Source organism: Agrobacterium sp. 10T429 (assembly GCF_056393925.1).
This window is the reverse complement of sequence record NZ_JBFTGV010000008.1, coordinates 56,134-254,691: the sequence shown is the minus strand read 5'-3', so window position 1 is coordinate 254,691 and position 198,558 is coordinate 56,134. Positions and strand designations below refer to the sequence as shown.

Below are 198,558 nucleotides of genomic sequence, written 5' to 3'. Positions count from 1 at the left end.
GTCAAAAAACAGACCGCTCATTGCAGTCACAAAATCAAACCCCAAAAGCAAAAGCCCTTGGAAAACAACAAGCAGTCAGCTCATCAACATGATTTCTTTAGAACGAAAGACTTCGTCGCCAGCAGCGCCGCCGCCCTCGTTCAGTGAGCGGACTTATAAGAGATCACCCACAAACAAGTCAACACACCAAAATACAAATTCTAAAAAAAACATTCAAAGCATTGATTTTAAAGGAGAGTTTTGATTTTTCGGGATTCTGCCTCCCATTGGCCTCCACCAACGGACCGATTTTTAACAAGGGAATGCAGCCTGAACCCATATGAATGGTGCTGCGCCTTGTTTTGGCCCGACTCCTCGCTAATTGCTTTGCCAACAAAACGTTAATGCGGGCACGCGCGCGAGCCTGTTGCCGGCATATCTATTGAGGGTGCCGATCAATTTGACTCACGGCTTTGAAAGTTGCACACCTTCGCCTGAAGTTTCTGGAGAGCGCATGACCCACGGGGCACAGCTAGTATGACTGCGGATCGCAACGTGATCCGGTCGCTAGGCACGGAACCGCCAATTCTGGCGGAAGGGCGCCGTGCACCCGATCGCCGTGAGATTTCGCTCAGATGGCTTTCCGGCACGTTCCTTACCGGCATTACCTCTTCCATATTGATGGGTGTTGCGCTCTTTGCAGCTCTTGATGGCCGCCAGCAGCTTGCCATTCCGGCCGAGGCCTTCGCCAAGGCGGATATGGGCAACAATACCGCGGAAGCGGCACGCCGCGGCACACGCCTCATTGCGCCCAATATTGCGGCCCGGCCCTCGGACCGCTCGATCATGGAAGTCTCCACCGTTATCAACGAGGGCGACAAGGAAGTGGTCCGCAAGGTTCCCTTCTCACACGTCAAGATTCCGCTGGCGTCCAACTACGCCAAACAGGACGATTATCCCGCCTTCGATCCCCTGAACATTTTCGCAAGCGGCGACGACAAGGACGCCCCGGCGCCGGCGCCGAGCCGCACGGGCACAATCTACGGCTCCGAGGTCGAATCCGAAGTCAGCCTGAAAACGGTCGCCTTTCCGATCCAGCACTCCAAGTATCCCTTCGCCGGCTCCCTGAGCTTCGACGAGGTTGAGGAGGCAGTGCGCTCGAACGGCTCGATCCTGACAGATGGTAACGAGCAGCTTGCAGCGCTATATTACATCGACCCCCGTCGTTTCGATAATGATGAGGGTGATGTCGATATCACCGCCGGTCTTGCCGCCCGTGTCGTCGAACAGAATATGTCGGTTTCGACCCCTCAATCGCCCTCGGTTCCGGTCAAGGAATATGCCGACGACGTTATCCCTGCCCGCCAGACCGAAACCATCGAAGCCGCTCTATTCGGCGCGGGTTATTCGAAGGCGCAATCCTCCGAAATCGCTGGCCTGTTGTCACCGCAACTCCAGTCGAACAATGTCGAAAGCGGCGATGTGCTCCGCGTCGGCATTATTCAGGAAGACGACAAAAGCGACATCGTACGCGTAAGCCTTTATCGCAAGGGTCGCCACATGGTCACCATGGCCGTGGACGATCGCAAGAATTTCATCAAGGCCAGCGAACCGCCGAAGCTCGACGCGGTGGCGACGGCCTTTGACAGCACCCCGGCACCGGCCGCCGGCCGCGATCTGCCCAGCGTCTACGATGGCGTTTACCGGGCGGCTCTGGCCTATGGCATGAATCAGGGCATGGTCTCCCAGCTCATCAAGCTTTTGGCCAGCAGCGTCGATTTTCAGGCGCAGTTGAAACCGGCAGATACGCTGGAGGCCTTCTTCTCCGTGGAAGATGCGGATGGCAAGGCGACGGACAAGTCCGAACTGCTCTACGTCAACGCCAAGTTCGGCGATAACGAGACGCGGTTTTACCGGTTCCAGAACCCGGACGATAACAGCATCGACTATTTCGACGAGAACGGTAAGAGCATCCGGCAGTTCCTGTTGCGCAATCCGGTTCCGAACGGCCGCATGACATCAGGTTTCGGCATGCGCCGCCACCCGGTTTTGAAATTCAGCCGCATGCATACCGGCACCGACTGGGCGGCAGCGCGCGGCACGCCGATCATCGCGACAGGCAACGGCACTGTCGAAAAGGCCGGCTGGGCCTCCGGTTACGGCAACCAGACCCTGATCCGCCACGCCAATGGCTACGTCTCCTCCTATAACCACCAGAGCGCCATCGCCAAGGGTGTCACCGAGGGTTCAAAGGTCCGGCAGGGCCAGGTAATCGGTTATGTCGGTTCGACCGGCCTTTCGACCGGCGCGCATCTGCATTACGAGCTGATCGTTAACGGCACGAAAGTGGACGCGATGAAAGTGCGTCTGCCGGGCGGCAAATCGCTTTCCGGCGTCGCGCTCGCGCGGTTCTCCGACGAGAGAAAGCGGATCGACAATCTACTCAACATCGAAGAAAAACCCAATCAGGTGGCGAGCCGCTAGTCCGCCGGGCCTCGTGACCAGAGGGACCGCTATACGAAAAAGGGCTCCGTTACCGGAGCCCTTTCGTTTTATGCCGCATCGGCGGTTTCAGTCTCGGCCTCACCCTTTGGGGGCTTGACCTTGAAAAGCAGCCGGTCGGTGCCAGAGGTCACCTTGACCCGCGATCCGTCCGGGATCTCGCCGCCGAGAATCATTTCGGCGAGCCTGTCCTGAACGGTCTTCTGGATCACACGCTTCAGCGGACGTGCGCCATAGGCCGGATCGTAACCCTTATTGGCAAGCCAGTTGCGGGCATCCTCATCCAGTTCGAGGGTGATCTTGCGATCACCCAGAAGCGAGACGAGGCGCTTGAGCTGGATCTCCACGATCGCACCCATCTCGTCGCGCCGCAGGCGATGGAAGAGGATGATATCGTCGATACGGTTGAGGAATTCCGGCCGGAAATGCGACCGGACACGCTCCATCACCAGGTCACGAACCGAATCCACATCGTCATTGTCGCCCATCTGCGTCATGAATTCCGAACCGAGGTTCGAGGTCATGATGATGATGGTGTTCTTGAAATCGACGGTGCGGCCCTGGCCATCGGTCAGACGGCCATCATCCAGCACCTGCAACAGGACGTTGAACACGTCCGGATGCGCTTTCTCGATCTCGTCAAACAGCACGACCTGATAGGGCCGGCGGCGAACCGCTTCCGTCAACGCACCGCCCTCTTCGTAACCGACATAGCCGGGAGGCGCACCGATAAGCCGGGCAACGGAGTGTTTCTCCATGAATTCCGACATGTCGAGGCGAACCATCGCGGTCTCGTCGTCGAACAGGAACCGGGCGAGCGACTTGGTCAGCTCGGTCTTGCCCACGCCCGTCGGGCCGAGAAAGATGAACGAGCCGATCGGCCGGTTCGGATCCTGAAGACCCGCGCGCGAACGGCGAACCGCCTTGGAAACGGCCTGCACGGCCTCGCCCTGCCCGACCACGGACTTGGCAAGATCGTCTTCCATGCGCAGCAGCTTCTCGCGCTGGCCTTCCAGCATCTTGTCGACAGGAATGCCGGTCCAGCGGGAAACGATGTGGGCGATATTGTCCGCCGTCACCACTTCCTGAACCATCGAGCCAGCACCGCTGCTGTCACGCGCTTCCGCTGCAGCCAGTTCCTTTTCGAGGCCCGGAATGATGCCATAGGTCAATTCACCGGCGCGCTGGAACTGGCCGTTACGCTGGGCACTTGCCAGTTCGTTGCGGGCATCGTCCAGCCGCTTCTTGAGGTCTGCGGCATGGCCCAGCTTCTGCTTTTCCGCCTGCCAGCGGGCCGTCAGGGCATCGGCCTTTTCTTCGGTGTCGGCCAGTTCGTCCTCGAGCTTCTTCAGGCGGTCGACGGATGACTGATCCGTCTCCTGCTTCAAGGCTTCGCGTTCGATCTTGAGCTGAATGATCCGGCGATCCAGTTCGTCCAGTTCTTCCGGCTTGGAATCCACCTGCATGCGAAGGCGCGAAGCGGCTTCGTCCATCAGGTCGATTGCCTTGTCGGGCAGGAACCGGTCGGTAATGTAGCGGTTGGAAAGCGTTGCAGCTGCAACCAGGGCCGAATCCGAAATGCGGACCTTGTGGTGCTGTTCGTATTTTTCCTTCAGGCCGCGCAGGATCGAGATCGTGTCCTCAACGGTCGGCTCATCTACGAGCACCGGCTGGAAACGACGGGCAAGGGCCGGATCCTTTTCCACGTGCTTGCGATATTCATCCAGCGTGGTGGCGCCAACGCAGTGCAGTTCACCTCGGGCAAGGGCGGGCTTCAGCAGATTGGACGCATCCATGGCGCCATCGGCCTTGCCGGCACCGACCAGCGTGTGCATCTCGTCGATGAACAGGATAATGCCGCCATTTTCCGCCTGCACTTCGTTCAGGACCGCCTTCAGACGCTCCTCGAACTCGCCGCGATACTTCGCGCCAGCGATCAGCGCACCCATATCCAGCGCCATAAGCTTCTTGTCTTTAAGGCTTTCGGGCACATCGCCATTGACGATGCGCAGCGCAAGACCTTCGGCAATCGCCGTTTTACCGACGCCGGGTTCACCGATCAGCACGGGATTGTTCTTGGTGCGGCGTGAAAGCACCTGAATGGTCCGGCGGATTTCATCATCACGGCCAATCACCGGGTCGAGCCTGCCTTCGCGGGCTTCCTCCGTCAGGTCGCGCGCGAACTTCTTCAGCGCGTCGAAGCCCTGTTCGGCATTGGCGCTGTCAGCCGTGCGGCCCTTGCGGATTTCATTGATGACCTGATTAAGCGCCTGCGCCGTCACGCCGCCCTTTTTCAGGGACGCCGAGGTGGAAGCAGAGTTTTCGATCGCCAGCGCCTGCAAAAGACGCTCGACGGTGACGAAACTGTCACCAGCCTTCTTCGCGAGTTCTTCCGCAGTCGAGAACACTTTCGCAAGTGGAGCCGTAAGGGAAAGGCCGCCATTGCCGCCGGAAACCTTGGGCAATTTCGCCAGTGCCGCATCGTTGGCCAAGCGCACTTCCTTGGCGTCGCCGCCAGCCCGCTCGATCAGCGATGCTGCCATGCCCTGCTCGTCATCAAGCAGAACTTTCAGCACATGTTCGGCAGAAAACTGCTGGTGATTTTCCGCAAGCGCAAACGTCTGCGCCGATTGCAGAAAGCCGCGAACGCGCTCGGAGTATTTTTCAATATTCATAGTCGAACCTCCATATACCGGCCCGCCCGCTTTCGGCACGGATCCGGGTGTTTGGGTTGAGGCTCCCTCAAAGGCAAGCCCCGCTACGGCAGTCGCGTTTTACAGATTTCACGATTGCCGCCTCTTGATGGGCGGTTACCGCTGCATGCGGCATCCGTCCTTACTGCACGAATATGGGAGGCATTTTCATCGGTTTAAAGGGGAGGAAAACGACTGCCGGGGAAATTTTAGCCGGACTTGATAAGCGTCACGACTGTTTGCCGCGATTGCCCCCTTCGAACAGCGCCCAAGCTTTTACACCCGACCCCAAAAACAAAAAAACTCCGGCAAGCCGGAGTTTTTTCAATCGCGTGGTATTTTGAAAACCCTGCTTATTCAGCAGCGTTTTCGAGCGTGGCAGGTGTTGCCTCATCACCGGCTGGTGTATCTTCGCCTTCAGCACCCTCAGCACCTTCCGCGGTTGCGGCGCGGCGCGGGCGACGCGGGCGTGGGCCGGTGGCGCGGCGGGCCTTTGGTGCGCGTTCAGTCGCTGGTGCTTCCGTCTGCTGCTGCTGTTCCTCGACGGCCACTTCCATAGGCGTGCCTTCGATGACGGGCTGAGGCGCCTGGCTGGCGTCGTATACCGGCTGCTGCCGTTCGTCCGAAGCCTGCGGCTGGCGCGGCTGGCGCTCCTGCCGTTCACGGCGGTCCGGGCGCTCACGACGTTCCTGACGCGGCTCGGAACGCTCCTGCCGTTCCTGGCGCTCCGGCTGCTGAACCCGTTCCGGCTGTTCGAACTGCTGCTGCGGTGCACCATCGTCACCGTCGTTCATATCCATATCGTCGGCATCCGAAGCATTGTATTCGCCACGGTCGTCGCGCTGGAAACGCTCCTGCATCTGGGCCTGAGCGGTGGCGATGATACGGTTGTAGTGTTCAGCGTGCTGCAGATAGTTTTCAGCGATCACGCGGTCGCCAGCACTCTGCGCGTCCCGCGCAAGGGTGGCGTATTTTTCCGCTATGTGCTGGGCTGTGCCACGAATTTTAACATCGGGACCGGAGCTGTCATAAGTCCTGGTGAGCGGGTTACCGCCCTTGCGGTTGAAGTTGTTGTTGTTACCGCCACCATTGTTATTGTTGTTGTTGCTTCCACGCCCCCGGCCGCGCTTGTTTTGCTGTCCTGGCCTCATCAATTGCTCACCTGAATTCTGTTTTGCTGACAATCTGGTTATTTTCATGCAATTCCGGGCGGAAAACCGCTGGAAACTTTTCCTGAAATTGCTCCATTACGCGCCCTGCTGGAGATAACCCCAGACAAGACCCCGCGTATGACGACCGGTCGCGCAAAATGCTGCAACGAGCCACCTGCGAACAAAGTTTACTGATTCACATGCCGGAAACGCCCAGCCTTCAGGGTTCTCAAAAGAACCCGCTTCGGGACTGACCCATACCCTGACGAATCTAAATTCGTCCTCAGCCACCCGGCATGTGGCGGCAAACTATCCCGCTTCATGCGGAAATCCAAGCCTTTTCTTTTGCTGTGCAAAATATCCTTGCAAATAATCCGCAGACGTATCGCGAACAACTATCTCCGGAAGGTCAAAACTCTGTCGTTGCCGCCATAATCCTTCACGGCGTCGAGAAGAGAGAAGCCGTGGGAAGCAAATATAGCGGAAACATCAAGCCTTTGATCGAAACCGATCTCCACACCGACAATCCCGTTTTCCACAAGAAAGCGGCCTGCGTCGGCAGCGATGAGGCGGTACGGTGCAAGGCCGTCCTGACCTCCGTCCAGCGCCGCCATCGGATCGTGATGGCGAACCTCTCGGTCTAGCGTTGTGACGATGTCACTTCTTATATAAGGCGGATTCGACACAATTATGTCAAACCTGCCAGAGATTTTTTTGAACCAGTCGCTACGCATGGTTTCAAAACGCGAGGCGAGACCATTTCGGGCAGCGTTTTTCGCTGCGGTTTCCAGCGCAACGGCGGAGATATCGCTGCCGACGCCAGTTGCTTCCGGACATTCCTTGAGAAGCGCCAGACAGATCGCACCCGTGCCCGTACCCAGATCCAGAATGCGCGCACTGCCCTTGTCGGCAACAATTTTTTTCAACGCAGGCAACAGCGTATCGACGAGAACTTCCGTATCCGGGCGGGGTTCGAGCGTCTCCGTCGATAAAAGAAGATCGAGCCCGTGAAATTCGCGGTGGCCGAGAATACGATGGACTGGCTCTCCGCCTGCGCGCCTTTCGACCATGGCGGCGATACGGGCGCTTTCTTCCCGAGTGACGGGATGGTCCGGTTTCATCACGAAATCGGTCAGTGAAAAACCGGTTACGTCGGCGACCAGCAGGCGCGCATCAAGCAGCGGATCGGCGATGCCCGCCGCCTGCAGCCGTTTGCGGGCTGCGGCAAGCTCGGTCGAAACGGTCCCGTCAGCGCCGCCACTCAAAGCTGTTGTTCGCCAAGCTGGGCAAGCTGACCGGCCTGATAATCAGCAATCAGCGCGTCGACAAGCTCGTCGATCTCGCCTTCGATCATCCGGTCGAGCTTGTAGAGGGTCAGGTTGATGCGGTGATCAGTGACCCGCCCCTGCGGAAAATTGTAAGTGCGGATGCGCTCAGAACGGTCGCCGGAACCGACCTGGCTCTTGCGGTCGGCTGAACGCTCGCTTTCCACCTTCTGGCGCTCGATGTCGTAAAGACGCGAACGCAGAACCTGCATAGCCTTGGCGCGGTTCTGGTGCTGCGACTTTTCAGAACTGGTAACGATCAAACCCGTCGGAAGATGGGTGATGCGAACGGCGGAGTCAGTGGTATTGACGTGCTGCCCACCTGCACCCGAAGCCCGCATCGTGTCGATACGAATGTCTTCCGGGCGAATTTCGACATCGATATCCTCCGCCTCCGGCAGCACGGCAACAGTGGCTGCCGAGGTGTGGATGCGGCCGCTCGCTTCTGTTTCCGGCACGCGCTGCACCCGGTGCACGCCGGATTCGAATTTCAGCTTGGAAAACACCCCTCGCCCGCTGATCGTGGCGATGATTTCCTTGTAACCGCCCGCCTCGCCTTCGCTTGCGGAAAGAACTTCAACTTTCCAGCCCTTGGCTGAAGCGAAGCGCTCATACATGCGAAACAGATCGCCGGCGAAAAGTGCCGCTTCGGATCCGCCCGTGCCGGCGCGGATTTCGAGGATGGCGCTTTTTTCGTCCGCCGCATCCTTGGGAAGCAGCAGGACCTGCATTTCCTTCTCAAGCTCGCCAATTCGGGCCTCGACCTCCGGCAGCTCCATTTCCGCCAGATCGCGCATGTCCTTGTCGGTCGTCTTGTCGGCAAGCAGCGCCTGCAGATCGGCGGCCTCGGAGACCGCCTTTTCGTATTCACGGACTTTTTTCACCACCGGCTCAAGTTCGGAATATTCCGAAGCCAGCTTCACATAGACATCCGCTGCCGGACCAGCCGACATCCGCGCTTCGATCTCTCCGAAACGCCTTTCCAACTCGCGCATTTTTTCGACGGGAAGCTTCGCCACCAGTCACTCCGATTATGAAACAGGTCTTTTAAATGGGAATGGAATGCGTCGCGGCAAAGCGTAACAACACCTCGCGCGCGCTTTCCAGCGAATTATGATCGTCGAGCGCAGCGTTCAGCTCATCGGCAAGGCTCGCGGCATCAAGCCCGAGAAGCATGGCCTTGACGGGACCAATCGCCGTCGGCGACATGGAAACCGAACGGAAACCAAGGCCGATCAAAGCCATGGCCGAAAGTGGCTTGCTTGCCATTTCGCCGCAAAGCGTGACCGAGGTGTGGTGCTTTTCGCCAGCGCGCACGATATCGCGCAGAATGCGCAGGAACGGCTTGCCAAGATTGTCGAAACGATCCGAAACCCTTGCATTGCCGCGATCAACCGCCATCGAAAACTGGAACAGGTCGTTCGAACCGACGGAGACGAAATCCACTTCCTGCATCAGCTCATCGAGTTGCCACATCAGCGAAGGTACTTCCAGCATCGCACCAAATTGCAGCTTTTTCGGAAGCGCATGGCTGAATTTCGAAAGATGCTGCACTTCCTTCTGAAGCAGATCGCGCGCGGCGCGGATTTCGGAAACCTCCGTCACCATCGGCAACATCATGCGTAGTTCAGCACCTGAGGCAGCACGCAGAAGCGCGCGCATCTGTGTGCGCATCAGACCCGGGCGGTCGAGCGACAGGCGGATCGCCCGCCAGCCGAGCGCCGGGTTTTCCTCTTCCTGGCCGCGCATATAGGAAACGACCTTGTCGCCGCCAATATCCAGCGTGCGGAAGGTAACGCTCTTGCCCTTGGCCTGCCGCAAGACGGACCTATAGAACGCTTCCTGCTCCTCGCCCTTGGGCATGTTGGAGGCGATCATGAACTGCAGCTCGGTGCGGAACAGGCCGATGCCATCGGCGCCGGATTCCTCGAGCTGCGGCAGATCTACGAGAAGGCCCGCATTCATCTTGAGGTTGACCTTCTGGCCATCCTTGGTGATCGGCTCGACATTGCGAAGCGCGCGGAACTGCTCCTGGCGCTTGGCACGCAGGCGCACCTTTTCCTCATAGGCGCGCTGCAAATCCGACATCGGGCGCAAATGCACCTGGCCGTCATCGCCGTCGATAATGATGGGATCGTTATTTTCAGCGAGGGCGACGATGCCTGTCGCCTGCCCGATGATCGGAATGCCCATGGCGCGCGCCACGATGACGACGTGGCTCGTCACCGCACCGTCTTCGAGCACCAGGCCGCGCAATTTCTCACGCGGGTAATCCAGCAATTCGGCGGCACCCATGGCGCGCGCCAGAACGATGGCGTCCAGCGGAAAATCATGCTCGGGGCTTCGACCGCCGAAACCGATCAGCTGGCGCAGCAGCCGGTTGGCGAGATCGTCGAAATCATGCATGCGCTCGCGAAGATAGGGATCGGTCAGGCGCATCATGCGCGCCTTTGTGTCGCTCTGCACTTTCTCGACCGCAGCTTCCGCCGTTAGGCCGTTGCGGATAGCTTCTTCCATACGCCGCACCCAGCCCTGATCGTGGGCGAACATGCGGTAGGTCTCAAGAACCTCGCGATGCTCGCCTTCGGTCGGGACGTCGCGGCGCTGCAACATGTCGTCGATCGACAGGCGCAGCGAACCGATGGCGTCGGCAAGACGCAGGATTTCGGTATCCGCATCCTCATTCAGCAGATTGGTGACAACGATTCGGGGGTCGTGCAGCACGACATGACCAAGACCGATGCCTTCGCCATAAGCATCGCCATCAATGGAAACGGCACGCGTCAGGTCCAGCTCCACACCGGGGCGGGTGATCTTTTTCAATTCACCGCTCGCCACTATTTCAGCGATGAGCATCGCGGTTGTCTCGAGCGCTTCAACTTCATCCTCTCGGTATGTTCGGCTGACCTTGTTCTGGACCACAAGAACGCCAAGAGTGCGACCGGAGCGCAAAATCGGCACGCCGAGGAAGGAATGATAAATTTCCTCACCCGTTTCAGGAAGATAGCGGAAAGCCGGATGCGCCTGCGCATCGGAAAGATTGAGAGGTTGGGCGGAAGCGGCAATGGTACCGACAAGACCCTGCCCCATTTTCAGCTGGGCAAGATGCACGGCATCCTTGTTGAGACCTTCGGTAGCGTAAAGCTCCAGCACGCTGTCGGAACGCAGCACGTAGACCGAGCAAACCTCCGCCACCATGTTGCTGGCTATCTGACGGACGATCTGGTCCAGACGGTCCTGCGGCTCAAGGTGCTCCGCCATCATTTCGCGCAGCCGCTTTAGCAGGACGCGCGGACCTGCAGAAAGGTCTCTCATCGCGTTTGCTCCCCGACGCTTCCGATCCGAATGTCATAATATTCGAGAATCAAAACGTCATTTAAAAAATTTATAGCGCGAGAAGCGCGTCCCGCAAGGGACACGCTTTCATGAAACGCCACATCGGAAGAACGCAACCCCGAAGAATCGGAGCATCGGGAACCGATGTCTCGAGCTTAGTTCTTATCGAGACCGTAAGCAGAATGCAAAGTGCGAACGGCCAGTTCGGCATAGGCACCGTCGATCAGGATCGAAATCTTGATCTCGGAGGTGGTGATGGCCTTGATGTTGATGTTCTTCTCGGCAAGCGCCTTGAAGGCGCTGGCAGCAACGCCGGCATGGCTGCGCATGCCGATACCGATGACCGAAACCTTGGCAAGGCCGGTCTCGTTCTGCGCAACGTCGAAGCCGATCTGGGCCTTGTTCTCGTCCAGAACGCGCAGAGCCTTGGCAACGTCGCCAGAAGGAACGGTGAAGGTCATGTCGGTGCGCGACCCATCTTCGGAGATGTTCTGCACGATCATGTCGACATTGATATGCGCTTCGGCCAGTGGCCCGAAGATCGCGGCGGAGACGCCCGGACGGTCGGCCACGCGGCGCAGCGAGATCTGTGCTTCATCCTTGGCATAGGCGATGCCGGTTACGACTTCCTGTTCCACGATTTCTTCCTCGTCACAAATCAAAGTACCGGGCGGGTTGATGAGGTCGCCCATGCCCGGCGCATCGGGATCCTCGAAACTGGAGCGAACGAAGGTGCGCACCTTGTGTACCATGGCAAGCTCGACGGAGCGAACCTGCAGAACCTTCGCACCGAGAGACGCCATTTCGAGCATTTCCTCGAAAGCGATCTTCTTCATGCGGCGAGCCTTGGGCTCGATGCGCGGATCGGTGGTATAGACGCCATCGACATCGGTATAGATATCGCAACGGTCCGCCTTGACGGCGGCGGCGATGGCAACGGCTGATGTGTCCGAACCGCCGCGACCGAGCGTCGCAATGCGGTTATCCGGGCCGATGCCCTGGAAACCGGCAACAACGGCAACCTGGCCCTCGCCCATGCGGTGAACGATATCCGAACCGTCAATCTCGAGAATGCGGGCGGCACCATGTGCATTGTCTGTGCGGATCGGAATCTGCCAGCCCTGCCATGAGCGCGCATTGATGCCCATGGATTGCAGCGTGATCGCCAGAAGACCCGATGTCACCTGCTCGCCGGATGCAACGACCGCGTCATATTCGCGTGCATCGTAAAAGGAGGCGGCGTTGGCGCCGGCCACCTTCGCAGCATTCTGCACCCAGTCCACCAACTCGTTGGTTTTACCGGACATGGCGGAAACGACCACGGCCACTTCATGGCCGGCATCCACTTCGCGTTTCACATGCCGTGCGACATTGTGAATGCGTTCGAGGTTCGCGACGGACGTGCCGCCGAATTTCATGACAATGCGAGCCATAGCCTTGACCAGTACCATCCCTTTTTTCCGCCAGCCGTTTTTCAGGTGCGGACAAGAACAAACCCAGTCGGCTCTTTTTTTGATAAAGAGCCTCAAGTTGCGGGTCTCTTAGCGAAAAGGCGGGGGGCACGCAATGCCGTTTATGAACCATGCGGTACGCCTTTTTTTATAGCCCCGGCGAAAGAAGATGTCGGGATGGAATGGGCGACCGCATGCGGCGCTGTGAAAGAGCGTACCGCAGTGCACTGTACAAACGGGCCTATTCGCAGTATGGAGCGCGGCAATGCAACCGGCCAGATGGCCGTAATGGCCTGCATCGGCTGCCCCGGAGACTTTAGGACCTATTGGTTTCGGGCGGATGCAGGCAGCTTCATATCCGAAAGACGGTAGATGACAGACACCCAGGGTATCGCCCCGGCGATCGCGCAGGCGTTGGAAAAACGCGGCTACAAAGATTTGACCCCCGTGCAGAAGGCCATGCTTTCGCCGGAACTCGCCGACAAGGACGCGCTGGTTTCCGCGCAGACCGGCTCCGGCAAGACAGTTGCCTTCGGCATTGCGCTCGCGACCACGCTACTGTCGGAAAACACCCGTTTCGGCCAGGCTTCCGCGCCGCTGGCACTCGCCATTGCGCCTACCCGCGAACTGGCCATGCAGGTCAAGCGCGAGCTGGAATGGCTTTATGAATTCGCCGGGGTATCGATTGCGTCCTGTGTTGGCGGCATGGATATCCGCAGCGAACGACGCGCACTGGAGCGCGGCGCGCATATTATCGTCGGCACCCCCGGCCGCCTCTGCGACCACATCAAGCGCGGCGCGCTCGATCTGTCGTCGCTACGCGCCGTGGTACTGGACGAGGCCGACGAGATGCTCGATCTCGGCTTCCGCGAAGATCTGGAATTCATTCTGGAAGAATCGCCGGATAACCGCCGCACGCTGATGTTCTCGGCCACCGTCCCGCGCAGCATCGCCAAGCTTGCCGAAAGCTACCAGAAGAACGCCGTTCGCATCGCCACCGCCTCAGAACAGAAGCAGCATGTGGACATCGAATACCGCGCCTTGCTGGTGACCGGCTCCGACCGCGAAAACGCCATCATCAATGCGCTGCGCTTTTACGAAGCCCGCAACGCCATCGTTTTCTGCTCCACCCGTGCGGCCGTGAACCATCTGACGGCCCGTCTGAACAATCGCGGCTTTTCCGTCGTGGCTCTGTCAGGCGAACTGACCCAGAACGAACGCACGCATGCGCTTCAGGCAATGCGTGACGGTCGCGCCCGGGTTTGCGTGGCGACTGACGTTGCTGCACGCGGCATCGACCTGCCTGGTCTCGAACTGGTTATCCACGCCGACCTGCCGACCAATTCGGAAACGCTTCTCCACCGTTCCGGCCGTACCGGCCGCGCCGGGCAGAAGGGCGTCAGCGCCATCGTGGTGCCTGTCAACCAGCGCCGCAAGGCCGAACGCCTTCTGGAAGGTGCCAAGGTCAGCGCAGCATGGGTTCGCCCGCCTTCGGTCGAAGAGATCGTTGAACGCGACGGTGCCCGTCTCCTGGCCGATCCGGCTCTCACCGAGGCCGTGGCCGATGACGAGCGTGATTTCGTCAAGCAGCTGCTCGAGCAGCATGGCGCGGAAAAAGTAGCAGCCGCCTTCGTGCGCCTTTATCACGCCGGACGTTCCGCCCCGGAAGACATCACCGAAGTCGCGCTGGACAATACCCGCAAACCGCGCCGTGACAGCTTCGAAACCCCTGAAAACGACGCGCCGCGCCGCGAACGTTCCGACTTTTCCGACAGCGCTTGGTTTTCGCTTTCGGTGGGCCGCAAGCAGAGCGCCGAACCGCGCTGGCTCATCCCCATGCTCTGCCGCTTCGGCAAGATCACCCGTCAGGATATCGGCGCTATCCGCATGCAGCAGACGGAGACCTTTGTGGAACTCGCGGCCGATGCCGTCGATCGTTTCACCTCCGCCATCGGCAAGGACATGATGCTTGAAAAGGGCATTCGTCTGAAGGCGCTGGAAGGCAAGCCGGAAATGACCGGCAGTGTTCGTGAGGACACTCGCCCGGCCACGGCTCAGCGGAAGTTCAACAAACCCAATAATGCTGGCGGCGCAGCCGACGACCGCAAGGGCGACGACAAGCCCTGGAAAAAGAAAAAGACCTTCGGCGACAAGCCCAAATTCGAAGGCAAGAAGGACCGGCCTTCCGAAAAGCGCGGACCGAAGCCGGCAAAGGGCTGAGGCGCGGGTCAGTACCGTGCGGTAAATCCTCGGCTTAAGGCCGAGGATGATGCCAAGTAACCGGCAAACTTCATCACAAAAAAAGCCCCGCTTTTGCGGGGCTTTTTATTGTCTTGATGGATCAGAACGTCAGGGCGCGGTCGCCGTTTTCGTCCTTGATTCGGCTTGGAAGGCCGATCTTGTTCAGAAGGTTCAGGAAAGGCTGCGGTGGCAGTTCTTCCACATTGGCCATCTGCTTCACATCCCACTCGCCGGTGGCAATCAGCATGGCGGCAGCGACCGGAGGAACGCCGGCGGTGTAGGAAATGCCCTGAGATCCAACTTCTTCGTAGGCTTCCTTGTGGTCGGCCACGTTGTAGATGAAGACTTCGCGTTCCTTGCCATCCTTGATGCCCTTGACGACATCGCCGATGCAGGTCTTGCCGACATAGTCGGGTGCAAGCGAAGACGGATCCGGCAATACGGCCTTGACCACCTTCAACGGCACGACTTCCAGACCTTCGGCAGTCTTGACCGGCTTTTCGGAGAGAAGACCGAGGTTCTTCAGCACGGTGAAAACGTTGATGTAGTGATCGCCGAAGCCCATCCAGAAGCGCACATCGGCGCCATCCATGTTTTTGGACAGCGAATGCACTTCGTCATGGCCGGTCATATAGGCCTTCTGCTTGCCGACAACCGGCAGATCGAATTCCTGGCCGACCTCGAACATCTGGTTCGTCTGCCACTGGCCATTCTGCCAGGAATAGACGACACCGGTGAATTCGCGGAAGTTGATTTCCGGATCGAAGTTGGTGGAGAACCAGCGGCCATGGCTGCCGGCATTGATATCGACGATATCGACCGAGGTGACCTTGTCGAAATATTCATCCTTGGCAAGGCGGGCATAGGCATTGACCACGCCGGGATCGAAACCGACGCCGAGCAGTGCCGTTACACCCTTTTCCTTGCATTCGGCAGCGCGCTTCCACTCGTAGTTTCCGTACCACGGCGGCGCCTCGCAAATCTTGGTGGGATCCTCGTGGATCGCCGTATCCATATAAGCAACACCCGTGTCCATGCAGGCACGAAGAACGGACATGTTGACGAAAGCCGAACCGACGTTGATGACGATCTCTACGCCGGTTTTCGTAATCAAGGCTTTCGTCGCCTCGATATCCATCGCGTCAAGCGCATGGGCCTCAAGTTTCACATCTGTCTTGAGGCTCTTCTTTTCGCGTACGGACTCGACAATCTTGCGGCACTTTTCCAAAGTCCGTGACGCAATATGAATGTCTCCCAATACATCGCTGTTCTGGGCGCATTTATGCGCCACGACCTGTGCTACGCCACCGGCGCCGATGATCAGAACGTTCTTCTTCATTTCAGGTGATGCCTCCTTTTCCCCGCAGGGATCAGCTTCGTTTCATGTTAAAACAGGGTTTAAGACAGGCTTTGCTCGAAATCGGCAAAGTCGAATTCGCGAACGGCACGCACGCTGCCGTCGAGTTCCTTGATGGCAATCGCCGGCATCTTCACGCCATTGAACCAGTTCTTCTTGACCATGGTGTAGCCGGCCGCATCCTCAAAGGAGATACGATCACCGACCTTCAACTCCTTGTCGAACCGGAAGTCGCCGAAAATATCGCCCGCAAGGCAGGATTTGCCGCAGACCATGTAAGGATGTTCGCCCTCGTTCGGCAAAACCTTGGCGGTTTCGCGATAGATCAGGAGGTCGAGCATATGCGCTTCGATGGAGCTGTCGACGATAGCGAGGTTCTTGCCATTGAACAGCGTGTCGAGAACCGTCACTTCAAGCGTCGTGCTCTTGGTGATCGACGCTTCGCCGGGCTCAAGATAGACCTGAACGCCGTATTTTTCCGAAAAAGCCGCCAGGCGATCGCAGAACTGGTCGAGCGGATAGTTGTCGCCGGTAAAATGGATGCCGCCGCCGAGGCTGACCCATTCCGCACGCGACAGGAGCGATCCGAATTTCTCTTCGATCTGCGTCAACATGCGGTCGAACAACGAAAAATCGCCGTTTTCGCAATTGTTGTGGATCATGAAGCCGGAAATCCGGTCCATGACCTTGTCGACCTTGGCGACATCCCATTCGCCGAGACGGCTGAAGGGACGTGCGGGATCGGCAAGATCGAAGCTCGAAGAGCTGACCTGCGGATTGAGGCGCAGACCCCGGGTGATACCGGAGGCCTTTTCTGCAAAGCGCTCAAGCTGGCTGATGGAATTGAATATGATCTTGTCCGCGTTCGAAATCACCTCGTCGATTTCGTAGTCGGCATAAGCGACGGAATAGGCGTGGGTTTCGCCACTGAATTTCTCGCGGCCCAGACGCACTTCATAAAGCGACGACGAGGTGGTGCCGTCCATATATTGCGACATGAAATCGAAAACGGACCATGTTGCAAAGCACTTCAGCGCCAGAAGCGCCTTGGCGCCGGATTTTTCCCGCACATAGGCAATCTTCTCCATGTTGCGAAGAAGTTTTGTCTTGTCGATGAGGTAATAGGGCGTCTGAAGCATGGCGTTTCACATATTGATTGAAGTCAAGGTCCGTCTGGATGATGGGCCTTATATGATGCTTGTTACAGGAAAACAAATGTCCGGCACCGAATTCCCGGAAAATTGCCCCCGCCGCAAAATCCGCGGGAGAAAACTCGCCAAGCCGCGGAACCAAGCGGGCATCGGCGCGTTTGAATGGCGGACAATCGGGTTTACGGCTGCCGCAACGAAAGTTCGTAAGCGTCGGCATTGATCCGCGGCGGCAGTCTTTTTGACCTGACGCCATTTTCCATCAACGATGTTCCAGGAAGGACTTCACCCATGGCAAGCGTGCGTAGCAGCGTCAACGACAAGATCCAGCAATCCCTCGAAAACGGCGATGCAGCCGATGTGGCAGCACAGCTTGCCCAACTTCGCGAAGATCTGGCAAATCTTGCCAAGAGCGTTAAGGCGCTGGGCGTTGGAGCCTCGCATGAACTGAAGGCGCAGGCCGCCCGCGTGGCCGACGACGCATTGACCGCTTCCGGCGAGATGGCCGACAGCGTTCGCAACGAAATTTCCTCGCTGAACGACAATCTGACGGATCAGGTCCAGAAGAACCCGCTGCAGTCCCTCGGCATCGCCGTTGGTGTCGGTTTCGTGCTCGCCCTCCTCACACGTCGATAAGGCCGCATCATGCTTGAGGCATTGCTGGTCTATCTGGGAGACACCCAGCGTGAAGGACGCGTCGTGACACGGCGCCTGCGCGCCACGATAATCCTTTGGGTGCTGACCGGGATATTCTTCCTGATCGCCTTCGTAGCTGCTGTCGTGGCGGGGTCCATCTATCTGGCCCGGCATGTCGGCGCAGGGCCGGCCGCGCTTGTCGTAGCCGGTACGGCGTTTCTGCTTGGTGTCATCATGTTGGTGGCGCTTGCGATCGTCAAACGTCCGAGAGCCTATGCCGCAAGACGACCCGTCGCATCCTTGACGGCGGCTCCCTTGACCGCAGCACCTCTGGCGCTGCAATCGCTCCTCACGCTGGCGATCCAGGCGCGCCCCTACGCGACGCTCGCCGTTGCCATGGCTGCCGGCTTTCTGGCAACCAGAGCCAACACCAGGAAAAAGAAATAGGCACGCCTTCAGGCGCGTTTAAGGCTCTTCGTCAAACTCTCATTTGCTGCTGCGCATCCGGACCATGGATGCGCAGTTTTTTTTATGTTACCCGCGATGGATAGACTGGTTGATGGTGCTCAGTGCCACGCCGCCCTTATTTGAACAAAGTGAAATACAGTCTCCCGCACGTCCCGTTTTTTTTCTGAAAGGCGATTGATGAAGAAGAAAGTCCTTGTCGTCGGCGGTGCCGGCTATATCGGTTCGCATACCTGCCTTCTCCTGTCTGAGCGGGGATATGAACCGGTCGTTTTCGACAATCTGTCCAATGGACATGAGGAATTCGTCCGCTGGGGACCCTTCGAGCAGGGCGACATTCGCGACCGCGCGCGGCTGGACGAGGTTTTCGCCAGGCACCAGCCGGAGGCCGTACTCCACTTTGCGGCGCTGATTGAAGTCGGCGAATCGGTAAAGCAACCCGTGGCCTTCTACGACAACAACGTCATCGGTTCGCTCAACCTGCTGTCTGCCGCCATCGATGCCGGGGTCACGGCATTTGTTTTCTCCTCCACCTGCGCCACCTACGGTTTGCCGGAACAGGTGCCGATTGACGAGACGCACCGCCAGGCGCCGATCAACCCTTACGGCCGCACCAAATGGGTAGTCGAGCAGGCGCTGAAGGATTACAGCACCTATAAGGGGCTGCGCTCAGTGATGCTGCGCTATTTCAACGCCGCAGGTGCAGATTTCGAAGGCCGCATCGGCGAATGGCACAAGCCGGAAACCCACGCAATCCCGCTCGCCATCGAGGCGGCACTCGGTCGGCGTCAAGGCTTCAAGGTGTTCGGCACGGATTATGACACCCGCGACGGCACTTGCGTGCGTGACTACATCCATATTCTCGATCTTGCCGACGCCCATGTGCGGGCAGTGGATTATCTGCTGGCGGGCGGTGAAACGGTTGAACTCAACCTTGGCACCGGCACCGGCACGACTGTGAAGGAGTTGCTGGCGGCGATTTCGGACGTATCCGGCCGCCCCTTCCCGGTGGAATATACCGACCGCCGCGATGGCGATTCCACCACCCTTGTCGCCAATAACGAAAAGGCAAAGGCGGTGTTGGGCTGGGAGCCGCGTTATTCCCTGTCTGATATCATCAAATCCGCCTGGGCTTGGCATTCCTCGCGCAACGCCGGGGACTGAGCGAACGCAATTTAAAACAAAAAGACACCGGCCAATGGCCGGTGTCTCTCGCGGGACGCCTGTTGAGGTCGATCCCGCTCCTGCCTCCCAGGTAAGGGGATCAGGGCTTGGTGGCGGACGTGGTGGTGCTGTCCGGAGCTGCCGGCGTTGCCGCGCTCTTTTCGCTGGCCTGCTGTTCCAGCGTCTTGAATTCCGCAGCAGCCTTCAGCGTTTCCGCCGTTTCAGTCGTCGTCAGGCGAATTGTGCCGTCCTGCGTGTTGCGGGTCATCGTTACCTTGTCCATAGGCACCGCGACATCCTTGGCACCGATACCGAGGAAACCGCCGACACCAATCACGGCTGCGACGAGACCGCCGTCTTTTTCCATGATGAGGTTGGTGACGTTACCGATGCTCTCGTCGGCTGCGGTATAAACCGACTTGCCGATGTAATCATTGGCGCTGATCTGCGTTTCACCCTGCTGAGTGATGTAAGCACCGCCTGTCGTCGCGGCCGCGCTATCATTGGCCAGAGGAGCCGCTGGCGCCATCGGGGTAGCGGGAGGCGTTGCCGGTTCGGTCTGAGCACTCGGATTTGCCGGTGCTGGCTGGGTTGTACCCTGGGCGATGGCAAGCGGCGCGAAAGCCGTCGTGCCCATCAGGGCGGCGGTGACGAGTATCGTAAGTTTCTTTGCCATTTTCGTACCTTCCTTTCATCGTTTTCGACTGGCCGGGCGGTGACGAATTTCGCTTTCCACTCCATGACCGGTTCGCTTTGCAAACGGGCTGACCATTGAAATGGTTCCGATTTTTTCAGTCGCATAGACGCGATTGCGACATTTTGCGGCTCCGGAACGAAAAAATCAGGCATTGCTAAAGGAGGATGGCGCGGTATTATCCGTGACGTAACAATGCCGTAACTGCCGGAGTTTTTGCATGCCTCAACCCGGCAAAAAACTGAAAAACACGTTCTCGGCTTTACGTCGACGCAGTGCGAATTTTTTTCCGACGGCCTCCATCGGCACCTATCTGGTGGTGATGGCAACCGTCATCACCCTGCCGCTTATCCTTTTCGGCGGCTACTTGATGCTGCGCCTTGAAAGCGAAAAGCGCGACGACCTGCAACGGGAGACGATCGAGGATGTCAGGGTCGTCAGCCGCAACATCGATCGGCGCCTGCAGGAAATCGCCACCTCCCTCAATCTGCTGTCGCAATTCCCTGAACTCGAGAATGGCAATCTTGCCGCTTTTCAGGGACGTGTTGCCGAAAGCCTGAAACGGGAGGGCCTGTACGCCATTCTGGCTACCAAGGAAGGCGAACAGTATCTCAATACCCGGGTGTCATTTGGCCAGCCTCTCAGCAAGGTGCCGGCCGAGGCCAATCTGGCCAAGGCAATCGAATCCCGTCGCATCACCGTTTCGGACATGTTTTTCGGCGCGACGAGCAAGGAGTGGGTGTTCAACGTTACCTTGCCGCTCGACCCCAATCTGGGGTCCGCCGGAGATGCCCTGATCCTGACGCAGAATACAAGTGACCTGAGCCGGCTCATTCCCACGGAAAACCTGCCGCGCAACTGGGCGGTCGCCATTATCGACGGTAACAATCGTGTTGTCGTTTCCAGTGCGCAGAATGGGGTGGAAGTGGGCAAGCCATTTGCCAGCCCCGCCATTCTTTCAGAAATGCAGGCCTTCAGCGGCAATTTCTTCGACGACAAGGGCAACCTCTATGCCTATGCCCAATTGCCGGGCTGGCAATGGCGAACTGTGATGTGGGGGCCACTTGCCGCAAGTCAGGCAGCATTGGTCGACACGTGGCGGCAAATGATGATCGGCAGCACGATGCTGGTGCTCATCGCCATCGGCGGCGCCTATCTGGTCGGCCGGCAGTTGCGCAGTTCCATTCGCGATCTCACGCTCATGGCTGAACGCATCGGTGAAGGCGAGATCGTGGCGCCCGTCGATACCAAGATCAAGGAAGCCAACCAAGTTGCCGTCGCGCTCTCCAATGCTTCCTTCGACAGAAGCCAGTCGGAAGAACGGCTGCAACTTCTGCTGCACGAACTGGTTCACCGCTCCAAGAATATTCTGACGCTGGTTCAGGCGATGATCCGGCAATTGGGGCGGGAAAACAAAAGCATCCCGGAATTCCAGAAAGAGGTGGACCACCGCCTGCGCGGTCTTGGAATGTCGATCCGGGCATTGGCGGAGGTTCAATGGCAGGGCTTGCCGATCCGTAAGCTGATCGAGACCCACCTCGACGTTTTCGGCACCGTTTCGGAACGCTTCGAGCTGTCTGGGGACGATTTCATGCTTTCTCCGGAAGCGGCGCAAAATTTTGGGCTCGTAGTGCATGAGCTGACGACGAATTCCATCAAATACGGCGCCCTGTCGGTTGCGCTCGGAAAAATCACGGTGAGCTGGAAGCCGCTCGAAAAAGATGGACGTCAGATGATTTATATCGTCTGGACCGAAACGGGCGGGCCACCGGCGACGGAACCAAGCCGCAAGGGCTTTGGTACCACGGTAATCAAAAGGCATGCGGAAGGCGCATTCGGCGGACAGGTGGTGACGGAGTATCGCGAAACCGGGTTCGAATGGTCGCTTGAAGCGCCGATGCGCTATTTTATACCCAAGCGACCCGATCAGGCAGGCCCGCTTTGAAAAATGGCGTGCTGGATCCCCGTACCTGCAGACGAAAAGCAGCTAATTTCGCCCTACGCAAAAAAAATACGTTTTAGGGGAACCGAATTAGGGCGGATGCATTTTTACTGCAGGCCAAGCAATTCCCCCGTCCCCGCCTGAAGCTTGGCTGACAATAAACAGGTTTCACCCCTGAAAACCTGTCATAATAAAAAAGCACGGCTCTTTCATGGGCCGTGCTTTTTTTTGCGTTCTCGCAAAAACGGACGAAGTGCTGCCTATGAGGCAGGTCTCCAACCGAGGGCCATTATTTCGAAATTTCAAATGTCGGTAACGTCCCCGGAAGGAAATTTCAGCCGGTAGACGATCCGCTCCGGCGTGAGGTGATATTCGGCACTCCCGCCCAATGCGGATGGAACGACCTTTTCCAGCACGACGCTGCCGAAACTGCCGCGCCTCGCCTGCGCCGGCTCTTTCGATGGCATGATCGGCTCTATCCACTCAACGATACAAAAATCGCCTTCCTGTCGGCATTGCAGCGAGATTGGCGGATGATAGGCGAGATTGCCGCTGTGGCTGACCGTATTGACGACCAGCTCATGGAAAGCCAGACCGATATAAAGCGCCCCATTCGGATTGAGCAGCAGGTTTTCACCTTCCATGTGGATGAGGTTAGGATATTCCGGCACATAAAGATCGAATTGCTGGCGAAGAAGCTCGAATATGCGAGCACCTCTCCAGTCGGAATCCGTGATGAGATCCTGACTTTGGGCAAGAGCGTGTAACCGGCCCCGAAACTTGCGCAGAAAATCTTCCTTGGTGAGGCTGAAACGGGCCGTCTGGCCCGCAAGGCTCTGGATGATCGCCAGGAGGTTCTTGGAACGGTGGCTGACCTCGCGCAGCAGCGAGCGCAAAAGCTGCTCGCGCCGCCGTTCCGCCGTCACCTCGCGAATGGTGGTTTTCATCACCGCCTGCTTCGCCTGGTTGAAGGTGGAATGGATCTGGAACTGGAAAACCCGGTCATTGCCGGCATTAACTTCCAGCATGCCCCGACTGCCCACCACATTCATATCTTTTTTGAGTTCGGCAAGCCGCTCTGAAAGATCGGTGCCAAACACATTTTCATCCGTGGGATGGCTATCGGTCGGCAGACGCCACACATCCGGCAGATTGGCCACGAATATGTACTCGCGGTTCCAGTCTTGTAACATGACTGTCTCGCCCGAATCGAGCAAAGCGAGGACGAGCGAATCGTGTAGCTCGCTCTCGTTCCTCTCCGCGTTATGCCATGCCAGCCGATGCAAATTCATCTCCCTGCAAAAAGCCGTGAGATCACCTCACGACCGTAACCGCGAACGTCCGGGTACCGTAGTTGTTCCCGGACAGTCTACGGTTTCGGCAAATTTCACGCCGCGACGCGAGAGCTTTCGTTGAAAAACAGCGCCTGGCTGATAAGCGCTTTCACCATGTCCGGGTTGAACGGCTTCGTAACGAGGAATGTCGGCTCGGGCCGCTCACCCGTCAAAAGACGCTCAGGGAAGGCTGTAATGAAGATCACCGGCAGAGACGTCATCTGAAGGATCTCCTTCATGGCATCGAGCCCGGAGCTGCCGTCTGCAAGCTGGATGTCGGCAAGGATCATCTTCGGCTGCGTGCGGTTGAAGAGATCGATCGCCTCCGCATGCGTGCGGGCAATACCCGTAACGCGATGGCCGAGATCGGTGACCATCTGCTCGATATCCATGGCGATCAGAGGTTCGTCCTCGATAATCATGATATCGGTGGCAACCTGACGGGCGATTTCAGAGGCCGCCTCATCGATCAGCTGGCCGATCTGGGCTTCAGTTACCCTCAGAACCTCTGCTGCTTCCGAAGCTGTGAACTCTTCGACCGTGGTCAGAAGGAAAGCCTGGCGGGCGAGCGCTGGTACCGCAGAGAGGTTGGCGGAAGCGCGCTTTTCCCAACCTGACAGGTTTTCATCGGCCTTTATATTGATCGTGACGGAACTAAAAATCGATACGAACAATTGATAAAGCGAAACCCGATCGTTGCTTGTCGGCGGGAAGATGCTGATATCGGCGATCAGAGCTTCAAGTGTTGCTGCAACATAGGCATCGCCAGTGGATTGAGAGCCGCAAACGGCACGCGCGAACCTGCGCAGATATGGCAGGTGCGGTGCGATGCGTGTAGAAACTGACATGGAATTCTCCCCTTTCATGCGGTCTGCAACGCAAACCCACGATAGCAACGTGCGCATCATAAAAAAAGTTCCGGATCGCCGGAACTATTTTTTTCATCGCGCATTCTTGCCACGACACAAAAGGAATACCGGACGTTATGAACATATTTCAATCGGACCAAGATTCTCCGGACAATCCGGCCAACCCTCAGGTCCCGCACTCTGGACGTGCGGTGATTTCCCGCAAGCTCAGGGAACTCTACGATGCTGTTCAGGAAGAAGGCATCCCTGACAAATTCCTCGATCTTCTCGAGAAACTCGATGAAGCCGAAAACAGAGCCAAAGACAAGGCTTCGGGGGAATGATGGCGAAAGAGCCGGAGCAGACAGAATACAATTTCAAACGGGAAATGCTGGCGGCACTGCCAAACCTGCGCGCATTCGCGATCTCACTCATCCGTTCGAGGGATCGCGCTGACGACCTCGTGCAGGATACGATCATGAAGGCCTGGGCGAAACAGGAGAGTTTCCAGCCCGGAACCAACATGCGCGCATGGCTGGTGACGATCCTGCGTAACGAATTCTACAGCCAGATTCGCAAGTCCGGCCGCGAAGTACAGGATACCGACGGGGTTTACACCTCGCGCCTGTCGGTGCCGCCAGAACAGCATGGTTCGGTAGATCTTCAGGATTTTCGTACGGCACTTGCAAAATTGCCCGACGATCAGCGCGAAGCGATATTGCTGATTGGCGCCTCCGGCTTTGCTTACGAAGAAGCAGCCGAGATTTGCGGTTGCCCGGTTGGCACGATCAAGAGCCGTGTCAGCCGCGCGCGATTGCGCCTGCAGGAACTTCTCGGCATCGAAAACGAAAACGAGTTCGGTCCTGACGCGCAGATGAGCGCCGTTACCGCCGCAGCCACCGCGCGCTGAGCTGGCAGAATTCGCAAAGCATTAGACGGGTAGGCTCGTGCCTGCCCGTTTTTCTTCGCCGCTTTGTCAGATACCGGTCTCCTTGACCGACTGCATCACGACGAATGTCGAAGTGTTGGAAACCGATGGAAGGCTGGAGATTTTTTCGCCGAGCACCCTTCGGTATTTGCGGATATCGCTGGTGCGCACCTTCAGTAGATAATCGAAGGCGCCGGCGATCATGTGGCATTCCTCCACCTCCTTGATCTTGCGCACCGCCGTGTTGAATTCCTCAAGTGCCTTTTCGCGTGTGTCGGAAAGCTTGACCTCGGCGAAGGCGATATGGTCGACGCCTAGTTTCTGCGGATTGAGCACCGCACGGAAGCCCAGAATATAACCTTCATCCACCAACCGCTTGAGCCGCGTCTGGCACGGCGTCTTGGAGAGGCCGACCCTTTTCGACAGTTGCAGCACCGACATGCGCCCGTCTTCGCTGAGGGCCTCGAGAATCTTGAGATCGAAGTGGTCCACATCGTCTGTTTTATGACTATTTGCCATGTGATTTAACGCCAATTTTGAATAATAAAAGTTCATATGGCCTGTTCTATCCTCAAAATAGGACCATAGCAATTTTTACGGCAATGATATTGTACGCAGCAGAATGACAAGCGGCGAGCGGAGGACATGCTGCCGCTGACAGTCTGTCTTCAACAGCTTTTTCAGGATTTTCAGAATGGCCGATGGTGCAAGCAAAGCCGATGTAAACCCGCAGCAGACGGTGAACGGTATTTTCCAGAATTTTGCACCGCCCGTGCGCGAGCAGAGCCCGTTGCGCAAAGCAATTACCGGCGCTTACCGCCGCCCAGAGGAAGAGTGCCTGGCGCCTCTGATCGATGCTGCGACCGTCACGCCCGAGCAGGCCGCAGCCATTCGCACCACGGCAACCAAGCTGATCGAGGCGTTGCGCGCCAAGACGAAAGGCACCGGCGTCGAGGGGCTGGTGCAGGAATATTCGCTCTCCAGCCATGAGGGCGTGGCCCTGATGTGCCTTGCCGAAGCGCTGCTGCGCATTCCCGACACCGCCACCCGCGACGCGCTGATCCGCGACAAGATCGCCCGCGGCGACTGGAAGTCCCACATCGGCGGCGGGCGCTCGCTGTTCGTCAACGCCGCAACCTGGGGTCTCGTCATCACCGGCAAGCTGACCTCGACGGTCAATGACAGCGGCCTTTCGGCGGCGCTGACCAAGCTGATCGCCCGGGCTGGCGAACCCGTCATTCGCCGCGGCGTCGATATGGCGATGCGCATGATGGGCGAGCAATTCGTGACCGGCGAAACGATTGGGGAAGCGATCAAGCGCTCGAAACCGCTGGAGGAACAGGGTTTCCAATATTCCTACGACATGCTCGGCGAAGCGGCGACCACCGCCAAGGATGCGGAGCGTTATTACAAGGACTACGAAAACGCCATCCACGCCATCGGCAAGGCCTCCGCCGGGCGTGGCATCTATGGTGGCCCCGGAATTTCCATCAAGCTTTCGGCCCTGCATCCGCGTTATGCCCGTGCGCAGGCAGAGCGGGTAATGGCGGAGCTTCTACCGCGTGTGAAATCCCTGATGCTGCTCAGCAAGAAATACGATATCGGCCTCAACATTGACGCCGAGGAAGCTGACCGGCTGGAACTGTCGCTCGATCTTCTGGAGGAACTGGCGCTCGACAAGGATCTTGCCGGCTGGAACGGCCTAGGATTCGTTGTGCAGGCCTATGGCCGCCGCTGCCCCTTTGTTCTCGACTACATCATCGATCTCGCCCGACGTGCCGGTCGCCGCATCATGGTGCGTCTTGTCAAGGGCGCCTACTGGGATGCGGAGATCAAGCGCGCACAGGTGGACGGGCTGGAAGACTTCCCGGTCTTCACCCGCAAAGTGCACACGGATGTCTCCTATATCACCTGCGCCCGCAAGCTGCTTGCCGCGCGTGACGTCGTGTTCCCGCAATTTGCGACCCACAACGCCCAGTCCATGGCTACCATCTACCATCTCGCCGGTCCGGACTTCAAACTCGGTGATTATGAGTTCCAGTGCCTGCACGGCATGGGCGAACCGCTTTACAGCGAAGTCGTCGGCAAGAAGAAGCTCGATCGTCCCTGCCGCTTTTATGCCCCTGTTGGCACCCACGAGACGCTGCTTGCCTATCTCGTCCGCCGTCTGCTGGAAAACGGCGCGAACTCCTCCTTCGTCAACCGCATCGCGGATCCCGCCGTGCCGGTGGCTTCCCTGCTGGAAGATCCGGTCACCGTGGTCAAGGCTTACCCCGTTCCCGGCGCACGGCACGACCGCATTGCTGCACCCGCTGGTCTCTTCGGCCCCGAACGGGCAAATTCCGCCGGCCTCGATCTTTCGAATGAAACGGCACTTGCCGCGCTGGACAACGTCCTTAAGGCAGGTGCGACGACGGAATGGAAAGCCGCAGCACCGCATGCAGGCGGAAAGACACGCCCGGTCCTCAATCCCGGCGACCACAATGATGTCGTCGGTTATGTAACCGAACCGACAGAGGCCGATGTCGAATCGGCAATGCAACGGGCCGCAGCCTCCAACTGGTCTTCCACGCCGGTCGAGGAGCGCGCCGCCTGCCTGGAGCGCGCTGCCGACCGGATGCAGGCCGAAATGCCGGCCCTGCTTGGCCTCATCATGCGCGAGGCCGGAAAATCCATGCCGAACGCCATTGCCGAGGTGCGCGAAGCGATTGACTTCCTGCGTTATTACGCAGCGGAAGCCCGGAAGACCTTCAAGGCCAACGAGACACCGCTCGGCCCGGTCGTCTGCATCAGCCCGTGGAACTTCCCGCTTGCCATCTTCATCGGCCAGGTAACGGCAGCACTGGTTGCCGGTAATCCGGTACTGGCAAAGCCCGCCGAAGAAACCCCGTTGATCGCCGCGCAGGGTGTACGCCTGCTGCATGAGGCAGGCGTTCCGCAGGACGCCGTGCAGCTTCTGCCAGGTGACGGCAAGACCGGTGCGGCACTTGTCGGCTCAGCGCTCACGGCGGGTGTGATGTTCACCGGATCCACTGAAGTGGCGCGGCTCATCCAGGGTCAACTCGCAGGCCGGGTTCTCGCAAACGGCCAGCCCGTTCCACTGATTGCCGAGACCGGCGGCCAGAACGCCATGATCGTCGATTCCTCAGCGCTTGCCGAGCAGGTCGTCGCCGACGTCATCGCCTCTGCCTTCGACAGTGCCGGCCAGCGTTGCTCGGCGCTTCGCATTCTCTGCCTGCAGGAAGATGTGGCCGACCGCACCCTGACGATGCTGAAGGGCGCGCTGCACGAATTGCGCATCGGGCGCACCGATAGCCTTTCCGTCGATGTCGGCCCCGTGATCACCGCTGAAGCTAAAGGCATCATCGAAAAACACGTTGACAGCATGCGCGCACTCGGCCACCGGATCGAGCAGATTTCGCTTGCCGGCGAAACCGGCAAGGGCACCTTCGTGCCACCGACAATCATCGAGATGAAATCGCTCGCCGATCTGAAGAAAGAGGTCTTCGGGCCGGTGCTGCACGTCATCCGGTTCAAGCGCGACAATCTCGACCGGCTGATCGACGAGATCAACGCCACCGGCTATGGCCTGACCTTCGGCCTGCATACGCGTCTTGACGATACCATCCAGCATGTCCTGTCGCGCGTCGCGGCCGGTAATCTCTATGTGAACCGCAACATCATCGGCGCCGTGGTCGGCGTCCAGCCCTTTGGCGGGCGTGGCCTCTCCGGCACCGGCCCCAAGGCGGGCGGTCCGCTCTATCTCGGCCGCGTCACACAAACCGCGCCGAAGATCGACCGCGTTGCCAGCCAACAGGACCAGGCGGCTGTCGATCTCGCCCGCTGGCTGGATGAAAACGGCCAGAGCGTTGCAGCCGAAGCCGCAAGACAGGCCGCAGCCCTTTCCGGCCTCGGTTTCGAAACCGAACTGGCAGGCCCAGTCGGCGAACGCAACGTCTATGCGCTGCATCCGCGCGGCAGGGTGCTGCTTATCCCGGCCACCGAGCAAGGGCTCTATCGCCAATTGGCCGCAGCACTTGCCACCGGCAACTCGGTCGTTATCGATAATGCGTCGGGGCTGGAAAAGTCGATCTACGGATTGCCGGCAACCGTCACCTCGCGCATCACATGGGCTGACAGCTGGGAAAAATCCGCACCGTTCGCCGGCGCGCTGATCGAGGGCGATGCGGAACGTGTCGTTGCGATCAACAAGAAAATCGCCGCCCTGCCCGGTCCTCTGGTTCTGGTTCAGGCCGCCACGACGGAAGCGCTTGACCGTGAAACCCAGCCCTACAATCTCGACTGGCTGGTGGAAGAAGTCTCCGTCAGCGTCAACACAACGGCTGCCGGCGGCAATGCCAGCCTGATGAGCATCGGCTGATTATGTGGTTCCGGCAGGGTCTCGACCCTGCCGGTCCATCACATCACCCACCGATTTCACCACGACCGAAAAGCTGGTTCAGAACCTGCTCTTCAAGCCGCGCGAATTCCGGGGTGCCGTGTCGGCGCGGACGCGGCAGTTTCACATCGAGATCAAGGGCGATGCGCCCCTCATCAATCACGACGATGCGGTCTGCAAGTGCGACGGCTTCCGAAACATCGTGCGTAACGAGAACGGCGGTGAATTTCTGCTTGCGCCAGATGCGCTCAAGCAGAAGCTGCATTTCGATGCGGGTGAGCGCATCTAGCGCCCCGAGGGGTTCATCCAGCGCCAGAATTTGCGGATGCGCCACCAGCGCGCGTGCCAGCGCCACGCGCTGCTTCTGGCCTCCAGACAGGACATAGGGCCACTCGCCCGCCCGGTCCTTTAGACCAACCTCTTCGAGAATGGCAAGCGCCTGCTCGTTCGCCGCCTCACCTTTGGCGATGCCGGTCAGGCCCACGGATACATTGTTTGCAATGCGCTCCCATGGCAAAAGGCGCGGCTCCTGAAACATCATGCGAGTGCGGCTCGATGCGTCTTTCGAAACGGTGCCACTTGTGGGCGCATCAAGACCGGCCAAGATACGCAGAAGCGTGCTCTTGCCGCATCCACTCTTGCCGATAATAGCCAGAAACTCGCCTTCCCGCACATCGAGATCGATGCCGCGCAGAACCGGTTTATCGCCAAAGGTCTTGGTCACATTGCGGAAGCTGAAAGCGACCTTGCTGTCGTTCTGCTTGCCGCGCTGTTCAACCTTGGTCTCTGCCCCGGAAGGGGAGGATGATGGGGCATCGGGGCGTCTCAACGTCGTAACATTGCTGGTCGACATGGGTTACCTCAGACTTTCTTGAAGGCTGGATGCCACTGCAGGAAGATGCTTTCGAGGAAGCGGGCAAAACTGTCCGCCAGCTTGCCAAGAAGCGCGTAAATAAGGATCGACAGCACGACGACATCGATCAGCAGGAACTCGCGCGCCTGCATGGCCATGTAGCCGAGGCCGGAAGAGGAGGAAATCGTTTCCGCCACGATAAGCGTCAGCCACATGATGCCGAGCGCATAACGCAGGCCGGTGAAAATGGACGGCAGCGCGCCGGGCAGGATCACTCGCCGGAACAGGGTGAAGGGCGACATGCCATAGGTACGCCCCATCTCCACCAGTTGCGGATCGACCCCCTGAATGCCGAGCAGCGTGTTGATGTAGATGGGGAAAAACACTCCGAGTGCCACGAGGAAAAGCTTTGCCTCCTCGTCGATGCCGAACCAGAGGATGACGAGCGGAATGAGCGCCAGATGCGGGATGTTGCGGATCATCTGCAGCGTCGTGTCGGTAAAGCTGCGGGAAAACCGCGACAGTCCGTTGGCCAGCCCGAAGATGAAACCAATCGCGCCGCCAACGGCGAAACCGGCCAGAGCGCGAGCGGAGCTGACACCGATATTGGCGATGAGTTCCCCTGAAAGCAAAAGCCGCCAGAAGGCTTCCGCGACGGCAGAGGGAGCCGGCAGGACGTTTGCCGAAATGAGACCGACGCGGGCAGCAAGCTCCCAGCCGGCAAGAATGATGGCAGGAAGCAACCAGCCCGTGATGCTTCCAGCCTCGATACGCCTTCTGATGCTCATCGCGAAGCCCTCCGTATCCGGGATCAGTTGGTGGCGCCTGACCAGACGGCATCCTTGATGCTGATCTGCTTAGGGATCAGGCCCAGGCGATAAAAGCGGTCGGCAGTTTCCTGCTGGCTGGCAATGATCTTGTCATCGATTTTCGAAATACCGAATTCCGAACGGTTCGCAGCCAGCGTCTGCGCTTCCAGCGGTACACCTGTCACCTCATGCAGGGCTGCCGCAACCTTGTCGCGGTTGGCGGCGGACCATTTGGCCGCCTCGCCCAGGGCATCAAGCGTGATATTGATGGTGTCGGCATGGGATTTGGCATAGTCGCGGTTGGCGAGGAAATAGGTGCTCACGTTGAGAACCTCGCTGGTGCGGGCCAGAGTGACGGGCTTATAGCGGGTCTCGGCAATTGCATAGAACGGATCCCAGACGGCCCAGGCGTCGATCTTGTCGCTGGCAAAGGCTGCCGCCGCGTCAGCAGGGCTGAGATAGACCACGTCGATATCGCTAAATTTCAGGCCGTTCTTCTCAATTGCCGCCACCAGCAGATTGTGGGCGCTTGTGCCCTTGCCGACGCCGACCTTTTTGCCCTTCAGATCGGCAACCGACTTTATACCGCTCTCGGGCTTGGTGAAGATCGCCTCACCCTTACCGTTCGAGGGAAGAGCCGCAACGTAAACGATGGCCGAACCGGCCGCCTGACCGAAGATTGGCGGCGCATCGCCCGTCCAGCCGACATTGATGGAGCCAACATTCAAGGCCTCCACCAGCGGTGGGCCTGCGGTGAATTCGACCCACGAAACCTTGACGCCCTTGGCCTCAAGCGCCTTTTCGATGACGCCCTGTTGCCTCGCGATCACCGGCAGGCCGGTTTTCTGATAACCGATCTTCAGCTCTTCCGCCGCCTGCGCCTGCAAGGGCAGAACGGACAATGCAGCGACAACAAGAAAACTGGCGGAGAGGGCACGACGGGTAATGGCTGGCATTTTAGCTCCTTGTCGCCGACCCCTGGGGCCGGTTTGCGATATGGAGCAATGCTAGGGTTTTCGATGAAAACGATAGAGAGAGGATAATTCAATATCAGCGATATTGCGGGAATAAAATTCCGCAGAGACGCCTCTTTCCCGCAAATCATCGCAGGAGGCATTACCAAGCCTGCTTAACAGACGAATGCCGGTGCGGACTGGCCGCACCGGCATGATGGATCAATATCGCTATCGAACGCGCAAACTTGCGAAGCGATTTACTCGATATCGAAGGAAACGCCCTGCGCCAAAGGCAGCGCCTTGGAGTAGTTGATGGTGTTGGTGGCGCGGCGCATATAGGCCTTCCATGCATCCGAACCAGATTCGCGGCCACCGCCGGTTTCCTTTTCACCACCGAATGCGCCGCCGATTTCCGCGCCCGAGGTTCCGATATTGACGTTGGCGATGCCGCAATCCGAGCCTTCCGAGGACAGGAAACGTTCCGATTCCTGAATGTCACGGGTGAAGATCGACGACGACAGACCAGCGGCAACGGCGTTATGCGCGTCAATCGCCTGATCGAGATCGCTGTACTTCATCACATAAAGGATCGGCGCGAACGTCTCTTCCAACACCGGCCCCGCCTGTTCAGGCATTTCGACAAGTGCCGGCTTTACATAATAGGCATCCGGCGCACCCGTATCCACGCGCCCGCCGCCATTCACCACGCCGTCATGCGCCTTGGCCGCTTCGAGCGCCTTCTGCATCCCGTCGAAAGCCGCCTTGTCCACCAACGGTCCGACAAGCGCCGATGTTTCCAGCGGATTGCCGACGGAAACGGAGGCGTAGGCCTTTTTCAGACGCGGCACGAGCTGGTCGTAAACACTGTCATGCACAAAGAGACGGCGAAGCGTGGTGCAGCGCTGGCCGGCCGTGCCCATGGCGCCGAAGGCAATGGCGCGCAGCGCCATGTCGAGATCGGCAGACGGGCAGACGATGCCGGCATTGTTGCCGCCCAGTTCCAGAATGGCGCGGGCGAAGCGCTTCGCCAGACGCGGGCCGACATCGCGGCCCATGCGGGTGGAACCGGTGGCAGAAACCAGGGGAACCTTGGGGTTGTCCACCAATGCTTCACCAACGGCGCGGTCGCCGATCAGAAGCTGCGACAGCCCTTCCGGCGCATCGCCAAAACGGGCTACGGCACGTTCGAAGATGCCCTGAACCGCAAGTGCCGTCAGCGGGGTCTTTTCAGATGGCTTCCAGACCACCGAATTGCCGCAGACTAGCGCGAGCGCCGCGTTCCACGACCAGACCGCGACCGGAAAATTGAAGGCGGAGATAACGCCGACAACGCCGAGCGGATGCCAGGTTTCCATCATACGGTGGCCGGGGCGTTCGGTGGCGATGGTGAGGCCGTAAAGCTGGCGGGACAAACCGACCGCGAAATCGCAGATATCGATCATCTCCTGCACTTCGCCGAGACCTTCGGACGGGACCTTGCCCGCTTCCAGCGAGACGAGCCGACCGAGATCTGCCTTGAAGGAGCGCAGTTCTTCGCCCAGAAGCCGGATCAGTTCGCCACGGCGCGGAGCAGGCACGTTGCGCCAAATCTTGAAGGCGGCATCGGCCTTGTCGACCACGGCTGCGACACCCTCGACCGAAATGGTCTTGAGGCTGGCGATCTGTTCACCCGTTACCGGGCTGAACGACGCCATATCGCCGCCGGTATAAAGATCGCGGGCGACGCCCATTCTGTCGAGCAGGGCCGCGGCTTCCTGTTTCACGTCAAGCTTCGTCGTCGCATCCATGTCAAATTATCCTTTTTGGCTCAAAGGGGAGGAAAGGCCGTTTTTGATACGGCGCTTTCAACTCCCGTCGCTGTTCTTTCCCCGAGTTTATCATTTTGTGAAACGGGGTCTCCGTCGAAGCCGGCAAAACACCATTCCATTCTTTCCCGTAATCATATATGGCCATAATGACCCTTTTCCAATGAGGAAAGCGGGTAAGTTGATGCGAGAATGGTATGGATCCGCGCAGAAGACTGGTCCCTGATATCGTAACCCTGCAAGCATTCGAGTGTGCCGCAAGGCATGGGAATTTTACCCGTGCGGCGGAAGAACTCAACCTCACGCAAAGTGCGGTCAGCCGGCAGATCGGCGAACTCGAGGCGCAGACCGGAATGCAGCTTTTCGAACGCATCCGCCGGCGCGTCGTCCTGTCGGAAGCGGGTCGCAAATTCCTGCCAGACGTGCGGCGCCTGTTGCAGCAATCCGAACAGCTGATGGTGCGCGCGGTCTCGGCCGGAACATCTCATGCATCACTTTCCGTCGCCACCCTGCCAACCTTCGGCAGCCGCTGGCTGATGCCGCGTCTGCACCGCTTCATCGACGCCAACCCGGAAATGACCATCACCATCGGCTCGCGCTCGCACCCTTTCGATTTCGATGAGGAAGGTTTCGACCTCGCCATCCATTACGGCCAGCCGGTCTGGGCGCACGGCACCTGCACCTTTTTATGCAACGAAGTGATCGTGCCGGTCGCCAGCCCCGCTCTGCTTCAGCGCGCGGGAATGAGAGAGCCGGAGGATTTTAACCGACAACCGTTGCTGCACGTGACCACACGGCCGAAACTATGGACTGAGTGGCTGGAGATGAATGGGGTAACGGCGGAGAATGCCTATAGAGGCAGCCGTTTCGACCAGTTTTCGATGATCATTGAAGCAGCCATAAGCGGCATTGGCTTTGCCCTTCTGCCGAAATATCTGATCGAGGCGGAACTCGTCTCCGGCCGTCTCGAAATCGTCTTCGACATTCCACTGCAAACCGACAAGAGCTATTATGTTGCCCTGCCGGAAGGGCGGCAGGACAATGTCCTTGCCCGCGCCTTCCAGGCATGGCTTCTCGATCAGGTCGGCAAGCCGGCCTAGATATTCACACAGTGCCGCCGATGGAAACCTCGTCAAGCCCCGGCAGATCGGGGCCGACCGGCACGATCCGGGTCGGATTGAGCGCCTTGATCGAATAATAACCGCGCTTGATGTGGTCGATATTGACCGTGTCACGCACGCCCGGAATGTTTAGCACCCGCATCATATAGGCCTGCAGGGCCCGATAGTCGGCAATGCGGCGAAGGTTGCACTTGAAGAGGCCGTAATAGGCGGCATCGAAACGCACCAGCGTCACGAAAAGCCTGACATCCGTTTCCGTCAGGCGATCGCCGAAGAGGAAGGGACCGCCTGATGCCAGGCGAGTTTCAAGTTCCTGAAGTGTCGCGAAGACGTCGGCGAAGGCTTCCTCATAGGCAAGCTGGGTGGTGGCAAAACCGGTTCTGTAGACACCGTTGTTGAGGCGGGGATAGATATGGTCGTTGAGCGCATCAATCGCGTCCCGCAGATCTTCCGGATAAAGATCGATGCCGTTATCGGCCAGATCGCCGAAACCGGAATTCAGCATGCGGAGAATGTCGGCGGATTCGTTGTTGACGATGGTTTTCGTCTTCTTGTCCCAAAGAACCGGAACGGTGGCACGGCCGGTATAATGCGGATCGGCGCTGGTATAGGCTTCGTGCATATAAGCGAAGCCGTTCAGCCCGTCGCGATCCGAACCTGGATAATCGCCGAATTTCCAACCCTCGTCGGAGAGCGCCGGCTCCACAATTGAGACCGAAATGACATCCTCGAGCTTCTTGAGCTTGCGGCCGATCAGCGTGCGTGAGGCCCATGGACAAATCAGCGCGACATAGAGATGATAGCGCCCAGCCTCGGCCTTGAAAGCGCCCTCTCCCGTCGGGCCTGCTGAACCATCAGACGTTACCCAGTTGCGGAAGCCGGATGTCTGGCGAACGAAACCACCCTTCTTGTCGGTCGCCTGCACCGGGTGCCATTCGGCGGTCCACTTTCCATCCACGAGCATTTTGGGCTCTCCATTCATCTATCGATGAAAAGCTTATGGGGCCGTCTGCACCCACCCCACAAGCCGCGCTTCGGTTGACGCACTGTTTCCGATCGATGGATGACTTCAAAGCCGATTGCGGAAAAACGGATTCCAGCGAACTGTGCCGAGCCTGACCCTTTCGCGGATCATCGTCAGAAGTCCCGATGCAGCGATGACACCCAGCCCAAGCACCGCGATCGCATCCGGATATTCGTGGAAGAAAGTCATGCCGATCGCCACGGCCCAGAGGATCTGAGAATAATGCGAGGGTGCAATCTGGCTGGCCGGCGCGATACGTGTTGCGACGAGCAGCGTTATCTGTCCCGTCGCCGTGCAGAGGCCGATGAAGGCAAAGGCGGCGAACTGGTGCAGATTGGGCATGACGAACTCGGGAATCGAGGCAATGCCGTTGAAGGTGAGGCCGTAGACCAAAAGCACGCCCATGATCGAGGTGCGCTTCTCCTTGCCCGCAAGCGAGCGGAGCAGCACGATGGTCATCGCCGCCAGGAATGCGACACCGATGGCTGCGACGTGCCCGAGTTCCAGCGCCTTGAAGCCGGGCCGCACGACGAGCAGAACACCGACGATGCCGGCCAGAACGGCCGCCCAGCGCCATGGCCCTATATCTTCCTTCAATACGACAGCAGACAGCACTGTCACGAACAGCGGTGAGAGAAAGATCAGCGCATAGGCTTCGGCCAGCGGAATGGTTGTGAAGGCATAGATACCGAGAATACCGGCGAACAGGCCGGAAATCGCCCGCCCGTGCACCGCAAACGGACGGCTCATGCGCCAGAATTCACGCCACCTTTCCTCACGCGGCTTGCTGAAGAAGATGAAGATGCCGGAAAACAGGATGCTGAAAAAGCCGATCTCGAAAACGCTGATCTGTGATCCAAGCGACTTGATCGTGGCATCGCCCAGGGAAAAGGTCGCATAAGCGAACAGACCGAGCAGAAAACCCTTTTGCATTTGAACTTCCCCGAACAGCGACCGCAACGCAAAGCGCACCCCGGCCGCTTAAAGCAACCCGGACGCCCCTTAAGGGACAGACAGTCTGGCAGATTTGATCCTCACCCTATGGCTAGACCCGGCTACCTATGAGTGCAAGCCGCAAAAGCCGCAAAAACACCCGATCCGACCGCATCGATGCAGATGGCCGCAAGGTGCGGCAAATTTGTCCCGCCGACGCCATCATATCACCGTCACGGAAAGAGGTTAGCCCGTGTTGATCGTGGCGCTTGGCGGCAAGCGTGAAGGCGGCTAAACAATGTGGTGTGATTGCACCCGCTGATTTCGCCTGAAGCTTGCTGCGCGAACATCGCCTCACGAACCGAAAGGAAGAAGAATGCGGATAGTGATGATCGGTGCCGGTTATGTCGGCCTTGTTTCCGGTGCGTGTTTTGCCGATTTCGGCCATGACGTGATCTGCGTGGACAAGATGCCGGAGAAGATCGAAGCGCTGAAAAGCGGCCATATCCCGATCTTCGAACCGGGTCTGGAAGTCATCGTTGCCAACAACGCCAAGGCGGGCCGGTTGAGCTTCACCACCGACCTCTCCTCCGCGGTTGCCAATGCCGACGTCGTGTTCATCGCGGTCGGCACGCCCTCGCGGCGCGGCGACGGCCACGCCGATCTCGGGTATGTCTATGCGGCGGCGAAAGAAATCGCCCATTCGCTTGACGGCTTCACCGTCATCGTCACCAAGTCTACCGTTCCCGTCGGCACAGGGGACGAGGTGGAACGCATCATCCGCGAAGAAAACCCCTCGGCCGATTTTGCCGTTGTTTCCAACCCGGAATTTCTGCGGGAAGGCGCGGCCATCGAGGATTTCAAGCGACCGGACCGCATCGTCGTCGGTCTTTCCGACGAGCGCGCCCGCCCGGTGATGACGGAGGTTTACCGTCCGCTTTATCTCAACCAGTCGCCTTTGCTCTTCACCACCAGGCGCAGTTCGGAACTGATCAAATATGCCGCCAACGCCTTTCTGGCGATGAAGATCACCTTTATCAACGAAATGGCGGATCTGTGCGAAAAGGTCGGCGCCAATGTTCAGGATATTTCGCGCGGCATCGGCCTCGATGGCCGCATCGGCGCGAAGTTCCTGCATGCCGGCCCCGGTTATGGCGGCTCCTGTTTCCCCAAGGATACGCTGGCGCTTGCCAAGACCGCACAGGACTATGACGCCCCTGTGCGGCTGATCGAGACCACCATTGCCATCAACGACAACCGCAAGCGCGCCATGGGCCGCAAGGTCATCAACGCGGTGGGTGGCGACGTGCGCGGCAAGAAGATCGCCGTCCTTGGCCTGACCTTCAAGCCCAATACCGACGACATGCGCGACAGCCCGGCAATTGCCATCATCCAGACCCTCCAGGACGGCGGCGCCAAGGTGGTCGGCTACGATCCGGAGGGAATGGTGAATGCCCGCCATGTGATCGAGGGTATCGACTATGCCAGCGGTCCCTACGAGGCTGCCGAAGGCGCCGATGCCCTCGTGATCGTGACGGAATGGAACCAGTTCCGCGCACTCGATCTGCCGCGCCTGAAGGCCATCATGAAAACCCCCGTTCTGGTTGATCTGCGCAATATCTACCGCACGGACGAGGTCACCGGGCACGGCTTCGTTTATGCCGGCATTGGCCGCCCGCACGACAGCAGTTCCGACAAGGGCCAATAGCGGTTTCGCCTTCGAAGTTTCATTAAAACGGTTTTTGCGCTTCGGTTCGGCCGCAAACGCACCAACGGATGTGGGATATAGTCATCATGCGTTATCTGGTTACCGGCACCGCGGGCTTCATCGGTTTTTACGTTGCCAAACGGCTGCTCGATGCCGGCCATTTCGTAACCGGTTTCGACGGGATGACGAAATATTACGATGTCAGCCTGAAAGAAAAACGCCATGCGATCCTTTCCCGCTCCAACGGTTTCAGGGCCGAAATCGGCATGCTGGAAGACACGGATGCGCTGAAGCGCGCGGCAGAGGCTGCCGAACCGGAAATCATAATTCACCTCGCCGCTCAGGCGGGTGTTCGCTACAGCCTCGAAAATCCACGCGCCTATATCGATTCCAATCTCATCGGATCGTGGAACATGCTGGAGCTTGCCAAGAACCTGCGTGTCAAACACCTGATGCTGGCTTCGACTTCCTCCATCTACGGCGCCAATGAAAAAATTCCCTTTGCGGAAAGCGACAAGGCCGACGAGCCGATGACGCTTTATGCGGCCACCAAAAAATCGATGGAATTGATGGCGCACAGCTACGCCCATCTCCACAAACTGCCCACCACAGCCTTCCGTTTCTTCACGGTTTACGGACCGTGGGGACGGCCGGACATGGCGCCAATCAAATTCGTCGACGCCATCTCGAACGGCGAGCCGATCGATATTTACGGCCAAGGCAATATGAGCCGCGACTTCACCTATATCGATGACCTCGTTGAAGGTATCGTCCGGCTGAGCCAGGTCATTCCGTCCGAGGAAAACCGGGTAACTGAGGAAGGCGTCACCGACACGCTGTCGCACCACGCACCCTTCCGCATCGTCAATATTGGCGGCGGCCAACCGGTAGAGCTGATGCACTTTGTCGAAACGGTCGAAAAGGCGGTCGGCAGGCCGGCAATCCGCAACATGTTGCCGATGCAGCAGGGAGACGTTCCCCGCACCTTCGCTTCACCCGATCTTCTGAGGGCCTTGACGGGCTATGTGCCGCAAACCCCGGTTGAGGAGGGCATCAAGGCCCTCGTCGCCTGGTATCGTGACATGCAGTCGACGGAGCTGCGCGAATAAATCAAAGCGTCGCCAGCAGACGATTTGAAAGCATACCGCCGGAGGCGCTCTGCATGGCGATCTTGGTTTCCACGGCTTCGATGATCGTATCGCTGAAATCGACATCGGTGAGGTCGCGAATGTTGGAGAGACCGCCGGGCGAAAACACGTTTACCTCCAGTATCTTGTCGCCGACAATATCAAGCCCGACCAGGAACATACCGTCTTCCACCAGCTTGGGCCGCATCATTTCGGCAAGCGCCACAATCTCGTCCGTCACCTTCACGGCCTCGGCAGTGCCCTTGGCGTGAATGTTGGAGCGCAGATCGCCTTTTGCCGGAACGCGGCGCAAAGCCGCATATTGTCCGTCGCGCATCAGAGGCTTGCCATTCATCATGAAGAACCGAATATCGCCATCCTTGGCGGCCGGCAGATAGGCCTGTGCAATCAAGTAACCTTCGAGACTGACCGCCTCGAAAATCTGGTTGAGATTGGCCTCCTTGCTGGAGCCGATCTTGAAGACGTTCTTGCCGCCTGAACCCTGCAGCGGCTTGACGATGACACCCTTAGGGTGGGTATCCGCAAATGCGCGTATTTCATCGACATTGCGCGAGATGATCGTGGTCGGGCGTACGATTTCCGGAAAGCTCTGGAAATAGAGCTTGTTCTGCGCCAGCGCCAATCCTTCCGGGTCGTTCAAAACCACAACGCCGCGCTGTTCTGCCAGCCGCCCGAACAGAATGCCGGCATGCACCGCCCATGGCCGCGTCGTCTGATCCAGCGAGGGATCGTTGCGCAGCATCAGCGCGTCGATTTCCTCTACATCCATGGTACGCCGTTCCAGTGCTTTGTCCTGAAGTGCAGCGTGAAAAGCATCGGCTTTCTTGTATTTGGCCTTCGGTAGAACGGTGGCGTGTACGGTCAGGCTATCATCCGAGCGCAAGGTAAAATCGCCAGGCGTCAGATACACCACCTCGTGACCGCGATTGAGCGCCGCCATGGCCAGCAGGCCGGTTGCGAAAGTAGGCCCCTCAGTTTCGATGGAATTGACGAAAAATGCGATACGCATAAGCCCCTCCTGTAATATTACAATGTCGCCAGTTCAGCGATGGATAATCCGGCCCGTATCTTTTCCAGCCGCTCATTGGCCTTGGCCGGCAGCAGAAAAGCGGGACGTACGCCCGGCGGACGCAAGAGGCCGCGCAAGGCAAGCTCCTGCATCACCGGGAAATGGGCAGCGGCAATCTTGCCCATCCAGAACGGATCGAGCGCGCCACCCTTGCGCAGATGCTCCAGCACCTCCGCAAGCCCACGCAGATAGATCACGTCCTTGGAAAGACCGCCGCCACGATAGATGCGCAAAACCATGTTGAAGGCGCCAGCCTCGTCGAAACCATGATCGCGGGTCATAGTCCGGAACGTCTCAACAAAAGTCGCGCCGTCCAGCATGGCGGCGCAGCCGACGACACGGCCGGCGATCAGCCGCAGGCGCTCGCGCGTCATGCCGCCGGCCAGATGTTCCGCCAGCACTGCCAGCCCTTCCTGCACGCCCTCGTAACCGGAAAGGCCGGTGCGGAAGAGCCGGAGGCCCTGAAACGAACCGTTGAAATAAGTGAGGAGATGCACGCCGATCTCATGCGACAGCAGCGCTTCGACCCGGCGCTGTTCCATGACGGTGTGGCGAGAAATCAGGAGCTTCTCGCCCGTCACCATCAGGCCAGGCGGCAGGTCATCCCTGATCTCGACACGCGCCTTGAATTCCGGCTCCTCCGCCAGATAGGTCTCGATCATCTCGCGCGATTTTTTGGCGACCGCATAACAATCGACCATGGCGATTTCGCCGCTCTCATCCTTGCGTGGGCAATCGGCAAGCACCTTGAGCGCCAGCGTCAAAAGCGCGGGTTCGACGGCACCGTAAAGGGCGCGGGAGAAATCGGTGAAAGTACGGCGATGCAGATTGGCCAGCATGGTCAGTTGCAGATCGATCTCCTGCTGTTTCTCCCGGTAGAGATGATAGAGCACCGGGTCTTCCAGATGATCGAAAACGACGGAATAGAGCTTGCGTTTCTGCTCCTCGACGTCAACGCCGAGCGGCCGGTAAAGCAGGCGCGGCGCATATTGGAAGCTGCCGTCGCGAAATTCCTCGAAGGCCCGGCGGGCATTGATCGGCGTCACGGACAGAAGAAAATCAAAGGACGAGACGATGTCGTCTATTGAACGATCGGCACGTCTGACGGCATCAACGAAGGCCTTGCGGCCGAGCGCGCGATGGCTGGTAACCTTGAGTGCATCTTTACCGGCAGCGAATGACGAGAAGGCCTGAAGGCCGGCATCGAAAATATCCGCAATCATCGTCTCGCGCAGGCCGGGATAATCGGCGCCGGATTCAGGCTGTCGGTAGATCGGCGCGAAACGCACGCTGATGCAGGGAAAATCAAGCCCGGCATTTTGAAATCTGAGGATCGGATCGGCATCCGGTTCGGGCCGGGTTATGCGGGGCGTGCGGAAACGCACTTCGGCATCACAAACCGCCTTAATGAAAACACGGCGTGCACTTTGCGTTTCCGGCTCAGATGTTGCCGAGACGGAAACCTCATAATGCGGCAGGAAAGGTGAATCGTCAGCGAGCAGAATGTCGTGTTCCAGTTCGCCGATATCGAGAACCATGAAGGCGCCGAAACGTTCGCGCATGGCCGTGCCGACGGCTGCAATCAGGGGTGCAGCCTCCTGAATGCTCGATGCGATCAGATAAGATGCATGCGCAGAGGCGATATCGCGGGCCGCAAGGTCCTTCGTGCCACCAGTCAGATGCAGGCAAAGAAACGGCAGCGGCCGGTCGATATGCAGCCGGCCGTTCTTTCCGACATCACGACGGACGGCTTTGCCGGCCTCAAGGCAGGCGACGACATCGTCTACCAGCTCGATAACCTGTAACGGTTCACCACGCGCCGAGGAGACGTTCATCGCCGCGCCCTCAGGCATTCTTCGAGAACCGGCTGAAGTGCGGTGATAGCGTCGCGAATATCGGAAACGACGCGCTTATCCGGCTTACCGGTCCACTCGTCCATGAAGAATTTCTTGAACTCCACTGCGATGGCGCAGCCGTTCTGCGCAAAACGCTCGTGAATAAACCGGGTCTGCTCACCCTTGCCCTGAAAGGCGACGTTCTCGCGTACATCAAGGCGGCGTCCGCCGATGGTGGCTGTCGCAAAATGATGGCCCACCGCACTGACGACGTCACTCCAGCGGCTGCGATCCATGGAAAATGTGCCGATATTGATATCAGGCGCTTCCGCCTGGGGCGTTTGCGGCGCTGTAGCGCCCTGCCGGCGATGATTGTAGCTGTGTATGTCCAGCACGACAAAAGCACCATGCCGCCGCTCGACGGTTGAAAGAACTGCTTCGAGCATTGCGTAATAGTCGGCATGAAAATCGAGCGATTGCCGGGTGGCCTCTTCCGGCGGCTCCTGTTTCCAGACCTCCAGCCCCCAGGATTGTTCCGGCTTCAGATAAACTGCCTGATCGGCGAACCGGTTGAGATCGATTTCGAAACGCGAATGGTGAACGACAATGCGGTTTGTCATTCCCGCGATCATCTCGCCGGTAAAAGGGTCTTCCTCTCTCAGCCGCTGGTCGGCGGAAAGAGCCATCAGCGAGGCTATGTCCGGGCGAATGAGATGACCATCATGAATGGCCGTGCCGATGATCGGTGAATTGCCGAAGTCGATCGACCAGAAACCCTTGTTTTCGTCGTTGCCGCGGCACTCGCCGTCACTGTGTCTGGCTGTCATGCTGCCTCCCCTGCATCTGGGCTAAAACAGCACGACTTGCCGGTTTGTTCCGATAAAAATTGCGCGCGATACATTTGTCCTTGGCAAGAATCCGCCTGAAAAAATGCGGAACCATACCGGAAAGCTCACGTTGTTCTGGCAGGAGGGCCGCCGTGTCAAACGGACACGATGGCGCTGAAGAACATCGGGATTTTTCCGTTTTCTCCCGGTGGCCAACGAAATGGCAGCCGAGCTTCTTACCCATCCGGCGCCCTCCGTCCCCGCTTTCCACGCACAAGGAACCGCGACATGGAAAAGACCGAAACGCGTAAACTTGCAGAAGAATATCTGCGGCTCGGCGGCACCCGTCAGGTCATGATCGACGACAACAAGACCTTCGTGCGCCAATGGGAAGACGAACCGGCAGAAGCCGAGACCTTCTGGCAAACGAATATCGAAAAGCTCGATCCGGAGCGCCGTGAGGATGTGGAGTTTTTTCTGCCCTCCGTGAATTCGGACAAAGACGAAAACAGATAAACAGGAAGGAAACAGACATGACTGCCATCAACACTGCAAAAATCGTCATTCTCGCAACGGACGGCTATGAGCGTTCGGAACTGCGCGTGCCATATGATCAGCTGAAGGCCAAGGGCGCGGACGTCAAGATCGCCTCGATCAAGGATGGTGAGATCAAGAGCTGGGACGAAAAGAACTGGGGCGACAGCATCGCCGTCGATATGTCCGCGAAGAACGTCAGCGCCAATGATTTCAATGCACTCGTCCTGCCCGGCGGCCAGATCAATCCGGACGTATTGCGTCATGACGAGGATGCAATGCGCGTGGTGCGAGATTTCGTCAAATCCGGCAAGGTCGTGGCTGCCATCTGCCATGCCCCTTGGCTTCTGGTTGAAGCAGATGCCCTGCGCGGTCGTGACGCGACCTCCTATTGGTCGATCAAAACCGACCTGAAAAATGCCGGCGCCAACTGGAAGGACGAAAAGGTTGTGACCGATAAGGGCATCATCACGTCTCGCAGCCCCGATGATCTGGACGCCTTCGTCGCCAAAATCATCGAGGAGGTCGAAGAAGGCAACCACGAGCGCCGCGCTGCCTAAGGGCCGTAAAGCGGAAAAAAACCAGAGCGCATCCGGCCTATCCAAAATGGCCGGATGCGCTCTCTGTCTTTGTTTGTTCGCATTTTCCAGACGTAACCCGCCAGGCGTTTCCACCGTAAATGCCCTGCACCTTTCAGGAAAACTCCATGCCCACATCGGAACTGACGAAGGAACGCGACCTCAGGGAATCGAAACCCCTTTGGGCCGACACGCCACGCATAGGCCTCCGCACCAGAAACACCCCGAGTTCCGACCATTACGATACGATCGTCGTCGGCGCCGGCATCAGCGGCGCGCTTGCCGCCCATGCGTTGCAGAGACCGGGGCAATCCATGCTGATCGTCGACCGGCGTGATCCGGTGATGGGCAGCAGTGTCGCCAGCACTGCGATGATACAGCACGAGATCGACACACCCCTGATCGAGCTCAGAAAGATGATCGGCAAGGATGCTGCTGATCGGGCGTGGCAGCGCTCCGCGCGCGCCGTGCTGCGGCTGGAGGAAATCGTTTCTTCGCTTGGCATTTCCTGCAGCATGGCGCGCAAACAGGCGCTTTATCTTGCCGGAGACGAGATGGGTTTGCGTGCATTGAAGGCCGAAGCGGCAGCGCGCGAAGAGGCCGGGATCGAGGCCCGCTTTCTCGACACCGCAGAACTTAAAAACGACTATGCGATTGAGCGGACAGGGGCGATCCTCAGCGATATCTCCGCTTCCGCCAATCCGGCGCAGCTGACGGCAGGCCTGTTGCGCCACACAGCGGGCGCCGGCGCTGAGATCGTTTCACAACTTGAAATCACCGATCTTCGAAATCTCGGTGACGAGGTGGTCGTCGCCACAGCACAGGGCAAAATCATTTCCGCGCGCAATATCGTTTTCTGCACCGGATACGAATTCCTGAAATCGCTCGAAAGCCCGAAACACCAGATCATCTCCACCTGGGCGCTGGCGAGTGCGAAGGGTATCGATCTGCCGGACTGGCTGAATAGCCACATCCTCTGGGAGGCTTCAGATCCCTATCTCTACCTGCGCACCGACCGGGACGGGCGCCTTATTGCCGGTGGTGAGGATGAAGAGAACTCCACATCCTACCTGTCTGAGAGCAAGCTTGCCTCCAAGGCGGATGCAATCAAACGCAAGATCGAAAAGCTTCTTGGCGTCGACATCGGCGAACCCGAATATCGCTGGGCGGCCGGCTTCGGCACGACCACCACGGGCCTGCCGCTGATCGGCGCGGTTCCCGGCATGAAGAACGTTTATGCCGTCATGGGCTTTGGCGGCAACGGCATCACCTTCAGCCAGATCGCCGCCGAGATAGTCGCCGCTGCCGTTAATGGTGGCAAGGACCCCGACGCCGATCTCTTCCGTTTCGACTGATGCCGCTTGTCATCCTATATGCGGCGGAGCGTCTGCTGGAATATAAAACGTTGCGCGCAACAGAGCCGGAACCATAGGGGCTCCGAAAGGTTTGTCTCCCGTGCGCAATGGCGTACATCACGCACTTTCACACCATGGGAGAAGAACCAATGGCCGAGAAAAAACTCGACGACCTGTTTTACGATACGCTGAAGGATATCTATTACGCCGAAAGGCAGATCCTGAAAGCTCTGCCGAAAATGGCGCGGGCAGCGACAGACCCGAAGCTGAAACAGGCCTTCGAAAAGCACAAAGAAGAAACGCAGGGCCAGATCGAACGCCTGCAGGAAGTGTTCGAGATCATCGGCAAGCGGGCGCAGGGTAAGACCTGCGAGGCCATCCAGGGCATCATTGCCGAGGGCGAAGAGATTATGGACGATTTCAAGGGCACCGCAGCTCTCGATGCCGGTCTCATTTCCTCAGCCCAGGCGGTCGAACATTACGAAATCGCCCGTTATGGCACCCTGAAGGCATGGGCCGAAAAGCTTGGTCATGCCAATGCCGTTACCCTGCTGGATGCGACGCTGAAGGAAGAGTCCAAGACGGACGATGCGCTGAGCGCGCTTGCCAAGACATCGATCAATGCCGCAGCACAGAAAAAGGCGGCCTGATCGCCTTTTCCAACTGCACAAGCAAAAACCGGAATGGTCACCCATTCCGGTTTTTTTTGTTTGATTGAATCCGCCTCGTTTTACGGCAGGGTATAGGCGATCACATAGTCGCCCGGCTTGGTTCCAACCGAGCCGTGACCACCCGCAACCATCACAACATATTGCTTGCCGCCATCCAGCGCATAGGTCATGGGCGTTGCCTGCCCGCCAGCCGGCAGACGTGCTTCCCAGAGCTGTTTGCCGGTGGTGAGGTTGTAGGCGCGCAGATAGTTGTCGACGGCAGCACCGAGGAAGGCCACGCCACCCTTGGTAATCATCGGCCCGCCAATGCCCGGTACGCCCACCTTGAAGGGCAACGGCAGCGGCGTCATGTCATGGACCGTGCCGTTCTTGTGCTTGTAGGCGATATCGCCGGTGCGCAGGTCGGCACCAGCGACATAACCCCACGGCGGTGCCTGGCAGGGGATTTTCAGCGGACCGAGGAACGGTCCCATGAAGACGCCATAGGGCGCACCGTCATTGCGGTTCAGCCCCTGCTCACTGCCCTTCTCGTCCTGGCCCTTCGGCGGGATGTCGGCGCGCGGCACGAGCTGCGAGGTAAAGGCAAGGTATGTCGGCATGCCGAACATGACCTGACGTTCGGGATCGACCGCGACGCTGCCCCAGTTGAACGTGCCAAAATTGCCGGGATAGATGATGGAGCCGTTCAGCGAGGGCGGCGTATAGCGGCCCTGATAGTTCAGCTGATGGAAGCGGATGCGGCAGGCGAGCTGATCGAACATGGAGACGCCCCACATGTCCTTTTCCTTCAGCGGCTCCGGCTTGAACGACAGCGCCGTCGTTGGCTGAGTCGGGGAGCTGAAGTCCTCAGGGATTGTACCGCCCGGTGCCGGTTCTTCCGTAATCGACAGAAGCGGCTCACCCGTGCGCCGGTCCAGAACGTAGATATCGCCCTGCTTTGTAGGGCCGACGAGTGCAGGAACGCTTTGACCGTTCTTGGTGATGTCGAGCAGCACCGGCTGGGCCGGCACATCCATATCCCAGAGGTCGTGATGAACCGTCTGGCGCACCCAGCGATCCTTGCCGGTATTGATATCGAGCGCCACGATGGAGGAGGAATATTTCTCCACATTCTCGCTGCGACCCATACCAAGCTGGTCCGGCACCTGATTGCCGAGGGGTACGTAAACGAGGCCAAGCCCCTCGTCGTAGCTCAACACGGACCAGCTGTTCGGCGAGTTGGTAGTGTAGGTTTCGCCTGCGGCAATCGGCTCGGTCTTTTCCGGATTGCCGGAATCCCAGTTCCAGATGAGTGCGCCGCTGTTCACATCGAACGCACGGATGACGCCGGACTGTTCCTGCGTGGAGTAGTTATCGTTCACCGCACCGCCGATGATGATCTTGCCCGCCGCGATCACGGGCGGCGAGGTCGAATAATAATAACCGGCAGGATTGTATTTCATGCCCTGTTCCAGATGCAGCACGCCCTGATCCGCAAAGGATGTGCAAATCTGACCGGTCGCTGCATCAAGCGCAATCAGCCGCGCATCCGAGGTCGGCAGGTAAACGCGCTGGGCGCAGGCGGTGCCCTGTGCGGCATTGGGTTCGGCATAATAGGAAACACCGCGGCACGTCTGGTGCTGGCGGTCCGGGTTAAGACCGACATTGGGGTCGTATTTCCATTTTTCCTTGCCGGTGGCGGCATCAATGGCGATCGCCCAATTGTGCGGCGTGCAGATATAAAGCGTATTGCCGATCTTGAGCGGCGTTACCTGATAGGTGGTTTCACCCACATCATCCGGTAGCTTCACGTCGCCGGTCTGGTACCGCCACGCTTCCTTCAGCTGCGAAACATTATCGACATTGACCTGCGTCAGCGGCGAATAGCGCTGGCCATAAGGCGTGCGGCCGTATTGATGCCAATCGCCATCCGGCACGTCGCCGCCATAGATCGGAGCTGACGCCACCTTCTCCTCAGACAAGGACCCTGCCTGGTCATGCGGATCCTGCGCCATCGAATATCCCGCCACCACAATGGAGGCGAGAACGGAGAGCGCGAGTGGCCAGGCGTTCGGGCCGTAATTCAGCCCTGTCGGGCTTGAAAAACCGAGAGGCTTCCTGACCCAGGGCACCAACAACCACAGGCCGATAAGAATGACGAAGCCACCCCGCGGCCCAAGTTGCCACCAGTCGAAACCCACTTCCCAGAGGGCCCAGGCGAGTGTCGCGACAATGAAGACGGCATAGACGTGGAGAGCTGCCCGGTTACGCTTGAACAGCAGAATGGCTGTCAACAGGAAGGCCATACCGGAAAGGACGTAATAGAAGCTCCCGCCCAACATGACGAGCTGAGAGCCAAAACCGAACAGCGCAAGGCCGATCAGCGATAGAATAACCGCAGTAACGGTGACTGCCATGAATGAAACCCCCGATTCCTGTCACTTTGCGTGAAATGGAATTGGGGGCAATCTGGTTCCATACAAACTCAACATTCACCGTGAAAAATTTCACGGCATGATGGTTATGGGTTTTGTGGCGCCGGCGCAGTCTCCGTCTGAGCGTTTTGCGGCCGGTTCTCGTCGGGTTCGAAAACCGCATATTCGACGACCGTCCAGACCACCAGCGCGAGAAGCAGACTGACTACCAGGATGACAAGAACCGGACGTCCTTTTACCCCTTGCCGCGCCCGCGTTGCGGTTTCATTTTTCGGATCATGCCGACCGCCAAGATAGCTGGTATTTTCTCTGGCCATGTCTCTCACTCCCTGTAACCCTGGTGATTTAATTCACAGGGACACAGTTTGTTCCAGACAGCAAAATCAGCTTAGCCGTACTCTGCGACCGCAAGTCTATCGCAACCGGCACCGTCGAACTCATCGACCGCACTGAAACTTTGCCCAATCCCCAGCCACGAGAATGGTGGCCGGCGATTGACGTCTTCGGTTTCGCACTGGATTTCCGGCGGGTTTTCAGAAATCGACAGCCACAGCGGTGGTCCCGCCGTTTCAAAGTCGCATTGGTCGCCGGCGGCTTCGAGGTATCTCGTCGTGTCGCGGCGACGCACCCGCCATACGGGCAGCATCTCCAGAAAATTGAGAATTCGTATCATCATGATTGTCAGGCGAAATATCTATTAAAAACAACGTCCGTACTGTGGCACGCCCGCCGCGCAAGCGCATCCCTGCGGAGGTACAAGCGGAACGAATGGTCGGATTGTGCCAACATTCCGTCATACAGTGTCAGATCGGCTTCGAAACAATCGCGTCAGCGACCGAGCTGCACGATCCAGCGTGTCCACTCTGCGCTATCCGGTTTGATAATATCCGGTATGGTATCGCGGTTTTCGGATGCGAAATGCCGCATCTGACGCGGCGACAGGCCGAAGGTCTTCTTGAAAACGCGGCTGAAATTTTCCGGGTTGGTGAAGCCATAGGACGCCGCCACCTCAGCTATCGTCATATGGGCCGACTGCGGCGCCCGCAGGAAATCCATTGCCCGTTCGAGGCGCCTATGGGTGATACAGGCCGAAAACCCGCCCAGCGGTTCGAAAAGCCGGTAGACGGTGCGTCGCGATACGCCGAACTCGCCCATGACCTTTTCCACCGACAAGGCCGGATCGAGCAGATGATTGTCGATATAGCGCCTGATGGATGCTCGCAGCGCCCGCTGAACACCCTGCGCATTGTCTTCCCGGACATGATTATTGATGGCAGCCGCGGCAAGCTCCAGCAATGGCGAGACGGTGGCCGCGCCGTCATTGGCGTTCATGACGTCAAAGTGGCGGTAAACGCTGGTCATCGTTTCCCGCAGCAGAGATACCAGCGGCAAACCGGCCGGCAGCACGCGCTCGTGATTATTGCCGGAACCGATGAGCCTGCCTTCCAGCAGCCGGCGCGGCACGACAAGGCTCAGATGATCGTGATCGGTTGTGGCTGTGGCCAGCGGCTGCGCCATGTCAATGATGTAGAGATCGCCCGGGCCGGCAGTCTCGCCCGCTCCGCGCCGCGACATGCTTTGGCCGCTGGCGTAAAATTGCAGGAGAAAGCCGTCCATCCCGTCCCGGGCAATCTTGTGGCGCGAGCGGTCGAAATCCTGCGCCGAGGACTGGGTGCGGCCAAGCGCGACATTGCCGATGAAGGCTGCATCGACACTGGCAAAAAACCCGTCATCCTGCGATCTGCGCAGGCGGGCATCAAAAAGCACGTTGATCGAATCCCGCCACAGCGCCATGGCGTCGCGCTTCGGCACATGGCGTGTATCGAAACGCGAGCGCGCTAACGGAGCTTCCGAAAACCCTGTGTTCATAATACCGCTGTTCCGTGAAAACGGCGCTGACCCCGCCGCACGCAAAACTATACAGTATTGAAATCGCCTCACAATACCGGAAGGACGGCAGATGGTTCGCTTGAGCCGGATGCGCGAAAATTATTTAGCGGTCCAGCCGCCATCGATGGAAATGGTGGTGCCGGTGATGGAGCGCGCCATATCGCCGGTGAGGTAAAGCGCCATCTCCGCCACTTCCTCCGGCTGCACGAAACGTCGCGTCGGCTGCGGCGCAAGCATCACCTTCTTCACCACCTCATCCTCGCCCATGCCATGCAGGCGCGCCTGATCGGCAACCTGCGCCGCGACGAGTGGCGTCCAGACGTAACCGGGGCAGATGGCGTTGCAGGTAATGCCAAGTTCGGCCACTTCCAGCGCCACGCTTTTCGTCAGGCCCACCACGGCATGTTTCGTCGCCACATAGGGACCCTTGAAGGGTGAGGCGCGCAACCCGTGCGCGGAAGCAATATTGACGATGCGCCCCCAACCCCTTTCCTTCATGCCCGGCAGGGCTGCACGGATCGTATGAAAAGCGCTGTCGAGGGAGATCGCGACAATATGGGAGAAATCGGCGAAATCGAATTCGTCGATCGGCGCGACCTTCTGAATACCGGCATTGTTGACGAGCACGTCAATGTGACCGAATTCGGCAATGACGGTTTCCGGCAGATGTGCACTCTCGTCATAATTGGCGAGGTTGGCAGAAAAATAGACCGGCCGGTGCCGCGCCACCTTCGCAACCGCCTCCAGTGCCTGCGTCGCCGCCTCCACGGTTTCTATGCCGTGGACGGCGACGAGAAATCCCGCCTCGGCAAAACGTTTGGCGATGGCAAGGCCAATGCCGCTGGTGGAGCCGGTGACCAGAACGGTTTTCGGTTGATCCTCCATCATCCTAATCCTTCAGTTGCGGCAGGTTGCGGAAAAGCTCGAGCGCTTCGGGATTGGCGAGCGCGTCGGTGTTTTTCACCGGCCTGCCATGAATGGTGTCGCGAACTGCGATTTCGGAAATCTTGCCCGAGCGCGTACGGGGAATGGCCGTGACGGCAATGATCCTTGCCGGAACATGCCGTGGCGTAGCACCCGAGCGGATGCGGGTACGGATGGTCTTTTCGAGGTCCTCCGTCAGCGCTGCACCCTCTTTAAGGCGCACGAAGAGGATAACCCGCTGGTCACCGTCAATGTCCTGACCCACGGCAATCGCTTCCTCGACCTCCGGCACTGCTTCCACCTGACGGTAGATTTCCGCCGTACCGATGCGAACCCCACCGGGATTGAGCGTCGTATCCGAGCGCCCGTGGATGACATATCCGCCGGTGGCACGCATTTCGGCAAAATCGCCATGCGCCCAGATGCCCGGGAAGCGATCGAAATAGGCAGCCTGATAACGAGAACCGTCCTCATCGCCCCAGAATTTGACCGGCATGGAAAGATGGGCATTGCGGCAGACGAGCTCACCAGCCACGCCGCGAACGGGATGGCCTTCGTCGTCCAGGGTATCGACATCCATACCGAGCATCGCGCCCTGCAGCTCCCCACGGTGAACAGGTTGCAGCGGATTGCCGCCAAGGAAACAGGCGCATATATCCGTGCCGCCGGAAATGGAGGCGAGATGCAGATCGGCCTTCCAGTCGCGATAGATATAATCGAAGGATTGCGGGATGAGCGGCGAGCCGGTGGAAAGGATTGTCCGAAGGGATGAAAGGTCATGGGTTTCGCGCGGTTTCAACCCTGCCTTCAGGCATGCGTCGATAAATTTGGCCGATGTTCCGAAGGTCGCGATCCGTTCGGCGTCAATGAGATCGATCAGCCGCGCGGGCGACGGATAACCCGGATTGCCATCATAGGTGACGAGGGTGGCGCCAAGCGCCAGGCCGGACACCTGCCAGTTCCACATCATCCAGCCGCAGGTGGTGAAATAGAAGAAACGTTCGCCTTGCCTGATATCGCATTGCAGCTTCTGCTCCTTCATATGCTGAAGAAGCAGGCCACCGCCGGAATGGGTGATGCATTTCGGCTTGCCGGTGGTGCCGGAGGAATAAAGGATCGCCAGCGGCGCCTTGACCGGCAGCCGGTTGAACGCGATTTCACCCGGCTCAAAGGGCGAAACGAAATCATTCAACGTCACGCAGCCGAGATCGGAAAGGCTGGCGGGAACAACGTCACCAATCAGCACTATCTTTTGAGGTGCAGCGCTTTCCACCACCGCGCGGATGGTCGGTCCGACATCGATCCGCTTGCCGGCATAACCGTATTCCGGCACGGCGATGAGGATTTTCGGATCGATCTGCGAGAGCCGGTCGGACGCTCCCGCCGGGCCGAAATCCGGTGAACAGGACGACCAGATGGCTCCGATGGCGCTCGTTGCCAGATAACCGACGATCGCCTCGATATCGTGGGTGACGATAGCGCCGATACGATCGCCTTCCTTCACGCCTGCGTGGACAAGCGCCTGCACCATGAGGGAGACATCCGCATAAAGCTGCCTGCGGCTGATTTCACGCCGCGTGCCATCATCTCGATGGGCGATGATCGCCAACCGTTTATCGGCATCGCGCAGCAGGTTTTCGGCATAATTGAGCCTCGCGCCGGGATAAAACTCGGCTTCCCGCATGGTCGCGCCAGGCTTGAAGGCCCTTTCGCCGCGCGTGCCGATGATCCCCAGCTCGTCCCACAGGGCATTGTAAAAGGCATCCGGTGCCTCAATGGACCAGCGCAGCAGGCCGGAATAATCATCAGCCGAAAGCCCATGCAGCGATGAGGTCCTTGTGGCAAAGGCAAAAAGCGCCGAGTGCTCCAGCCTTTCCATTGGCGGTACCCACAGAATATCCGACGGCGTGGCGTCCATCATGCCTCGCCTCCGCGTAGCATTTCGACGATTGCGGAAAAATCACGCGCGCCACCGCCCTCACCCACGAAGTTCTCATAAAGCGTCGATGCTGCGGCGCCGAGTGGAGTGGCAACGCCGGCTCCACTCGCGGCCGCCTGCGAGAGTAGCAAATCCTTCAGCATCAGCGCCGCAGCGAAACCCGGTTGATAATCATTGTTCGCCGGTGATGTCCGCACTGGTCCCGGCACCGGGCAATAGGTGGTGAGCGACCAGCATTGACCCGATGAGGTGGAGGCGACATCGAACAGCGCCTGATGCGAAAGGCCGAGTTTTTCGCCCAGCACGAAGGCCTCGGAAACCGCAATCATGGAAATGCCGAGGATCATGTTGTTACAGATCTTGGCCGCCTGGCCGTTGCCGCCCTTGCCGCAATGGACGATCTTCTTGCCCATGGCTTCCAGCACCGGCTTGGCCGCCGAGAAAGCCTCAGCCTCTCCGCCACACATGAAGGTCAAGGTGCCGGCACTGGCACCGCCCGTACCGCCAGATACAGGCGCGTCGACGGAGGGGCAACCGGCGGAAGCGGCAAGCTCGTGTGCCTTCAGGGCGCTGTCCATATCCACCGTCGAGCAATCGATGAGAAGCGTTCCGGCAGCTATTTTCTGCACCAGATCGCCATATACCGAAACAACATGTTCCCCCTTCGGCAGCATGGTTACGATCACTTCTGCCGCATCAATGGCTTCTGCAGAATCAAAAGCGACGGGAATTCCGGCCTCCCTCGCCGCCGCGCGGCATGCCTCGGAAAGGTCGAAACCCCTGACGGCATAACCGGCCTTGACGAGATTGGCGGCCATCGGCAGGCCCATATGGCCAAGTCCGATAAAAGCGACGGTCTTCATGGGAACGCTCCTCTTAGCGATTATCCGCAAGGATCATGTCGGCAGCCTTTTCGGCAATCATGATCGTTGGCGAATTGGTATTTCCGGACGTGATCCTCGGCATGATGGAGGCGTCCGCCACACGCAGCCCTGCAAGCTTGCGGAATTTCAGCCGCGTATCGACAACACTTTCGGCATCGGAGCCCATGCGCAGGGTGCCGACGGGGTGGAATATGGTCGTGCCGATATCGCCCGCAGCGCGGGCCAGATCGTCGTCATTCTCAAAAGTGGGGCCGGGCCGGTATTCCTGCGGTTTGAACCGCGAAAAGGCGGGCTGGTTGACGATGCGGCGCGTCAGCCGCATGGAATCGATGGCTACCCGGCGGTCGCCTTCCGTCGACAGATAATTCGGTCGGATTTCCGGCTGCATGGCGAAATCCGGTCCTTTCACATGCACTGAGCCTCGGCTTTCGGGCCGCAGATTGCAGACACTTGCCGTAATGGCCGGAAAAGTGTGAACCGGATCACCAAACTTGTCGAGTGACACCGGCTGGACATGATATTCCAGATCCGCCGTCTCCTTTTCCGGAGAGGAACGGGTGAAGACACCAAGCTGGCTCGGCGCCATCGACATCGGCCCGGAGCGGGTCAAAGCATATTCGAGGCCGATCCTTGCCTTTCCGAACAGCGTGGAGGCCCTCTCATTCAGCGTCAGGACGCCTGAAACCTTATAGACCATGCGCAATTGCAGATGATCCTGCAGGTTCTCGCCCACACCTTGAACTTCCGTCACTGTGTCGATACCGGCGGCCTGCAACACGTCGCCGCGGCCAACGCCGGAAAGCTCCAGAATGTGTGGTGAACCGACTGCACCTGCCGAAAGCACCGTTTCGCGCCGTGCACGCATCTTTTTCAAGACGCCGTCGTGGTGAAACTCGACGCCTGTGACCAGGCCCTCTTCGACGATGAGACGCTTGACATGGGCCTTGGTCATGACTGTCAAATTCCGGCGGCCAAGCGCCGGTTTCAAAAAGGCCTTGGCCGTGTTCCAGCGCCAGCCCGACCGCTGGTTCACATCGAAATAACCGGCGCCTTCATTGTCGCCCCGGTTGAAATCTTCGGTCGCAGGAATGCCGGCCTCACCCGCCGCCTGCTGAAAGGCATCAAGCACATCCCAGCGCACGCGCGCCTTCTCCACCCGCCATTCGCCGCCGGTGGAATGCATGTCGCCCTTGCCGCGATAAAAATCCTCCGACTTCAGGAAATAGGGCAGGATATCATCCCATCCCCAACCCTCGCAGCCGAGTTGACGCCAGACATCGTAGTCGCGGGCCTGACCGCGCATATAGATCATGCCGTTGATGGAGGAGCAGCCGCCGAGAACCTTGCCGCGAGGATAGATCAACGACCTTCCGTTAAGCCCAGGTTCTTCCGCCGTCTTGAAACACCAGTCGGTGCGCGGATTGTTGATGCAATAGAGATAACCGACCGGAATATGGATCCAATGATAATTATCGTTGCCACCCGCTTCCAGCAGCAGGACGCGATTGTTCGGGTCTTTCGAGAGGCGGTTGGCGAGAACGCATCCCGCACTTCCCGCTCCGATGACGATATAGTCAAATTCCGCCATGCTATTCTCCATGGGGCGCCCTTGCCGCGTCGCCCCGGACGCGGAGGAGCCTTCCCCCTGTTTCAAAAAATTCTTATCCCCGGTGCTGAAAACCCAGTTTTCGCCCGAGCCGCGAAGCGTAAAATTCACCGATCAGACCGCGCCGGAACACCAGAACGCAGGCCATGAAAACGAAGCCGGTGATGATGGTGACCGGGAAATCGGATGTCGCGAGATAGTTCTGCAGCGCGACGACAAGCCCCGCACCGAAGATCGGGCCGATCATGGTGCCAATGCCGCCGAGCAGGGTCATCAGGATAACCTCGCCCGACATCTGCCAGGCCACATCGGTCAAGGTTGCGAACTGGAACACCAGCGCCTTCAGGCCGCCCGCAAGACCGGCAAGCGCCGCCGACATGACGAAAGCACCAAGCTTGTAACGCTGCACGCTGTATCCAAGAGAAATGGCGCGCTGCTCGTTTTCGCGGATGGATTTCAGGATCATGCCGAAGGGCGAGTTGACGAAACGCCAGATGACGAGAAGTGCCAGCACGAAGGCGGCCAGCACCGTGTAGTAAATGTTCAGCGGCGCGTTGAGATCGAGAAGGCCGAAGAGGTGTCCACGCGGTACGCCCTGCAATCCGTCCTCACCATGGGTGAAGGGTGCTTGAAGGCAGAAAAAATAAAACATCTGCGACAAGGCAAGCGTGATCATGGCGAAATAGATGCCCTGCCGGCGAATGGCGAAAAAGCCGATGACGAGGCCAAGAAGGGCGGCACCCGCCATGCCGATGAGGAGGCCGATCTCGGGCGTGACGCCCCATTCCTTCACCGAATAGGCGGTGAAATAGGCAGCGCCGCCGAAAAATGCCGCATGGCCGAAGGAAAGCAGCCCGGTGTAACCGATCAGCAGATTGAAGGCGCAGGCAAACAGCGCGAAGCAAAGCAGCTTCATCAGAAAGATCGGATAAACGAACATCGGTGCAGCGATCAGCACGGCCAATCCTGCCAGTATCATCACGGTCTTGATGGTTCCAGCGGTTGCGGAAACCTCGGCCTGCGGCATCGCGCCGGCTGTCGGGTTGTGAGTGGCTTTGGACATATCAGGCGTCCTTTCCGAAAAGTCCGGCGGGGCGGATGAGCAGCACAAAGGCCATGATGACGAAGATGACGATGTTGGACGCTTCCGGGTAGAACACCTTGGTCAGGCCTTCAGCGATACCCAGCATGTAGCCGGTGACGATGGCGCCCATGATCGACCCCATGCCGCCGACCACGACGACGGCGAAGACGACGATGATGAGGTTGGTGCCCATCAGCGGTGAGACCTGATAGATCGGCGCGGCCAGCACGCCGGTGAAGCCGGCAAGGCCCGCACCCAGCGCGTAGGTCAGCGTCAGGAGCACAGGCACGTTGATACCGAAGGCCTGCACCAGTGTCGGATTTTCCGTCGCCGCCCGCAGATAGGAGCCGAGCCGCGTTTTTTCGATCAACGCCCAGGTGGCGATGCAGGCGACAAGCGAGATGACGACAACGAAAGCGCGGTAGTTCGGCAGGAACATGAAGCCGAGATTGGTGCCGCCGGCAAGCTCGCGCGGAACCGAATAAGGTTGACCCGCCGCACCATACAGCCAGCGGAACGTGCCTTCCACCACCAGCGCCAGGCCGAAGGTGAAGAGCAGCCCATACAGCGGATCGAGATCGTAAAGCCGCGACAGTAGCAGGCGCTCGATGATCGCGCCGAAAAGTGCAACGACAAGCGGCGTCACCACCAGTGCCCACCAGAAGCTGATGCCGAAATATTGCAGGCCGAGAAAGGCGACGAAAGCGCCAAGCATATATTGGGCGCCATGGGCGAAATTGATGACGCGCAGGAGGCCGAAAATGACGGCAAGGCCGAGCGACAGGAGCGCATAAAACGACCCGTTGATGAGGCCGATCAGCAATTGCCCGAGCAGGGCCTGAAGCGGAACGCCGAAGAGCATGGTCATCGTTAAACCCCCAGCACTTTATTGAGTTCGCCCATGCGGCCGGAAAGCTCGCCCACCGGAAAATTGCTGACCATCTGGCCATGATCCATCAGGTAGAAACGATCTGCGATGCGGCTGGCGAAGCGGAAATTCTGCTCGACCAGAACCACTGTCATGCCACGACTTTTCAAGGTCTTCAGCACCTCACCGATGCGCTGCACGATTACAGGCGCAAGCCCTTCGGTCGGCTCATCGAGCAGGAGAACCTTGACCCCTGTGCGCAGGATGCGCGCCATGGCCAGCATCTGCTGTTCGCCGCCGGAAAGCTTGGTGCCGGGGCTCGCCCGGCGTTCGTAAAGATTGGGAAACAGCTCGTAGATTTCATCGAGCGTCATGCCGCCGGATGCGACGACGGGCGGCAGTTTCAGATTTTCCTCGACGCTCAGTGTCGCGAAGATGCCGCGCTCTTCCGGCACGAAACCGAGGCCGTATTTCGCCGTGCGATGCAACGGCACCGGCATCAGATCCTTGCCGCCGAGCTTGATCACGCCCTTGCGGTTGCGGATGATGCCCATGATGGTGCGCAGCGTCGTGGTCTTGCCAACCCCATTGCGCCCGAGAATGGTGATGGTTTCGCCTTCGCCGACGGTCAGATCGACACCGTGCAGCGCCTGGCTTTCGCCGTACCAGGATTTCAGGTTGGAGACTTCGAGCATTGCCGCCATATCACGCCTCCTCCGTGCCCATATAGGCCGTACGCACGCGCGGATCGGCGGATACGGTGGCGTAATCGCCTTCCGCCAGAATTTCGCCCCGCTGCAGCACCGTGACCTGATGGCAGATATCCGCCACGACCTTCAGATTGTGTTCGACCATCAGCACCGCGCGCGTTTTGGCCACTTCGCGGATGAGATCGGCGACATGCGCGACATCCTCGCCCCCCATGCCCGCCATCGGCTCATCGAGAAGCAATACCTTCGGGTCGAGCGCAAGCGTCGTGGCGATTTCAAGAACGCGCTTGCGACCGTAGGAAAGATCGGCCGCAAGTGCATTTTTTTCCCGTGTCAGGCCAACCGTTGCGATCAACTCCTCGGCACGTGCATTGAGCCTGTCGAGTGAAGAGAGCGGCAGCCAGAATTGCGTTGAAAGGTTATTCGGCCGCTGCAACGCCACCCGAACGTTCTCAAGAACCGTCAGATGCGGAAACACCGCCGATATCTGGAAAGACCTGACGAGACCGAGCCGCGCCACCTTGTCCGGCGGCGTCTTTGTTATATCCGTTCCCATGAAGGTGATCGCCCCGCCTGTCGGCTGGAGAAACTTGGTCAACAGGTTGAAGACCGTGGTTTTGCCGGCGCCGTTCGGACCAATAAGTGCATGCACGCGGGCATGATGGACGTCGAGATCGACGTTTTTCACGGCCGCGAATGCGCCGAAGGTCTTGGAGAGACCGCGCGCCGAAAGCACGACGCGGGGTTCCGCCTGACCGGCAGGGGCGGGAGCGATCATCATGAAGTTCCCCCTTTTTACTGCGTTACCAGCGGGCAACCGCTTTTTGCGGGGTCCATGAAGGCTTCCTTGCCGGGGATCGTGGCAAGCACCTTGTAGTAGTCCCACGGCTGCTTGCTCTCATCCGGCTTCTTCACTTCCATCAGATACATGTCGTGGATCATGCGGCCATTGGCGGCCACATGGCCATCCTTCGAGAAGACGTCGTTGACAGGCATTTCCTTCATGGCCTTTGCCACGGCGTCAGCATCGTCGGTGCCGGCCTTATCGATGGCCTTCAGGTAATGCAGCACGGCGGAATAGGTACCAGCGTGGACCATGTTCGGCATGGCGCCGGTGCGTTCCTTGAACCGTTCGCCGAATTTGCGCGATTCATCGTCGCGGTCCCAATAGAACCCTTCCGTCAGCGTCAGGCCCTGAGCCGCTTCGAGACCGAGGCCGTGCACTTCGGCAAGCGTAAAGAGAAGGGCCGCCAGCCGCTGCCCGCCCGCAACGATACCGAATTCAGCGGCCTGCTTGATGGCGTTGGAGGTGTCGAGACCGGCATTGGCAAGGCCGATGACCTTCGCGCCTGATGACTGCGCCTGCAACAGGAAGGAGGAATAATCCGTAGAGGCCAGCGGATGGCGCACGGAACCCAGCACCTTGCCGCCATTGGCCTTGACGAAGTTGGACGTGTTTTCTTCCAGCGAATAACCGAAGGCGTAATCCGCAGTCAGAAAGAACCAGCTGTCGCCGCCCTGTTTCACCAGCGCACCGCCGGTGCCGACTGCCAGCGAATAGGTGTCGTAGGCCCAGTGGAAACCATAGGGGCTGCACTGCTTGCCCGTCAGTTCCGTGGTCGCAGCGCCCGTGTTGATGGTGATCTTCTTTTTGTCCTTCGAGAGAGCCTGCACGGCAAGGCCGACCGAGGAAGAGGTCAGTTCCATGATCGAATCGACCTGTTCGGTGTCGTACCACTGCCGGGCGATGTTGGAGGCGACATCCGCCTTGTTCTGGTGGTCAGCCGTTACCACTTCCACCGGCGCGCCCAGCACCTTGCCGCCAAAATCCTCGACCGCCATCTTCGCGGCCTCATAAGAGTATTTGCCGCCAAAATTGGCGTAGACGCCCGACTGGTCGTTCAAGATGCCGATCTTGACCTTGGCGTCCGAAATCTCGGCAGCGTAAGCGGCGGTGCCTGCCGCCAGTGCCATGGCCGTGGATAAAACGATACTCTTGCGCATGACTTCTCCTCCCAGAGATGATTGCGAGCCTCAGATAGGTCTGTGCAACGGTGAACGAAGGCGCATGGCGATCGTCCCACGGTGTTGCATCACAACGGTCGCGCCACCCTCCTCAAAGCAGCGCCTCCCTATGTAGACTTCTCGAATTCGGCCGTTGACACAAGAGCGGGGCATCATCAAATTGCGAACAGGAACTGTTCATTTTTGAACAGACCTCGCAATGGAGACCGAATTGGCCACGCCTTTTACCTGGGACGACCTGCAATATTTTCTGGCGGTGGCCCGCACCGGACAACTTTCATCGGCAGCGCGTAGCCTGCGCACCAGCCACGCCACCGTCTCCCGCCACATCGACCGGCTGGAATTCTCGCTTAAAACCAAGCTGTTCGAGCGAAATCCACGTGGTTACGAACTGACGACGGTCGGGCGGCGCCTGGTCGATACCGTCGAGCGCATCGAGGCGGAAGCGGAAAGATTGCAATCGGATATTTCCGAAAGCGGCAGCCTGCTGCGCGGCGTGGTCAGGCTCAGTGCGCCTGAAGGTTTTTCCAACTTTTTCTTCGTGGAAAGGCTGAAAGACTTCGCCGTCACCCATCCGCACATCATGGTGGAGATGGTTACGATCCAGCAGATCATGGCATTGTCGAAGAAAGAAGCGGATGTGGCGGTCACACTCGATCCGCCGAAAGCAGGCCCCTACATCAACGAACAGATCGTCGATTACACGCTGCATATCTACGCATCGCGTTCCTATCTTGCCAGCCACCCGAAAATCACGCGGCGCGAAGATTTGCCCGATCATTTCTTTATCGGTTACGTGCAGGATCTGATCTTCTCGCCGGGCCTCGATTACATGCGCGACGTGATGCCCGGCCTCCGACCCAACTTCCAGTCATCAAGCATTTTTGCGCAGTTGACTGCAACGCTGAGCGGACGTGGCCTTTGCATATTGCCCAACTTCATCGCCGCACGCTTTCCGGACCTGCAGATGGTGCTGGCAGGTGAAGTGGAACTGCGGCGGGGTTACTGGCTGACAAGCCATCAGGACCTTGCCAATGTGCCGCGCGTGCGCTCGCTGATGGATTTCATTCTCACGACGGCGCGCGCCCACCAAAATCTCTTCATCCTCGACCGCAAGACGATCGCCTGAAACAACCGTCGTTCACATTTCGGCGACACCGTGTCTACGCGTGGCGGATTGGAGAATCCGCACTGCAGCCTATATGACTGACAACAACGATGCCGGCTCAAGTCAGCTGCATCCTAAACATTTGGAAGGTCATCATGAAAAAGATCGGATTTCTATCCTTCGGACACTGGACGCCCTCGCCCCAGTCGCAGACCCGCTCTGCTGCAGACACCCTGCTGCAATCGATAGACCTGGCCGTTGCTGCGGAAGAACTCGGCGCCGACGGCGCTTATTTCCGTGTCCACCACTTCGCCCGCCAGTTGGGATCACCTTTTCCGCTGCTTGCCGCCGTTGGCGCAAGAACGAAAAGTATCGAGATCGGCACCGGCGTCATCGACATGCGTTATGAGAACCCCTTTTACATGGTGGAGGATGCGAGTTCAGCCGATCTCATCGCCGGCGGACGCCTGCAACTCGGCATCAGTCGCGGTTCTCCCGAACAGGTGATCGACGGCTGGCGCTATTTCGGCTACCGCCCTGCCGAGGGCCAGACCGAGGAGGACATGGCGCGCCAGCACACCGAAGTCTTCCTCGAGCTTCTGAAGGGCGAAGGTTTCGCCGAGCCGAACCCTCGGCCGATGTTTCCCAACCCGCCCGGCCTGCTGCGGCTGGAGCCGCACTCCGAAGGGTTGCGCGAGCGCATCTGGTGGGGTTCCAGCTCCAATGCGACGGCGGTTTGGGCGGCAAAGCTTGGCATGAACCTTCAAAGCTCCACCCTGAAAACGGATGAGACCGGCGAACCCTTCCATGTGCAGCAGGCCGAACAGATCCGTGCTTACCGCGCCGCATGGAAAGAGGCTGGACACGCCCGCGAGCCTCGCGTGTCTGTCAGCCGCAGCATCTTCGCTCTCGTCAGCGATCGCGACCGATCCTATTTCGGTTACGGCAGCGAGGGTGACGACAAGATCGGTTACATCGACGACAAGACGCGCGCGATCTTCGGGCGCAGCTACGCCGCCGAACCGGAAGCATTGATCGAGCAGCTAAAAGCCGACGAAGCTATCGCCGAGGCCGACACACTGTTGCTGACCGTGCCGAACCAGCTAGGCGTCGACTACAACGCCCATGTTATCGAGACGATCCTCAAACAGGTGGCTCCTGCACTCGGCTGGCGCTAAGTCTGGCAAAACCTGCATCAAGCCCACACCGTCACCCCGGATTAGATTCTGGGTGACGGTGCGATCAAGTCTTCGATAGCGCACGATTCCTTTGACGACGCCGAAGCCCCGTGGCCGGATGCAATCCGGGCTGAACGCCTCTGTTTCATTTCACCGCTTTGCCGTAGCGGGCGATGCTTTCGGCCAAAGGCGTGGTGCTGGCGCCGGGATGCTCCGGGCGCTTGTAAACACCATCGCGAACATGGATCGGCTCTTCGAAATGGTCCTTGATCCACGGAATATATTCGAGGATGGTCGATGCCGGATGCCAGTAACTCAGATGCACATGCACCTGACTCATCTCACCGGCATGCGGAACGACAGGCAGGCGATTGGCGAGCGCGAGGTCAGCGACCTGGATATATTCGGTGATGCCGCCAAGCCGGGTTACATCCGGCTGGACATAGGCAACAGCGCCCGCGTCGATGAATGACCGGAACGCATCCACCGTATAAAGCTGCTCTCCGAGAGCGATGGGAATGGATGTGTTGCGTGCCAGCCGCGCGTGGCTGGTCACATCGTCGTACCAGAGCGGTTCTTCGAACCAATAGATATCCAGATCCTTTGCCGCCGCGCAGAAGCGCTGGCATGTCGGCAGATCCCACTTGCCGTTGCCATCGATAGCGATGCGTATCGCGGAGCCGAGACGCTTGCGCACCGCCGCGAGGCGTCCGATATCAATATTCGGATCATCGTGCCCGACCTTGATTTTCAGGCGGGTAAAACCTTCCTCTTCAACTGCCCTGGCGCTGCCCGCCAGCAGATTTTCGAGATTGAAGGAAAGCCAGCCTATATCGGTATTGTAAGCTTCGACCCCTGTGGTGTGCGCGCCGCCGAGGTATTGCCAGAGTGGAACGCCCGCCTTCTTCGCCTTCAGATCCCAGAGCGCCACATCGACCGCAGCCAGCGCCAGATGGGTGATGCCCGCGCGGCCGACCCATTGCAGGGACGGATAACGGGCAAGTTTTGTCCACAGCCGCGAATGTTCGGATGCATCCTCGCCGATCAGCAGAGGCGCATAGCAATCGCTGATGCAGGATGTGATCAACCGGTCGGACGGCAGATGCGCATGGGTGCCGGTGAAGCCGTATCCCTCAAGGCCGTCACTCGTCGTAATTTTTGCGCCGACGACGCCCCAATGGGTGATGCTGTGGGTGGAATCGGAAATGGATTCCGATGTCAGCGGCAGATGCAGGATGAAAGGTTCGACAGCGGTTATTTTCATGATCGGTCAATTCCTCGACGCTTGAGCAGCCTTTGGGGAGGAATAAACGGAAGTTCCGTTCTGATCGAAGCTCTACCGATCAACCAGTGGAATGTCGCCACGGCCCCGCGATCAATGACCGCAGGAGATGAAGCCTCAGGGGATTGCCCGGCCACCCTCCTCCAGCAGCCAGCTTCCGATGACGGATACAGCTAAAGCAAAATCGACCATTGTAAAATAAAAAATTTTTTATTTTTTATATTTTGTCATTGCCTGTCACTCGCGGTTAGGTGATGGTGTTGCCATGAACACACTGATCAAAGTCACGCTCGCCGACCAAGCGCATCAGGAACTGCGGGCGCGCATCGTCAGCGGCAGATTGCGCGGCGGCGAACGGCTGTTGCCCAACGAACTTGCCGCCGATCTCGGCATCAGCMCCACGCCGGTCAAGGAAGCATGCCTGAAACTCGAGGCAGACGGGCTGGTGGTCAATTCCTCAAGGCGCGGCATGGTGGTGCGCGATTTTACCGTGGAGGATGTGGAAGAACTCTACGCCGCCAGAATGCTGCTGGAAAAAGGCGCTGTGGAAGTGGCCTTCGATGCCGGGCAGCTGGACGAAGCCTTGCATGCGCAGCTTCTGGAAAGCCTTGCGAAACACCGTGAATTTGCCACGAGCGCGACGCTGGACGATCTCTCCAAAGCGCTGTTTCACGATCGCAGCTTCCACACGGCCCTTGTTTCGGCCGCGCGCATTCCGGTCATTTCCGGCACGCATGGGCGCATTCTCGACCAGACCCACACGGTTTTCGTATCGATCCTTGGCGACTACGCCCGCTCTGTCGAGGAACACCAGAACATTGCCGACGCCATAGCCGCCCGCAGCAAGGCCCAGATTATCGACGCCCTATGGCGCCATCTGGAGCGTAGCCGGCAGAATACGCTGCGGCAGGTGCGTCTGCTGAGAGAGGCCGGCGCCTGAGCGTACCCCCGCAATCTTTTGAAGTCCTGAAAAAACAACAGGCCGGAAATCCGGCCTGTTCCACTTATTCATCGGTCAATCGTCGATCTCAAGCAGTCGCAGCCTGCCGTGCCGCCTTGCGGCGCTCCACGCGGGCGCGGATGGCGTCTACATCCGTTACCGGAGTGGCGGCAAAAAGCTGGCGTGTATAGGCGTGCTTCGGATCGGCAAATAGTTCCTCGCGCGTGCCCTGCTCCACGGCTACACCCTTCGAGATAACCATGACGTCATCGGCGATATAGCGAACGACGGAAAGGTCGTGGCTGACGAAGACGTAGGTCAGCTCGAACTCTTCCTGGAGATCTCTCAGCAGGTTTAGCACCTGCGCCTGCACTGAAAGATCGAGTGCCGAGACAGGCTCGTCCAGCACCAGAAGTGCGGGGTTGAGCATCAGCGCCCGCGCAATCGCGATGCGCTGCCGTTGGCCGCCAGAAAACATGTGCGGATATCGGTTGAAGTGTTCGGGACCCAGTCCAACCTTCACGAGCATGGCTTCAGCCCGCTCACGACGCTCGGACGCCGGCATTTTGGTGTTGATGACAAGCGGCTCCATCAACACGTCGCCAACCTTCTGGCGCGGATTGAGGCTACCATAGGGGTTCTGGAACACCATCTGCACCTTGGAGCGCATGTCCGTGCCGGGACGGCGCTTTGCGATATCGACCGGCTGGCCGTCGATCTTCAGCTCGCCACCGGATGCCGGGTCGATCAGCGCGATGATGCGCGCAAGCGTCGATTTGCCGGAACCGGACTCGCCGACGATGGCGAGCGTCTTGCCGCGCTCGACGGCAAAATCGATGCCTTTCAGCGCCTGCACGGTCTTTGCTCCGCCGAACAGGCCGCCCGGAACGTGATAATGGCGGGTAATGCCCTTGCCTTCGACAACGATGCTCATTGAACGCCCTCCTTGCCGAAGAAGTCGGAAACCGTGGGCAGGCGGTCGCCGGTCGCATGTTCCGGCAGCGCGGAAAGCAATGCCTTGGTATAGGGATGTTGCGGGGCCTCAAACAGGCTCAGCACATCCGCTTCCTCCATCTTGCGGCCCTTATATTGCACGACCACGCGGTCTGCTGTTTCGGCCACGACACCCATGTCATGGGTGATGAGGATCAGCGCCATGCCGTATTCTTCCTGCAGATCCATCAACAGATCGAGGATCTGTTTCTGGATCGTCACGTCGAGCGCGGTGGTCGGCTCGTCGGCGATCAAGAGACGCGGTTTGGAAGCGATGGCGATGGCGATCATCACACGCTGGCATTGACCGCCGGACATCTGGTGCGGATAGGCATTGAGCTTGGTTTCCGGATCGGGAATACCGACGGACCGGAACAGCTCCAGTGCGCGTGCACGCGCCGCAGACCGGCCCATGCCGAGATTGAGGCGCAGCACCTCCTCGATCTGGAAACCGACCGTAAAGGACGGGTTGAGCGACGCAACTGGCTCCTGGAAGATCATGGTGATCTCACGGCCGATCAGCTTGCGGCGCTCCTGCGGCGACATGGCCAGCAGGTTTATACCATCGAAGATCATCTCGTCGGCGGTGATCGTCGCCGTATCGGGCAAAAGCCCCATGACGGCGAGCATGGATACCGACTTGCCGGAACCGGACTCGCCGACGATGGCCAGCACCTCATGCTTGTCCACGGAGACGTCGATGCCGTTGACGGCCGTGAACGCGCCGGTGGCGGTGGCGAACTTGACGGTGAGGTTCTTGATTTTCAGCAGGCTCATCGCTTAGCTCCGCTTCAGTTTGGGATCGAGCGCATCGCGCAGCCCGTCACCCATCAGGTTGATGGCGAGCACCGATACGAGAATCGTCAGGCCGGGAAGGGTAACGACCCACCAGGCGCGCAGGATGAACTCGCGGGCTTCGGCCAGCATCGTGCCCCATTCGGATGCGGGCGGCTGCGCGCCCATGCCGAGGAAGCCGAGAGCCGCCGCATCGAGAACGGCAGATGAGAAGGAGAGCGTCGCCTGCACGATCAAAGGTGCAAGGCAGTTCGGCAAAATCGTCTTGAACATCAGCCGGAAATTGCCGGCACCCGCCACACGGGCGGCGGTGACATATTCACGCCGAAGCTCGCTCATGACAGCTGCACGCGTCAGACGCGCGAAATGCGGCTGATAGACGATGGCAATCGCGATCATGGCGTTGGTCAACCCCGGACCCAGGATCGCAACCAGCACCAGTGCCAGAAGCAGCGATGGAAACGCCAGGATGACGTCCATCACGCGCATGATGACAGTGTCCACCCAGCCGCCGAAGAAGCCGGCGACGAGACCGATGACAATGCCGCCGACAAGGGCGATGGAAACAACGACGACGCCGATGAACAGCGAATATTGCGCGCCATAGATCAGTCGGGACAGCATGTCGCGGCCGACAGCGTCGGTGCCGAGCAGGAATGCGGTACGGCCTCCATCCTGCCAGACCGGCGGGACGAGCAACGCGTCTCTATATTGCTGGGTCGGGTCATGCGGGGCAATCACGGCTGCGAAAACCGCGATCAGAACCAGAAGAAGGAAGACGGCAAGGCCGACGACGGCGCCACGGTTCTGGCGGAAGTAGAACCAGAAATCGGCGATCATCCGGCGGCGGATGGCGGCGTCGGAAAGCCTGACGCCGGGAGCTGTGGTCACATCGCTCATTTGTGACGGATCCTTGGATTGATGAGGCCATAGGTGAGATCGACAAGCAGGTTGACGATCATCACCAGACCCGCGATCAGAAGCAGGCCGCTCTGCACGACCGGATAGTCGCGGCGCGAGATGGAATCGATCATCCACTTGCCGATGCCCGGCCAGGAGAAGATGGTTTCGGTCAGGATTGCACCCGCCATCAGCACACCGATCTGCAGGCCGATGGTGGTGATGACCGGGATCATGGCGTTGCGCAATGCGTGAACGCCGACGACACGGGACGGCGACATGCCCTTTGCACGCGCTGTCCGCACATAATCCTCACCGAGGACTTCGAGCATTGCCGACCGTGTCTGGCGGGCAATAACTGCAAGCGGGATGGTGGCAAGCACCACCGAAGGCAGGATGAGATGTGACAGAGCCGAAGCGAAAGCACCCTTCTGCCCTGAAATCAGGCTGTCAATCAGCATGAAACCGGTGACGGAAGGGAAGAAATACATCAACGAGATACGGCCCGACACCGGTGTCCATTGGAGGATGCCGGAGAACATGATGATGAGCAGCAGGCCCCACCAGAAGATAGGCATGGAGAAGCCAACCAGCGCCGTCGTCATGGAGATCTGGTCGAACCACGAGCCACGGCGGATGGCGGCGATGACGCCGACCGGCACACCGATCAGTGTGGCGAGGATGATGGCGACGAGGCCAAGCTCGACTGTCGCGGGGAAGAGCGCCAGGAACTCGGTCAGAACGGGTTTCTTGGTGACCAGCGAATTGCCGAGATCACCCTGAAGCAGCCGCCCCAGAAAATGGAGATATTGCTGCCAGATAGGCTGGCTGAAGCCGAGCTGTTCGGCAAGTTGTGCATGCCGCTCGGGCGAAATGCCGCGCTCACCCGCCATCAACAGCACGGGATCGCCCGGCAGGACGCGAACGAAGGCAAAGGCAACGATGGTAATCCCGAGAAATGTCGGAACGAGATAGAGAAGTTTGCCGAAAATGAACCGGATCATGGTTTTTTCCTGAAAAGACGCGCGAAAGAACCTGAGTTCTTCCGCGCGTCCTGTTGTTTGGGATTACTCAGCGATATCGACGGATTCGAAGGTGAAGTCGCCAAGTGGGCTCATGGTAAAGCCGGAAACCTTGGCGGACATCGGAACGAACTGCGTGGAGTGCGCAAGCGTCGCCCACGGAGCCTGTTCCTTGAAGATCACCTGCGCCTGCTCATAAAGCTTGGTGCGCTCGGCAACGTCAGTGGTCTGCTTTGCCTTGGAAAGCAGTTCGGAGAACTCCTTGTTGCACCACTGAGCACGGTTTGCACCGCCTTCGCCGGTTGCAGCGCAGGAAAGCAGAACGCCCATGAAGTTATCAGGGTCACCGTTGTCGCCGGTCCAGCCGAGGATGACGGCACCGTCGCGGTTCACTTCAGTCGACTTCTTGAGGTATTCACCCCATTCGAAGGAGACGATCTCGGCCTTGACGCCAACCTTCGCGAAATCCGACTGGATCAGCTCGGCGGTGCGGCGGGCATTCGGCATGTATGGACGCTGAACCGGCATCGCCCAGATCTTCATCGTCAGATCCTTGACGCCAGCGGCTTCGAGAGCCTTCTTGGCAGCTTCCGGATCGTAAGGATCGTCCTTGATGCTGTCGTTGTAGGACCACATCGTCGGCGGGATCGGGTTCTTGGCAACCGTGCCGGCACCCTGGAATACGGCGTCGATGATGGCCTGCTTGTTCATCGCCATGTTCAGCGCCTTGCGGACTTCCGGCTTGTCGAAAGGTGCAACAGTGGTGTTGTAGGCGAAGTAGGCAACGTTCAGGCCCGGCTGTTCATCGAGCTTGAGGTTGGAATCGGCACGAATGGTGGCGAGGTCGGCCGGGGCCGGATAAGGCATAAGGTGGCATTCGCCAGCCTTCAGCTTCTGCAGACGAACGGCAGCGTCCGGCGTGATCGCGAAGATCAGATCGTCGATCTTCGGAGCTTCGCCCCAGTAGTCGGCGTTCTTCTGGTAGCGGATGACCGCGTCCTTCTGATAGGCGACGAACTTGAACGGGCCGGTGCCGATCGGCAGGTTGTTGAAGTCTTCCTTGGTGCCGGCCTTATCAAGCGTATCAGCATATTCCTTCGAAACGATCGAAGCGAAAGGCATCGCGATATTGGCAAGGAACGGAGCTTCAGGACGGGTCAGCACGAACTTCACGGTGTAATCGTCAACCTTGACGATTTCCTTGATCAGCGACGGCATTTCCATGGAGTTGTAATATTCGTAGGTGATGCCTGCGATATACTGGTTCCACGGGTTCTTTGTGTCACCCTGGCGGTTGTAGCTGAAGATCACATCATCGGCGTTGAAATCGCGGCTTGGCGTGAACTTCTCGTTGGAGTGCCACTTTACGCCCTTGCGCAGGTGGAACGTGTATTCGAGGCCATCGCTCGAAACTTCCCACTTTTCGGCAAGGCCTGGCTCAACTTCGGTCGTGCCCTTCTTGAACTCGGTCAGACGGTTGTAGACCGGATGCGCGGAGGCATCGAAGGTGCCGCCGGCGGTGTAAGGCGAAGGATCGAAGCCTTCCGGAGATGCCTCGGAGCAATAAACGAAGGTCTTCGCCATGGCGGGCACGGCGGAAGCCATCGCAAGCGCAGAGGCTATAAGCAAACTGCGGGTCAGCGTTTTCATCTGGTGGTCCTTTCCCTCTTTTTCTGAGTTTATGCGACCCCGTTTTAAGGGGCCTACCTGTCCTGGTCAGCGACGACGCGGAGCCCCGTGTCGCCGTTCGGTCCTGTGCCTCCCGACCAATTACCCGGCGACCGGCTGGAACAGCCGGTCGAGGTTCTTTTCCGACGGGCAGAACCAGCGTGGTCCCGCCTCCGTCATATAAGCTATATCCTCGAGACGGACGCCGCATTCCCCATAAACGCACAGCATCGGCTCGATGGAAAAGCACATTCCCGGCTGAAGTGCCGTGGCATTTCCTGCAACGATATAGGGTTCTTCGTGAATATCCAGCCCAAGCCCATGGCCGGTGCGATGCGGTAGACCCGGAACCTGATAATCCGGCCCAAAACCGGCCGCCTTCAGGCTGTCGCGCGCGGCCTTGTCCACGTCCGAGCAGGCAGCACCGACCCGGGCCGCGTCAAAGGCAGCAGCCTGCGCGTCCCGCTCGGCGTTCCAGAGAAAACGCTGCCGTTCCGTCGGCTGGCCGAACACATAGGTGCGGGTGATATCCGAACGATAGCCATGAAGGATGCCGCCGAGATCGACCAGCACCATGTCGCCGTCAACAAGCGTCTGCGCATAGGGCACGCCATGCGGATAAGCCGTCGCCTCGCCGAACTGAACCGCCACGAAAAGCGGCTTCATGCCAAGCGCAACATGTGCGGCGTTAACGAAGTCAGCCACTTCCGTGGTGGATATGCCGGGACGCAGCCCCTCGAACACGGCCTTCTGCACGCCGTAGCTCGCATCCATCGCCGCCTGGATGATGGCAATCTCGGCTGCGGATTTGACCTGCCGCTGTGCGACAATCATCGGCTGGGCGGAAATGATGCGGCCTTCCAGACGCTGCATCAGGGCCGATGCGAAAACGAAAGGAGTGGCAGGATCGATCGCGACAAGGTGGCCGGGACAGCCGAGCGCTTCGATGCGCTTTGCCATCAGGTCAAAAGGACTTTCATCCTCTTCCCAGACGGCAACTTCGCCCTCGATACGGATCATCGTCCGTAGTTTCGGCTCCTCAAATGCCGGACTGACATAGACCGGCTTGCCTTCTGCCGGCACCAGGGCGCCGTGAATGCGCTCCGAAAGACCAAGCGACAGGCCAGTATAATAGGTCAGCGACGATGATGCATCGAGCCAGACCGCCTTGATATTTTGCTGGATTAGCTGCGCTTGCAGGCCGCGCAACCGCAACCCGAGCTCGTCTTCAGCGATCGATGAAACCGCGATCGGCTGAAACCGCTTCAGCGCCTCTTGAAAGTCTGCCATTCTCTCCCCGCCGCTTTCAGGCGCACAGACACAAGCGTGTCGGCAACTCCCAAGCGTTCTTTTGCCAATGCTTAAACACAGGCCGGGGCCTAAGCAATGGGCCAGGACGATGCACCGCCACAAAACTGTGCATATTCATCTAGACATAACGAAATCGTGATCGACACGCGCCCGATTTCGACAATCATCGCCTTGACGGGAAAATCAGAAATCCCCCGAAAACTTAAGGGGAAAAGCGGGGTATCGGTCATCCGGGCGCAGACGGCGCGCAGAAACCTCACCGCAAGATGCATTGGAAAAAGAAGCCCAGAAAAGGAAAAAGCCTGCCGCGGGAGGAGGTGCGGCAGGCTTCAAACTTGATCGGTGATTGGGAGGAGGAGTACCACCGATCCGCATCGAGCGACACTGGGAGGAGGAGTGCGTCGCTTCGATGTTTTGAATATAGCGGTATCCGCGATTTTTAACAGAGCAAGTCTCGCAATGCAGCATTGCATTTTTGCATAGCTCGAAAATTCCTGCTTTGTTTTTTAGCACTCCCGCAGAAGACGTTGGAAATCAACTTTCCCGATGCACTTGAAAACCGGCAAAGGACTGGTTGACCGGCATGAGTTCGAGGCTGTTGATGTTGATATGTTTGGGCTGCGAGGCGACCCAATGGATCGTATTGGCGATATCCTCGGCCGTGATCGGATTGACGCCCTTGTAAAGATTGTCCGAGGCATCCTGATTGCCGCCGGTGCGAACAAGCGTGAATTCCGTTTCGCACATGCCCGGTTCGATCGAGGTGACGCGCACGCCCTTGCCATGCAGGTCGGAGCGCAGACCTAGCGAGAATTGCCGCAGGAAGGCTTTCGTTCCGGCATAGACATTGCCGCCCGCATAGGGCCAGTGCGCAGCTACCGAGGAAAGGTTGATGACAATGCCCTTGCGGTCGATCAACGTGGGCAAAAGATGGTGGGTGATGTTCAAAAGACCGGTGATGTTGGTGTTCACCATGGTCTGCCAGTCTTTCAGCGGCACCTGCGGTGCAGGTGCGGTGCCGAGCGCAAGCCCCGCATTGTTGACGAGAATATCGATGTCCCGGAAACCTTCCGGCAAAGCCGCAAGTGCCTTTTTAGTGGCATCTTCGTCGGTAACATCGAAGGCAGCGCCGTGAAAGGCGGAGCCGAGTTCTTGCGCCAGGGCCTCCAGCCGTTCCGCCCGCCGACCTGTGCCAATGACCTTCCAGCCTTCCTTGACGAAGCGCCGCGCCGTGGCCTGTCCGAAGCCGGACGTGGCGCCGGTGATGAGGATGGTACCGCTCATGATGATGTCTCCAGTAAATTCGTTCTGTCGGGATCAGTCTGTGTCAGTAATTTTTCAGCGGCGGCCGCCAGACAGCGCTTATACGCCTCGAGATCCGTATAAAGGGCCTCTGCCGTCGCGTTGCCAACGATGACGACGCCGCCACGCCGCAAAATTCCGCCGTGCAGCATGAGATTGTCGACCATGTCGAAATTCTCGATCGACAAACCGTCCGGGCCGCGATAGCGCCCTGTTTCATCGATTGCGGCAACACCGTTATATTGCGCCTTGATGCGGGTGAAGTGATTGGCCGCGACATTGGTGTAGGCGAAAACCGGCTTGCCCAGCGCGCACATGAACCCCAGTTCGTAGCTCGTTCCCGTATCGGCGGCGATGCCGCGAAACGGCGTGAGATTGGCGATGACCGCATCCGCTTCCAGCATCATCCGCTCGTCTATGGCATTGATGTTGCAGCCGTGGCCGATTTTCGTGTCCGCGGGCGGAATTTCCAAATCGCCCGGCGAAAGCGGCGTAAACCCGGCCTCGCGTGCAAGCGAGGCCTTGAGGTCGAGCATTTCACGGGCATTCGGGAGGAAGACCTCCGGCCCGGCGAGATAGATTTTCTTTGTCATAGGAAATTTCATACAATTTGGAGAAACAGGATTTCCGCAAACCTAACCCGGAGACTTTCGCAAACGCAAGTACCAAGGGGACATGCGCCAAGGCGCGTCGGAGCGACCTACAAAACGGTATCGTCAAACCTGTCTTTCCGTTATAGCCGGAGCAACGAACTGGACATTCCCGGAGCAAGACAATGGCAGCAACCATCCGTTATCACGAAGGCGATATTTCCGCCGCAGATGCCGCACGCTACCTTGGCGCCATCGCAATCGATACGGAAACACTGGGGCTGGTGCCACGCCGCGACCGTCTCTGTGTCGTTCAGCTTTCTCCTGGAGACGGTACGGCGGATGTCATCCGCATCGCCGCCGGCCAGAAGGAGGCTCCAAACCTCACCCATATGCTTGCAGACCCTGCCCGGCAGAAGATTTTTCACTATGGCCGTTTCGATATCGCCGTTCTGTTCCACACGTTCGGTGTGACGACGACGCCGGTTTTCTGCACCAAGATCGCCTCCCGCCTGACCCGCACCTATACCGACCGGCACGGGCTGAAGGACAATCTGAAGGAAATGCTTGAGGTCGACATCTCCAAGGCGCAGCAATCGTCCGACTGGGCAGCAGAAAAACTGTCACCCGCACAGCTCGAATATGCTGCATCCGATGTGCTGCATTTGCATGCGCTGCGCGACAAGCTGACACACCGCCTCGTGCGTGATGGTCGCCTCGATCATGCCGATGCCTGTTTCGCGTTTCTGCCGACCCGTGCCAAGCTCGATCTTCTGGGCTGGGACGAAACGGATATCTTCGCCCATAGCTGAGCGGTTTCACGCTTCGTTTAAGGACTGATTTACCGAAACTGCCTATTCTCGGCCGCAACTTTGGGTGGCCGGGGACTTCCAGATGATTACACCGTTGCAGCAGACGGCAAGCATTGCAGTCAGCGACCTCATGCGGTCGATGGTGGAAACCATTGAGGAACGCCATCGCGAAGAGCAGGAAAAAGCGAACGGTACCAAAAAAGACGAGACGATAAAGACCCAGCCGCAGCCGGACCAAAGCCATCGCGTTGCCAATGAAAAGATAAGCGCCTATCTGTTCGGCGCCATGAAGCCTGATGGCGATGCCTTCGCCTCGCTTGTCTCCCGTTTCTCGTCTGCGCTTGGCATCACCCAGGAAAACAATGAATCGAACGCCGCTTTCGCACAAAGGCTTCAGGACGCGCTGACCCTGACCGACGGCTTTGAAAAAACCGATGCGGCAGGAAAAGCCACGACGATTTCGCTGAAATCCTTCGGCGTTTCGGAAGCGCAGGTCGTGGAAGTCCTGAATAACGGCGTAACTGCCAAGACCGCGCCCATGGCAGCACTTGCCGCACGCATTGCCCAAAATGCCGGCCTGAGCGGCAAGGAAGAAGATTTCGGCGTGCAGATGTCGAAAGCAATCATGGCAGTGCGCGCCACCGCACCCAAAAATGTCAATGATCTCGAAGAATCGACTGGCCTCAAGGAACTTGGTATTTCCGCGCAGCAGATGATCGCCGCAATCGCAAACCCATTTGGCGATGCGGCACGCGCCGTGAAGAATGCGCTGAACGATCAGGCGCAGGGCACCCAATTCATGACACGGGAAACCATGAAGGTCATCCAGCGCCTGGAAGACGTTGCCGATCCGAAAACCAAGGAAGAATTGCAGGCCGAACGCGGCAAAAACCGCATGGGCGAAATCAACGATGCCGAAGTTGCGGCGGAGCGGGAAGAGGATATCCAGACCCGAGACGCACAGGGCAAGCTGGAGGATGTGCAAAAACTTCAGGACGTCGTGAAGGAACACATAGACGCTGCCGCCGAAGAAAAAGCGCAAGGCACTGACGGGCAAGGCCCGGTCGATATTTCATCGGAAATCGCCCTTATCTCCGTGCTCGCGGCAACGCCATCAAGCGAAACGGCCCAGGCTGAAAATGACAACGAACCCGCAGAGACAGACGCCGCAACCAAGACGGAAGCCGATCAGAAAGACGACGCCGAAAAACTGCTTGATGTTCAGGCAGTCGTCGATAACGCCCGCAGCGCCATTTTGCCGATCTCGATAGACGACAATGGAATTTATGCACTGCTGAAGAAGAAGGCGGCATGATCTCGCCGCTACCGATAGTCACTTGAGCGAAACATGATGTGAGTTCAAACATGTCTCAAATTTCCGGCATATCCGGCAGCGCCGGCCTCGATGCCGAACCAAATGCGGCGCAAGCGCTGCTCTCCATCGCCGCTCCGCCGCTGGCGCCGAATGACGACAATTTCGTTGCCGCAAGCGAGGAAGACAACCTCATCGCCCCCGTGGAAAATCGCCCCGAGAGAGGTTTTCCCAAGGCAAGCTGGCTCGACGCGATGCCACCGGAAGCCTTTGAGGCAGCGGATAGCGAACCGGACCATATTTCATCGGTCAATTCCGACGATAACGGGCTTTACCGCATGTTCATCAGCGTCTCTCCCTGATTGCCATATCGACACGATTTTTATGGTTAGCGAATTCTTAATATCTACGGCCCAGACTCAGGGTTGATGATTCTGTGTGCATCGCGAAGAGCTGGCATTCCTGCCAGCGACGCACACGGCGCTCCCGCATGAGCGGGCGAGATGACACCTGTACATCACCGGCGCGGCAATCTTTCAACATAGGCCAAATGCGGATCAGAGAGCCAGGGACTGGCCCTTTCGCAGCCAGCGGCGGTAATCGATAGGAACGGAGCGCAGCATGTTACCGCCTGTACCGAAAATTCCGGCAGCCGATGCCGCCTATGGAGCCGCAGCCTCGCAGACGCAGCGCGTGGAGCCGAAGGAGGCCGTGCAGCCGCAGGCAAGCAATCTTGCTCCCGACAATGGCAGCAGTCTTTTCGCCAAAGCCGCAGTCACCTCTCTCGCCAGCGAATATCAGCTTTCCCGCAGCACCGCCGTTCTGGCGGAGGCGCTTGGCAAGCTGATGAACCTCCCAAGGCGCGACGGCGAAGCCATTCAAACCTATGTGATGCGTCTGACGGATGCGCTGCGCGCCCTGCCCGCACCGCAGCGCCTGGCGCTGGAACAACAGGTCAGCAAAGTCCTGCAGGGGTTGAGCCTTTCGATGCTCGCAGAAATCCTGAAACAGCCAACCGGGCCGGATGCCGCAAGGCTTGCGCTGCTGATCGAACTTTCCCGCTACAAGGGAACGGATCTTGCGGCGAAGGCGGTGGTGTCCTCTTATCAGCAGAACAATTCGGCCAATCCGGTGACCGCGCAGCCAGTGCAAGCGAGACAGCAGAACGGCCCGAGCCAGAGTGCTGACGGCCGCCCAAACCCGGCAACGACCACCACAACAACAGCACAACCGGCAACCGCCGCCGCGCCCGGCCGGCTGTTGCCTATGCTCATCGGCCCGCTTGCCCAAAGCGCCGCCGCAATAAAAGCCATGGTTGCGGCGCAGGCAGCGCCGCAAGGCCCGCAGGCCAATCTTCCCGCCCCACCTGCCGACATGTTCGACTCTCCGCACGATTCGGCAAAACCGGAAGGGAAAGCCGCCGAAAGCACCGTACGCTCGCCTCAGCCGCAAACGGGCAGCACAACAAAAGAAGCTTCGACAGATGCCCGCCCGGCAAATCCGCCACGGGCTGAGAACGCCGAGATGCGCCCTGCACTTCAGCATCGGGACACGATGAAGCTGGAGCCGAGGGAAATCCGCACTACCTTGAACCCGCCATCCGGCCAGTCCACGGCTGGCGCCAAGGATATGGAAAACCTGCTCCTTGCTGCAGTGGCCGGCAAACTTCCCGCCAAGGCCACCACCGCTGCCCAGCTTTCCGCCACGCCACCGGGCGCCGTACCGCAACCACTCGAAGAGCAGCCTGCCGAAAAAACTGCCCTCGCAGCGCCCATCCACCCGACCGGGGAGGAAACGGAGACGATTACCAACCGGCCAGAAGCCCAGCCCATGCCCCGCGCCGCTCTCGACCCGGAAGCAAGAATGGCGATGCTGGAACAAACGGCCTCGCAATCGCTGATCGCTGCAGCTCTGGCAAAAGACGGCACGCCGTTACCGCTCGTCGCATACCCACCGGCGGAAGAGGACCACGAATCGGAAACGCCGCATCGCGGGCGTGGTCCATTTTCCGAGGATGAAGCGAATGGCGAGGCGGAGGGCGAAAATCCCGACGGTCAAGACGAGATGGAAGAGCGGGTGGCCGCCAATGACGAGATTGGGGATGGGGAAAATCCGCGGACAGCGGCTTTCGACGACAGTGCGGAAAATTATTACCTCAAGATGAGTGGCATGCACTGAATTCCGCGCCGCCCATTGGCCTGTGCCACGAACACTGTAGCCAACAAAAAACCCGCCGGAAAATTCCGGCGGGTTCTTTATATCAAACGATCTCTAGCGATTATTCGCTGCGGTTCTTCAGAGCCGCACCGAGGATGTCGCCGAGCGAAGCGCCAGAGTCGGACGAACCGAACTGTGCGACGGCTTCCTTCTCTTCAGCGATTTCCAGAGCCTTGATCGAAAGCATGACCTTGCGGTCCTTCTTCGAGAAGTTGACGACGCGAGCGTCGAAAACCTGGCCAACTGCGAAACGCTCCGGACGCTGATCGTCACGATCGCGTGCGAGGTCGTTGCGGCGGATGAAGGAGGTGATGTCCTCGTGGTTGACGAGCTTCACTTCCACGCCACCGTCGTTAACGGCGATGACTTCGCACGAAACGACTGCGTTCTTGCGCAGGTCGCCGGACGTTGCGGCTTCACCGACAGCATCCTTGCCGAGCTGCTTGATGCCGAGCGAGATGCGTTCCTTCTCGACGTCAACATCGAGAACGACGGCCTTGACCACGTCACCCTTGTTGAACTCTTCGATGACCTGTTCGCCCGGACGGTTCCAGTCGAGATCCGACAGGTGAACCATGCCGTCGACATCGCCTTCGAGGCCGATGAACAGGCCGAATTCGGTCTTGTTCTTGACTTCGCCTTCGACTTCAGTGCCGGCCGGATGGCTGAAGGCAAATGCCTGCCACGGGTTTTCCAGCGTCTGCTTGAGGCCGAGCGAGATACGGCGCTTGGACGGATCGACTTCGAGAACGACAACGTCAACTTCCTGGCTCGTGGACAGGATCTTGCCGGGATGTACGTTCTTCTTGGTCCAGGACATTTCGGAAATGTGGATCAGGCCTTCGATGCCCGGCTCCAGCTCTACGAATGCACCGTAGTCGGTGATGTTCGTGACCGTACCGGAGATCTTCTTGCCAACCGGGTACTTGGCGGAGATGCCATCCCACGGATCGGACTCGAGCTGCTTCATGCCGAGCGAGATACGGTGGGTTTCCTGGTTGATGCGGATGATCTGAACCTTGACCTGCTGGCCAATGTTGAGGATTTCCGAAGGATGGTTGACGCGGCGCCATGCCATGTCGGTAACGTGCAGCAGGCCGTCGATGCCGCCGAGGTCAACGAACGCACCGTAATCGGTGATGTTCTTGACGACGCCGTCAACAACCTGGCCTTCTTCGAGGTTCTGAACGATTTCAGAACGCTGCTCGGCGCGGGACTCTTCGAGAACCGTGCGGCGCGAGACAACGATGTTGCCGCGACGCTTGTCCATCTTGAGGATTTCGAAGGGCTGCGGGTTGTGCATCAGCGGGGTAACGTCGCGGATCGGACGGATGTCGACCTGCGAACGCGGAAGGAAGGCAACGGCGCCGTCCAGATCGACGGTGAAACCACCCTTGACCTGGTTGAAGATAACGCCTTCGACGCGCTCGCCAGCTTCGAACTTGGCTTCGAGCTTGACCCAGCTTTCTTCGCGGCGAGCCTTCTCGCGCGACAGAACGGCTTCGCCGAGTGCGTTTTCGATGCGCTCGACGTAAACTTCGACTTCGTCGCCGACCTTCAGCGTGCCGTCCTTGGACTTCGCGCCGAATTCCTTCAACGGTACGCGGCCTTCAACCTTGAGGCCAACGTCGACGATGGCAACGTCCTTCTCGATTGCCGTCACGATACCCTTGGCAACATAGCCTTCGGCAAGATCGTTAGAGGCAAAGGATTCTTCGAGAAGCGCTGCGAAATCTTCGCGCGTGGGGGTAGATACTGACATGAAATCTCCTGATTGCATCCGCGCGAGAGCGAATACAAAAGCGCCGGTGGGCTAGCGTTGTTGATACCCGAACCCATGCCCGCCTTTTCAAAAGGCTTCCCGGCGCAAGGACATGTCTTCAGGCAATTCCGGACTAAACGCGGACCGATTCAAGCGGTTCCGCGAAAAACCTGTTTCTTCAGGGCGGCGTCGATAATCATCCGCGCGGCCTGAAACGCCGCCTCTATACTCATTTCCGACGTATCTAGCAAGTGCGCGTCTTCAGCCGGTTTCAACGGGCTGTCGGCTCGGCCCATGTCGCGCTCGTCGCGTTTCTTCACCTCGGCGAAAATGGCGTCGTAGTCTGCAACGCTGCCGTTGGCGACAATTTCATCATAACGCCTGCGCGCCCGCACGTCCGGCGAAGCGGTGACGTAGAGTTTCACCGGCGCATCAGGGCACACCACCGTGCCGATGTCGCGGCCATCCAGAACCGTGCCCGGTTCCTTTGCCGCAAACCGCTGCTGCGCTGTCACGAGCGCGCGCCTCACCGGCGTCATCACCGCAATCCTGGACGCCGCCTCGCCGATATCGTGCCTTGAAAGCACCGCGCGGTCGAGGCCGGCAAGGTCGAGTTGCAGCGCCACCTTTTCAGCGACTTTCTCGTCATCGAGCGACAGGCCGGCGTCAAGAAGTGCCTTGGCCGTGGCTCTGTAGGTCAGCCCGGTGTCGAGATGATGGAAACCATAGGTCTCCGCAATCTTGCGTGACAAGGTCCCTTTGCCCGCCGCAGCTGGCCCATCTATGGCAATCGTAAAGGTCATGAAGCTTTCTGCCTGTGCGTCCATCATTAATACAGTAGAGTGCGTCGGCCTCCAATCTTTATGAGCAGCCTGACATACAAGTCGCATCATGGGAGGGCGGCCTCCAAAGTTTGTCTTTGACACGAAAGACCGCAACGATTAAGGGGACCGGCTAGAAATTTTACCGTCTATGCCGGTTTTACGGCGTACACACCGAAACTCATTCGACAATTTGAGGCTTAGACAGTGGCAAAAGCGGACCTTGGTACCAAGCGCACAGACCCCGATACCGGCAAGAAGTTCTACGATCTGAACCGCGACCCGGTCGTTTCTCCCTATAGCGGCAAGTCCTGGCCGCTCTCTTTCTTTGAAGAAAGCACCGCTCAGGCAAAGCTCGAGCAGGCTGAAGAAGAAGAAGTCGCGGAAGTCGATGCCGAAAACACGGAAGTCGAACTCGTATCGCTGGAAGACGCCGACGGCGACAACAGCGGCGACGATATCCCGGACCTGGGCGACGATGACGACGACGTGGAAATCGGCGACGACGACGACACCTTCCTTGAAGCCGACGAAGACGACGATGACGACGACATGTCCGGCATCATCGGCGTACCGGGCGACGACGAAGAAGCTTGATCTTATTGGATAAACCAGCCCGGCGACAAAAAAATGAAGCCGGGCTGTTTTTTGTGCTTGCACTCTTCGATTAGCCGAAGTAGTAAGCCGCCACCGAACGGAACAACAGCCGCTTCGGTTCCCGGAACCGGACGAAATGCCGGAACCCTTATGGGGCTATAGCTCAGCTGGGAGAGCGCTTGCATGGCATGCAAGAGGTCAGCGGTTCGATCCCGCTTAGCTCCACCAATCACCTTCTAAAATACAAATTTCCATCGTCCAGCACGGGCTTTCGTGCGGCATTGTCTGTTCTTCGCGTTGACTATTGCAAGAGCGCCCGCACATCCTGCCCGTTGATCCGGCATTCCACCGACGGAACGCCGCCGCCTTCTTCGAGCATGCGGCATTCCAGATATTTGCCGCGTAGGCGGTTCTCCAGCGCCTTGAAGGCTTTCAGGCCGCAGGCATAACGGCGGCCGTCAGGCCCGGCGCAAACCCGGTTGCGGTCGATGTCTTCCACGCCGGCGAGGCGGAACTCCTGTCCTTTGAAGGTGAAGCGATTGTTGGACGCAACGCGCAGGCGCTGATCCGCGTATATTTTCAGGGGGTATGGATCAGGCGGGGTCGGAATACGCTCATAATTCTGATGGCGGGGATCGACCCGGACCGGAGAGGTCGTCCACAGCGTTTCCGTGTTTGCGGAGAGGCCAGTCGCTGGATATGCCGCCTCGCCATTCATGAGCGAGGCGATGCGGATGCCTGCTATACCAAGCCCCGTGACCAGCACGATCTGAAACAGCAAAATGAAAACCTGCCGAACCATGTCACCGCAACATCAAAAAAATCGACAAGAAATAGATCGGCGTTTTTCAAGACAGACCGAACGCGATAAATATTACATCAATAAAATCTTGCGCGAGGTGATGTCTCGCACCGTGCCCATCGCCATGATTGGAATGCGGTCACCATCAAGGATAACCCTGCCCGTTGTCCGCAGCCAGCGAAAATCGCCGGATTTGAGTTCGATGCGGTATTGCTGATCATAGAACACGCCGTTCGTCAGCGAGTTGTAAACCGCCTTGGCCACACGCGCGCGCGAGCCGCTTTCGATCTGATCTATGAAATCCTCCACGGGAATGCCGCGGGCGGCTTTCTCTTCGGAAAATTCGCGCAGGCGAGCCGCCACAGCATCCAGATAAACCAGATTCTGCCCCACGTTCCAGGTGTAATAACCCACAAGTGTTTCTTCGAGATATATATCCTCTAACATCGGCCTTCTACATTATGGATGCTTTTGACGCGGGTCTTAACATAAAGGACGATACGCGACTAACCACAAGCACTTATTCTTTTGTCTGATCACTACGTAAAGTTATACATGCGCGTCGGCATCCGCGTTTCCCCGCCCGCTTGTTGGCGAACAGGCATTCCTGTGCCAAAGAAGGTCGATACCGACGCCATCTACCAGAGGACCCGCCGTGACCATAGGGCTTGCCCACGCCGAACTCATCGCCGTCGTCACCGCAATCACCACGGACGAGCCGCGGGTAATGACCGTGCGGGCGGGCGCGGCACTTCCATCAGGGCCGTTTGAATTCGGACACAGGACGCTTCAGAGCGGGTTGAGAGAGTGGATACACGAACAGACACATCATCCCGTCGGCTATCTCGAACAGCTCTACACCTTCGCCGACCGGGACCGCAACAATGACATTCTTGGCGGAAGAACCATATCGATCGGTTATCTCGGGCTGGTTCGCGAACAGGAGCCGCCTGGCAATGGCCGCCCTCTCTGGCATGGCTGGTACGAGTATTTTCCCTGGGAAGACCATCGGCAAGGCCGGCCGGCGGTTCTGGACACCATCATCGAAAAGCTGCGCTGCTGGGCGGATTCCGACCCTGCCTGCAAAGGCCAGCGCCATTTACGGGCCGACTTCACCTTCGGCCTTGATGGCGGCGGCTGGAACGAGGAACTGACACTTCAGCGCTACGAATTGCTCTATGAGGCCGGACTGGTCGAGGAAGCCCAGAGTGAGCCTCGGATCAATTTCGGCAGACCGATGTTTGCCGATCACCGCCGCATTCTTGCCACCGGCATCGCGCGCCTCCGGGCTAAGATCAAATACCGGCCTGTAGTTTTCGAACTGATGGCCGACGCTTTCACCCTGCTGCAATTGCAGCGCGCGGTGGAGGCGCTCGCCGGTCTGACGCTGCACAAGCAGAACTTCCGCCGGCTGATAGAACAGCAGCAGCTGGTGGAAGAAACTGGCGACATGGCGACCGAAACCGGCGGACGCCCTGCAAAGCTCTTCCGATTCCGCCAGACCGTTGTGGATGAACGCGCCCTTTCCGGAACCAAACTGCCACTCTCCCGCAATTGACATATGCTCACAATGAGAATATCTGTTTGCCGTAGATATACTCAAATAGAGTATAAATGGGAGAGTGCCGTGAACGAACAGATATCTGCCGCAAGCCTTTACGACCGCGTCAGCCGCGTCATTCCCAAGGCGGAATGGATGGGTTTTCAGGATGATGTGGAGGCGATCCTCGATCTGAAGCGCAGGCGCAACGCCGTCATCCTCGCCCATAATTACCAGACGCCGGAAATCTTCCACGGCGTTGCCGATATCGTTGGCGACAGCCTCGCCCTTGCGCGCAAGGCAATGGAAGTAGAAGCGGATGTGATCGTTCTCGCCGGCGTGCATTTCATGGCCGAGACGGCAAAGCTGCTAAATCCGGGAAAAACCGTGCTTATTCCGGATATGGCCGCCGGCTGCTCGCTCGCCGATTCCATCACGCCCGAAGACATCGCACTTCTGCGCAAGGCCTATCCCGGCGTTCCTGTCGTCACTTACGTGAACACGTCGGCGGCGGTGAAGGCGGCTTCCGACATATGCTGCACCTCCGGCAATGCCCGCCAGGTGGTGGAATCGCTCGGCGTGCCGCGCGTGCTGATGCTGCCGGACGAATATCTGGCGAAGAATGTAGCGCGGGAGACCAATGTCGAACTCATCGCATGGCGCGGCCATTGCGAGGTGCATGAGCTTTTCACCGTCGACGACATCAGGGAATTGCGCGAAAGCCATCCCGGCATCACCGTTCTCGCGCATCCCGAATGTCCGCCCGATGTCGTTGAGGCCGCAGATTTTTCCGGCTCGACCGCTGTCATGTCGGACTACGTCGGCCGGGAAAGACCGGCCCGCGTGGTGCTTTTGACGGAATGCTCGATGAGCGACAATGTCGCCGTGCATCATCCCGATGTTGAATTCATCCGCCCCTGCAACCTCTGCCCGCACATGAAGCGCATCACGCTCGGCAATATCCGCACAGCGCTTGAAGAAAACCGCCACGAGGTGACAATCGATCCGGCTGTTGCGGTCGCCGCCCGCCGCGCGGTGGAAAGGATGCTGGCGGTATGAGTGAGGCTCTGTCGCAATATGCAGGCAGGACGGTCATCGTCGGCAGCGGTATTGCCGGCCTGATGGCAGCATTGACGCTCGCACCGCAACCGGTCCTGCTTCTGACCCGCGGCGCGCTCGGTGGCGAAACGTCCAGCGMCTGGGCGCAGGGCGGCATTGCTGCAAGCCTTGGCGCTGACGACAGCACTGCACTGCATCTTGCCAATACGCTCGCCGCAGGCGACGGCCTCTGTGACGCGGCTATGGCAGCAGATATCGTCTCCACCGCCCCCGCAGTCATCGATGCCCTGGAACTAGCCGGAGTTCGTTTCGACCGCGATGCACAAGGCAGGCTCGTTTTCGGGCTGGAAGCCGCCCATGGCCGCCGGCGCATCCTGCATGCCGAAGGTGATGGCTCGGGCGCGGCCATTGTGAGGGCTCTTGCAGCCGCCGTTCTCAACACGCCGTCCATCGCAGTCCTGGAAGGTGCGGAGGTGCGCCGGCTGCTGACAGAAGGCGGGGCCATAGCCGGTCTCATCTGCGCCGGGCAAAAGGGCAGCTTTGTTCTGCCGGCCACAAACGTCATTCTTGCGACCGGTGGCCTCGGCGGGCTGTATGAGGCCACCACCAATCCCACCGGCAATTTCGGACAGGGGATCATGCTCGCCGCGCGCGCCGGAGCCATCCTCACTGATATGGAATTCGTCCAGTTCCACCCAACGGCGCTTTCCTCTCCCCGGCGGCCGCTGGCTCTGGTCAGCGAGGCGGTGAGGGGCGAAGGTGCCGTTCTTCTCAATGAAAGCGGCGAGCGTTTCATGGCGACCGTTCCGGGTGCAGAACTTGCCTCCCGCGATATTGTCGCCCGCGCCATCGACCGGGAAATCCTGCGCGGCGGCAAAGTCTTTCTCGATGCCCGCAAGGCGATCGGCAGCGGTTTTTCGGCGCGTTTCCCGTCAATCGACCTGCTATGCCGCGAGGCTGGTATAGACCCCGCCCGCGAACTCGTGCCCGTCCGTCCCGCCGTGCACTACCACATGGGCGGCGTCGCCACGGATGGTAATGGCCGTAGTTCCGTGCCGGGCCTATGGGTTGCGGGCGAAACCGCCTGCACCGGTCTTCACGGGGCCAATCGGCTGGCCAGCAACTCCCTGCTGGAGGCGGCTGCCATGGGCATGCGTGCGGCAAAAGATATTGCCGCCCGACCGGCATCAAAACGGGTGACAGCTGTCACGCCATTCGCAACGCCTGTTCTTTCGGCAGCAGACCCGTCTATCGTCAGGCCCATCGTCTCCCGCCATCTCGGCATCGCCAGGCATGAAGCGGGGTTGATCAGCGCGATCAGCGAACTTCTCCCACTGGCCGAACAGAACGGCCCGGCATCCGATCCCGCCATCGTCGGGCTCGCAATCGCCGTCTTCGCCGCCTTGCGAAGAGAATCGCGCGGGGCCCATTTCCGTAACGATTTCCCGGAAAAGGACGCGACCGCCACAAGGCGCAGGCTTTGCCTGTCCGATGTCATCGCCATTGCCCATGACCTCTCATCGTCCAATCTTTTTTCTTCCAGCATTGCGCGGAGCGCCTGACATGACCCTCACCCCTCTGCCACGCATTATCGTGGAGCCGCTTGTCCGCAACGCCCTTCTGGAAGACCTGGGTCTGGCGGGCGACATCACGTCCGCCGCAGTCATCCCCGCTGATCATCGCTCAGTCGTCGTCATGGCGGCGCGTGAACCGGGTGTCATCGCAGGTCTTGATGCCGCAGAACTGGCTTTCCAGTTGGTGGACCCGACAATCGTGATGAGGCGGCAGGTGCAGGATGGCGCGGCGGTCGCTCCGGGCGATATTATCGCGACGATCGAGGGTCCCTCGCGCGGTCTTTTGACGGCGGAGCGCACCGCCCTTAATTTTCTCGGCCATCTCTCAGGCATCGCGTCCGTCACCGCTACAATTGCTGCCGCCATCTCCGGCACCAGAGCCTCGGTTGCCTGCACCCGCAAAACGACGCCGGGCCTCAGGGCGCTGGAAAAATATGCCGTGCGCGCCGGCGGCGGCATGAACCACCGTTTTGCCCTTTATGATGCTGTTCTCATCAAGGACAACCACATCGCCGTAGCCCGCGGCGTGCGTGACGCTATCCGCAGCGCCAAGGCGGGTGTCGGACATCTGGTCAAGATCGAGGTCGAGGTCGATACGCTCTTGCAATTGCGCGAAGCGATGGAGGAAGGGGTCGATGCGGTTCTACTCGACAACATGCCGCCGGAACAGCTGCGCGAGGCGGTGCAGATCGTCGCCGGACGCGCCATAACCGAGGCCTCCGGACGCATCACCCCTCAAACCGCAGCAGCCATTGCAACAACCGGCATCGATCTCATCTCCGTCGGCTGGCTGACCCACAGCGCGCCGGTTCTGGATATCGGGCTGGACTTTCAAAGCCAAAGCTGACGAAAGCAAGGAGACCGGAACAAAATCCTCGATTGACCGTTAATTCCCTGCCGGGGGTCAAGAGGTGGGGGGATCAGTGCGCGCAAAAGCCTGTCCATATGCCTGCGGACCTCTCTCACAAAGGAAAGGCCTGTTATGGAAGACGCACAAATCGGCTGGATTGCAGCAATCATCATCGGCGGCGTAGCCGGTTGGCTTGCCGAACAGTTCATGAAAAGCAACATGGGTCTTTTCATGAACATAATTCTCGGCATCGTTGGCGCCATCGTCGCCAATTTCCTGCTTGGGCTTGTGGGCATTTCGCTCGGAGGCTGGATTGGATACCTTATCGCCGGTTTCATCGGCGCATGCATTCTCATTGCCATCGGGCGCGCATTTCGCCGATAGAGGGAGGACACAATGAGCTTTTTCGACAAGATCAAGAACGCGATTTTTGGCAAGGCAGAGGCTGCACCGCAGACTTCGGCGCCAGCTGGCGCGCCCACGACAGGCGCAAGCCCGGCCGCTCCGGCTCAGCCAGCAGCACCAGCACCGACAGCCGCTGCTCCGGCATCCACCGGCAGCGTCGATGTCGCCTCCATTCTGGACGCGGCGGTCAAGCAGAACGGGCAGAAACTCGACTGGAAACATTCGATCGTCGATCTTCTGAAAGCGCTCGATCTGGACAGCAGCCTAACCGCTCGCAAGGAACTGGCAAGCGAACTCGGCTATACCGGTGATACCTCGGACTCAGCCACAATGAACATCTGGTTGCACAAGGCTGTCATCAAGAAGCTGTCTGAAAACGGCGGCAAGGTTCCGGCAGAACTTCTGCATTGAACCAGTGACCGGGAGAACCGCGATGGACGACTATTCAAACTTGCGAGAGCAGATCGGCCAGGACCTCGACACCCTGCACAGGACAGAGAATCCGAAATCGATTTTCGAGATTGCCGACGACTATCTTCTGGGAAACCCAAATCTGAAGAGAGCGCTGGTCGAAGACATCATCAAGGAAGAAGCGGACAAGCGCGGCATCGCGATCCACTGAAACCGCGCGTGTCAATCGCGGCGATTTCTACAAGAAGGGCGGCATCCAGATAGGACGCCGCCCTTTTTTGCCCCGTGCCCCGAAGCGTTATTTTTCCGGCTTGGCCCCGGCCTTTCTGGCGTTTTCTTCCATCAGCTCATACCACATGGCGTTCATGACGGCGAAAATAGCGGCGAGAGGCAGGCCGAGCAGCCAGGCGAAATACCACATGTTCGATCTCCTTGTATTTGTTCGATATTAATAAGCGTGGCCGCTGTCTTCACGGATCGCCTTTTCATCCACCTTGCCCCACAGCACGCGATAGACCCATGAGGTGTAAGCGACGATGATGGGGATGAAAATGAGGGCGACGACCAGCATGATGAACAGCGTCATATGGCTCGACGATGCGTCCCAGACCGTCAGGCTCGATTTCGGATCGATCGAAGAGGGCAGGATGAAGGGAAACATCGTCAGACCGACCGTCGAGATGATGCCGAATATGGCAAGCGAACTGGAAAGCAGCGCCAGCACCTCACGCCCGCCCCTTAACAACAGGAAGGCGACGAGCGGGAAGGCAAGACCGAGCGCCGGTGCCAGCATCATCCATGGATGGGCCGCGTAATTCGCAAACCAGACGCCGCTTGCAACCTCGACCGTCTTTGACAACGGATTGGACGGACCGTCGTTCACGACTTCCGAGGTGAAGCGATACCCGTCGATACCGAGCCACAACAATACGCCACCAAGCGCAAAGAGAACTGTGGTGGCAAGTGCTGCAATGCTGCCGAAACTGCGGGCACGCGCAGCGACCGGCCCTTCGGTCTTCAGCACCAGCCAGGCCGCACCATGCATCACCAGCATGCAAACGGAAACGAGGCCGCAAAGGATTGCGTAAGGGTTGAGAAGCTCGAACAAAGTCGTGCCGTCGTAAAAAATCCTGAGGTCATCGTTGAAGCGGAAGGGTACGCCCTGCAGCACATTGCCGATCGCCACACCGAAAATCAGGGCGGGAACAAAGCCACCGACAAACAGCGCCCAATCCCAGGTATTGCGCCATGTCGCACTCTCGCGCTTGGAGCGGTATTTGAACCCCACCGGCCGCAGGATCAGCGCAAATAGTGTGGCGAACATCGCCAGGTAAAAACCTGAAAACGACACCGCATAAAGCGGCGGCCACGCGGCGAAGATGGCGCCGCCACCAAGGATGAGCCAGACCTGATTGCCTTCCCATACCGGGCCGATGGAATTGATGACGACACGCCGCTCGAGATCCGTTTTCGCGACGAAAGGCAGCAGCGCGCCCGTGCCAAGATCGAAACCGCCGGTCACGGCAAAACCGATCAGCACCACGCCAAGCAGCAGCCACCAGATGACGCGGAGGACTTCGTAGTCGATGAGTTGATGCAATATCATGATCGTTTACTCCGCAGCGACGAGTTTTTCAGGAACGAGCGGCGCTTCCGGCTCGTGATCCGGATCCGGCCCCTTGCGGATCGCCTTCAGCATCAGCCCCATTTCGACGATGAACAGCACCGTATAGATGGCGATGAAGCAGAGAAGCGTAATCAGAACCGTTGAAGCGCTGAGGCTGGAGACGGCGGCGGCCGTCGGCAGCACGCCTTCGATGATCCATGGCTGACGGCCGAATTCCGCGACCACCCAGCCCATTTCCGCAGCAATCCACGGCAGCGGAATGGCGAAGACGGCCACCTTCAGCAAGAACGGATAGTGATCCAGCCGGCGGCGGGCGGAGAGATAAAAGAAGGTTGCCGTCAACAGGATGAAGAATATGCCGAGACCGACCATGATGCGGAACGCCCAGAACAGCGTCGGCACATGCGGGATGGTATCGGCGGCGGCCTTGGCAATCTGCTCCTCCGTCGCCTGGCGCGGATCGTCGACATAACGTTTCAGCAACAGGGCGTAACCAAGCTCGTGGCCGAGCTCCGCAAAGGTGCCACGCACCTCTTCGGGCAGTTCCGCGCCCTTGCCGGTGGCACGTATCTGCATCAGCGCATCATAGGCCTTGATGCCATCGCGGATGCGGGTCTTTGCGAGTTCCACCAGATCGTTGATACCGGGGATTTCCGTGTCCAGCGAGCGCGTGCCGATAAGGCCCATCACCCACGGAATTTTCACGGCGAAATGCGTCTCCCGGTTTTCCTGATCAGGAAAACCGATGGCAGTAAAGGGGGCGGGTGCTGGTTCCGTTTCCCACATGGCTTCGATCGAGGCGAGCTTCATCTTCTGGTGTTCGGTCGAAAGATAACCGCTTTCATCACCCAGCACGACGACCGACAGTGCAGCAGCCAGGCCGAAAGAAGCTGCAACCGTCATAGACCGCTTGGCGAGATCGACATGGCGGCCTTTCAGCACGTACCAGGCGGAAACGCCGAGCACGAAGATGGAGGCAGTGACATAACCCGCAGAAACCGTGTGCACGAACTTCGCCTGGGCGACCGGGTTCATCAGCACCGCGAAGAAATCCGTCACCTCCATGCGCATGGTCTGGGGGTTGAAAGCCGATCCCGTCGGGTTCTGCATCCAGCCATTGGCGATCAATATCCACAACGCCGAGAAGTTCGAGCCGATCGCCACGCACCATGTTGCGATGAGATGGCCGAGCTTGGACAGCTTGTCCCAGCCGAAAAAGAACAGACCGACAAAGGTGGCTTCCAGAAAGAAAGCCATCATCCCTTCGATCGCCAGCGGCGCACCGAAGATATCGCCGACATAGTGGCTGTAATAACTCCAGTTCATGCCGAACTGGAATTCCATGACGATGCCGGTGGAAACACCAAGCACGAAGTTGATGCCGAACAATGTACCCCAGAATTTCGTCATCTGCCGCCAGATGGTGCGGCCGGTCATGACATAGACCGTTTCCATGATGGCGATCACCACGGACAGTCCGATCGTCAGGGGAACGAATAGAAAGTGATATAAAGCGGTAACAGCGAATTGCAGGCGCGATAGCGCCACGATGTCGAGTTCCATGTTTTTACCCCACCTTTCAGGAAAGGCCGGCCTTCTGTTACGAAACGGCGCCGGCCCTGAAAAAATCACTCAGTCCGGACGCAATGTTTGCAGCATTACGTCGTATTCCGGGGTGCCGCTTTGACATTGATCAAGTTGGCGCCCCTCTCTCAGCACGATGATGCGATCGGCAAATTCCGCCTCACGGCGATTGTGGGTTATCATCACGACAGTCTTGCCTTCCGCCCTCGCAAACAGCCGGCCGAGCACGTCACGGGCGGTTTCGCCGTCCAGCCCTTCCGTCACCTCGTCGAGAAGCCAGAGTGGTTTGTCGCGTAGAAGGAAACGGGCAAGGGCGAGCCGTCGTGACTGACCGCCGGATAGACCCTGCCCCGCCTCGCCAAGTCTCGTATCCAGCCCTGCGGCGAGGGTTTTGACATGCTCGCCAAGGCCTGCCGATTGAAGGGCATCCCACAGTTCACGCTCGGTCGCGGCAGGTTTTGCCAGCCTCAGATTATCAGCGATGCTGTCTCGAAAAAGCTGACTTCTCTGCGTCATGAGCGAGCAAGGCAAAGCGCTGACCCTGCCCGCCGCCGGTTGCACTTCACCAGCCAGAAGCTGGATGAGGCTGGTCTTGCCCGCACCGCTCGGCCCGATAATCGCAATCGTCTCTCCGGCGGCGATTGCAAGGTTGATATTCGTCAGGACAGGATTTTCGTTCCCATCCCGCTCCAGCCGCACACCATCCAGCTCAGCCACCAGGCCCATGGCAGGCACGCGCGGACAGTTGGCGGCTGCTTCAGCGGAAAGACGCGGCGCAATGCGTCTTGCCGAAAAAAGCGTGCGCCCGAGTTCCATTGCTCCACGGCGCAGCGCCGTGAAGGGCTCCAGCGCGGCGAAACAGACAAGCAGGCCGAGGGCGGCAGTCGGCGCGGTCACAACGTCCTGCTCCGCAAGCCAGGCCATGCCGAGGAGAGCCGCACTCAAAAGAACCGCCGCTGAGATGCCGAATGAAAAACCGGCATTGGTTTCGATCCGGTTCAAGCGGTCATCGCAGGCGAGCAGATAATTGTCGGCCCGTTCAATCGCCGCAACCTGCGCGGAGAGACAGGCAGTCGTGAGCAATTCCACCTGTCCGTTGACCAAGTCCGCCGTGCGGGCACGAAGCGCTTCAAGCCCGATTGCCCGGCGACGCGCAAATTTTTCCGCCGTCAACGCCGAGCGCACTGAAATGCCAAGACCCGCCGCAATGAGGAAGAGGGCCGCCAGAACGCCCGCAAGCGGATTGAGGAGGGCAAGACCGATGCCTGTTGCGATTGCGGCGAGGATTGCGACGGCGGCGGGTACCAGCACGCGCAGATAAAGCGAATCCAGCGCATCGATATCCGCAGTCAGCCGGTTCAGCAGGCGGGCGGGCCTCGCCTCCAGATGTTTCGCCGCCTGCGGTGCGGCAAAGCCACGAAACAGCTTTTCGCGAAGCGCTGCAAGCACGGACAGCGTCGCCTCATGGGTGGTCATGCGTTCGCCATAACGGGCAGCGGTGCGTGACAACGCCAGCAGACGGATGGCCGCCGATGGCGCAAAGACGTCGAAAGCATAGGCCGTCGCGGGGACCAGACCGGCAATCGCGGTCGCAGTAATGAACCAGCCGGAAACGCCGAGAAGGCCTATACCCGCCAGCACCGTGGTTGCTGCCAGAACCGCGCCAACGAGCAGCATGCCGCGACGCGCCGACCAGAACAGGGAAATAACAGGTTTCAATATCGCAAAACGCGCGATCATGACTGCCCCCTCGAATGGATCGTCGTCATATCCACGACCCTGTCCATGCGCGCGGCGAGCACAGGATCATGGGTTGCGACGATCAATGTCCTGCCTTTTGCGAGTTGCAGCAGGTTTTCGGTGACGAGCGCAGCCGTCTCCCGGTCAAGATGCGCTGTCGGTTCATCGACCAGCACAAGCTGCGTCGCCGGATCGGCGAAAGCACGCGCAATGGCGAGGCGCACCGCCTCCCCGCCCGAAATACCGTAGCCGCCGTCTCCTATAGGCAGATGCCGGCGTGCTTTCGACAATGCATCCAGCCCGGTGCAGCGCAGCGTCTCATCAACCATACCTTCGCTGACACCGGCGCGGCCAAAGCGAATGTTCGCCTTCAGGGAACCGGCAAAAAAGAACGGCTTCTGGCTGACCCAGCCGATTGTCTTGCGCAGTCCATCGGCAGTCGCATGACCAAGCGTTACGCCCCCGATCCCTATTGTACCGCCGTCAGCCTCGGCCAAGCCGGCAATCAAGGAGAGTACAGTGGATTTACCACAACCGGAAGGCCCAAGAATCGCAACTGTCTCGCCTGACTGGACCGTAAGATTTAGATTCCGAATGGCAGGCGGAGCATTCGGATAGGCGAAGGAGAGATTAGCCAACTCCACCAGACCGGGCGTCGGAAAAGGGGCCATTGCGACCTCCTTACCCTCACCCACGATGGCTTTGCCAGCCCGCGTCAATGTGTCGAGCGCGCCCAGCGCCGCCTCGCCGGCTGCGCGGTCGTGCCAGACGGCGGACAACTCCCGCAGCGGTTCGAAAAAGGCAGGCGCCAGAAGCAGGATGAACAGCCCCTCGGCAAGTGTCAGCTTCTCGCCCCACGCGCCGAAATCGAGAAAACCGAGCAGATGGAAACCGATATAAACGGCTGTCATGGCAACGCCGAGGGCAGCGAAAAGCTCCAGCACCGCCGAGGACAGAAAGGCGATCCGCAGGACAGCCATCGTCCGCTTCTTGAGGTTCTCTGCGTCCGTCCGCAGGCGTCCAGCGGTCAGATCAACGGCTTCCAGTGCGCGGATCGTTTCCAGGCCACGCAGGCGATCGAGCAGGAAAGCATTCATGTTGCCGGTCTCGGCCAGCTGCTTTTCACTGGCAGCCTTCGCCTGCCAGCCGATCAGCGCCATGAAAAGCGGGATAGTGGGCATGGAAAGCAACAGAACAAGCGCCGCAATCCAGGTAAATGGCAGGATTGCCAGCACGAAAACCAAGGGGACAATGGTAGCTTTCATCCGCGCAGGCTGGAACCTGGAAAGATAAGGTACCAGCGCTTCGGCTGCCTCTGCGATAACGCTTGCCGCCTCGCCGGAGGCCGTACGCGCCAGATCAAGCGGCGACACCTCCGCAACGGCATGAAGCGCTTGCAGCCGCCGCCGCGAAAGGGCGGCACGCGCGGCGCGAAACGACAGTCTCGCAGCAACTTTTTCCAGCCATGCCTTGAGGAGACCGAGAATGAGAACAGCCACGGCCGCCGGCAGGATCGCCGTCATCGGCGCACCGTCGGCAATATTTCCGACCGAAAATGCAAGCAAACCCGCCTGGGGCAACCAGAGCAGAGCCGGCAGGACATGCAGCAGGGCGACCGATCTTCCTACCGCGGGTGCCTTCGCGAGTTCCGCCGTACCGACACCCTTGTCATTGGCGGATTTACCGAAGAAGCGCCGCCGTGCCTTGTCGGGAGAGACCGCCGCTGGAACTGGACAGTCTGCATCATCGCCATTGGCGGATTGCCGGATTTCTGCGGACATGCTCACGGACGATCTCCTCACCTGTCCTTCTTGGCACGGGGTCTGGCAAGAGAGACGATCTTGTCCTTGGCCTCCAGAAGCTTCGTGACCTTCGAGCCGAGTGCCAGAAGCGAAGCCAACCGCTCCGTCTCCAGCTTCTTCACATCGTCATACCAGCCGGTGAGCTGCTCGATCAGCGTTTTCATCTCATCGATGCGCTTCTGCGCATGCCGCTCCTCTTCGTTTTCCGGCTTCTCCATCAGGATTTCACGAAGCACGCTGAGTGTCGGGTCGATCTCGCGCTTCTTGCGCTCTTCGGCAAGGGTGCGCAGAATTTGCCACACATCCTCCGGCGTCGTGAAAAAATCGCGCCGGTCGCCGGGGAAATGCTTGAGAATTGCAAGGTTCCACGCCTGAAGCTCCTTCAGGCTCATCGACACATTGGAACGGGAAATGCCGAGCGACTCGACAATGTCGTCCGCGCAGAGCGGCTTCGGCGAGATGTAAAGCAAAGCATAGACCTGGCCGACCGTGCGGTTGATGCCCCAGCGGCTGCCCATCTCGCCGAAATGCAGCACGAAGGACTGAACGAGCGGAGAAAGATTGGTGGGCATTTCTTTGCTTCCTGTATTTTCAGTAATTTCTGAAATTTCGATAAAGCAAAAAATGGCAATCGGCAAATCACCTTTTTGACCTGCGTCAAAATGTGCAAATCAGAAGAGGCAGCGACTGCCGGGGATCAGGGCTGCGCCCTCTGGTACACTTTCCCGGCCCGCGATGCACGAAATGATATCGATAACATCAAAGACGTCTTGTTGTAGATGGAAGCGCGCGCATGAAAATCGGCGGCGGATTAATCCACCGCCGATCAAGACGTCGACAAACCGGCGTGCGCAACAGGCGCTTACGAAAAAGCGATCTGCACCTTCATGGCGCGGCTGCGGTCGGAGGCAAATTCGAAGGCCGAGATGGCGTCATCGAGGTCCACCGTCTGGGTGATGAACGGCTTGACGTCGATCAGGCCTTTGCGCATCAGTTCGACGCCCGTCGCGAATTCCTCGTGGAACCGGAAAGAGCCGCGCAGATCGAGTTCCTTGGCAGTAATCGCCATCATCGGCAGGCTCATATCGCCACCAAGGCCAAGCTGGACGATGATGCCGCGCGGACGCAACGCCGTAATCCCGCCCGCCAGTGCAACGGCGGCACCGGAGCATTCATAGAGAACGTCGAAGGTTCCCTTGTTCGCGCCGTACGCCGCCAGCGCATCAGGCTCATCCTTGCTGTTTATGACGCGGTCCGCGCCCGCTTCCCGCGCCTTGGCAAGCGTGAAGTCCGAAAGATCGGTCGCGACGATTTCAGCGGCACCGGCACGGCGGGCAGACAGGATGGAGAGAATGCCGATGGGGCCGCAGCCGGTGACGAGCACGCGTTTTCCGAGCAAATCGCCGGCGCGGCGGGTGGCATGCAGCGTTACCGCCAGCGGTTCCGCCATAGCTGCCTCACCGGCACTCAAACCGTCGGCCGGAACGCATTGCAGGGCATCCGCGATGAGAACCTCGCGGAAAGCGCCCTGAATATGCGGAAACGGCATGGCGCTGCCATAAAAGCGCATGTTGAGGCACTGATTGTGCAGGCCTTCCTGGCAAAAGCGGCAGGTCCTGCACGGACGGGACGGCGAAACCGCGACCAGACCGCCAACCTTCAGCCCTTCGACGCCCTCGCCCAGCTCCTCAACAATGGCGGAGACCTCATGTCCCAGCACCATTGGTTCGCGAAGCCGTACCGCGCCGAAACCACCGTGATTGTAATAGTGAAGATCGCTGCCGCAAATCCCGCCCCGAGCCAGACGAAGACGCACTTCTCCTGCCCCCGGCGCCTCCTCCGGCCTCTCCTCGATGCGTACATCCTTTGCCCCGTGGGCGACAATCGCTCTCATAAATATCTCCCGTTCGATATCGCGCCTTAAACGGCGCAACAAAATAATCCCTATCCCAATCATTGCCGCCGCCCTGCAGCCTCCCCGCGCGCATGTTGCGTACCGGAAACAGGCGTTTAAGCCTTGACATCCACGTCTGAAAGGGATGAATGTTATCGATAACATAAACCGGCATGAAAGCAATGTCGAGAGACTGGAGGAAACAGTGGGCCTTAATTTGTTCGATCTTTCCGGCCGCCGCGCCCTGATCACCGGCTCGTCGCAGGGCATCGGCTTTGCGCTGGCGCAGGGCCTGGTGGAGGCGGGAGCCGAAGTGGTGCTGAACGGCCGCGACGAGGCAAAGCTGAAAGCAGCCGCCGCAGGCATCAAGGGTGCCAAGACGCTCGCCTTCGATGCCACCGATCATGATGCGGTGCGCAAGGCCATCGACGGTTTCGAGGCGGAAGTCGGCCCCATCGATATTCTGGTCAACAATGCCGGCATGCAGCACCGCACACCGCTGGAGGATTTTCCGGCCGACGCCTTCGAGCGCCTGTTACAGACAAACATCGCCTCGGTGTTCCACGCAGGGCAAGCCGTCGCGCGTCATATGATCAGCCGTGGACGTGGCAAGATCATCAACATCGCCAGCGTCCAGACCGCTCTTGCCCGCCCCGGTATCGCGCCGTACACCGCCACCAAGGGCGCCGTCGGCAATCTGACGAAGGGCATGGCGACGGACTGGGCCAAATATGGCCTGCAGTGCAACGCCATTGCGCCGGGCTATTTCGACACGCCGCTCAACGCGGCGCTGGTGGCCGACGAGACGTTTTCAGCATGGCTTGAAAAACGCACGCCCGCCGGCCGCTGGGGCAAAGTCGAAGAGCTTGTCGGCGCCTGCATTTTCCTGTCGTCCGATGCCTCGTCTTTCGTGAACGGACATATTCTTTACGTCGACGGCGGCATTACCGCCTCGCTTTGAAGAAGCCGTAACCACGACGCTTTGGGAGGAGACCGTGAGCACCATGACCGAGAAGAACAAAATCGCCCTCATTGGCGCTGGCGCGATGGGCGGCGCGATCGGTACGCGGCTGATCGAGACCGGCAATCACCTGACGGTTTTCGATCTGGACGCGGAAAAGGTGGCGGCTTTGACCAGCCTTGGTGCGCATAGCGCCGAGACGGCGGCGCAAGCGGCTTCGGTCTCCGATGTCGTGATCCTCAGCCTCAATTCGCCGAAAATCGTCCGCGCCGCCGTTTTCGGCAAAGATGGCGTGGCGGCGGGGGCCAGGCCCGGCACGCTGATCATCGACATGTCCTCCATCGATCCGGAAGCGACAAAAGAACTGGCGGCGGATGCGGCTGAAAAAGGGCTGCGCTGGGTGGACAGCCCGCTTTCCGGCGGCGCGCCGAAGGCACTCGTCGGGCAACTGACCCTGATGGCCGGCGGCACGGAAAAGGATGTGGCCGATGCCCATCGCGTGCTGCGGCACGTGGCCAGCAACTACACCCATATGGGTCCAAGCGGCGCAGGCCAGACGACGAAGCTCATCAATCAGGTTCTTTGCGGGCTGAACTTCCTTGCCGTAGCGGAAGCAACGCAGCTTGCGCTGGATGCCGGCGTCGATGCCGCCAAAATTCCGCAGGCGCTGAAAGGCGGCCGCGCCGACAGCGCAATTCTTCAGGAATATATGCCACGTTACGTGGCGAAGGATTACCGCCGGACTGGCCGCATCGACAATATGGTCAAGGACCTGAACGGCGCGCAGGATCTGGCTCGACGCACCAACACGGCCATGCCGCTGACGGCGGTTTGCGCCGAGGTGCACCGCATGCTGACAGCGGCGGGACTTGGCGGCGAGGATCAGGCCGCCCTAATGGAATTTTTCACCGGCGCGAAACGCACCTTCACGGAATGATTTGCGCCATGGCCAGGGCAATAACACCTTAGAGGCCGAGCTGACGCGAGGTCATTAAGGTGTGCCACCGTCATGGCCATTGCGAAATGTCTCCGCAGCGAAGATGATCGGGCGAATCGGCGGCGCAATCGGCCCGACGGCCGCAGACGCTTGCATGAAGGACAATTTCCCGATGACCACTTCCGCAACAGGCACGGGGATTGCCAGCCTGACCGTTTCCGGAAACGGCTTCAGCGCCGAGATCGCTTATGAGGGCGCGACCCTTCTGAGCTGGCGGCCACGACTTGCCGATGGCAATGAAAAAAACCTTGTCGACGGCTATTCGTCGCTTCAGGAATTGCAGTCGCAGAACGGCGTGAGAAACGGCATTCTCGCCCCGTTCACCAATCGCATTCCTCAGGGCCAATTTAAATTTGGCGGGGAGATGCACCGTATCGAGCCGGTGCTTGCCCACGAGGACCTCGTCTTCCACGGATTTGCCCGTGCCCTGCCCTTCGCCCTCGACCGGTCTTTCGAGGAAAACGACGCGCACATTATCGTCTTTCGTGCCGAGATATTGCCGGCCGAATTCAAGGGCTATCCCTACCATCTCGCCATCGAGGTGGAATACCGGTTTGCCGGCCATGCGGTTACCATCGATATACGCGGCATCAATGGCGACGACCGGCCTTTGCCCTTTGCGGCCGGCTGGCATCCCTATTTCCGTCTGCCCGGCATATCCTCCATCGACGATCTCCTTCTCACCCTACCGTCGCGAACAGCGATCAAAACGGACGAGAATTTGATACCACTCAGCGACAGTGAGACGGGCATTCTCAAACGGGACGATGCAGCGTTTCTTTCTGCCGCGCCGCTCGCAGGCCATGTGCTGGATGTCTGCTTTACCGATCTGATCCCATCCGCAAACGGGCTTTACGAGACTAGGATCGAAAACCGGAACGATGGTTCGAGCCTGACCGTTTGGCAGGAGCGCGGCCACATGCATGTCTTTACCGGCGATACGCTTGCCCGCGACAGGCGAAAATCCATCGCGCTCGAACCTGTGGAAACACCGACAAACGCCTTCAACCAGCCGCAACTTGAAGCGGACATCACCCTTCAACCGGGCGAGACCCGAAGTTTCCGCTTTGGTTTCCGTTTTGAAGCCGAGAGCTGAAAAAAGACCAAATATTGCGATCAGATATGCGTCGTCGGGAGTGAAGACGACAGCTTCACCGTCTCCATGGAGATATAGGCGGACATGTCGTAAAGCTCGACCCGCCGGAGGATCTGTTTGTAGATGGTGTCGTAATATTCGACATTTGGCAGCACGAGTTTCAGAATATAATCGAAATTGCCGGTCAGCCGGTGCACCTCGACGATCTCCGGTATGGTGCTGACGGCGGCATGGAACCGGTCCAGCCAGTCCTCCGCATGCAGGCCGGTTCTCACAAGCAGGAAAACCGTGGTCGGCAGGTTGATTTTCCGCCGGTCGAGCAGCGCCATCGTGCCGGTCACATATCCTTCCGCACGCAGACGCGTGATACGGCGGGAACAGGCGGAAAGCGATAATGACACCTCATCCGCGATATCGGCGAGAGGTGTTTCTGCATTCTCCTGGAGAATCGCAAGGATTCGGCGGTCACGGTCGTCAATCATTGCTCAAGAATGCATCAGTTAACGTAGTGGCGCAAGAAATTTGCGAGCTGAGCATAATGCACGCCCAGAATTTGCAATCTGCCTTCTAAATCCCTGAAAAAACGCATGCCGTTTTCATCGCGGCAATGGCATTCTTGTCATCAATCAAACTTTTATAAGGGAACGCCTATGAAACGGATCGGTCTGATCGGCGGCATGAGCTGGGAATCCACCGCAACCTATTATCGCATGATCAACGAGGCCGTTCGTGACAGCCGCGGTGGGCTCGTATCCGCCGATATCGTCATGCATTCGCTCGATTTTTCCGAGGTTGTCGCCCTTCAGAAGGCTAACCGCTGGGATGAGGCCGGCGCGCTTTTGGGCGCTGCGGGTGCGCGTCTTGCCAATGCGGGTGCCGATTGTGTGCTGATCTGCACCAACACCATGCACCTCGTTGCGGAAACCGTTGAAAAAATGTCGGGCGTCACTCTCATCGACATCATTGACGAAACTGCCACCGCATTGAAGGCGGATGGACGCCGCAAGCCGCTTCTGCTCGCCACACGCTACACGATGGAACATGGCTTCTACACCGACCGCATGCGCCGCCACGGCGTCGATGTGGTCGTGCCGGATGAGGAAGACAGGGCCGCCATCCACGACATCATTTTTGGCGAATTGTGCCAGGGCGAGATCAAGTCGTGCTCGCGCGAGCGCTACATGTCGGTCATCGAGAAAGCCCGTGCGCTCGGCGTCGATTCCGTCATTCTCGGCTGCACCGAAATTTCCCTGCTGATCGATCCCGATGCCCTGCCTTTGCCGGGCTACGATTCGACCGCCATTCACGCCCAGGCCGCTGTCGGCTTCGCGCTCGAAAACAAGGCCCTGAACAGAGCTGCATGAATGTGCCGCCTTTTTGCCTATTCCGGTAAACCGGTCTGGCTCGACAGTCTTCTGATCGAGCCGGAAGCATCGCTGGTCAGCCAGTCCATGGCCGCAAGGGAAGCTAAAACCGTCGTCAACGGCGACGGTTGCGGTCTTGGCTGGTATGGCGAGCGCGGAACGCCCGGCGTTTTTCGCGACACCAGACCCGCCTGGTCCGACGCCAATCTGGCCGCCCTTTGCCACCAGCTCCGCTCGGGCATGTTCATGGCCCACGTCCGCTCCGCCACATCAGGCGAAGTATCCCGTGCCAATTGCCACCCCTTTGCGCATGGTCAATATCTGTTCATGCATAACGGCCAGATCGGCGGCTACGAGCAGATCAGGCGCGACATTGATTCCCTCATACCCGATGATATTTATTCCGCCCGGCGCGGCACCGGCGACAGCGAAGCCATCTTCCTGATTGCCGCCGGCCACGGCCTTGATGCGGACCCGGTTCGGGCCATTTCCACCGCGCTGCGCCTCTGCCTGGAAAAGATGATCGCGGCGGGTGTTTCTTCCGCGTTGCGGTTCAGCGCCGTGTTGATGGATGGCGATTGCCTGCACGCCTTCCGCTGGTCAAGCGACGACAAGCCGCCAACGCTTTACTGGCGCGGGCTTGAAGAGGGCATCGCGCTAAGCTCGGAACCCTTTTCCTTCGATTGCACCCCGTGGTGTGCGGTGCCGCCAAATACCCGGGTGACGATCCGCGCCGGCGGTATGACCACTGAACCTTTTTCCCTGCCGTAAACGTCGCATTTCATGACGACCGAGGCCATTTTTTTCAGTTTGGCCGCCACCGGTGGGCGCGGCTGCGGCAGCGTCGTGTTTATTTTCATTGAATTATCTCCGCCGCGAAGGCTAGTGTGTGATCCGATAGACCGAAACAGATTTCAGGACCGGTGAACCATTTCAGAAGTGTTGCAGCCCCTCTCCCTTTCTTGAACGATGCCCTGCATCGCAAGGACCATGCAAACCCGTTCATGAATGACGGACAATGGGCAGGCAATGCCTTTGGCGATCCTCGGGACGCTGAAGAAAAAGTGTTATTTTTCATTACCCTAATCTGTTCAAATTTCCACAAAAAATGCTGTTGCCACGCCTCCATATCGATGCATAAACTGGCATCAGTAAAGGCAAACCGGATCGACCTCATCAGACCCTCTCCTCCCACCAAGGTGCTGACCGACCAATGATCAATAATCTAAACGCCGCCGATCTTCCCCGTCCCGCCCCGCGCAGTTCCAACCCGGAAATCATGGCAGCGGAAATCATCGAGCGCCTCACCTACCGTATCGGCAAGGACGTAAAAGTTGCCAAGCCGCATGACTGGCTGACCGCGACCATTCTCGTCGTCCGTGACCGCATCATCGACAAGTGGATGGCCTCCACCCGCAAGGCCTATGCCAACAATTCCAAGCGCGTTTATTACCTGTCGCTCGAGTTTCTGATCGGTCGCCTGATGCGCGATGCGATCTCCAATATCGGGCTGATGCACGAAATCAGGGACGCGCTTTCTTCGCTCGGCGTCGATCTCGATGTCATTGCGGGACTGGAACCGGATGCGGCACTTGGCAATGGCGGCCTTGGCCGTCTCGCTGCCTGTTTCATGGAATCGATGGCAACCGTCGATATTCCCGCCTATGGCTACGGCATCCGTTATGTGCACGGCCTTTTCCGCCAGCAGATGGCGGACGGATGGCAGGTGGAATTGCCGGAGACGTGGCTGGCGCACGGCAATCCCTGGGAATTCGAACGTCGCGAAAGCTCGTATGAAATCGGCTTTGGCGGATCGGTGGAAACCATCGGTGGATATGAGGAGCCGCAGCGCTTCGTCTGGAAACCGGCCGAACGCGTCATTGCCATGGCTTACGACACGCCTGTCGTCGGCTGGCGCGGCACCCGCGTCAACACCTTGCGCCTATGGTCGGCGCAGCCTATCGACCCCATTCTGCTTGCCGCCTTCAATGCCGGCGACCACATCGGCGCGCTGCGGGAAAGCAACAAGGCCGAAAGCCTGACGCGCGTTCTCTACCCCGCCGATGCGACCCCAGCCGGCCAGGAATTGCGTCTGCGGCAGGAGTTTTTCTTCTCCTCCGCCTCCCTGCAGGACATTCTGCGCCGTCACCTGCAGCAATATCCGGATTTCACCTCGCTGCCCGACAAGGTTTCGATCCAGCTCAACGACACGCATCCGGCCATTTCCATCTGCGAAATGATGCGCCTGCTATGCGATGTCCACGGCCTTGAATTCGACGAAGCCTGGAAGATCACGCAGGGCACCTTCTCCTACACCAACCACACGCTTTTGCCCGAAGCGCTGGAAAGCTGGCCCGTCCCGCTGCTCGAGCGGCTTTTGCCGAGGCACATGCAGATCGTCTATGCGATCAATGCCAATACACTGGTCTACGCCCGCAAGGAAAAGAAGATGCCGGATCAGCAGATCCGGTCCATCTCGCTGATCGACGAAAACGGTGAGCGGCGCGTGCGCATGGGCAATCTCGCCTTCATCGGCTCGCATTCCATCAACGGTGTCTCGGCACTTCATACCGAACTGATGAAGGAAACGGTCTTTGCCGACCTGCACAGCCTTTATCCCGAGCGCATCAACAACAAGACCAACGGCATCACCCCGCGCCGCTGGCTGATGCAGTGCAACCCCGGCCTGACCGGATTGATCCGGGAAGCGATCGGCGACGATTTCCTCGACGATGCGGAAAAGCTGACAGCGCTCGACCGCTTCGCCGACGACGCCGGTTTCCGCGAAAAATTTGCCGAAGTGAAGCGTCTGAACAAGGTGCGGCTTGCCAATACGGTGGCGCAACGCATGGGCATCCGTGTCGATCCCTCGGCCATGTTCGACATCCAGATCAAGCGCATCCATGAATATAAGCGCCAGCTTCTGAACCTTATCGAAACGGTGGCGCTTTACGACCAGATCCGTTCTCACCCGGAACTGGATTGGGTACCGCGCGTTAAGTTCTTCGCAGGCAAGGCAGCGCCGAGTTATCACAACGCGAAGCTGATCATAAAACTTGCCAACGATATTGCCCGGGTCATCAACAACGATCCGGCCGTGCGCGGGCTTCTGAAAGTGGTGTTTATTCCGAACTACAACGTCTCGCTTGCGGAAATCATGGTTCCGGCCGCCGATCTGTCCGAACAGATCTCGACGGCTGGCATGGAAGCCTCGGGCACCGGCAACATGAAGTTTGCGCTGAACGGCGCGCTCACCATCGGCACGCTGGATGGTGCGAACGTCGAAATGCTCGAACATGTCGGCGAGGACAACATCGTCATCTTCGGCATGACGGCGGAAGAGGTGTCGAAAGCGCGCGCCGAGGGCCACAACCCCCGCGCGATTATTGAACAGTCGGTGGAACTGTCGCAGGCGCTGTCATCCATCGCCTCTGGCGTATTCTCACCCGACGACCGCTCCCGCTTTGCCGGGCTGATCGACGGCATTTACAACAGCGACTGGTTCATGGTCGCGGCCGACTTCGACGCCTACGCCGAAGCGCAGCGCAAGGTGGATGCGATCTGGAGCGATCCGGAAAGCTGGTATGCGAAAACAGTCCGTAACACGGCGCGTATGGGCTGGTTCTCGTCCGACAGGACGATCCGGCAATACGCCGCCGATATCTGGAGAGCCTGATGAAAAAACCGCTCAATTCGGCCGAAGAGAAAAAGACTGGCGAAATCACGAAGGCTGAAATCGAGGCGATCAAGAGCGGTTTGCATTCCAACCCCTTTGCACTTCTCGGCGTTCACGAAACGCCGGGAGGTTTTTCTGCACGGTGTTTCATTCCGGGGGCTGAAGAAGTATCTGTCCTCACACTGGACGGATCTTTCGTCGGCGAACTGAAGCAGCTCGATCCGGAGGGTTTCTTCGAAGGCCCGGTCGATCTCACCTCGCGTCAGCCGGTGCGTTATCGCGCCTGTCGCGACGATGCGGAATGGGCAGTGACCGACCCCTACAGCTTTGGTCCGGTTCTTGGACCGATGGACGATTATTTCGTCCGCGAGGGATCGCATCTGCGACTGTTCGACAAGATGGGCGCTCATCCGCTCAAGCTTGAAGGGGTCGAAGGTTTCCACTTCGCCGTCTGGGCTCCCAATGCGCGGCGCGTCTCCGTCGTCGGCGATTTCAACAATTGGGATGGTCGACGGCATGTGATGCGTTTCCGCAAGGATACCGGCATCTGGGAAATTTTCGCACCTGACGTCTATGCCGGCTGCGCCTATAAATTCGAGATTCTCGGCGCAAACGGCGAGCTTCTGCCGCTGAAGGCCGACCCCTATGCACGGCGTGGTGAACTGCGGCCGAAGAACGCCTCCGTCACCGCACCAGAACTGGCGCAGAAATGGGAAGATCAGGCCCACCGGGAACATTGGGCGCAAGTGGACCAGCGCCGGCAGCCGATCAGCATTTACGAGGTGCACGCCGGTTCCTGGCGGCGTCGCGAGGACGGCACCTTCCTCAGCTGGGACGAAATGGCCACCCAGCTCATTCCCTATTGCACGGATATGGGCTTCACCCATATCGAGTTTCTGCCGATCACCGAACATCCCTACGATCCTTCCTGGGGTTACCAGACGACCGGGCTTTATGCCCCGACCGCCCGTTTCGGCGATCCGGAAGGTTTCGCCCGCTTCGTCAACGGCGCCCACAAGGTCGGCATCGGCGTGATCCTCGACTGGGTTCCTGCGCATTTTCCAACCGACGAGCACGGCCTGGGCCTGTTTGACGGGACAGCGCTTTACGAACATGCCGACCCGCGTCAGGGTTTTCACCCCGACTGGAACACGGCCATCTACAATTTCGGGCGCATCGAGGTATTGTCCTACCTCGTCAACAACGCGCTTTATTGGGCCGAAAAATTCCATCTCGATGGATTGCGCGTCGATGCCGTCGCCTCGATGCTCTATCTCGATTATTCCCGCAAGGAAGGCGAGTGGATCCCCAACGAATATGGCGGGCGCGAGAACCTGGAATCCGTCCGCTTCCTGCAGAAAATGAACTCGCTCGTCTACGGCACCCATCCGGGCGTCATGACCATTGCTGAAGAATCTACCTCCTGGCCGAAAGTGTCGCAGCCGGTTCACGAGGGCGGCCTCGGTTTCGGCTTCAAATGGAATATGGGTTTCATGCACGACACGCTGAGCTATTTCTCACGTGAGCCGGTGCACCGCAAGTTCCACCATCAGGAACTGACATTCGGCCTTCTTTATGCCTTCACCGAAAATTTCGTGCTGCCGCTTTCCCATGACGAAGTAGTGCACGGCAAGGGATCGTTGATCGCCAAGATGTCCGGCGACGACTGGCAGAAATTTGCCAATCTCCGGTCCTATTACGGCTTCATGTGGGGTTATCCCGGCAAGAAGCTGCTGTTCATGGGGCAGGAGTTCGCCCAGTGGAGCGAATGGAGCGAAAAGGGATCGCTCGACTGGAACCTTCGCCAATATCCGATGCATGAGGGTATGCGCCGCCTCGTGCGCGATCTCAACCTCACCTACCGTTCGAAAGCCGCTCTGCACGCCCGTGACTGCGAACCCGAAGGTTTCCAGTGGCTGGTGGTCGATGATCACGAAAACTCGGTCTTCGCCTGGCTGCGCTCGGCGCCCGGCGAAAAACCGGTTGCGGTTATCTGCAATCTGACCCCGGTCTACCGGGAAAACTATTATGTGCCGCTTCCTGTTGCGGGGCGGTGGCGGGAGATTCTCAACACCGATGCCGAAATTTATGGCGGCAGCGGCAAGGGAAATGGCGGACGCGTTCAGGCGGTCAATGCCGGTGGGGAGATAGGGGCGATGCTAGTCCTGCCGCCCTTGGCAACGATCATGCTCGAACCGGAAAACTGACAGACAGAACGGGAGGACAACCATGTCGGAAAAAAGAGTTCAGCCCCTGGCGCGTGATGCAATGGCCTATGTTCTCGCGGGCGGTAGAGGAAGCCGTTTGAAGGAATTGACGGACCGCCGGGCAAAACCAGCGGTTTATTTTGGCGGTAAGGCCCGCATCATCGATTTTGCACTTTCGAACGCGCTGAATTCCGGCATTCGCCGCATCGGCGTCGCCACGCAATACAAGGCTCACTCCCTCATCCGCCACCTGCAACGCGGCTGGGACTTCTTCCGTCCAGAGCGTAACGAAAGCTTTGACATTCTGCCGGCCTCGCAGCGCGTGTCCGAAACGCAATGGTACGAAGGCACCGCCGACGCCGTTTACCAGAACATCGACATTATCGAGCCCTATGCGCCCGAATATATGGTCATTCTGGCCGGCGACCATATTTACAAGATGGACTACGAATACATGCTGCAACAGCATGTCGATTCCGGCGCGGATGTAACGATCGGTTGCCTTGAAGTGCCACGCAAGGAAGCGTCGGGCTTCGGCGTGATGCATGTGAACGAAAAAGACGAGATCATCGACTTCATCGAAAAGCCGGCCGATCCGCCCGGCATTCCCGGCAATGAGAATTTCGCGCTTGCCTCGATGGGGATCTACGTCTTCCATACGAAATTCCTGATGGAAGCGCTGCGTCGCGATGCCGCCGACCCAACCTCCAGCCGCGACTTCGGCAAGGACATCATTCCCTATATTGTCCAGCACGGCAAAGCCGTCGCCCACCGTTTCGCGGACTCCTGCGTGCGTTCGGATTTCGAGCACGGACCATACTGGCGCGATGTCGGAACCATCGATGCCTATTGGCAGGCCAATATCGACCTGACGGATGTGGTGCCTGACCTCGATATCTATGACAAGTCCTGGCCGATCTGGACCTATGCGGAAATCACTCCGCCGGCGAAATTCGTGCATGACGATGAGGACCGCCGCGGTTCTGCCGTGTCGTCGGTTGTGTCAGGCGATTGCATCATTTCCGGCGCCGCCCTCAACCGTAGCCTTCTGTTCACAGGCGTGCGCGCCAATTCATACTCCCGCCTTGAGAATGCCGTAGTACTGCCGAGTGTAAAGATCGGGCGCCACGCCCAGCTCAGCAACGTCGTCATCGACCATGGAGTGGTCATTCCGGAAGGACTGATTGTAGGAGAAGACCCCGAACTGGATGCCAAACGTTTCCGGCGCACGGAAAACGGCATTTGCCTTATCACCCAATCGATGATCGACAAGCTGGACCTGTAGAGCCCATGAATGTCCTTTCGGTTTCATCCGAAATTTATCCCCTGATCAAGACCGGAGGGCTCGCCGACGTTACCGGCGCCCTCCCCATCGCGCTCGAAGCCTATGGCGTGAGAACGCGCACATTGATACCCGGATATCCGGCGGTGAAAGCCGCCGTGACGGACCCCGTCAAATGTTTTGAGTTCACCGATCTGCTTGGCGAAAAGGCCGATCTGCTCGAAGTCCAACATGAGGGGCTAGACCTTCTGATCCTTGACGCGCCCGCCTATTACGAGCGTTCCGGCGGCCCCTATCTCGGCCAGACCGGCAAGGATTATCCTGATAACTGGAAGCGCTTTGCGGCGCTCTCGCTGGCAGCGGCACGAATCGGCGCCGGTGTGCTTCCCGGCTGGCGGCCGGATATGGTGCACGCCCATGACTGGCAGGCAGCGATGACCCCGGTCTATATGCGTTATGCCGAAACGCCGGAGATTCCGAGCCTTCTCACCATCCACAACATTGCTTTTCAGGGTCAGTTCGGGGCCAACATCTTCAGCAAGCTCGAATTGCCCGCCCACGCCTTCGGCATGGAAGGAATCGAATATTATAACGATGTCAGCTTCCTCAAGGGCGGCTTGCAGACGGCAACCGCGCTCAGCACGGTCAGCCCATCCTATGCGGAAGAAATCCTGACCGCGGAATTCGGCATGGGGCTGCAAGGGGTGATCGGCAGCCGCGCCCATGTGCTGCACGGTATCGTGAACGGCATTGACGCCGATGTCTGGAACCCGGCCACCGACCATCTGATCCACGACAACTATTCCGTCACCAATCTCAAGAACCGCGCGCTGAACAAGAAGGCCGTCGCAGAACATTTCCGCATCGACCAGGATGACAGCCCGCTTTTCTGCGTCATATCCCGCCTCACCTGGCAGAAGGGCATCGATCTGATGGCGGAAGCCGTGGACGAGATCGTTTCCCTCGGCGGCCGTCTGGTCGTGCTGGGCGCCGGCGATGTGGCATTGGAAGGCGCGCTACTGGCGGCGGCATCCCGCCACCATGGCCGCGTCGGTGTCGCCATCGGTTATAATGAGCCGCTGTCGCATCTGATGCAGGCGGGTTGCGATGCGATCATCATCCCCTCGCGCTTCGAGCCCTGCGGCCTTACCCAGCTTTACGCGCTGCGTTATGGCTGCGTTCCCGTGGTTGCCCGAACCGGCGGCCTTGCCGATACGGTGATCGACGCCAACCATGCCGCCATCGCCAATAAATCGGCGACCGGTGTACAATTCTCACCCGTCACGCTCGACGGTCTGAAACAGGCGATCCGCCGGACCGTGCGTTATTATCACGACCCGAAACTTTGGACACAAATGCAGAAACTCGGCATGAAATCCGATGTTTCCTGGGAAAAAAGCGCTGCGCTCTACGCCGCGCTTTACAGCCAGCTTATTTCGAGAGGCCATTGAAACAATGATCAAGACCGTTCAGACGACACCCTTTCAGGATCAGAAGCCGGGCACATCCGGCCTGCGCAAGAAGGTGCCCGTCTTCGCCCAGGAAAATTATGCCGAAAACTTCATCCAGTCGATCTTCGACTCGCTTGAGGGCTTTCAGGGCCAGACGCTGGTGATCGGCGGCGATGGCCGTTATTACAACCGCGAAGTCATCCAGAAGGCGATCAAGATGGCGGCCGCCGCCGGTTTCGGCAAGGTGCTGGTCGGTCAGGGCGGCATTCTCTCCACCCCCGCCGCCTCCAATATCATCCGCAAATACAAAGCCTTCGGCGGCATCGTGCTTTCCGCCAGCCATAATCCTGGTGGCCCGACCGAAGATTTCGGCATCAAATACAATATCGGCAATGGCGGCCCAGCGCCGGAGAAGATCACCGACGCGATCTATGCCCGCTCGAAGGTCATCGACAGCTACAAGATTTCCGACGCTGCCGACGTCGATCTCGACAAGGTGGGCAGCTTCAAGGTGGATGAACTGACGGTCGACGTCATCGATCCGGTCGCCGATTATGCCGCTTTGATGGAAGAACTGTTCGATTTTGCCGCCATTCGCGCCCTGATTGCCGGCGGCTTCAAGGTTGTCGTCGATTCCATGAGTGCCGTCACCGGCCCCTATGCCGTGGAAATCATCGAAAAGCGTCTCGGCGCGCCGAAGGGCTCCGTCCGCAACGCAACGCCTCTGCCCGATTTCGGCGGCCACCATCCCGACCCCAACCTGGTGCACGCCAAGGAGCTTTATGACGATGTCATGAGCCCGGAAGGTCCCGATTTCGGCGCGGCGTCGGATGGCGACGGCGACCGCAACATGGTGGTCGGCAAGGGCATGTTTGTCACCCCGTCCGACAGCCTGGCGATCATCGCCGCCAATGCGCGGCTCGCGCCCGGTTATGCCGCCGGCATTTCCGGCATCGCCCGTTCCATGCCGACAAGTGCCGCAGCCGACCGCGTCGCCGAAAAGCTTGGGCTTGGCATGTACGAGACGCCAACCGGCTGGAAATTTTTCGGCAACCTCATGGATGCCGGCAAGGTTACAATCTGCGGTGAGGAAAGCTTCGGCACCGGCTCCAACCACGTGCGCGAAAAGGATGGCCTGTGGGCCGTGCTCTACTGGCTGAACATTGTCGCCGCCCGCAAGGAAAGCGTGAAGGACATCGTTACCAAGCACTGGGCCGAATATGGGCGCAACTATTATTCCCGCCACGATTATGAGGAAGTGGATTCGGACGCAGCAAACACTCTGGTGGCCATCCTGCGCGAAAAACTCGCAACACTTCCCGGCACCAGCTACGGCAATCTTAAGGTCGCAGCTGCTGATGATTTCGCCTATCTCGACCCGGTCGACCAGTCCGTCAGCAAGAACCAGGGTATCCGCATCCTGTTCGAAGGTGGTTCGCGCATCGTGCTGCGCCTTTCCGGCACGGGCACTGCGGGCGCAACGCTCAGACTTTACGTCGAGCGCTATGAGCCGGATGCGGCCCGTCACGGCATCGAAACGCAGGCGGCGCTTGCCGACCTTATTTCCGTTGCCGATACGATCGCCGGCATCAAGGCCCATACCGGCCGCAACGAACCGACCGTCATCACGTAAGGTTTTGCATTGCACGCACCGTTTCCGGCAACGGGCATAGCGAAAAACTTGGCAGGCGGCCATGAGGCCGCCTGAGGTTACTGACTAACCTCCCCGCCAGACTCGATATCATCATCTTCCGGAGAGAGAGACCATGCAGAAACCAGCCGTTTTCCCCAAAGGCGTAACCCAGACGGAAAACGGAACGGAATTTGCGGTCTATTCCCGGCACGCCTCACAAATCGACCTTTGCCTTTTTGATGCGACGGGCGAAAAAGAGACGGCGCGTTTGCCAATGAGGCGCGATGAGAATGACATTCACCGGCTGACAGTTGCCGAGACCGGCCCCGGTGCGCGATATGGCTACCGCGCCGACGGCATTTATGCCCCCGAACATGGCTTGTGGTTCGACCCCGCAAAACTGCTGCTCGACCCCTATGCCACGGAGATAGACCGGCCATTCCGGCATGATGCCGCGCTTTTGGCCTATGGCGAAGACACGGGCGCGATCATGCCAAAGGCGATCCTGTCGCAATATGAGCAGGTCAGGCGCCAGCCGCCACGCTTTGCCGAAGGCGGGCTGATTTACGAACTCGCGGTTAAATCCTTCACCAAATTGCATCCTGCCGTGCCGGAAGAGCTGAGAGGCACGGTGGCAGCGCTGGCTCATCCTGCCATTATCGCGCATTTGAAAAAAATCGGTGTCGATGCGGTGGAGCTGATGCCGATCACCGCCTGGATCGACGAGCGCCACCTGCCGCCGCTTGGCCTTTCGAATGCATGGGGATACAATCCCGTCGGCTTCATGGCGCTCGATCCGCGCCTCTGCCCCGGCGGAGTGCGGGAGCTGCGCGACACGGTTGCAGCCCTGCACGCGCAAGGCATTGGCGTCATTCTCGATCTGGTCTTCAACCATACGGGTGAAAGCGACAGCGAAGGCTCCATCCTGTCTTTGCGCGGACTGGACAATCTCACCGCTTTCCGTCACCCGGAAGGAAAGCCGGGCGTGCTGGTCAATGACACCGGCACCGGCAACACGGTGGCCTGCGATCATCCCTATGTGCGCCAGCTCATTATCGATTCCCTGAGGCATTTCGTTCTCAATGCCGGTATCGATGGCTTCCGTTTCGATCTCGCGCCCATATTGGGACGAACGGCTAGTGGCTTCGACATGGCCAGCGAAACGCTTGCCGCCATGCACTCTGACCCGGTACTATACGACCGCGTGCTGATCGCCGAACCATGGGATATCGGCCCCGGCGGCTATCAGCTCGGCAATTTTCCGGAGAGCTTTCTGGAATGGAACGACCGCGCCCGCGACGACATGCGCCGGTTCTGGCGCGGCGATGCGGGAACGACCGGGGCGCTGGCCAATGCGCTTTCCGGCTCTTCGCCGATCTTTTCCCGCCATGGACGTTCGAAAAGCCGCAGCGTCAATTTCCTTGCCGCCCATGACGGTTTCACCCTGTTCGATCTCGTCAGCCACGAACACAAGCACAATGAGAAAAACGGCGAGAACAATCGCGACGGGCATAATGAAAATCATTCCTGGAACAATGGTTTGGAGGGATTGACGGACGATCCTGCCGTCGTGGCCGCCCGCCACGCGGATGTGAAAGCGCTGCTTTCCACGCTCTTCGTCAGTCGCGGCACGTTGATGCTGACCGCCGGCGATGAGGGTGGCCGCAGCCAGTATGGCAATAACAATGCCTATTGTCAGGACAACGAGATAACGTGGGTCGACTGGTCGTCGCTCTCCCAGGAGCTGACTGACCACACGGCATTTCTTGCAGCACTTCGCAAACGCTTCGGCGTGTTTTCGCAAACCGAGTTTTTCTCCGGCAACGGCGATGTGGCATGGCTTGCCCCCGGCGGAGAACCGATGACGGTCGCGGAATGGGAAAGGCCGGACATGCCGGCTTTCGCCATGGTGCTTGCCACGCCGGACCACGAGACCGAAAACGACGCGGAGCTTGCCGTGCTCATCAACCGCAGCCATGAGATCGTGCCCTTCACCCTGCCGGGCGACGACTGGCAAGCGATGGGCACGGATTTCGGCAATCCGGCCTTCCTGCCTGCCCGCTCGGTGGTGTTTTATCTGCGCGGTTGATCGCTTGGCCCCGGCACCTTTATAAGTTCCGAAAGGCAATCGAGAAGAGGTAACATGGCAAAGGAAATAGCGCTGGCGGAAATGAAAAATTTCGTCGGCACGGAGCTGGGCGTTTCCGACTGGATCACCGTCGACCAGACAATGATCGACGCCTTCGCAAAAGCGACGCTGGACGAACAGTTCATCCATACCGACCCGGAACGCGCCAAGGCGGAAAGCCCCTTTGGCGGCACTATCGCGCATGGGTTCCTGACGCTCTCGCTGCTTTCGGCTCTGAATTACGATGCCCTGCCCCGCATTCGCGAAACGACCATGGGCATCAACTACGGCTTTGACGCCGTCCGCTTCGTCACGCCGGTCAAAAGCGGAGCACGGGTGCGTGGCCGTTTCACTTTGGCCGAGGCGCGGTTTCGCGGCGCCGCCATGCTGGTGACGACCTATGATGTGACGGTGGAGATAGAAAACGAGAAAAAACCGGCGCTCACTGCCCGCTGGACAACCATCACCCAGTTCAACCCCGAGGACAGGCCGCAAGACGCCTGATGGCGAAGTAAATCCCAATTTGAGATCGGAGTGTCTGTGAGATTCGCATATTTGATAGAACCTCCGTTCAACTACAGGAACGAATGCGGCGATGTGACCGGGTGCGATGTGGAGTTGGCGCGAGTCATTCTAGCCATGATCAGTATTCATGACATTGAATTCATCGAAACCGAATTCTCGCAATTGTTGCCTGGGCTGAACGAAAACCTTTGGGATATGACTACTGGCCTCTTCGATACCGCTGAACGCAGAAAGATCGTGACGTTCAGCCATCCCATCTGGGCGTTGCCTGATGGACTGTTGGTGAGGAAGGGCAACCTCAGAGATCTGGACGGATACGCATCGGCAGCAAAAAATCCGGAATGTACGCTGGTCGCGATCCGTGATCAGATCCAACATCGCGCAATTATGGAAGCGGGCGTGCCCGATGACCGCATTCTCATTTGCGAGACCTACGACGAGGCCGCTCAGGCCGTATTGGATGGGCGTGCCGACGCCTATGCCAGCGTGGCCATGGCCCATCTCGGTTTTATGCAGCAAAATCCAGAGCTCGATTTGGAAGTTGTCTCTGTTTTACCGAAAGAGAGACCAGCAGCCTCAGGCGCATTTGCTTTCCGCCAATCCGACCGGGAACTCCAGAGCGCGGTCGATGCGGCGCTTCTTTGTTATATCGGATCAGACGAGCACCGTGTGCTGATGCGCAATTTTGGTTTTGATGATCAAGCCCTCGTCAACGGCGAGGCCAGTCTGGCAAAGTAACGCCGGACTGCGCAAAGGAGACGGCCCAATGCATGATGAAGCCGTAAGAGACGCGTTTCTCGCACAGGCAAGAGCCTGCGACAGCCTCGGTTCGCCCTTTACCGCACGGCTTTGCCGCGCGGTGGCGGCGCGGCTGGATCGCCAGACGGACGTTGGCGAGATGATTTTGTCCTGGCCTGGCGATGTCGGCCCGTCCGGCGATTCCGTCCCACTGCGGCTTGCCGGTGCCCTGCATGCGCTTGTCATCGAGGACAAGATCACTCCTCTTGTCGATATAGCACCCGAAGACGAGAATGCGCTCTGGCAGGCTTGCGCAAGTGCCTTGCGCTTCCATTCGGGCTTCATCCTCGAAAGGCTGAAATCGCCGCCGCAGACCAACGAAGTCCGCCGTTCCGCTGTGCTGCTGCCGGGTTTTCTTTCCATTGCGGAGCTTTTCGGCAAGCCGCTGGTCCTTTCAGAGGTCGGCGCCAGCGCCGGTCTGAACCTGCAATTTGACCGCTACCAGTATCGTCTTGGCGATCTTGCCTGGGGCAGGCAATCCGAAGTGTCCATGTCGCCGGAATGGCGCGGAGACACCCCGCCCGACAAGCGGATAGAGGTCATCGAGCGCGCCGGCTGCGATCTTAACCCTCTCGATCCGTCGTCTGCCGAGGACCGGTTGCGGCTGATGTCATATGTCTGGGCCGATCAGACCGACAGGCTGGAGCGCACGGCGGCCGCCCTGCGTATTGCGGTGGAGAACGGCTTGCACGTTGAAAAGGCTGACGCAATTGACTGGCTGCAACGCCGCCTTGCCGCGCAACATTCGGGCGCTGCCCATGTGGTCTACCATTCTGTCGCCTGGCAATATCTGCCCGATGCGCTGAAAGAGGCCGGCGAAACGCTGATCGCCGAGGCTGGAAGCCGTGCCACCCCTGAGGCTCCGCTTGCCCGCCTGCAGATGGAGGCAGATACGACGCCGGGAAGCGCCGCAATCACCCTGCAAATCTGGCCGACCGGTAAGAAACAGGAAATCGGCCGCGCCGATTTCCATGGGCGATGGGTGGAATGGCAGGGGTGGAAAAGCTAGACCGCCACATCCTGCGCCGCTTCCTGCAACAGGCCGCCGACATATTCGGCGAAAGAGCGCCAGCACTCTACCCGGAACGTATCGTCAGCCACGCGCAGCAGCACCACTTCCGCCTTGCCGAAAACCGTTCGCGAGCAGGCGCCGATCGGGAACTGTGCGATAGACAGATCCTGCGGGCAACCCGCGTTCAGAGCTGCCTCCGCGCCGGGGCCGGAAACGATGACAGCCGTGTTGCGGTGGGAAACGTCGGTCGCCGAAAATAGGCCGGAAACGGTGGCGAGCGCCGCCATCAGGTCGCTTTCGCCCTGATCGATCACCAGCCATTCGTCCGGACCAAGCCAGAGAGCGGAGCGCAAACCCGATGTGACAGAGCTTTTCGGGCTGTTGGGCAATAACAGGCCGAGTGCATCCGAGAGGGCCGGCAGTGCGCTTTCCCTTGCGCGCAGCGACAGCCGCGACGCCGAGGCGGCGGGCTTCAGCGAGACGAAGGGCGAACCACCGTGGAAATCCTCGAGTACGGATTTGCGTTTTGCGTGAAGTGTGTCAGCCATTGAGACGGGCTCCTTCCTTGTCGAGGAAGACCATATCGGTCACTTCGACGGCAATTGTTTTATCAGCAAGCGGGATGTAGAGCGTTTCGCCCATGCGCGCCCTGCCATCCGCCACCAGCGCAAAGGCGATGGAGTGGCCGAGATTTTCCGACCAGTAGGCGGAAGTGACATGGCCGAGCATGGTCATGGGTTTCGGCTGGTTTGGATCAGCAACGATCTGGCCACCCTCTTCGGGAACAGTCAGCCGGTCCTTCGTCTTGAGGCCCACAAGCTGCTTTCGACCGGAGCGCATGAGATCCGGGCGTTTCAGACCGCGGATACCGACGAAATCCGTCTTCTTCTTGGAAACGGCCCAGGCAAGCCCGGCATCGTCAGGCGTCACGGTGCCGTCGGTATCCTGTCCGACGATGATGTAACCCTTTTCGGCACGCAGGATGTGCATGGTCTCGGTGCCATAAAGGCATCCGCCCACCGCTTCGGCCCGTTCACGGATCGCGGTCCAGACGGCAGCGCCGTAATCGGCCGGAACGTTGATTTCGAAACCAAGCTCACCCGTGAATGATACACGGAAGAGACGCGTGGGCACACCGCAGAAGGTGCCTTCCGCGACCGCCATATGCGGGAAGGCTTCGGGCGAAATATCGATACCCTCGACGAAAGGCGCGATCACCTCGCGCGCTTTCGGTCCCTGCACCGCAATCACCGCCCATTGTTCGGTCGCCGATGTCAGCCAGACATTCAGCTCGGGGAATTCGGTCTGGAGATAATCCTCCATGTGCTGGAGAACGCGCGGTGCGCCGCCCGTCGTCGTCGTCACGTGGAAACGGTCCTCGGAAAGACGACCGACGACACCGTCATCGTAAACGAAACCGTCCTCGCGCGTCATGATGCCATAGCGGCAACGGCCGGGTTTCAGTGTGTCCCAGGCATTTGTGTAGATGAGGTTCAGGAACTTAGCCGCATCGGGGCCGACCACCTCGATCTTGCCGAGCGTGGAGGCATCGAACACGCCGACGCTTGTCCGCACCGTCTTGCATTCGCGGTTGAGCGCCTCGTGCATATCCTCGCCGCCGCGCGGGAAGAACCATGCGCGCTTCCAGTTGCCGACATCCTCGAAAAGGGCGCCTGCCGCAGCCTCTTCGTCATGCATCGGCGTCTTGCGGGTCGGGTCGAACAGCGCACCGCGCGAATGGTTGATGAGCGTGCCGAAGGTGACCGGCGTGTAGGGTTGGCGGAAAGTGGTGAGGCCGACCTTCGGCAGATCCCGCCCAAGCGCTTCCGAGGCAATGGCAAGGCCATGCATGTTGGACATCTTGCCCTGATCGGACGCCATGCCATTGGTGGTGAAGCGCTTGATATGCTCGACCGAATGCATGCCTTCACGCACGGCCAGGCGAATATCCTTGGCGCAGACATCGTGCTGGAAATCGATGAAGGCCTTGACGCCGGTGCCTTCGCCTGCCCCTTCCGCAGCGCCGATCATGCCGCCGGTCCAGGCGCGCGCATTCTCGCCGGAGAATTCCGCTGCACCGCCACCTGCGGCAGCAGCCTCGGCGATCAATGCGGCGAGATCGTCCGTGCCGTTGCAGGCGCCGACTGACACACAATTCTGCACATGGATGTCAGGCAGGAACCGCTGGTTTGCCGCGTCAAACTTCAGCTTGCCGCGCGATTGCGAGAAGAGATGCACCGAAGGCGTCCAGCCCGCCGAAACGACGAGCGCGTCGATGGCAATCTTGCGCTTGTTAGAGCCGCCATTGCGGCCAACGCTCATGGAAGAAACGCGCAGCCGCCCTGACGTATCGTAAACACTGTGACCCGCCAGTACCTCGATGCCCAGCGCCCGCGCCTCGTCCAGCAGCCGCCGATCGGGGTTCTCGCGGCAATCCACGATAGCGGCGATCTTCACACCCGCTTTCTTGAGATCGAATGCCGTCTCATAGGCAGAATCATGGGCTGTGTAGACACCGACATTATTGCCGACGGTCACGCCGTAATGGTTGAGATAGATGCGCGCAGCAGAAGCCAGCATGATGCCGGGACGATCATTATTGGCAAAGACCATGTGCCGCTCGATCGCGCCTGCCGCCAGAACGACCTTCTTGGCGCGGACCTGCCACAGTCTTTCACGTGGCTGGTGTTTGGCCGGCGTGGCGAGGTGATCGGTCACACGCTCGGCCAGCGCCACGAAATTGTGGTTGTAATAACCGAACGCTGTCGTGCGGGTCAGAACACGCACATTGGGCAGCGATTTCAGTTCAGTCAAAACTTTTTGCGCCCAGTCATATCCGGACAGGCCGTCGATGACCGCACCGGTGTCAAAACGCAGCGCGCCGCCAACTTCGGCATTCTCATCAACCAGAATGACGCTGGCGCCAGTTTTTGCAGCGGCGAGCGCCGCTGTCAGCCCGGCCACACCGCCACCGGCCACCAGCACGTCGCAATGGGCATAGCGGCCGGAATAATGATCCGCATCCGGCTCGGTCGGCGCCTTGCCGAGACCGGCTGCCCGGCGAATGATCGGTTCATAAATCTTGTGCCACGCGGCCTTCGGCCACATGAAGGTCTTATAGTAGAAACCAGCCGCAAACATCGGCGACAGGAAATCGTTGATCGCATTGATATCGAAGGACAGCGACGGAAAGCGGTTCTGCGAGGCGATGATGGCGCCATCGAATACATCCTGCACCGTGGCGCGCACATTCGGCTGTTTGCGCAGGCTGTCACGCGATACGTCGATCAGCGCATTCGGCTCCTCCGGGCCGGCGGAAAGGAAACCACGCGGGCGGTGATATTTGAACGAACGGCCAATCAGATGCACGCCATTCGCTAGAAGTGCGGATGCAACCGTGTCGCCTTCCAGCGCCTGATAGATCTTGCCGTCGAAGGTGAAGCGTGCCGTTCTGGCAGGTGTCAGGCGACCGGCGCCCTTGATACGATAATCGCCGCTCATTGCGCAGCTCCCTTTTGGGCGGAAAGAACCGCGTCGGCATCCGGTTTCGGCTCGCCTGCCTTGTAGGTCATCAGGAATTTGTCGCTGACGGAATCGCGGGCGGCGTTGAAAAAGCGGCCGCAACCGTGAATGTGGCGCCAGCGCTCGAAAACGAGACCTTTGTCATTGTCGCGAATGAAGAAATATTCGGCAAAGGCCTCGTCCGAAATATCGGCAATGTTTTCCGGCCGGGCGATATGGGCTTCGCCCGCCCAGCGAAATTCGAGTTCGGAACGGTCTTCCCGGCAATAAGGGCAATGGATCAGAAGCATCGTGGCTCCACCTTCAAAGAGAACTTTCCGGAAGCATGCTTCCGGCGGGTTGGTCACACAGCCGCTTTCCCATCGCAACGAAGGGGGAAAGCCGCTTCAAGAGCTGCTCGAAATTATCGAATGGTTTCAGCGCCGAGGCCCGACCCATATTGATGATGGCAACCGCCATCATGTCGGTGTCGATCGCGAAGGGCTCGTCCTGCGCACCATTTTCCTTCTCGCCGACGAAATAGACCAGCTTGTCCGCGAGACTCGGCGCGCAGAGCAAAAGGCCTTTTTCAGCCACGAAAGGCCAGTCGCGTTCACCCTGCATTCTCTGGATTTTCTGGCTACGAAAATCCCCCATCTCGGGGATGAGATTGCCCGCCGGCACGACCGCCGCCGCAACACCCATGTTTGCCGAAAGCATAACCGCCGCCAGCATCAGTGCGCCACGGCGGCGGCAGCGGCCTCGTCGATGAGGCGTCCGGTGCGGAAACGATCGAGCGTCAACCCCGCCGCCAGACGGTGCGGTTCGCCGCGCGCGATGAGATGCGCAAACAGATTGGCCGAGCCCGGTGTCGCCTTGAAACCGCCCGTGCCCCAACCGCAATTGACAAAGAGATTTGGCACCGGCGTCACACTCTGAATGGCGGAGCGATCGGGTGTGTTGTCGGTAATGCCGCCCCATTGGCGCATCATCTTGACGCGGCGGAAAATCGGGAACAGCTCGCAGATGGCGTCAAGCGTATGCGTGATGATCTGCAGGCCGCCAGTCTGGGAATAGGAATTATACTGGTCGGTGCCAGCACCGATGACCAGCTCGCCCTTGTCCGATTGGGAGATATAGGCATGCACCGTATTGGACATGACGACACAGGGGAAGATCGGCTTCAGCGGCTCTGATACCAGCGCCTGCAACGGGTTGGAATGCAGAGGCACACGCACATCCGCCATTTTCATCAGAACGGAGGAGTGGCCGGCGGCGGAAACGCCGATTTTCTTAGCGCCAATGAAACCGCGATTGGTCTCGACGCCCGTGACCGCGCCATCAGGTCCGCGCCTGATGGCCGTGACTTCGCAATTCTGGATAATGTGCACGCCGCGATCGGAAGCCGCACGCGCATATCCCCAGGCCACCGCATCGTGACGCGCCGTGCCGCCGCGCCGCTGGAGGGCAGCACCGTTGATCGGATAACGCGCATTGCCGGAAATCTCGAGTGGCGGGCAATAGGCCTTGGCCTGTTCCGGCGTCAGCCATTCATTGTCGATGCCATAGAGACGGTTGGCATTGATATGGCGCTTGAAGGACTGCTGGTCGTGAATATTGTGCGACAGCATCATAACGCCGCGCGCCGAATACATCACGTTGTAATTGAGATCCTGGCTCAGGCCTTCCCATAATTTCAGGGAATGCTCGTAGATATCCATGCTCTCTTCATAGAGATAATTGGAGCGGATGATGGTGGTGTTGCGGCCGGTATTGCCTCCGCCTAGCCAGCCCTTTTCCAGCACCGCTATATTGGTGATGCCGTGTTCCTTGGCAAGATAATAGGCGGCCCCAAGACCGTGGCCGCCGCCGCCGATGATGATGACGTCATATTCCTTGCGCGGCTCGGGCGACGCCCATTGCGCATCCCACCCCTTATGACCCCGCAACGCCTCGCGCGCCACGGCAAAAACGGAATATTTGCGCATTCGCAGTCTGCTCCTCAAGAACCGGCCAGAAGCCGAAAGCATAGCTCCGGCACATATTATACACATGGCAAATCGGCATCGGAGGCAATATCCATTTTGCGACGCCGCAATGCTTTTGTTTCGACATTGCAGGCAGAATGCCGGGATAGCTGGATTTTGGCTGTTGAATATGCGGTACCGTATGGACTTGCTGCAAATGTTCTGATATTGCACGTCACCAATCGCTAGGCTCGACGGCCGAACGAACGATTTTATTTGCGTGCGAATGCCTTTATTCTCACAGCAAGACAACCAAACAAAAGGAACGGGTTTCACGTGCAGGTACTAGTCCGCGACAATAACGTTGATCAGGCGCTTCGCGCTCTCAAGAAAAAGATGCAGCGCGAAGGCATTTTCCGTGAAATGAAAATGCGCGATTATTACGAAAAGCCTTCCCAGAAGCGCGCCCGCGAAAAGGCTGAAGCTGTTCGTCGCGTTCGCAAGCTGGCACGCAAGCGCGCACAGCGCGAAGGTCTGGTTGCAGCTCCGCGCGCAGGCCGTTAATAGGCCGTCTTTTGGACGTTTTTGAATGCTTGTTGGGCGGGGGCGATCAATTCGCCGCCGCTCTTTGTGTTTGTGGCCGGAGAATTATCTTGAGACCGGCCTGCGAGGGAACCCCCACCGAATGACCGCTGTTGATGCCTGTGTTGTGAAAAACTCCGATGCCTCCACGCGCCGGGTGCTCCTGAAAAACAACAAGAGATTCCGTGTTTCCCTTGTCGTCTGTACCGTCCTTGCCGGTCTTTCCGGCTGCGCTACGTCCAACCAGACTGACGATGTCTTCAGGATCGACCGTGCCCAGGGCTCGCAGGAAAACATTGCCTCGCTCACCTCGGTCATCAACGCCAATCCGCAGGATCCGGAAGGCTATAACGTTCGTGGCTCCGCTTACGGCCGCGCCGGCGATTCGCGCCGCGCCATCGAGGATTTCAACAAGGCGCTGCAACTGAACCCGCGCTTTTATCAGGCCTATGCCAACCGCGCGCTCGTGTATCGCAATTCCGGCCAGCAGCAGCAGGCCTTGCAGGATTACAACGCCGCTTTGCAGATCAATGCGAGCTATGACGTAGCCCTGATCGGCCGTGGCAATCTTTACCGCCAGTCCGGCCGCGTCAACGAAGCTTTCAACGACTTCTCCCGCGCCATCGAACTCGAAACCACCGATGGCCGCGCGTGGCACAATCGTGGCCTGATCTACCAGCTGCGCAACCAGCATGCCCAAGCGATCGAGGACTTCTCCAAGGCCATCTCGCTGTCCTCAACCTCGCCGGAACCCTATAACGGCCGTGGCCTTTCCTATGTCGCGCTGAACGACGACGAAAACGCTTTCGCCGATTTCAACCACGCCATTTCGCTTGATGGCAACGTCGCAGAATCATGGGCCAACCAGGCACTGGTCTATGAGCGCCGCGGCGAGATGGCGAAAGCCGCAAAGTCCTATTCGCATGCGGCACGGCTTGATCCGAAATATAAGCCCGCGCTCGACGGCATTGCCCGCACGCGCGGTGCCGGCGCATCCTGATCAAAAACAGATATGAACAGAAAAGCCGGCGGTGCGACACCTGCCGGCTTTTTTTTGGGAAACGCTTAAAGCCTCAATGGCTGTCGCGGCGCGCCTCGGGCGTGGCATCCCCCGCCCACAACTCCGCCTGCACCGCATTTTGAAACTCCATGACCTCGCGCCGCATGGCGGCGTCCTCATAGCCGAGGCCCGTCAGATAGGCGGCCAGTTTACGGCACTCCCTGCGCCAGAAATCATTCGCCTCCACACCATGCAGCCGGTCGAGCATGGTTGCGCACCGTTTTACGTTGGCAATACGGTTCTTTGCCGGAAAGGCGATTACTTCCGAATTCGTCGTCACGCGGGCACCTTGCTCTTCGAGGAATCAATACCGACTTTTTAAAGGCTGGATGGTTAACGAAGTCTGCTACGCAGGAGAGAAGGCCGCTAACGCCTTGCAGGGACGGGTTCTGCAGCCTGTCAGACGCAAGAATCTGCGCTGGCGGAGGACACCGATTCGGGCAAATCGCCGATTACCAAGGAATTTACCAATCAAGATTACCGAAATTTCATGCCGTGGGAGATAGAAGAAGTATATGTGTGTTGAAACAACACCGGTCTCATCGTATATTCTTGCAAAGAAAAAAAATGCCGCAGCGCAGCCAAAAACGGAGAAATCGTTCTCGGGAGGAGAGCACCATGTATGCACCTCGTGTATTTTTCAGCATGATTGGTGCATTGCTTGCCTTTGCGGTCGCTACATATTTCATCCACGGGTCGTTCTATACGGCGTTCATCCAGACCCTCATCTGCGCCGTCATTCTGCAAACCGGTTATTTTATTGCACTTCTGGTTCTGGTCGCCCGGGAAAAACGCCGGATGCGCGAAACCTTCGCGCTTGATCGCAGCGCCGAGATCATGACGCCGGACACGGTAAGCAGCGCCCCGCCACATGGCGCGAAACTGACCGATATGTGACCTCTCACGCACATTCTTTTATTGCGCCGCAAAAAAATCACTTGCATCCACACCCCTGACACTTTCTGCTGACCAAATCCTGACGGTTCGTCACAGCAGAAGGACAACACATGGTGAGCGGTTCACAGCCCATTTGCGTCATCATCGCTGCGAAAAATGCATCTGATACGATAGATATCGCCATACGCTCCGCCCTTGTGGAGCCGGAGGTCGCCGAAGTCATGGTGATCGACGATGGCTCCACCGATACGACCAGCGATGTCGCACATGCGGCGGATGACGGTACCGGCCGTTTGCGGGTCGTGCGATTCGACGTTAACCGTGGCCCTTCGGCCGCCCGCAACCATGCGATCTCGATTTCATCCGCACCGCTCATCAGCATTCTCGATGCGGACGACTTTTTTTTCAAAGGCCGTTTTGCCGCCATGCTGGAAAATGACGACTGGGATCTGGTGGCCGACAATATCGCCTTCATCCAGCAATCGGTTCCGGGTGCGTCGTCCATGCAGCCGGCCCGCTTCGAACCACAGGCCCGGTTTCTGTCGCTGACGGAGTTCGTGGAAGGCAATATTTCCAGACCCGGCGTGGAACGCGGGGAAACCGGCTTTCTGAAACCGGTGATCCGCCGCGCCTTTCTGGACAAACATGCGTTGCGTTACGACGAGCGCCTGCGTCTCGGCGAAGACTACGAACTTTATACCCGCGCGCTTGCCGCCGGTGCCCGTTACAAGGTCATCCGTCATTGCGGTTACGGGGCGATTGTCCGCGGCAATTCGTTGAGCGGCCGTCACAGCACGGAAGATCTTCGCCGTTTATACGAAGCGGACAAGGACATTCTCACCAGCTGCAAGCTGTCGGCCAGCGAGACGGCGATCCTGCTCGAGCACGAAAAACACATCCGCGCGAAATTCGAGCTTCGCCATTTTCTCGATGCGAAAAAGCAGAAAGGGATGGGCGGCGCTTTGAGCCACGCTCTTGCGCGTCTGCCTGCCCTGCCGGCCATCACGCGCGGCATCTGGACCGACAAGACCGCCCGTTTTCGCAAACCGGCGCCGGTTCGGGATATTCGTTATCTGCTGGACGGCACGCCGGTTTCCTGAGGGAAAACCTCCAGCCACGAGGGTGATGGCAAGTTCGATATTCTCTCATTCGTCATGCCGGACTAGATCCGGCATCCAGTCATGGCGCGTCTGCGCCATGAAGAGAGTCTTTTGCGATCAAGGACTTGAGCGCGCTGGACCCCGGATCTAGTCCGGGGTGACTGTGTGCGGAATTGCTGAGGCAACCCGCCTTCAGAGATAATCGCGTTTGACCGTTTCCAGAACAGCGGAAAAACGCTCCTTGCGTTCCTCCAGCCTGCCATCCGGGCTGAGACGCGGTTCGGCACGGCTTGCCTGCCAGAGCGCCAGCGTGGAAGGTGCTGCCAGCACTTGCTTGGCCAGTTTGCGCAGCGACAGGGATTGGCTTGCCTGCGGCCGCACCAGCACATCGCCCTCATGCGCCGGACCGGATCCAGCCTCGGCAATGACGGGGGCTGGCGGCGGCGGGAAGCTCATACCCCAGAAACGCGACCCCTTTTTCGCCGCCTCGGCGCGGGTGGAGACTGGCACGTAACGCGGCTGATACTCCACACCGACCGTGCCTGCCCAATCGCTCCACTTGAAACTGTTGATCGAGGGAGATGTGCTCACCGCCACCCATGGCACGCGGAACGCATCGGCAAGAATGGCGCCATGCATGGATTCGGCCACGATAAATTCAGATTGGGCGATGGCGCGGATGACCGACATCGCCTCGCCGCGCGGGTCGAGATAGGTCAGTCCCGCCGGTTCGCAAACCGTTTCCCACATGCCGAATTCCGCCGATTCCCAATGGGGAACGAAGGTTTTCTTGTAGAGTTTCGGCAGGCCTTTGAACTCTTGCATCTCGGTCACCATCACGGCGGGATCGACAATGCCCTTTTCGGGAGAAAGTCCCAATTTGGCTGCGGTTTTTTCGCCGCGGACGCAGCGAATGTCCCAAAATCCGGTGCTTGTATCCGGCACCGCGCCGTAGCCATAACCGCTGCCGATCACAAGCTTGCGCTGCTTTGCGGGCAACAATGTATCATTGAGAACCGTGCCGACACCGACGAGCATCACATCGTCATGCACGTCCCGCAGCCCGGGCAGCAGAAAGTCCCACAGCCACAGATTGAGATCGTCGCCAAAATTTCCGTGATGCGATTCCCAGTGGTAAGGTTTCATGAAGTCACTCCTGGGTGAAAAACATATAAATTCTTGCAGGCAAGAATTCGATTATCTTGTCCGCACTATTTTGCCTGCGCCGAGCTCAAAAGCCGCTCGCAGGAGTGCCGGATCGCGCATCGCCCACTTCAGCAGCAGTCCGAATTCGGGCACCTTGCGCCGTTTCAGATTGCCCGCCTGGCTCCAGAGCGCCTGTTTGCGCGCCGTATTTTTATAGGAAGCGATCGAGGCCACATCGTCCGGCCGCCGCGAAAATCGCCCCTCCAGCGTATCGAGCGCAACCCAGGTATTGAACTGCTGGCGCAGGAATTCCGGCGAGGTATTGTCGATGCTGTGGAAGATATTGACGCCCATTCCGCGCATGGCACCGGCATCGTCACACAGAAGCGTGCGCTTGGATGCGAGGATGGAATCGCAGAAAAACAGCACATCTTCCGCCGCAAGCCGGAGCGCCGGATCGAAGCGTATCTTTTCAAAAAGCGGGCGGCCGATCACCATGCAGGAGAGATGCAAGAAGCTCCAGTTGCGCAGCATCACGCTCGCCAGATCCGGCAGCTCGATCACCAGAGGCCGCTCGGAAAGCCTTGCGGCGCCCTCGTTCTTCTCCAGCTCGGAAATGGCGAAATGATAATAAAATTCGTCACTTGCCTGCATGGATGCCCAATAGCACTCACCGCCAAATGTCTTCAGCGCGAAGGCCGCATTCTGGAGATGATCGGGCGTCCAGATGTCGTCCGAGTCAAGAAATGCGACGTAATCGCTGCCAGCAGGAACGTGGTCGAGACCGGTATTGCGCGCACCACCCGGCCCGCCATTGGCCTGCTTAATGACGAGAATCCGCTCTTTCTGCGCTTGCGAAAGTTCTGCAAGCTCATTGTCTATCGGATATGGCGATTCGTCATCGACGATGACAAGATCGAAATCCTGGTAAGTCTGCGCAAAAACCGATGCGAGCGCACGTCCAAGAATTCCGTGCTGCTTTTGGTAATAGGGAATGACGACAGTAAATCTTGCCATTGTTTCGCCCCTTGCGTTGATCAAGAAGTGTCGGGCCCGATCCTAAAAGCGGCCCCGATGGTATCGGCAACTCCCCACCGGCGTTCCTCCCCGCCGGCCTCCAGAAACAGGATGCTTGTATGCCCCCAGCTCCAAATGTAAAGACCATCACCACGAATGTCGGCTGGAGCGTCTTGTCTAAGACAGGGACATTCGGGCTTAAATTTGTCACCGTTCCCATTCTTGCACGACTGCTGACACCGGAAGAATTTGGTGTGGTTGCAGTCGGCTTAACGGTTGTACAATTCCTGACCATGATAGCCGGAGCGGGGCTGACCTCGGCGCTGATCGTCGAGAAAGAAGAGGATATGGATACAATCCATACCGTTTTCTGGGCAAATCTGGCGATTTCCTGCACCATGGCCGCTGCGCTCTACATTTTCGCGGAGTTCTTCGGTGGGCTTCTGGGTGCGGTGGAAAGTGCCTATCTGCTGCGTATCATGGCCTATCTCATTCCGTTGCAACTTGCGGGTGATGTCGCCTATTCACTGCTTGCCCGGCGCATGAACTTCAGCCAGGATGCGCTGTGGAGCATGGCGTCTGAAAGCATCGCGGCGGTTGTCGCCGTGGCTATGGCGCTTCTCGGCTTCGGCGTCTGGGCGCTCATCATCCAGCTTTTCGCCGCCGCACTCATCAGGCTTGTCGGGCTATATGCCGTTTCCCGCTATTGCCCGCGTTTCGTCATGAAACCGCGCCGTCTGGTGCCGCTTCTCGGTTTCAGCTCCGGCCTGATGGGATCGGAAATCGCCAATTTCGTCACCTTCCAGTCGCCGATGGTGGTGATCGCCCGGCATCTCGGCCTTGCCGATGCGGGCGCCTATTCCGCCTCCAACCGTTTTGCCAGCATTCCCAATCAGGTCGTGCTGTCGGCCGTCATGGGCGTGCTGTTTCCCGCCTTCAGCCGTATGATGGACGATCCGCAGCGCCGGCGTGATGCCCTGATGTTCAGCACGCAGGTTCTGACCGTCCTGCTTGCGCCGATGATGTTCGGCCTCTGGGCGGTGGCCGAACCGGCCATGCTGGTGATTTTCGGGCAGAACTGGGCTTATGCCTGGCCGGTTCTCGGTCTCCTTGCCCTCTCGAAAGCCATTCTGACCCCATGCAGCACCTTTATCCCCTATCTCAAGGGTGCCGGCTATGGGCGTGTTCTGTTCTGGTCGGCCACGATCCGCGCCATCGTCACCACAGTTGCCGTCTGGGCTGCAGCCGTCTACGGCAGCCTGATCGACGCGATGATTTGGCTCTGCATCGTCAATGCGGTGACGCTGGTTGCCTACTCATGGGCGGTGTTCAAGGCAAGCGATACACCCTTTCTCAGCGGCCTCTATGTCAGCAGCAGACCGATGATTGCAGCGCTGGTCATGGCCGTTTCGGTGCGTTACCTGCTTCACATCATTGCCGAACGCATCCCCAGCGCAACGCTTCAGGTGCTCGTTGGCGCCGCAGTCGGCGGCGTCATCTATGCGGCGCTGATTTTGCTGACCGAACGCGCCCTGCTTGGAAAAATCCTCGGGATGGTCAAATCGCGACGAATGCGTGAAAACGCAACCCAAGGTTAGTGTCTCGTAACCGAAAGCGCCTCATTTCGGCCGTTAACAGGTCTCACCCGTCACGGATATGTGTTTCGTGACGGCATGGCAAAGCCATTTTTTTGCGGTGCAATATCGCGTACAATGATAATATCGCTTCCTTTGGCGATTTTTAGTGACGACTTAAATCTAGAAAAAATTAAATATTTTCAGTTGCTTAATTTTTTAAAGTCGCACGGAATGCCGGAACGCCAGACAATCACCCGCAATATCTAAGCTTGTGTTTTTCCCGCGTCGCCACATTTTACCCTAAAGTCGAAACCAGACTTACGAGTGCGGGCTTAAGTTCGCTCTGGTTGCAACGCGGCGTGGGTGGACGCCGCCCAATAGGGGTGACTGATGTGACTGTCGATCAGAACCTATCCTCCCGTATCAATTTGATGCGTATATTGCTGATCTCTGGAATCGTGTTCGTCCATGTGCCGCACGATGCCGAAACCAGCCCTTTTCTTGGCCTTTACGGCTTCTTCGACTGGCTGCGTGTTTTTCTGGGCGACGCCCTGTTTCGCATCGGTGTGCCCTGTCTCAGCGCGATATCCGGCTATCTGCTGTTTCGTCGCGGCATGAGCGGGTTCGATTATCCGGCGACGATCCGTTCGAAGTCGAAAACGGTGCTGCTGCCCTTCCTGCTGTGGAATGGCGCGTTGTTTGCCGCAATTTTGCTTATCCAGCTGTTTGACGTTGGTGTGGGTTATTTCCCGGACCTCTGGAACGCCAGCCCGCGTGAAATCATCAGCCATGGCACGGCGCTCGAAGAACTGCCGGTAAACGTGCCGCTTTATTTCCTGCGCGACCTGTTCGTCTGCATCCTGCTGTCGCCGGTGCTCGCATTTCTCATGCGCCGCTTTGCGCTGCCAACGCTCGCTATCCTGCTCTTCATAACCGCCATGCCTGATCTGACGATCTTCATAGTCCAGAAGAAATCGATCCTGTTCAGCTTCTCACTGGGCATCGCACTTGCGCTGCACCGCGTCGATGTCAAGGCACTCGATCCCTACGCCTTCCCGATCATGGCGCTGACCTTTGTCGCTGCGGCCATGCTGGCAACAGGCCTCTATTTCACCGGCCCGGAGTTTACCTTCTGGCTGAACATGTCTCGCAATTTGCTCGCTGTTTTCGGCGCGCTCGGTTTCTGGGCGTCGTCGGCGCTTTTGATCCGCAGCAGGCTCGGCAAGCGGCTTTCCGAAACCGGAAGCCTCAGCTTCTGGATATTCTGCGCTCACTATCCGTTGCTCGTCATCATGTGGATGGTCTGGAACAAGGGCGGACCCGATTTCTACCCCGCCTTCTATGTCATCGCCACGCTGTCCGCCTTTGTCATTCTGGTGGTGAGCAATGCACAAACCCGCAAATACCTGCCGGCCGTCTATGCCGTGCTGACCGGAAGCCGGAACGGCAAACGCAAGACAACGTCCGAATTCGCTGCAAAACGGGCCTCCATGATCGGCCCGCCCACATCCGAAACACTTTATTCGCAACGACAGAGGTGAACCAATGACAACATTTGTCACCCGCGTTCAGACACGCATTCTTCTCGCCGCCGCCCTGCTGGCGACACCCTTCACGACACCGAGCCAGGCACAAGAAGGCAACGGTGCATCCTTCATCGAGAATTTCGATCAGATGGACCGGTCGTTCTGGTACGTCTCCGACGGCTGGAACAACGGTGCGCATCAGAACTGCACCTGGTCGAAGAAACTGGCCACGGTGGAAAACGGCCAGCTGACGCTTGGTTTTGAGGAAGCAAAGTCCGGCGACCGCAACTTCGCCTGCGGTGAAATCCAGACCAAGGGGCGTTATCGCTACGGCACCTATGAAGCACGGATGAAAGCCGCTACCGGCTCCGGATTGAACTCCGCCTTCTTCACCTATATCGGCCCGACCGACAAAAAGCCCCATGATGAAATCGACTTCGAGGTTTTGGGCAAGAATACGGGCAAGGTACAGCTGAACCAGTATATTTCCGCCAAGGGCGGCAATGAGAAACTGGTGCCGGTAGAAGGCGGAGCTGATGCTGGCTTCAACGATTACGCCTTCGTGTGGGAGCCTCAGCGCCTGCGTTACTACGTCAACGGCAAGCTCGTTCACGAAGTCACGGATGAGACCAAGATTCCGCAGAATGCCCAGAAGATTTTCTTCAGCCTGTGGGGAACCGACACGTTGAAGGACTGGATGGGTGCCTTTTCCTATTCCGGCGCAACACAGATGATTGTTGACCGCTTCGCCTTCACGGCGCTCGGCGACAAATGCCAGTTTCCCGAATCCATCGCCTGCGCCCTTAACTGATTGCTTTTTTAAACCTGAGCCTCGGCGTCCTTGACGTATGAAACCAACCGGAACCCATGCATGATCCATGTTCTTTATCTCGCGCATGATCTGTCGGACCCCGCCATTCGCCGGCGGGTGTTGACCTTGCTTGCGGGCGGCGCGCGGGTCACGCTGGCGGGCTTCCGGCGCGGACAGAACCGGCTTGCAGAGATCGAGGGCGTGGTGCCGGTCATTCTCGGAGAAACCGCCGATGGGCGGTTTCTTCAGCGCATGGCAGCCGTCGCCAAAGCCAGCCTCTCGCTCGGCAAAACATTACGCGGCATCCCCATGCCCGACGTCATTCTTGCCAGAAACCTGGAAATGCTGGCTCTCGCAAAACGGGCCATGTCGCTTTACGACCGCCAGCCGGCACTGGTTTACGAATGTCTCGACATTCACCGCCTGCTTCTCAATGAGGGCAAGCCGGGGCAGCTTCTCAATGCGGCCCAGCGCTATTTCGCCCGGGATGCCAAGCTGCTGGTGACGAGTTCTCCAGCTTTCGTCGAGCATTATTTCAAACCCGTTTCCGGCCTGAACCTTCCCGTGCTGTTGCAGGAAAACAGGGTGCTGGCGCTTGATGCCGCTGTAGCAGCCACCCCACAACCGCGCCCACCTGCCCCCGGCGAACCGTGGAAAATCGGCTGGTTTGGGGCGCTTCGCTGCCGCAAATCGCTGGAAATCCTCGCCGATTTTGCAAAGCGCATGGATGGCAAGGTCGAAATCATCCTGCGCGGCCGGCCGGCCTATTCGGAATTTGCAGATTTCGATGGTTTCGTGGCTGCCGCGCCGCATGTGCATTTCCACGGGGCCTACAAAAACCCTGAAGATCTGGCCACCATCTATAATGAAGTGCAGTTCACCTGGGCGATCGACTTCTTCGAGGAAGGCCAGAATTCAAGCTGGCTGCTGCCCAATCGGCTCTATGAGGGATGCCTTTACGGCACCCTGCCGATTGCACTTGCAGGCACGGAAACGGCTCGTTTCATCGAAAAGCGCAATATCGGTTTTGTTCTGCAAAATGCCGGTGCAGATGATCTGGCCGCTCTTTTCAACACTATGACTCCACAAACGTATACGGACGCCTTCGACGCCCTCTCGGCACTCGATAAGAAACAATGGCTGACCGACCGCGACGATTGCCGTCAGCTGGTCCAGCAATTGTCCTCTCTTACAAAATCCGCTTCCGGCCATGCCCGTGAAGCTGCGTTTTCACCCGTGTAGTGCGTAGGGGGCAAATCATGGAAGGTCTTGGTCATTCCGGCATCAGAACTCTGATCGTCATTCCCTGCCTCAACGAGGCAAAGACGATCGAGGCGTTGCTGCGAAAATTCACCGGCGCGATGGATGGGCGTATTTTCCGCATCGTTGTTGCCGATGGCGGCAGCACGGACGGCACGCGCGACATCGTTTCCGCCTTCGCCGTAACGGATGACCGCGTTACGCTCCTTCCCAATCCCAAGCGCATCCAGAGCGCCGGCATAAACCTGGCCGTATCCACTTTCGGCGAGCATTTCGACTACCTCATCCGCATCGACGCCCATGGCGATTATCCGGATGATTATTGCCAGCGGCTGATTGAAGACGCGGATCGCACCGGCGCGGATTCCGTCGTGGTCGCCATGGATACGGTCGGGCACGGCCTGTTCCAGAAGGCGACGGCGATTGCGCAGAATTCCAAACTCGGCAATGGCGGCTCAAAGCACCGCGAAGGCGCCAAGGGACACTGGATCGACCATGGCCACCACGCGTTGATGCGGATCGCCGCCTTCGACGCGGTCGGTGGTTACGATGAAAGCTTCAGCCACAACGAGGATGCCGAACTGGATTTCCGGCTGCGCAAATCCGGTTTCCGTATCTGGATGACCGACAAGACCCGCATGACCTATTATCCGCGCGCTAGCGTCATGCCTCTGTTCAGGCAATATCTCGCCTATGGCCGTGGCCGGGCAAAGAACCTGCTGAAACATCGCTCGATCCCGAAGATCCGTCAGATGATTCCGCTGGCTGTCCTGCCGGTCTTCGTGCTTGCCCTGCTGTCGCTTGTGCATTGGGCAGCACTTATTCCGCTTGGCCTCTGGATCGCCGCATGTGTGGGTTATGGCTTGTGGATGGCAATAGGTCAGAAAAACCCATACGGCCCGCTCGCCGCCTTTTCCGCAATGGTGATGCATCTGGCGTGGTCCACCGGCTTCTGGCTGGAACTCCTGAAATTCCGGGGAAAAAAGGCTGTCTCATGACCGACCTCATCGTCACCGAACCACACAATTCAAAGACCGTCGATATCGGCATCTGTACCTACAGACGTCCGGCGCTGGTCGCCACACTTCTGTCACTGTTCGAACTGGAAGTGCCCGAAGGCGTGACAGTTCGCCTGATCGTTGCCGACAATGATGAGGAACCAAGTGCCAAGGCAAGTGTGGATCGGCTGCGCGAAACTTCGCCTTTCGAGATCGCCTATGTCCATTGCCCGAAATCGAATATCTCGATTGCCCGCAACGCCTGCCTCTCTGAGAGCCGGGCGGACTATCTGGCCTTTATCGACGATGATGAGACCGCCCCGCCGCACTGGCTGGCCGCACTTATGGAAAAGGCAGGCGAAACCGGCGCGGATGTCGTTCTTGGCCCAGTGACGGCGGTTTACCGTGAGAATGCGCCGGGCTGGATGAAACGTGGCGATTTTCACTCGACCGTGCCCGTCTGGGTGAATGGCGAGATCATCACCGGCTACACCTGCAACACGCTTCTCAAGATGGACGCCCCATCGGTAAAGGACCGGCGTTTTGCGCTGGCGCTCGGCCAGAGCGGCGGTGAGGACACGCATTTCTTCTCGCATCTCCATGCTTCGGGCGGTCGCATCGTCTTTGCGCAAAAGGCCGTGCTCTCCGAGCCGGTGCCGGAAAACCGCGCCCGTTTCATGTGGCTTGCCAAACGTCGCTTCCGCTCCGGCCAGACCCATGGCCGTGTGCTTGCCGAAAAGAAACCCGGCGCAAGACGCGTGATGCAGGTGCTGAAGGCAGGATCGAAAGTTCTCTATTGCGCCGTCTTTGCCGCGCTGAACGGTTTCAACGCCGTGCGCCGCAACCGCTATGCCCTGCGCGGCGCCTTGCATCTCGGCTCGGTAAGCGGCGCCTTCGGAGTGCGCGAAATCCGCCAATACGGCGCGGTGGAGGCAACCTGATGGAGAACCTTAACCCTCAGCCCGATATCAGCTTCGTCATTGCCGCCTATAATGCCGCAGAGACGATCGAAGCCGCCATTCAAAGTGCGCTTGAACAGCAGGGCGTGACACTGGAGGTGATCGTCGTGGACGACCGCTCCGCCGACGAGACGATCTCGCTCGTCGAGGCCATTGCGGCCAACGATCCGCGTGTCCGGCTGCTTGCGCTTGAACAGAACCTCGGACCGGGAGGCGCGCGCAATGCCGGTATCGACGCAGCAACCGGACGCTTTATCGCAGTTCTCGATTCGGACGACGTCATCCGCCCCGACCGTTCCGCCTGCATGATGTGCCGGGCAGATGCGGCCAATGCGGTGATCGCTGTCGACAATCTCGATGTCGCCTATACGGACGGCAGGCCGATGGAAACGATGTTCGCAGAGGAGTTTCTGGAGGAAAGACCCGTCCTTACCCTTGAGGACTTCATTTCCTCCAACATCCTTTTCCGCTCCACCTTCAACTTCGGCTACATGAAGCCGATGTTCCGGCGCGATTTCCTAAATAGCGAGGGATTGCGTTTTCGCGAGGACATCCGCATCGGCGAGGATTACATCCTGCTTGCCTCGGCGCTTGCCGCCGGCGGCCTTTGCGTCATCGAGCCGAAACCGGGCTACATCTATAATATTCGCGAGGGTTCGATCTCGCGCGTCCTCGAAATCCACCACGTCGAAGGAATGATGCGGGCGGACCAGGAGTTTCTGAGCCACTACGCGCTGTTGCCCGCCGCCATGGATGCGCAGCAGGCCAGAAGCCGTAGCCTGCAACTGGCCCGTAACTTCCTGACATTGGTGGAAGACATCAAGCGCCGCTCGATTATCGGCGCGCTGAAGACAACGATCAGAGATCCCGCCGTGCTGGGGCATTTGAGAATGCCCATTGCCGTGCGGCTGAAGAGGTTGCGGAACGCGATGTTTGCGCCCGCGGCAAATACTGGGGTGAAAAGGCAGATTTCGTAAAATTTGTGAGCGGACAAATCTGTACGCGAAAAATCTGCAAGCGGACTGGGGACAGATCAAACCTTGATGAAGGAGAACGCGATGGACCTGAACAAAACTGTCAGAAAAGCCGTCATTCCCGTAGCCGGCAACGGCACGCGGTTTTTGCCCGCCACCAAGGCGATGCCGAAGGAAATGCTCACGATCGTCGACCGGCCGGTCGTGCAATATGCCGTCGATGAGGCCATGCAGGCCGGCATCGAGCACATTATTTTCGTAACCAGCCGTAACAAGACCGCCATCGAAGACTATTTCGACAGCGCGCCCGAGCTTATCAACACGCTCACCCGCTCCGGCAAGACGGTGCAGGTGCTGCAGCTTGAAAAGATGCTGCCAGTCGCAGGCACAGTCAGCTACACCCGCCAGCAGGTGCCGCTCGGCCTCGGCCACGCGGTTTGGTGCGCGCGCGAACTGGTGGGCAAGGAGCCTTTTGCGCTGCTTTTGCCTGATATGGTTTCCTATGGCGCACGCGGCTGCATTGCCGGGTTGATGGAACTCTACGACGAAGTCGGCGGCAATATCCTCGGTGTTGAGGAATGCCTGCCGGAAGAAGTGTCATCCTACGGCGTCGTTGGTGTCGGCCAGAAGGTCAATCACGGCTTTGCGGTGACCGAAATGGTCGAGAAGCCGGAACCATCCAGGGCGCCTTCGAATTATTATCTCAACGGCCGTTATATTCTGCAGCCGGAAATCTTCGACATTCTCGCCAAACAGGAGCGTGGCGCGGGCAACGAAATCCAGCTGACTGACGGCATGAAGCGGCTCGCTGAGAAGCAGGCCTTCCATGCGCAGAAGTACAGCGGTCGCACATTCGACTGCGGCAGCAAGCAGGGCTTCATCGCCGCCAATGTCGCTTTCTCGCTGATGCGTGCCGACATGGAGGCGCAGGTTCTCGCTTCCGTCAAGGAACTCGTCGCAAACCATGAAAGCCGCGTTCAGGCGGCCTGACTTTAATCGTGCTGCCGGGGAGGCGGTCGGCACATCAATAACGGGGGGCGGGAAGCCGAGCGTTGCTCGGCTTCCCGCGTACCATTTTTAATTCACAAGGTAGGTCCATGCACCACAAGACCTTTAAATCCAGCATCGGTTTTCCGGATCCCGGCAAGGATGCCGACACATTTATTGACCTCGATCGCCTCTGGGCAGCCGTGGTGCGCCGCGCCAATGTCATTGCCGCCTCGGTCATCGCCGCTGTGGTTCTGGCCGGCCTTTATCTGGTGCTTGCAACCCCCGTTTACACCGCGATGACTCAGGTGCTTCTGGATGAAAGCCTTTCCCGTTACGCGGAAGAGGAATCGCCGGTACCTGCCGCCCAGATCGTCGACAACCGTATCGCCAGTGCTGTGGAAATTCTGAAATCCAAGGAAATGGCGCTGACCGTGGTCGACAAGGCCAAGCTCGACGAGAACGACACCATCGTCAATCCGTCGCTGTCGCCGGTCGATCTCGTGAAATCTTCCGTGCGCGGTATCGTCGATCTCATCCTGCCCGGAGATCCGCCGGCCTCCGAAGCGGCAATCCGCGCCGGACGCCGCGAAAAGGCAGCCGCCGTGCTGCAACAATCGCTGATCGTAGAGCGTGTCGGCCGCAGTTCGGTCATCGCCATTTCCACCCGTTCGACGGATCGGCAGCTTGCCGCGCTCATCGCCAAGACCTATGCGCAGGCCTATCTGACCGAACAGCTGAACGCCAATTTCGACGCCAGCGAGCGCGCTTCTGTGTGGCTTCAGGAGCGCATGAGCGACCTGAACCAGCGTGCGCAGGCCGCCCAGCTTGCCGTCGAAAAATTCAAGACGGACAATAATATCGTTTCTTCGCGCGGCGAGCTCATGTCGGAAGGCCAGTTGGCCGATCTCAACGGCCAGCTGATTGCCGCGCAGGCGGATGTCGCGACGGCTGCTGCACGTTATGGCCAGTACAAATCCATCATCGACCGGGGACCGGATGCAGCGGTTGACAATGCAGTCGTTTCCGCACGGGATGCCGATAACTCGGTCATTCAGGACCTTCGCAAGCGCTACATCACGATCTCTGACCGATTGCAGGGCGTCGTCCAGCAATTCGGCGCCGACCACCCTCAGGCGGTAGCGCTGGAGAGTGAGAAGAAAGAAATTGCAAGGCAGATATTCCAGGAACTGCAGCAGGTTACGGGCAGCCTGAAGAACGAATACGACGTCTCCAATTCCCGTGTGCAATCGCTTCGCGACAATATCGACCGCGTGGCGGGCCGCAATTCGCAAGCCAATATCACTATGGTGCAATTGCGTGAGCTGGAGCAGCGGGCAACCGCTCTGCGCACACTCTACCAGTCCTACCTCGGCCGCTTCGAAGAAGCATCCCAGAAGCAGTCGCTGCCGATCGCCAAGGCCCGCATCATCTCCGAAGCGGGTCTGCCGACAGCTCCGTCCAGCCCGAAAAAGACGATGACCATGGCGCTTTCCGTCATTCTCGGCCTTATGCTGGGCGGCGGCATCGCAGCGCTTCTTGAGTTCCGGGATCGCTTTTTCCACACCGGCAACGATGTGCGCGACAATCTGCGCATGCGTTTTCTGGGCTACCTGCCCTTTATCGGGGAACGGGGTGCAGAAACCGCAAAGTCGGGTACCCCTGCCGCCACCCCCGGCAGCGAGAGCACGACCATCGACGAAAACGGTCAGGTCTCGTTCCAGAAAATGCTGCGCCTTGCCGTCGACAGCCCGCGCTCAAGCTTTGCCGAGACGCTGCGCAACGTGAAGCTGACGGCTGATGTCGTTATCCAGGAACGCCAGTGCCGGGTAATCGGCGTCATCTCATGCCTGCCGAACGAGGGTAAATCGGTCGTGGCGCTCAATCTCGCCGGTCTGATCGCCTCCACCGGCAAGCGCACGCTTGTGGTGGATGCCGACATCCGCAACCCCGGCCTCAGCCGCATGCTGACAACGCGGCAATCCGCCGGTCTGGTGGAGGTCGTGCTTGACGAGATACCGTGGACGCAGGCAGTGAAGGTCGATACCCGCACGAAAATGGGCATCCTGCCGGTTTCCACCAGCAACCAGTTTGCCCATTCAAGCGAGCTTCTTGCCTCCTCCGGCATGCGCAAATTCATCGAATCGGCGCGTGAGGCCTGCGACTACATCATTGTCGACCTTGCACCCGTCGTTCCCGTCATCGACGCTAAAGCCTTCGCACCGCAGGTCGATGGTTTCGTCTTCGTTACGGAATGGGGCAAGACGCCGATCCAGATGGTGCAGAACCTGATGGCCAACGAACCGCAGATTGCCAACAAGACGTTGGGGATCGTGCTCAACAAGACCGATATGACGGAATTGCAGCGTTATGCAGGCCCCGGTGGTTCTGAGCACTATCACGAGACATTCGCGGCCTATTACGGCGACGCCAAACCGCCGGTGAAGGAAAACGCCTGAATGGTGTAGCGGCCCGGTGCAAACCGGGCCGCTTTTTTTTGCAGCTCAAATTTTGCTATCCAGCCTATGGCGTTGCCCGCAAAATTACGCATTGATGGCGACCAACCAATCGCCAGCAAGCAGGACCAGTTTCATGCCATCACCCATCGCCCTTGTTTCGCGGATGAATGCGCAAGCGGAAGCCATCTGGAAGCAAGCGCTTCGCGACGCCATGCCGGAAGAGGAAATCCTCTCCTTTTCCGAATTAAGCGGGGAGCAGAAACGCGCGGTGGACTTCGCCATCGTCGCCAATCCCGATCCAGCCGATATTGCAGCCTTGCCGGGTCTTTCGTGGATTCACAGCCTGTGGGCGGGTGTCGAACGGCTCGTTCTGGAACTGGGAGACAAGGCGCCGCCGATCGTGCGGCTGAAAGACCCGGAGCTTTCACGCGTGATGGCGGAAGCCGTGCTGGCATGGACATATTACCTGCAACGCGACATGCCGGCCTATCGCGTAAACCAGCAAAAAGCCCTCTGGCAGGAACTCGATTATCGGCATCCGGGCGAGATGACCGTCGGCCTCCTCGGCCTCGGCGCGCTCGGAACGGCTGCGGCGCAACGCCTGCTTCATGCAGGCTTCAACGTTTCCGGCTGGAGCCGCTCGGCCAAGGCAATCGAGGGAGTGGCAACGCTGACGGGCGATGACGGGCTGGGGGACTTGCTGGAAAAAAGCGACATTCTCGTCTGTCTGGTGCCGCTGACCGATGCGACGCGCGGCCTTCTGAATGCCGACCGTCTCGGCGCCATGAAAAAGGGAGTCGCACTCATCAATTTCGCCCGCGGAGCCGTCGTCGTCGCCGATGACCTGATCGCGGCGCTTGATTCCGGCCAGCTTTCGCATGCGGTTCTCGATGTCTTCGAACAGGAGCCGCTACCTCACGCTTCCGCATTCTGGCAGCACCCGAAAGTGACCGTCCTGCCACATATTTCCGCGCCGACAAGCCGGGAAAGTTCAGCGAAAATAGTGGCAGGCAATGTCAAGACATGGCGTGAAACAGGTACGCTGCCGGAAACGGTCGATATGACGCGCGGTTATTGAGACAGGATGGCGGGCGGTTTATTCGCCCGCCATCGTGTTTGCCGTATGGGCCAGTTCGACAGCTGAGACGATCTGCTGTTCGTCATAGGGCTTGGTCAAAAGCACTGCCGTTTCCGGCGCCCCGTTCGGCAGTTGGTTGTCTCCCGTGGCAAACACGATGGCTAGTCCCGGTTTCCGGCGCAATGCCTCAACCGCCAGCTCGCCGCCCTTCATGTCCGGCAGGCCTATGTCGGTAACGAGAACATCGATCTCTTCCGTCTCGATCGCCTTTAGCGCCTGCACAGCATTTCCGGCCTCGACGACGGCAAAGCCGTTATCGGCCAGCATCTCGGTCGAATTCATCCGGATCAACTCGTCATCCTCAACAAGAAGCACGCAAACCGATCTGGTCTCGTCTCCGACGACCTGCGCGGATTCGGGGGTTTTGGAATGACGCGGTGATGATACCGGCCTCGTCTTGGCGAGAGAAACCTGCTTGCGATTGGCGATGACATGGCGGATGCGCCGCGCCAGCGCTTCGCGCGTGTAAGGCTTGGAGAGCAGTTCCACCCCGGAATCCAGCTTGCCGCCATGCACGATGGAGTTTTCCGTATAACCGGATGTGAAGAGAACGGCGAGATTAGGCAACCTTTCCTGCGCCCGGCGCGCCATTTCCCGGCTTTTCAAAGGTCCCGGCATCACCACATCGGTGAAGATTACGTCAATCGGAATGCCGCTTTCGACCACCGTCAAACCAGCCTGCGCATCGCGGGCAGTGAGCACGCGGTAACCGAGATCGCTCAGTGTCTCGACGACGGTGCTGCGCACCTCCTCGTCATCCTCCACCACAAGGATCGTTTCCGTGCCACCCTCGACGGGGCCGGTCGGTATCACCACTTCCCTGTCCTCGTCGGCGGCGGATCGCGGTAGATACATCTTCACCGTCGTGCCCTGCCCCACCTCGCTATAGATGTTGACATGGCCACTGGACTGTTTTGCAAAACCGTAAACCATCGAAAGGCCGAGACCGGTGCCCTTGCCTTCCGGTTTCGTCGAAAAGAACGGCTCGAACACCTTTTCCAGAATGTCCGGCGACATGCCCGATCCGGTATCGGTAACAGCCAGCATGACATATTGCCCCGGCGAGACTTCCGAATGCTTGCGCGCGTAATCGCGATCGAGAACCGCATTGCCGACCTCGATTGTCAGCTTGCCGTGCCCTTCCATGGCATCACGCGCATTGATCGCCAGATTAAGGAGAGCGTTTTCCACCTGGTTGGGGTCGGCATAGGTATTCCACAGGCCGCCGGAGGTGATGACCTCAACCTCGATCGCCTCACCAAGCGAACGGCGCAGGAGATCGTCCATGCCGGTAACGAAGCGGGAGATGTTGATAACGCGCGGTTCCAGCGCCTGACGACGGCCAAAGGCCAGAAGCTGGCTTGCAAGCTTGGCACCGCGATGAACGCCGGCCAGCGCATTTTCCAGCCGCCGTTCGGCACGCTCGTTGCCAATCACGTCCTTTGACAGCAATTGCAGATTGCCCGCGATTACCTGAAGAAGATTGTTGAAATCATGCGCGACGCCACCGGTCAACTGGCCGATGGATTCCATTTTCTGCGCCTGCTGCAACGCTCTTTCGGTCTGGCGGCGCTCGGCGATTTCCGTCTCGACCCGCGCTTCCAGCCCTTCATTCAATTGGCGAAGCTGCTCTTCCGCTCTTATGCGGTGGCGAATCTCGCGTTCCAGATTGCTGGCATGTTCTTTAAGCGTGTTCTCGGCCAGCCGCTGTTCGGTGATATCCGTGTGGACACCCACCCATTCCGCAATATCACCGGAATTGTCGAAAATCGGAACGCCACGGATCGCAAATGTGCGGTAGACGCCGTCATGGCGGCGAACGCGATGCTCCCAAATATAGGTCGCCCGCGCGGAAACGGCTTTTGTCCAGCTTTCCAGCGAATGGTCCCTGTCTTCGGGATGAACCGCTTCGACCCAGCCGAACCCCTGATACTCGTCGAAGCTCTGCCCGGTAAGTGCACCCCACGCAGGCTGCTCACCCAGCATCATGCCGTCGGCGGTATTGGTCCAAAGCACGCCGTGGACCGCATCAACAGCGGCGCGGAAACGGTTATTGCTAAGCACGATTTCGTGCTCGGAACGTTTCCGGTCCTCGATATCGATGATCAGCACATAAATGCCGTCAACCGAACCATCTGCGATATAGCGGGGAACATAACGGATTTCGGCGGCTCGCTTGCTGCCATCCGGTCTGCTGATCACCGTATCCGAAACGATCTTTTCGCCGCCGAGCGCACGATCGAGATAGGCCCTGCGCGAACTGAAGAACGCGTCTCCAACAATTTCCGGAACGCTACGGCCGATCACCTCCTCGGCGCTGCGGCCGAACCACTCCAGATAACCGTCATTGGCGAATTTATAGACATAGTCGCGATCGACATATCCCACCAGGATTGGCAGGGCATTGGTAAGCCGGCTCAGCTCCTTGCGGCTCTGCTCCAGCGCCTCCACGGCCTTCACCTTTTCGGTGTTTTCAAGCACCGTGCACAGGACGCCGTCCACCGCGCCGCCATCATTGTAGATCGGCGTATAGAACAGATCGAAGATCACCTCTTCCGGCTGACCGTGCCGCATCAGCGTCATCGGCTGGTCGCGATAAGCCATGACCTCGCCACGAAAGCCAGCCTCCAGAATGCGGCTGTTCCAGTCCCAGATCTCGGGCCAGATACCTGGCACCGTTCCGCCCAGCGCCCGCGGGTGATAATTGCCGGCAATTTCCGCATAGCCGTCATTGTAGATCATCACATGATCCGCACCCCACATCAGCACCTGCGGAATGGGAGAGTTGACGACGGAATTGGCCTTCTGCCTCAAATTCTGCGGCCAGTCGCTAATCGGACCGAGCGATGTCTTCGACCAGTCGAAGCCACGCACAAGCTCACCCGTTTCACCGCCGCCGATCGGCCATACCGGGGCAGCACGAAGATTGGTCATTCAATATCACCACAAAAAAGAGACGAAATTTTCCGTAGTACAGAACGGAATAAATGTCCAAGAAAACAGAAGCTTCTGCTTGTTGTTCACGGCTTTTCAGAAGCGCGACCGGCAAGACTGGGGAATTCGCACGCCGCAAATTTCGCAGAAGCACCCCACAAGCGTGATGATTGATTGACGATTGCCATCCTCAATACGCCAAAAACTGCCGCAAACGGAACGGCAACAAAGTAATTATTAACGCTCAATGCGGGTGCTGGCGGTCGCGGTGCCGTCAGCGCCCGGGTCTTCGCACACCGCGACCAGAGGGAACAAAAATGAAAATACTTTTGGGTGCCACAATTCTTTCCGCCGGCTTCGCCCTTACAGGCGGTGCAGCCTTTGCTGCGGACTGTGGAAACGTCACAATCGCCAGCATGAACTGGCAATCCGCTGAAGTCGCCGCCAATCTCGACAAGATCATTCTGGAAAAGGGTTACGGTTGCAGCGCTGAAATCGTCACAGGCGACACCGTACCGACATTGACCTCCATGGCCGAAAAGGGCCAGCCTGATATCGCGCCGGAGGCCTGGGTCAGCCTGCAGCCGGAAATCGTCAAACAGGGACTTGAGGGCGGCAAGGTCGTGGCGGCCGCCAAGATTCTGTCGGACGGCGCTGTGCAGGGATGGTGGATCCCGAAATATGTCGCCGATGCCAACCCCGATCTCAAGACCATTCCTGATCTCTTCAAACATCCCGAGCTCTTCCCCTCGCCTGAAGACAAGGCAAAGGGCGCGGTCTTCAACGGCCCGCAGGGCTGGGGCGGCACCGTCGTCACCGCCCAGCTTTTCAAGGCTTTTGGTGGTGAAAAGGCCGGCTTCACCCTGGTGGACACCGGTTCCGCCGCAGGTCTCGACGGCTCGGTCGCCAAGGCTTACGAAGCGAAACAGCCGTGGGTAGGCTATTACTGGGCTCCGACCTCGCTGCTCGGCAAATATGAGATGGTGAAGCTCGGGTTCGGCACGGAATATGACTCTGCCGAATGGAAGCGCTGCACCTCGGTTGCCGATTGCGCGGACCCGAAGCCCAATGCATGGCAGGTTGACGACGTGCAGACGCTGGTCAGCAAGACCTTTGCCGACCGCGCCGGCCCGGCCATGGACTATCTGAACAAACGCGCCTGGACCAACGACACCGTCAACAAGCTGATCGCCTGGATGACCGACAATCAGGCAACCGGCGAAGATGGCGCGAAACACTTCCTGAAGGAAAACGAGGCTCTGTGGACGGGCTGGGTTTCCCCCGACGTCGCGCAAAAGGTCAAGGCTGCCCTCTAAAAGGGTGGCACGACATATGTGGTCGACAGCTTGGCCCGCCAATGGCGGCGCCCGGCCGTTTTTAAGTTCCGGAGCGCGGCGGATATTGCCCGCCGGCCCCGGTTCGTCGTGGAGAACAGGATATGGATTGGCTTTTCAAATTTCCGACCATGAATGACGATGCCCTGCGTGCGCTGAAGAAAGTGATCGACGAGGGGTTTCGGGGTTTCACCAGAGCCTATGGCGGCACGATAGAGGGGCTGTTCACACCGCTCCAAAGCTTCCTCATCTGGGCGGAAAGGCTTTTGATCGGCACCCCCTGGCCGGTCGTTATTCTTATTGTCGGCGTACTCGCCTGGTTTGCCAGCCGCAGCGCCACCATTGTTGGACTATGTTGCGGTATTCTCTTTGCCATCGGCTGGTTCGGCATGTGGGAAGACACGATGAAGACGATCTCGATGATCTTCGTCTGCGCCGTGCTCTCGATCGTGATCGGTTTGCCGATTGGCATCGCCATGGCGCGGTCCAACCGCCTGCAGAGTATCGTGAACCCCGTTCTCGACGTCATGCAGACGATGCCGAGTTTCGTCTATCTCATTCCCGTCGTCATGCTGCTCGGCATCGGCCGTGTCCCGGGCGTCATCGCCGTGGTGATCTACGCCATTCCGCCGATGATCCGGCTTACCAATCTCGGCATCCGCATGGTTGACCGGGACGTGCTGGAAGCGGCAGACGCTTACGGTTCCTCGAAGCGCCAGAAGCTTTTCAAGGTGCAGCTGCCGCTTGCACTCCCCACCATCATGGCGGGCATCAACCAGACAATCATGATGGCGCTCGCCATGGTCGTCATCGCCTCCATGATAGGTGTTCAGGGCCTTGGCCAGCCGGTTCTGAAGGCCATCGCCAACCAGTATTTCACGCTCGGTGTGTTCAACGGCCTGGCAATCGTCGGCATCGCCATCATCTTCGACCGCATCAGCCAGGCCTACGGCCTTCGCCTGCAAAAACACCGGGAAGTGGCGCATGGCTAGTCAATCGATCGAAATCCGCAGCCTTTACAAGATTTTCGGCTCCAAGGCGGAGAACTACATCGACGCCGTGAAGGGCGGCATGTCCAAGGCGGAACTGAACGCCAAGCACGGCCATGTGCTCGGCCTAAGCGACATCAACATCACCATGCCGGGCGGGCAGATCACCGTGATCATGGGCCTTTCCGGCTCGGGAAAATCGACGCTGATCCGCCACGTCAACCGCCTGATCGACCCGACAGCGGGAGAAATCCTTTATGGCGGAACGGATGTCTGTCGCCTCAACGAAGCGGAACTTCTGGAATTCCGCCGCCACAAGACGGCGATGGTATTCCAGAAATTCGGCCTGCTGCCGCACCGCAACGTGCTGCAAAACGTCGTCTATGGCCTTGAGGTGCAGGGCGTCGACAAGGGCGAGCGGGAAGAAAAAGCCGACGTCTGGATCAAGCGGGTGGGGCTGGAAGGCTTTTCGAGCCATTATCCGAACCAGCTTTCAGGCGGCATGCAGCAGCGCGTGGGTCTCGCCCGCGCGCTGACCAACAACGCCGAAATCCTGCTGATGGACGAGGCCTATTCGGCACTTGATCCACTCATCCGCGTCGACATGCAGACAGTGCTGCTGGAATTGCAGAAAGAGCTGAAGAAAACCGTCGTCTTCATCACCCACGATCTGGATGAGGCTCTTCGGCTGGGAGACAAGATCGCCATTCTGCGCGACGGCGAGATCATCCAGCAGGGTACGGCCGCCGAAATTGTCATGAGTCCGGCAGACAGCTATATCGAAGCCTTCGTGGAAGAGGTCAACCGTGGCCGGGTCATTCGTCTCGGCGCCATCGTCCAGCCGGAGTTTACCGGCCAGTCGCGTCTTCAGCTCGATGCGGACATGACCGTCGAGGAAGGCTTGCGCGCGCTCGTCAGGGAGGATGTCGGCAGTGCCGTGATCATCGGCGAAAACGGCAAGTCACTCGGCTCCGTTACCACGGATGCCATCATGCGCTGCCTCGTCAGGACTACGCCAAGCGCGGAAAAAAAACTGGCCGAGGCCGGTTAGGCCAAGCCGTCGAGCCATTTGGTCATGCCCCTGGCGGCGGCCTTGCCAGTGGCAAAACAGGCGGTCAGCAGATAACCGCCGGTCGGCGCCTCCCAGTCCAGCATTTCCCCGGCAGCAAAAATGCCGGGGAGTTTTTTCAGCATGTAGTTCTCATCGATACCTTGCCAGTCAACGCCCCCAGCCGATGAAATCGCCTCGGCAATCGGTCTCGTCCGTGCAAGCGGTATCTCCGCATGTTTGATTCTTGCGGCGACCAGATCATCCGGCATCGCCGAGATATCGTGAAAGATTTCCCGCAGAAGTCCGACCTTGACGGCGGAGAGGCCCACGGCCTTCCGCAACCGGTTTGCAAAACTCTCCTTGCGGCCAAGCTTTGCCAGATCCCGGCCAAGGCGCTCCACGGTACGTCCCGGCGCCAGATCGACAGCGAGTGTCGCCTTTCCCGTGTGTTCCAGCTGGTCGCGAAGTGCGGCGGAATGGGCATAGATGACGCTGCCCTCAATGCCGTGCTGCGTCACCACGAACTCACCCTGAAACGCTCCGGCCGGGGAAATGGTGGTGACGGATTTCAACGCCTCACCGGCAAAACGCTGCCGGAAGACATCGCTCCAATCGACATCAAAGCCACAATTGGCGGGGCGGAAAGGGTTAAGCTCCACGCCTTCAGCCGCGAGTGCCGGCACCCATGCCGCATCCGAACCCAGACGCGGCCAGCTTGCGCCGCCGAGCGCCAGAAGAACGGCATCGGCCTTCATGAAGACATCGCCCTCCGGTGTCGCGAAAACCAGCCCGTCTGCGGAAAAACCCATCCAGCGATGCCGCGTCTTGATGATAACGCCGTGTGCCTCCAGCCGGGCAAGCCATGCCCGCAACAGCGGCGAGGCCTTCATGACCGTCGGAAACACCCGACCTGACGTGCCGACGAAGGTCTCCTGCCCCAGACCTTGCGCCCAGTGACGCAGCGCGCCGGGCGTGAAATCATCGAGGGCGGCGCGCAGCTTTTGCTCCGCGTCGCCAAAACGGTGGAGGAAAATGTCGTAGTCTTCGGCATGGGTGATGTTGAGACCGGATTTTCCGGCCATCAGCAATTTGCGCGCGACGGTCGGCATGGCCTCGAACACCGTTACGGCATGGCCAGCCGCAGACAGCACTTCGGCCGCCATCAGGCCCGCTGGCCCGCCGCCGACAATCGCGACCTGCCTTGCCTTCTTCAAAACCCGCTCCATCGCATCTTCGCCATTGTGGCCTTATACCGATTTCCGCGCGCGAATATATGCGATATTGAAGCGCGCATGTTCACGCTCGACCGACCCGTCACCTTTTCGCAGGATATCAAGAAAAGCCGCTTCATTGCCTTTGCAGCACCTGTCACTGGCGAGGAGGATGCGAAAAGCTTCCTTGCGGCGCATTCTGACTTCGACGCAAACCACAATTGCTGGGCATGGCGAACCGGCCAGACCTATCGTTTCAGTGACGACGGCGAGCCTTCCGGCACGGCGGGAAAGCCAATCCTTCAGGCTATCGACGGTCAGGCCCTGGACAATGTCGCGGTCCTCGTCATCCGCTGGTTCGGCGGCATTCTGCTCGGCAGCGGCGGCCTCATGCGCGCCTATGGCGGCACGGCGGCGGCCTGCCTTCGGCTTGGCGAGACGTCACCGGTCATCGCCTATGTCAGCGCGACCTTGAGCTGCCCGTTCTCCGATCTGGCCCTGGTAAAATCGCGCCTCGCCGCCACGCAAAACCTGCGAGTGGAAAAGGAGGACTTCACCGGCACCGGCGCGGATATGCAGCTTTCGGTTCCCGTAGAGGAAGCCGAGCGTCTGACACGGCTCATCAGCGATCTGACCAGTGGCCGCGTCAATCTTCATATTCCGGACTAATCATATTGCGCGGTGGGCATCTGGCCCCATGCCCGATTTGTGCTAAGGAAGCGCAATGTCATCTGAGCTTTCCAACCCCGTCTATAATCCGCCGCTCGAACCGTGGCTCACTATCGTGCACCGGGATGACGATCTACTGGTGCTGGACAAGCCGAGCGGACTTCTTTCGGTGCCGGGACGCGATCCCGCGCTCTCCGACAGTCTTTTGACGCGCGTGCAGAAACAGTTTCCAAAAGCACTGATGATCAACCGGCTGGACAAGGATACATCAGGCATCGTGTTGATGTCCCTGAACCGCAAGGCGCACGCGACCGTCGCCGCCCAGTTCGAGAACCGCCAGACCCGCAAATCCTATGTTGCCGTCGTCTGGGGTGAAGTCGAGGGTGAAGAGGGCAAGGTGGACCTGCCACTTGCGATCGACCCCGAGAACAAGCCCCGCCACCGGGTGGACCACGACCATGGCAAGCCGGCGCAAAGCCTTTGGCGCGTGCTGGAAAGATTGCCGCTTCCCGCTACGAGGCTCGCACTTGCCCCTCTCACCGGCCGCACCCATCAATTGCGGGTGCATATGAAGGCTCTCGGCCACCCTATCCTTGGCGATGAATTTTATGCAGAAGGTGAAGCGCTCGCCGCCGCGCCGCGTCTTATGCTGCATGCCGAGGCGGTGGGCTTTCGTCACCCGGATGGCCGCGACGTCACCTATACCGTGCCCTGCCCCTTCTGAGGCCTGCGATGAAAGAACAAGACGAAAGCTTCGTGGTGGATTTTGTTGGCGGTGCGGTCGGTCACCGTTTCCGCTCCGGCGAGGGGCGCGGACAGGCTCTGCCGAAGGCCGCGGGCTTCACCAAAGGCCGCACGCCAAAAATCGTCGATGCTACGGCAGGGCTCGGGCGCGATGCCTTTCTGTTGGCGTCACTCGGAGCCGAAGTTACGCTGATAGAGCGTTCACCCGGTATGCACGCCCACCTTGCTGACGGCATTCGCCGCGCATTGGAGGCGGGTGGAGCCTATGCCGAGGCTGCCTCCCGCATGACGCTGCTGCAGGGCGATTCCCGGCTTCTGCTGAAAGAACTTTCACCGGAGGTGGTGATCGTCGACCCAATGCATCCGCCGCGCCACAACACGGCGCTGGTGAAAAAGGAGATGCGGGTGCTGCGGGAACTGGTGGGATCCGATCCCGATCAGGTAGAGCTTATGGAGGCTGCGCTTGAACATGCGACGAAGCGGGTGGTTCTAAAATGGCCTCTGCGCGCCGAACCTATGCCCGGCATTCGCAAGCCTTCGCACCAGATAACGGGAAAGAACACCCGATATGATGTTTTCATGATTTTCGGAAAATCTCTCGATCCGGAGGACTGATCAGCGGAAGTTCGGCTTGCGCTGAGCGTTCATTAAAAGCTCGTGCCGGGATGCGAATTCTCCGAACAGCCTTCTCAACCGTGTCTCCTCGGCCTTGTCCAGCCGGTAACGGCGGCAAAACTCCGCAACATTGAGAATTGGCTTGGCTCTGTTCCCGTCTATGTTCTTGTTGTCGATGATCTGCATGGCGGCGCCCTCCGTGTAACCAGGGGGAAAACGTAGGCGTGGGCTTGCGGTTCCCTGTAAGTTTACATGGATGAAAAAAGAGGATGCCGCCCGTACACGGCCTCATCAAGTTTTCTTGAAACTATCGCAAGAAACGAATTCCTCCCCAAATGGTTCTCTGCCCGATGCAGACAAAGGAAGGGAGACCCATGTTCCGCAACAACCGATTTCTGAGTTCGACGATGCTATTCGCGCTGCTGGCCGTACCACTTGCCGGCGGCGCCCACGCACAGACCGCCCCGGCAGTCGAGACGAAACGGCCCAATGCGCCGGATCAGAAACCGGCTTTCGAGGGTCAGACCCGTGCGCCGCAAGCCGCCACTCAGCCGGATGTCGAAAAAACCGTCATTGCCGAGGGCCTACCGCATATCTGGTCGATGGAATTCCTGCCCGATGGCCGCATGATCGTGGCGGCCAAGGAAGGCGCAATGCACATCGTCGCAGACGGCAAAGCTGGCCCAGCGATCGAAGGCGTGCCGGAGGTAGCGTCCGACGGACAGGGCGGTCTGCTCGACATCGCGCTGGCTCCCGATTTCGAAACCTCCCGTAAAATCTTCTTCTCTTTTTCCGAGCCACGGGATGGCGGCAACGGCACCTCCGTCGCATCGGCCAAGTTGACCGAAGAGGGTGGAGCAGCAAAACTGGAAGACGTCTCGGTGATCTTCCGCCAGATGCCGACCTATGATGGCGATAAGCATTTCGGCTCCCGCCTGGTCTTCGGCCAGAACAACGAGCTCTACGTCACCGTCGGTGAACGTTCAGACGCAACGCCGCGTGTGCAGGCGCAGGACCTGTCGAGCGGGCTTGGCAAGGTCTTCCGCATTGATGCCGAAGGCAAGGCCTTCGAGGGCAACCCCTTCGCCGGCCAGCAGAACGCCCTCCCCGAGATATGGAGCTATGGCCACCGTAACCTCCAGTCGGCAGCACTGGATGGACAGGGCAGGCTCTGGACAGTGGAACATGGCCCGAAAGGCGGCGACGAGATGAACCTGCCGAAGGCGGGCCTCAATTATGGCTGGCCGGTCATCACCTACGGTGTCGAATATAGCGGTCGGTCCGTTGGCGAAGGTGCCACCGCCAAGGAAGGCATGGAACAGCCGGTTTATTATTGGGACCCCGTCATCGGCCCGTCCGGCATGGCCTTTTACGACGCCGACCAGATTTCCGAGTGGAAGGGAGCCTTCATCGTAGGCGGTCTGGTGAGCCAGGGCCTCGTCATCCTGCACATTGACGGCGACAAGGTTGCGACGGAAAGCCGATTGCCGCTGGAAGCGCGCATTCGTGATGTGAAAGTGGGTCCGGATGGCGCCGTCTATGCCGTGACCGAAGAGCGCGGCGGCGGCAACTCGCAAATTTTGCGGATCGCCAAGGCCGGCTGAGAAAGTCATGACCGGAACAGCAGGCCGCCGGAACGAAGGCGGCCTGTTTCTCGTTTCCTGCAACCTTAAACCTGCCGGAAAAAACGATGCCACAACCGCCCACCCGCCTTCTTGCCAAAATCGGACTTGCCTATGTCAACGATCAGGAGCCGGGCATAGCCCGAGAAAGGCGCGGGCGCGGTTTCTGTTACCGGTTGCCGGGCGGCGAACTTCTGTCCGATAACGTGGAGTTGAAGCGCATCAAATCGCTCGGCGTCCCGCCTGCCTACAAAGATGTCTGGATATGCATCGACCCATCCGGGCATTTGCAGGCAACGGGCTTTGATGCGCGCGGGCGAAAGCAATATCGTTACCATCCCGACTGGCACGCATTGCGCGGTGAGACGAAGTTCTTTCAGCTGAAAAGCTTCGGCAAGGCGCTGCCTGCCATCCGGCGACGCGCCATGGCTGACATTGCAAAACAGGATCACGGTCAGGACATGACACTGGCGGCCCTGACGCTGCTTCTCGATGCCGCCTATCTGCGCGTCGGCAACCGTTCTTATCTTGAAACCAACGGTACCTATGGCGCAACCACATTGCTCAAGCGCCACGTGTCCTTCGGCGAGACAATCGAATTGCGCTTTGCAGCCAAGGGCGGGCAGAAGGTGAAACGGCAATTGCGCCACCCGCGCCTTCAAAAAATCCTCGAGGAAATCGCCGATCTGCCCGGCAAGGAGCTGTTTGTCTGGCAGGACAGTGAAAACCGGGTTCACTCCGTCGATTCAAGCGATCTCAACGCCTATCTTTCCCGCGTCGGCGGACAAGGCATTTCTGCCAAGACTTTCCGTACCTGGGGCGGAACGCTTGCGGCCTTCTGTCATGCGATGGAACATGTGGCTGCGGGTGAAAAACCCAGCATCAAGGGTATGTGTCAGGCAGCGGCGACGGAACTGTCCAACACACCCGCCATTTGCCGCAAGAGCTACGTACATCCTACCGTTCTCGATATAGCGACGGAGGAGAAGGCGCAGAAGAAGCTTGGCCGTATTCTGAAGGTGGGCGCAAAGCCGGTCTCGGGCCTCAGGGCCGATGAAAGACGTCTGCTTGCCTTCCTGCCGTGATAATCAGCGGCCAGTCGCCCATTCGCCCAATTCCCGCTCGGCCCTTTCGAGCGCGCTGTAATTCAACAGCTTGCGCAGGAAAGCGACGGTGACGGCGCGGGTTCGAAGATTATAACGGCCTTCCGCCTCGTCATCACCGGCCGCCTGATGGACGTTCAGCTTTTCGTAGAGGCTTTGCAGCCGGTTCTGCACGCTGCGCAACGAAAGGTTACGGCGGCGCGCAATCGCCTTGTCCGTCAGGCCCAGCGCAACATCAACAAGGATTTCATATTCGGAATCGGTGAAGCCATGCGCCTTGCCAAGGCTTTTTTCCTGTAGGCCGCGCACTTCCCTGTCGATCACGCATTGCGCCTCGATGAAGATGCTGCGCAACGCCAGCCGCAACCGGTCGTCAGATGCTGATTTCAGCACGTAGCCATAGGCAGCACCTTCGGGCACGATGCGGGAAACACCGCGCACATAGGCCTCGTCGGAATAGTTGGACCAGAACAGGATGCGGGTGTCCGGCCGCTCCTTCCAGATGGTGCGCGCCGCCTCGATGCCGTTGCGTTCGTTCATCTGCAAATCCATGACGATATGGGCGGCGCGGTTTTCCCGCGCCAGCTTTTCGCCGGTTCTGCCGTTTGCCGCCTCCAGCACCTTGTCGCATTCCGGCAGGGCGGCTCTCACCGCCTCGTTCAGATAGGCGCGGTGTAGCGCATCGTCCTCAACGATCAGCACATCCATGTCATATTTCCTCCCGCCGGTCGAAAGCGCCTTCCGGCAACGTCACGGTAATGCGGGTTCCAGCGTCTTTGCCATTGCCACCAATATCGAATCTGGCTGAAATCAGCCGTGCCCGCGTCTTCATGTTGCCGATGCCTAGTCCACCAGAGACAGCCCCCTCGCCACGGCCGCTACCGTCATCGCTCACGGTCACCCGCAACCCGCCATCCGTTAACGACAGTGTCACCGCAATCGTTTCCGGCTGCGCGTGACGGATGGCGTTGTTGACCGCCTCCTGCACGATGCGGAACAGCGAGATGGCAACGGTCTTGTCGAGTGTCTCAACAAGACCGTCCGTCTCGTCCGTAACCGACCAGTCGATAGAAGAGCCGCTGTCGCGCACGGAGCGATCCACATAGGTCTCGATGGCCTGCACGACGCCGAACAATTGCAGGATGGAGGGTTTCGCCTCCTCAATGATCTCGCGCAGATCCTGCATGCAGTGCTGCAGGCTGCGCACCACCGGTTCCAGCATCTCGCCCGACACGTCCGGTGCGTGGCTCATCCGCTCGATGCGCCGTGCAAGCCGCGTCAGGTCCGCCAGCGTCTGGTCGTGCAAATCCATGCCGATCCGCTGTCGCTCGGCCTCCAGCGCTTCGGTCAATTGCAGGGCACCCAGCCGCAACCCCTCCTCGCGGGCATTGGCGCGCGCCTCCTCGATCGCAGACCGTTTGGCCTGTTCGGCGGCGCGGATGGCGTAAAAATAGGGCGCCAGCAAATCCGCAACCGCGCGGGCATTGGCGACATCCTCCATCGTATAGGCATCCGACTGGTGCGAGGAGCAACTGAGCGCGCCGATAATGTCGCCATGCACCTTCATCGGCACGTGCAGGCGGCTATGCAGATCAAGCTCGATGATCGGGCTGGAAAATGCGCCTTCGAAATGGAAGCGCGGATCGGCGCAGGCATCGCCGCTCAAAAGATATTCCACCTCGCCCGAGAGCACGGAACGGATGGGACTGCTGGACAGAAGGGCGGGCGGCTGGCGGCTCCAGGCGCTTGCCAGACCGCTTTCATAGGCGATGTGAAATTTGTCATCCAGCTGCTTGATGCAGACATCCATGTGGACGTGAGGAATTATATGGGTGATTTCGGTAGCGACCGCCTGAATGATGGCGTTGAATTCGAGCTGCCCGGCGAGCAGCCGCGAAATGCCCATGTAGTGATGGAAAAGAGCGCTTTTCGGCGTATCCAGCATGTGCGGACACCCTCCCAAGCGCCTGCCTTGTCAACTTGTGGCGGCGCGACCTGCCCCGTATCGGCTATTCTGCGCCCGGCGGTGGCGTTTCGTCCTGCGGGTTCCCGCATCCTTTCTGCGGAAACCCGCAGGAAGATTGCCGTTATCCGCCTGTACAAGCCAAACCTTCTTGGTCATTCTCGCTTTTACTGGGGAAAGGAGCTCCAGTGCAAAGGAATTCCGCCTGCCGCCGAGGAGATTTGCGGGAAAGCGGGTTCCGAGCTCAAAAAGGGCAAGCCACCAGGGAGGAAAATCAATGGCTTTCAGAAAGATGCTTCTGGCATCGGCCGCTGTCGCATGCGCAGCTTTGCCGATCACCGCTCACGCCGATACCTCGGCTAAAAAAATCGCGCTTTCGAACAATTACGCGGGCAATTCCTGGCGTCAGGCAATGCTGACGAGCTGGGACAAAATCACCAAGCAGGCAGTTGCAGACAAGCAGGTCGCTGCCGCTGACGCCTTCACGACAGCCGAAAATCAGGCGACCGAACAGGCGGCGCAGATCCAGAACCTCATTCTTCAGGGTTACGACGCCATCGTCATCAACGCCGCCTCGCCCACCGCTCTTAACGGTGCTGTCAAGGAAGCCTGTGACGCCGGCATTACCGTCGTCTCGTTCGATGGCATCGTCACCGAGCCTTGCGCCTGGCGTATCGCCGTTGATTTCAAGGCGATGGGCGCAAGCCAGATCGACTATCTCGCCAAGGCGATGCCGAACGGTGGCAACCTGCTCGAAATCCGCGGCCTCGCGGGCGTTTCGGTGGACGATGAAATCCATGCCGGCATCGTCGACGCCGTCGCCAAGAACCCGCAGTTCAAGATTGTCGGTTCGGTCAATGGCGACTGGGCGCAGGACGTCGCACAGCGCGCTGTCGCCGGCATTCTGCCGAGCCTTCCCGAAGTTGCGGCAGTCGTGACGCAGGGCGGTGACGGTTACGGTGCAGCACAGGCTTTTGCCGCCGCCAAGCGCCCGACACCCACCATCGTCATGGGCAACCGCGAAGACGAGTTGCAATGGTGGAAGCAGCAGAAGGATGCCAGCGGCTACGAGACCATGTCGGTCTCCATCGCCCCCGGCGTTTCCACGCTCGCTTTCTGGGTGGCGCAGCAAATCCTCGACGGCAAGGATGTCAAAAAGGATTTGACCGTACCTTTCCTGCGCATCGATCAGGGCAATCTTGAGGAAAACCTCAAGAACACCCAGAAGGGCGGCGTCGCGAATGTGGAATATTCACAGGAAGACGCCCAGAAGGCCATCGCCTCCGCCAAATAGGCCGGACAATTTCCGGACACAAGCGATTGCGGCGCTCCCTGAACGGGCGCCGCAACTGCCACCTATATTATCCAAGTTTCAGATCACTGGCGTGAATGCTCATGAATGACATCATCGAGGCGGAAGAAGTCGTTGCCGCGCGCGGCGTGAAGGTCGTGTTCGGCGCGGTAAGGGCGCTTGATGGGGCCGATCTCGTCATCCGTTCGGGCGAATGCCTGGGGCTCGTCGGCCATAACGGTGCGGGAAAATCCACCATCGTCAACGTCATCAATGGCGGGCTGACGCCGCATGAGGGGTCCATTTCCTATCGCGGCGAACAAGGCCGTCAAGGAATCGCGGCAGCACGCGCCAGCGGCGTTCGCTGCGTGTTTCAGGAATTGTCGCTCTGCCCGAACCTGACGATCAGCGAAAACGTCCGCATCATGCATGCCGCGATGAACGGGCGGAACTGGCGCGGACGTGCGCTCGCCATGATCCGGCATACGCTGGACGAGATTTTTCCCGGCCACGGTATCGATTGCGAATTGACGATCGCGGAACTCTCCATCGCCGAGCGGCAGATGGTAGAAATCGCCATCAATTTTTGTCGAACCCCGGATGCGCCGAGACTGGTAATCCTCGATGAACCGACTTCCTCGCTTGATGCGGGTCTTGCGGAACAATTGATGGATTATGTTCGCAGTTTCGTGCGCACCGGCGGCTCCGTGCTGCTGATCTCGCATATTCTCGGCGAGATTCTGTCGACAGCAACCCGCATCGTGGTGATGAAGGACGGCCGAGTGGTCGCTGATCGGGCAGCGGGCGAGTTCACGACGCGCACGCTGGTGGAAGCCATGGGCAGCGTCGTCAAGGAACAGGACAGGCAAAAGGGCGAAAACCGCAAGGCGGGAGAGAAGGTGCTTTCGATGCCGGCGCGCCGGGGCGAAGGCCTCGCCTTCGAGGCTTTCCGCGGTGAAATCATCGGCCTTGCCGGTCTCGGCGGCCACGGGCAGACCGAAGCGCTACTCGATCTCTACCTTGCCCGCAACAGCAGCTGGCTGCCCGCGCGCAAGACCGACATCGCCTTCGTGGCGGGTGATCGCAGTCTGAACGGCACCTTCCCGCTGTGGAGCATCCTCAAAAACCTTTCCATCGCCTCGCTGCGGGATATTTCATCCGCCGGCATGGTGGACAGGGGCAAGGAAACCGAGCTTGGCGCGCAGTGGAAAAAGCGCATCGAAATCCGCACGCCCGACATGGGCAACAAAATCCTTTCGCTCTCCGGCGGCAACCAGCAGAAGGTGCTTTTCGCCCGCGCGCTCGCCACCACGGCTAGCACCGTGCTGATGGACGACCCGATGCGTGGCGTCGATATCGGCACCAAACAGGAGGTCTACGATATCTTGAGAACCGAAGCCTCCCACGGCCGCACCTTCATCTGGTACTCCACCGAGATGGATGAAATCCGCCTTTGCGACCGGGTCTATGTTTTCCGCGACGGCGCCATTCAGGCGGAACTGGTGGGAGAGGACATCACCGAACAGAATGTGCTGGCCGCTTCCTTTTCCGGAGAGGACCACGCATGAAACTCTCCGCCAGTGCCCTTCGTCTCATCATTCCCGCCGCCTCGCTCGCCTTCCTGCTCGCCGCCGTCTTTTACATGCAGCCGCGCGCCATGAGCTATAACGGACTCAACTTGCTGTTCAATCTGGCGGTGCCGATTGCACTTGCCACCATTGCGCAGATGCTGATCATGTCCGTCAACGATCTCGATCTGTCGATGGGTACCTTCGTCAGTTTCTGCGCCTGCGTCACCGCCACCTTCCTGCAAACGACGCCACTGCTCGGTATCGCGATCTTCGCCGGTGCGATTGCGGTTTATGCGATGCTGGGCGCCATCATCCACATCCGCGCCCTGCCCTCAATCGTCGTCACGCTTGGCATGAGCTTTGTCTGGGGCGGCCTTGCCGTCCTCATCCTCCCCTCACCCGGCGGCCAGGCGCCAGCCTTCATCCGGGCGCTGATGACGGCAAAACCGCCGCTCGTGCCAATTGCCATCGTTGCCAGCATCGTGATTGCGGTCGTCGCCCACTACATCGTCATGCGCTCCTCCTTCGGCGTGCTGATGCGCGGCGTCGGCGGTAACTTCCGCTCCGTCGAGCGCTCCGGCTGGTCGGTCATCGGCATACGTGCTGCCACCTTCGCGCTGGCCGGTTTCTTCGCGGTGTTGTCGGGCATAGCGCTCGTCGGGCTAACGACATCGGCAGATGCCAATATCGCGCTTCGCTACACGCTGCTGTCGATTGCCGGCGTTATTCTGGGCGGCGGCGAATTCGTCGGCGGTCGGGTCTCGCCCATCTGTGCTGTCATCGGCGCGCTGACGCTCACCCTTGCCGGCTCGTTCCTGTCCTTCATGCGCATTTCGCCGGACTGGCAGATAGGCGCACAAGGGGCGATCCTCATCATCGTGCTGGCGCTCCGCATCCTGCTCAACCGTCTCGAAAAGCGGGAGAAAAACCAATGAACGGGCTTTCGTCTCTCTCGAAAAAACCATGGATCTGGTCGTTCGCCGCAACGGCCGCGGTCTGGATCGTTACCGTCATGTTCACCGGCGGCGCCAGCTCCTTCGGCCTGTCGCACGCAGCCCTGACCTTCGCGGCCTTTTCCGTGATCGTCGGTATCGGCCAGATGTTCGTCATCACGCTCGGGCCGGGTAATATCGACCTCTGCGTTCCCGCCACGATGACGCTATCAGGCACGCTGGCGCTCAAATTCATGGATGTGTCCGATGGTCTCATCCTGCCGGGATTGCTGATCGCCATCCTGATCGGCATCGCCATCGGCATCGGCAACTATACGTTGATCAAGCTTCTGCGCATCCCACCGATCATCGCGACGCTTTCGATGAGCTTCATCGTGCAGTCTATCGCCATCTGGTCCAACCGCGGCCTGCGGATCAAGCCGCCGGAAACACTCGCCACCTTTGCCACGTCGAGCTCTCTCGGCATTCCGAATGTTGCCCTCGTCGCCCTTGTCCTCTCGGTCATCGCCTGGCTGCTGCTCGACCGCACCTTTTACGGACGCTGGATTTCCGCCATCGGCCAGAGCACTTTCGCCGCCCGCATGACCGGCATTCCGGTGGATGGAGCACGCTTCGTCACCTATGTGCTCTGCGCGGTACTGGCGGCGATCGCGGGTTATCTGCTCGCCAGCTTCTCCGGCGGCGCAGCACTCAACATGGGATCGGAATATCTGCTGATGTCCATCGCGGTGGTGGTGATCGGCGGCACGGCGGTTGCGGGCGGCGATTCCAACGTACCCGGTATCTGGGGCGCTTCGCTGTTCATGTTCCTGGTGGTCTCGATGCTGAACACCTATGGTTTCGGCGCGGGCATCCGCCTCATCCTCACCGGCCTCATCATCATTTCCGTCATTCTTCTGGCTAGCGGCCCCAAGGCCACACGCTGAACCCCGAACGAAAAGCCCTCAAGCGGACCACGCTCATGACCACAGACAACGCCTCCCCTTACGAAATCCACGATGAACGCTTCCGCCTTCTGATTGTCGGCAATGCGGAACTGGAAGAGCTTTATTCCGGCTGCCGCTGGGCGGAAGGCCCGGTGTGGTTTTCTGATCTGAGCTGCCTGCTGTTCAGCGACATTCCCAATGAGCGCATGTTGCGATGGGTGCCGAATGGCGGGATTTCGGTATTCCGCCACCCCTCCAACTTCACCAATGGCAATACGCGCGACCGGCAGGGACGGCTGGTTTCATGCGAACATGGCGGCCGTCGCGTCACCCGCACCGAAGTCGACGGCTCGATCACCGTTCTTGCCGACAGCTACGGCGGCAAGCGGCTGAACTCGCCCAATGACGTGGTGGTGAAATCCGATGGCAGCGTCTGGTTTACCGACCCCACTTACGGCATTCTTTCCGATTATGAGGGCTACAAGGCGGAACCCGAACAGAAGACGCGCAATGTTTACCGGCTCGATCCCGCAACCGGTGAAATCAAGATCGCCATCGATGACTTCGTGCAGCCAAACGGTCTGGCTTTCTCGCCTGATGAAACCAAGCTCTATGTCGCAGACAGTTCCTACAGCCATGATGTATCCCGCCCACGCCATATCCGCGTTTTCGATGTCGTGGACGGCGTGAAGCTCACAAACGGCCGGGAATTCTGCAATCTCGACAATGGCTTGCCTGATGGATTCCGTCTGGATACAGCGGGCAATCTCTGGACCAGTGCCGGCGATGGCGTGCACTGCTTTTCGCCTGACGGTACGCTGCTTGGCAAGATCAAGGTGCCGCAGACGGTCGCAAACCTCACCTTCGGCGGCCCGAAGAAAAACCGCCTGTTCATCACCGCAACGAAATCGCTCTATTCGGTCTACGTCGCCGCAACCGGCGCGCAGACGCCCTGATACGCTGGAAAAACCGGAGGGCATGTAGCAGACGGGAACTGGCAAGACGGCTTCACTGCGCTATAAAAGCGGGATGACCGATGATTCCAGCCCCTTCCTGACCGACGACATGGCACTGGATGGCGAAACGCAGGCTATCGAACCCACCAGCCGCATGCTGTCATGGGCGCGCAATTCCGCTCTCTACCGGCTGGAACAGCGCATGATGACGGAAAAGCAGCTGCGCGATGCGATCACCCGCAAGGCGCGGGAAAAATTCGAGGATATCAGCCCCGCTCAGATAAAGGCGCTTGGCGAATTCGCCGTGACCTTCGCCTATGGCATCAAGGCGCTCGACGATACGGCTTATGCAGAAATTGCCGTGCGAAGTGGCCAGCGCAGCGGCAAGTCGAAGCGCGGGCTTGCGCAAAAACTTCAGATCAAGGGCATTGATCGGGAAACGGCCGCAGTCGCACTGCAGGAAACCAACGATCTGGTGGCGGCCGTCATCTTTGCGCGCAAGCGCGCCTTCGGCCCCTTTCGCCGTGTCGAGCTTGATGAAAAACGCAAGTCGAAGGAATTTTCTGCCTTCGCCCGCAACGGCTTCGGCTTCGAAATCGGCGCGAAGGTGATGGCGATGACGGTGGAAGAGGCAGAAGAGATCGTCTCGGAAGCACCGCTTTAAAGGTTATTGCGGCATCGGATGCGTTTTCAGATAAGCGATCAGATCCGCGATATCCGTTTCGCTCCACAGCCCGAAAAAGCGCATCGAGGTTCCAGGGATCGCCTTTTTTGGGCTCGAGATAAAACTTTGCAGCTCCTCCTCCGTCCACACCCGACCCGCGGCACCGGCATCCTTCAGCGCCTGCGAATAATGGCCGTAACCAGCCACGGAGGCTATCGGCCTGCCCACCACGCCCATCAGATGCGGTCCCATGCGGGTGCGCGGCGCATCGATACTGTGGCAGGTGGAACAGCGGCTGAAAACTTTTTCCCCGTGCACCGCATCGCCTTCGGCCAATGCCGGCGCAGCAATACAGAGGAAAAAAGCCATTGAAGCCGGAAGCGTTCTGAATGCCGAGATCATCATGCCCCGCATAATACAACGCCCTCCCCGTCTGACAACGAAGAGGGCGTTTTTTGACATGCGACAGAATGCCCGGCGTTATAAGCCGGGCAGTACGTCGATGATCAGTTCATCGCAGTGAGCGTCACGGATGTACCGGTTGCGGCGAGGTTGAGGCCAACCTGACCCGTCACGCTGACCGTCTGAAGCTGGATGGAGCCCGAGGTGCCGCCAACGAGGATGTTGGTGCCAACGCCGAGGCCAACGGTTACTTCAGCCGTGGCGCCCTGATAAAGGCCACCGAGCGAACCACGGTGGTAACCCGCTGTCGGGGCGAAAACGGCCCAGACCAGACGGCCCTGCGTGGTGAAGCCAAGGTCAACGCCCATCTTGCGGATGGCGCCGGTATAATGGTCGGTGCGACGCGCGCCCATGGTGGACTGGAAGGTGCAATCCAGTTCCTTGGCCGAGCCGATTACGTAACCGACGCCACCGCCGATATCGCAGGTGAGGTAACCGATCTTGACGCCATTGCGTTCGTCCTGCTCCTGCGGAGCCGGCTCATATCTTGCAAGGTCGGCAGCGAGTGCGGACACGGTTCCACCGAGACCCATCGTCAATGCGGCAAAAGTTACGGCAACAGCCTTTTTCATCTGATTTTCTCCTGTTTTATTCCTACCCGCAGCAGCCCTTCTTGCCCTCTCCGGATATTGAATTCCGCACTGTTAACGTTTGTTCCCCGAAATCGATCCAAAACAACTGAATTGGGTGCAAGGAAAGCAAAACGGTTAACAATGTCTACTGGCGGTAGGATGCCATTAAGACATTGTTAGGGCGGGAAACGCCTGCGGAATTCCTGTTAAAGGCGAGTACGTCAGGGCGTTGTTTTGCTGCAACGATGTCAAAGCGGCAGTGCTACGGGAAAGCCGGTCGCAGCATGGGTCATGACATCCATACGGACGCCATAGATACGCTCCAGCGTTTCCGGCGTCATGATTTCGTTCGGCGTTCCCCTTGCGATAAGCCTACCGGAATGCAGTGCGACGATCTCATCGCAGAACCGCGCCGCCATGTTGACATCGTGCAGCACCACGATGACGCCGAGACCCTTTTCCCGCGACAGTCTTTGCACCAGCGAGAGAACCTCGAGCTGGTGTGCCATGTCGAGCGCCGATATGGGTTCGTCGAGAAGCAGGCTTTCGGCGTTCTGGGCAACCAGCATGGCCAGCCACACGCGCTGGCGCTCCCCGCCGGAAAGCGTGTCCACCAGCCGGTCCCTGAAGGCCACGGTGTCGGTCAGCTCTATAGCCTCGTCCACCCTCTCCTGATCCGCCTTGGTGAATTGGCCGAGCGCGCCGTGCCAGGGGTAACGGCCAAGCGCCACCAGTTCCTTGGCCAGCATGCCGGACGCAGCCGGCGTATATTGCGGAAGATAGGCGAGCTTTCGCGCAAATTCGCGGTTGCCCCAGCTCCCCAGCGGCTGCCCCTCGAACGACACCTTGCCCGCCGTCGGCTCGTGCATGCGCGCGAGAATCTTAAGCAGCGTCGATTTTCCCGAACCGTTATGGCCGATAAGACCGATGGTCTTGCCGGTGGCAAAGCTTGCCGTCAGCGGATGCAGCAATGTCCTGCCCGGAACCTCCATGGTTACCGCTTCCAGAAAGAAAAGCGGGATATCGTCGTAATCTACGGCAGGTGCGGCCTGACCCATTGTTCTCATCTCCGTAAATCGTTCAGAAAAATCATCATCGCCTGCCTGAAAGCCAGATCAGATAGGGCGCACCGGCCAGAGCCGCAAAAAGCCCAAGCGGCAACTCGTAAGGAAAGGTCACGGTTCTTGCCCCGAGATCGGAAAGCGCCATCAGCACCGCACCGAACAGGAACGATGCAAACAGGTGGTCGCGCGGTGTGGTGAAACCGGCCCGAAGCGCAATGTGCGGTGCCATCAACCCGACGAAGCTCAGCGGACCGACCAGCAGTGAGGCCGCACCGGTGGCAATGCCGGCCACGGCGATGACTGCAATACGCGCCGTAGCGAGCGGCAGACCTAGTGAGAGCGGCACATCCCGGCCAAGCGGCAGGATCACCAGCCAGCGCGTCACCGACAGGGCAGCGGCCAGGAGCACGACGGAAAGCACCGCAAGAAAGATCGCCGAAGCTGATGTCGCCGTCGAACCCGAGCCGCTGAGCCAGGAGAGAATTTGCCAGGCCCGCTGATCACCAATGGCAAGCAGTGCCGAAAGTACCGCCGAGCAGAGCGAACTGATGGCAATGCCGGCGAGCAGTATTTTTTCAGGCGCCAGATGCCGGCGCACCGAAAAGAACAGAACGAGCATCATGACGGCTGCCGAGCCGAGGCCGGCGCCGCAAAACAGTTCGAACAGCCCGGCGGCCGGAAAGAGCGTGATGGCGGCGGCAAAACCAAGACCCGCGCCACCGCTGACGCCGATCACCTCCGGGCTTGCCATGGGATTTCCGGTCAGCCGCTGCAGAAGCGCGCCCGCCATCGCCAATAAACCACCGGCAGCACAAGCCGCCATCAACCGCGGCCAACGAAAGGGCAGAAGGCTTTGCAGGTCGCCAGCTTTCAGCACCGTCCAGCCCTCCGGCCCCTTGCCGATGGCGAGGGCTGCAAAAACCAGCCCGGCCATGATGACAAGCACCGGCAGCAGGGAGGCAAGCCTGCGTCTGATCGCGAGATCGCCGCCCTCATTGCGATGGATATTCGTAGGCGGGATTTTCGGCAGCAGCCAAAGCAGCAAAGGCCCGCCGATGAGAGCCGTGACCGCACCCGTCGGAAACACTTCCGCTGTCGTACTCGCCAGAAGCTGCACGAGACCGTCGCAGAACCAGAGCAGCAGACCGCCCAGAAGCGGCGAAACGAACAGCACGGAAGATGCACGTCGCACACCCAGCGCACGGGTAAGCGCAGGTGCTGCAAGTCCGATAAAACTGACGAGACCGACGGCGGCGGCGACGAATGCCGACAGCATCACGGCGACGGCAGCCACCGCCAGCCTGATCGAAAAGAGCGATACGCCGAGCGATCGCGCACTGGAATCGCTGAGACCCAGAACCGTCAATGGCCTTATCAGTAGCCCGGTGAGAACCAGACCAGCGAGAAGTTGGGCGGCAAGCAGAAACGCATTCGACCAGTCCTGCTGGCTGAGGGAACCGCCATTCCAGACCACAAGCGACATTAGATATTCGCCTCGTGCAAGCGTCAGCGCGGCGGCAACGGAAGCGGCGGTGATGCCGACCAGCAGTCCCGACACCACCATGGTGACGGGCTCGAAGGACCGCCGCCAGCCGAGAAGAAACACCACGGAGGCCGCAGCGGTACCGCCGGCGAGCGCCACCCATGCGCGGTTGCCATCCAGCACCGAGGGGAAGAACAGGGTCGCGATGACGATTGCCAGCTGGGCGCCGGCAGAGATGCCAAGGGTGGAGGGGTCGGCAATCGGATTGCGCAGCAATTGCTGGAAAAGCGCACCCGACAATCCCAGCATCGCCCCCGCCAGAATGGCAACCGCCACACGCGGCATCAGGCTGAAGGCGAAAATGACCTGATCCATCGACATGGACGCGGCATCGAACGGCAGGCCGGGCCAAGCGCCGAGGGGTAACCGCAGCAATCCGGCATGCAGGGAAAGCCCGCAGGCCAGAAGAAAGACGAGGCCGAAGAAAAGCTGGAGAGGCCGTGCCGTCACAATGCCTCTCCGTGGGTTGCCAGAGCCTCGGTCAAAAGCCGCGCAAAACGCATGGCTGCGGTGATACCGCCATAGGGGCTGACATTACCGAGGGTGACCACCCGGTTTTCCCGCACGGCCGGAAGCGCACGCCAGATGGCACTGTTGCGCAGAGTTTCCCGCGCCTCCACCGGAATATCGGAGACGATGACGATGCGCGCATCGGATGAGGCGGCGAGGTTTTCAAGCGGCACCGGGGCCGCGAAGGTGAATTGCGACCGATCCACCCAGGCATTGGTCAGCCCCAGACGGCCAAGAACATCCCCGAACATGCTATCCGCACCAAAGGCACGAAAATGCCGGGCGTCGCCTATGTTGATGACATAGGTCGGCCGTGCGGAAAACCCGGCAAGACGGGCCCGCATGGCGTGCAGTGCCGCTTCCGTTTCACCCAGAACCTTGCGCGCCTCTTCGGCCCGCCCGAGCTTTTCACCAAGCGCGGTGACCGCCGCCAGCGCCTTTTCGAAAGGCGGCTCACCCTTCACGTAAAAGGGCAGTGAAAAGACGGGGGCGATCGCTTCCAGCCTGCCGGTATAACGTGTGTAGAAAGGCGAAATCAGAATGAGCTCCGACCGGGTGAGCTGCAGAAGCTCGAAATTCGGAGCGCCGCGCAGGCCGAGATCGGCGACGGTTTCAGGGATATCAGGCTCGACCGCGCCGGACCGGAACTGGATGAGTTCGGTCGCCGCCACCGGCATGACGCCGAGCGCCACAGATGTTTCCAGCATGGCCCAGTCGATGGCGGCGATGCGCGGCGTCACTGCTGCCCGCGCCTTGCCCGCAAGAGCCGAGGCGGCGAGCAGGCTTAAAAATTCCCGCCGCCCCCAGAGGGGGGAAATCCATCGATCCTTACGCGTCATGCCCCTGCTGCTTCACTTTAATATGGCGTTACCAACGGTAGGTCAGCTTGCCCATAACGGTTCTGCCGTCACCGTAATAGCATCCGAAAGTGGAGCAACTAGAAATATATTCTTTATCAGTCAAGTTTTGCACCAGAAGCGAGGCGCGGTAGCCGTTCTTCTCGTAATGCACGCCGAGATCGAGCAGGGCGAGGCCCTTCATTTCGAAGGCATTGGCCGCATCGCCATAACGTTTTCCGACATAACGGACACCGCCGCCGATGCCGAAACCTTCAAGCGCCGTATCTTCCGGGAAGGTGTAGTCGAGCCAGAGGCTGGCGGCGTGCCGGGGCGTACTATCCAGCTCCTTGCCGTTGTTCACACGGCCGGAGACCTCGCTGTCCATGTAGGTATAGGCCGCCCGCAGGTCGAGCCCGTCTGCAAGGCTTGCGACGCCTTCCAGTTCGAGGCCTCTCACATGCGCCTCGTCCATCTGCTGCGTCACCCCGCCCACCGTCGTCGTGACGTTCTTCTGTTTCAGATCGTAGATCGCCGCGGAAAAGAAACCGTCAAAGCCCTCGGGCTGATATTTGATGCCCGCTTCCCATTGTTCGCCCGTGGTCGGTTTCGGCGCATCACCGACAGCCGGCTGCGGCACGGGCTCGAAGGAGGTCGCGTAGCTGACATACGGCGCGATGCCGCCATCGAAGAGATAGCTGACCCCGACACGGCCCGTCAGCTTATGGTCGTCCTTGTCGAGAGTGCGGTAGGTCGTTCCGTTGAACGTCGTGCCGCCGGTGCTTGCCCAATCCTGCCGCAGACCGGCGGTGACCCGCCAGTTCTCAAAGGCCATCTCGTCCTGCGCATAAAGACCGATCTGGGAAATATCCGTCTTCACATCGGCATAAAGCGTGCGCGAGGTGAGACTAATTGGCCCGCCATAAACAGGATTGACGGGATTGAGCGGCGTTGCGGCCCAGAATTCGGTTTTGACGTTATTGTCGAAATAGCGGTAATCCAGCCCGACAAGCAGGGTGTGGTCGACTGGTCCCGTGGAGAACTCCGCCTGCAGGCTGTTGTCGATGTTGAAGGTGTTCAGCAATTCATCCTGGAACGTCGCATTGCGGCGGATGAGATTGCCGATCATGCCGCCGCTGGTCGAAGACATGCCGAGCGCGCGGTAGGACCAGTCGAAATTGGAATAACGCGCATTCTGCCGGAAGGTGAAGGTCTCGTCGAAACGGTGCTCGAACTCATAGCCGATATTAGTGAACTTGCGGCTTGAGGTATCGAAAGAGGGATCGCCGACATAAAAGCTGCGGTCCAGCATATTGCCTGGTCTCAGATAGGTCAGCGCCGGCGGCAGGCCAGACGGCGAACTCGGATTGTCGTGCTGATAGGAGGCGAGAACCGTCAGTTTCGTATCCTCGTCGGGCTGCCATGTCAGCGCCGGGGCGATGAAATAACGATCGTTCTGCAGATTGTCCGTCTGAAGATGGGCGTTGCGGGCAAGGCCGGTCAGGCGATAGGCAAAACTGTCGCTATCCGCGACCGGCCCACCAATATCGAACATCGATTGGTAATAATCGAAGCTGCCGATCTGCGCTCCGACTTCGCCGAAACGCTCGAAAGTCGGCCGCTTGCTGATGAGATTGATGAGGCCACCGGGATTACCCTGACCGTAAAGCACCGAGGCCGGCCCGCGAATGACTTCCACCCGCTCCAGACCGTAGACCTCATAAGACGGCGCACCGGCCGTGCGCATCAGCCGCAGACTGTTGAGGAACTGCAGCTGGTTACCCTGAAAGCCGCGAATGCGCGGCGCATCGAAACGTGGATCCGCCCCAAACGGCTGCGCGACGACGCCAGGCACATAATTCAGCACCTCGCTGAGATTACGGACATTCTGCGCATCCATTTGATCCCTGGTGATGACGGAAACCGATTGCGGCGTCTCGATCAGGGATCGCCCCGTCTTGGTGGCGCTGGCGCTGGTTTTTGCCACATAGCCCTTCACCGGCGCCTTGGAGTCCTGATTTTTCGCGCCGTCCACGGTGATGGTCTGCAGCACCGTCGTTCCGGCTTCCTGCGCAAGGGCAACGCCGGAGGTCACGAACGCCACATAGGCGATGGCAGCGCAACCGCCCGCCAGAATGGAAATGTGTTTAGATTTTCCCTGCACGCCAAGACCCTTCATCAACCGCGCCGCCATGAGACGGTTATTTTTCTGGAGAATTTAAGTCATCTTATTACGCAAGGAGCGGATTGTGATCCAATAAGTGAAACTGGATTTTTTCAGAACTACTGATTATGAAAATTCTTACGGATAATAGCTTGGAATTATTCAAATCCGTCAGGAAAGGCAGTGATGATGGGCAGGAAACCGGCAAACCGGGCGGACGCGTTCGAGCTGCGGCACCTGCGCTATTTCACCACGCTGGTGGATGAGCGCAATTTCGAGCGCGCCGCCGCCCGCCTCGGCATTGCCCAGCCGGGTTTGAGCCAGCAGATCATGGCGCTCGAGCAGATCGTCGGCATGCCGTTGCTTGACCGGACACGGCGATCGGTGAAGCTCACCACGCCTGGCCAGCTTCTTTATGAGGATGCCCGCAAAATTCTCGCCAATGCCGAGGCGACACTTGCGGCGCTTAAACGCGTCGATCGCGGCGAGACGGGCCGCATCTCCATCGGTTATGTCGCTTCGGCCGCCTATTCCGGCCTGATGATCCAGTCCATCGCCAGTTTCCGCGCCTCTCATCCCGATGTGGAACTGCAACTGATCGAGATGGAGATGCGGCTGCAACTCGCCAAGATCGCCGACGGAAATCTGGATTTTGCCTTCATCCGCCCGCCTGCGCCCGTTCCGGAAGGTGTCACAACCCATGTGGTTCTGCGCGAACCGCTGGTGGCCGCACTTCCTGAAAACCATCCCCTGGCCTTTGCGCTGCAGGTCGACCTCAAGAACCTTGCCGACGAGACCTTCATCACACCGCGGCAGCCGCCGGATGTCGGCTTTCATTACAATACGATAGAAGCCTGCAACGAGGCCGGGTTCCAGCCAACGATAAGCCCGGAAGGCCGGGATTACACCACCATTACCAGCATGGTGGCGATCGGCCTCGGTGTGGCGCTGGTGCCGCGCTCGCTCGATTGTCTGCGGTTGCCCGGCGTGCGCTACGTGCCGCTTGCAGCAAGCGCCACGACTTCCGACCTCGCCATCGCCCACCGGAAAACGGAAGCCTCTCCCGCCGTCAGGGCCTTCATTCTCCATACCCGCAATTGACGCGACCGCACCCGCCCATGCGCTGAATATCCACGACCCGGCTGCCGATCCCGTGGACGAAAAACCCGTCATCGTCCGTTTCCGCGGCATCGGTGGCAACAGGCCAAGCGACGCAACCACATGAGATTACGGAAAGAATGGCGCTCTTTTCGGCAAACCGGAAGCAAGGCCTAAATCCCGTCCGGATATTTTCTGTTCCCGCTTTTCCCCGCAGCCGCGGCGCACCGTATAATCGCGGCAGATTTCGATTTACGGGAGACAGCAATGGCTGAGACTTACGAACACCACGCCGCAGGCCTCGAATCCCCGGCATCCCATGCTTTCGAGGTTGTTCCTGATGATACGAACCCGCTTCCTTCCCCCACGCGCGCCATCTATGTGGGCAATGGTGGTCATCTCTGCCTAACCCTGCTGTCCGGGGCGACGGTGACCTTCCAGAACCTGGCTGCGGGCAGCCTGCTACCGGTCCGGGCCACGCGCGTGTTTTCAATGCGCACCACGGCGACAGGCCTCGTCGGGCTGAATTAATTGATATCCGCTCGAGAGCTTGGTCATCGACATGAAACCACGTCCACCGCCGCATGGAGCGCGGCGCAACATGACAGATTCATGACAATCATTCAGGTTGATGTCAGCTAAATGATGCAACCGCCATCCACTGGCCTCTGAGCCAGTTTAAATACGGGTGTTCGCACTTTCTTTGCTGATACCCGCCGTTCTGAATCTGGTGGGACCTGATAGTGGCGCTTTTTACCGCGAAAACGACTGGGACTGTAATTCTTCGTCCGGAAATAGGCAGCGTGCCGCTCTGTCTGCTGACGGGGGCCTATCTGCTGTTTTTTACAAACCAGACGTTCTGGTCGAAGGTTCACACCTATCTTTCCGCCTATCCGGTCGCCATCGTTGGGCTTTATGTCGCCATAGCGGCGCTTTTCGGTGCGCTCATCACCATTTTTTCCGCCAAATATCTCATCAAGCCGTTTCTTATCTTGCTGGTATTCGCGGCCGCTGCGGCTTCATGGTTCATGGACCGCTACGGCATCATCATCGACAGCGACATGATCCGCAACGCCGTGGAGACCACGCGGGCGGAAGCGGGCAATCTGATGACACCTGGCCTTTTCTGGCATCTGACCATCTATGGGCTGGTGCCGTCGCTCGTCATCGCCGCCGTCCGGGTTCGGCATCGGCCGATCATCGACAAGCTGCTGTGGAACACCGTCAGCATCCTGATCTGCCTCACCGTTGCCGGCATCATCAGCTTTGCGAATTCCAAAACATTCACCACCGCCGTGCGCCAGCACAAGGATATCGTCAAAAGCGTCAATCCCTTGTCGCCGATCATATCCACCATTCACTATCTGACGCAGGCGGAAAAGGAAGCTGACATACAGGTGAGCCCGATCGGCAAGGATGCGAAAATCCTGCCGGCGCTGGGTGGCATCCACAAGCCACGCATCACCGTCATCGTGGCTGGTGAGACCGCGCGCGCTGCGAACTTTTCCCTGAACGGCTATGGGCGCGACACCAACCCGGAACTGGCAAAGCGCGACGTGATCTATTTCCCTAATACAACCAGCTGCGGCACTGCGACGGCGATTTCCATTCCCTGCATGTTCTCGAAATTCCCGCGTTCTGAGTATAGCCACAACAAGGCGCTCGCCAACGAGAACGTCATGGATGTTCTTGTCCATGCCGGTGTCGGTGCAACCTGGCTGGACAACAACACCGGCAGCAAGAACGTGGCCGACCGCATTCCCTTTTTCGACCTGCCTTCCACCAACGACACCCGCTTCTGCACCGGCGGAGAATGCCGCGACGATATCTTCTTCGACAAGCTCGACGCATGGCTCGATAACGTCAAGAAGGACAGTGTCATCGTGTTGCACCAGATGGGCAGCCATGGGCCGACCTACTATCTGCGTTACACCGACGAATTCCGGAAGTTCACCCCGGACTGTCGAACCGCTGAGCTTGGCAATTGCACGGACGCGCAAATCGTGAATTCCTATGACAACACGCTTCTCTACACCGATCATTTCCTGTCGACCGTGATCGACAAGCTGAAGGCACGCTCCAACACGCTGGCAACGGGGATGATCTACGCCTCTGACCATGGTGAATCGCTTGGCGAAAACGGCGTCTATCTGCACGGCGCACCCTATCTGCTGGCACCCGACCAGCAGACCCATGTGCCGTTTCTCGTCTGGTTCGATGATGATTTCGCCAAATCAATGGGGCTGGATCGCGCATGCCTTGCAAAAGGCGCAGCAAAGGGCGGGCGCTCGCACGACAATTATTTCCACAGTATACTTGGAATGATGAACGTCTCCACCTCCGTCTACGATTCCGCGCAGGACGTGTTCGGCGGCTGCACGCAGCGCCAGAATAGCTGAGCATACAGTGCTTGACGCTTATCCCGTGAAAGCGATACGCAAGACGACGCGATAAAGGAGCTGTCTTGCGGGTTCTGCTTGTTGAAGACGATCATGTGCTGGGAGAGGCGCTGCGAGACCATGTCGCCGCGGCAGGCCACGCCGTCGACTGGTTTAAGTTGCTCGACGACGCCACGGCGGCGACGCTGACCATGGCCTACGGGCTCATCCTGCTCGACATGCGGCTGCCGGACGGCGATGGCATCACCCTTTTGCAATCACTGCGCAACCGAGACGACTCGACGCCGGTGATCATTCTGACGGCGCACGACCAGGTGTCCGACCGGATTGCCGGACTGAATGCCGGAGCGGACGACTATCTGGTCAAGCCCTTCGATCTCAACGAGCTTTCGGCACGCATGCTGGCGGTCTCGCGGCGCTACGAGGGGCGCTCCGCCCCCGTCATTCGCCTGCCCGGCATCGAAATCAACCAGGTGGCGCGCAATATCGTCGTTGACGGAACAGCGCAAACGCTCAGCGCCAGAGAATGGGCCGTGCTGGAAAAGCTGGTCGAGCATCCCGGTGCGGTCGTCTCGAAATCTCAACTGCACGATACGCTCTACGAATTCGGCGCGGAAATAGAAAGCAATACGGTCGAGGTCTATATCAGCCGGCTGCGCAAGAAGATCGGCCATGACCGCGTCGAGACCGTGCGCGGCGTCGGCTACACCATCAGGTAGACAGAAATGGCCAGACCAACCAGCATGACCCGCAAGCTCGTCACGGCGCTGACGAGCGTTGTCGCCATATCCTGGTTTATCGCCTGCGGGTTGGGCGTCATGGTGATGCAGGACGAGTTCGCTGAAATTTTCGACGCTGGCGTTGAGGAAACAGCCGAAAGACTGCTGCCACTGCTGGTAGACGATCTCAGGGAAAACAACACGGGTCCCGCCTCGCAAAAACTCAACCAGTCTGCACATGCGGCGGAATATCTGACCTATCAGGTTCGCGACCGGGAAGGACAGGTCGTCCTTCATTCGCATGACAGTTCGACCGAACCTTTCGAGGTCTCTCTCGACCCAGGTTTTTCTGAAACGGCGACCCAGCGCATCTACACGGTGGCGACACCGGACGGGAATTACTTCCTTCAGGTCGCAGATGCCTTCGCCAACCGGCGTGAGGCAATCGAGGAAGCCGGCACTGCAATTTTGCTGCCCGTTCTCATTCTTATCCCCGCCAGCATCTTTGCCGTTATCTTCGTAGTGCGCAAAACCCTGCAACCGATACAGACCTTGCGCGACGAGATCGGGAAAAAAGACGGCGGCAATCTCGCGCCGCTGGAAACCCTGCCGTTTCCGGCTGAACTTCACCCGATTGCCCGCTCGGTCAATCTGCTGCTGAGGCGGCTGCGATCGACAATCGAAGCGGAAAGGGAGTTTACCGCCAACAGCGCCCATGAATTGCGCACGCCGATTGCCGGCGCGCTGGCGCAGGCGCAGCGGCTGCACGCCGATATTCCGCCTGAACTTGCACCACGCGTGGAAAATATCGAGAAGGCCCTGATGCATCTCGGCCATCTCGCCGAAAAACTGCTGCAGATGTCGCGCGCGGAAGCAAGGATCGGGGTAACAGACACGGCGACCGACCTCATCCCCATTCTCGAGCTGATCATCGACGATATGAGCAGAACGGCGATCGGCACGTCCCGCATCCGCTTCACCAATCGCTGCGAAGGCGGCCTGAACTGCAAGCTGGGCACGGATGCCTTCGGCATCATCATCCGCAACCTTCTCGAAAACGCCCTGATCCACAGTCCGGCGGAAAGCCCGGTGCACATACTGGCCGAAGAGGACGGTACGATCCGCGTCGTCAATTCCGGCGCGGCGATCGACAAGGCGCTTCTTCCCAAACTGACGACGCGCTTTGTCCGAGGCCCGTCCAAGGCTGATGGCACCGGGCTTGGCCTCGCTATCGTCAGAAGCCTGATGGAACAGATTGGCGGCGAACTCGTGCTATCCTCCCCCGCACCCGGCAGACAGGACGGTTTTGAGGCCCGCATCGTGCTTCCGGTCGAAGACGCCTGAATGCGCTGAAAACAAAAAGCCCCGCCAGGGGGGCGGGGCTTTCGCTGGTATAATTGTGGCCGGTCAATCCTCGTGAATATGGCTATGGTCGCGCGTATCGCGCATCTTCACATAAACCACCAGCGACAGCGCAATCATGATCGTAACGTACCAGAAGAACCAGTTTTCGTGGCCGATCTGCTTGAACTTCAAGGCTACGAATTCTGCCGTTCCCCCGAAAATCGTGTTCGCCAGCGCGTAGGGCAGAGCCACACCAAGCGCCCGGATGTGGGCGGGGAACATTTCCGCCTTCACCACCGCATTGATGGAAGTGTAGCCGGTGACGATCAACAGGCCGACCAGAACGAGAGCGAAAGCCATGATCGGGTCGGTTGTCGTCGCCAGCGTCGTGAAGATGAGATAGGTGAACAGCGTTCCAAGAATGCCGAAGCCGACCATCAGCGGCTTGCGACCCACCTTGTCCGACAGTGCACCGGCAATCGGCTGGCACAGCATGAAGACGAAGAGGGCTGCCGTGGTGATTTCGGTCGCGCTTTCCTTGCTGAATCCGGAGGTATTGACGAGGAATTTCTGCAGATAGGTCGTGTAGGCGTAAAAGGCGAGCGTGCCGCCAGATGTCAGCGCCATGACCATCATCGCTTCCCGCGGGTAGTGCTTGAACAGCGCCCATCCGCTCGATTTCGGCTTGTCCGCGTTGCCCGCCTTGGCATTTTCAAAGGACTGCGTCTCGGCAAGGCCGCGACGGATGTAAAACACCGCAATTGCAAGAACGCCACCGATGAAGAAGGGAATGCGCCAGCCCCAGGCGCCGAGCTGCTCGGGTGTCAGAACCCGTTGCAGAACCAGCAACACCGCCAGCGCCAGAAGCTGGCCGGAAATCAGCGTCACATACTGGAAACTGGAGAAGAAGCCGCGACGGTTCTTGCCGGCCATTTCGCTGAGATAGGTCGCGCTGGCGCCATATTCACCGCCGACGCTGATGCCCTGCAGCAGGCGGGCAAACACCAGAATGGCAGGCGCTGCAATGCCGATCGTCTCGTGGCCGGGTGTAATTGCGATCAACAGCGAGCCGAGGCACATCAAGGTAACGGACAAGGTCAGGCCGGCCTTGCGGCCCTTGCGGTCGGCATAGGTTCCCATGAACCACGCACCGATGGGCCGCATCAGAAATCCGACGGCAAAAACGGCGGCCGCGCTCAGCAATTCAGCGGTCTGGTTTCCGGAAGGGAAAAACACCGGCGCGAAATAAAGGGTGAAGGCCGAATAAACGTACCAGTCGTACCATTCGACGAGGTTGCCCGCCGATCCGCCGATAATGGATTTCAAACGGGTTTTCTGATCCGGTGCCGTAGCGGGACCATTTGCCATAATATTCACGGTAAACTCCAATTCATCTCGCCTGGAGGTGGAAGGGCGAACGGAAGGTGTGATAATTTGTCGCTCTCGGAGGGGGTATATACCCGCCATATTGCAATGCGCAAGTTTACGCCGCATCGCAGCATGGCAATGGCAGCGTCTACTCGCCCTCTTCCGCGCCGGACCATTCTAATACGCCTTGTCACCCGGCCGTGCTCAAACTAAAAAATATCAATGATTTACGATACATCGGACATCCATATCGAAAAGCTTCTCATCCCCGCCGCGCGCGCGGGTGAAGCGCTGGCACGACTGGACGAGAGGATAAGCCGGTCGCCGATGAAACACGGCTTCATCGAAAGGCAGGACTTTACCGACGCGATTTCCTCCATGTGGGTGGATGGCGAACTTGTCCATATGGAAGATCTGGTCCTGCATGACGCCCATATGGATGTGCGGGCGCCAACCCATGAAATGACGGCGGCGCACCGGATCGTCCGCTCAAGGCGGCTGATTTTTTCAAACGCGCCAGGCTGGGCCTTCACTGCACCAGGCCTTTCCCGTCTGCGCGGAAGAATGGGAATTGCCGCCGACGCGACGGCATTTACCCCGGAAACGGTGGATCATTCCGGCAACGAAGAGGCTGATGCAGACGGCGAGACACCGCTGGACGGGGCCTTTTCCGAGCTGGACGCACTTCTGGCGCGAAGCGCCGCGACCTTGGACGCGATCACCGCCGGCACCACCCTTGCGCCGGTGACACATCGGGAAGAGGCCCATCCGATGATCAACGATCCCGACTGGGACGAGGAGGAAAGGCTGAAGGAATGGCGGCAGGTCCTTGGCCAGACGGAGGAGTTGCCCCCAATCCTGCGCACCGCAATCCTGCTGGATGCCTGGAATATGATCGAGGTTTTGCAACGCAGCCCCTGGCTCGGCAGGCTCATGGCCGCCGCTTTTCTGCGCGACGGGGCTGTCTCTCCCGATCATCTGCCGGCGCTCAGCGCTGGTCTTCGTGCCGTCCCGCGCGAGCGCCGGCACGCCAGAAACCAGACGCAACGCTTAATCGCCCTTCTCGACAGCTTTTACGAGGCGGCGCTGGCCAGCATGAAGGAACATGACAGGCTGACCCACGCCAGAGAACGCATGATGCGCAAGCTGGCCGGCCGACGCTCGTCTTCGCGTCTTCCAGAGCTGGTGGAGCTTGTCGTCTCCCGGCCGGTGGTTTCGGCGGCCATGATAGTCAGGGAACTCGGCACCACGCCGCAGGGCGCGATAGGGCTCGCCAATCAACTGGAGTTGAGGGAGGTTACAGGCCGCGGCCGCTTCCGTGCCTGGGGCATGCTGTAGCACAGGCCGCCAGTCTTCATCCGCCTAAACCCCGGAAAAATAGTATTTTTCTCAACCCCTTGTTCCTGCGATAAATCCCGCGGGAATCCTGCGATCACGAATCTTAACAAAATTTAACTATTGCGTAGGTGGATGAAGCGGCTATGTTCTCGCTGCGTTGCAACACGATTTTTCTCCGGTAACGCGGTCGCATTCGGCTCCGGCAACCTTTCTTTGCCATCCGCATTAAAGTGTCCACCATGAGGGAGATGCAAAAAATGACAATTTCAGTCTCACAACTCGATTCCGATCAGGAAACAGATGCTCCTTTCGCCCGAAAAGTCCTGATGGCGCGCAATCTCGCCGGATATACGGTCGATCAGCTTGCCATCACCTGCGGCCTGACAGCCAATGAAATCCGCGCCCTGGAAGACGGCTCAGACAGCGATCCTCTGCGCATCAGGCGCGTTGCCGCCGCCCTGCATATTCCAGTCGAAACCGTTATCTGATCGTTCACAACGATCCGAACCAAATCTCAGCGCCGCCGGGGACGATGTTCACGCAACATCCGGGCGGCGCGCGTAACGGTTTGAACGCTACAAGTCTCTCCGGAACATTTTCCGCTCCGCTCTCTTAACATTTCCGTTATCCGGCACCACATGATGTCCGCACGGGACATGTTCGCCATGTGGCCCGCCTGCGCGAGAGCACCAATAATTTCCGGAATCCTGCCATGACACTCAGCCTTAACACCGAAGAACGGGTTTCTTCAGCATTGGATGAATTGTGGCCAACGGAGAAAACGGAAATTCTCGACTGGCTCGTCACCGGCACGAAGGACGAGCGCTTTATCGATGAGATATTCTTCGAGCTGTGTAGCAGGTTGCGCGAAAGTGGAATTTCCATAGCGCGGGGCGCACTTGCCTTCCGCATTCGTCACCCGCAATGGCTTGGCGCGCGCATCCTGTGGAAGGCCGGCATATCGTCGGCCGAGATCACCACCTATGGCTATGGGGCGGAGAGCTCGCCCGAATATCTGAACAGCCCCATCAACGACATCCATCAGGGCGCAACCGAAATCCGCCACCGGCTGACCGGCGACGAAATCGAGCCATCCGCTTATCCGATCTATGAGGAATTGCGCGCCGACGGGCTGACGGATTATTTCGCCTGGCCGATCGAAMATACGTTCGGCAAGCGCCATGTCGCCACTTTTTCCAGCGATCGGCCCGGTGGCTTTTTGGAAGCGGAAGTCCTTGCGTTGAAAAACCTGCTACCGGCGCTCGCGCTGGTCAGCGAAATTCGCCTGAAAAACCGCATGACGCGCACCCTGCTGGAGACCTATGTCGGGCCGCATGCGGGCGAAAAAATCCTCAATGGCGCAACGACGCGCGGCAGCGGCATAACGGTCGGCGCGGCGATCCTGATCTGCGACCTGCGCAACTTCACCCATATTTCCGACCTCTGGCCGCGCGATGATGTGATCGAATTGCTGAACGGTTATTTCGACGCGATGTGCGATCCGATCGAGGAATTCGGTGGTGAAATCCTGAAATTCATGGGCGATGGGTTGCTGGCGATTTTCCCGCTCAGCGATCCGCAGGCTTGTGAAAACCTTCTGAAAGCCATTGCCAGCGCACAGAAAAGTCTCGTTGCCCTCAACGACATCAATTGCCAGAAAGGCCATGACCCTCTGGGTTACGGCATCGGCGTCCATGTCGGCGATGTCATGTATGGCAATATCGGCTCGAAAACCCGCCTCGATTTTACCGTCATCGGTCCGGCCGTGAACATCGCATCACGGCTTGAAACCCTGACCAAGGAAACCGGCCGCAACGTCCTGTTTTCCGAAGAATTTGTTCGTATGGCCGGACACGAGGACAAGCTGGACAATCTCGGCCCATGGCTTCTGCGCGGCCTTGAAACCCCGGTCGAGGTTTATGCGCTTCCCCAACAGGAGGTCGTCGCACCCTCTGTCAACTGATTGCCGGTCAGGATTTTGTTCCCGTTTCAACGCTTTCTCAACGCAGCGCTCACCCCTCCTGCGCAACCTCCCGAAGAGATCATTTCGGCTGACCTGCCCGTCGTCAAAACGCTTGACACGCCTCCGATGTCGATCTAGCAAAATAGAACATATATTCCATATCGAAACATTGTTTGCGTTCATATTCTGTCTTTCCGGGAGTGGAAGACGGGTGTGAGGAACCGGAGGAAAGATGGTTACGAAATTGGCACTGCTCGGCGCTGGACGGATCGGCAAGGTCCACGCCAAGGCGATTACCACCGACAGCCGTGCGAAGCTGGTGGCCGTTGTGGACGCCGTTGCCGGTGCTGCGGAAGCAATCGCCCGCGAAGCGCAGTGCAAGGTCAGCACAATCGACGATGTTCTGGCTGACAAGACGATCGACGCCGTCATCATCTGCACGCCGACCAACACCCATGCCGATCTGATCGAGCGTTTCGCCCGTGCCGGCAAGGCCATCTTCTGCGAAAAACCCGTCGATCTGGATGTGGCCCGTGCGGAAGCCTGCGCCAAGGTGGTTGAGGAAACCGGTGCAAAGGTGATGCTCGGTTTCAACCGGCGTTTCGATCCGCATTTCCAGGCCGTGCACAAGGCAATCGAGGATGGCCGCATCGGCAAGGTCGAAATGGTGACCATCACCAGCCGCGATCCCGGCCCGCCGCCAGCCGAATACATCAAGGTTTCCGGCGGCATTTTCCGTGACATGACTATTCATGATTTCGACATGGCGCGGTTCCTGCTCGGCGAGGAAGTGGAAAGCGTATTCGCCACCGGTTCCGTTCTCGTCAATCCGGAGATCGGTGCACTCGGCGATTTCGATAGCGCCAGCATCATTCTGACGACGAAAAGCGGCAGGCAAGCCAGCATTTCGAATTCGCGACGCGCGACCTATGGGTACGACCAGCGTATCGAAGTGCATGGTTCGCTCGGTTCGGCTGCGGCCGAGAACCAGCGGCCGGTCTCCATCGAGATTGCCAATGCTGAGGGCTACACCCGCCCGCCGCTGCATGATTTCTTCATGACGCGTTATACGGCGGCCTACGCGGCGGAAATTACCGCTTTCATCGATTGCATCGAAAACAATGTGGCTCCGTCACCCTCCATCAAGGATGGGCTGATCGCATTGAAACTGGCCGACGCTGCGCTGAAATCCGTCACCTCGAAGGCGGCCGTGACGATCGGCTGATCGACACAGAAATCACTCCATAACCGACATCCTGTCCGCGGTGCGTTAACGCATGGCGGACAGGAAAAAAGCTATTCGCAAAGCTTTCACCAGCATCGGCGCCACCCGTGAACTTGACCGGGCAGAGGCAGTCTTCGGACTTGCATGGCAGCTATTCGGAAAATAAGGTTGTCTGACAAGATACGGCCAGACCATATGGCTGCTATTCACCTTATTCACGCCGAATCCTCTTTTTGCCGGCAACAGCCGGACAGTGGTTTATTTATGCCATCACCCAAGACCGGTTATCTTTATGCGCTCATAGCATTCACGATCTTTGCAGCGCAGGATGGCATATCCAAACATCTTGGCGGTTCTTATCCGCCCGTCTTCGTCGCCATGCTTCGATACTGGGCGTTCGCCGTCTTCGTTTTGTTGATGGCTGCAAAGTCCTCTGGCGGCATTCGGGGCGCTGTCATGGCCAACCGTCCGGGGCTGCAGATCAGCCGCGGCGTCCTTCTTGCCGTGCAGATTGTTTTTTCCATTTTCTCCTTTGCCGTTGTCGGGCTGGCGCACAGCCACTCCATCCTCGCTTCGGCGCCGCTGATCGTCGCCGCACTGTCCGTGCCGTTGCTTGGCGAACATGTGGGCTGGCGGCGCTGGTGCGCTATTTTTGTCGGCTTCATCGGCGTTCTCGTCATTCTGAAACCTGATGGCGAAGGGTTCGACAACCGCCTGCTGATCACTTTCATCGCCGCCTTCATGCTTGCGCTCTACAGCGTCCTGACCCGCCTTGGCAGCAAGAGCGATTCAGCGATGACGAGCTTCTTTTATACCGGCGTGGCCGGTGCGGCAGCGCTGACGCTGGTGGGTCCGTTTTATTGGGTTAGCCTCGCACCCCAGGATTGGGGCTGGATGCTGGCGCTGTGCATTACCGGCATGAGCGGCCATTATTGCCTGATCAAGGCATTCGAGCTGGCGGATGCGGCCTCCGTCCAGCCGTTTTCCTATTACCAGCTCGTGCTCGTCTCCATCATCGGCGTCACCATCTATGGCGAGGTCGTTACATCCAACATGGTTCTGGGTGCTGCAATCGTGATCGCCGCCGGTCTCTTCACCATTTGGCGGGAACATGCCGTTGCCCGTAGGGAACGCAGGCGGGCCGGCTGACGTCATTCCCGTTGAACGTCCTCTCAGGCGAGAGCCGCCTCGCAACGCAACAGCATTCCAAACAGATCGCGCGGCTCATCCGGATCGGCCAGCAGATCCAGTTCCGTATAAAGCCCGGTGGCGGCCAGTTTCGAGCGCACATAACGCAGCGCCGAAAAATCCTCGGTCGCGAAACCAACGCTGTCGAACAGCGTGATCTGCCTGTCGTTTACCCGCCCGTGCTTTTCACCCGATATGACCTGCCATAGCTCAGTGACGGGGTAGTCTTCGGGCAATTGCTGGATTTCACCTTCGATGCGGGTCTGCGGCGGGTATTCGACAAAAATGTCCGACCGCAGCAGAATGTCCCGGTGCAGTTCCGTCTTGCCGGGACAATCGCCGCCGACGGCATTGATGTGAATGCCGGGACCAACCATGTTGTCGGTCAGGATTGTAGCATATTGTTTGTCAGCGGTAACGGTGGTGATGATATCTGCACCTTCCACTGCGCTCTGCGCACTATCGCAAATCTCGATGGTAAAACCCTGACCGGCAAGATTGCGGGCGCATTTTTCGCTGGCGGCCCGGTCGATATCGAAAAGCCGCACCGTGTCGATGCCGAGAATGGCCTTGAAGGCCCGCGCCTGGAACTCGCTCTGTGCGCCATTGCCGATGATGGCCATCGAGCGGGCATTTTTGCGGGCAAGGTGTTTTGCAGCGACAGCCGAAGTAGCAGCGGTGCGCAGCGCCGTCAGAATGGTCATTTCGGTCAGGAGCAGCGGATAGCCGTTGCCGACATCAGAAAGCACCCCAAAGGCGGTCACCGTCTGGCGGCCCTCCTTCATGTTTTTCGGATGGCCGTTCACATATTTGAAGCCATACAGCGTTCCATCACTGGTCGGCATCAGCTCGATGACGCCCTCTTGGGAATGCGATGCGATGCGTGGCGTCTTGTCGAAACTCTCCCAGCGGCGGAAATCCTCTTCCACCACGTCGGCCAGCTCGCGCAGAAACGTATCGATCCCCACGCGCAGCACGAGTTTCATCATATGATCGACGCTGACGAAAGGTACGATATTAAGGTTCGGTATAATCGTCATTGCATCATCCCCCTTAGCCGGCCCGCGTCGGGCGGTCCATAACCCGCTTGCCCATCAGGCTGGCAGCCAGGTCGACCATCAGCGTCGCCGTCCTGCCGCGCTCATCAAGAAACGGGTTAAGCTCCACGAGATCGAGACTGCACACAAGCCCGCTATCATGCAGCATCTCCATCACCAGATGCGCCTCACGGAACGTCGCCCCACCCGGAACCGTGGTGCCGACCGCAGGCGCGATCGACGGTTCGAGGAAATCGACATCGAGACTGACATGCAACAGGCCGTTTGCCGCCTGCACCCGCGCAAGGAACGCGCGCAGAAGAACCGCGACACCATGTTCGTCTATCGAGCGCATGTCGTGAACGGTGATGCCGCTGTCTTCCAGTGCGGCTCTCTCGGCTGGATCGACGCTGCGGATGCCGATCATGCCGATATTTTCCTCAGGAACCGAATGGGAGAGCGGCGGAAAGTAACCCGAAAATCCGTCGCGACCACTGAAATAGGCGACCGGCGTGCCATGCAGGTTACCGCTGCGCGTCGTTTCAAGCGTGTGGTAATCGGTATGGGCATCGAGCCAGAGCACGAAAAACGGCCGGCCACTCTCCGCCACCCGCCGCGCCATGCCGGCGACGGTTCCCGCGGAAATTGCGTGGTCGCCGCCAAGAAAGATCGGAACGGCGGCAGCACTTTCGCGATAGGYGGCCTCCGTCAGCGCCTCGGTCCAGGCCACCGTCTCAGCGAGATGATGCACCGCCGGATTTGGGTGGCTAAACTCCCTCAGCGGCGCCGGCGTCACATTGCCGGTATCGACCACCCGATGGCCCAGATCTTCGAGCGCCCGCGTGAGACCGGCGATGCGATACGCACTCGGCCCCATCTCACACCCCAATTGCCCGGCTCCGATTTGCAACGGCGCACCGATCAGCCTGATATCCATTTGAGCCCTCGCTTTTATCAACCGATAACCTCACTAAACCACACAGACATGGCGGAATGAACATCAAATATTGGCAATATTATCGAAATAGGCTATCGATTTGGTCAAATCTATTTATCAGAATGGCTACCAATGGATGATCTCGACGAACAGCTCGTAACCCTTTTGAGGCATAACGGCAGACGCAGCATTTCCGATCTGGCGATCGAGACGGAAACCTCGCGCGCAACGGTACGCTCACGCATCGAAAAAATGGAAAATGACGGCACTATCATCGGTTATACCGTCATCCTGCGTGCCGATGCGGTGGAGGCGGCGATCCGCGGCATCATGATGATCGAGATTGAAGGCCATGTGACGGACCGCGTCATCCGCACGCTCGGCGGTTTCCCGGAAATATCCGAAATTCACAGCACGAACGGCCGCTGGGACCTGATCGTAGAACTTAACGCCGCCACTCTCAGCGATTTCGACGCGGTGCTCCGCCGTATCCGCCTTGTCCCTGGCATTACCGGCAGCGAGACCAGCCTTCTGCTCTCCACCCCACGCTCCACCCGTGCGCGGCTCTGACGCAGGAGACAGACGCAAAAGAGCGACGAAAACGCATTTTTCGATTTTTTCGACTTGCGCCTCGCAAGAAATCATCTATATGACGACCCACCAAAGCGAACGCGGTAACCCGCTTCGGGCTTTTGGGGAATAGTTCAATGGTAGAACGACGGACTCTGACTCCGTTAATCTTGGTTCGAGTCCAGGTTCCCCAGCCAAATTTCTTTAAACAAAATCAAACTGTTTCGAGCACTTGAGCTGCATCACCGCGCTCTGCCTATATCTGCCAACGTTGTACGCGCGGCTCGATCCGACTCAGACATTTCCGTATCCAGCTGGCCTAGCCTCGATACACCACCGCCCCCCCAGTCATCCCCGCCCCTGCCGCCGTCAATAACAGCGTTTCACCCTCCGCGATGGGCCGCTCAGCATTGCAAACGGAAAGCGAAAGCGGAATAGTGGCGGCAGAAGAGTTGCCGAAGGTTTCGACTGTACGTACCGTCTTTTGCCGGTCGATGCCGATATTGCCGCAGACGGCATCGAACATGCGGGCATTGGCCTGATGCGGCACGAATCGATGGATATCGGCGGCCGTCATTTCTGCGCGTTGCAGAGCGCGCTGTGAGGTCTGCGTCATTGTTGAGACGGCACGGGAAAAGACCTCGCGGCCGTCCCGCATCGTCATCAGGGTATCTTCAGCCTCTGCATCATTGGAAAAAGGCTGGCTGCTGCCGCCCGCCGCGATCTGGATCAGGTCGTAACCGCTCCCATCCGAAACGAGATCGGCAGACAAAAGGCCGCGCTGCGCATCCCGGCAGGGGACAAGCACGACGGCGCCGGCAGCATCGGCGAACAGAACCGCCGTTGCCCTTTCCGCCGGATTGATACGACGGCTTAAGATATTGGCGGCAACAACCAGCACCGCGCGGCCGTGGGTGCGGACAAAACCATCCGCAAGAGTGAGCGCGTAGAGAAAACCGGAACAGGCCCCGGCAAGATCGATCGCCCCGGATTGTGTGAGGCCCAACCGGTGCGCAAGCAGCGGGGCCGAAGGCGGCAAAAGATGGTCTGGTGTGGAGGTCGCAAGCAATGTCAGTGCGATATCCTCGGTGCCAATTTTCGCGTTTTCCAGTGCCATGCGGCCGGCTTTTTCGGCAAGGCCGCTCAGCGTCTCGCCCTCTTGCGCCCAATAACGTGTGCGGATCCCCGTCCGACGCTCTATCCAGCCAGCCTCCAGCCCAAGACGCGTCTCAATCTCCGCGTTGCGTACACATCGCACTGGCACGGCATGCCCGAAGCCAGCCATGCGGGAAGAACGGGTCTGCATTGTCAGGCCTTTCGGAGACGGTTTTTGATCGCGGCCGCGCCGGGTTCCCCCGGAGCGGCTTCAGTCACGATCGAGGCCACTTCGTCCATGGCGTCGAAGGCACGGGTGAGGTCTTGCGCCGTCGAACAATAGGGCGGCATCAGATAGAGCACATTGCCGAGCGGGCGGATGATGAGCCCGCGCTCGCGGAACAATTGCCGCATGCGTGGCCCCGCCTCCGCGAGATAACCGCCGGAGGGCACGACGAGGTCAAGCGCTGCGATGGTTCCAATCTGGCGTATGTTGGTGAAGCGCCTGTCATCCGCAAATCGCCCGAGATTGTCGCGCAGCACTTCTTGCAGTTGACCGATGCGCTGCACCACTGGCTCATCCCGCCAAACCTGCAGATTGGCGACAGCGGCAGCGCAGGCAATCGGATTGGCGGTGTAGGAACTCGAATGGAAAAAGGTCTTGCGGCGATCGGTCGAGAAGTGCACGTCGAAGATTTCGCCACTGCACAAGGTCGCTGCCAACGGCAGGGAGCCGCCGGTCAGCCCCTTGGAGGTGCACAGAATATCCGGTGAAACTCCCGCCTGCTCGCAGGCGAACATGGTTCCTGTCCGGCCCCAGCCCGTCATCACCTCGTCGGCGATGACAAGGCAACCGTAGCGTTCGGCAATTTGTTTCAGTCCGGCGAGAACGTCCGCGCGGTAAATCTTCATGCCACCGGCACCTAGAGCAAGCGGCTCGATCAGCAAGGCGGCGACTCGGCCCAAACGACAAAAGCTCTCGAACATGTCGAGCGTCTCCTGCTCACAATCCGCTTCCGGAAAAGCAAGTCGGTCGACGCCGAATAGCAGTGGTTCATACGCAGCATTGAACACGCCGCGTTCGCCCGTCGACATGGCGCCGATCGTATCACCGTGGTAGCCGTGCTCCATGACCACGATGCGATCTCGCTTTTCACCGCAATTGTGAAAATAACCGAGCGCCATTTTCAGCGCCACTTCTACCGAGGTCGAACCGCTATCGGAATAAAACACATGTTCCAAGCCGGCAGGCGCGAGTTCGATCAGACCTTTGGCCAGCGTTTCGGCCGGCTCGTGCGAAAACTCGGCGAAAATGATCTGGTCGAGGGTCTCGGTCGCTGCGCGGATGGCGGACATGATTGCCGGGTGCCGGTGGCCGTGAGTGATGACCCACCAGGATGAAATTGCATCGAACAACCGCTGGCCATCCTCATCGACCAGATAGGAGCCCTCCGCCGAGACGATGCGTTTCATCGGCGGTTCCAGCCCGTGCTGGGTGAAAGGATGCCAGACGCGGGAACGGCTCATGCCGGCACCTCCAGGAAATCAGCGAGATCGAATTGTTGAGCGAATGCGTGGTGCAGCGCCTCGGCAGTCATCTCCGGTATGCGAGGCAAGCGGCCAAGCGAGCGAACCCGGCCGATATCGGCGATAATGCGCTGATTTTCCCGGTTCTCATCACCGATGAAGACCACGCCGTGCACCGGAATGGCTCTCAGCCGCAGCGCCTCGAGCGACAGCAGCGTGTGGTTGATGGTGCCGAGTGAGGTTCTGGCGCACAGAATCAGCGGAATTCGCCAGCGAGCGAAAATATCGACAAACAGCAATGTGTCGGTCAGCGGCACCAGCAGACCGCCCGCCCCTTCGATCACCAGCGGCCCATCCGTTTCCGGCGGCAGCAAAAGCTCGGGCTCGATCGTGACATTGTCGAAGCGGGCCGAAAGATGCGGTGAGGCCGGCATTTTCAGGCGATAGGCCTCCGGCAGGATGCGCGCGCGCGGCACGCCACCCATCCGCTCCACCACCTCGCTGTCGGTCTCTTCCTCGAGCCCGGATTGCACCGGCTTCCAGTAATGGGCTTGCAATGCGTAAGTAAGCGCCGCAGAAAAAACCGTCTTACCGATACCCGTATCGGTGCCCGAGACGATGAAACGGAGGCTCATCGTTCCTCCTCCATGGCAAGGGCGAGCAGCCCGACCATATCGGCGATCTGGCTTTCCTCGACATTGAGCGTAATGGATATGCGCAGGCGTGCCGTGCCTTCCGGCACCGTTGGCGGGCGGATAGCGCGCACGTCGAAGCCGCCGTCTCGCATACGCGTGGCGATCTTCAGTGCACGCGCATTGTCACCAATCATCACCGGCAATATCTGCGAGCCGCCGGGCGTCACGCCCAGCCGGGATCGTAATTGTTCGCTGGCCAAATTTATCAGTTCTTCCAGACGGATGCGCCGCCAGGGCTCGTCGGCGACGATCCGCAAGGCCTCCCGCACAACCGCCGCCATCAGCGGTGACGGCGCGGTCGAATAGATGAAACCGCGGGCGCGGTTGGTGAGGTAATCGGCAAGAACCGCAGGCAGACTGATAAGCGCGCCGGAAAGGCCAAGCGCCTTGCCGCAGGTGTGCAGCGCCACGACATTACCCCGACCTTCCAGTTCAGCGGCCAGGCCGCGCCCGCCCGGCCCGAACACGCCGGTGGCGTGCGCCTCATCGACGACGAGAAAGCCGCCATGTCGCTCGGCGAGGTCGGCAAGGGCCGCAACCGGCGCCCGGTCACCATCCATGGAATAGAGGCTCTCCACCGCGATCCACGGGCGACCTTTGCCGCCCGCCTGCCGCCATCTGTTTATTTCCCGTTCGAATGTCTCAACCTGATTATGCGGCACAGCGACCGCCTTCGCCTTGCCGGCGGCAATGCCGTCATGCACGCTGGCATGGATCAGCGCATCGTAGAGAACGAGGTCGTCCCGCAGCGGCAGTGCGGAAAAAAGTGCGACATTGGCGGCAAATCCGCTACCGAAATAGATCGCCCTCTCAGCGCCGAAAAATACCGCCGCCTCCGTTTCAAGCGCCTCATGTTCGGGATGGTTGCCACGAAGCAGCCGCGAACCACCTGCACCCACAGGCACGCCCCTCTCGATTGCGTCAGTGATCGCCGCCTTCAGCCGGGGTGCATCGGCAAGCCCGAGATAGTCGTTGGAGGTGAAGTCGATACCCTGCCGGGGCGCTAGCGCCCGCAGGCGCGACTTGCGGTGCAGACCGGCAAGCTTCAGCTCATAGGCGGAGAGCGCCGACGAATTCACCGGGTCTCTCCCGCTTCCGCCGTTTGCAACGCAATCGGCTTCAGGCCCAGCCGCCGGAACAGCGCCGTATCGTGATCTTCCCCCGGATTATCCGCCGTCAGCAGCGTCTCGCCGACGAAGATGGAATTCGCCCCGGCCAGAAAACAGAGCGCCTGCGTCTCATCACTCATTTCGGTACGTCCGGCGGAAAGCCTCACATGCGAACGGGGCATGAGGATGCGCGCAAGCGCAATGGTGCGGACGAAGTCGATCGGATCAACCGGAGCGGCCTTGGCAAGCTTCGAGCCGGGGATCGGGATCAGCATGTTGATCGGCACGCTTTCCGGCGGAACCGGCAGATTGGCAAGGGTTACCAGCATGGAAATACGGTCCTCGACCGTTTCTCCCATGCCGAGAATGCCGCCGGCGCAGACCTTCATGCCGGCATCACGAACATTGGCGAGCGTTTCCAGCCGATCCTCGAAGGTGCGGGTGGTGATGATCTCCGAATAGAACCGCTCCGACGTATCGACATTGTGATTGTAGTAATCTAGCCCGGCGTGAGCGAGACGTTCGGATTGTTCCGGCGTCAGCATGCCGAGCGTCATGCAGGTTTCCATGCCGAGCGCCTTGACGCCTTCGACCATGGCCACCACCGCCTCCATGTCGCGCTCCTTAGGGTTGCGCCACGCCGCCCCCATGCAATAGCGCGTCGCCCCGCCCTCTTTCGCCTTGCGCGCCTCTGCCAGCACTCGCTCCACCTCCATGAGTTTGGAGGCCTTCAGACCTGTTGGATTGCGAGCGGACTGGCTGCAATAACCACAATCCTCCGGGCAGCCGCCGGTCTTGATCGATAAAAGCCGGCTCATCTGGATGGCGTTGGCATCGAAATGGCGACGATGCACCTGCTGCGCCCGGAACAGGAGGTCATTAAATGGCAAATTATAGATAATTTTTGCTTCTTCGAGTGAAGAGTCAGCTTTGATTGAGGGAATCTCCGCCTGATTTTGTTCAATTTCCATGACAATCTGATCCATCCGGCGACCTTCCCTTCAAATAAATAGATAGAACTTATTTTTATCTATTTTTTTATCGGACCCTTTTGCAAGGACTTTTTTCGAGAAAAACGTCAGGCACCGGAGATCGAAGAAATATGCGGGATAAGACTGCGGCGTTTGGCTGCGGGGATTTAGCGAATGGGAAAACGCCTTGCGGAAAAGACCGATGGCGCAAAAACGCCGCAATTGCTAAGGTTGAGGAATGATCACACTTCGTCCCGCCAACGCTCGCGACACGGCCCGCATCCTTGAAATATGGCGTAAGGCCGTAGACGCTACCCATGATTTTCTTCACAGAGCGGATCGCGCCGCAATCGAGGAAGAAGTGACGGCTTTTCTTCCCGAGGCCGCTTTGATGCTCGCCGTCGATGCGTCGGATAAGCCTCTCGGGTTCATGTTTCTGCATGAAGGGCACATGGAAGCGCTTTTCATCGATCCGGATTATCACGGCAGAGGCATCGGCAAGGCGCTCGTGCAGGCAGCGCTTGCCGCACACCCCGCGCTGACCACCGATGTCAACGAACAGAATACGCAGGCCATGGGCTTTTATCGCCGGCTCGGTTTCAAGCCGACGGGACGCTCCGACCTCGACGAGCAGGGACGTCCCTATCCGCTCGTCCATCTTGGGTTTCGCGCAACGGAACAATAAGCCGCGGGGACATGGCTCATCTGGGGGGAGCAAGCCACGAACACCATCATCCGTTTCGCAACCGAGGATTTTCAGCCCGAGCACCGCTTCGACCAATGGCGCGAAGTGCGCGGCAAAAGCCTGTTTGGCGTAACGATCGAGCTTGCGCCGGATCGCCGCCAGACCTTCAGCGGGTCGTTTCAGGCGCGCTCTGTTGCAGGCGCCGTCGTAAGCGAAATGCGCGCTTCCTCTTACCGGGTCAACCGCACGGAAGCCGATATTGCCCGCATTGCCGGCGACAGCCTCTGCATTGGCTTGCAGGTGAAGGGTTCGGGGTTGCTGCGTGCCGGCCGAGACAGGGTACATTCCGTCAGCGGTGGTGATTTCACCATCAACTATTCGGACTTGCCCTATGACGCGATACCGGGCGGTGAGGCGGATTTTCACTACAAGATGCTCAAGATCCCTGTCGACGACGAAGTCATGCTTGGCCGACCGGCCGATGACCTGTTTGCCACGCGTTACGCCGACAAGACCGCCTTCTCCCGGCCGTTCCGGGCGCTCTTCAACGCGCTGAACGCCGAACGCGGCAGGCTCATCGATCCCGTGCGCGATGTGACACATATCGCCCGATTAGCCATGACGGCGCGTGGACGGCTTTCGCCTGCAATGCCGGAAGTGCGCGCCGCACTCCGCACCGGGCTTTGTTATGCGGCCCAGGACATCATGATGCGCAAAAAGTCCTGGCAGAACCTCACGCCTGCCGCAGTGGCAAAGGAACTGGGCATTTCGCTTCGGCAACTGCACGTCGTTTTCGAAGGCGCAGAGCTGTCTTTTTCCCGCACGCTCGCCTCCATGCGGATCGAGGAAGCGCGACGCCTGCTGCTGGAATCTCCCGCCCTGCCAATCACGCAGGTCGCGTACGGCTGCGGCTTCGACAGTCTTCCAACCTTTTACCGGGTGTTCAGCAGCACCTATGGCATGACGCCCGGCGAAGCCCGCGCCACGGGCATGCCGACGGCCTAAAAGTGTCACCTCTGCGCGCAATGAGAAGACGCCTCATCCCGACCCCTGTAAGGCCGATGGATCATCCAATCCTCATTACACTCCGCAAGGAGGGTGGTGCCGGCAATTCGAGGAGCGCTGCCCATGACCAATTTTTTCGATTTCGCGATCTCCGGGTTGCCGGACGCCTCCGCCGTTGGCCGCAGGCTACCACCCAGCGAAATCGACCGGTTGCTTCAAACGGGTGCTTTCGCAGCAGCACTACGGCTGCTGGCGGGAAGTTTCATCACCCTCTACGAAGGTTCGCCCGACATGACCGCGCTTTTCGCCACGCGCCAGAGCCGGCTTCTTTGCCACGCGCTGTTGGCGCTCTATTTTCAAAAGCGCAAGACCGGAACGGACGAACCCGCCCTGACGCGGGAAGATTTCGGCCAACTCGCGCTCCAACACGGCATTGCCAGCCATGATGTCGCCTATGCCTTCTTCAAAGAGGCGCTGAAACGCGGCCTGACAAGACCGGCGCACCAAGCCGGCGAAAAGCCGGCCGATGGCGTGGTGCCTTCACCGTCCACCCTGGCGATGCTTGCCCAATGGTACGACGTGCATTTTCAGGCGCTGGACCTCATCGATGAGGGGTTCAGAGCCTCTCGGTTTATCGAGCGATCCGAAACCATGCTCGCACACATCCATCCGCGCGTGGCGCAGGCGCTGCTTTCTAATCCGGAGGTACGTTGCCCGGGCCCGCTTTCCATCATCTTCAACTGGTTCGACGCGGGCGGGCTGCTGATGGACCGCCTGATCGCCGGGATCGACTGGGAAAAGCCGACAGAACAGGGCAGACACCTGACGGATGTGAAAACAGCATCGCAACTGGCGGCATCGCTCTCCCTTTCCCGAATCCATGTCAGGCGCAAGCTTGGCGCGGCCGAACTGATCGGCGGCATCGGCTGGAGCGGACGGAAGGGGCGTTCCGCTCTCTGGATCTCCCAGGGCTTTTACGAGGAATATGCCCGCATGCAGGCACGTAAACTCCTCATTCTCGACGATGCCTTTATGGAGACAGTGTAAGGTTTAAGAACCGGCAGGCGTGCTATTTATTGATGGTTATGAGCGATATCCATTGACAAACTTCAGGACTGCGGCTCTTCTACAGGGCATGCGTGGGATGTTGCGAACATCGAAATTGACGGCACTGCTGTTTCGACTGGTGATGATATTGTCACTGGCGGGATACAGCGTTTCCACCGTCAATGCCGCAATGCATGGTCCCGATACCGCGGAAATGCAGACCACCCAATCCGCCATGATGATGGATCATGGCGCGATGATGGACCATGGCGGTTCGGCCATGATGTCCAGCGACCACCATAATATGGATACGGCAGACCACGACAGCGGCGTCAAAAAGCCCGTGAAGCCGGAATGCTGCAACGATTTCTGTCTCGGCATGGCGGTACTGATTGCGCATGACGCCCTTGGCGTACCAGTCGTCAATTCCATCCGTTCCTTCCTTGACGACAGCAAGACCGTGGGCCAGATCCCGCTGCTTCACCGTCCACCGAATATCTGAACAGGCAAAGCCCGCCTCTCGGGCAATGATCGTGCGTGAACGGCTTTAGCGCCGTCGCGCCGTTGCATCTCCTGTTCGGAAATTACCATGAACCCTATCTACATCGTGGTTGCAGCGCCCCTTTTGCTGGGCGGCTGCACAGCCACATCCTCGATGAACGAGGCCGCCTCGTATGAAGACGCGGCAAACCCGTCACTCGGCGTCACCCTTCTGCGTTATCAGACACCGGTCACAGGTTACTCACACCGTGCTCCGGTGGACCCGAAGCCCTGGCGTAATCAGAACGATGCGCAGGCTCCGAAAGGAGACGCATCATGACGCTACACGTGATCAAACTCACGGCCGTCCTTTCCGTCCCGCTCGTTCTTGGCGGCTGCGTCACGGCCACCGACTACACCTCGAAGAACGCAGGCTTCACCACCGTTTCGGCCAGGGCGACCGAGGCGACAGGAAAGCAGACTGTCTGGATACAGAACCGGGCCGAGGCGCAGGCAACCGCAACCCGCGTCAAGTCGCTGATGTCAGCGAAAACAATCGATGTCGAGACGGCGGTTCAGGTCGCGCTCCTCAACAACAAGGGCCTTCAGGCGGCCTATGCCGATCTGGGTGAATCGGCCGCAACCGCCTGGCAATCGACCATGCTGGTCAATCCGAGGGTCGGCATCGGATTGACGGGGATCGGCACTCCGGGGCTCCGGGCCTACAAGGCGATCGAGGGTGTGATCGTCACCAATATTCTGGCACTGGCCACGCTCAAACAGAATGTCAAGATTGCCGATACCGGCTTCCGCAAGGCGCAGCTCGCAGCCGCGCTGAAGACGTTGCAATTGGCGGCAGATACCCGCCGCGCCTGGATCACGGCGGTTGCTGCCTGGGAAAATGTCGGCCAGCTGGCGCAGGCCCAGACAGCCGCGGATGCCGCCTCGGAACTTGCGAGGAAGCTTGGCGAAGCAGGCTCGCTGAACAAGGAAGGCCAGGCTCGCGAGCAGGTCTTCTATGCCGAACTGACCGGCCAGATCGCCAAGGCGCGGCTTGAAGCCCGGCTTGCGAAGGAGGAACTGACAAGGCTGATGGGCCTGTGGGGCGCGGACATAGACTACTCCATCCCCAACCGCCTGCCCCAGCTTCCAAAGGATCTGGCCAAACGTGAGATGATCGAGGCCGAGGCGCTGCAACGCCGGGTGGATTTGCAGATGGCGAAGCTCGATCTGGAATCGACCGCCCGGTCGTTCAAACTCACAGAAGCCACCCGATACGTCACCGATCTAGAACTTCGTTCCGGCTTCGAGACCGAACGCGAACTTGAAGACGGCGAAAAACACAAACAGACGACCGGCAATGCCGAGCTGGAATTCGTCATTCCGATCTTCGATTCCGGTCGGGCAAGAATGCGGGAATCCGAACTCGCCTATATGCGCGCAGCAAACCTGCTGGCCGAAAAAGCGGTCAATATCCGCTCCGAAGCCCGCTCCGCCTATCAGGCCTATCGCTCGAACTACGACATCGCCCGGCACTATCGCAACAGCGTGGTGCCGCTGCGGACCAAGATCGAGGAGGAGTCGCTGCTGACCTATAACGGCATGCTCACCAACACCTTCGAACTGCTCGCCGACAGCCGCGAAAAGGTCAATTCGAACCTGCTCGCCATCAATGCCAAACGTGACTTCTGGCTCGCGGAAGCCGGCCTTGCGCCCGCCATCTACGGCGGTGGCGCGGGTACGGCAGGCGCGGAGACCGAAGTTGCCGCCACTGGTGGCGGCAGCGGTGGCGGACACTGAGAAAGGAAACGACCATGTTCAATAGAAGAAACTTTCTGGGCGTCGGCGCCGCAATGGTCTCCACGGCGGCCTGGGCAAAGACATCGAATAGCAGCCTGCCGGAAGCGGCCGTGATGGAAACGGCAGCGACGCAAGCCCCCGTCAAGCCCACTACCGGTCCCGATTACAATCCGGTCGTCACCCTCAACGGCTGGACCCTGCCTTTCCGGATGAACAATGGCGTCAAGGAATTCCACCTTGTCGCCGAGCCGGTGGAACGCGAGATGGCGGAGGGCATGACGGCCCGCCTCTGGGGCTATAACGGCCAGTCACCCGGCCCGACCATCGAGGCCGTAGAAGGCGACCGGGTGCGGATTTTCGTGACCAACAAGCTGCCGGAACATACAACGGTCCACTGGCACGGCATGATCCTGCCATCAGGCATGGACGGTGTCGGCGGCCTGTCGCAACCGCATATCCCCGTTGGCAAGACCTTCGTCTACGAGTTCGATCTCGTGAAGTCCGGCACCTTCATGTACCACCCGCATTCAGACGAGATGGTGCAGATGGCGATGGGCATGATGGGCTTTTTCGTGGTCCATCCAAAGGACCCGACCTTCATGCCTGTTGATCGCGACTTCGTGTTCCTAATCAACGCCTTCGACATCAATCCCGGCTCCTACGTTCCGAAAATCATGACCATGACGGACTTCAATCTGTGGTCATGGAACAGCCGGGTATTTCCGGGCATCGATCCGCTGGTGGTCTCCAAGGACGACCGTGTGCGTGTCAGGGTCGGCAACCTGACCATGACCAACCACCCGATCCACATGCACGGCTATGATTTCGAGGTGACGTGCACGGATGGCGGCTGGGTGCGGCCCGAGGCCCGGTGGCCGGAGGTCAGCATCGACATCCCCGTCGGCGCCATGCGGGCCTATGAATTCGACGCCAAATATGTCGGCGACTGGGCGATCCATTGCCACAAGTCGCACCACACGATGAATGCGATGGGACACGATGTCCCGACCTTCATCGGCGTCGACAAGAAGACCGTCACCGAAAAGATCCGAAAGGTGCGGCCGGAATACATGCCGATGGGTACAGCCGGCATGGCCGATATGGGCGCGATGGAGATGGAAATCCCTGAGAACACCGTTCCCATGATGACCGGCTGGGGTCCGCACGGCCCCATCGAAATGGGCGGCATGTTCTCCGTGGTGAAGGTCCGCGAAGGCATCTCCGCGGGCGATTACTCAGATCCCGGCTGGTACCAAAACCCGCCCGGTACCCAGGCCTGGGAATGGACCGGCGACGTGCCGGATACCGAAAAGACCAATGATCCGAAAACACAGATCACGCCGAAACCGATGAAACACGGCTGATCGTGCAGACCATATCCCCACCAGAACCAAAGAAAAATTCGATGACCAGACTGAAACTTGCAATGCTTCTCACCGCTCTTGCCACACCCGCCTTCGCATCGGGCACCCACGGCGGCGGCCATGAAGCGATGGCGATCGGCGAACCCGGCGACAAATCCAAGGTAACCCAGACCATACAGGTCACCATGAAGGAAACACCTGATGGCAAGATGCTGTTCACGCCCGCCAAGTTCGAATTCAAGAAGGGCAAGACCGTTCGCTTTGCCGTGAAGAATGTCGGCGAGCTGGACCATGAATTCATTCTCGACGAACAGAGCGCAAATCTGGAGCACAAGGCCGCCATGGCAAAGGCCCCGGAAATGGAACACGACAATCCGAACGCAATCAGCCTTGCGCCGGGCGAAAGCGGCGAAATCATCTGGAAATTCACCAATGACGGCATGTTCGAATTCGCCTGCCTGAAGCCCGGACATTACGAGGCCGGCATGCGCGGAGATCTCAAAGTTTCGGCCAAGTAACCAATCGAAAAAAGGAATCTGACCATGAAGATGATCGTTAAAATTACCCTTGCAGCCGCTTTGTTGCTTACAGCCCCCTTTGGCGCATTCGCACAGGAATTCACCAAAGGTACGGTGAAGAAGGTCGACGCTACCGCCAAGAAAGTCACCATCATTCATGAGGAACTGAAGAACCTCGACATGCCCGCCATGACAATGGTGTTCCGCGTCAAGGACGATGCCCTGCTCGCCAAGCTCAAGGAAGGCGCGAACATCGAGTTCATCGCCGAGCGGGCGGATGGCAAGCTGGTCGTCGCCCAGGTGAAATAAGGCAGTCCTCGTCCGCACATGCCCGTACCAGACCACAGGCACGGGCATGTGCGATTTGAACAGGCGGCGGACGAACCCCGAACACAAATTTATTGCTCGGGGCATGACCTTTGTTCGGCGCTATGCCGTATTCCCATGAATTAGCGCAGAAGCACAGTGTCGATTGTGTCCCCATGCTTCGTGAACAGCCGATGCAGTGAGAGGAACACGGCGAGCATCAGTGGCCATGCAATCAGGACATCGGAGAGAAAATGTGCGCCCATAGCTGCTCTGTTTAGGGAGCAAAGCACGATGAACGGCATCAAGATCGCCGTGGCGCTCAGGCGAAATTTTTCCGGCAGGAAGATGATGAACGCCAGCAGGGCGATTGCGGACGCGCTTTCGCCGGATGGAAAGGAGCAGTTGCGCGAACAGCTGCCATCGAGGGAAAGAACGGGCGTAAAAAACAAATCCGCCCCGAATTCACTGATATGCCGCGGTCTGGCACGTCCGAACAGGTTTTTCAGCACATGCACGGTCACACCCGGCCCAAGCGCATAAAAGGTGAGAACAAGTAGCAGTTTGTGAGGGCGGATGGCACGCCGCACGCCGGAGACAAATGGCGTGGCAAGGAGCAGGCAGACAAGCGTGGACAATAAAATGGCGGGAAGTGCGCGGTTCAGATCGCGGACGGAAATCAAGAATTGATCCTCGCCAAGACGAAAACCATCTGTCCAGAACCAGCGACTGGCGTCAAGATCGATATCCGGCCTGACAGTGAAGAAGACCATCATTGCAAGCGTGGTCGAAAGCGCGAGCAGAGATGGGCTGCCGGAAACCCATGCGAAAGTCTGGCGCGCCGTGGGGATGACGGCAAAGCGGAACTTCGGTTTTTCGGGCCGGCCTGGCCATTTCTGTTCGGTCTTATGGGAGAGATACTGGTGCATGGCCAGCTTTCTTCCGTAGAAATGTCAAGGTTCTGCGGAGGAAGTCCCAAGACTGAGAGGAAAAGCGTGCCTGCCGCATCTATCTCGTGAGACGGCTCTTGCCCGGCGCTTTGCGTCGGCTTAGCGTCCCGGCAATAAAGCGGTAATATCAGTAAGTTCGTAAGGTTAGCATGGACAAAGGGCTCATTCTCATCGTCGAAGACGACCCCGACATCATGCAGATTCTGGACGCCTATCTCATTCGTGACGGATACAGAACCGTTAGAGCCGGGGATGGCGAGACGGCCATGACGCATTTCTCCATGCTGCGGCCGGATCTCATTCTTCTCGACATCGGGCTACCGAAGCTCGATGGCATCGATGTGCTGACACGCATACGGCGGGAGCGTGATACACCGATCATCATGGTCACCGCCCTTGCCGAAGATATGGACAAGCTGACCGGTCTGCGCCTGGGTGCCGACGACTACATCGTCAAACCTTTCAACCCGCAGGAAATGGTCGCCCGGGTGAATGCCGTTCTAAAACGCTCGCGTCAGCCAACTGGCGGAGGGATCCTGCGTTTCGGCGCCATCGAAATAGATACCGAAGCTTACATCGCGGCTGTTTGCGGCGATGCGGGACGAACCGTTCTGCCGTTGACGCTCAGCGAATTCAGAATTCTTGCCCATATGACGCGTCGCCCCACCTATGCCTTTCAGCGGGCCGATCTTCTGGATGCCTGCCTGCCGGAAAGCGATGCGCTGGCACGCACGGTCGATACGCACATCGCCAATCTGCGTAAAAAACTGACGGATCACGGTGCTGGCGGTTATCTGGTGTCGGTGCGCAGCATCGGCTACCGACTTGCCAGGGAGCAGACATCATGAGGTTCCGGCGGCTCCGCCTGCGCACGATGACGGCGATCACAATCACCACAATGCTCATCTTTGCGGTTGCGTTGGTCTATTTCGGCGTTTCCTGGTATTCGGACACCATTGAGGAGCGCATCCTTGCCCAACTGTCGCCTGATGCCGCCAAGGCTTTCTCGGATATTGACCGGGGCGTGATGCCGGATCAGAGCCAGCTTCAGGCCCTTATCGAGGTTTTACCGGGCCTGGAGGACCAGGCAGATAGCGAACTTCTCAAATCGGTGTTCCTCTTTGGATTGCTCGGTGTCTTCCTGTGCAGCTTGCTTGGTTATTTCATCTCCCGGCGCATTGCAGCACCTCTCGGCGAACTTGCCGACGCGGCGCGGCGCATGGCGACCGGCGACTTCAGCGGAGGCGCAAAGATCAAGGCGAGCCGCATCGCCGAAGTCGGATTTCTGGTCGACAGTTTCGAGACTTTGACGCAAGAGCTTCAGATGATGGAGCGCCGGTTGAAGTTCAACACCATGGCGGTAGCCCACGAGCTGCGCACCCCGCTAACCATCCTGCAAGGCCGTTTACACGGCATTGCCGATGACGTCTTTCCACTCGACAAGCAGGCCATTCGCCACCTCATCGGCCATGTGGAAGGACTTGCGCGTCTCGTCGACGATCTGCGGACGCTTTCGCTGGCAGAAACCAACAGTCTCGTTACAGAGATGAAGCCACTCGATCTCGCTACCGAATGCGCGGCAGTAGCGGAATCCGCGCGGCCTCTTCTCGAAGAGGCAGGAATTCGTCTCGATATGTCGCTGCAGACGGCTCCCATTAGCGGCGACCCTCAACGCCTTCAACAGCTACTGCTCATCCTGATGGATAATGTACGCCGCTATGCGGCGAGCGGGAAGAGCCTCTTCTGCTCGACCGGAGTCCGGGAAGGACGTCCCTTCATAACAATCGAAGACAAGGGGCCGGGTTTTCCCCCCGGCATCGAGGCACACGGCATCGAACTCTTCTGGCGCACAGAGCCGTCGCGTGCACGTAAGACCGGTGGCACCGGCCTCGGCCTGTCGATTGCTCGAGCGATCGCAAGGGC

180 protein-coding genes and 2 tRNA genes (1 of these 182 only partly in view) are annotated in these 198,558 nt (G+C 59.0%); 98 read left to right on the top strand and 84 right to left on the bottom strand.

From position 1 onward, the window contains the following. Positions 1 to 516: 516 nt before the first annotated feature. The gene (locus tag AC1DCP_RS19030) at positions 517 to 2,463 is read left to right on the top strand and encodes a M23 family metallopeptidase (protein ID WP_004432116.1); all 1,947 of its coding nucleotides are present in this window, start codon (positions 517 to 519) and stop codon (positions 2,461 to 2,463) included. Positions 2,464 to 2,531: 68 nt separating this feature from the next. On the opposite strand, the gene clpB is transcribed toward AC1DCP_RS19030, so the two are convergent. The 6 genes from clpB to AC1DCP_RS19000 form a co-directional block, all read right to left on the bottom strand. Beyond that, on the bottom strand, positions 2,532 to 5,156 hold the full coding sequence (gene clpB / locus AC1DCP_RS19025) for an ATP-dependent chaperone ClpB (protein WP_004432113.1): 2,625 nt from the start codon (positions 5,154 to 5,156) through the stop codon (positions 2,532 to 2,534). Between the two features lie 371 nt (positions 5,157 to 5,527). Then, on the bottom strand, positions 5,528 to 6,325 hold the full coding sequence (locus AC1DCP_RS19020) for a DUF4167 domain-containing protein (protein ID WP_038494724.1): 798 nt from the start codon (positions 6,323 to 6,325) through the stop codon (positions 5,528 to 5,530). 395 nt (positions 6,326 to 6,720) lie between these two features. Continuing rightward, complete coding sequence (gene prmC, locus AC1DCP_RS19015; RefSeq protein ID WP_038494721.1) at positions 6,721 to 7,590, bottom strand: peptide chain release factor N(5)-glutamine methyltransferase; 870 nt, start codon at positions 7,588 to 7,590, stop codon at positions 6,721 to 6,723. Further along, positions 7,587 to 8,669 (bottom strand): peptide chain release factor 1, encoded by a 1,083-nt coding sequence (prfA, locus tag AC1DCP_RS19010; RefSeq protein ID WP_013762139.1) that lies wholly within the window; start codon positions 8,667 to 8,669, stop codon positions 7,587 to 7,589. The genes prmC and prfA overlap by 4 nt, the downstream gene beginning before the upstream one ends. 28 nt (positions 8,670 to 8,697) lie before the next feature. After that, complete coding sequence (ptsP, locus tag AC1DCP_RS19005) at positions 8,698 to 10,965, bottom strand: phosphoenolpyruvate--protein phosphotransferase (RefSeq protein WP_004432101.1); 2,268 nt, start codon at positions 10,963 to 10,965, stop codon at positions 8,698 to 8,700. 176 nt (positions 10,966 to 11,141) lie between these two features. Continuing rightward, positions 11,142 to 12,419: an aspartate kinase gene (locus AC1DCP_RS19000; RefSeq protein WP_004432098.1), complete on the bottom strand. Its 1,278-nt coding sequence runs from the start codon at positions 12,417 to 12,419 to the stop codon at positions 11,142 to 11,144. Between the two features lie 390 nt (positions 12,420 to 12,809). Here AC1DCP_RS19000 and AC1DCP_RS18995 point away from each other — a divergent pair, with 390 nt between their 5' ends. Further along, positions 12,810 to 14,657 (top strand): DEAD/DEAH box helicase, encoded by a 1,848-nt coding sequence (locus AC1DCP_RS18995; RefSeq protein WP_476774566.1) that lies wholly within the window; start codon positions 12,810 to 12,812, stop codon positions 14,655 to 14,657. A gap of 121 nt (positions 14,658 to 14,778) precedes the next feature. Here the strand turns inward: AC1DCP_RS18995 and AC1DCP_RS18990 are convergent, their stop codons facing one another. Together AC1DCP_RS18990 and nspC are read right to left on the bottom strand one after the other, a co-directional pair. Beyond that, a complete protein-coding gene (locus tag AC1DCP_RS18990) occupies positions 14,779 to 16,017 on the bottom strand; it encodes a saccharopine dehydrogenase family protein (protein ID WP_013762136.1) in 1,239 nt (412 codons plus the stop codon). Between the two features lie 59 nt (positions 16,018 to 16,076). Beyond that, positions 16,077 to 17,174 (bottom strand): carboxynorspermidine decarboxylase, encoded by a 1,098-nt coding sequence (gene nspC / locus AC1DCP_RS18985; RefSeq protein ID WP_013762135.1) that lies wholly within the window; start codon positions 17,172 to 17,174, stop codon positions 16,077 to 16,079. Here nspC and AC1DCP_RS18980 point away from each other — a divergent pair. From AC1DCP_RS18980 to galE, 4 genes are all read left to right on the top strand, one after another. Continuing rightward, the gene (locus AC1DCP_RS18980) at positions 17,173 to 17,406 is read left to right on the top strand and encodes a hypothetical protein (RefSeq protein WP_004432079.1); all 234 of its coding nucleotides are present in this window, start codon (positions 17,173 to 17,175) and stop codon (positions 17,404 to 17,406) included. The two genes, nspC and AC1DCP_RS18980, sit on opposite strands and share 2 nt — an antisense overlap. A 68-nt stretch (positions 17,407 to 17,474) precedes the next feature. Then, positions 17,475 to 17,819: an ElaB/YgaM/YqjD family protein gene (locus AC1DCP_RS18975; protein WP_004432077.1), complete on the top strand. Its 345-nt coding sequence runs from the start codon at positions 17,475 to 17,477 to the stop codon at positions 17,817 to 17,819. A 9-nt stretch (positions 17,820 to 17,828) separates the two neighbouring features. Further along, positions 17,829 to 18,266 (top strand): hypothetical protein, encoded by a 438-nt coding sequence (locus AC1DCP_RS18970; protein WP_004432075.1) that lies wholly within the window; start codon positions 17,829 to 17,831, stop codon positions 18,264 to 18,266. A gap of 198 nt (positions 18,267 to 18,464) precedes the next feature. After that, positions 18,465 to 19,448 carry a UDP-glucose 4-epimerase GalE gene (gene galE, locus AC1DCP_RS18965; RefSeq protein ID WP_038494713.1) on the top strand — a complete coding sequence of 328 codons (984 nt, stop codon included), beginning with the start codon at positions 18,465 to 18,467 and terminating at the stop codon, positions 19,446 to 19,448. Positions 19,449 to 19,548: 100 nt separating this feature from the next. On the opposite strand, the gene AC1DCP_RS18960 is transcribed toward galE, so the two are convergent. Next, positions 19,549 to 20,124, bottom strand: coding sequence for a PRC-barrel domain-containing protein (locus AC1DCP_RS18960; protein ID WP_038494710.1), 576 nt, complete (start codon positions 20,122 to 20,124; stop codon positions 19,549 to 19,551). A 238-nt stretch (positions 20,125 to 20,362) separates the two neighbouring features. Between AC1DCP_RS18960 and AC1DCP_RS18955 the strand changes: the two genes are divergently transcribed. Beyond that, entirely contained in the window at positions 20,363 to 22,087 is a 1,725-nt protein-coding gene (locus tag AC1DCP_RS18955) for a sensor histidine kinase (RefSeq protein WP_019566500.1), read from the top strand. 299 nt (positions 22,088 to 22,386) lie between these two features. Here the strand turns inward: AC1DCP_RS18955 and AC1DCP_RS18950 are convergent, their stop codons facing one another. Together AC1DCP_RS18950 and AC1DCP_RS18945 are read right to left on the bottom strand one after the other, a co-directional pair. Further along, positions 22,387 to 23,376: a sensor histidine kinase gene (locus AC1DCP_RS18950; RefSeq protein WP_076844504.1), complete on the bottom strand. Its 990-nt coding sequence runs from the start codon at positions 23,374 to 23,376 to the stop codon at positions 22,387 to 22,389. A gap of 95 nt (positions 23,377 to 23,471) precedes the next feature. Continuing rightward, positions 23,472 to 24,266: a response regulator gene (locus tag AC1DCP_RS18945; protein ID WP_004432063.1), complete on the bottom strand. Its 795-nt coding sequence runs from the start codon at positions 24,264 to 24,266 to the stop codon at positions 23,472 to 23,474. A gap of 137 nt (positions 24,267 to 24,403) precedes the next feature. Here AC1DCP_RS18945 and AC1DCP_RS18940 point away from each other — a divergent pair, with 137 nt between their 5' ends. Together AC1DCP_RS18940 and AC1DCP_RS18935 are read left to right on the top strand one after the other, a co-directional pair. Further along, complete coding sequence (locus AC1DCP_RS18940) at positions 24,404 to 24,610, top strand: NepR family anti-sigma factor (RefSeq protein WP_004432062.1); 207 nt, start codon at positions 24,404 to 24,406, stop codon at positions 24,608 to 24,610. After that, complete coding sequence (locus AC1DCP_RS18935) at positions 24,610 to 25,176, top strand: RNA polymerase sigma factor (protein ID WP_004432061.1); 567 nt, start codon at positions 24,610 to 24,612, stop codon at positions 25,174 to 25,176. The genes AC1DCP_RS18940 and AC1DCP_RS18935 overlap by 1 nt, the downstream gene beginning before the upstream one ends. A 66-nt stretch (positions 25,177 to 25,242) precedes the next feature. Here the strand turns inward: AC1DCP_RS18935 and AC1DCP_RS18930 are convergent, their stop codons facing one another. Then, entirely contained in the window at positions 25,243 to 25,713 is a 471-nt protein-coding gene (locus AC1DCP_RS18930; RefSeq protein WP_112391979.1) for an Lrp/AsnC ligand binding domain-containing protein, read from the bottom strand. A gap of 175 nt (positions 25,714 to 25,888) precedes the next feature. Between AC1DCP_RS18930 and putA the strand changes: the two genes are divergently transcribed. Then, positions 25,889 to 29,575: a trifunctional transcriptional regulator/proline dehydrogenase/L-glutamate gamma-semialdehyde dehydrogenase gene (putA, locus tag AC1DCP_RS18925; RefSeq protein ID WP_112524123.1), complete on the top strand. Its 3,687-nt coding sequence runs from the start codon at positions 25,889 to 25,891 to the stop codon at positions 29,573 to 29,575. 43 nt (positions 29,576 to 29,618) lie between these two features. Here putA and AC1DCP_RS18920 read toward each other — a convergent pair whose 3' ends face one another. The 4 genes from AC1DCP_RS18920 to amaB all read right to left on the bottom strand — a co-directional run bounded on the left by AC1DCP_RS18920 (position 29,619) and on the right by amaB (position 33,998). Next, positions 29,619 to 30,446: an ABC transporter ATP-binding protein gene (locus AC1DCP_RS18920; RefSeq protein ID WP_004432043.1), complete on the bottom strand. Its 828-nt coding sequence runs from the start codon at positions 30,444 to 30,446 to the stop codon at positions 29,619 to 29,621. 8 nt (positions 30,447 to 30,454) lie between these two features. Next, a complete protein-coding gene (locus AC1DCP_RS18915) occupies positions 30,455 to 31,234 on the bottom strand; it encodes an ABC transporter permease subunit (protein ID WP_004432039.1) in 780 nt (259 codons plus the stop codon). A gap of 23 nt (positions 31,235 to 31,257) precedes the next feature. Next, positions 31,258 to 32,211 (bottom strand): aliphatic sulfonate ABC transporter substrate-binding protein, encoded by a 954-nt coding sequence (locus AC1DCP_RS18910; RefSeq protein WP_038494703.1) that lies wholly within the window; start codon positions 32,209 to 32,211, stop codon positions 31,258 to 31,260. Positions 32,212 to 32,468: 257 nt separating this feature from the next. Continuing rightward, positions 32,469 to 33,998 (bottom strand): L-piperidine-6-carboxylate dehydrogenase, encoded by a 1,530-nt coding sequence (gene amaB, locus AC1DCP_RS18905; protein WP_013762124.1) that lies wholly within the window; start codon positions 33,996 to 33,998, stop codon positions 32,469 to 32,471. Positions 33,999 to 34,213: 215 nt separating this feature from the next. Here amaB and AC1DCP_RS18900 point away from each other — a divergent pair, with 215 nt between their 5' ends. Further along, positions 34,214 to 35,116 (top strand): LysR family transcriptional regulator, encoded by a 903-nt coding sequence (locus AC1DCP_RS18900; RefSeq protein ID WP_004432029.1) that lies wholly within the window; start codon positions 34,214 to 34,216, stop codon positions 35,114 to 35,116. 4 nt (positions 35,117 to 35,120) lie between these two features. Here AC1DCP_RS18900 and AC1DCP_RS18895 read toward each other — a convergent pair whose 3' ends face one another. Together AC1DCP_RS18895 and AC1DCP_RS18890 are read right to left on the bottom strand one after the other, a co-directional pair. Next, a complete protein-coding gene (locus tag AC1DCP_RS18895) occupies positions 35,121 to 36,101 on the bottom strand; it encodes a glutathione S-transferase family protein (protein ID WP_121557372.1) in 981 nt (326 codons plus the stop codon). Between the two features lie 105 nt (positions 36,102 to 36,206). Next, complete coding sequence (locus AC1DCP_RS18890; protein ID WP_004432025.1) at positions 36,207 to 37,094, bottom strand: DMT family transporter; 888 nt, start codon at positions 37,092 to 37,094, stop codon at positions 36,207 to 36,209. Positions 37,095 to 37,470: 376 nt separating this feature from the next. Between AC1DCP_RS18890 and AC1DCP_RS18885 the strand changes: the two genes are divergently transcribed. Both AC1DCP_RS18885 and AC1DCP_RS18880 read left to right on the top strand, forming a co-directional pair. Then, complete coding sequence (locus AC1DCP_RS18885; protein WP_476774565.1) at positions 37,471 to 38,802, top strand: UDP-glucose dehydrogenase family protein; 1,332 nt, start codon at positions 37,471 to 37,473, stop codon at positions 38,800 to 38,802. Between the two features lie 86 nt (positions 38,803 to 38,888). After that, on the top strand, positions 38,889 to 39,911 hold the full coding sequence (locus AC1DCP_RS18880) for an NAD-dependent epimerase (RefSeq protein WP_013762120.1): 1,023 nt from the start codon (positions 38,889 to 38,891) through the stop codon (positions 39,909 to 39,911). 1 nt (position 39,912) lies between these two features. Here the strand turns inward: AC1DCP_RS18880 and AC1DCP_RS18875 are convergent, their stop codons facing one another. Genes AC1DCP_RS18875 through AC1DCP_RS18860 form a run of 4 tightly spaced genes read right to left on the bottom strand, consistent with a single transcriptional unit; the run spans position 39,913 to position 43,925 of the window. Beyond that, a complete protein-coding gene (locus AC1DCP_RS18875) occupies positions 39,913 to 40,959 on the bottom strand; it encodes a glutathione synthase (protein ID WP_004432010.1) in 1,047 nt (348 codons plus the stop codon). A gap of 17 nt (positions 40,960 to 40,976) precedes the next feature. Further along, entirely contained in the window at positions 40,977 to 42,854 is a 1,878-nt protein-coding gene (locus AC1DCP_RS18870; RefSeq protein ID WP_476774564.1) for a flavohemoglobin expression-modulating QEGLA motif protein, read from the bottom strand. Further along, positions 42,851 to 43,681, bottom strand: a complete 831-nt coding sequence (locus AC1DCP_RS18865; RefSeq protein ID WP_004432005.1) for an N-formylglutamate amidohydrolase — start codon at positions 43,679 to 43,681, stop codon at positions 42,851 to 42,853. Before AC1DCP_RS18865 ends, AC1DCP_RS18870 begins: the two co-directional genes overlap by 4 nt. Beyond that, a complete protein-coding gene (locus tag AC1DCP_RS18860; RefSeq protein ID WP_075807788.1) occupies positions 43,662 to 43,925 on the bottom strand; it encodes a hypothetical protein in 264 nt (87 codons plus the stop codon). The genes AC1DCP_RS18865 and AC1DCP_RS18860 overlap by 20 nt, the downstream gene beginning before the upstream one ends. A gap of 44 nt (positions 43,926 to 43,969) precedes the next feature. Here AC1DCP_RS18860 and AC1DCP_RS18855 point away from each other — a divergent pair, with 44 nt between their 5' ends. The 4 genes from AC1DCP_RS18855 to AC1DCP_RS18840 all read left to right on the top strand — a co-directional run bounded on the left by AC1DCP_RS18855 (position 43,970) and on the right by AC1DCP_RS18840 (position 46,798). After that, on the top strand, positions 43,970 to 44,197 hold the full coding sequence (locus AC1DCP_RS18855) for a hypothetical protein (RefSeq protein ID WP_004431991.1): 228 nt from the start codon (positions 43,970 to 43,972) through the stop codon (positions 44,195 to 44,197). A gap of 17 nt (positions 44,198 to 44,214) precedes the next feature. Further along, positions 44,215 to 44,775 carry a type 1 glutamine amidotransferase domain-containing protein gene (locus tag AC1DCP_RS18850; RefSeq protein WP_004431989.1) on the top strand — a complete coding sequence of 187 codons (561 nt, stop codon included), beginning with the start codon at positions 44,215 to 44,217 and terminating at the stop codon, positions 44,773 to 44,775. 146 nt (positions 44,776 to 44,921) lie between these two features. Beyond that, positions 44,922 to 46,148: an NAD(P)/FAD-dependent oxidoreductase gene (locus AC1DCP_RS18845; protein WP_113473297.1), complete on the top strand. Its 1,227-nt coding sequence runs from the start codon at positions 44,922 to 44,924 to the stop codon at positions 46,146 to 46,148. Between the two features lie 149 nt (positions 46,149 to 46,297). Further along, positions 46,298 to 46,798 carry a YciE/YciF ferroxidase family protein gene (locus tag AC1DCP_RS18840; RefSeq protein WP_004431986.1) on the top strand — a complete coding sequence of 167 codons (501 nt, stop codon included), beginning with the start codon at positions 46,298 to 46,300 and terminating at the stop codon, positions 46,796 to 46,798. 80 nt (positions 46,799 to 46,878) lie between these two features. On the opposite strand, the gene AC1DCP_RS18835 is transcribed toward AC1DCP_RS18840, so the two are convergent. From AC1DCP_RS18835 to AC1DCP_RS18775, 13 genes are all read right to left on the bottom strand, one after another. Further along, positions 46,879 to 49,215 carry a glucose/quinate/shikimate family membrane-bound PQQ-dependent dehydrogenase gene (locus AC1DCP_RS18835; RefSeq protein WP_476774563.1) on the bottom strand — a complete coding sequence of 779 codons (2,337 nt, stop codon included), beginning with the start codon at positions 49,213 to 49,215 and terminating at the stop codon, positions 46,879 to 46,881. A gap of 104 nt (positions 49,216 to 49,319) precedes the next feature. Continuing rightward, positions 49,320 to 49,550, bottom strand: coding sequence for a hypothetical protein (locus AC1DCP_RS18830; RefSeq protein WP_004431981.1), 231 nt, complete (start codon positions 49,548 to 49,550; stop codon positions 49,320 to 49,322). A 71-nt stretch (positions 49,551 to 49,621) separates the two neighbouring features. Further along, entirely contained in the window at positions 49,622 to 49,909 is a 288-nt protein-coding gene (locus AC1DCP_RS18825) for a hypothetical protein (protein WP_233283685.1), read from the bottom strand. A gap of 152 nt (positions 49,910 to 50,061) precedes the next feature. Further along, positions 50,062 to 51,105 carry a helix-turn-helix domain-containing protein gene (locus AC1DCP_RS18820; protein ID WP_050923926.1) on the bottom strand — a complete coding sequence of 348 codons (1,044 nt, stop codon included), beginning with the start codon at positions 51,103 to 51,105 and terminating at the stop codon, positions 50,062 to 50,064. A 117-nt stretch (positions 51,106 to 51,222) separates the two neighbouring features. Beyond that, a complete protein-coding gene (locus tag AC1DCP_RS18815; RefSeq protein ID WP_025595201.1) occupies positions 51,223 to 52,008 on the bottom strand; it encodes a 3-hydroxybutyrate dehydrogenase in 786 nt (261 codons plus the stop codon). A 4-nt stretch (positions 52,009 to 52,012) separates the two neighbouring features. Continuing rightward, on the bottom strand, positions 52,013 to 53,968 hold the full coding sequence (locus AC1DCP_RS18810) for an acetoacetate--CoA ligase (protein ID WP_035199957.1): 1,956 nt from the start codon (positions 53,966 to 53,968) through the stop codon (positions 52,013 to 52,015). After that, positions 53,965 to 54,849: a 3-hydroxyisobutyrate dehydrogenase gene (mmsB, locus tag AC1DCP_RS18805; protein ID WP_025595203.1), complete on the bottom strand. Its 885-nt coding sequence runs from the start codon at positions 54,847 to 54,849 to the stop codon at positions 53,965 to 53,967. Before mmsB ends, AC1DCP_RS18810 begins: the two co-directional genes overlap by 4 nt. A 13-nt stretch (positions 54,850 to 54,862) precedes the next feature. After that, entirely contained in the window at positions 54,863 to 56,458 is a 1,596-nt protein-coding gene (locus tag AC1DCP_RS18800; RefSeq protein ID WP_004431964.1) for a GMC family oxidoreductase, read from the bottom strand. 73 nt (positions 56,459 to 56,531) lie between these two features. Then, on the bottom strand, positions 56,532 to 57,539 hold the full coding sequence (locus AC1DCP_RS18795) for a branched-chain amino acid ABC transporter permease (RefSeq protein ID WP_025595204.1): 1,008 nt from the start codon (positions 57,537 to 57,539) through the stop codon (positions 56,532 to 56,534). Between the two features lies 1 nt (position 57,540). Further along, the gene (locus AC1DCP_RS18790) at positions 57,541 to 58,428 is read right to left on the bottom strand and encodes a branched-chain amino acid ABC transporter permease (RefSeq protein ID WP_004431959.1); all 888 of its coding nucleotides are present in this window, start codon (positions 58,426 to 58,428) and stop codon (positions 57,541 to 57,543) included. 2 nt (positions 58,429 to 58,430) lie between these two features. Beyond that, positions 58,431 to 59,132: an ABC transporter ATP-binding protein gene (locus AC1DCP_RS18785; RefSeq protein ID WP_004431956.1), complete on the bottom strand. Its 702-nt coding sequence runs from the start codon at positions 59,130 to 59,132 to the stop codon at positions 58,431 to 58,433. A 1-nt stretch (position 59,133) separates the two neighbouring features. Further along, positions 59,134 to 59,919 carry an ABC transporter ATP-binding protein gene (locus AC1DCP_RS18780; RefSeq protein WP_025595206.1) on the bottom strand — a complete coding sequence of 262 codons (786 nt, stop codon included), beginning with the start codon at positions 59,917 to 59,919 and terminating at the stop codon, positions 59,134 to 59,136. A gap of 14 nt (positions 59,920 to 59,933) precedes the next feature. Beyond that, entirely contained in the window at positions 59,934 to 61,142 is a 1,209-nt protein-coding gene (locus tag AC1DCP_RS18775) for an ABC transporter substrate-binding protein (protein ID WP_004431951.1), read from the bottom strand. Positions 61,143 to 61,374: 232 nt separating this feature from the next. On the opposite strand from AC1DCP_RS18775, the gene AC1DCP_RS18770 reads away from it, so the two are divergent. Next, positions 61,375 to 62,292, top strand: a complete 918-nt coding sequence (locus AC1DCP_RS18770) for a LysR family transcriptional regulator (RefSeq protein ID WP_025595208.1) — start codon at positions 61,375 to 61,377, stop codon at positions 62,290 to 62,292. Positions 62,293 to 62,426: 134 nt separating this feature from the next. Beyond that, positions 62,427 to 63,449, top strand: a complete 1,023-nt coding sequence (locus AC1DCP_RS18765; RefSeq protein ID WP_004431948.1) for an LLM class flavin-dependent oxidoreductase — start codon at positions 62,427 to 62,429, stop codon at positions 63,447 to 63,449. Positions 63,450 to 63,594: 145 nt separating this feature from the next. Here the strand turns inward: AC1DCP_RS18765 and AC1DCP_RS18760 are convergent, their stop codons facing one another. Then, positions 63,595 to 64,713, bottom strand: a complete 1,119-nt coding sequence (locus AC1DCP_RS18760) for a mandelate racemase/muconate lactonizing enzyme family protein (RefSeq protein WP_004431946.1) — start codon at positions 64,711 to 64,713, stop codon at positions 63,595 to 63,597. Between the two features lie 283 nt (positions 64,714 to 64,996). Here AC1DCP_RS18760 and AC1DCP_RS18755 point away from each other — a divergent pair, with 283 nt between their 5' ends. After that, positions 64,997 to 65,671, top strand: coding sequence for a GntR family transcriptional regulator (locus AC1DCP_RS18755; RefSeq protein WP_476774562.1), 675 nt, complete (start codon positions 64,997 to 64,999; stop codon positions 65,669 to 65,671). A gap of 88 nt (positions 65,672 to 65,759) precedes the next feature. Here the strand turns inward: AC1DCP_RS18755 and AC1DCP_RS18750 are convergent, their stop codons facing one another. The 8 genes from AC1DCP_RS18750 to AC1DCP_RS18715 form a co-directional block, all read right to left on the bottom strand. Further along, positions 65,760 to 66,605 (bottom strand): ATP-binding cassette domain-containing protein, encoded by an 846-nt coding sequence (locus AC1DCP_RS18750; protein ID WP_004431943.1) that lies wholly within the window; start codon positions 66,603 to 66,605, stop codon positions 65,760 to 65,762. After that, positions 66,602 to 67,441, bottom strand: coding sequence for an ABC transporter ATP-binding protein (locus tag AC1DCP_RS18745; protein WP_004431942.1), 840 nt, complete (start codon positions 67,439 to 67,441; stop codon positions 66,602 to 66,604). The genes AC1DCP_RS18750 and AC1DCP_RS18745 overlap by 4 nt, the downstream gene beginning before the upstream one ends. Before the next feature lie 3 nt (positions 67,442 to 67,444). Further along, entirely contained in the window at positions 67,445 to 68,359 is a 915-nt protein-coding gene (locus AC1DCP_RS18740; protein WP_004431940.1) for an ABC transporter permease subunit, read from the bottom strand. After that, positions 68,356 to 69,363: an ABC transporter permease subunit gene (locus AC1DCP_RS18735; RefSeq protein WP_004431937.1), complete on the bottom strand. Its 1,008-nt coding sequence runs from the start codon at positions 69,361 to 69,363 to the stop codon at positions 68,356 to 68,358. The genes AC1DCP_RS18740 and AC1DCP_RS18735 overlap by 4 nt, the downstream gene beginning before the upstream one ends. Before the next feature lie 63 nt (positions 69,364 to 69,426). Beyond that, positions 69,427 to 71,031 carry an ABC transporter substrate-binding protein gene (locus AC1DCP_RS18730; RefSeq protein WP_004431933.1) on the bottom strand — a complete coding sequence of 535 codons (1,605 nt, stop codon included), beginning with the start codon at positions 71,029 to 71,031 and terminating at the stop codon, positions 69,427 to 69,429. Positions 71,032 to 71,151: 120 nt separating this feature from the next. Next, complete coding sequence (locus AC1DCP_RS18725) at positions 71,152 to 72,339, bottom strand: M24 family metallopeptidase (RefSeq protein WP_112959618.1); 1,188 nt, start codon at positions 72,337 to 72,339, stop codon at positions 71,152 to 71,154. Positions 72,340 to 72,894: 555 nt separating this feature from the next. Further along, positions 72,895 to 73,644: an SDR family oxidoreductase gene (locus tag AC1DCP_RS18720; RefSeq protein ID WP_004431929.1), complete on the bottom strand. Its 750-nt coding sequence runs from the start codon at positions 73,642 to 73,644 to the stop codon at positions 72,895 to 72,897. Continuing rightward, the gene (locus tag AC1DCP_RS18715; RefSeq protein WP_025595211.1) at positions 73,641 to 74,255 is read right to left on the bottom strand and encodes a nucleoside 2-deoxyribosyltransferase; all 615 of its coding nucleotides are present in this window, start codon (positions 74,253 to 74,255) and stop codon (positions 73,641 to 73,643) included. The genes AC1DCP_RS18720 and AC1DCP_RS18715 overlap by 4 nt, the downstream gene beginning before the upstream one ends. Before the next feature lie 182 nt (positions 74,256 to 74,437). On the opposite strand from AC1DCP_RS18715, the gene AC1DCP_RS18710 reads away from it, so the two are divergent. From AC1DCP_RS18710 to AC1DCP_RS18695, 4 genes are all read left to right on the top strand, one after another. Further along, positions 74,438 to 75,064: a ribonuclease D gene (locus tag AC1DCP_RS18710; RefSeq protein WP_004431923.1), complete on the top strand. Its 627-nt coding sequence runs from the start codon at positions 74,438 to 74,440 to the stop codon at positions 75,062 to 75,064. Between the two features lie 82 nt (positions 75,065 to 75,146). Beyond that, entirely contained in the window at positions 75,147 to 76,379 is a 1,233-nt protein-coding gene (locus AC1DCP_RS18705) for a hypothetical protein (protein ID WP_004431915.1), read from the top strand. A gap of 50 nt (positions 76,380 to 76,429) precedes the next feature. Further along, positions 76,430 to 76,738: a hypothetical protein gene (locus tag AC1DCP_RS18700; RefSeq protein WP_004431913.1), complete on the top strand. Its 309-nt coding sequence runs from the start codon at positions 76,430 to 76,432 to the stop codon at positions 76,736 to 76,738. 259 nt (positions 76,739 to 76,997) lie between these two features. Further along, positions 76,998 to 78,554 carry a hypothetical protein gene (locus AC1DCP_RS18695; protein WP_476774561.1) on the top strand — a complete coding sequence of 519 codons (1,557 nt, stop codon included), beginning with the start codon at positions 76,998 to 77,000 and terminating at the stop codon, positions 78,552 to 78,554. 100 nt (positions 78,555 to 78,654) lie between these two features. On the opposite strand, the gene rpsA is transcribed toward AC1DCP_RS18695, so the two are convergent. Continuing rightward, complete coding sequence (gene rpsA / locus AC1DCP_RS18690; protein WP_004431908.1) at positions 78,655 to 80,355, bottom strand: 30S ribosomal protein S1; 1,701 nt, start codon at positions 80,353 to 80,355, stop codon at positions 78,655 to 78,657. Between the two features lie 149 nt (positions 80,356 to 80,504). Beyond that, positions 80,505 to 81,185, bottom strand: coding sequence for a (d)CMP kinase (cmk, locus tag AC1DCP_RS18685; RefSeq protein WP_004431904.1), 681 nt, complete (start codon positions 81,183 to 81,185; stop codon positions 80,505 to 80,507). A gap of 198 nt (positions 81,186 to 81,383) precedes the next feature. On the opposite strand from cmk, the gene AC1DCP_RS18680 reads away from it, so the two are divergent. Both AC1DCP_RS18680 and AC1DCP_RS18675 read left to right on the top strand, forming a co-directional pair. Then, on the top strand, positions 81,384 to 81,773 hold the full coding sequence (locus AC1DCP_RS18680; protein ID WP_004431900.1) for a TIGR02300 family protein: 390 nt from the start codon (positions 81,384 to 81,386) through the stop codon (positions 81,771 to 81,773). A gap of 152 nt (positions 81,774 to 81,925) precedes the next feature. Continuing rightward, positions 81,926 to 82,001: transfer RNA gene (locus AC1DCP_RS18675), tRNA-Ala, on the top strand. 73 nt (positions 82,002 to 82,074) lie between these two features. On the opposite strand, the gene AC1DCP_RS18670 is transcribed toward AC1DCP_RS18675, so the two are convergent. After that, complete coding sequence (locus AC1DCP_RS18670; RefSeq protein WP_174041183.1) at positions 82,075 to 82,575, bottom strand: thermonuclease family protein; 501 nt, start codon at positions 82,573 to 82,575, stop codon at positions 82,075 to 82,077. Positions 82,576 to 82,647: 72 nt separating this feature from the next. After that, on the bottom strand, positions 82,648 to 83,022 hold the full coding sequence (locus AC1DCP_RS18665; RefSeq protein WP_004431894.1) for a PAS domain-containing protein: 375 nt from the start codon (positions 83,020 to 83,022) through the stop codon (positions 82,648 to 82,650). A 208-nt stretch (positions 83,023 to 83,230) separates the two neighbouring features. Between AC1DCP_RS18665 and AC1DCP_RS18660 the strand changes: the two genes are divergently transcribed. The 7 genes from AC1DCP_RS18660 to AC1DCP_RS18630 all read left to right on the top strand — a co-directional run bounded on the left by AC1DCP_RS18660 (position 83,231) and on the right by AC1DCP_RS18630 (position 88,625). Continuing rightward, on the top strand, positions 83,231 to 84,133 hold the full coding sequence (locus tag AC1DCP_RS18660) for an NUDIX hydrolase (protein WP_013762088.1): 903 nt from the start codon (positions 83,231 to 83,233) through the stop codon (positions 84,131 to 84,133). A gap of 69 nt (positions 84,134 to 84,202) precedes the next feature. After that, positions 84,203 to 85,174: a quinolinate synthase NadA gene (gene nadA, locus AC1DCP_RS18655; protein ID WP_004431880.1), complete on the top strand. Its 972-nt coding sequence runs from the start codon at positions 84,203 to 84,205 to the stop codon at positions 85,172 to 85,174. After that, a complete protein-coding gene (locus tag AC1DCP_RS18650; protein WP_476774560.1) occupies positions 85,171 to 86,736 on the top strand; it encodes an L-aspartate oxidase in 1,566 nt (521 codons plus the stop codon). The genes nadA and AC1DCP_RS18650 overlap by 4 nt, the downstream gene beginning before the upstream one ends. A 1-nt stretch (position 86,737) precedes the next feature. Next, complete coding sequence (gene nadC / locus AC1DCP_RS18645; protein ID WP_476774559.1) at positions 86,738 to 87,595, top strand: carboxylating nicotinate-nucleotide diphosphorylase; 858 nt, start codon at positions 86,738 to 86,740, stop codon at positions 87,593 to 87,595. Between the two features lie 135 nt (positions 87,596 to 87,730). After that, positions 87,731 to 87,982, top strand: a complete 252-nt coding sequence (locus AC1DCP_RS18640) for a GlsB/YeaQ/YmgE family stress response membrane protein (RefSeq protein ID WP_004431872.1) — start codon at positions 87,731 to 87,733, stop codon at positions 87,980 to 87,982. Positions 87,983 to 87,994: 12 nt separating this feature from the next. Next, the gene (locus tag AC1DCP_RS18635; protein ID WP_004431862.1) at positions 87,995 to 88,414 is read left to right on the top strand and encodes a DUF3597 domain-containing protein; all 420 of its coding nucleotides are present in this window, start codon (positions 87,995 to 87,997) and stop codon (positions 88,412 to 88,414) included. Positions 88,415 to 88,436: 22 nt separating this feature from the next. Beyond that, positions 88,437 to 88,625, top strand: coding sequence for a hypothetical protein (locus AC1DCP_RS18630; protein ID WP_004431853.1), 189 nt, complete (start codon positions 88,437 to 88,439; stop codon positions 88,623 to 88,625). Between the two features lie 87 nt (positions 88,626 to 88,712). On the opposite strand, the gene cydX is transcribed toward AC1DCP_RS18630, so the two are convergent. The 7 genes from cydX to AC1DCP_RS18595 all read right to left on the bottom strand — a co-directional run bounded on the left by cydX (position 88,713) and on the right by AC1DCP_RS18595 (position 97,061). Beyond that, positions 88,713 to 88,835 (bottom strand): cytochrome bd-I oxidase subunit CydX, encoded by a 123-nt coding sequence (gene cydX, locus AC1DCP_RS18625; RefSeq protein WP_004431852.1) that lies wholly within the window; start codon positions 88,833 to 88,835, stop codon positions 88,713 to 88,715. A 27-nt stretch (positions 88,836 to 88,862) separates the two neighbouring features. Continuing rightward, positions 88,863 to 90,020, bottom strand: a complete 1,158-nt coding sequence (cydB, locus tag AC1DCP_RS18620; protein WP_476774558.1) for a cytochrome d ubiquinol oxidase subunit II — start codon at positions 90,018 to 90,020, stop codon at positions 88,863 to 88,865. Between the two features lie 6 nt (positions 90,021 to 90,026). Next, positions 90,027 to 91,604 (bottom strand): cytochrome ubiquinol oxidase subunit I, encoded by a 1,578-nt coding sequence (locus tag AC1DCP_RS18615; RefSeq protein ID WP_476774557.1) that lies wholly within the window; start codon positions 91,602 to 91,604, stop codon positions 90,027 to 90,029. 69 nt (positions 91,605 to 91,673) lie between these two features. Continuing rightward, positions 91,674 to 93,365 carry a thiol reductant ABC exporter subunit CydC gene (gene cydC / locus AC1DCP_RS18610; protein WP_476774556.1) on the bottom strand — a complete coding sequence of 564 codons (1,692 nt, stop codon included), beginning with the start codon at positions 93,363 to 93,365 and terminating at the stop codon, positions 91,674 to 91,676. After that, entirely contained in the window at positions 93,362 to 95,146 is a 1,785-nt protein-coding gene (cydD, locus tag AC1DCP_RS18605; protein ID WP_035199930.1) for a thiol reductant ABC exporter subunit CydD, read from the bottom strand. Before cydD ends, cydC begins: the two co-directional genes overlap by 4 nt. Before the next feature lie 17 nt (positions 95,147 to 95,163). Beyond that, positions 95,164 to 95,739, bottom strand: coding sequence for a GbsR/MarR family transcriptional regulator (locus AC1DCP_RS18600; RefSeq protein WP_013762080.1), 576 nt, complete (start codon positions 95,737 to 95,739; stop codon positions 95,164 to 95,166). Between the two features lie 290 nt (positions 95,740 to 96,029). Continuing rightward, the gene (locus AC1DCP_RS18595; RefSeq protein WP_004431840.1) at positions 96,030 to 97,061 is read right to left on the bottom strand and encodes an L-idonate 5-dehydrogenase; all 1,032 of its coding nucleotides are present in this window, start codon (positions 97,059 to 97,061) and stop codon (positions 96,030 to 96,032) included. Between the two features lie 205 nt (positions 97,062 to 97,266). Here AC1DCP_RS18595 and AC1DCP_RS18590 point away from each other — a divergent pair, with 205 nt between their 5' ends. From AC1DCP_RS18590 to AC1DCP_RS18580, 3 genes are all read left to right on the top strand, one after another. Further along, positions 97,267 to 98,022 carry an SDR family oxidoreductase gene (locus tag AC1DCP_RS18590; RefSeq protein WP_025595224.1) on the top strand — a complete coding sequence of 252 codons (756 nt, stop codon included), beginning with the start codon at positions 97,267 to 97,269 and terminating at the stop codon, positions 98,020 to 98,022. A gap of 43 nt (positions 98,023 to 98,065) precedes the next feature. Next, positions 98,066 to 98,959: an NAD(P)-dependent oxidoreductase gene (locus tag AC1DCP_RS18585; RefSeq protein WP_004431829.1), complete on the top strand. Its 894-nt coding sequence runs from the start codon at positions 98,066 to 98,068 to the stop codon at positions 98,957 to 98,959. Between the two features lie 172 nt (positions 98,960 to 99,131). Continuing rightward, the gene (locus AC1DCP_RS18580) at positions 99,132 to 100,115 is read left to right on the top strand and encodes an aldose epimerase family protein (RefSeq protein ID WP_476774555.1); all 984 of its coding nucleotides are present in this window, start codon (positions 99,132 to 99,134) and stop codon (positions 100,113 to 100,115) included. Positions 100,116 to 100,135: 20 nt separating this feature from the next. Here AC1DCP_RS18580 and AC1DCP_RS18575 read toward each other — a convergent pair whose 3' ends face one another. Then, positions 100,136 to 100,597, bottom strand: a complete 462-nt coding sequence (locus AC1DCP_RS18575) for an Lrp/AsnC family transcriptional regulator (protein ID WP_003498392.1) — start codon at positions 100,595 to 100,597, stop codon at positions 100,136 to 100,138. A gap of 168 nt (positions 100,598 to 100,765) precedes the next feature. On the opposite strand from AC1DCP_RS18575, the gene AC1DCP_RS18570 reads away from it, so the two are divergent. From AC1DCP_RS18570 to AC1DCP_RS18520, 11 genes are all read left to right on the top strand, one after another. Then, entirely contained in the window at positions 100,766 to 101,479 is a 714-nt protein-coding gene (locus AC1DCP_RS18570; RefSeq protein ID WP_004431822.1) for an aspartate/glutamate racemase family protein, read from the top strand. Beyond that, on the top strand, positions 101,480 to 102,250 hold the full coding sequence (locus tag AC1DCP_RS18565; protein WP_004431819.1) for a class II glutamine amidotransferase: 771 nt from the start codon (positions 101,480 to 101,482) through the stop codon (positions 102,248 to 102,250). Positions 102,251 to 102,692: 442 nt separating this feature from the next. Continuing rightward, on the top strand, positions 102,693 to 105,155 hold the full coding sequence (locus AC1DCP_RS18560; protein WP_004431815.1) for a glycogen/starch/alpha-glucan phosphorylase: 2,463 nt from the start codon (positions 102,693 to 102,695) through the stop codon (positions 105,153 to 105,155). Then, a complete protein-coding gene (glgB, locus tag AC1DCP_RS18555) occupies positions 105,155 to 107,362 on the top strand; it encodes a 1,4-alpha-glucan branching protein GlgB (RefSeq protein ID WP_019566535.1) in 2,208 nt (735 codons plus the stop codon). The genes AC1DCP_RS18560 and glgB overlap by 1 nt, the downstream gene beginning before the upstream one ends. 22 nt (positions 107,363 to 107,384) lie before the next feature. Beyond that, the gene (gene glgC / locus AC1DCP_RS18550) at positions 107,385 to 108,647 is read left to right on the top strand and encodes a glucose-1-phosphate adenylyltransferase (RefSeq protein WP_004431809.1); all 1,263 of its coding nucleotides are present in this window, start codon (positions 107,385 to 107,387) and stop codon (positions 108,645 to 108,647) included. 5 nt (positions 108,648 to 108,652) lie between these two features. Then, positions 108,653 to 110,095 (top strand): glycogen synthase GlgA, encoded by a 1,443-nt coding sequence (gene glgA / locus AC1DCP_RS18545; protein WP_065663242.1) that lies wholly within the window; start codon positions 108,653 to 108,655, stop codon positions 110,093 to 110,095. Between the two features lie 4 nt (positions 110,096 to 110,099). Beyond that, positions 110,100 to 111,728, top strand: coding sequence for an alpha-D-glucose phosphate-specific phosphoglucomutase (locus AC1DCP_RS18540; protein WP_004431805.1), 1,629 nt, complete (start codon positions 110,100 to 110,102; stop codon positions 111,726 to 111,728). Between the two features lie 133 nt (positions 111,729 to 111,861). Further along, positions 111,862 to 113,817 carry a glycogen debranching protein GlgX gene (glgX, locus tag AC1DCP_RS18535; protein ID WP_035199926.1) on the top strand — a complete coding sequence of 652 codons (1,956 nt, stop codon included), beginning with the start codon at positions 111,862 to 111,864 and terminating at the stop codon, positions 113,815 to 113,817. Between the two features lie 54 nt (positions 113,818 to 113,871). Then, positions 113,872 to 114,360: a MaoC family dehydratase gene (locus AC1DCP_RS18530; RefSeq protein ID WP_004431798.1), complete on the top strand. Its 489-nt coding sequence runs from the start codon at positions 113,872 to 113,874 to the stop codon at positions 114,358 to 114,360. A gap of 30 nt (positions 114,361 to 114,390) precedes the next feature. Then, complete coding sequence (locus AC1DCP_RS18525) at positions 114,391 to 115,119, top strand: transporter substrate-binding domain-containing protein (RefSeq protein ID WP_323131576.1); 729 nt, start codon at positions 114,391 to 114,393, stop codon at positions 115,117 to 115,119. A 28-nt stretch (positions 115,120 to 115,147) separates the two neighbouring features. Beyond that, complete coding sequence (locus AC1DCP_RS18520; RefSeq protein WP_476774554.1) at positions 115,148 to 116,188, top strand: DUF2332 domain-containing protein; 1,041 nt, start codon at positions 115,148 to 115,150, stop codon at positions 116,186 to 116,188. Here AC1DCP_RS18520 and AC1DCP_RS18515 read toward each other — a convergent pair. The 5 genes from AC1DCP_RS18515 to AC1DCP_RS18495 are packed head-to-tail and all read right to left on the bottom strand — an operon-like array spanning position 116,185 to position 121,680. After that, positions 116,185 to 116,739, bottom strand: a complete 555-nt coding sequence (locus tag AC1DCP_RS18515) for a sarcosine oxidase subunit gamma (protein ID WP_065663239.1) — start codon at positions 116,737 to 116,739, stop codon at positions 116,185 to 116,187. The genes AC1DCP_RS18520 and AC1DCP_RS18515 overlap by 4 nt on opposite strands. Then, complete coding sequence (locus AC1DCP_RS18510; protein WP_476774553.1) at positions 116,732 to 119,692, bottom strand: sarcosine oxidase subunit alpha; 2,961 nt, start codon at positions 119,690 to 119,692, stop codon at positions 116,732 to 116,734. Before AC1DCP_RS18510 ends, AC1DCP_RS18515 begins: the two co-directional genes overlap by 8 nt. Next, a complete protein-coding gene (locus AC1DCP_RS18505; protein WP_004431787.1) occupies positions 119,689 to 120,003 on the bottom strand; it encodes a sarcosine oxidase subunit delta in 315 nt (104 codons plus the stop codon). Before AC1DCP_RS18505 ends, AC1DCP_RS18510 begins: the two co-directional genes overlap by 4 nt. A gap of 13 nt (positions 120,004 to 120,016) precedes the next feature. Then, positions 120,017 to 120,427: a hypothetical protein gene (locus AC1DCP_RS18500; protein ID WP_004431784.1), complete on the bottom strand. Its 411-nt coding sequence runs from the start codon at positions 120,425 to 120,427 to the stop codon at positions 120,017 to 120,019. Beyond that, positions 120,427 to 121,680: a sarcosine oxidase subunit beta family protein gene (locus AC1DCP_RS18495; RefSeq protein WP_004431781.1), complete on the bottom strand. Its 1,254-nt coding sequence runs from the start codon at positions 121,678 to 121,680 to the stop codon at positions 120,427 to 120,429. Before AC1DCP_RS18495 ends, AC1DCP_RS18500 begins: the two co-directional genes overlap by 1 nt. A gap of 315 nt (positions 121,681 to 121,995) precedes the next feature. On the opposite strand from AC1DCP_RS18495, the gene rpsU reads away from it, so the two are divergent. Next, complete coding sequence (gene rpsU / locus AC1DCP_RS18490) at positions 121,996 to 122,223, top strand: 30S ribosomal protein S21 (RefSeq protein WP_003498359.1); 228 nt, start codon at positions 121,996 to 121,998, stop codon at positions 122,221 to 122,223. A gap of 121 nt (positions 122,224 to 122,344) precedes the next feature. Then, the gene (locus AC1DCP_RS18485; protein ID WP_004431770.1) at positions 122,345 to 123,241 is read left to right on the top strand and encodes a tetratricopeptide repeat protein; all 897 of its coding nucleotides are present in this window, start codon (positions 122,345 to 122,347) and stop codon (positions 123,239 to 123,241) included. A 73-nt stretch (positions 123,242 to 123,314) separates the two neighbouring features. Here the strand turns inward: AC1DCP_RS18485 and AC1DCP_RS18480 are convergent, their stop codons facing one another. Continuing rightward, positions 123,315 to 123,581: a DUF6074 family protein gene (locus AC1DCP_RS18480; protein WP_476774552.1), complete on the bottom strand. Its 267-nt coding sequence runs from the start codon at positions 123,579 to 123,581 to the stop codon at positions 123,315 to 123,317. A 338-nt stretch (positions 123,582 to 123,919) separates the two neighbouring features. Here AC1DCP_RS18480 and AC1DCP_RS18475 point away from each other — a divergent pair, with 338 nt between their 5' ends. Beyond that, positions 123,920 to 124,198, top strand: a complete 279-nt coding sequence (locus AC1DCP_RS18475; RefSeq protein ID WP_019566541.1) for an exopolysaccharide production repressor protein — start codon at positions 123,920 to 123,922, stop codon at positions 124,196 to 124,198. Between the two features lie 110 nt (positions 124,199 to 124,308). Beyond that, on the top strand, positions 124,309 to 125,298 hold the full coding sequence (locus AC1DCP_RS18470) for a glycosyltransferase family 2 protein (RefSeq protein ID WP_065663237.1): 990 nt from the start codon (positions 124,309 to 124,311) through the stop codon (positions 125,296 to 125,298). Positions 125,299 to 125,490: 192 nt separating this feature from the next. On the opposite strand, the gene AC1DCP_RS18465 is transcribed toward AC1DCP_RS18470, so the two are convergent. Together AC1DCP_RS18465 and AC1DCP_RS18460 are read right to left on the bottom strand one after the other, a co-directional pair. Continuing rightward, the gene (locus AC1DCP_RS18465) at positions 125,491 to 126,444 is read right to left on the bottom strand and encodes a polysaccharide pyruvyl transferase family protein (RefSeq protein ID WP_476774551.1); all 954 of its coding nucleotides are present in this window, start codon (positions 126,442 to 126,444) and stop codon (positions 125,491 to 125,493) included. A gap of 51 nt (positions 126,445 to 126,495) precedes the next feature. Next, the gene (locus AC1DCP_RS18460) at positions 126,496 to 127,461 is read right to left on the bottom strand and encodes a glycosyltransferase family 2 protein (RefSeq protein ID WP_004431756.1); all 966 of its coding nucleotides are present in this window, start codon (positions 127,459 to 127,461) and stop codon (positions 126,496 to 126,498) included. A gap of 119 nt (positions 127,462 to 127,580) precedes the next feature. Between AC1DCP_RS18460 and AC1DCP_RS18455 the strand changes: the two genes are divergently transcribed. The 10 genes from AC1DCP_RS18455 (at position 127,581) to AC1DCP_RS18410 (ending at position 140,090) form a co-directional block, all read left to right on the top strand. After that, entirely contained in the window at positions 127,581 to 129,059 is a 1,479-nt protein-coding gene (locus tag AC1DCP_RS18455) for a lipopolysaccharide biosynthesis protein (protein WP_476774550.1), read from the top strand. Positions 129,060 to 129,430: 371 nt separating this feature from the next. Beyond that, positions 129,431 to 130,579 (top strand): acyltransferase family protein, encoded by a 1,149-nt coding sequence (locus tag AC1DCP_RS18450; protein WP_004431750.1) that lies wholly within the window; start codon positions 129,431 to 129,433, stop codon positions 130,577 to 130,579. A 4-nt stretch (positions 130,580 to 130,583) separates the two neighbouring features. Further along, positions 130,584 to 131,375 (top strand): endo-1,3-1,4-beta-glycanase ExoK, encoded by a 792-nt coding sequence (gene exoK, locus AC1DCP_RS18445; protein ID WP_004431747.1) that lies wholly within the window; start codon positions 130,584 to 130,586, stop codon positions 131,373 to 131,375. A 60-nt stretch (positions 131,376 to 131,435) separates the two neighbouring features. Then, on the top strand, positions 131,436 to 132,617 hold the full coding sequence (locus tag AC1DCP_RS18440) for a glycosyltransferase family protein (RefSeq protein WP_476774549.1): 1,182 nt from the start codon (positions 131,436 to 131,438) through the stop codon (positions 132,615 to 132,617). A gap of 17 nt (positions 132,618 to 132,634) precedes the next feature. Continuing rightward, on the top strand, positions 132,635 to 133,633 hold the full coding sequence (locus AC1DCP_RS18435; protein WP_476774548.1) for a glycosyltransferase family 2 protein: 999 nt from the start codon (positions 132,635 to 132,637) through the stop codon (positions 133,631 to 133,633). Beyond that, positions 133,630 to 134,574, top strand: a complete 945-nt coding sequence (locus AC1DCP_RS18430) for a glycosyltransferase family 2 protein (protein ID WP_004431738.1) — start codon at positions 133,630 to 133,632, stop codon at positions 134,572 to 134,574. The genes AC1DCP_RS18435 and AC1DCP_RS18430 overlap by 4 nt, the downstream gene beginning before the upstream one ends. Further along, positions 134,574 to 135,569, top strand: coding sequence for a glycosyltransferase family 2 protein (locus AC1DCP_RS18425; protein ID WP_004431734.1), 996 nt, complete (start codon positions 134,574 to 134,576; stop codon positions 135,567 to 135,569). Before AC1DCP_RS18430 ends, AC1DCP_RS18425 begins: the two co-directional genes overlap by 1 nt. 81 nt (positions 135,570 to 135,650) lie before the next feature. Then, entirely contained in the window at positions 135,651 to 136,556 is a 906-nt protein-coding gene (locus AC1DCP_RS18420; RefSeq protein ID WP_004431732.1) for a UTP--glucose-1-phosphate uridylyltransferase, read from the top strand. Between the two features lie 107 nt (positions 136,557 to 136,663). Beyond that, a complete protein-coding gene (locus AC1DCP_RS18415; RefSeq protein WP_004431729.1) occupies positions 136,664 to 139,012 on the top strand; it encodes a polysaccharide biosynthesis tyrosine autokinase in 2,349 nt (782 codons plus the stop codon). 133 nt (positions 139,013 to 139,145) lie between these two features. After that, positions 139,146 to 140,090: a 2-hydroxyacid dehydrogenase gene (locus AC1DCP_RS18410; protein WP_025595240.1), complete on the top strand. Its 945-nt coding sequence runs from the start codon at positions 139,146 to 139,148 to the stop codon at positions 140,088 to 140,090. Positions 140,091 to 140,108: 18 nt separating this feature from the next. On the opposite strand, the gene AC1DCP_RS18405 is transcribed toward AC1DCP_RS18410, so the two are convergent. Beyond that, positions 140,109 to 143,084: a PAS domain-containing protein gene (locus AC1DCP_RS18405; protein ID WP_004431725.1), complete on the bottom strand. Its 2,976-nt coding sequence runs from the start codon at positions 143,082 to 143,084 to the stop codon at positions 140,109 to 140,111. A gap of 317 nt (positions 143,085 to 143,401) precedes the next feature. On the opposite strand from AC1DCP_RS18405, the gene AC1DCP_RS18400 reads away from it, so the two are divergent. The 3 genes from AC1DCP_RS18400 to AC1DCP_RS18390 all read left to right on the top strand — a co-directional run bounded on the left by AC1DCP_RS18400 (position 143,402) and on the right by AC1DCP_RS18390 (position 146,458). After that, entirely contained in the window at positions 143,402 to 144,400 is a 999-nt protein-coding gene (locus AC1DCP_RS18400; protein ID WP_004431723.1) for an ABC transporter substrate-binding protein, read from the top strand. Positions 144,401 to 144,522: 122 nt separating this feature from the next. Then, positions 144,523 to 145,410, top strand: coding sequence for an ABC transporter permease (locus AC1DCP_RS18395; protein ID WP_004431720.1), 888 nt, complete (start codon positions 144,523 to 144,525; stop codon positions 145,408 to 145,410). Next, complete coding sequence (locus AC1DCP_RS18390) at positions 145,403 to 146,458, top strand: quaternary amine ABC transporter ATP-binding protein (RefSeq protein WP_025595241.1); 1,056 nt, start codon at positions 145,403 to 145,405, stop codon at positions 146,456 to 146,458. Before AC1DCP_RS18395 ends, AC1DCP_RS18390 begins: the two co-directional genes overlap by 8 nt. Here the strand turns inward: AC1DCP_RS18390 and AC1DCP_RS18385 are convergent. Continuing rightward, on the bottom strand, positions 146,455 to 147,684 hold the full coding sequence (locus AC1DCP_RS18385; protein WP_174043319.1) for a TIGR03862 family flavoprotein: 1,230 nt from the start codon (positions 147,682 to 147,684) through the stop codon (positions 146,455 to 146,457). The two genes, AC1DCP_RS18390 and AC1DCP_RS18385, sit on opposite strands and share 4 nt — an antisense overlap. Positions 147,685 to 147,750: 66 nt before the next feature. On the opposite strand from AC1DCP_RS18385, the gene AC1DCP_RS18380 reads away from it, so the two are divergent. From AC1DCP_RS18380 to AC1DCP_RS18370, 3 genes are read left to right on the top strand one after another with little or no spacing between them, the layout of a single operon-like run. Beyond that, positions 147,751 to 148,338 (top strand): IMPACT family protein, encoded by a 588-nt coding sequence (locus AC1DCP_RS18380; protein ID WP_019566553.1) that lies wholly within the window; start codon positions 147,751 to 147,753, stop codon positions 148,336 to 148,338. A 55-nt stretch (positions 148,339 to 148,393) separates the two neighbouring features. Next, positions 148,394 to 149,062 carry a pseudouridine synthase gene (locus AC1DCP_RS18375; RefSeq protein WP_004431711.1) on the top strand — a complete coding sequence of 223 codons (669 nt, stop codon included), beginning with the start codon at positions 148,394 to 148,396 and terminating at the stop codon, positions 149,060 to 149,062. A gap of 8 nt (positions 149,063 to 149,070) precedes the next feature. Next, positions 149,071 to 149,697 carry a class I SAM-dependent methyltransferase gene (locus AC1DCP_RS18370; protein ID WP_004431708.1) on the top strand — a complete coding sequence of 209 codons (627 nt, stop codon included), beginning with the start codon at positions 149,071 to 149,073 and terminating at the stop codon, positions 149,695 to 149,697. Here the strand turns inward: AC1DCP_RS18370 and AC1DCP_RS18365 are convergent, their stop codons facing one another. Beyond that, positions 149,698 to 149,883, bottom strand: a complete 186-nt coding sequence (locus tag AC1DCP_RS18365) for a hypothetical protein (RefSeq protein WP_004431706.1) — start codon at positions 149,881 to 149,883, stop codon at positions 149,698 to 149,700. A gap of 188 nt (positions 149,884 to 150,071) precedes the next feature. Between AC1DCP_RS18365 and AC1DCP_RS18360 the strand changes: the two genes are divergently transcribed. Further along, the gene (locus AC1DCP_RS18360) at positions 150,072 to 151,301 is read left to right on the top strand and encodes a PQQ-dependent sugar dehydrogenase (protein ID WP_004431704.1); all 1,230 of its coding nucleotides are present in this window, start codon (positions 150,072 to 150,074) and stop codon (positions 151,299 to 151,301) included. Between the two features lie 86 nt (positions 151,302 to 151,387). After that, positions 151,388 to 152,404, top strand: coding sequence for a DNA topoisomerase IB (locus tag AC1DCP_RS18355; RefSeq protein ID WP_019566557.1), 1,017 nt, complete (start codon positions 151,388 to 151,390; stop codon positions 152,402 to 152,404). Positions 152,405 to 152,407: 3 nt separating this feature from the next. Here the strand turns inward: AC1DCP_RS18355 and AC1DCP_RS18350 are convergent, their stop codons facing one another. After that, complete coding sequence (locus AC1DCP_RS18350) at positions 152,408 to 153,130, bottom strand: response regulator transcription factor (RefSeq protein ID WP_004431697.1); 723 nt, start codon at positions 153,128 to 153,130, stop codon at positions 152,408 to 152,410. Between the two features lies 1 nt (position 153,131). Next, on the bottom strand, positions 153,132 to 154,367 hold the full coding sequence (locus AC1DCP_RS18345; protein ID WP_476774547.1) for a GAF domain-containing sensor histidine kinase: 1,236 nt from the start codon (positions 154,365 to 154,367) through the stop codon (positions 153,132 to 153,134). 295 nt (positions 154,368 to 154,662) lie between these two features. On the opposite strand from AC1DCP_RS18345, the gene AC1DCP_RS18340 reads away from it, so the two are divergent. The 6 genes from AC1DCP_RS18340 (at position 154,663) to recX (ending at position 160,746) form a co-directional block, all read left to right on the top strand. Continuing rightward, complete coding sequence (locus tag AC1DCP_RS18340) at positions 154,663 to 155,679, top strand: substrate-binding domain-containing protein (protein ID WP_476774546.1); 1,017 nt, start codon at positions 154,663 to 154,665, stop codon at positions 155,677 to 155,679. Between the two features lie 101 nt (positions 155,680 to 155,780). Next, on the top strand, positions 155,781 to 157,244 hold the full coding sequence (locus tag AC1DCP_RS18335; protein ID WP_004431687.1) for an ATP-binding cassette domain-containing protein: 1,464 nt from the start codon (positions 155,781 to 155,783) through the stop codon (positions 157,242 to 157,244). Next, on the top strand, positions 157,241 to 158,182 hold the full coding sequence (locus AC1DCP_RS18330) for an ABC transporter permease (RefSeq protein ID WP_476774545.1): 942 nt from the start codon (positions 157,241 to 157,243) through the stop codon (positions 158,180 to 158,182). The genes AC1DCP_RS18335 and AC1DCP_RS18330 overlap by 4 nt, the downstream gene beginning before the upstream one ends. Further along, positions 158,179 to 159,126, top strand: a complete 948-nt coding sequence (locus tag AC1DCP_RS18325; protein WP_004431681.1) for an ABC transporter permease — start codon at positions 158,179 to 158,181, stop codon at positions 159,124 to 159,126. The genes AC1DCP_RS18330 and AC1DCP_RS18325 overlap by 4 nt, the downstream gene beginning before the upstream one ends. Before the next feature lie 35 nt (positions 159,127 to 159,161). Further along, positions 159,162 to 160,082 (top strand): SMP-30/gluconolactonase/LRE family protein, encoded by a 921-nt coding sequence (locus tag AC1DCP_RS18320; RefSeq protein WP_004431678.1) that lies wholly within the window; start codon positions 159,162 to 159,164, stop codon positions 160,080 to 160,082. Between the two features lie 73 nt (positions 160,083 to 160,155). Beyond that, positions 160,156 to 160,746, top strand: a complete 591-nt coding sequence (gene recX / locus AC1DCP_RS18315) for a recombination regulator RecX (protein ID WP_004431673.1) — start codon at positions 160,156 to 160,158, stop codon at positions 160,744 to 160,746. Between the two features lie 3 nt (positions 160,747 to 160,749). Here the strand turns inward: recX and AC1DCP_RS18310 are convergent, their stop codons facing one another. From AC1DCP_RS18310 to AC1DCP_RS18285, 6 genes are all read right to left on the bottom strand, one after another. Beyond that, on the bottom strand, positions 160,750 to 161,160 hold the full coding sequence (locus AC1DCP_RS18310) for a c-type cytochrome (RefSeq protein WP_004431671.1): 411 nt from the start codon (positions 161,158 to 161,160) through the stop codon (positions 160,750 to 160,752). A 92-nt stretch (positions 161,161 to 161,252) separates the two neighbouring features. Then, positions 161,253 to 161,780: a DUF992 domain-containing protein gene (locus tag AC1DCP_RS18305; protein ID WP_004431668.1), complete on the bottom strand. Its 528-nt coding sequence runs from the start codon at positions 161,778 to 161,780 to the stop codon at positions 161,253 to 161,255. Positions 161,781 to 162,028: 248 nt separating this feature from the next. After that, the gene (locus AC1DCP_RS18300; RefSeq protein WP_004431665.1) at positions 162,029 to 162,838 is read right to left on the bottom strand and encodes an ATP-binding cassette domain-containing protein; all 810 of its coding nucleotides are present in this window, start codon (positions 162,836 to 162,838) and stop codon (positions 162,029 to 162,031) included. Positions 162,839 to 162,872: 34 nt separating this feature from the next. Then, entirely contained in the window at positions 162,873 to 164,837 is a 1,965-nt protein-coding gene (gene fhuB / locus AC1DCP_RS18295; protein WP_111788773.1) for a Fe(3+)-hydroxamate ABC transporter permease FhuB, read from the bottom strand. Then, a complete protein-coding gene (locus AC1DCP_RS18290) occupies positions 164,834 to 165,736 on the bottom strand; it encodes an iron-siderophore ABC transporter substrate-binding protein (protein ID WP_004431662.1) in 903 nt (300 codons plus the stop codon). The genes fhuB and AC1DCP_RS18290 overlap by 4 nt, the downstream gene beginning before the upstream one ends. 28 nt (positions 165,737 to 165,764) lie before the next feature. Further along, a complete protein-coding gene (locus AC1DCP_RS18285) occupies positions 165,765 to 167,927 on the bottom strand; it encodes a TonB-dependent siderophore receptor (protein WP_004431660.1) in 2,163 nt (720 codons plus the stop codon). Between the two features lie 156 nt (positions 167,928 to 168,083). Between AC1DCP_RS18285 and AC1DCP_RS18280 the strand changes: the two genes are divergently transcribed. The 5 genes from AC1DCP_RS18280 (at position 168,084) to AC1DCP_RS18260 (ending at position 173,457) form a co-directional block, all read left to right on the top strand. Continuing rightward, positions 168,084 to 168,998 carry a LysR family transcriptional regulator gene (locus AC1DCP_RS18280; protein WP_004431656.1) on the top strand — a complete coding sequence of 305 codons (915 nt, stop codon included), beginning with the start codon at positions 168,084 to 168,086 and terminating at the stop codon, positions 168,996 to 168,998. Between the two features lie 264 nt (positions 168,999 to 169,262). Beyond that, complete coding sequence (locus tag AC1DCP_RS18275; protein WP_019566564.1) at positions 169,263 to 169,526, top strand: spike base protein, RCAP_Rcc01079 family; 264 nt, start codon at positions 169,263 to 169,265, stop codon at positions 169,524 to 169,526. 212 nt (positions 169,527 to 169,738) lie between these two features. Then, positions 169,739 to 171,394, top strand: coding sequence for a phosphoethanolamine transferase (locus tag AC1DCP_RS18270; RefSeq protein WP_026330983.1), 1,656 nt, complete (start codon positions 169,739 to 169,741; stop codon positions 171,392 to 171,394). A 65-nt stretch (positions 171,395 to 171,459) separates the two neighbouring features. Continuing rightward, positions 171,460 to 172,113, top strand: coding sequence for a response regulator transcription factor (locus AC1DCP_RS18265; protein ID WP_004431644.1), 654 nt, complete (start codon positions 171,460 to 171,462; stop codon positions 172,111 to 172,113). 6 nt (positions 172,114 to 172,119) lie between these two features. Beyond that, a complete protein-coding gene (locus tag AC1DCP_RS18260) occupies positions 172,120 to 173,457 on the top strand; it encodes a sensor histidine kinase (RefSeq protein ID WP_019566566.1) in 1,338 nt (445 codons plus the stop codon). A gap of 63 nt (positions 173,458 to 173,520) precedes the next feature. Here the strand turns inward: AC1DCP_RS18260 and AC1DCP_RS18255 are convergent, their stop codons facing one another. Continuing rightward, entirely contained in the window at positions 173,521 to 174,825 is a 1,305-nt protein-coding gene (locus AC1DCP_RS18255) for an MFS transporter (RefSeq protein WP_004431639.1), read from the bottom strand. 222 nt (positions 174,826 to 175,047) lie between these two features. On the opposite strand from AC1DCP_RS18255, the gene AC1DCP_RS18250 reads away from it, so the two are divergent. The 5 genes from AC1DCP_RS18250 (at position 175,048) to AC1DCP_RS18230 (ending at position 180,500) form a co-directional block, all read left to right on the top strand. Further along, positions 175,048 to 176,163, top strand: coding sequence for an RHE_PE00001 family protein (locus AC1DCP_RS18250; protein WP_476774544.1), 1,116 nt, complete (start codon positions 175,048 to 175,050; stop codon positions 176,161 to 176,163). 257 nt (positions 176,164 to 176,420) lie between these two features. Next, positions 176,421 to 176,651, top strand: a complete 231-nt coding sequence (locus AC1DCP_RS18245; RefSeq protein ID WP_004431634.1) for a helix-turn-helix domain-containing protein — start codon at positions 176,421 to 176,423, stop codon at positions 176,649 to 176,651. A gap of 224 nt (positions 176,652 to 176,875) precedes the next feature. Then, a complete protein-coding gene (locus AC1DCP_RS18240) occupies positions 176,876 to 178,126 on the top strand; it encodes an adenylate/guanylate cyclase domain-containing protein (RefSeq protein ID WP_476774543.1) in 1,251 nt (416 codons plus the stop codon). 232 nt (positions 178,127 to 178,358) lie between these two features. Then, positions 178,359 to 179,351, top strand: a complete 993-nt coding sequence (iolG, locus tag AC1DCP_RS18235; RefSeq protein ID WP_476774542.1) for an inositol 2-dehydrogenase — start codon at positions 178,359 to 178,361, stop codon at positions 179,349 to 179,351. 264 nt (positions 179,352 to 179,615) lie between these two features. Further along, positions 179,616 to 180,500, top strand: a complete 885-nt coding sequence (locus tag AC1DCP_RS18230) for a DMT family transporter (protein WP_476774541.1) — start codon at positions 179,616 to 179,618, stop codon at positions 180,498 to 180,500. Between the two features lie 23 nt (positions 180,501 to 180,523). Here the strand turns inward: AC1DCP_RS18230 and AC1DCP_RS18225 are convergent, their stop codons facing one another. Beyond that, positions 180,524 to 181,579: an ornithine cyclodeaminase gene (locus AC1DCP_RS18225; RefSeq protein WP_173994223.1), complete on the bottom strand. Its 1,056-nt coding sequence runs from the start codon at positions 181,577 to 181,579 to the stop codon at positions 180,524 to 180,526. Positions 181,580 to 181,592: 13 nt separating this feature from the next. After that, a complete protein-coding gene (gene rocF, locus AC1DCP_RS18220; RefSeq protein WP_476774540.1) occupies positions 181,593 to 182,513 on the bottom strand; it encodes an arginase in 921 nt (306 codons plus the stop codon). 132 nt (positions 182,514 to 182,645) lie between these two features. Between rocF and AC1DCP_RS18215 the strand changes: the two genes are divergently transcribed. Both AC1DCP_RS18215 and AC1DCP_RS18210 read left to right on the top strand, forming a co-directional pair. Next, positions 182,646 to 183,083: an Lrp/AsnC family transcriptional regulator gene (locus AC1DCP_RS18215; RefSeq protein ID WP_113157755.1), complete on the top strand. Its 438-nt coding sequence runs from the start codon at positions 182,646 to 182,648 to the stop codon at positions 183,081 to 183,083. A 123-nt stretch (positions 183,084 to 183,206) separates the two neighbouring features. Beyond that, positions 183,207 to 183,280, top strand: a tRNA-Gln gene (locus AC1DCP_RS18210). 122 nt (positions 183,281 to 183,402) lie between these two features. Here AC1DCP_RS18210 and AC1DCP_RS18205 read toward each other — a convergent pair. The 5 genes from AC1DCP_RS18205 to bioB are packed head-to-tail and all read right to left on the bottom strand — an operon-like array spanning position 183,403 to position 188,480. Continuing rightward, a complete protein-coding gene (locus AC1DCP_RS18205) occupies positions 183,403 to 184,389 on the bottom strand; it encodes a beta-ketoacyl-ACP synthase III (RefSeq protein WP_476774539.1) in 987 nt (328 codons plus the stop codon). A 2-nt stretch (positions 184,390 to 184,391) separates the two neighbouring features. After that, positions 184,392 to 185,705 (bottom strand): adenosylmethionine--8-amino-7-oxononanoate transaminase, encoded by a 1,314-nt coding sequence (locus AC1DCP_RS18200; RefSeq protein WP_476774538.1) that lies wholly within the window; start codon positions 185,703 to 185,705, stop codon positions 184,392 to 184,394. Continuing rightward, positions 185,702 to 186,340 carry a dethiobiotin synthase gene (gene bioD / locus AC1DCP_RS18195; protein ID WP_121557345.1) on the bottom strand — a complete coding sequence of 213 codons (639 nt, stop codon included), beginning with the start codon at positions 186,338 to 186,340 and terminating at the stop codon, positions 185,702 to 185,704. The genes AC1DCP_RS18200 and bioD overlap by 4 nt, the downstream gene beginning before the upstream one ends. After that, positions 186,337 to 187,479, bottom strand: coding sequence for an 8-amino-7-oxononanoate synthase (locus AC1DCP_RS18190; RefSeq protein ID WP_476774537.1), 1,143 nt, complete (start codon positions 187,477 to 187,479; stop codon positions 186,337 to 186,339). The genes bioD and AC1DCP_RS18190 overlap by 4 nt, the downstream gene beginning before the upstream one ends. Further along, positions 187,476 to 188,480, bottom strand: a complete 1,005-nt coding sequence (bioB, locus tag AC1DCP_RS18185) for a biotin synthase BioB (protein ID WP_476774536.1) — start codon at positions 188,478 to 188,480, stop codon at positions 187,476 to 187,478. The genes AC1DCP_RS18190 and bioB overlap by 4 nt, the downstream gene beginning before the upstream one ends. A 238-nt stretch (positions 188,481 to 188,718) precedes the next feature. Here bioB and AC1DCP_RS18180 point away from each other — a divergent pair, with 238 nt between their 5' ends. The 9 genes from AC1DCP_RS18180 (at position 188,719) to AC1DCP_RS18140 (ending at position 195,688) form a co-directional block, all read left to right on the top strand. Beyond that, the gene (locus AC1DCP_RS18180; RefSeq protein ID WP_476774535.1) at positions 188,719 to 189,165 is read left to right on the top strand and encodes an acetyltransferase; all 447 of its coding nucleotides are present in this window, start codon (positions 188,719 to 188,721) and stop codon (positions 189,163 to 189,165) included. A gap of 105 nt (positions 189,166 to 189,270) precedes the next feature. Then, a complete protein-coding gene (locus AC1DCP_RS18175; RefSeq protein WP_476774534.1) occupies positions 189,271 to 190,170 on the top strand; it encodes a helix-turn-helix transcriptional regulator in 900 nt (299 codons plus the stop codon). Between the two features lie 123 nt (positions 190,171 to 190,293). Next, positions 190,294 to 191,217 carry a hypothetical protein gene (locus tag AC1DCP_RS18170; RefSeq protein ID WP_476774533.1) on the top strand — a complete coding sequence of 308 codons (924 nt, stop codon included), beginning with the start codon at positions 190,294 to 190,296 and terminating at the stop codon, positions 191,215 to 191,217. A gap of 88 nt (positions 191,218 to 191,305) precedes the next feature. After that, complete coding sequence (locus tag AC1DCP_RS18165; protein ID WP_080849880.1) at positions 191,306 to 191,719, top strand: hypothetical protein; 414 nt, start codon at positions 191,306 to 191,308, stop codon at positions 191,717 to 191,719. Between the two features lie 87 nt (positions 191,720 to 191,806). Then, positions 191,807 to 192,037 (top strand): hypothetical protein, encoded by a 231-nt coding sequence (locus AC1DCP_RS18160; RefSeq protein WP_476774532.1) that lies wholly within the window; start codon positions 191,807 to 191,809, stop codon positions 192,035 to 192,037. Next, complete coding sequence (locus tag AC1DCP_RS18155) at positions 192,034 to 193,497, top strand: TolC family protein (protein ID WP_476774531.1); 1,464 nt, start codon at positions 192,034 to 192,036, stop codon at positions 193,495 to 193,497. The genes AC1DCP_RS18160 and AC1DCP_RS18155 overlap by 4 nt, the downstream gene beginning before the upstream one ends. Positions 193,498 to 193,511: 14 nt before the next feature. Continuing rightward, positions 193,512 to 194,861, top strand: coding sequence for a multicopper oxidase family protein (locus AC1DCP_RS18150; protein WP_004431584.1), 1,350 nt, complete (start codon positions 193,512 to 193,514; stop codon positions 194,859 to 194,861). Between the two features lie 41 nt (positions 194,862 to 194,902). Next, positions 194,903 to 195,379 (top strand): cupredoxin domain-containing protein, encoded by a 477-nt coding sequence (locus tag AC1DCP_RS18145; protein ID WP_476774530.1) that lies wholly within the window; start codon positions 194,903 to 194,905, stop codon positions 195,377 to 195,379. Positions 195,380 to 195,403: 24 nt separating this feature from the next. Continuing rightward, positions 195,404 to 195,688: a copper-binding protein gene (locus AC1DCP_RS18140; protein WP_476774529.1), complete on the top strand. Its 285-nt coding sequence runs from the start codon at positions 195,404 to 195,406 to the stop codon at positions 195,686 to 195,688. Positions 195,689 to 195,828: 140 nt separating this feature from the next. Here AC1DCP_RS18140 and AC1DCP_RS18135 read toward each other — a convergent pair whose 3' ends face one another. After that, positions 195,829 to 196,614: a phosphatase PAP2 family protein gene (locus AC1DCP_RS18135; protein WP_174046164.1), complete on the bottom strand. Its 786-nt coding sequence runs from the start codon at positions 196,612 to 196,614 to the stop codon at positions 195,829 to 195,831. 170 nt (positions 196,615 to 196,784) lie between these two features. On the opposite strand from AC1DCP_RS18135, the gene AC1DCP_RS18130 reads away from it, so the two are divergent. Together AC1DCP_RS18130 and AC1DCP_RS18125 are read left to right on the top strand one after the other, a co-directional pair. Next, positions 196,785 to 197,483 carry a response regulator gene (locus tag AC1DCP_RS18130; RefSeq protein WP_476774528.1) on the top strand — a complete coding sequence of 233 codons (699 nt, stop codon included), beginning with the start codon at positions 196,785 to 196,787 and terminating at the stop codon, positions 197,481 to 197,483. Further along, a protein-coding gene (locus tag AC1DCP_RS18125; RefSeq protein WP_121557339.1) for an ATP-binding protein crosses the window boundary here: on the top strand, positions 197,480 to 198,558 show its 5' portion. 79 nt of this gene lie beyond the right edge of the window; 1,079 of the gene's 1,158 nt are visible here — the first part of the coding sequence; it begins with the start codon at positions 197,480 to 197,482; its stop codon lies off the right edge, out of view. Before AC1DCP_RS18130 ends, AC1DCP_RS18125 begins: the two co-directional genes overlap by 4 nt.

Coding starts and splice junctions, on each gene's coding strand:
- AC1DCP_RS18615 (WP_476774557.1), bottom strand. CDS start 91,604: ATGGAACTCGACATCGTGGCGCTATCGCGCCTGCAATTCGCTGTTACC.
- AC1DCP_RS18880 (WP_013762120.1), top strand. CDS start 38,889: ATGCGTTATCTGGTTACCGGCACCGCGGGCTTCATCGGTTTTTACGTT.
- AC1DCP_RS18230 (WP_476774541.1), top strand. CDS start 179,616: ATGCCATCACCCAAGACCGGTTATCTTTATGCGCTCATAGCATTCACG.
- AC1DCP_RS18960 (WP_038494710.1), bottom strand. CDS start 20,124: ATGGCAAAGAAACTTACGATACTCGTCACCGCCGCCCTGATGGGCACG.
- AC1DCP_RS18355 (WP_019566557.1), top strand. CDS start 151,388: ATGCCACAACCGCCCACCCGCCTTCTTGCCAAAATCGGACTTGCCTAT.
- cydX (WP_004431852.1), bottom strand. CDS start 88,835: ATGTGGTATTTCGCCTGGCTGCTCGGCCTGCCTCTCGCCGCTATTTTC.
- AC1DCP_RS18410 (WP_025595240.1), top strand. CDS start 139,146: ATGCCATCACCCATCGCCCTTGTTTCGCGGATGAATGCGCAAGCGGAA.
- exoK (WP_004431747.1), top strand. CDS start 130,584: ATGACAACATTTGTCACCCGCGTTCAGACACGCATTCTTCTCGCCGCC.
- galE (WP_038494713.1), top strand. CDS start 18,465: ATGAAGAAGAAAGTCCTTGTCGTCGGCGGTGCCGGCTATATCGGTTCG.
- AC1DCP_RS18640 (WP_004431872.1), top strand. CDS start 87,731: ATGGAAGACGCACAAATCGGCTGGATTGCAGCAATCATCATCGGCGGC.
- AC1DCP_RS18980 (WP_004432079.1), top strand. CDS start 17,173: ATGGCGTTTCACATATTGATTGAAGTCAAGGTCCGTCTGGATGATGGG.
- AC1DCP_RS18895 (WP_121557372.1), bottom strand. CDS start 36,101: ATGCTCGTGGATGGAAAGTGGACCGCCGAATGGCACCCGGTGCAGGCG.
- AC1DCP_RS18515 (WP_065663239.1), bottom strand. CDS start 116,739: ATGGCTGACACACTTCACGCAAAACGCAAATCCGTACTCGAGGATTTC.
- AC1DCP_RS18435 (WP_476774548.1), top strand. CDS start 132,635: ATGGAAGGTCTTGGTCATTCCGGCATCAGAACTCTGATCGTCATTCCC.
- AC1DCP_RS18730 (WP_004431933.1), bottom strand. CDS start 71,031: ATGAAAACGCTGACCCGCAGTTTGCTTATAGCCTCTGCGCTTGCGATG.
- AC1DCP_RS18495 (WP_004431781.1), bottom strand. CDS start 121,680: ATGCGCAAATATTCCGTTTTTGCCGTGGCGCGCGAGGCGTTGCGGGGT.
- AC1DCP_RS18975 (WP_004432077.1), top strand. CDS start 17,475: ATGGCAAGCGTGCGTAGCAGCGTCAACGACAAGATCCAGCAATCCCTC.
- AC1DCP_RS18850 (WP_004431989.1), top strand. CDS start 44,215: ATGACTGCCATCAACACTGCAAAAATCGTCATTCTCGCAACGGACGGC.
- AC1DCP_RS18540 (WP_004431805.1), top strand. CDS start 110,100: ATGATCAAGACCGTTCAGACGACACCCTTTCAGGATCAGAAGCCGGGC.
- AC1DCP_RS18395 (WP_004431720.1), top strand. CDS start 144,523: ATGGATTGGCTTTTCAAATTTCCGACCATGAATGACGATGCCCTGCGT.
- AC1DCP_RS18415 (WP_004431729.1), top strand. CDS start 136,664: ATGCACCACAAGACCTTTAAATCCAGCATCGGTTTTCCGGATCCCGGC.
- AC1DCP_RS18275 (WP_019566564.1), top strand. CDS start 169,263: ATGGCTGAGACTTACGAACACCACGCCGCAGGCCTCGAATCCCCGGCA.
- AC1DCP_RS18750 (WP_004431943.1), bottom strand. CDS start 66,605: ATGAGCATCGTTGTCGAAGGCAAGGGCATTACCCGCCATTATCACGTT.
- AC1DCP_RS18860 (WP_075807788.1), bottom strand. CDS start 43,925: ATGGGTAAGAAGCTCGGCTGCCATTTCGTTGGCCACCGGGAGAAAACG.
- AC1DCP_RS18165 (WP_080849880.1), top strand. CDS start 191,306: ATGCGTGGGATGTTGCGAACATCGAAATTGACGGCACTGCTGTTTCGA.
- cmk (WP_004431904.1), bottom strand. CDS start 81,185: ATGATGGACGCACAGGCAGAAAGCTTCATGACCTTTACGATTGCCATA.
- amaB (WP_013762124.1), bottom strand. CDS start 33,998: ATGGATGCGACGACGAAGCTTGACGTGAAACAGGAAGCCGCGGCCCTG.
- AC1DCP_RS18865 (WP_004432005.1), bottom strand. CDS start 43,681: ATGACAGCCAGACACAGTGACGGCGAGTGCCGCGGCAACGACGAAAAC.
- AC1DCP_RS18505 (WP_004431787.1), bottom strand. CDS start 120,003: ATGCTTCTGATCCATTGCCCTTATTGCCGGGAAGACCGTTCCGAACTC.
- AC1DCP_RS18455 (WP_476774550.1), top strand. CDS start 127,581: ATGCCCCCAGCTCCAAATGTAAAGACCATCACCACGAATGTCGGCTGG.
- AC1DCP_RS18825 (WP_233283685.1), bottom strand. CDS start 49,909: ATGATGATACGAATTCTCAATTTTCTGGAGATGCTGCCCGTATGGCGG.
- AC1DCP_RS18595 (WP_004431840.1), bottom strand. CDS start 97,061: ATGAGAGCGATTGTCGCCCACGGGGCAAAGGATGTACGCATCGAGGAG.
- AC1DCP_RS18775 (WP_004431951.1), bottom strand. CDS start 61,142: ATGCGCAAGAGTATCGTTTTATCCACGGCCATGGCACTGGCGGCAGGC.
- clpB (WP_004432113.1), bottom strand. CDS start 5,156: ATGAATATTGAAAAATACTCCGAGCGCGTTCGCGGCTTTCTGCAATCG.
- AC1DCP_RS18780 (WP_025595206.1), bottom strand. CDS start 59,919: ATGATGATCGCTCCCGCCCCTGCCGGTCAGGCGGAACCCCGCGTCGTG.
- AC1DCP_RS18585 (WP_004431829.1), top strand. CDS start 98,066: ATGACCGAGAAGAACAAAATCGCCCTCATTGGCGCTGGCGCGATGGGC.
- AC1DCP_RS18510 (WP_476774553.1), bottom strand. CDS start 119,692: ATGAGCGGCGATTATCGTATCAAGGGCGCCGGTCGCCTGACACCTGCC.
- AC1DCP_RS18725 (WP_112959618.1), bottom strand. CDS start 72,339: ATGGCAGACTTTCAAGAGGCGCTGAAGCGGTTTCAGCCGATCGCGGTT.
- AC1DCP_RS18565 (WP_004431819.1), top strand. CDS start 101,480: ATGTGCCGCCTTTTTGCCTATTCCGGTAAACCGGTCTGGCTCGACAGT.
- AC1DCP_RS18320 (WP_004431678.1), top strand. CDS start 159,162: ATGACCACAGACAACGCCTCCCCTTACGAAATCCACGATGAACGCTTC.
- AC1DCP_RS18130 (WP_476774528.1), top strand. CDS start 196,785: ATGGACAAAGGGCTCATTCTCATCGTCGAAGACGACCCCGACATCATG.
- AC1DCP_RS18955 (WP_019566500.1), top strand. CDS start 20,363: ATGCCTCAACCCGGCAAAAAACTGAAAAACACGTTCTCGGCTTTACGT.
- AC1DCP_RS18365 (WP_004431706.1), bottom strand. CDS start 149,883: ATGCAGATCATCGACAACAAGAACATAGACGGGAACAGAGCCAAGCCA.
- AC1DCP_RS18815 (WP_025595201.1), bottom strand. CDS start 52,008: ATGGAGGATCAACCGAAAACCGTTCTGGTCACCGGCTCCACCAGCGGC.
- AC1DCP_RS18970 (WP_004432075.1), top strand. CDS start 17,829: ATGCTTGAGGCATTGCTGGTCTATCTGGGAGACACCCAGCGTGAAGGA.
- AC1DCP_RS18630 (WP_004431853.1), top strand. CDS start 88,437: ATGGACGACTATTCAAACTTGCGAGAGCAGATCGGCCAGGACCTCGAC.
- rpsA (WP_004431908.1), bottom strand. CDS start 80,355: ATGTCAGTATCTACCCCCACGCGCGAAGATTTCGCAGCGCTTCTCGAA.
- AC1DCP_RS18405 (WP_004431725.1), bottom strand. CDS start 143,084: ATGACCAATCTTCGTGCTGCCCCGGTATGGCCGATCGGCGGCGGTGAA.
- cydD (WP_035199930.1), bottom strand. CDS start 95,146: ATGTCCGCAGAAATCCGGCAATCCGCCAATGGCGATGATGCAGACTGT.
- AC1DCP_RS18885 (WP_476774565.1), top strand. CDS start 37,471: ATGCGGATAGTGATGATCGGTGCCGGTTATGTCGGCCTTGTTTCCGGT.
- AC1DCP_RS18530 (WP_004431798.1), top strand. CDS start 113,872: ATGGCAAAGGAAATAGCGCTGGCGGAAATGAAAAATTTCGTCGGCACG.
- AC1DCP_RS18255 (WP_004431639.1), bottom strand. CDS start 174,825: ATGGCAAATGGTCCCGCTACGGCACCGGATCAGAAAACCCGTTTGAAA.
- AC1DCP_RS18800 (WP_004431964.1), bottom strand. CDS start 56,458: ATGGCGGAATTTGACTATATCGTCATCGGAGCGGGAAGTGCGGGATGC.
- AC1DCP_RS18760 (WP_004431946.1), bottom strand. CDS start 64,713: ATGAAAATAACCGCTGTCGAACCTTTCATCCTGCATCTGCCGCTGACA.
- AC1DCP_RS18290 (WP_004431662.1), bottom strand. CDS start 165,736: ATGACGCGTAAGGATCGATGGATTTCCCCCCTCTGGGGGCGGCGGGAA.
- AC1DCP_RS18785 (WP_004431956.1), bottom strand. CDS start 59,132: ATGGCGGCAATGCTCGAAGTCTCCAACCTGAAATCCTGGTACGGCGAA.
- AC1DCP_RS18995 (WP_476774566.1), top strand. CDS start 12,810: ATGACAGACACCCAGGGTATCGCCCCGGCGATCGCGCAGGCGTTGGAA.
- AC1DCP_RS18740 (WP_004431940.1), bottom strand. CDS start 68,359: ATGAGCGATGTGACCACAGCTCCCGGCGTCAGGCTTTCCGACGCCGCC.
- AC1DCP_RS18570 (WP_004431822.1), top strand. CDS start 100,766: ATGAAACGGATCGGTCTGATCGGCGGCATGAGCTGGGAATCCACCGCA.
- AC1DCP_RS19020 (WP_038494724.1), bottom strand. CDS start 6,325: ATGAGGCCAGGACAGCAAAACAAGCGCGGCCGGGGGCGTGGAAGCAAC.
- AC1DCP_RS18890 (WP_004432025.1), bottom strand. CDS start 37,094: ATGCAAAAGGGTTTTCTGCTCGGTCTGTTCGCTTATGCGACCTTTTCC.
- AC1DCP_RS18915 (WP_004432039.1), bottom strand. CDS start 31,234: ATGAGCATCAGAAGGCGTATCGAGGCTGGAAGCATCACGGGCTGGTTG.
- AC1DCP_RS18260 (WP_019566566.1), top strand. CDS start 172,120: ATGGCCAGACCAACCAGCATGACCCGCAAGCTCGTCACGGCGCTGACG.
- AC1DCP_RS18335 (WP_004431687.1), top strand. CDS start 155,781: ATGAATGACATCATCGAGGCGGAAGAAGTCGTTGCCGCGCGCGGCGTG.
- AC1DCP_RS18225 (WP_173994223.1), bottom strand. CDS start 181,579: ATGACGATTATACCGAACCTTAATATCGTACCTTTCGTCAGCGTCGAT.
- AC1DCP_RS18150 (WP_004431584.1), top strand. CDS start 193,512: ATGTTCAATAGAAGAAACTTTCTGGGCGTCGGCGCCGCAATGGTCTCC.
- AC1DCP_RS18875 (WP_004432010.1), bottom strand. CDS start 40,959: ATGCGTATCGCATTTTTCGTCAATTCCATCGAAACTGAGGGGCCTACT.
- cydB (WP_476774558.1), bottom strand. CDS start 90,020: ATGATATTGCATCAACTCATCGACTACGAAGTCCTCCGCGTCATCTGG.
- glgX (WP_035199926.1), top strand. CDS start 111,862: ATGCAGAAACCAGCCGTTTTCCCCAAAGGCGTAACCCAGACGGAAAAC.
- AC1DCP_RS18735 (WP_004431937.1), bottom strand. CDS start 69,363: ATGATCCGGTTCATTTTCGGCAAACTTCTCTATCTCGTTCCGACATTT.
- AC1DCP_RS18810 (WP_035199957.1), bottom strand. CDS start 53,968: ATGATGGACGCCACGCCGTCGGATATTCTGTGGGTACCGCCAATGGAA.
- AC1DCP_RS18920 (WP_004432043.1), bottom strand. CDS start 30,446: ATGTCGACCAGCAATGTTACGACGTTGAGACGCCCCGATGCCCCATCA.
- AC1DCP_RS18935 (WP_004432061.1), top strand. CDS start 24,610: ATGGCGAAAGAGCCGGAGCAGACAGAATACAATTTCAAACGGGAAATG.
- AC1DCP_RS18280 (WP_004431656.1), top strand. CDS start 168,084: ATGATGGGCAGGAAACCGGCAAACCGGGCGGACGCGTTCGAGCTGCGG.
- glgB (WP_019566535.1), top strand. CDS start 105,155: ATGAAAAAACCGCTCAATTCGGCCGAAGAGAAAAAGACTGGCGAAATC.
- AC1DCP_RS18845 (WP_113473297.1), top strand. CDS start 44,922: ATGCCCACATCGGAACTGACGAAGGAACGCGACCTCAGGGAATCGAAA.
- AC1DCP_RS18440 (WP_476774549.1), top strand. CDS start 131,436: ATGATCCATGTTCTTTATCTCGCGCATGATCTGTCGGACCCCGCCATT.
- AC1DCP_RS18500 (WP_004431784.1), bottom strand. CDS start 120,427: ATGCTGGCGGCGGTTATGCTTTCGGCAAACATGGGTGTTGCGGCGGCG.
- recX (WP_004431673.1), top strand. CDS start 160,156: ATGACCGATGATTCCAGCCCCTTCCTGACCGACGACATGGCACTGGAT.
- AC1DCP_RS18700 (WP_004431913.1), top strand. CDS start 76,430: ATGTCTCAAATTTCCGGCATATCCGGCAGCGCCGGCCTCGATGCCGAA.
- AC1DCP_RS18835 (WP_476774563.1), bottom strand. CDS start 49,215: ATGGCAGTCACCGTTACTGCGGTTATTCTATCGCTGATCGGCCTTGCG.
- AC1DCP_RS18325 (WP_004431681.1), top strand. CDS start 158,179: ATGAACGGGCTTTCGTCTCTCTCGAAAAAACCATGGATCTGGTCGTTC.
- AC1DCP_RS18370 (WP_004431708.1), top strand. CDS start 149,071: ATGAAAGAACAAGACGAAAGCTTCGTGGTGGATTTTGTTGGCGGTGCG.
- AC1DCP_RS18745 (WP_004431942.1), bottom strand. CDS start 67,441: ATGAGCCTGCTGAAAATCAAGAACCTCACCGTCAAGTTCGCCACCGCC.
- AC1DCP_RS18475 (WP_019566541.1), top strand. CDS start 123,920: ATGTATGCACCTCGTGTATTTTTCAGCATGATTGGTGCATTGCTTGCC.
- glgA (WP_065663242.1), top strand. CDS start 108,653: ATGAATGTCCTTTCGGTTTCATCCGAAATTTATCCCCTGATCAAGACC.
- AC1DCP_RS18205 (WP_476774539.1), bottom strand. CDS start 184,389: ATGCAGACCCGTTCTTCCCGCATGGCTGGCTTCGGGCATGCCGTGCCA.
- AC1DCP_RS18200 (WP_476774538.1), bottom strand. CDS start 185,705: ATGAGCCGTTCCCGCGTCTGGCATCCTTTCACCCAGCACGGGCTGGAA.
- AC1DCP_RS18425 (WP_004431734.1), top strand. CDS start 134,574: ATGGAGAACCTTAACCCTCAGCCCGATATCAGCTTCGTCATTGCCGCC.
- putA (WP_112524123.1), top strand. CDS start 25,889: ATGGCCGATGGTGCAAGCAAAGCCGATGTAAACCCGCAGCAGACGGTG.
- AC1DCP_RS18715 (WP_025595211.1), bottom strand. CDS start 74,255: ATGACAAAGAAAATCTATCTCGCCGGGCCGGAGGTCTTCCTCCCGAAT.
- mmsB (WP_025595203.1), bottom strand. CDS start 54,849: ATGAAGACCGTCGCTTTTATCGGACTTGGCCATATGGGCCTGCCGATG.
- AC1DCP_RS18600 (WP_013762080.1), bottom strand. CDS start 95,739: ATGCCCACCAATCTTTCTCCGCTCGTTCAGTCCTTCGTGCTGCATTTC.
- AC1DCP_RS18145 (WP_476774530.1), top strand. CDS start 194,903: ATGACCAGACTGAAACTTGCAATGCTTCTCACCGCTCTTGCCACACCC.
- AC1DCP_RS18705 (WP_004431915.1), top strand. CDS start 75,147: ATGATTACACCGTTGCAGCAGACGGCAAGCATTGCAGTCAGCGACCTC.
- AC1DCP_RS18300 (WP_004431665.1), bottom strand. CDS start 162,838: ATGGGTCAGGCCGCACCTGCCGTAGATTACGACGATATCCCGCTTTTC.
- AC1DCP_RS18520 (WP_476774554.1), top strand. CDS start 115,148: ATGCATGATGAAGCCGTAAGAGACGCGTTTCTCGCACAGGCAAGAGCC.
- AC1DCP_RS18345 (WP_476774547.1), bottom strand. CDS start 154,367: ATGCTGGATACGCCGAAAAGCGCTCTTTTCCATCACTACATGGGCATT.
- AC1DCP_RS18465 (WP_476774551.1), bottom strand. CDS start 126,444: ATGAAACCTTACCACTGGGAATCGCATCACGGAAATTTTGGCGACGAT.
- AC1DCP_RS18795 (WP_025595204.1), bottom strand. CDS start 57,539: ATGTCCAAAGCCACTCACAACCCGACAGCCGGCGCGATGCCGCAGGCC.
- AC1DCP_RS18485 (WP_004431770.1), top strand. CDS start 122,345: ATGACCGCTGTTGATGCCTGTGTTGTGAAAAACTCCGATGCCTCCACG.
- AC1DCP_RS18870 (WP_476774564.1), bottom strand. CDS start 42,854: ATGAACGTCTCCTCGGCGCGTGGTGAACCGTTACAGGTTATCGAGCTG.
- AC1DCP_RS18710 (WP_004431923.1), top strand. CDS start 74,438: ATGGCAGCAACCATCCGTTATCACGAAGGCGATATTTCCGCCGCAGAT.
- AC1DCP_RS18330 (WP_476774545.1), top strand. CDS start 157,241: ATGAAACTCTCCGCCAGTGCCCTTCGTCTCATCATTCCCGCCGCCTCG.
- AC1DCP_RS18285 (WP_004431660.1), bottom strand. CDS start 167,927: ATGGCGGCGCGGTTGATGAAGGGTCTTGGCGTGCAGGGAAAATCTAAA.
- AC1DCP_RS18840 (WP_004431986.1), top strand. CDS start 46,298: ATGGCCGAGAAAAAACTCGACGACCTGTTTTACGATACGCTGAAGGAT.
- AC1DCP_RS18420 (WP_004431732.1), top strand. CDS start 135,651: ATGGACCTGAACAAAACTGTCAGAAAAGCCGTCATTCCCGTAGCCGGC.
- AC1DCP_RS18250 (WP_476774544.1), top strand. CDS start 175,048: ATGATTTACGATACATCGGACATCCATATCGAAAAGCTTCTCATCCCC.
- nadC (WP_476774559.1), top strand. CDS start 86,738: ATGACCCTCACCCCTCTGCCACGCATTATCGTGGAGCCGCTTGTCCGC.
- AC1DCP_RS18560 (WP_004431815.1), top strand. CDS start 102,693: ATGATCAATAATCTAAACGCCGCCGATCTTCCCCGTCCCGCCCCGCGC.
- AC1DCP_RS18245 (WP_004431634.1), top strand. CDS start 176,421: ATGACAATTTCAGTCTCACAACTCGATTCCGATCAGGAAACAGATGCT.
- AC1DCP_RS18390 (WP_025595241.1), top strand. CDS start 145,403: ATGGCTAGTCAATCGATCGAAATCCGCAGCCTTTACAAGATTTTCGGC.
- AC1DCP_RS18665 (WP_004431894.1), bottom strand. CDS start 83,022: ATGTTAGAGGATATATATCTCGAAGAAACACTTGTGGGTTATTACACC.
- AC1DCP_RS18990 (WP_013762136.1), bottom strand. CDS start 16,017: ATGAAGAAGAACGTTCTGATCATCGGCGCCGGTGGCGTAGCACAGGTC.
- AC1DCP_RS18910 (WP_038494703.1), bottom strand. CDS start 32,211: ATGCCAGCCATTACCCGTCGTGCCCTCTCCGCCAGTTTTCTTGTTGTC.
- bioD (WP_121557345.1), bottom strand. CDS start 186,340: ATGAGCCTCCGTTTCATCGTCTCGGGCACCGATACGGGTATCGGTAAG.
- AC1DCP_RS18180 (WP_476774535.1), top strand. CDS start 188,719: ATGATCACACTTCGTCCCGCCAACGCTCGCGACACGGCCCGCATCCTT.
- AC1DCP_RS18855 (WP_004431991.1), top strand. CDS start 43,970: ATGGAAAAGACCGAAACGCGTAAACTTGCAGAAGAATATCTGCGGCTC.
- AC1DCP_RS18160 (WP_476774532.1), top strand. CDS start 191,807: ATGAACCCTATCTACATCGTGGTTGCAGCGCCCCTTTTGCTGGGCGGC.
- ptsP (WP_004432101.1), bottom strand. CDS start 10,965: ATGAGAGACCTTTCTGCAGGTCCGCGCGTCCTGCTAAAGCGGCTGCGC.
- AC1DCP_RS18575 (WP_003498392.1), bottom strand. CDS start 100,597: ATGATTGACGACCGTGACCGCCGAATCCTTGCGATTCTCCAGGAGAAT.
- AC1DCP_RS18360 (WP_004431704.1), top strand. CDS start 150,072: ATGTTCCGCAACAACCGATTTCTGAGTTCGACGATGCTATTCGCGCTG.
- AC1DCP_RS18670 (WP_174041183.1), bottom strand. CDS start 82,575: ATGGTTCGGCAGGTTTTCATTTTGCTGTTTCAGATCGTGCTGGTCACG.
- bioB (WP_476774536.1), bottom strand. CDS start 188,480: ATGGAAATTGAACAAAATCAGGCGGAGATTCCCTCAATCAAAGCTGAC.
- AC1DCP_RS18460 (WP_004431756.1), bottom strand. CDS start 127,461: ATGGCAAGATTTACTGTCGTCATTCCCTATTACCAAAAGCAGCACGGA.
- AC1DCP_RS18900 (WP_004432029.1), top strand. CDS start 34,214: ATGGATCCGCGCAGAAGACTGGTCCCTGATATCGTAACCCTGCAAGCA.
- iolG (WP_476774542.1), top strand. CDS start 178,359: ATGGTTACGAAATTGGCACTGCTCGGCGCTGGACGGATCGGCAAGGTC.
- AC1DCP_RS18790 (WP_004431959.1), bottom strand. CDS start 58,428: ATGACCATGCTCTTCGGCGTTCCGCTTCAGGCCCTGCTCGGGCAATTG.
- AC1DCP_RS18155 (WP_476774531.1), top strand. CDS start 192,034: ATGACGCTACACGTGATCAAACTCACGGCCGTCCTTTCCGTCCCGCTC.
- AC1DCP_RS19000 (WP_004432098.1), bottom strand. CDS start 12,419: ATGGCTCGCATTGTCATGAAATTCGGCGGCACGTCCGTCGCGAACCTC.
- AC1DCP_RS18765 (WP_004431948.1), top strand. CDS start 62,427: ATGAAAAAGATCGGATTTCTATCCTTCGGACACTGGACGCCCTCGCCC.
- cydC (WP_476774556.1), bottom strand. CDS start 93,365: ATGATCGCGCGTTTTGCGATATTGAAACCTGTTATTTCCCTGTTCTGG.
- AC1DCP_RS18340 (WP_476774546.1), top strand. CDS start 154,663: ATGGCTTTCAGAAAGATGCTTCTGGCATCGGCCGCTGTCGCATGCGCA.
- AC1DCP_RS18470 (WP_065663237.1), top strand. CDS start 124,309: ATGGTGAGCGGTTCACAGCCCATTTGCGTCATCATCGCTGCGAAAAAT.
- AC1DCP_RS18580 (WP_476774555.1), top strand. CDS start 99,132: ATGACCACTTCCGCAACAGGCACGGGGATTGCCAGCCTGACCGTTTCC.
- AC1DCP_RS18720 (WP_004431929.1), bottom strand. CDS start 73,644: ATGAGCGGTACCATCCTCATCACCGGCGCCACGTCCGGCTTCGGACAG.
- AC1DCP_RS18375 (WP_004431711.1), top strand. CDS start 148,394: ATGTCATCTGAGCTTTCCAACCCCGTCTATAATCCGCCGCTCGAACCG.
- AC1DCP_RS18930 (WP_112391979.1), bottom strand. CDS start 25,713: ATGGCAAATAGTCATAAAACAGACGATGTGGACCACTTCGATCTCAAG.
- AC1DCP_RS18385 (WP_174043319.1), bottom strand. CDS start 147,684: ATGGAGCGGGTTTTGAAGAAGGCAAGGCAGGTCGCGATTGTCGGCGGC.
- AC1DCP_RS18830 (WP_004431981.1), bottom strand. CDS start 49,550: ATGGCCAGAGAAAATACCAGCTATCTTGGCGGTCGGCATGATCCGAAA.
- AC1DCP_RS18310 (WP_004431671.1), bottom strand. CDS start 161,160: ATGCGGGGCATGATGATCTCGGCATTCAGAACGCTTCCGGCTTCAATG.
- AC1DCP_RS18350 (WP_004431697.1), bottom strand. CDS start 153,130: ATGGATGTGCTGATCGTTGAGGACGATGCGCTACACCGCGCCTATCTG.
- AC1DCP_RS18430 (WP_004431738.1), top strand. CDS start 133,630: ATGACCGACCTCATCGTCACCGAACCACACAATTCAAAGACCGTCGAT.
- AC1DCP_RS18215 (WP_113157755.1), top strand. CDS start 182,646: ATGGATGATCTCGACGAACAGCTCGTAACCCTTTTGAGGCATAACGGC.
- AC1DCP_RS18940 (WP_004432062.1), top strand. CDS start 24,404: ATGAACATATTTCAATCGGACCAAGATTCTCCGGACAATCCGGCCAAC.
- AC1DCP_RS18635 (WP_004431862.1), top strand. CDS start 87,995: ATGAGCTTTTTCGACAAGATCAAGAACGCGATTTTTGGCAAGGCAGAG.
- AC1DCP_RS19030 (WP_004432116.1), top strand. CDS start 517: ATGACTGCGGATCGCAACGTGATCCGGTCGCTAGGCACGGAACCGCCA.
- AC1DCP_RS18400 (WP_004431723.1), top strand. CDS start 143,402: ATGAAAATACTTTTGGGTGCCACAATTCTTTCCGCCGGCTTCGCCCTT.
- AC1DCP_RS18380 (WP_019566553.1), top strand. CDS start 147,751: ATGTTCACGCTCGACCGACCCGTCACCTTTTCGCAGGATATCAAGAAA.
- AC1DCP_RS18305 (WP_004431668.1), bottom strand. CDS start 161,780: ATGAAAAAGGCTGTTGCCGTAACTTTTGCCGCATTGACGATGGGTCTC.
- AC1DCP_RS18950 (WP_076844504.1), bottom strand. CDS start 23,376: ATGAATTTGCATCGGCTGGCATGGCATAACGCGGAGAGGAACGAGAGC.
- AC1DCP_RS18140 (WP_476774529.1), top strand. CDS start 195,404: ATGAAGATGATCGTTAAAATTACCCTTGCAGCCGCTTTGTTGCTTACA.
- nspC (WP_013762135.1), bottom strand. CDS start 17,174: ATGCTTCAGACGCCCTATTACCTCATCGACAAGACAAAACTTCTTCGC.
- glgC (WP_004431809.1), top strand. CDS start 107,385: ATGTCGGAAAAAAGAGTTCAGCCCCTGGCGCGTGATGCAATGGCCTAT.
- AC1DCP_RS18135 (WP_174046164.1), bottom strand. CDS start 196,614: ATGCACCAGTATCTCTCCCATAAGACCGAACAGAAATGGCCAGGCCGG.
- AC1DCP_RS18695 (WP_476774561.1), top strand. CDS start 76,998: ATGTTACCGCCTGTACCGAAAATTCCGGCAGCCGATGCCGCCTATGGA.
- AC1DCP_RS18945 (WP_004432063.1), bottom strand. CDS start 24,266: ATGTCAGTTTCTACACGCATCGCACCGCACCTGCCATATCTGCGCAGG.
- AC1DCP_RS18170 (WP_476774533.1), top strand. CDS start 190,294: ATGACCAATTTTTTCGATTTCGCGATCTCCGGGTTGCCGGACGCCTCC.